Source organism: Pseudomonas macauensis (genome assembly GCF_047902425.1).
In the GTDB taxonomy this organism is placed as follows: domain Bacteria; phylum Pseudomonadota; class Gammaproteobacteria; order Pseudomonadales; family Pseudomonadaceae; genus Pseudomonas.
In genome coordinates, this window is sequence record NZ_CP138377.1 from 1460328 (window position 1) to 1679470 (window position 219143).

Sequence of the window (219143 nt, forward strand, 5' to 3'; positions counted from 1 at the left end):
GTTGGCGACGCGGAAGATGTGGGTGTCCACCGCCATCGCCGGCTGCCGGAAGGCGGTATTGAGCACCACGTTGGCGGTCTTGCGGCCGACGCCGGGCAGGGCTTCGAGGTCTTCGCGATTGTCCGGCACCTGGCTGCCGTGCTTCTCGATGAGGATGCGGCAGGTCTCGATGACGTTCTTCGCCTTGCTGTTGTACAGGCCGATGGTCTTGATGTACTCCGACAGACCCTCCACGCCGAGGGCGTAGATGGCTTCCGGGGTATTGGCCACCGGGTAGAGCCTGGCCGTGGCCTTATTCACCCCGACGTCGGTGGCCTGGGCGGAGAGCACCACCGCGATCAGCAGCTCGAAGGGCGTGCTGTACGCCAGTTCGGTCTCGGGGTTGGGGGTGTCTTCTCGCAGTCGGCGGAAAATCTCCGCACGCTTGGCGGCGTTCATTCAATCACTCCGGTCACGCGGACGCGCTGGCGCTCGGTCGCGGGTACGTCGCCCGCCTGCGCCTTGGCGCGTTCCGCCAGGCTTTCATCGATACGGTTTTTCAGTGCGATCAGCAGGCCCAGCACCAGGAAGGCGCCGGGCGGCAGGATGGCCAGCAGGAAGCCCTGGTAGTTCGTGAACAGCTGGACCTTCCAGGCGGCCGCCGTCGGGCCGAACAGCAGGTTCATGCCGGCCAGCAGGGTGCCGTGGCCGAGCAGTTCGCGCAGCGTGCCCACCACCAGCAGCACCAGGGCGAAACCGGCGCCCATCACCAGGCCATCGAAGGCCGAGCGCGCCACGCTGTGACGCGAGGCGAAGGCTTCGGCGCGGCCGAGGATCACGCAGTTGGTGGTGATCAGCGGGATGAAGATGCCAAGGATCTGGTACAGCTCATAGGTCCAGGCCTGCATCAGCAGTTCGATGCAGGTGGTCAGCGCGGCGATGATCAGGACGAAGGCGGGCAGGCGCACGGCTTCGCTCACCGAACCACGGATCAGCGCCACGGCGGCATTGGAGCAGGCCAGCACGAAGATCGTCGCCAGGCCAAGGCCGAGGGCGTTGACCATGGAGTTGCTGGTGCCCAGCAGCGGGCACAGGCCGAGCAGTTGCACCAGGCCCGGATTGTTCTTCCACAGCCCCTGCAGGGCCAGTTCGCGGTAGCCGGGATCACTCATGGCTCTCTCCTGCGGCCGGTTGCGCGGCGGGCGCGAGCAGTTCGCCCTTGTGCGCGTCGAAGTATTGCAGTGCCTTGTGCGTGGCCTTCACCACCGCGCGCGGGGTGACGGTGGCGCCGGCGAACTGGTCGAACTGACCGCCGTCCTTCTTCACCCGCCAGCCGGCATCCCCCGGATCGTTCAGCGAGCGACCGTCGAAGCCATGCAGCCAGTCGCTCTTGCCCAGCTCTATCTTGTCGCCCAGCCCCGGGGTTTCCTTGTGCGCCACGACGCGCACGCCGAGCAGCCGGCCTTCAGCGGTGACGCCCACCAGCAACTTGATGGAGCCGCTGTAGCCGTCCGGCGCAGTGGCCTGGAGGATCACGGCGGTGGCCTGGCCCTGACGGCGCGCGACGAAAGCGGGCGCGGGCTCGTTGCGGCCGAGCAGCTTGGGATCGAACGCCTCGACCTGGCTGTCCAGCGGGTGGTTGTCATAGCTGCCCGCCGGCAGCAGTTCCAGCAGGGCGCGGCCGCGTGCCTCGCGCTGGGCGTCGTCAATACGCTGCGCGGTGAACTGGTGGACCAGCGCCACCACGCCCACCGTGACCACGGCGAACAGGCCGAGCACCAGGGCATTCTTGAGCATCGAGCGGTTGGCGTCGGACATGTCAGTCCCCCACCTTGAAGCCGCGCTCGGGCTTCTTGTGCCCGTAGGTGCGCGGGCGCGTGTAGTAATCGATGGTCGGCGCGGCGAGGTTCATCAACAGTACGGCGAAGGCCACGCCGTCCGGGTAGCCGCCCCAGGCGCGGATCACGTAGGTGAGCACGCCGACACCGATGCCGAACACCAGGCGGCCACGGTTGCTGGTGGCGCCGGATACCGGGTCGGTGACGATGAAGAAGGCGCCGAGCATGGTCGCGCCGCTGAACAGATGCAGCAATGGTGAACCGTGGGAATCCGAGCCGGAACCGTTCCAGAACAGCAGGCCCATGACGAACAGCGCGCCGAGCATGCCCACCGGCGCGTGCCAGGTGAACAGCTTGCGCCAGAGCAGGAACAACCCGCCGGCGAGGAAGGCCAGGTTGACCAGCTCCATGCCGCGCCCGCCGAAGTGGCCGAAGGCGCTGGACTGCGCCACCAGTTCGTCCATGGTCAGGCTGTTGTTGTTGCGCACCACGTCCAGCACGGTGGCGCCAACCCAGGCGTCCGGCGCCTGGCTGGGGATGCCGAATATCTGCCGGAGCCCTTCGGCGAAGCCCAGCGCGCTGTCCGGCGACGGCCATTGGCTCATCTGCAGTGGGAAGGACACCAGCACCACTACGTAGCCGACCATTGCCGGGTTGAATGGGTTCTGCCCCAGGCCGCCATACAGGTGCTTGCCGAACACCAGGGCGAACACCGTGGCGATCCCGCTCAACCACCAGGGCACATAGGGCGGCAGGGCGAGGGCGAGCAACACGGCGGTGACCAGCGCGCTGCCGTCCTTGAGGAAGAAGTCCAGCGGGCGGTTGCGCAGCTTGAGCATCGCTGCTTCGGTGGTCAGCGCGATCAGGCTGCACCAGAGCAGGTTGAACAGGGGGCCGATGCCGTACAGGCCGATCAGCACCAGGGCGCCCGGTGCGCAGGCGGCCAGCAGGGTCAGCATGACCTTCTGCGTGCGGTTGCTGCCGGTGGCGTGGGGCGAGGTGATTCGGGGCAGCTTCATCGGGATTCCTCACCGCTGGCATCGGCCACGGCGCGTTCGGCCGCCTGCAGGCGGGCGCGGGCGTTGGCCAGGGCGTCGTCGCCGGCGCCTTCGCGTTCGAGTTTCTTCAGGTCGGCGCGGGCGTAGGCCAGTTCGGTCTTGGCGGCGCGCAGGGCGGCGCTGACCGGGCGCTTGTCGGTACGCACCAATTCCGGCGGCGCCTTGCCGCTGGCGTCTTCGGCGGCGTGCAGGGCCTGTTCGGCTGCGGCCAGCGTCTGGCGCACCGAGGTCAGTTCCTCCTCGCAGGCGCCGTCGCGCTCGGCCTGGCGCAGGGCGTCGCGCTGGACCACGTAATCCTGCTTGGCCTGGCGCAAGGCGAGTACACCGTCGGTGGGTTCGCTGGTCTGCGGGGCAGGTGCGGCGGCGGATTGCAGCTCGCTCAGGCGCTGCTCGATGCGCTCGACGTCCTCGCGCAGGGCGGCGAGGGTGGCGCGTTGTTCGTCCGTGGGCGTCTCGCCGAAGGCCTTCTCGGATTTCTTCAGCTGGGCGCGGGCCATGGCGGCGTCGATCTTGGCTTTCTTCAACGCCGCTTCGTTATCGGCCGGGGCGGCGGCGGGCGCCGGTGCGGGGCTCGCATCCGCGGCTTCGGCGGCGGCCAGCGCCGTCTTGGCCTGCTCGGCAGCGCTGCGCAGTTCGGCGACCTGGGCGCGCAGCTGTTCGGTGTCGTGGGCGGCCAGTTGCTTCTCGGCCTTCTTCAGCGCGACCTGGGCCATGCTCGCGTCGATCTTCAACCGCTTGAGCTGGTCCGGCGCATTGCCCACGGCCTTTTCGGCCTTCACTCGCTCGATCACCGATTGGGCCGCCGGAGCCGTCGCTTCTACCTTGACCTCGTTTGCCTGCACCTGCGCGGCGCGCTCCTGGCGGGCCAGGCGCTCGGCAGCGCGCTGTTCTTCCTCGCGGCGCAGGCGGTCCTGGCGCTGCTCGAAACGCAGGCGCGATTGTTCGGCTTTCAGCTGGCGCTGCTGCAACTCGCGGATATCGGCCTTGGCCGCGCGGTAGTACTGCACCAGCGGGATGCTCGACGGGCAGACATAGGCGCAGGCGCCGCACTCGATGCAGTCGAACAGGTTGTGCGCCTGCAACTGCTCGTGCTCCGCACCGAGGGCGAAGTAGTGCAGCTGCTGCGGCAACAGGCTGGCAGGGCAGACCTGGGCGCAGTCGCCACAACGTATGCACGGCATGGCCGGCGGTGCTGGCGGCAGTTCCGTACGGCTGGCGGCCAGCAGGCAGTTGCTGGTCTTGATCAGCGGCACGTCCAGCGACGGCAGGCTGATGCCCATCAGTGGGCCGCCTAGGATCAGGCGGTCCAGCTTCGAACGGTCGAGGCCGGCGAAATCCAGCAGCTCACCCACTGGCGTGCCGAGCAGTGCTTCGACGTTGCACGGGCGCTCCAGGGCCGCGCCGGTCAGGGTGGTAATGCGCGAGATCAGCGGCCGCCCGCGTAGCACGGCGTCGGCCACGGCCACGGCGGTGCCGACGTTCACGCAGAGCATGCCGATATCCGCCGGCAGGCCGCCGGAGGGCACTTCGCGGCCGGTGAGAATCTGGATCAGCTGGCGTTCGCCGCCCGACGGATACCGGGTCGGGATCGCTTTCAGCGTGACCTTGCGTTCGCCGATGGCGGCCTGCACGGCGGTCAGCGCTTCGGGCTTGTTGTCCTCGATGCCGATCAGCACCTGATCGGGCTGCAGGATGTGCACGAGGATGTCGATGCCTTGCACCAGCTCTGCCGCGCGCTCGCGCATCAGCAGGTCGTCGGCGCTGATGTAGGGCTCGCATTCGGCGCCGTTGATGACCAGGGTGTGCAGGTCGTCCTGCGGGCGCGTGGCCAGCTTGGCGGCGGTGGGGAAGCCGGCACCACCCAGCCCGGCGATGCCGGCGTGGCGGATGCGCTCCAGCAGTTCGACCGCGGAGAGAGACGCATACTCGGGGCAGGGCGCGAGCTCAGCCCATTCATCCTGGCCGTCGCTGTCGATGACGATGGCCGGCGCCGTCAGCCCGGAGGCGTGCGGGTAAGGCTGTTCGCCCAGCGCGACCACGGTGCCGGAGGTTGGCGAGTGCAGGGCGGCGCTGATGGCGCTGCCCGGCTCGGCGATGCGCTGGCCCTTGAGCACGCGCTGGCCGACGTCCACGCAGGGCCGCGCCGGCTCGCCGATATGTTGCTGCAGCGGCAGCACCAGCAGGCGTGGCAGCGGCGCTTGCTGGATCGGCGTTGCTGTGGACTGCTGCTTGTTCTCCGGCGGATGGATGCCACCGGGGAAGCTCCAGACCTGCGCATTCATGCTGCCTGCTCCCGATCGCTGGCGATCAGCCGGGTATCCGGCAGCGGCCATTTCCAGTCGCTGACGCGCACCGGCAGCTCGCGCATCTCGATGCAGTCCACCGGGCAGGGTTCCAGGCACAGGTCGCAGCCGGTGCATTCGTCGATGATCACCGTGTGCATCAGCTTGGCCGCGCCGACGATGGCGTCCACCGGGCAGGCGCGGATGCACTTGGTGCAGCCGATGCACTCGGCCTCGCGGATGTAGGCCACCCGTGGCGGGGTTTCCGCGGCGGCGTCCAGCGGCTGCGGCTCGACGTCCAGCAGGGCGGCGAGGGCGGCGATGGTGGCGGCGCCACCGGGCGGGCATTTGTTGATCGCGTCTCCCGCAGCGATGGCCTGGGCGTAGGGCTTGCAGCCGGCGTAGCCGCACTGACCGCACTGGGTCTGCGGCAGCAGGGCGTTGATCTGTTCGGCCACCGGGTCGCCTTCCACCTTCAGGCGCACCGCCGCATAGCCCAGCAGCGCGCCGCTGGTGAGGCAGAGCAGGGCGAGGATGGCGACGGCGAGCAGCACCGCGCTCATGGCTTGAGCAACCCGGTGAAGCCCATGAAGGCCAGGGACATCAGACCGGCGGTGATCATGCCGATGGCGGCGCCCTGGAACGGCTTGGGCACGTCGGCGATGGCGATGCGCTCACGCAGGGCGGCGAACAGCACCAGCACCAGGGAGAAACCCAGCCCCGCGCCGAAGCCCTGGAGGGTGGACTGCAGGAAACCGTATTCGGGCTTGTTGGTGTTGAGCAGCGCCACGCCCAGGACGATGCAGTTGGTGGTGATCAGCGGCAGGAAGATACCCAGCACCCGGTACAGCAGCGGACTGCTCTTCTTCACCAGCAGCTCGGTGAACTGCACCACCACGGCGATCACCAGGATGAAGCCGATGGTGCGCAGGAACTCCAGCTCCAGCGGTTGCAGCACATAGCGTTGCAGGATGTAGCTGCACACCGAGGCAAGGGTGAGGACGAAGGTGGTAGCCAGGGACAGGCCGATGGCGGTCTCGATCTTGCGCGACACGCCCATGAACGGGCACAGGCCGAGGAACTGCACCAGCACGAAGTTGTTGACCAGGATGGCGCTGACCAGGATCAGGGCAAGTTCGGTCATTGCCGGGCCCGCGTGGCTGGGCGCGAAGGGAGGCGATTCATGCTCGGATACCGGCGGTAAGCAGGTTGATGGCAGCGAGGGCGCATAGGTTATGTACAAGAAGCGAGGTGGACAATTGTAACTCCCGGAAATCGGTTGCGGGGCCGGGGCCGGCCGGAGGAGTATCTTTGCCCGTGGAATCAATCAGTTCCCTTCATGGAAGTTGCCATGCCCAGAAGCCTGCCCAGGAGTTTCATCGTCCTCTGTCTGCTGTTTTCCGGCGGCTTGGCCGCTGCAGCGCCGTTCACTACCGCCGACCTGGTCACCTGGCCGCGCATGGGCGTGGCCGATTTCGCCTGCCTGCTGGAACAGCGCACCGGGCAGGCCGATCCGCAGTTCAGTTGCGCCGCCAGCAAGCAGATGAGCAACTGGGGCGATGCCTGCAATGGCACGGACCTCAGCTATGCCGGCCCGCAGTTGCCGGCCGCGGCGGTGAGACAGTTGAATCCGCGCATCTCGGAGGTACAGCTGGACTGGGAATACGGTCGCCTGCAATCGGTGACGGTCACCTTCGACAAGCTTATGACGGCGGAGGAGGTGGCGGACATCTTCCCGGAGGTGAACCTGGAGGACGCCACCTCGCTGCCGAACCTGACCAACGCCTCGCTGCAGGACTGCGCGGCGGACAGCTCCTGTCTCTACCTGGAGGGCTTCGAGCACATGGGCGGCGGGGATGTGGACTGCGAGGTCGCTCAGTAGGTCATGCAGGCCGCGTTGAGCAATCCCACGCTGAGCGAAGCGCCGCCGAGCAGCACGCCGTGGGCGAGGGTGTTGCTGGCGATGCCGTCCTTGAGTTCCGGCACCAGGCGCGACAGACCGAGGAACACCAGCACCTGCACCAGCATGGCGATCACGCCCCAGACCAGCATGTCGATCAGGCTGACGCTGTGGGCGATGGCGCTGGAGAGCGGCAGGGCGAAGCCCAGCAGGGTGCCGACCAGGGCCGCCGCGGCGCTGATGTTGCCCTGGCGGATCAGCTGGATTTCCGCGTAGGGCGTCAGGCGCAGATAGAGGCTGGTGAACAGGCCGAACAAGCCGATGGCCGAGGCGAAGTAGGCGAGGAAGTTGGGCAGGGTCTGCAGCAGGTTCATGGCGGATTCTCAGACGAAATAGTGGGGAACGAAGCGGCTGCTGTCGCGGGTGATGGGGCTGGAGTCCTCACGGATGCCCAGGCCCGCGGCCTGGCCGTCGATCACCCAGCAGCCGAGCACAGCGTAGTTGCCGTCGTGGTTGGCCAGCGGTGCGTAGCCCTGGTAGATGCAGGGCGCGTCGGCGTGGGGGCCGTCGCTTTCCAGTTGCAGGTCGTCGGCGACGATGCGGATGTTCTCGCCCTCGCGCGAATACAGCGGCTTGCGCACGTAGGCGCCGGGGATGTCCTGGCGGTAGCTGGCCGGTAGTAGGTTGGGGTGCCTGGGGTTGAGCTTCCAGAGGATCGGCAGCATGGCCTTGCTCGACATCAGCAGCTTCCACGCCGGCTCCAGGAAGCGGATGCCGCTGCGTTCCAGGTGCTCGGCGAAGCTGTCCTGCAGCAGCCATTCCCAAGGGTAGAGCTTGAAGCAGTGGCGGATGTCCTGCTCGTACTGGTCGATGAAGGTGCCGCGCGCGGCGTGGTGGCCGATGAACTCCAGCGGCAGGTAGCGCGTCGGCAAGCCGGCCTGGTGCGCGGTGTCGAGCAGGTAGAGGACGTTGCCGGTGTCTTCCTCGTGGCCGTCGATGGCGGTGAAGTGCAGCAGGCCGTCCGGCGCGATGGCCTTCCAGCGTTCGATCAGCTTCTCGTGCAGCGAGTTGAACTGGTCAGCGGCCGGGTTCACGTCGTTCAGCCATTGCCACTGCACCACGCTGGCCTCCAGCAGGCCGGTGGGGGTGTCGGCGTTGTACTCCAGCATCTTCGGCGGGCCCTCGCCGTTCCAGGCGAAATCGAAGCGGCCGTAGAGGCTCGGGTCCTGACGCTGCCAGGAGCGGATGATTTCCTCACGGGCGCCCGGCGGCAGGCGGAAGGGCTCGAAGTGGCCGGTGCGGATGACCCATTCCACGCATTCCAGGTAGCGCAGGTGCAGGTCTTCGCTGGCGGCTTCCAGCGTCTCGATCTGTTCGAGGCTGAACTCGTAGGCCACCGACTCGTCCCAGTAACGGCCGTCGATGCTGTGGAAGGTGAAGCCGACCGCCTCGCAGCGCTCGCGCCAGTCGGCGCGCGGCGTCATGGCCAGGCGGCGCATCAGCCACCCCCGGAGAAGCGGGCACCGGAGTGGCCGAAGCCACCGCGGGTGACCAACTGGCGCGACTGCACCTGGTAGGTCTGCGCGGTCTTCGGGCGCGAGCCTTCCTCGTAGCTCGGTCCGCGATAGCGGCCAGAGCTGCCGCTGTAGCCGCCGGAGCCGCCGCTGCTGGAGGGCTCGGGTTCGCAGGCGTTGGGCGTGGTGCCCCAGTCCTTCAGGCAGTCTTCGCGGTTGGCGTAGAGGTCGCGGTACACCGGGTTATGGTGCAGCACGCTGTAGAGCACCCCGCCGGTGAGCAGGGTAGTGAAGACGAGATTGGATTTCTTCATGGTCGGGCGCCCAGGGCGCTGCGGGGCGGCAGCGTCGGCAGGTCCTTGCGCGTGCGTTGAGTCCTTGAGGGGGCGAGTCTAGCGATTATCCACCGCAGGCAGAAGTGATGCCTGTCGCACACGAAAACGCCGGCAATCCGCCGGCGTTTTCGTGGAGGCTAGGGTCTTACTTGACGCGCTGACCCGGCTTGGCGCCGCTGTCGGGGCTGAGCAGGTAGATCTCTTCACCGCCGGGGCCGGCAGCCAGGACCATGCCTTCGGAGATGCCGAACTTCATCTTGCGCGGGGCGAGGTTGGCCACGTACAGGGTCAGGCGGCCTTCGAGCTTGCTCGGGTCCGGGTAGGCGCTCTTGATGCCGGAGAACACGTTGCGCTTCTCGTCGCCGATGTCCAGGGACAGGCGCAGCAGCTTGTCGGCGCCTTCGACGAACTCGCACTTCTCGATCAGCGCGATGCGCAGGTCGACGGCGGCGAAGGCGTCGAAGTTGATTTCCGCGGCCAGCGGGTCTTTCACCAGTTCGCCATTACCGGCGGGCTTGTTGGCGGCGGCGAGGTCTTCCTTGGAGGCTTCGATCATGGCTTCGATTTTCGCGGGTTCGATACGGGTCATCAGCGGGTTGAACGGGTTCAGTTGGTGGTTGGCCAGCAGTTGCTCGTGGTCGGCCCACTTCAGCGGGGCGACGTTGAGGAAGGCTTCGGCGGCTTCGGCCAGCTTCGGCAGCACGGGCTTGAGGAAGATCACCAGCTGGCGGAACAGGTTCACACCCAGGGCGCAGATGGCCTGGACTTCATCCTGCTTGCCTTCCTGCTTGTTCAGCGACCAGGGCGCCTTGTCGGCGATCCAGGCGTTGGCCTGGTCGGCCAGGGCCATGATCTCGCGCATGGCGCGGCCGAAGTCACGGGCTTCATAGGCGGCGGCGATGCTCGGCGCGGCGCTGCGGAAGGACTCGACCAGCTCCGGCGCAGGGCTTGCGTCCACCAGCAGGCCGTTGTTGCCCTTGTGGATGAAGCCGGCGCAACGGCTGGCGATGTTGACCACCTTGCCGACCAGGTCGGAGTTGACCTTCTGCACGAAGTCCTCGAGGTTCAGGTCGAGGTCGTCCACGCCACGGCCCAGCTTGGAGGCGTAGTAGTAGCGCAGGTATTCCGGGTCCAGGTGGTCCAGGTAGGTGCGCGCCTTGACGAAGGTGCCGCGCGACTTGGACATCTTCTGGCCGTTGACGGTCAGGTAGCCGTGCACGTTCAGTGCGGTCGGCTTGCGGTAGCCGGCGCCTTCGAGCATGGCCGGCCAGAACAGCGCGTGGAAGTTGACGATGTCCTTGCCGATGAAGTGGTACAGCTCGGCATCGGAGTCCTTCTTCCAGTAGGAATCGAAGTCCAGTTCCGGACGGCGCGCGCAGAGGTTCTTGAAGCTGGCCATGTAGCCGATCGGCGCGTCCAGCCAGACGTAGAAGTACTTGCCCGGCGCATCGGGGATCTCGAAGCCGAAGTACGGCGCGTCACGGCTGATGTCCCACTCCTGCAGGCCGGAATCCAGCCATTCGGCGATCTTGTTGGCCACCGACTCCTGCAGGGCGCCGCTGCGGGTCCACTGCTTGAGCATGGCGTCGAAGTCGGGGAGCTTGAAGAAGTAGTGCAGCGACTCCTTGAGCACCGGGGTGGCGCCGGAGATGGCGGACTTCGGGTCTTTCAGCTCGGTGGGCGAGTAGGTTGCGCCACAGGCTTCGCAGTTGTCGCCGTACTGGTCGGCGGTGCCGCACTTGGGGCAGGTGCCCTTGATGAAGCGGTCGGCCAGGAACATCTGCTTTTCCGGGTCGAAGTACTGGGTTACCGGACGAGTGGCGATGTGGCCGGCTTCGCGCAGCTTCACGTAGATGGCCGACGACAGCTCGCGGTTCTCGTCCGAGTGGGTCGAGTAGTAGTTGTCGAAGTTCACCTGGAAGTCGGCGAAGTCGGCCATGTGCTCGGCGCGCACGGCGTCGATCAACTGCTCGGAGGTAATGCCTTCGCGCTCGGCGCGCAGCATGATGGCCGAGCCGTGGGCGTCGTCCGCGCACACGTACACCGCCTGGTTGCCACGCATCTTCTGGAAACGCACCCAGATGTCGGTCTGGATGTACTCCAGCATGTGACCCAGGTGGATCGAACCATTGGCGTAGGGCAGGGCGCTGGTGACGAGGATCTTGCGGGCTTCGGACATGATGATCGGCCGTTCCGGTTAAAACGAGGGAATCGGCAACTATATAGGGGCGGGGCGAAATTTTCATCCGTAGGCCGCTTGGGAGTAAGCCCGGGCCGCTCCTGCGACCGATGACCCCGAGCAAGGCCGCGACGAGAGGCGTAAGATACCCGCCCATTCTGCTCAGTCTTTCATCGGGAGTACCCATGGGCGCCGCCAACCGAGCCACGGTAGAAAACCTTCTCCGCCAGATCACCGATCCCCACACCGGCCAGAACCTGATGGACGCCGGCTACCTGCGCGAGCTGGACATCCAGGGCGGGCGCGTCTCGCTGACCCTGGAGCTGGGCTACGCCGCCGGCCTGTTCAGGAACGGCCTGGCGCAGACCGTGCAGATGGCCCTGGAAGCGCTGGACGGCGTCGATTCGGCCCAGGTCAAGGTGGAAACCCATATCGCCGCGCACAAGGCCCAGGCCCAGGTGCCGGGCATGAGCAACGTGAAGAACATCATCGCCGTGGCCTCCGGCAAGGGCGGCGTGGGCAAGTCCACAACCGCCGCCAACCTCGCGCTGGCGCTGGCCCGCGAAGGCGCCAAGGTCGGCATCCTCGATGCGGACATCTACGGTCCCAGCCAGGGCATCATGTTCGGCATCCCCGAAGGCACCCGGCCGAAGATTCGCGACCAGAAGTGGTTCATCCCGCTGGAAGCCCACGGCGTCGAGGTCATGTCCATGGCCTTCCTCACCGACGACAACACTCCGGTGGTCTGGCGCGGCCCGATGGTCTCCGGCGCGCTGATCCAGCTGATCACCCAGACCGCCTGGAACGACCTGGATTACCTGGTCATCGATATGCCGCCGGGCACCGGCGACATCCAGCTGACCTTGGCGCAGAAGGTCCCGGTGGCCGGCTCGGTGATCGTCACCACCCCGCAGGACCTGGCCCTGCTCGACGCCAAGAAGGGCGTGGAGATGTTCCGCAAGGTCAACATCCCGGTGCTGGGCGTGGTGGAGAACATGGCCGTGCACATCTGCTCCAACTGCGGCCATGCCGAGCACCTGTTCGGCGAGGGCGGCGGCGAGAAGCTGGCGGCCCAGTACGGCGTCGAGCTGCTGGCCTCGTTGCCGCTGTCCATGGCTATCCGCATGCAGGCCGACGGCGGCAAGCCCACCGTGATCGCTGATCCGGAAAGCCAGCTGGCGATGATCTACCAGGAAATGGCGCGCTGCGTCGGCGCCCGCATCGCCCTGAGCGAGAAGGCCGCGCCGGCAATGCCGAACATTTCCATCAGCGACGACTGAAGACGCGACGGTGCCGCTTGGCGCGCCCCTTTGCCGGGCGGCGCGCCTGTCGGTAAGATTCGCGCTTCTTTTTCCATCCGCCTTACAGGACGCTCGCCATGACCATCAAATCGGACAAGTGGATTCGCCGCATGGCTCTGGAGCACGGCATGATCGAGCCGTTCGTCGAGCGCCAGATTCGCGGTGCCGATGACAGCCGGGTGATCTCCTACGGTGTCTCCAGCTACGGCTACGACGTGCGTTGCGCCGCCGAATTCAAGGTGTTCACCAACATCCATTCGGCCGTGGTCGACCCGAAGAACTTCGACGAGAAGAGCTTCGTGGACATCAACAGCGACGTCTGCATCATCCCGCCGAACTCCTTCGCCCTGGCCCGCACCGTCGAGTACTTCCGCATTCCGCGCGATGTGCTGACCATCTGCCTGGGCAAGAGCACCTACGCGCGCTGCGGCATCATCGTCAACGTGACCCCGCTGGAACCCGAGTGGGAAGGGCACGTGACCCTGGAGTTCTCCAACACCACCAACCTGCCGGCGAAGATCTACGCCCATGAAGGTGTGGCGCAGATGCTGTTCCTGCAGTCGGACGAAGCCTGCGAGGTTTCGTACAAGGATCGCGGCGGCAAGTACCAGGGCCAGACCGGTGTGACTCTGCCGAAGGCCTGATAACTCCGCAGTGCATGAAAAACCGGGCCCTGGCCCGGTTTTTTGTTGCCTGTGATTTGTTCCGCGTAAGCTAATTGGCTTCGACTGGGAGCGCATGCGCCAGGCCCAACAGGGGGAGACCCGTAGGAGCAACTGTCTTCGTCTGGGGGAGTCCGTGCCGATGCATCCCCCTCATCCCAGCCCTCTCCCTCAGGGAGAGGGAGCAGTCCGAGCCGACTGACGCCTAGGTTTCATCCTGCACCGAACGGTCCCCTCTCCCTCTGGGAGAGGGTTAGGGTGAGGGCCAACCCGAGCGCAGATATATCTCGTAGGCGCCTATTTCAGGTTGCCGCTGAGGAACTGCCGGAGCCGCTCGCTCTTCGGCTTGCCCAGCACCTCCTGTGGCGGGCCCTGCTCCTCGACGCGGCCCTGGTGGAGGAACAGCACCTGGCTGGACACCTCACGGGCGAAGGCCATTTCGTGGGTCACCAGGATCATGGTGCGGCCTTCCTCGGCCAGTGCCTTGATGACCTTGAGCACCTCGCCGACCAGCTCCGGGTCGAGCGCCGAGGTGGGTTCGTCGAACAGCATGATTTCCGGCTCCATCGCCAGCGCGCGGGCGATGGCCACGCGCTGCTGCTGGCCGCCGGAGAGGAAGGCCGGGTACTTGTCGATCACCTGCGCCGGCAGGCCGACCTTGCTCAGGTAGTTGCGCGCGCGGTCCTCGGCTTCCTTGCGCTCCACGCCCAGCACACGGCGCGGCGCCAGGGTGACGTTCTCCAGTACGGTCAGATGGCTCCACAGGTTGAAGTGCTGGAACACCATCGCCAGGCGCGTGCGGATGCGCTGCAGTTGCGCCTGGTCGGCGACGCGCATGCCGCCGGGGCCGGGCAGCATGCGGACTTCCTCGCCGTCGAGGATCATCCGGCCCTCGTCGGGCTGTTCGAGGAAGTTGATGCAGCGCAGGAAGGTGCTTTTGCCCGAGCCGCTGGCGCCGATCATGCTCACCACGTCACCGGTCCTGGTTTCCAGGGATACGCCCTTGAGCACTTCGTTGTCGCCGTAGCGCTTGTGCAGCGAGTCGATCTTCAGTGTGGTCATGCGGGCCTCAGGAGTGCGACACGGGGGTGGCGTTGGGCTGGAGGTCAGCCATGGCTGGGACCGAGGAAGGCCAGCCAGCGCCGTTCGGCCAGGCGGAACAGCCCGACCAGGGTGAAGGAGGTCACCAGGTAGAGCATCGCGGCGATGCCGAAGGACTGGAAGGACAGGAAGGTCGCGGCGTTGGCGTCGCGGGCGATCTTCATCAGGTCCGGCACGGTGGCGGTGAAGGCCACGGTGGTGGAGTGCAGCATGAGGATCACTTCATTGCTGTAGTACGGCAGCGCGCGGCGCAGCGCCGAGGGCATGATCACGTAGCGGTACAGCCGCCAGCCGCTCAGGCCGTAGGCATGGGCGGCCTCGACTTCTCCGTGGGCGATGTTGCGGATGGCGCCGGCGAAGATTTCCGTGGTGTAGGCGCAGGTGTTCAGGGCGAAGGCCAGCAGGGTGCAGTTCAGGCCGTTGCGGAAGAAGGCGTCGAGCACCGGCTGCTCGCGCACCGCCGCCAGGCTGTAGATGCCCGTGTAGCAGACCAGCAGCTGGATATACAGCGGCGTGCCGCGGAACACGTAGGTGTAGAACTGCACCGGCCAGCGCACCAGCGGGTTGCGCGAAACGCGGGCGATGGACAGGGGAATGGCGAAGGTGAAACCGAAGGCGATGGACACCACCAGCAGCCAGAGCGTCATGGCCAGGCCGGTGATGTGGTAGCCATCGGTCCAGAGGAAGGCTTTGCCGTACTGCTGCAGCAATTCGATCATCGCAGGGCCTCGCGCACGCCGATGGCATAACGGCGCTCAAGGGCGTTGAGCACGAAATTGGACAGGGTGGTGAAGACCAGGTAGATCACCGCCGCCACCATCAGGAAGAAGAACAGCCGGTAGCTGCTCTTGCCGGCGTCCTGCGCGGCGCGGACCACGTCGGAGAGGCCGATGATGGAGACCAGCGCGGTGGACTTGATCAGCACCATCCAGTTGTTGCCCAGGCCCGGCAGGGCGAAGCGCATCAGTTGCGGGAAGAGCACGAAGCGGAAGCGCTGGGCCCGGCTCAGGCCGAAGGCGCTGGCCGCTTCCAGCTGGCCGCGCGGCACCGCGAGGATGGCGCCGCGGAAGGTTTCGGTGAAGTAGGCGCCGTAGATGAAGCCCAGGGTGATCACGCCGGCGCTGAAGGGATCGATCTCGATGTATTCCCATTCCATGTAGTCGGTGAGATCGGCCAGCCAGGTCTGCAGGCTGTAGAAGATCAGCAGCATCAGTACCAGGTCGGGGACGCCGCGAATGAGTGTGGTGTACAGGATCGCCGGGAAGCGCAGCAGTCTGGAGCCGGAGAGCTTGGCGCTGGCGCCGATCAGGCCGAGCAGGACCGACAGCAGCAGTGAGCAGATCGATAGCTTGACGGTCATCCAGGTGCCATCCAACAGGATCGCCCCGTAGCCCTTGAGGCTGATGCTTTCGAGGAATGCCTGGAGCATGCGCGCAGCGCTCCCGTGATGCGGCCGTTGCCGTAACGGACCCGCCCCGGCCGGTGGGGGCGAGCCCGTTCGGGGCGGATCAGTCGTTGTAGATGTCGAGGTCGCCGAAGTATTTCTTCTGCAGCTTGTCGTAGGTGCCGTCGTCGTGAATGGCCTTGATGCCCTTGTTCAGCATCGCGCGCAGCTCGTCGTTACCCTTGCGGATGCCGATGGCGATGTCCGCCGGCATCAGCGGGTCGTGCACCGGCTTGCTGATCTCGAAGCCCTTGCCCTGGTCGGTGGTGAGGAAGCCCTGCTCGGCCTGCAGGAGGTCCTGCAGCGAGGCGTCCAGGCGGCCGGACACCAGGTCGGAGTAGACCTGATCCTGGTTCTGGTAGCTCTTCACGTTGACGCCGGCCGGTTCCAGCCTGGTCTTGGCGAAGGTCTCCTGGATGGTGCCTTGTTCCACGCCCACGGTCTTGCCCTTGAGCGAGTCGGCGGTGGGTTCCAGGCCTGCCCCTTTTTTACTGATCATCGCCGAGGGGCCGGTGAAGAGTTTGTCGCTGAAGTCGATTTCCTTCTTGCGCGCTTCGGTGACGGTCATCGAGGAGATCACGCCGTCGAACTTGCGCGCTTTCAGGCCGGGGATCATGCCGTCGAAGTCGTTGGGCATCCACACGCACTTGACCTTCAGGTGCGCGCAGATGGCATTGCCCAGGTCGATGTCGAAGCCGACCAGGCTGCCGTCCGGGGCCTTGGACTCGAAGGGGGCGTAGGAAGGGTCGGTGGCGAAGCGGATTTCCTTCCACTCCTTGGCTTGCAGGGCGCCGGCGCTGGCCATCAGGACCAGGGCGGAGAGAGTCAACCAGGCTTTTTTCATCGAATGGAATCCTTAGAGGTTGGTCAAGCAGGTGGAAATGACGGAAACACCTGTGCAACAGCGCAAGGACAGCAATTTTCGAACCAGGCACGGGGCGGCGGACGCCAGCGATGGGAGAGGGATGACGGACGCGGTCCTGCAAAAGGTATAGCAGCGGCAACTCCGGCTTGCGCACCTGGCTGGTGCGAGGGAGTGAGGCGTCGGGTAACGGGATGGTGCGCGGCGGAAAAAAGAAAGGCACCCGAAGGTGCCTGAAAATGATCATGGAGTAAGTCGACTGTTCTGATTCCTGGGTGGGATACAAGTTCCCGACCCCGGAGAAATTTTTCAGCCGATTACTTGCCCGGTACCAGTGTCAGACGCTTCACACCGTAGACCTTGTCCAGGTTCTGCGACTGGAAGGGGAAGCTCATGTAGTTGCCCTTCAGCCAGGCATCGATGCCGTCGGCGTAGTGCGGGCTGGCCGGATTGCCGGACTGGCCGCTGCTGTTGAGGCCCATCATCGGCTCGCTCTGGCCGAAGTCGACGACGATGCGCATGGCCGGGATCAGCCAGGTGTCGAAGTCCTGGCCCCAGTGGTAGGCGGCGACGTTCAGCGTGGTGTGGTCGCCGCCGGCTGGGTAGGGGCCACGGTCCAGGTAGCCCTTGATCGCACCCAGGCTGGCGCGCTCGCTGGCGCTCAGGTTCGGCGCCATCTTGGTGCTGTCGCTGACCCACTCGTAGGTGTGCAGCTTGCCCCACTGCCAGGCGCGGCGGTCGCTGCCCATCTTCTGTTCGCAGAAGGTCGTGGCGGCGGCCAGGCTGCGGGCGAGGATCGCCGGCTTGTCTTCCTTCTGCGGGGTGCGGGTGTCATCCCAGAACGAACTGTCGTCGCGGCCCAGCAGGTGGTCGGCCTGGGCCGAATAGGACAGGTTGGCGTTCTCCACGAAGGCCTTCCAGGAGGGGCTGTCTTCCGGGCCGAGTTCGTCGAGGAAGATTTGCTTGCTGCTTTCCTGCAGGAAGGCTTCGTACAGGGCCGCATCCGAGGATGTCGCGGCCAGCTTGCCGTCGAACGCCATGATGCGGTCGAGCGCTTCGCGGGCGCGGGCTCGCTGGTCATCGGGCAGCGCGTCGATGGCCTTCTTCAGCGGCTGCGCCATGCCCGGTGCGTCCAGCATCGACTGCAGCTTGCCGGCGAAGGGCGTGGTCTGGTCGTACTGCATGGCGATCATGCTGCGGTAGTCGTGGCTCTTGCTGGCGCCGGCGAGCTGGGCGATGCGCTCGTAGCGCTCCGGGTAGTACCAGGAGCTGGACAGCTGGGCGCCGTAACCGGGCTGCACGCTGCGGTGGTTGGCGGTGCCCAGCCAGCCTTGCATCGGGTCCTGGTCGGACGGATGCAGGATCGGATCGGCGTAGCCGTCCCAGTCGTAGCGGCCGTCCCAGCCGGGGGAGGGCAGCAGGCCGCGACCTTCCTTGCGGTTGGGGAAGCGCCCGGTGACCTGCCAGCCAATGTGCTTCTCGTCGGCGAACAGGATGTTCAGCGCCATCGCGCGGACGTCGCGGGTGGCGTCGAATGCCTGCTCGACGCTCTTGGCGCGGGACAGGTCGAAGAAGGCATCGAGGGTGCGGTCGGACTCGCCCTGGATGCTCTGGTAGGCGATGCCATAGCCGCTGGACAGCGGCAGCGGTTGCAGGTCGTGCTTGCGCTCGCCCAGGGCGCTGTTGAGCAGCGGGCCGTGGCGGGTCTCGTAGATGGTCTCGCGGACCGGGCTCTGGCCCTTGATGAAGAAGGTCTCGTTGCGCTCGATGGCCGGCTTCCACTGGCCGTCGGCGAGGTAGTAGAGCTTGCTGCCCTGACGCTTCACCTGTTCCAGGAAGAGGTCCTGGTTGTCGCCCATGACCATGGTCATGCCCCAGGCCAGCTTGCCGTTGAAGCCAGCCACCACGCCCGGTACGCCGGCGATGGAAACACCGGCGGCGCTGAATTTTGGCGAGCGGATCTGCACGTAGTTCCACACCGAGGGCATGGACAACGGCAGGTGGGTGTCGTTGGCCAGGAGGCTCTTGCCGCTGCGGCTGCGCTGCGGGGCGATGGCCCAGTTGTTGGAGGCGGCAACGCCCATCATCTGTAGTGCGGCGACCTGGCCGGCGGCGCGGTCCAGGGCGTCGAGGCCGGCGATTTTCCCTTCCAGGCGCAGGCCCTTGAGCTTCTCGGCCTCTTCGAAGGGCAGCGGCTCGTCGGGATAGATCGGCGTCAGCCAGGGCAGTTTGTCGGCACCGACCTTCTGCGCCAGTACCAGGGAGGCGATTTCTTCCTGCAGGTTCACCGCCAGGCCGAAGTTCAGCAGGCTGAAGACCAGCGCGGAGTCTTCCGGCTTCCAGTACTCAGGACGGTAGCCGGACTCGGCCAGGTCCATCGGCAGCTTGTCGCGGTAGCGGAACAGGTAGGCGTTGACGCCGCGCGCGTAGGTCTCGAAGAAGCGCTTGATGCGCGGCGAGGAGCCGGCATAAAGGGCATCGGCGGCTTTCTTCAGGTTCACCGTGCGCATGAAACGGTCGGTTTCCAGCGCGCCGGGGCCGACCATTTCCGACAGGCGCCCCTGGGCCATCAGACGCAGGCCGACCATCTGGCTGATGCGGTCGCTGGCGTGCACATAGCCCAGGGTGAACAGCGCGTCGTGGAAGTTGCTGCTCTCGATCAGCGGCATCCCTAAGCTGTTGCGGCGGATCGATACGTTGTCCGCCAGGCCCTTGATCGGCTGCACGCCGCTGGTCGGCGTCACGCTGTCGGCGTAGTGGTCGTTCAGCCAGCTCTGGCAGCCGGCGAGGCTGACGGCGGCGCCGAGGGTGGCGGCAAGGCCGAAGCTGGGAAGCCGGCGGAAGGCTCGCGGGGCCATGAAGGGCGTGCTCCTGCACAAAAGGGTCGCGGGAAAGGCGCTACGTTAGTGAGCTGGCGATGGGCGCGCAAGCCACGCACGGCGGGATTTGCGGCGGCCGACATTTAGTTGAGGCGGACAGAGGAAAAGTTGGAGCGGACAGCAGAAGGCCCGCGCTGGGCGGGCCTTCTACGGGAGCGTCAAAGCGCGCTTCAGGCGCCGTGGCACTTCTTGAACTTGTTGCCGCTGCCGCAGGGGCATGGATCGTTGCGGCCCACGTCCTTGAGCGGGTTGCGCACCGGCTCGTGGCTGTGGTTGCAGTGCGGGCCGTGCACGTGACCGTGATCATGGTGGTGGCCATGATCGTGGTCGTGGTTGCAGTTCGGACCGTGTACGTGGGGTTCCTGGCTCATGGTGAAGCTCACTCGGGGATGAAATCGCCGGGAATTATCTCGCCATTACGGGCAATGTGCACGCTCTGTCCGAACAGCAGGCCAGTCTTCACCTCGCCGTCGAGGCGGTAGCGGATCGGCTTGTCGGGATCTTCCAGCAGCTTGACGATGTACTTCATGTGCCGCCAGAGGTTGGTGGTCACCGGGACTTCGAAGGTCTCGTGGCCGTTGGCCGGCACTGTGAACCAGTTATTCGACTCGCCTTCGGCCAGGTCGATATCGTTCAGCTTGACCTTGTAGGCCAGGCCGCGAACCGGAAGGCTGAAATCATTCGGGTTGTCGATGCGGAAATGCAGGATGAATTCCTGCTCCAGCAGGCGGGCTTTCACCACGTCGACCTTCTGCAGCTTCACGTCGGGCTGCTGGAAGTCGCCAGCCATCCAGCCGCAGCCGGAAACGAGGCTGACCAGCCAGAACAGGCTGAGAATTCTTATCATTTGCGCCTGATAATTCATGTCTATCCCCCAGGATGCCCCAGTGTACCAAGCACCTGCTCGGCTGCAAGTTGTTGTTAGGTTAAAAAAAGCTGCACCATACTGGCCAAATGTAACCGGCGGGTTAACACAGGAGAGTGAAGATGAGCCGCTATGAGATCGCCTTTTCCGGGCGGACCGTACCGGGTGCCCAGCTCGACGGCGTGAAGGCCAACCTGGCCCGGCTGTTCCAGGCCGATGCGCAGCGCATCGAGCTGCTGTTCTCCGGCCGGCGCATGGTGATCAAGAACAACCTGGATGCGGAGGCGGCGGAGAAGTACCGCAGCGTGATCGAGCGCGCCGGCGCCATCGTCGAGGTGGTGGACATGGACGCGCCGATCGAGGAGATCGAGCTGGCGCCGCCGCCGGCTGCCGACCCTCAGCAGCCTGCAGCGCCGGGGCGCCTGCAGGTTGCGCCGCGTGACGGGTACATGGCGGCGTTCGCCGATGTCGAGGCGCTGGACTTCGGTCTCGCGCCGGTGGGCGCCGACCTGCAGGACGACAAGCCCGAAGTCCCGGCGCCGAGCGTGGACCTCAGCCAGTTCAGCCTGGCGCCGGTCGGCAGCGACATGGGCCAGGCCAAGGCGGAGCCGGCAGGTCCCGCACCGGACACCAGCCATCTCAAGCTGGCGGACTGATCAGTCGCCCTGCTGCGGATCGTCCTTGTAGACGAACTTGGGCATTTCCCAGCGGAAGCGGATCGCCAGCATGCGGAACAGGAAGCCGGCGAACAGGGTGATCAGCATGGCCTGCTCCTTGGGCAGGTCGATCTGCAGGCAGATCAGGTAGCACCAGGCACTGGCGAAGGAGACGCTGGCGTACAGCTCGCGGCGGAAGATCAGCGGCACGTCGTTGCAGAAGATGTCCCGCAGGATGCCGCCGAAGACCCCGGTGATCACGCCGCTGACCGCGGCGATCAGCAGGCTGTGGCCCATCTCCAGGCTGACCTGGCAGCCGATCAGGGTGAAGGCCACCAGGCCCACGGCGTCCAGCGCGAGGAACAGTGAGCGCAGGTGGCGCATCAGCGGGGCGATGAATACGGTGACCAGCGCTGCGGCTGCGGTGAGTGCCAGGTACTCCGGATGACGCACCCAGGTCAGCGGGTAGTGGCCCAGCAGCATGTCGCGCACCGAGCCGCCGCCCAGGGCGGTGACGCAGGCCACCAGCACCACGCCGAACAGGTCCATGCTGCGGCGGCCGGCGGAAAGCGCGCCGGTCATGGCTTCGGCGGTGATAGCGATGATGTAGAGAACGGTCAGCAGCATGGCAAGGTCCGGCAGGGGAAACCGGTGCGGCGAACGGCCGCCGCCCCGAAAAAGGCGCGGATTCTAGCCGAGACGCCTGCCGGCCCCAAGTAGGGAGCCTTCACACCTTAGTCGGGGCCGGGCATCGGGCGCACATCCGCGAACGGCCGCACGCCCTGCGCTTCATCATTCGATCCAGGGGCCACAGCATTTCTTCAGCTTGCCGCCGGCGCCACAGGGGCAGGGATCGTTGCGCCCCAGCTTCATTGGCACGGTTGGATCGAGGAAGTACCAGCGGCCCTCGCGCTGGACGAAGCCCGAGCACTCGCGGTGGCTATGCTCGCCGTTGCTGTCGTGCCAGCGGGCGACGAAGGTGACCCGCGCGTGCTCGGGCTGACCGCCGAGCACCTCATGGCTCTCCACCTCCAGGCCGAGCCAGGTGCTGCCCAGGCTCCAGGCGCGAATGGCGTCCAGGTCCAGGCCCTGCTGCTGGGCCGGCAGGGTGGTGTCGCGCAGGTAATCCACCAGGCCCAGCGCATAGGCGCTGTAGCGCGAGCGCATCAGGGCTTCGGCGGTGGGGGCGGCAACGCCGGCATGGAAGCGTCCGCAGCACTCGGTCAGCGGACGGCCGCTACCGCAGGGGCAGGTCGGTTCGATCATGGTCACCACCAGTACTTGCCGAAGTTTTCCGGGTTGGCCCAGAACTGGGACACAGGTGGCTGCAGGCCAAGCGTAGCGGGCTTCATGGCGGTCCTCAAAGTGTTCTGGCGACACGAAGGTTACACCATTGGTGCCGGTTCGCGAGGAGCTCAAGGGACCCGGAGGGCCGTCCGGGGTAATTCATCCCGTGTGAGCTTTCGAGATCGCTTCGCGATGGGAGCGCTGTAGCCAGAAGTGTCGATGGAACCAGTCCGCAAGGCATGGCCGGCAGAATATGGTCAGAAGCAGTTGTATTGGTAAGGGGGCGGTTTTGTAAAGCTATTTACAATTCCGAAGAAGCAGATCAAAGAGGATGTCCGCGATCAATTTTACTGCTAAGGATAATGGAAGTGGTGGTCTTTGCAACGCCTTCTAGACTTCCAATTTGATCTAAAATTTGATCAAGGCGCTCAGGCGAGTTTGAACGTAACCAGGCAACATAGTCGAACTCGCCGCTAACAGCACACAGTTGTTCTACCTCTGACATTGCACTTAGTCGCTTTACGACATCCTTTCCTGATCGCGAGTGGACGGTGATCCCGACGTAAGCTTGTAAACCACCATCCAGCAACTGCTGCCCTAGGCGAACTCCATATCCAGTGATGATTTTGGCACTTTCAAGTTTGGATAGTCGCGAGTTAACAGTTGTGCGGGCGATGCCTAGATTTCGGGCAAGGACAGCCACGGTTTCACGGGCATTTATCTTCAGGGCTGCAATGAGCTGAAGATCAATCTCATCAAGGGTGGCCGGACGCAATTCGGACATGGGCAGTCAATCTCATGTTTGAAGAATACACGGGTATGTATTGTTTTTGCCGGTTACGTTTGATTGTTGAGTCTATATAGAAATATTGGTGTGCTGCGCAGTGGATGTTGAATTGCTGTCTGGGCGCTGCTGCGATCAGGTGACACAGCGCCCAGGTTTTCGTCAGTATTGGCGCTTGGCAATCTAGCGATGGCTTAGCTGTAGATGTGCTTGTAAGGGTAGGGGTTCGTCTATCCGATTTCCCTCTATATCCATTTCATTATAACTTACCAGTCGAGTGCCGTGCTTGATTCGATAACCAATCCAGACTGCAAGGAATAGCGGGAGGCTAACATAGGTTGCTACGAGACCACTCCAGTCGATATGCTCGCCGATGAATGCGCTATAATTTTGGCCAAGAACAATTATCATGCAGAGGCTAAAGGCAAACAGCGGGCCAAATGGGAAGAGAGTGGCTCGGTAAGGCAGTTCTTCTAAGCGTCCTCCTTGAGCAAGGAAGCCTTTTCGAAAGCGATAATGAGAGACGGCAATCCCCAACCATGCAATGAATCCGCACATGCCCGAAGTGTTGAGTAGTGCGTTATATATGAATTTGTCGCCAAATACGGAAGTCAGGAAGCACAGTGCGCCGATCAATGTGGTTGCATAAAGTGCATTGCGCGGCACCCCGTTGCGCGAGATTTTAGAGAAAATCTTAGGCGCTTTACCCTGCTCGGCAAGACTATGGAGCATGCGGGTGGATGCATACATCCCTGAGTTACCTGCCGAGAGAATGGCGGTTAGGATGACGGCGTTCATCAGCGCAGCCGCTGATGCAAAACCGGCACGTTCGAAAAGCAATGTGAATGGGGAGACGCTAATATCTGTTGTTTCGTTGCGTAATAGACTTGGGTCAGTGTATGGAATCATTGCTCCAATCACAAAGATTGCAAGAATATAGAATAACGTGATGCGCCAGAATACTTGGCGGACAGCAATAGGTACGTTTTTACTGGGATTTTTGGATTCTGCTGCCGCAACGCCTACGATTTCCGTGCCTTGAAACGAGAAGCCGGCAATCATTACAACTCCAACCAAGGCTTGGAATCCGCCTGCGAACGGTGCGTCGCCAGTTGTGAAGTTTTTAAATCCGGGTGATTCTATTCCGTGCATCAATCCAAAAATAGTGGCTAATCCTATGATGATGAATACGATTACCACTAAGACTTTAATCAATGCGAACCAGAACTCGCTTTCACCAAAGCAACGTACTGAGACGAAATTTAGCAAGAATATTATTGCCAGGAAAGCGCCGCTCCAATAAATTCCTGGAGTGTCGGGGAACCAGAACTCCATAACTAGCTGGGCGGCTACAAGTTCGGCGGCGATAGTCACGGCCCAGTTAAACCAATAGTTCCAGCCTAGTGCAAATCCGAAGCCGCTCTCAACAAATTTGCTTCCGTAAGTGCTAAATGAGCCGGCGACAGGCATGTACGCGGCCATTTCGCCAAGACTGGTCATCAGGAAGTAAACCATTACCCCGATCAGTGCGTATGCTAGGAGTGTTCCCCCGGGACCCGAACTGGCAATGGAAGCGCCTGTTGCTACAAATAGCCCAGTGCCAATTGAGCCACCTATGGCGATCATGTTTAGGTGGCGTGTTGATAGTGTTCGTTTCAGGGTGTTTTCTGGTGTGCTCATTTTCCCGTCTCCTGCTTCAGGTAGTCAGGATCGGGTTTTGGTTTAATACTTAACTTTGGTGTGGTCATTATTAAACTTCATTTTTGGATTTATTATAATTCCGCCTGTGCCGGGAAGGCGGCGGGTGCATGTAAGGCAATGAGCTATTTAGGCTACCGCTGGCATGCAGTACACCATCAAATTAGGCTCACCTAATGAATTCTAAAATTGGTAGGGTTCATAAAGAAGACGCAATATGCAGCGTTTTGACGCGATTTTCGTCATTTTGATGATGGCGTTGATCATAATGACAAGGTTTCCCTGGTCGCGTAGCCATATCCAGGCTCCACGATAAGGCCCATCACGAGGTGCCATGAGCAGTCAGCGTTACTCCGAAGATGACCTTGGAGAACGGCATTGCGGTCGGCCTATTGGTGGAGCGGAGGGAGAGCGTGAAGCTGCGCGAGGTGCAGCCCGAGGGCGGGCCGTGAGGTAGTAGATTCCTGAGCGGCGGTAGTGCCAAACCGACAGTCTTTGCCGGGGCTGGTGACAGTGTTGGTTACAGGCTGGTGACCCTTGGCCCTGCCCGGGCATGGCGTTGAGGTCGGTCATTGTGAGGTAAGCCCTTGATGTTCATGGGTTTACCACCAGTACTTGCCGAAGTTTTCCGGGTTGGCCCAGAACTTGGCATTGAGCCAGTCCGGGACCTGCTTGTATTCGTGCAGATCGTAGGTGAACAGGGTGAGCACCTGCGAGTCGCGCTGGAAGCGTTCGCTGGCCTGCATGGCCAGCGCATAGAAGTCGGTGTCCTGTGCCTGCGCGGCGTCGAGGTCGACCAGCACGGCGACCTTGCTGCTGTTGAGGTTGCGGATGCCCCCCACCAACTGCTGCGCCTCGCGCCGTGGCAGATGCTCCAGGCAGTCGGCGAGCAGTGCCAGGTCATAACGCTGCGCGGCGATGTCCGCCGGCAGCGTGCCGGCGGGGGCGTGAAACAGTTCGCAATCCGGATGCGCCGCGCAGAAGGCGTCCACCGCCGGGATCTGGCTGGCGCCCACCAGCAGAAGACGCTGCGGTGCGTAGCGGTCGAGCAGGGCGGCAAGGGCTTGTTGCGGCGTGCGTGATGAGATCATGGGGTTTCGTCGAAGGCGATGATGAATGGACGAAGACTAGCGTGTGACACCCCCGTGGCCTAGTGCTGGCGCATTCTGCGAGTGCCGTCTTTACTCCGTAAGTGTCGGTCAAGACCCGATCATTAGAGGAGAGTTGAATTTATGAGTATCACAAGGACCGCCTTACCCCTGCTGCTGGTCAGCACGTTGCTTACCGGTTGCGCAGGATTGCAGAAGTCCGATTGGCCTACGTGCGCCGTGGTTGGCGGTGTCGGCGGTGCTGGCCTGGGTTCCATTGAAAGCAGCACCTGGGCTGGCTGGGGCGCCCTGATCGGTGGTGTGCTGGGGGCTTCCTATTGCTGGGTGCATGGTGCAGAGGAACAAGTGGCGGAGGTTCCGCCGCCCGCTCCGGCTCCTGAGCCCGCTCCGGCTCCGTTGCCCAAGGAAGAGACCATTGTCGTGCGCGATCTGCACTTCGCCTTCGACTCGTCGAAAGTCGATGCGCAGGACAAGGACAAGCTCAACGAAATCGCTTCCCGCCTGAAGGGCGAAGCGGCCACCACCGAGCTGAACATCGCAGGTCACACCGACAGCGTCGGCAGCGATGCGTACAACCAGAAACTGTCTGAGCGCCGCGCCCACGCGGTAGCCAACTATCTGGTGGATGCAGGCGTTCCGGCCAGCAGCATCAAGTCGGTCGAAGGCTATGGCGAGAGCCAGCCGGTCGCTGACAACAAGACCAAGGAAGGCCGTGCCGAGAACCGCCGTGTAGAGATCAAGATCACCCGTCAATGATCCAGGCGTGATGAAGTACTCAAAGGGGGCCATTTGGCCCCCTTTGTCATAGTGGCCTGCCACTGGCATCGACCCCGGCAGCGGAGTATGTTCCCCGGCAAGGAAAAAATGGGGGCATTTCATGAAAGCGTTGTTGGGCCTGGGCAAGCTGATTGCCCTGTTGTTCTGGCTGGCGGTGCTGGCCAATCTGATCCAGCCCTTTGCACATCCCTTCAGCTCGCTGCTCAATGTGGCCGGCGCGCTGATTCTGCTGATCCACATCATCGAGGTCATGGCGCTACGCAATCGCCTGCGCGGCCGTCCGCATCCGGGGATGGATCGTCTGCAGATACTGCTGTTCGGCGTATTCCACTTCGCTACTTTGCCGCAGCCGGCATCCGCGAAAGTAGAAGGAGATACTCATGCGTAAGTCGTTGCTGGGCCTGGCGCTGTTCGCGCCGCTGGTGTGCTCGGCTGCCGGAAACGTCTCGGTCCAGGCCAACACTGTGCTGCGTCTGCCGGTGAAGGGCGACAGCCTGAGCCTGGATCGCATCAGCGTCGGCGCGGAGGGCGCGCTGCTGATCCCATCGCAGGTGAAGGTGCTGAAGATCGGCGAGCTGGACCTGGCGAAGAATGCGCGCCTGGGTGTGTTCCCCGGCGGCGATACGCTGCAGATCGAGGTACAGCACGGCAACCTGGCCGATGGCAGTGTGATCGCCGCACAGGGTAGCTCGGGCAGCTTCGAGAAGCCGGCCAGCGGTGGCCGTAACCTGGTACTGCGTCTGCAGGATGTGCAGGTGGAAAACCTGCTGATCGACGTCCGTGGAGGTGTCGGCGCGCCGGGTTATGACGGCCTGGACGGCGGCAGTGCACAGACCTCCGGTTGCCTGTGGGGCAGCGGCCGGCCTGCCGGTGACGGCCAGAATGGCGCCAATGGCCGTTCCGGTGCGGCCGGCGGCGTGGTGCGCCTGGAAGTGCCGGAGCAGTTCGACGTCACGCGGGTAAAAGTGCGTCTGGAAGGTGGCGCGGGCGGGGCGGGTGGCAAACCTGGCAAGGCAGGTCCGCGCAGTAGCGAGAAGGGTTGCTGGTTCTATTCGGTTTCCGGCGAGGGACCAGGCTCGGATGGCAAGGCTGGGGCAGAGGGGCAGGCGGGGCGCGAAGGTCACCTGGAAGTACAGCGTTTCTGATCCGTCGTTCTTGAGTAAAGGCCCGCCCGGCAACCGGGCGGGCCTTTTTATTTACCAGTGCGGGCGCGCGGCGACGAACGCCACCAGCGCCATGCCGATCAGCAGGTTGAGGCCCACGGTCTTGCGGATCTTGCCCAGAGCGGCACCGCCGGCCGGCCAGTCCTGGGCTTCCACCGCGCGGCGCAGCTCCGGCAACTGCAAGGCCTGGATGCGCAGGAACAGTGCGAGCATCGCGACATACAGTCCCATCATCACCTGCACATAGCGCGGCGCGCCGGCCATACCGTTGAAGCTCAGGTGCAGCATGCCCACGCCTGTCACTGGCAGCAGGATCACCGCGGCCCACACCCAGCGGAAGAAGCGCGGGAACACCTCCAGCCACAGCTTCAGCCTTGCCGACGGCTCCAGCGCGGCGACGGCGGCCGGGCGCAGCACCATCCAGGCGAAGAACATGCCGCCGACCCAGACCAGGGCGGCCAGGACGTGCAGGGCATAGACGGGGGCAAAGGGTGTCATTCGGACGATCTCCGCTGGCGGTTGTGGTCAGTCGCGCTATCATAGCCGCCGATTCGAACCACTGAAAATTTATCCAGCATCCGGATGTGTCCACAAGGGCGCCGCCGGGGCCCGGGAAGTCCATGCTCAGCACTGAACTCAAGGCCACGATCCAGGGCGCCTACTCGCGCTTCCTCGAGGCCAAGGAACTCAAGCCGCGTTACGGCCAGCGCCTGATGATCGCCGAAGTGGCCAAGGTCCTCGGCACCATCTCCAGCGACGAGGAAGGCCATCGCCTGGGCGACGCCGCCGTGGTCGCCGTGGAAGCCGGCACTGGCACCGGCAAGACCGTCGCCTACAGCCTGGCCGCCATCGCCTGCGCCAAGGCCGCCGGCAAGCGCCTGGTCGTCGCCACCGCCACCGTCGCCCTGCAGGAGCAGATCGTCCACAAGGACCTGCCCGACCTGCTGCGCAACTCTGGCCTGTCGTTCAGCTTTGCCCTGGCCAAGGGGCGCGGGCGCTACATGTGCCTGTCCAAGCTCGACCATCTGCTGCAGGAAGGCCAGGCGCAGAGCGCCACCGCCCAGCTGTTCGAGGAGGAAGGCTTCCGCATCGACGTGGACGAGACGTCGAGCAAGCTGTTCAACCAGATGATCGAGCGCCTGGCCGGCAACCGCTGGGACGGTGACCGCGACTCCTGGCCCGAGGCCATCGAGGACGCGCACTGGTCGCAGGTCACTACCGACCACAGCCAGTGCACCAACCGTCATTGCCCGAACTTCCAGCAGTGCGCCTTCTACAAGGCGCGCGAAGGCATGACCAAGGTCGACGTGATCGTCACCAACCATGACCTGGTGCTGGCGGACCTGGCCCTGGGCGGTGGGGCGATCCTGCCGGACCCGCGCGACACCATTTATGTGTTCGACGAAGGCCATCACCTGCCGGACAAGGCCATCGGCCACTTCGCCCACTTCACCCGCCTGCGCGCCACCGCCGACTGGCTGGCCCAGGTGGACAAGAACCTCACCAAGCTGCTGGCGCAGAACCCGCTGCCGGGCGACCTCGGCCGCCTGATCGAGCAGGTGCCGGAGCTGGCCCGCGAACTGCGTACGCACCAGCAGTTCATGTTCACCGCCTGCGAGGAGATCGGCGATTTCCGCGCCGGCGAGGACATGGAAGGCCGCGAGCGGCCGCGCCATCGCTTCGAGGGTGGGGTGATCCCCGAGCACATCCGCGAGATGGGCATCGAACTGAAGAAGGGCTTCTCCAAGCTCACCGACCTTTTCACCCGCCTCACCGAATTGCTCAAGGAGGCAATGGACGGGGAGGGCAGCATTGGCATCGCCAGCTACCAGGCCGAAGAGTGGTACCCGCTGTTCGGCAGCCTGCTGTCCCGCGCCCAGGGCAACTGGGAGCTGTGGACCGCCTTCACCTGCGAGGACCCGGAAGACAGCCCGCCCATGGCGCGCTGGCTGACCCTGGCCGAGAGCGGCACGTTCTATGACATCGAGGCCAACGCCAGCCCGATCCTTGCCGCTGAGACCTTGCGCCGCAACCTGTGGAACGTCGCCTACGGCGTGCTGGTGACTTCGGCGACCCTGACCGCGCTGGGCACCTTCGACCGCTACCGCATGCGCGCCGGCCTGCCGCGCTCGGCGGTCACCGCGGTAGTGCCGAGCCCGTTCCACCACGCTGATGCCGGCGTGCTGCGGGTACCCGACCTCAAGGCCGACCCGCGCGACGCTGCCGCCCATACCGCCGCGATCATCCGCGAGTTGCCGGCGATGGTCGAAGGCTCGCGCGGGTCGCTGATCCTTTTCGCCTCGCGCAAGCAGATGCAGGAAGTCTTCGACGGTCTCGAGCGTGACTGGCGCAAGCGCGTGCTGATCCAGGGCAACCTGTCCAAGCAGGAGACCCTGAACAAACACCGATCCCGCGTCGACGACGGCGAGCCGAGCGTACTGTTCGGCTTGGCCAGCTTCGCCGAGGGCGTGGATTTGCCGGGCGCCTACTGTGAGCACGTGGTGATCGCCAAGATTCCCTTCGCCGTGCCGGACGACCCGGTGGAAGCGGCGTTGTCGGAATGGATCGAGGCGCGTGGCGGTAATCCCTTCATGGAAATCGCCGTGCCCGACGCTTCGCTGCGCCTGGTCCAGGCCTGCGGCCGCCTGCTGCGTACCGAGCAGGATCGCGGCACCATCACGCTGCTCGACCGCCGCGTGGTGACGCAACGCTACGGCAAGGCCATCCTTAATGCGCTGCCCCCGTTCCGCCGCGAAATCGCCTGAGTCGTGTGCGGGAGCGTAATCCCGCACTTGCTGTCAAACGAGCGCCCGCCGTCCGGCGGGCGAGTTTCAAGGACAAGTAAAGATGACCTCGATGCGTTGGCACCTGCCACTGCTGCTCAGTCTGGCGATTGCCAGTGCCCCGGCCTGGGCGGCCGGCGGCAATGAAACCCTGTTCAACTTCGTAAAACCCATGGCCGTGGTCACGGTCACCACGCAGAGCGCCGACCTGCCCAGCGCCACGGCTGAAGCCACGCCCGAGGGCGAGATCCTGCGCCGGGTGAATTTCAACCCGGCGCCACAGCCGACCCTGAGCTTGGCGCCGTCCAGCGGCAGCTGGGACTGGTCCCAGGCCGACAGCGTGAGCCTGCGCATCCAGAACGCGATGGACTGGGCCATCACCCTGGAAGTGGCGATCGAAGGTGTCGCCGGCGCACCGGGTCTGCACGCCAGCATCGCGCTGCCGCCCGGCCCCGCGCAGACCCTGCTGATCCCGCTGCGGGCCACCGCGCCGGAAGACTTCGGCATGCGCGCCGGTGTGCCCATGCCCGTCACCCAGGACGGCCAGCGCCTGCTGCTGGCCAGCAAGGTGACCGGTGAACTGAACCGCAGCCAGGTCGGCGCCGTAAAGCTGTACCTGAATTCGCCCAAGGCGGCACAGGACATCCTGCTGGGCCGCTTCGGCACCAACGCCGACGGTGACCAGTGGCGCAAGGCCTATACCGGCATCGTCGATGGCTTCGGCCAGGCCAGCCGTGGCGACTGGCCGGAGAAGGTGAAAAGCGTCGAACAGCTCGCCAGCGCCTGGAAGGCCGAAGGCGAGCAACTGAAGAAGCAGCAGCCGGCGGCGGGACGCGATGCCTTTGGCGGCCTGCTGGACGGCCCGGCCTTCGAAGGCACCGGGTTCTTCCGCACCGAGAAGCGCAACGGCCGCTGGTGGCTGGTCACGCCCGAGGGGCATTCCTTCTGGTCCCTGGGCGTCAACGCGGTGAATGCCGACAGCAGCCAGACCTATGTCGAAGGCCGCGAATACATGTTCGCCAGCCTGCCCAAGGAGGGCGACCCGCTGGCCGCCTTCTACGGCCAGAGCGACGACCGCAGCGGTGTCGGCGCCCAGCAGGGGCGCGCCTTCGGCAATGGCCGCTGGTATGACTTCTATGCCGCCAACCGCTTCCGCGCCGATGGCGGACTGACCGGCGATGCCGCAGCCGCCGCCTGGCGCGAACGCACCCTGCAGCGCCTCGGCGCCTGGGGCTTCAACTCCCTGGGCGACTGGAGCGATCCGGCCTTCGCGGAAGAGCCACGCCTGCCGTACAGCGTGCCGCTGTCGATCAGCGGAGACTACGCCACCGTCAGCACCGGCTACGACTGGTGGGGCGCCATGCCCGACCCCTTCGACCCGCGTTTCGCCATGGCCGCCGAGCGCGCCATCGCCATCGCCGCCCGCGACCATCGCGAGGACGCCTGGCTGCTCGGCTACTACGCCGACAACGAACTGGCCTGGGCCGGACGCGGCGACGATGAGCAGTCGCACTACGCGCTGGCCTTCGGCGCGCTGAAGCTGTCCACCGACAGCCCGGCCAAGCGCGCCTTCATCAAGCAGCTGAAGGACAAGTACAAGGATCACGAGGCGCTTGCCGAAGCCTGGGGCGTTCCCATCGCCGCCTGGGAGGACCTCGACGCGCCCGGCTACCAGGCGCCGCAGCCGAGCGCCGCGCACCTGGCCATCGCCCAGGACTACAGCGCCTTCCTGCGCCTGTATGCCGACCAGTACTTCAAGACCCTCAAGGACGCGCTGAAGTGGCACGCGCCGAACCACCTGCTGCTCGGCCCGCGCTTCGCCGTCAGCACACCGGAGGCGCTGGCGTCCTGCGCGCAGTACTGCGACTTGCTCAGCTTCAACCTCTATGTGCCGCTGCCGCACCAGGGGTACGACGCCGCCTACCTGAACAGCCTGGACAAGCCGGTGCTGATCACCGAGTTCCACTTCGGCTCCCGTGATCGCGGGCCGTTCTGGGGCGGGGTGGCTGAGGTGTACAACGAGCAGCAACGCGGCGAAGCCTACCAGCGCTTCCTCGCCGAGGCGGTGAAGGCCCCGAACGTGGTCGGCGCGCACTGGTTCCAGTACCTCGACCAGCCGGTGACCGGCCGCCTGCTCGACGGCGAGAATGGCCACATCGGCCTGGTCGGCATCACCGATCTGCCCTTCACCGGCTTCGTCGACGCCGTGCGCAAGGCCAACCAGCAGGCGCTCAAGGCCATCGACGAGCAGGCCCGCGCGGCGGCGAAGGCCGCGCCGGAACCCAAGCCCACACCGGTGAACGACAGCGGCGCCGACGAGGAGCAGGCCGACAGCCAATGACTCGGCATTCGTAAGGCCAATACCCGCCTTTAGCGGGGTTCACAGGGGCGGAGGGCACTGGAAGAATGGTGCCTCCGCCCCTTCGTTTTCGTCCCGCCCACTGGAGATTCCGATGACCCTGCACGGCCATTGCGACCACCGCTTCACCCCTGTTGCCGATGCCTTCAGCGCCCTGTTCGAAGACCCTCAGGAGCGCGGTGCGGCGCTGTGCATCCAGGTTGGCGGCGAGACGCTGGTCGATCTGTGGGCCGGCAGCGCGGGCAAGGAGCCTGGCCAGGACTGGCAGGCCGATACCCTGCTCAACCTGTTCTCCTGCACCAAGACCTTTGCGGCCGTTGCCGCCTTGCAACTGGTGGGGGAGGGCAAGCTGGAACTCGACGCCCCGGTGGCGCGCTACTGGCCGGAGTTTGCCCAGGCTGGCAAGCAGGCCATCACCGTGCGCCAACTGCTCTGCCACCGTGCCGGCCTGCCGGCGATCCGCGAGCAACTGGCGCCGGAAGCGCTCTACGACTGGTCGACCATGACCGCCGCGCTGGCGGCCGAAACACCCTGGTGGACGCCGGGCGCCGAGCACGGCTACGCCCCGATCACCTACGGCTGGCTGGTGGGGGAGGTGATCCGCCGCGTCGATGGTCGCGAGCCGGGAACCGCCATCGTCGCGCGCACGGCCGAACCGCTCGGTCTCGATTTCCATATCGGCCTGGATGACGCCGAATTCCACCGAGTGGCGCACATCGCCCGTGGCAAGGGCAACCTGGGCGATGCCGCCGCCCAGCGCCTGCTCAAGACCATGATGACCGAGCCGACGGCGCTCTCCACTCGCGCCTTCACCAATCCGCCGTCGGTGCTGACCAGCACCAACAAGCCCGAGTGGCGACGCATGCAGCAGCCGGCGGCGAATGGCCATGGCAACGCGCGCTCGCTGGCCGGTTTCTACAGCGGACTGCTGCAGGGCAAGCTGCTGGACGAGACGCTGCTGGCTGAGCTCACCCGCGAACACGCGGAGGGTGAAGATCGAACCTTGTTGACTTGCACTCGCTTCGGCCTGGGCACCATGCTTGACCAGCCGGACGTGGCCAACGCCACCTACGGCCTGGGTGCACGCGCCTTCGGTCATCCGGGGGCCGGCGGCTCCATCGGATTCGCCGACCCCGAGCGCGAACTGGCCTTTGGCTTCGTCACCAACACCCTCGGCCCCTATGTGCTGATGGATCCGCGCGCACAGCGCCTGGCGCGCATCGTCGGCGAATGCCTGTAGCGACGGACGGGAGGAACCTTCCTCCCGTTGCGCCTTCGAAGGGTCGTCCGCAAACGTGACGGTCATCTCATTAGCGTGGACATGCACCGCTCGTCAGTTGGAGCTTAAAATCTCGTTCCAACTGAGTAAGTTATGATCAATTCCTAAGCTGATGGTTGAAGTCAGGGCGCCACTTTTTGCCTGTCGCGCCCAGGCCTCGCTTCGTGTCCCGACTGATGGTACCGCCCCATGAAAGTGCTGAAGATCTCCATGCTCGCCCTCTGCATCGGCCTCTCGGCTTGCAGTCAGTTCCAGTCCAAGGACAAGGACAGCACCGCCGCCGCGCCCACTGCAGGTAGCAGCCATTACTGGTGGCCCTTCGGCGCCGAGAGCGAGGCGACTGCCGTAGCTCCGGCGGTAGAGAAAAAGCCCGCCGAGGCGCCGAAGGTTGCCGCCGTTGGCAACAAGCAGCAGCCCGGCGGCCACTGGTGGTGGCCGTTCGGCGCTGAGGCTGGCCAGACCGCTGGCGACACCGGCGCGAAGGTGCAGGACCAGCAGGTCAGCAAGGAATGGCTGGACCAGCATGAGCAGGCTCTGCGTACCGCCGTGGCTGGCAGCAAGTTCACCGTCGAGCGGCGCGAGAATGCGCTGGTGCTGATCGCACCGGTGGACAGCTCGTTCAACCCCAAGCGTCCTGAGCTGCTGCTGCCGATCACCCTCGGCCCGCTGGGCAACGTGGCGAAGATGTTGCAGAACGACCCGGAAAGCGGCGTGCTGGTACTGGGCCACAGCGACAGCTCGGGCGACAAGGCGCTCAACGACAAGGTCAGCCTGCAGCGCGCCCAAGCGGTGTCGTCGATCTTCCGCCTGAGCGGCCTGGGCGCCGACCGCCTGCGCCTGAAGGGCGTCGGTTCCAGCCTGCCGCGTGCCGATAACGGCAGCGCCGAGGGGCGCGCGCAGAATCGTCGCGTCGAAGTGCTTCTGACCCAGCGCACCAGCCTGCTGGCGTTGGCGCAGAAGAACTGATCCCTACCGCGCGAAAGCGGCATTCCGGGCGGAATGTCGCTTGTCGTGGATCAAGCGCGAAGGCGCAACTCTGGATAAGCTTAGGGCCTTCGTTCTGAAGGAGACTTCCGATGGCTCAGACCCTGGCCGATATGCGCCGCGAATACACCCGTGACGGACTGAATGAATCCCAGGCTCCTGATGAGCCTTTCAGTCTCTTCCACCAGTGGTTCGAGGAGGCCGTGAAGACCGAGCAACTGCCGGTCGAACCCAATGCGATGATGCTCGCCACCGTGGATGCCCAGGGCCAGCCACATTGCCGGGTGCTCCTGCTCAAGGGCCTGGATGAGCGCGGCTTCACCTTCTTCAGCAACTATGAAAGCGCCAAGGGGCAGCAACTGGGTGAGAACCCGCGTGCGGCCATGACCTTCTTCTGGCCGGCCCTGGAGCGCCAGGTGCGCATCGAGGGACAGGTCGAGAAGGTGTCCAGCGAAGAGTCCGCTGCCTATTACCGGGTGCGCCCGCTGGGTAGTCGCCTTGGCGCCTGGGCTTCGCCGCAGAGCCGGGTGATCGATGGGCGCGGCGAGCTGGAGCAGTTGCTTGCGGAAACCGAAAGGCGCTTCGCCGATTCCGCGCCGACATGCCCGGAGTTCTGGGGTGGCTACCGTCTGCTGCCGAGCCGTATCGAGTTCTGGCAGGGGCGGCCGAGCCGCCTGCACGACCGCCTCAACTTCCGCGTCGAGAACGGTGCCTGGGTACGTGAGCGCCTCGCTCCCTGACTTGCCACGCTTGACCGTTACGACGATGCGTTTTTCGTAGGAGCGAGCTTGCTCGCGAAGCAGCTCGCTGTGGGGCTGTTCGCGAGCAAGCTCGCTCCTACAGGCCAGTCGTCTTTCGTGCGGTGTAGGATGCCTTCATCCTTCCGCACAACGGTCCCGCCCCCATGAAAGTCGTCATCGCTCCGGACTCCTTCAAGGAAAGTCTTTCCGCCCCCGAGGTCGCGCAGGCCATCGCCCGTGGCTGGCAGCGTGCACGTCCAGCCGACGAGGTGCTGCTGCGACCGATGGCGGATGGCGGGGAGGGCACGGTGGACGCCGTGCTTGCCGCCAAGCCGGGCGAGCGGCGCGAGTGCCGGGTCTGCGGTCCGCTCGGTCAGCCGGTAACGGCACACTGGGGATGGCTGGAGGATGGCACCGCGGTGATCGAAATGGCTGCTGCCAGTGGTTTGCACTGGGTGCCGCAGCGCAAGCGCGATGCAACCCGCACCACCAGTCGCGGCACCGGCGAACTGGTGCGCGAGGCGCTTGAGGCCGGTGCGCGGAAGATCATTCTCGGCCTGGGCGGCAGCGCCACCAATGATGCCGGGCTCGGTTTGTTGCAAGCGCTGGGCGCACGCTTCCTGGATGCCCAGGGCGCCGATCTCGGCGCCGGCGGCGCGGCGCTGGGCACGCTGATGGCGATCGACCTGTCCGGCCTCGATCCGCGATTGCAACAGGTGGAGGTCGAAGTCGCCGCCGACGTGAACAATCCCCTTTGCGGGCCTCATGGCGCATCAGCGGTATTCGGTCCGCAGAAGGGCGCAAGTCCGGCGCAGGTGGAGCAGTTGGATGCGGCGCTGCGGCATTTCGCCGAGGTCGCCGCGCGAACCCTGGGCGAGGATCACAGCCTGTTCCCCGGCGTCGGGGCAGCAGGGGGGCTGGGCTTTGCCAGCCGGGCCTTCCTCAAGGCACGGTTCCGTCCTGGCATCGAACTGGTTGCCGAGTTGTCCGGGCTGGAGCAGGCCCTGCAAGGCTCCGCACTGGTGATCACCGGGGAAGGACGCCTGGATGGCCAGAGCCTTCACGGCAAGACGCCGGTGGGTGTGGCACGCCTGGCGCGTCGCGCCGGGGTGCCGGTGATTGCGCTGGCCGGCAGCCTGGGCGAGGGATTGGGCGGGTTGCGCGAGGAGGGGATCGAGGCCGCCTTCAGCCTGGTATCGGGGCCGATGAGTCTCGCACAGGCCTGTGCGCAGGCCGCAGTTGAGCTGGAGAGTCGCGCCGAGGCATTGGCGCGATTCTGGACGCTGGCTCAGGCGGCGCGGTAATCGTCGGCGGCTTGCTGCAGCCACTGTGGCAGGTCGCGGCGCTTGATGCGCTGGCGCTTGGCTTCTTCCAGGCGTTCCAGCAGGTAGCTGCGCTTGGCCGGATCGTCGCCAGCCAGCGACAAGGCCAGGTCGCGGTCCATCCAGCGGCGGATGCGCCAGTAGATCCACCAGTGGAAGTACAGGCCGGCAGCGGTGGTGACGACGATGATGAAGTAATCCATGGGCGCTCCTCGTGCGGGCGCCTACCCTAGCCGATCCGCCAACCCACATAAAGCTGAGCTGAGACAGGCATTTTCGCTTTTGTTGGCTAAGACTGTACAAAAGCTGAACCGAATGAGTTTGTTGCAAGGCCTGGCGTGACAGCAGGGCTGTCGTCGGAGTCTAATATTCGTAGCCCTATCCGGAGGTTTCATACATGCGTAAATCTGCCCTGTTCGCTGTGACGTTCGCTGCACTGGCCCTGACCCTCGGCGGTTGCCAGTCCAGCCTGACTGGCGACACTTACACCCGCGAAGAGGCACGTACCGTGCAGAACGTTCGCATGGGTACCATCCAGGCCCTGCGTCCGGTGAAGATCGAGGGCACCAAGACCCCGATCGGCTCGGTTGCCGGCGCCGCCGTTGGTGGTATCGGTGGCAGCTCCATCGGTGGTGGCAAGGGTAGCTACGTCACCGCCATCATCGGCGCCGTGGCTGGCGGCCTGCTCGGTGCGGCCACCGAGGAAGGCCTGACCCGTACCCAGGGTGTGGAAATCACCGTTCGTGAAGACGACGGCAGCACCCGCGCCTACGTCCAGGAAGTTGATGAGGGCGCCGTGTTCCGCGTCGGTGAGCGTGTACGCATCCTGACCGTCAACGGCACCAGCCGCGTTTCCCACTAAGCTCTCCGCGGCTGCCCATGAGGTAGCCGGCTTTCAGCGCGCGACAGCCATTGTGGTTGTCGCGCGCTATTGTTTTCGGGGGACGGATTTCCTCCGCACGGCTCGCTAGCTGCGCGGGCGGCCTGAATTTTAGTAATATTTCAATCCATGACACGTTATCGATAGATATGGATAATCGTGGCCTTCGCACGCCGGCGCACTTGGCGCGAGGGCGTTTGTATGGGGGCCGCCCGGCGGTGGATAGGAGTGGGTCATGATGCTGGCGCTGATCATTGCGCTGCCTTTCTTCGGGGTAATGTTGCCCCTCCTGAGCGAACGCTTCGGCCGTAGCGCCTGTGCTGCCGCCACTGGCTTGGTGCCGCTGACGGGCTTGATTCTGCTGCTGAGCCAGCGCGAAGTGCTGAGCGGCGAAGCCCGGGTCTTCAGCACGCAGTGGCTGCCGGAACTCGGCCTGAGTCTCAGCTTGCGCCTGGATGGCCTGGGCTTCCTCTTTGCCCTGCTGATTCTCGGCATCGGCCTGCTGGTCATCCTCTACGCCCGTTATTACCTGTCGGAGAAAGAGCCCGCCGGGCGCTTCTTCGCCTTCCTGCTGCTGTTCATGGGCGCCATGCTCGGCGTGGTGCTCAGCGAAAACCTGCTGCTGATGCTGATGTTCTGGGAACTGACCAGCCTGTCGTCGTTCCTGCTGATCGGCTTCTGGGGCCATCGCTCGGATGCGCGCAAGGGGGCGCGCATGTCGTTGGCGGTTACCGGCGGCGGCGGTCTGGCGCTGCTCGCCGGCATCCTGCTGATCGGCCATGTGGTCGGCAGCTTCGAGCTGAGCACTGTGCTGGGGGCGCGCGACGTGCTGCAGGCCAGCCCGCTGTTCCCGCTGGCGCTGTGCCTGGTGCTGCTGGGCGTGTTCACCAAGTCCGCGCAGTTCCCCTTCCATTTCTGGCTGCCCCACGCGATGGCCGCGCCGACGCCGGTCTCCGCCTACCTGCACTCGGCGACCATGGTGAAGGCCGGCGTGTTCCTGCTGGCGCGCCTGTATCCGCTGCTGTCGGGCAATGACCTGTGGTTCTACCTGGTCAGTCTCACCGGTCTTGCGACCCTGCTGATGGGCGCCTTCATGGCGCTGTTCCAGAACGACCTCAAGGGTCTGCTGGCCTACTCCACCATCAGCCACCTGGGCCTGATCACCCTGCTGTTCGGCCTGGACTCGCCGCTTGCCAACGTCGCGGCGATCTTCCACATCATCAACCACGCCACCTTCAAGGCCTCGCTGTTCATGGCCGCCGGCATCATCGACCACGAGACCGGCAGCCGCGACATGCGCCGCATCAACGGCATGTGGAAGTACATGCCGCACACCGCGGTGCTGGCGATGGTGGCCTCGGCATCGATGGCCGGCGTGCCGCTGCTCAACGGGTTCCTCAGCAAGGAAATGTTCTTCGGCGAGACCCTGGCGCAGAACATGATGGGCAGCTTCAACTGGCTGATCCCGACCCTGGCGACCGTCGGCGCGCTGTTCTCGGTGAGCTACTCGGTGCGCTTCATCCACGACGTGTTCTTCAACGGCGAGCCGATCAACCTGCCCAACCCGCATCCACATGAGCCGCCGCGCTACATGAAGGTGCCGGTGGAAATCCTGGTGCTGATCTGCCTGCTGGTGGGTGTGATGCCGTCGCTGATCGTCGGCCCGCTGCTGGCCGGCGCCGCCGCGTCGAGCCTGAACGGCGCGCTGCCCGAGTACAGCCTGGCGATCTGGCACGGCTTCAATGCGCCGCTGGCGATGAGCTTCGTCGCCACCGCCGGCGGCGTGCTGCTCTACGTGCTGCGCAAGCCGCTGTTCGACTGGTACGCCGGGCTGCCGGCGATGGACGCCAAGCTGGTGTTCGAGCAGCAGGTACAGCGACTGGTGCACGTTGCCGTTCGGATTACCGCGTTCCTCGAAAATGGTTCGCTGCAACGCTACGCCATGCTGTTGTTGCTGGCCGCCGTGATCGTGGTGTTCGCCGGCCTCGCACCGTTGCCGAGTATCGAAGGCACGCGGGCGCAGACGCCGCTGGACGGTATCACGGCGCTCGGACTGGTCCTGCTCGCCCTGTGCGGGCCGCTGACCGTGTGGTTCCACCGCCAGCGCCTGACCGCGCTGATCATCCTCAGCATCGCCGGCCTGCTGGTGGCGCTGGCCTTCGCCCGCTTCGCCGCGCCGGACCTGGCACTGACCCAGTTGTCGGTGGAGGTGGTGACCATGGTCCTGCTGATGCTGGCGCTGTACTACCTGCCGGCGCGCACGCCAGCGTCGTCCAGCAGCCTGCGCCGCCTGCGCGACTTCGTGGTGGCGATCGGCGCCGGGGTGATGGTGACGTTGCTGGCCTACGCCGTGCTGACCCGTCCGTACGACAGCATTGCCGGCTACTACCTGGAAAACAGTGTGTCCGGCGGTGGTGGGCACAACGTGGTGAACGTGATCCTGGTCGATTTCCGGGGCTTCGATACCCTCGGCGAGATCACCGTGCTGGCCATCGCCGCCGTCGGCATCTTCGCGCTGCTCGACGGCCTGCGCCTGCTGCGCGCCGAGCGCGACGACGAGGGCCGCGCCTGGGCGGCAGACCGCTTCCCGCCGATCCTCGGCGTGCTGTCCCGATTGATGCTGCCGCTGGCACTGCTGGTTTCGGTGTTCATCTTCCTGCGCGGGCACAACCTGCCGGGCGGCGGCTTCATCGCCGGGTTGATCACCTCGGTCGCACTGATCCTGCAGTACATCGCCTGCGGCAGCCGCTGGGTGAGCACGCGCCTGCCGCTGGACTATGGGCGCCTGGCCGGGCTCGGTGTGCTGATCGCCGGGCTCACCGGACTGGGCAGCTGGCTCTTCGGCTTCCCGTTCCTGACCTCGTCCTTCGGCCATTTCAACATCCCGCTGGTGGGTGAGATCGAACTGGCCACCGCCATGCTCTTCGACCTTGGCGTGTACTTCACCGTGGTCGGCGCGACCCTGCTGATCCTTTCGGGACTCGGTTCGGTCACCGCGCCGCCGGATGTTCCGACGCTGTCCAAGGAGGCGCATTGATGGAAGCGCTGTTCGCCGTCACCCTCGGCCTGCTGACCGCCAGCGGCGTGTACCTGCTGCTGCGTGCGCGGACCTTCCCGGTGGTGCTGGGGCTCACCCTGTTGTCCTACGCGGTCAACCTGTTCCTCTTCGCCATGGGCCGGCTGGCCGGCGACCCGGCGGTGATCGGCAAGGTTGCCAACGCCGGCGACCCGATCCCCCAAGCGCTGGTGCTGACCGCCATCGTCATTGGATTCGCCATGACGGCGTTCGTCATTGTCCTGGCCCTGCGCGGGCTGGCTGAGACTGGCGGTGATCACGTCGATGGCGGCAACGGCCACGAAGGAGAGCAGGGCCGATGAACCACTGGCTGATCCTGCCCGTCCTGCTGCCGCTATTCGCCGGCTGCCTGTTGCTGCTCACCAGCGCCATGGGCGAGCGCCTGCAACGTGGCCTGTCGCTGCTCGCCACCCTGGCCCTGGTGCCGTTGTCCGCCGTGCTGCTGCAACAGGCCGACAGCGGCGTGGTGCAGTTCTATGCGCTGGGCAACTGGCAACCGCCGTTCGGCATCATCCTGGTGCTGGACCGCCTCAGCGCGCTGATGCTCGCCGCCACCGCGCTGCTCGCCAGCCTGTCGCTGATCTACGCGCTGTGCGGCGACGACCGGCGCGGCAAGCGCTTCCATGCGCTGTTCCAGTTCCAGTTGCTCGGTCTGAACGGGGCCTTCCTCACCGGTGACCTGTTCAACCTCTTCGTGTTCTTCGAGATCCTGCTGATCGCGTCCTACGCATTGCTGCTGCACGGCGGCGGGGCAGGGCGGGTGCGTGCGGGCGTGCATTACGTGGTGCTCAACCTCGTCGGTTCGGCGTTCTTCCTGATCGCGGTGGGAGTGCTCTACGGCATCACCGGCACCCTGAACATGGCGCACATGGCCGAGCGGGTCGCCCAGCTCAGTGCCGAACAGGCGCCGCTGGTGCGCGCCGCCGCGCTGTTGCTGCTGGTGGTGTTCGGCCTCAAGGCGGCGCTGCTGCCGCTGTACTTCTGGCTGCCTCGCGCTTACGCGGAGGCGACCGCCCCGGTGGCGGCGCTGTTCTCGATCATGACCAAGGTCGGCATCTACTCGATCCTGCGGGTCTACACGCTGATCTTCGGCGAGCAGGCCGGCGAGCTGGCGAACCTGGCCCAGGCCTGGCTCTGGTCGCTGGCGCTGGCCGGTATCGCCGCTGGTGCGCTGGGCGCGTTGGCGGCGACCACGCTGCAAGGGCTGCTGTCGTACCTGGTGGTGGTGTCCGCTGGTACGCTGCTGGCGGCGATTGCGCTGGGTACGCCGGAGGCGCTGTCCGCTGCGATGTATTACCTGCTGCACAGCATCTGGGTGGCCGGCGGGTTGTTCCTGCTCGCCGACCTGATCGCCCGCCAGCGCGGCGACAAGGCGGGGCGACTGGTGCAGGGCCCTGCGCTGTTGCAACCGCATCTGCTGGGCGGCGCCTTCTTCTTCGGCGCCATCGCCGTGGCCGGTTTGCCGCCGTTGTCGGGGTTCCTCGGCAAGCTGATGTTGCTGCGCTCGGTGAGCGGCGGCAGCGAGGCCATCGCCCTGTGGAGCGTGGTGCTGGTCAGCGGTCTGGTCACTATCGTCGCCTTGAGCCGCGCCGGCAGCACGCTGTTCTGGCGTACCGGCCGTACCGTGCTGGGCAGCGCCGAGCGTGAGCCGGTGAAGCTGCTGGCGGCCTTCGGCCTGCTGGCCAGCGCGCCGCTGATGGTGGTTGCCGCGCGGCCGCTGCTGGCCTATGCCCAGGCGACCGCCGCGCAACTGCTGGACGTCGACCTGTATCGCCAGGCGATCCTGCTGGGAGGTGGCGCATGATCCGCCGCATCCTCCCGCACCCGTTGCTCAGCGCCATCCTGCTGTTCACCTGGCTGCTGATGGTCAACGATTTCTCCCTCGGCCACTGGTTGCTCGGTGCGTTCCTCGCCCTGGTGCTGCCGCTGTTGTGCCGCGACCTGCTGCTGTCCACCCCGCGCGTCCGCCGGCCGGGCCTGCTGCTGCGTTTCATCGCGCTGGTGCTGTACGACATAGTCGTGGCCAACCTGCAGGTGGCCAGGCTGGTGCTGGGGCCGAAGGCCAGGCTGCAGCCTGGCTTCGTGGAGATTCCGCTGGAGCTGACCGACGACCTGGCCATCACCATCCTTGCCAGCGTGATCACCCTGACGCCGGGCACAGTGTCCGCCGATCTCAGCGACGACCGCCGCATGCTGCTGGTTCACGGCCTCGACGTACCGGACCCGCAGGCCCTGGCGGCGGATATCAAGGCCCGCTACGAAGCGCCGCTCAAGGAGGTGTTCGAATGCTCGGCTACGTGATTCCCCTGTGCCTGGCGATCCTTGGCCTTGCACTGCTGCTCACGGTGGCGCGGCTGATCCGCGGGCCGGGTACGGCGGACCGCATCCTGGCGCTGGATACGCTGTCGATCGAGGCCATCGCGCTGATCGTGCTGTTCGGCATCTGGAAGGGCACTGGCCTGTACTTCGAGGCGGCGCTGTTGATCGCGGTGATGGGCTTCGTCAGCACCGTGGCCCTGTCCAAGTTCCTGTTGCGCGGAGACATCATCGAATGAGCGCAGACGTCGTGATCGAAGCGCTGGTCTGCCTGCTGCTGCTGGCCGGCAGCCTGTTCGCCCTGCTCGGCGCCATCGGCCTGTACCGGCTGCCGGATTTCTATACCCGCCTGCATGCGCCGACCAAGGCTTCGACCCTGGGCGTCGGCGGGGTGATCCTGGCCTCGATGCTGTATTTCAGCACCCGTGGCGAGGGCGTCAGCCTGCATGAACTGCTGATCACCGTGTTCCTGTTCATCACCGCGCCGATCAGCGCCCACCTGCTGGCCAAGGCGGCGATGCAGCAGCGCACGCCGGTGGAGCGGGGGACCAAGGGCAAGCCTTGGGAGTGAACAGGCAGACGTCGGGCGTATAACGTTCGACGTTATAGGCCGTTTAACCGTATTTGCCGGCGACTCAGGGCTCGGCCTTGGAGCGCTAGGCGGAGGAAGGTGAAACGGCGTACAACCGCGAACGGTTGTACGCCCTACGGTCCGATCGATACGTCAGTGATCGCCCATACAGTTTCCCCACGATTCTGTACCTGTCGGCACATACCGGGCGCCTCCTATACTCCGGGGATCTTTTGACTGGAGCGTCCCGTGCAGCAATCCCGGCCGTTCGCCCTCGCGTGCCTGGTGTTGGCCATGGCGCTCTGGGGCAGTTCCTTCATCGCGCTGAAATTCGCCTTCCAGGAATTGCCGGCGATGTGGGTGATCTTCGCCCGTATGGCGCTGGGCAGCCTGATCTTCCTCGCCGCCTGGCGTTGGCGCGGACGCATCGACTACCGCGCCGGTGACTGGAAGTGGCTGCTCGGGCTCGCCGCCTGCGAGCCTTGCCTGTATTTCATCTTCGAGTCCCTGGCGCTGCAGCACACCAGCGCCGCCCAGGCCGGCATGATCACGGCGCTATTGCCATTGCTGGTCGCGGTGGGGGCGTTCTTCCTGCTGCACGAGAAGATCGCCCGCAACACCTGGCTGGGGTTCGCCCTGGCGGTGCTTGGCGCGCTCTGGCTGACCCTGGCCAGCGAAGCGAACGGCCACGCGCCGAATCCGCTGCTGGGCAACTTCTACGAACTGCTGGCGATGCTCTGCGCCACCGGCTACACCTTGCTGCTCAAGCACCTGTCGGCGCGCTACTCGCCCTTCATCCTGACTGCCATGCAAGCCCTCATCGGTTCGCTGTTCTTCCTGCCGCTGGCGCTGGCGACTTCAGGCCTGCCGCCGGCGCCCGGCCCGACCGGCTGGTTCGCGCTGATCTACCTGGGCAGCGTGGTCACCGTCGGCGCCTACGGCCTGTACAACTTCGGCGTCAGCCGGCTGCCGGCGAGCCAGGCGACCGGCTTCATCAATCTGATCCCGGTGTTCACCCTGATCTTCGCCGCCCTGTTCCTGGGCGAGGTGCTCAGCGGCCAGCAGGCGCTGGCCGCTGGGCTGGTGTTCATCGGGGTCGCCCTCAGCCAGTGGCGCAGTGCGCCGCCCACGCCGCCCGCCGGTGTGCTGGACTGACTTTCTGCCATTCGACGAGGAAACAGCATGTCCGCCCAAGACCGTAATTGGACCCGCGAGGCGATCCGCATCATCGAGGCGGATTTCCAGCGCAGCGCCGATACCCACCTGATCCCCCTGGAGATGCCTGGCCTGCCGGGTGTCGACCTGTATTTCAAGGACGAGTCCAGTCATCCCACTGGCAGCCTCAAGCACCGACTGGCGCGTTCGCTGTTCCTTTACGCGCTGTGCAACGGCTGGCTGCGTCCCGGCGCGCCGGTGATCGAGGCATCCAGCGGCTCCACGGCGATCTCCGAAGCCTATTTCGCGAGGCTGCTCGGCCTGCCGTTCATTGCCGTGGTGCCCTCCAGTACCTCCAAGGAAAAGATCGCGCAGATCGCCTTCTATGGCGGCCAGGCTCATCTGGTGGAAGACCCGACGCAGATCTACGCCGAGTCCGAGCGCCTGGCGAAGGAAACCGGCGGGCACTTCATGGACCAGTTCACCTATGCCGAGCGCGCCACCGACTGGCGGGCGAACAACAACATTGCCGAGTCGATCTTCCAGCAGATGCGCCACGAGCGCTTCCCCGAACCGTCCTGGCTGGTGTCCAGCCCGGGCACCGGCGGCACCCTCGCCACCCTCGGCCGCTTCGCCCGCTACCGTCGCCACGAGACCCGCGTGCTCTGCGCCGATGCCGAGCGCTCGGTGTTCTTCGAGTCCTACCGCACCGGCGATCGCGACCTGACCTTGAGCTACGGCTCGCGCATCGAGGGTATTGGCCGGCCGCGCGTCGAGGCGTCCTTCCTGCCCGCGGTGATCGATGCCTGTTGCCAGGTGCCGGATGAGTTGTCGCTGGCGGCCATGCATTACCTGGCCCAGCGCCTCGGGCGGCATGTCGGCGGCTCCAGCGGCACCAACCTGATCGGTGCGCTGCTGGTGGCGCGGCAGATGGTGGAGCGCGGCGAGAGTGGCTCGATCGTCGCGATCCTCTGCGACAGCGGCGAGCGTTACGAGACCACCTACTACAACGCGCTGTGGTTGCTGTCCCAGGGCTTCGATCTCGATCCGCTGATCGAAGGCTTGCGCCAGTGCGTCGAGCACGGTGCGGCGCTGCCGGGCAGCGTTCCCCACTGCGGGCTGGAGTGAGCCCATGAAGACCATCGGCCTGATCGGCGGCATGAGCTGGGAGTCCACCATTCCCTACTACCGGCAGATCAACCAGACCATCAAGGAGCGCCTGGGCGGCCTGCACTCGGCGAAGATCGTGCTGTTCAGCGTGGACTTCCACGAGATCGAGCGCCTGCAGCACGCCGGTGACTGGGACGCCGCCGGGGCGCTCCTGGCGGGGGCCGCGCGTTCGCTGCGGGCGGCCGGCGCGGACTTCCTGGTGCTCTGCACCAACACCATGCACAAGGTGGCGCCGGCCATCGAGGCGGCGGTGGACATCCCGCTGCTGCACATCGCCGACCCGACCGCCGAGGTGATTCGCGAGGCGGGGGTGACGAAGGTCGGTTTGCTGGGCACGCGCTTCACCATGGAGCAGGCGTTCTACAAGGACCGCCTGCAGGAGAAGTTCGACCTGCAGGTGCTCACGCCTTCGGACGACGAGCGCCAGGTGGTGCACCGGATCATCTACGAGGAGCTGTGTCTGGGGCGGATTCTTGACGAGTCGCGCGATGCCTATCGGCGCATCATCGCTTCGCTGGTGGAGCGCGGCGCGCAGGCGGTGATCCTCGGTTGCACCGAGATTTCCCTGCTGGTCGGCCCGCAGGATGCGTCAGTGCCGCTGTTCGATACCACCGCCATCCACGCGCGGCGGGCGGCCGAGCGGGCGCTTTGAGCGGGGGGAACCGATGAGCTTCATCAGTCTGAAGGTGCGTGCGGCTTTCATGGTCCACGGCTACGACGAGCAGAACCGCGAGGTGGTCGAGCAGCTCAACGAGCCGGAGTCGGCTGGTGCGTCTGGAACGTATCCAGTCGGTGAGCGAGAAGTATGTGCTGGTGACGTCCAGCCACGGTCGGGTGGTCTACTGGGAATACGAGGGCGGGCTCGTCGCGCTCAAGGCGCGGTTGCGAGCGGCAGGGCTGCTGTTCTGATCCCTGCCGCGCCGGCTCAGTCGTTGCTGGCGCCGCCCGGATAGGCACAGCCGTGCATGACCTGGCTGTCCACCCGCAGCTCGGCGGACAGGTTGGTCAGTGCGCCGCTCATGCCGTCCTGGCAGCGTGCCGGGGCGACCCAGAGTTCCAGCTTCTCGCCATTGGCTTCACTGGAATAGCTGGTGCTGCCATTGGGCAGGCCCTCGGCGATGTAGGGCACCACCAGCGACTCCTTGCCGGGCCGTTCGAGCAGCAGCCCCTGGTTGTTGACCAGCACGCTCCAGCCCGGCTCGTTGCCGTGGGCGCGGACGATGCTGCGCTTGAAGTTCGGATCGTCACAGCCGGGGCCTTCGTTCTGCAGGCGCAGGACCTTGGTCACTTCCAGCTTGCCGTCGGTGCCGGCGGCGGTGCTGCCGCTGAAGTTGCCGCGCAGGTCGACGAACAGCTTGCTGGCGCCATCCTCGAACAGGCTGCGGGCGTCGCGGGGTAGGCCGGTATTGGCGCTATCCTCGACACTGAAGCGGCGCTGCTCGGTGCAACCACGGAACGTAAGCTTGCCGTCCTGCTGGCTGAGTTCGCCTTGCAGGCGGGTGGAGGCGTTAAGATCGGTCTTGTTCGGCGTCCACACCTGGCAGGCGGCGAACAGGGGTAGCAGGCTGAACAGAATGAAACGGCTGGATCGCATGGAACGGGCTCCCTCGAAAGTGGGCCCACGTTACCCAGCGAAGCCGGCTATCTCAAGGGCAATGCCAGGCTCGGGGAGGAAATCGGATGATTCGTTGCAAGCGTGCTTACGAGCCGGCGACGCAGGATGATGGTTACCGGGTGCTGGTGGACCGCCTGTGGCCACGCGGGATTCGCAAGGAAGACCTGCACATGGAGCAGTGGGCCAAGGACGCCTCGCCGTCCAACGAACTGCGCCAGCGCTTCCATCACGATCCGAGTCTGTTCGAGGAATTCCGCAAGGCCTACCACCGCGAACTGAATGCTCATCCGGAACACTGGATGGGGCTGCTCGACCTGGCGGGCAAGGGCACGCTGACGCTGCTCTATGCGGCCAAGGACGAGACGCACAACAACGCGCAGGTGCTGGCGGATTTCCTCGAGGATGAGCTGGAGAAGCAGGGGGATGGGAGTTCGCCTGTCTGCTATGCCGGGAAAACCGAGTAGGGGGTTTGTTCGCGAGCAAGCTCGCTCCTACGAAAAGCACCGCGCTACACGCCGGCACCTGTAGGAGCGAGCTTGCTCGCGAACCAGGGCCAACGGCTGATGCCGATTTCAGGTTTATCGGCGTACAACCGCGAACGGTTGTACGCCCTACGTCATCGGACGCAATTGCGCCCCTGGCTCACCAGATCTTGTACACCTGCCCGGTCTGCGCGCCTTCCACGCTGCGGGCGAAGCCCAGGGCGGCGTCGGCTGCAGGCACCGGCTTGAAGCCGCGGAAGAACGGCGCGTAGCCCTCCATCGACTCCACCAGCACATTCGGGCTTACCGCGTTGATCCGCTGGCCGCGCGGCAGCTCCAGGGCGGCGCTGCGCACGAAGCCTTCCACCGCGCCATTGACCAGGCTGGCCGAGCTGCCCAGCACGATGGGCTGCTCGCTGAGGATGCCGGTGGTGAGGGTGAAGGACGCGCCGTCGTTGGCGTACTGGCTGCCGATCAGCACCAGGTTCACCTGGCCCATCAGCTTGTCCTTCAGGCCGATCTCCATTTCCGCCTCGCCCATCTCCGAGAGCTTGCCGAAGTGCACCTTGCCGGCGGCGCTGACCAGCGCGTCGAAGCCGCCGGTCTTCTCGAACAGGGCGCGGATCGAGGCGCTGTCGGTGATGTCCACGCGGAAATCGCCGCTATTGCGGCCGACGCGAATGATTTCATGGCGCGGGCCCAGTTCGTTGGCGACGGCTTGGCCGAGAGTACCGCTGGCACCGATCAGGATGATTTTCATGAAGGCTCTCCACTGAGGTGGTTTGGCTGAAAGTGAATTCAGTCTAGAGTGACCTTCTGTTTTGATAATCATGCCAATCGACAACCTTTGGTTTTCATATGGAAACAATAGCCAGCGATCTGGAAGACCTTTCCGCCTTTGCCGTGCTGCTGGAGTGCGGCAGCTTCACCCGCGCGGCGGAGAAGCTCGGTTGCAGCAAGGGGCAGTTGTCCAAGCGCATTTCCGTGCTGGAGCAGGCGCTGGGCACGACCCTGCTGCACCGCACCACCCGGCGTCTGTCGCTGACCGCCGCGGGGGCTGCGCTGTTGCCCGAGGCCCAGGCGCTCAATGCCCAGGCGGCGCGGGCGCGGCAGGCGGTGCTGGCGTTGCAGGACGAGGCGCGAGGCACGGTGCGCCTGAGCCTGCCGGTGTCCCTGGGAGAGACCTTCTTCGATGCCTGGCTGATGGAGTTCTCCCGCGAGTATCCGGAGATCCGCCTGGAGCTGGACCTGTCCAACACCCTGAGGGACCTGGTCGCGGATGGCTTCGACCTGGCGATCCGCTCCGGCAGCCTGGCGGCGGACGAGCGCCTGGTGGCAAGGCCGCTGTTCGCGCTTCAGGAGCTGACCTGTGCCACGCCGGATTACCTGGCGCGCCATGGGGTGCCACAGTCGCCGGCGGAGCTGGCCGGGCATTCCTGCCTGCAGAACACCCACTATCAGGACAGCGGCACCTGGCTCTACCAGCGACATCATGAACTGTTCCGCGTGACGGTCAGCGGCCTGCTGGCGAGCAACCACTACACCTTGCTGAAGAAGGCAGCCTTGGCTGGCGCAGGCATCAGCCGGCTGCCGTCCTATATGATTCAGCAGGAGTTGGCTGACGGCCGTCTGGTCTGGTTGTTGCGCGACTATCAGACGCGCAGCCAGCCGGTCTTCCTCATCCATCCGTACCAGGGCCGCCTGCCGCGCCGCACGCAGCTGCTGGCGGGTTACCTGCTGCGCTGGTTCGAGCAGAGCCGGCAGCAACTGGTAGCACTGGAAGGCTGAAGGAAGCTTCGTTCAGGTTCGTTCAGCTTCGTTCAGGATTGGTTCAGAGAGAGTTCAGGGGAAGTTCAGGGAGGGAGGCTTAGGCTTTGCCTCTCTTCTTTCTGAAAGCTCCTTGAGGCAGTTGCCATGAACCGTTCCACTCTGCTGATAGCACTGCTGCTGACACTCGGCTGCGCTGCCGCCCAGGCCGAGAGCGGGGATTTCTGGTACCTGCAGACCAGCGTCTACACCACCCACTGGAGTAACGACCCGGAGCACAACAATCACCAGGACCTGATTGGCCTCGAGCGCAACCGCGCCGATGGCGTGGTGTTCGGTGGCGCGACTTTCCGTAACTCCTTCAGCCAGCGCTCCAATTACGTCTATGCCGGCAAGCGCTTCGACTGGGAAGGCACGCCGTTCTACGCCAAGGTCACCGGTGGCGCGCTGCAGGGCTATCACGGCAAATACCGCGACAAGATCCCGCTGAACCACTACGGCGTGGCGCCGGCGATCATTCCTTCGCTGGGCGCTCGCCTGGGGCCGGTTGGCACCGAGCTGGTGGTGCTGGGCAACTCCGCGGCGATGGTCAACGTCGGCGTCGGTTTCTGATCCCCCCTGAATGGAAAACGGGCGGGGCTGGCGGAGGGTGAACTCCGCAGGCCCCGCCCGTTTTTTCTTGCGCGGCGAATCAGCCGGCCACTTCCTGCAGGGCCTGGTCCAGGCAGTCGATGAACAGCTCGGCGTGCTCCTGCTCGAAAGCCAGCAGCGGGCGAATCTTCAGGATGTTCTCCATGGGGCCGGCGGCGCTGATCAGCACACCACGCTCGCGCATGGCGTTGACCACGCGACGGGTCTGGTTGGCGGCCGGGGTCTTTTCGGCACGGTCGGTCACCAGTTCGACGCCGAGGAACAGCCCCGCGCCGCGCACGTCGCCGATCAGTTCGTGACGGTCGGCCAGTCGGCGGATGCCCTCCAGCATGAAGTCGCCGATGCACTGCGAGCGCTCCTGCAGCTTCTCGTCGCGGATCACGTCCAGCACCGCCTGGGCCGCCGCGCAGGACACCGGGTTGCCGCCGAAGGTGTTGAAGTAGCGCACGTTGCGTCCGAAGCTTTCGAGGATGTCCGCGCGTGCCACAACGCCGGCGATGGGCTGGCCGTTGCCCATGGGCTTGCCGAGGGTGACCAGGTCCGGCTGCACGCCGTGGCGCTGGAAGCCCCACATGGTTCGGCCGGTACGGGCGAAGCCGCTTTGGACCTCGTCGGCGATGTAGAGCAGGCCTTCCGACTGGGCGACCTTCACCGCTTCGGCGAGGAAGCCGACCGGCTCCGGTAGCACGCCGTCGCTGGCGAAGATGCCGTCGAGCAGCAGCGCGGCGGGCTTGATGCCATGGGCGCGCAGGTCGGCGATGGCGGCGCGCACGTCGTCGGCGAGGAACTTGCCGACGTTCTCTGCGCCCAGCCGGTAGGCGTCCGGCGCCCGCACGGTGCGCGCGTGGGCGGGCAGGGTGATGCCGGAACCCAGGGCTGGCGAGAGTTCGGAGATGTCGCCGGTGACGCCGTGGTAGGCGAAGCGGGTGATGATCACCCCGGTGCCGCCGGTGTAATGCCGGGCGATGCGCAGGGCGAGGTCGTTGGCCTCGCTGCCGGTGCAGGTGAACATGACCTGTTCGAGGCCGGCGGGGAAGGTCGAGAGCAGGTCCTCGGCGTAGTCGAGGATGCCTTCCTGCAGGTAGCGGGTGTGGGTATTCAGCACCGCCGCCTGGCTGGCGATGGCCTGCACCACGCGTGGGTGGCAGTGGCCGATGGAGGCGACGTTGTTGTACGCGTCGAGGTAGCGGTTGCCCTGCTTGTCGTAGAGCCAGACCCCTTCGCCGCGCACGGTGTGCAGCGGGCGTTCGTAGAACAGCCGGTAGGCCGGGCCGAGCAGGCGCTCGCGGCGCTCGATCAGACGGCGCTCCTCGTCGCTCAGGCGGTCGGCGTCGGCCGGGCTGAATCCGTTGGGCATGGTCATGGACGGGGCTCCTCTTGATTGGCGCAGGCGGTGAAGATCTGATCTTGCGCCTGTTCCCGGCTCAGGCGGGCCAGGCCTTGCAGGCTCTGCCAGGCGTGATGGGTGTTGCGCAGGATGTAGTCGCGGTTCTCGGGGTGCAGGCTGGCGCGCCACGCGGTGATGCACAGGGTCATGATCAGGCGCGTGGCGATCAGGTCGGCGAGGATTTCCTGCTCGGCTTCCAGCAGCGGGCGGCGGCGATGGTAGGCGGCGATCATCTCGCAGGCGGTGGCCAGCGGCGCGTCCGGCTCGCCCACCTGGTAGGCGGCAGCGACGCCGAGGTCGTTGATCAGCGGCGCATGGACCATGTCGCCGAAGTCGAGGATGTTGCGCAACTGATCAGGGCGCGCGGTATCGACGATCACGTTGTGCGGGTTCAGGTCGTTGTGGATCACCTGGGCGCGCAGGCCGGCCTGGCGGGGCAGGGCATGGCGTTCGAAGTTGTCGAGGAAGCGTTCGACCAGCGCACGCTGCTCGCGGTCCTCGATGTAGGTCAGCAGGCGGCGTAGGCGCGAGGCGTGCTTCAGGTCCCAGAGCAGCTCGTGGCCGGACGCCGGGTGCTCGAAGCCATCGAGTGCAAGGCCCAGGCGGGCCAGGGCGTCGCCGAGGTTCTCGCGCAGGGCGCGGCTGCGTTGCGGCACACGGTGCAGCGGCAGGCCGTCGACGAAGGAGAACAGGCGGGCGAGCATCGGCTGGCCGTCGACGACCACCGGAATCTGGTACTCGCCGCTCAGCGAGGGGTAGACGCGCTGCACCGCCAGGGTCGGGTCGGTGGCCTCGACGCGCAGCAGGGCGCGGGTCTGGAAGTCCACTACCTGAGGGTCTTCCAGCGGGTGCGAGAGTTTCAGCAGGCGGTCATCGCCGTGGCCGTGGCTGATATGGAAGTTCAGGTCGCGTTCGCCGGCGAGCCGGTTCAGGGTTCCGCGCTGGCCGAAATACTCTTCGGCGATCGCGGCGGCCTGGGCGTCGCTCACCTGGGCGGGGGCCGCTTCCAGCAGGTGGTCTTGAACGAGGGCGGTATTGAGGGGCACGGGTACTTCTCCAGCGGGTCCAGCAGGTCAATCGTGCAGCGGCCTGGCGAGTCGCGGCGCACCGCCCGACCTCGTGTCGGGCGGTGCGCCGGCGGTCATTTGCTCGCCCAGGCGTTGAAGCGTTGTTCCAGCTCCTCGCCGTGGTCGATCCAGAACTCGGTGTCCATGGCGCGCGCGTTTTCCAGGTTCTGCGGCGCGGTGGGCAGCTTGCCGGCGATGGCCGGGTCGATCAGCGGGATGGTGTTCTTGTTGGTCGGGCCGTAGGGAATGTTTTCGGCGAACACCTTCTGGTGCTCGGGTTTGTTGGCCAGGGCGATGAATTGCTCGGAGAGCTCCTTCTTCGGGCTGCCCTTGACGATGGCCCAGTGGTCCAGGTCGTAGATGCTGCCGTTCCACTGGATGGCGAAGTCGCGGCCTTCCTTCTGCGCGGTGGCGACGCGGCCGTTGTAGGCGCTGGTCATCACCACGTCGCCGGCGGCCAGCCACTGCAGGGGTTGCGCACCGGCTTCCCACCACTGGATGTAGGGCTTGATCTCGTCGAGCTTCTTGAACGCGCGGTCCACGCCTTCTTTAGTGCCCAGCACCTTGTACAGGTCGGCCTGTTTCACGCCGTCGGCTTCGAGGGCGAACTCCAGGGTGAACTTGGCGCCACGGCGCAGGCCGCGCTTGCCCGGGTATTTCTTCACGTCCCAGAAGTCGGCCCAGCCGGTCGGTGCGCTGGCCAGCTTCTTGGCGTCGTAGGTGAGCACCGTGGACCAGATGAAAATGCCCACGCCGCAGTCGCTCACGGCGGCATCGAGGAAGTCCTCGCGCTTGCCCAGCTTCGACCAGTCGAGCTGCTCGAACAGGCCTTCGCTGCAACCGCGCATCAGTTCCGGGGACTCCACTTCGACCACGTCCCAGCTGGTCTTGCCGGTGTCGGCCATGACCTTGATCTTCGCCATCTCGCCGTTGTACTCGGCGCCCTGCACGGTGACCTTGGCCTGTTGCTCGAAGGGTTTGTAGAAGGCCTTTTCCTGGGCCACCTTGTTGTCGCCACCGAAGGACACCACGGTCAGTGTCTCGGCGTGGAGCTGGGCGGCGCCGCCGGCCAGCATCATCAGTGCTACGACTTTCTTGAACATGCGATTACTCCAGGTCGGGCCAATCCGGCCCATCGAAAAGAGGGCAGCTTCAAGAGAGGGGCTGGGACGGCCCGAGCTGGGAGGCCGACCGGTCGCCCGTTGGCTCAGGGTGAGGAGCGCGCGGAACAGGTGCGGTCGAGCATGGGATGTCCTCCAGTTTCTTGTTGTTGTTTGGAATCGGATGACGCGAGGTCGATTTAAACATCTTCCAAAACATGATGCATCATGTTTTTATTTGAGCCATCGCTCACCACGGACGTTGCACTTCGCAGGGGGATTCGCCATGAACCAGAGCAAGACCTTGTTACTGACCGGTGCCAGCCGCGGCATCGGCCATGCCACGGTGAAGCATTTCAACGCCGCCGGCTGGCGCGTGTTCACCGCCTCGCGCCAGGACTGGAGCGCCGAATGCCCCTGGGCCGAAGGGCTGATCAACCATATCCACCTGGATCTGGAAGACATCGACAGCGTGCAGGCCAGCCTGCCGCAGATCCGCGAGAAGCTCGGCGGCCAGCTGCATGCGCTGGTGAACAATGCCGGCATCTCGCCCAAGGGGGCGGAGGGGGAACGCCTGGGTGTGCTGGAGAGCGACTACGCCACCTGGCTGAAGGTCTTCAACGTCAACCTGTTCTCCACCGCACTGCTGGCGCGCGGGTTGTTCGACGAGCTGAAGGCGGCCAAGGGTTCGGTGATCAACGTCACCTCCATCGCCGGTTCGCGGGTGCATCCCTTCGCCGGGGTCGCCTACGCCTGTTCCAAGGCTGCGCTGGCGGCGCTGACTCGCGAGATGGCCCACGACTTCGGCCCGCACGGCGTGCGCGTCAACGCCATCGCCCCGGGGGAGATCGATACCGCGATCCTGTCCTCGGGGACCGAGCTGATCGTCGAGCGCGACATTCCCATGCACCGCCTGGGCAAGCCGGAGGAGGTCGCTTCGCTGATCCACTTCCTCTGCACCAGCGGCGCGTCCTATGTGAATGGCGCGGAAATCCACGTCAACGGCGGGCAGCATGTGTAATCTCGCTGGCATCCCTGGCGCCCAATCCGCATCATGCGCGCCGGCATGCCGCGCCATGTGACGAGACTGCGATGAGAACGCGATGAACTACCCGATCGAAGGGCTGAACCATTCCTACCTGGGCAGCGGCGTCTATGCGCTGCTGCGCGAGGCGCTGATCACCGGCCGCTTCAAGCCGGACGACCGCCTGCGCATTCGCGACCTGGCGCAGCAGCTGGGCACCAGCGTGACCCCGGTGCGCGATGCGATCCTGCAACTGGCCAAGGAGCAGGCGCTGGTGCTCAAGACGCCGCGCGACATCCGCGTGCCGCTGCTCACCCGCGAGCAGTACCTGGAAATCCGCAGCATCCGCGTGGCCCTCGAAGGACTGGCGGCCGAGACGGCTGCCGCCAGGGCCAGCACCGAGCAGCTGGATGAGCTGGAAGCCAACATCCGCCAGAACCTCGATGCGATCCACGCCGAGGACATGGTGTCGGCGCTCAAGCTCAACCAGGCCTTCCACTTCGCCCTGGCCGACATCGCCGGCATGCCGCTGCTGCGCGGCTTCCTCGACAGCCTGTGGATGCGCACCGGCCCGCTGATCGCCCAGGCCTACGCCGACTTCAACGAGCGCATGGCGATCGAACACCACTGGGAAGTGCTGCGGGCGTTGCGTGCAGGCGACGGTGCCGCTGCCCGCGCGGCCATCCATACCGACCTGGTCGACGGTAGCGAGAAGATGCTGGAGTTCATTGCCCAGTCCGAGGCGCAGAACTGAGGCTTTGTAGGAGTGAGCTTGCTCGCGAATATCTATACGCAGAACTCACCGGCGAGCTTGTTCGCGAGCAAGCTCGCTCCTACGAAAAGCAGTACTCGCCCGCCAATAAAAAACGGCCCCGAAGGGCCGTTTTCATTTCAGCGCGCGTCAGCCGCCGAGGTACGCGTCGCGCACCTTGGGGTTCACCAGCAGGTTGGCGCCGGTGTCCTGCATGACGATGCGGCCGTTCTCCAGCACGTAGCCACGGTCGGCGAGCTTGAGCGCCTGGTTGGCGTTCTGCTCGACGAGGAAGACGGTCACGCCTTCCTGGCGCAGTTGTTCGACGATGTCGAAGATCTGCTGGATGATGATCGGCGCAAGGCCCAGGGACGGCTCGTCGAGCAGCAGCAGCTTGGGCTTGCTCATCAGCGCACGGCCGATGGCGAGCATCTGCTGTTCACCGCCGGACATGGTGCCGCCGCGCTGGTTGAAGCGTTCCTTCAGACGCGGGAAGAGTGCCAGGACCTTGTCCATCTGCTCCTGGTAATCGCCCTTGCTGGTGAAGAAACCGCCCATGGCCAGGTTCTCTTCCACGGTCAGGCGGGCGAACACGCGACGGCCTTCCGGCACGACGGCGATGCTCTTGCGCATGATCACGGAGGATTCCTTGCCGACCAGTTCCTCGCCCAGGTACGTGATGCTGCCCGAGGAGGCGCGCGGCGAGCCGCAGAGGGTCATCAGCAGGGTCGACTTGCCGGCGCCGTTGGCGCCGATCAGGGTGACGATCTCGCCCTGCTGGACCTCCATGCTGACGTCATGCAGCGCCTGGATCTTGCCGTAGAAGGTGGAAACCTTGTCGAACTTCAGCATGACTCAGGCCTCCCCCAGATAGGCTTTGATCACATCCGGGTTGCCGCGGATCTGCTCCGGGGTGCCGTCGGCCAGGGGGGTACCCTGGTTGATCACGTAGATATGGTCGGAAATGCTCATCACCAGCTTCATGTCGTGCTCGATGAGCAGGACGGTGACGCCGTGTTCGGCACGCAGCATGGCGATCAGTGCCTTCAGGTCCTCGGTCTCCCGTGGGTTCAGGCCGGCCGCCGGTTCGTCCAGCATCAACAGCTGCGGACGGGTCATCATGCAGCGGGCGATCTCCAGGCGGCGCTGCTGGCCGTAGGCGAGGGTGCCCGCCGGGCGGTTGGCGATGTCCTTGAGGTTGACGATTTCCAGCCAGTGCGCGGCGTAGTCCAGCGCTTCCGCTTCACGACGACGGAAGGCCGGGGTCTTGAGCAGGCCGGCGAGGAAGTTGGTGTTGAGGTGGCGGTGCTGGGCGACCAGCAGGTTCTCCACCGCGGTCATTTCCTTGAACAGGCGAACGTTCTGGAAAGTCCGCACCACGCCCTTGTGGGCGATCTTGTGGCCGGGCAGGTCCTGCACGGCCTCGCCGCGCAGGAGGATTTCACCGCCGGTGGGCTGGTAGAAGCCGGTCAGGCAGTTGAACACGGTGGTCTTGCCGGCGCCGTTGGGGCCGATCATCGAGACCACCTGCTTTTCCTTCACGTTCAGCGCCACGCCGTTGACGGCCAGCAGGCCGCCGAAGCGCATGGTCAGGCCGTTTACTTCAAGAATGGTCTGGCTCATTTGCGCAACTCCAGATGCGGACGCTGCATGGGCAGCAGGCCCTGCGGACGCCAGATCATCATCAGCACCATGATGGCGCCGAACATCAGCATGCGGTACTCGCTGAACTCACGCATGAGTTCGGGCAGCAGGATCATCACCACGGCGGCGAGGATCACACCCAGCTGCGAACCCAGGCCACCCAGCACGACGATGGCGAGGATGGTCGCCGACTCGATGAAGGTGAAGGATTCCGGCGTCACCAGGCCCTGGCGCGCGGCGAAGAAGCTGCCGGCGAAACCAGCGAAGCAGGCGCCGAGGGTGAAGGCGGAGAGCTTGATGATGGTCGGGTTCAGGCCAAGGGCACGGCAGGCGATCTCGTCTTCGCGCAGGGCTTCCCAGGCACGGCCCAGGGGCATGCGCAGCAGGCGGTTGATCACGAACAGCACCAGCAGCACCAGCAGCAGCGCGACCAGGTAGAGGAACACGACCTTGTAGTTCGAGTTGTAGGCGATGCCGAAGAACTCGTGGAAGGTCTGCATTCCCTCGGGGGCGCGGCGCTCGAAGGAGAGGCCGAACAGGCTGGGCTTTTCGATGTTGCTGATGCCGTTGGGGCCGCCGGTCAGCCAGGTGAGGTTACGCAGCAGGATGCGGATGATCTCGCCGAAGCCCAGGGTCACGATCGCCAGGTAGTCGCCGCGCAAGCGCAGCACCGGGAAACCGAGGATGAAGCCAAAGAAGGCTGCCATCAGGCCGGCGATCGGCAGGCAGGTCCAGAAGCCCAGACCATAATAGTGCGAGAGCAGCGCGTAGCTGTAAGCGCCCACGGCGTAGAAGCCGACGTAGCCCAGGTCGAGCAGGCCCGCCAGGCCCACCACGATGTTCAGGCCAAGGCCCAGCAGCACGTAGATCAGGATCAGCGTGGCGATGTCCACCGCGCCGCGCGAGCCGAAGAACGGCCAGGCGAGGGCGACGACGATCAGGCCGAGGATGATCTTGCGCTGTACCGAGGAGTGGGTCAGGCGTTCGGCGAGCTTGGTGTGCGGTCTGGACAGGAACTGGCGGGTGCTGGTCACGAAATGGAATTTGTCGCGCACCAGTTGCCAGACGAACATCGCCACGGCACACGCGGCAATCACCCACAGGGTGGTCGGGCTGACGCCCTGCAGTTGCAGGCCGATCCCAACCACGCTGAGCTTGATGCCGAGTACCGGGTAGGCGACGGCCATCACCAGCAGGGCACTGAAAAATGCGGTCTTGAGTTTCTGGCTCATACCTTTTCCACCTCCGGGCGGCCGAGGATGCCGGTGGGGCGGAAGAGCAGGACGAGCACCAGCAGGGTGAACGCCACCACGTCCTTGTACTGGTCACCGAACACGTCGGCGCCGAAGGCTTCGGCAACTCCGAGCACCAGCCCGCCGAGCATGGCGCCCGGGATACTGCCGATGCCGCCCAGCACCGCGGCGGTGAACGCCTTGATGCCGGCCAGGAAGCCGATGTGCGGGTTGATCACGCCATACTGCAGGCCCAGCAGCACCGCGGCCACGGCGGCCAGGGTGGCGCCGATGACGAAGGTCAGGGCGATGATGTTGTTGGTGTTGATGCCCAGCAGGTTGGCCATCTTCAGGTCCTCGGCGCAGGCGCGGCAGGCGCGGCCCAGGCGGGAACGGGAGATGAACATGGACAGGCCATACATGGTCAGCAGGGTGATGATGAAGATCAGCACCTGCATGTACGAGATGGTCACGCCGCTCATTTCATCCGGGCCGATGATGAAGTTGCCCGGCAGCAGGTTGGGGATGGCCTTGTCCTTGGAGTCCTGGGCGAGCAGGACCTCGTTCTGCAGGAAGATCGACATGCCGATCGCGGAGATCAGCGGAATCAGTCGGTTGCTTCCGCGCAGCGGGCGGTAGGCGATTCGTTCGATACCGTAGCCGTAAGCACTGGTGACGATGATGCTGGCGGCGAAGGTGCAGATGATGACGACAGGAAGACTTACGATTCCCATCATCGCCAGCCCCGTGATCACGATGAAGGCTACGTACGAGCCAATCATGTACACCTCGCCATGGGCGAAGTTGATCATGCCGATGATGCCGTAGACCATGGTGTAGCCGATGGCGATCAGGGCATAGGTGCTGCCGACGGTGAGGCCGTTGATCAGCTGTTGCAGATAGTGATAGAGATCAGGCATTACCTAACTCCTCGGGCGTCGCGTGAAGCGGCGCTTGTGGCGCGACGGACCCCCGGAATACTCGGATAAACAAAACCCACTGCGGGTGCAGTGGGCTTTGTGTGTCGGCGGGTGGCTTACTTGGCTTCGGTCTTGGTGCCGTCCTTGTGCCACTGGTAGACCACGAAGTTGAAGTTCTTCAGGTCGCCCTTCTCGTCGAAGGCCAGGTCGCCGGTGGGGGTAGCGAAGGTGTTCGCGCGCAGGGCTGCTGCAACCTTGTCGGTGTCTTCGCTGCCGGCTTTCTTGATGCCTTCGGCGATGACTTCGACAGCGGCGTAGGCCGGGAACACGAACGGACCGCTCGGGTCTTCGTTCTTGGCCTTGAAGGCGTCAACCAGACCCTTGTTCTTCGGATCCTGGTCGAAGGACTTCGGCAGGGTCACGTACAGACCTTCGGAAGCCGGGCCGGCGATGGCGGAGATTTCCTTGTTGCCGACGCCTTCCGGACCCATGAAGCCGACCTTCAGGCCCTTCTCGCTGGCCTGGCGCAGGAGCAGGCCCAGTTCCGGGTGGTAGCCGCCGTAGTAGACGAAGTCCACCTTGGCTTGCTTGAGCTTGGCGATCATCGCGGAGAAGTCCTTGTCGCCGGCGTTGATGCCTTCGAACAGCGGAACCTTGATGCCGGCGCCTTCCAGGGTCTTCTTCACGGCAGTGGCGATGCCTTCGCCGTACTGCTGCTTGTCGTGGATCACGGCCACGGACTTGGGCTTGATGTGCTCGGCGATGAACTTGCCGGCGGTCGGGCCCTGCAGGCTGTCCAGACCAATGGTGCGGAAGATCAGCTTGTAGCCACGGGAGGTGATGTCCGGGCTGGTGGACGCAGGGGTGATCATGATCACGCCTTCGTCTTCGTAGATGTCGGATGCCGGTTGAGTGGAGCTGGAGCAGAGGTGGCCAACCACGAACTTGATGCCATCGTTGACGACTTTGTTGGCAACGGCCACGGCTTGTTTCGGATCGCAAGCGTCGTCGTAGACCACGCCTTCCAGTTGCTTGCCGTCTACGCCACCAGCCTTGTTGATCTGCTCAATGGCCATTTTCGCGCCAACGAACTGCATCTCCCCATACTGGGCGACGGCGCCGGTCACCGGGCCGGCCAGAGCGATCTTGATGGTGTCGGCGGCCATGGAGTAGCTGGCAACGCCGGCGAGTGCCATGGCGGTGAACAGCTGGGAAAGACGCTGAGTACCCTTTTTCATAGTGCTCCACTCTTCTTGTGTTATTCGTTTTTTTTTGTAGTCCTGGTAGCCGAAGGCTGCCGAACCGGGATTGCCCCGGACAGGCCCACCGGCAACTGTACCGGTACAGTGTAGAGTGCCGCTTTACCGCTTGAAAAGCGGGGGGCGGCGGGCTGGCCGAGCGCATGTCGCATGATTGACACAAACGTACAGAAAAACGGCGCCTGCCAGATTTGTCCCTTAGGGTTTCCGTCATCCGGAAAGCAGCGTCCGAACCTTGCCTGGCGCGGCCTCGGCGCTATCATGGCGCCGATCGTTTACCAGGTGAGATCCATGACTGAACAAGCTAGCACCCTCTATGCCAAGTTGCTTGGCGAAACCGCGAAGATTTCCTGGCAGGAGCTCGCGCCCTTCTTCGCCCGCGGCAACTTGCTCAAGGTCGGGGCTGGCGCCGATCTGGTGGAGGTCGCGGTGGGCGTGGCCGAGGATGACAAGGCGAAGGTCGCCGGGTGGCTGGCCAGCGGTGAGCTGAGCAAGGTCGACGAAATCCAGGCGGAGGACTTCCTCGCCCGTGATCCGGAACTCTGGGCCGTGGTGATCGCGCCCTGGGTGCTGGTCCAGGAAAGAGTTCGAAAAGACGTCCTGCACTGACACAAGACGATTTCCAATTCATCTAGGCGCGCTAGACTGTCTGGATTCCATAGAAGGAGATTCGCCATGTTCGAACCGGGCCATCTGCACCTCCAGGCCATGCCAGGGCTGGACCAGCAGGAAATTGACGCTCACATCTACTACGAAATTCGCAAGGATGCGGAGAAGGGCACCTATGTGCACTTCACCATGAAAGGCGAAATCGACCGCAACGCCTTCAGCGAAGAGTGGGATATGCCCAAGGAGCAGGCCTTCAACTTCGCCAGCGATGCGACTCGCATTGCGCAGAAGCATGGCCTGCACCCGCGCTTTGGCGCCGTCGTGCGCAATCACAAGGAATACGACGCGATGTTCGAGGACATCCGTCAGAAACTGGGCACGCACTATGGCGACCCGGTGGACCTCGATGAGGTCATTCGCTGAGGCGAAGCGGACAGAATGTAAAAGCCCGGCCATGTGCCGGGCTTTTTTTGCGCGCCGATTCCTATAACAGCCTGACCGGGAGCGTAGGGCGTATAACGTTCGACGTTATACGCCGGTTGACCTTGGCTGCCGGCCGCACGGGCTTCGCCTGGCAACTGTCGCCCTCGACCAATGCGTCAACCGCCGATCCGGGTGAGTCGGCGTACAACCGCGAACGGTTGTATGCCCTACGAATACGCGGACAGCTGCTCCTACAAGAGTCGCCTCAATGGCTCACCCAGCGCTGCCGTGCCCAGGCGCTCAGCGTATCGACGCCCAGCACCAGCAACAGCATGGCGAGGATCACCGTCGCCGCCTGGGCCTGCTGGAACAGGCTGAGGCTGAAATACAGCATCTGCCCCAGGCCGCCGGCGCCGACAAAGCCCAGCACGCTGGCCATGCGGATATTGTTCTCCCAGCGGTAGAGCATGTAGGCCACCAGCTGCGGCCAGACCGCCGGCAGGGTGCCGTAGGCAAACGCGGCAACTCGTCCTCCGCCGGCCAGTCGCACCGCTTCGGCGGGAGCGGTCGGGGTATTTTCCAGCGCCTCGGCGAACAGCCGGCCGAGCACGCCACCGGTATGCAGCGCCAGGGCCAGGGTGCCGGCGTTCGGTCCCAGCCCGGCGGCCAGCACCATCAGCGCGCCCCACACCAGTTCAGGCACCGCGCGCAGGGCGTTGAGCAGCAGTCGCGACAGGCTCTGGCCGATGCGGCCGAAACGCCCGGCTGCCGGCAGCGCCAGCAGCATGCCAAGCAGCGCCGCGAGCAGGGTGCCGATGGCCGACATGGCCAGGGTTTCCAGCGCGCCGCGGCCGACGGCGGTGAGGTGCGACGCGGACAGGTCCGGGGAGAGGAAGTCCTTGGCGTAGTCGAGCATCTGTCCTGCCCCACGCGCACTGAACAGCCCGCCGGTATCCATTTCCAGATAGGCGAACGAGGCGACCACTGCGATCACCACCGCAAGCAGCCAGACCAGGCTGCGCAGCAATCCGCTCATTCGAGCCTCCCGCGCAGGAAGCGGCTGAGCAGGTCGGCGCCGAGCACCAGCACCAGGAAGGTCAGCAGGATGCTCGCCACCTCGCCGCCGGCGAACATGCGCAGCGACAGGTCGATCTGCTGGCCGAGTCCGCCGGCGCCGACGAAGCCCATCACCACCGAGGCGCGGATCGCGCATTCCCAGCGGTAGACGGTGTAGGAAATCAGTTCTGGCGCCGCCGAGGGCAGCACGCCGTAGGCGAAGGCTTGCAGGCGTGATCCGCCGCCCAGCAGCACGGCACGGGTCGGGCGCGGGTCCACCGATTCGAAGATTTCCGCATAGACCTTGCCGAGCATGCCGCCGTAGGTGATGGCGATTGCCAGCACGCCGGCGGTGGGGCCCAGGCCCACGGCACGGACGAACAATAGTGCCCAGACGATTTCCGGCACGCTGCGCAGCAGGATCAGCAGGCAACGCACTGGCCAGCGCAACGCGCGGGCCCACCAGGCGGGCAGGCCGCCGCGGGGCAGGGCGGAGATCGACAGCGCACGGGTGGCCAGCAGCGAGGCCGGGAAGGCGATCAGCCAGGCCAGGGCCATGCCGGCGGTGGCGATGGCCAGGGTTTCCAGCGTGGCACGCCCGAGCAGGCTGAGGAATTCGCCATCATGGGCCGGTGGCCAGAAACCGCCCAGGAAGCTGGCCATGGTCCGTGCGTTGTCGCCACTGAACAGGTTGGCGATGTCCAGCTCGGAAAGACGCAGGCCCGGCCACAGCAGGACCACGGCGAGCAGCGTGAGCAGCAGGCGCGGCAGCGCGGCGGGGTCGCGGGGCGGGCTCTTCGAGAACGCAGGGTTCAGCATCGCGGAATCTGCACCACCATCGGCTTGCCCACTGGTGAGGCGCTGTCCTGGCGGCCGAGTTGCTCATTGGCATAGAGCGCCCGCAGGTCGTCCGGGGTGACCCGTTCCGCCGGCTTGTCGAAGGCGATGCGGCCGTCACGGATGCCGACGATGCGTGGAAAGTGTTCCAGCGCCAGGTCCACCGCGTGCAGGCTGGCCAGCAGCGTCACGCCACGGTTCTGCGCCTCGCGGCTGAGCACCGCCAGTGTATGGCCGGCGAGCACCGGGTCCATGGCCGAGACCGGCTCGTCCGCCAGCAGCACTTCGGCCTGCTGGTACAGCGCGCGGGCGATGCCGACCCGTTGCAGTTGGCCGCCGGAAAGCTGGTCGCAGCGTTCGAACAGCTTGTCGCCCAGGTCCAGGCGTTGCAGTTCTACGCGGGCGCCGGCGCTGTCGACGGGGTAAAGCAGGCTGGCCAGGCTTTTGCCCAGCGACCACTGGCCGAGGCGGCCGGCGAGCACGGCAGTGACTACCCGTTGCCGCGGCGGCAGTGGCGGAGCCTGGTGCACCAGCGCGACGCGTGCGCGCAGGCGTTGGCGTGCGGTATCGCCCAGCGCCCAGGGCTGGGCGCCGAGCAGTTCGAAGCTGCCCGCCGAGGGTTTCAGGGCGGTGGCCAGGATTCGCAGCAGGGTGGTCTTGCCGGCGCCCGAGGGGCCGATGATCGCCACCCGTTCGCCGGCTGCGACCGCAAGGTCGATGCCGACGAGCGAATGCTGGCCGTTGGCGTGGATATGCTCCACGCCGGTCAGTTTCAGGGTCACTTCAGGAGGCCTGCGGCGCGCGCCGACTCCTCGATGCCCTTGTAGTTCTCAGGCTGGGTCTCGATGAAGCGGCTGGCCGCCTGCAGGTCGAGGATTTCCTTGTCGCGCGGCTTACTCGGGTCGAGGGCGAGGAAGGCCTTCTTGATCTTCTCGGCCAGAGCCGGGTCGAGGTTGCCGCGTACGGTCCAGTTGTAGTCGTAGTAGGTCGGGGTGGTGGCGAAGACCTTCACCTTGTTGGTGTCGACCTTGCCGGCGTCCACCAGCTTCTGCCACACGGAGGCGTTCAGCACGCCGGCGTCGACCTTGCCGGCCTGGACCCAGGCGACGGTGGCGTCGTGGGCGCCGGAGTAGGCCACGCGGGAGAAGAACTGCTCGGGCACCACGCCGTCCTTCTGCATGAAGTAGCGCGGCATCAGGCTGCCGGAGGTGGACGACACGGAACCGAAGGCGAAGGTCTTGCCCTTGAGGTCCTGGATCGACTTCACGTTCGGGTCGGCGGTGATGAATTTGCTGGTGAACTGCTGGTCCTGCTCGCGCTGTACCAGTGGGATGGCGTTGCCGGTCTTCAGGCGCGCCTGGACGAAGGTGAAGCCGCCCAGCCAGGCCATGTCCAGACGATCGGAGGCCAGGGCCTCGACCACGCCGGCGTAGTCGGATACCGGGATGAACTTCACGGGCATGCCCAGTTGTTCTTCCAGGTAGGCGCCCAGCGGCTTGAACTTGCGCAGCAGTTCGGTGGGGGCTTCATCGGGGATCGCCGAGACCTTCAGTTCTTTCAGGGCTTCGGCATGAGTAACGGATGCAGCAAAGGACAGCGCAAAGCAGGCGGCGAGCGCCAGGGTGCGTTTCAGCATGGAGCAGTCTCCGGTTCAATAGCGGAAAAAGCCTGGGAAGTTTAGCGGCGGTCTGCCCGCGTATTCTCCGACCTAGGGAATACGCACTGCCGGCAGGCTCGGCCTTGGGCCTCGCGGGGGTTAAGATGGTCGCCCCCGTGCCCGCTATTTTGCCTCACAGGAGTTACAGATGTCTGCCCTGCCTTCCATCGCCTTCGCCGGCCTCGGCCTGATGGGCGTGCCCATGTCCCGCCGCCTGCTCGCCGCCGGCTACCCGCTGACCGTGTGGAACCGTTCCGCCGGCAAGCGCGAGCTGCTCGCCGGAGAGGGCGCCCGGGCCGTGGAAACGCCGGCTCAGCTGTGCGCCGAGGCCGAGGTGGTGATGCTCTGCCTGGCCGATACCGCCGCCGTGCGCGAGGTGGTGTTCGGCGCCGGCGGGATCGTCGAGAGCGCCCGTGCCGGTCAGGTGCTGGTGGACTTCTCCAGTCTGGAGCCGGCCGCCACCCGCGAAATGGCCGCCGAACTGGAAGCCCGCACCGGCATGCACTGGGTCGACGCGCCGGTGTCCGGCGGCACGCCGGGCGCCGAGGCCGGCACCCTGGCGATCATGGCCGGCGGTCGGGTCGAGGACATCGAGCGCGTGCGGCCGATCCTGGCCAACCTGGGGCAACGCCTGACGCGCATGGGGGATGTCGGCGCCGGGCAGGTGACCAAGGTGTGCAACCAGATGATCGTCGCCTGCAACGCGCTGGTGATCGCCGAGGTGGTGGCGCTGGCGGAGAAGTCCGGTGTCGATGCCAGCCTGATCGCCCCGGCGCTGGCCGGTGGTTTCGCCGATTCCAAACCTCTGCAGATCCTCGCCCCGCAGATGGCCGAAAGTCGCTTCGAACCGGTGAAGTGGCACGTGCGCACGCTGCTCAAGGACCTGGATACCGCCGTCAAGCTGTCCCGCGAGGAAGGCTCGGCCACGCCCATGAGCGGCCTTGCCGCACAACTGATGCGCCTGCACGGCAGCCAGGGCAATCTCGAACGCGACCCGGCCACCCTGGTCGAGCAATACCGTCAGTCGAAGGAACCTCAAGCATGAAACTCTGCGCCAACCTGTCCCTGTTGTTCACCGAAGTCCCGTTGCTGCAGCGTATAGACGCCGCCGCCAAGGCCGGTTTCGAGGGCGTGGAGATCCAGTTCCCTTATGACGTGCCCGCGCAGGACCTGAAAGCCGCGCTGGACGCCGCCGGCCTGCCGCTGGTGCTGATCAACCTGCCCGTCGGTGACCTGATGCAGGGTGGCGCGGGTCTGGCCGCCGTGCCGGAGCGCGCGGCGGAGTTCGAGGCGGCGCTGGCCCAGGCGCTGGAGTACGCGCGCATCGTCAAGCCGCAGCACGTGAACGTGCTGGCCGGTCGTCTGGTCGAGGGGCTGGAGCGCGAAGTCGCCCTGCAGACCCTGGCCGAACGCCTGCGCGCTACCTGCGATGCGTTCGCCGGCAGTGGCACCGACGTGCTGATGGAAGCCATCAACTGCCACGACATGAAAGACTTCCTGCTCAACACCCCGGAGCACCTGCAGGACATGCTCGAGCGCGTGGCGCGGGAAAACCTGCGCGCGCAGCTGGACCTCTATCACATGGCGCGCATGGGTCTGGAACTGGTGGATTGCATCTACGCGCTGATGGGCCAGATCGGCCACGTGCAGTTCGCCGACTACCCCGAACGCGGCGAGCCGGGCTCCGGCGAAATGGACTTCGAGGTGCCGCTGCAAGTGCTCGACGATGTCGGCTACGACGGCTGGCTGGGCGCGGAGTACCGCCCGACCGGCACCACCGCCGACTCGCTGCGCTGGCTGTCGCGCTGGCGTTCAGGCCTGATTGCGTAGCAGGGCCGACTCGCCGTCCTCGTGGTAGGCGCCGAGGAAGTCCACCAGCGCGGAGAAGGGCAGGGGGCGGCTGAACAGGTAGCCCTGCGCCAGTCCGCAGTGGTTGTCGCGCAGGAAGGCCAGCTGCTGCGGGTGCTCGACGCCTTCGGCGATCACTTTCAGGTGCAGCTTCTGCGCCATGGCGATGATCGCCTGGGCGATCTCGCTGTCACGCTGGGATTGGGGCACGTCGCAGATGAAGGAACGGTCCACCTTCAAGGCGTCCAGCGGGAGCTGTCGCAGGTAGGACAGCGACGAATAGCCGGTGCCGAAATCGTCGATCGACAGGCTCACGCCCAGTTCGCGCAGGCGATTGAGCAGCGGGACGGCTTGGTCGATATTGGCCATCACCGCATTCTCGGTGACCTCCAGCTCCAGGTAGCGGGCCTCCAGGCCGGCGTCGTCCAGGGTGCGCTGCACTTCTTCCACCAGGCTGTCGCGCCCCAGGTTGCTGGCGCAGCAGTTCACCGCCACCCGCAGGTCGCCGAAGCCCAGGTCATGCAGGCGGCGCAAGTCCTTGCAGGCATGACGGAGCACCCAGGCATCCAGCGCGCCGATCAGGCCGTTGGCGACCGCCAGGTTGATGAAACGGTCCGGTGACAGCAGGCCGTGGACCGGGTGCTTCCAGCGCACCAGCGCCTCCAGTTGCTCCACTCCGCCATGGTCGATGCGCAGGATCGGTTGGTAATACAGCACCAGCTCGTCGTCCCATAGCGCCTTGCGCAGTTCCTCTTCCAGCTGCAGCTCCTGGGTGGCCTTGGTCTTGAGGTGCGGGCTGAAGAAGTGGGTGACGTTGCGCCCGTTGCCCTTTGACTGGTACAGGGCAAGGTCAGCGTGCTTGAGCAGCTCCTCCGCCTGCTCCCCGTCGTTGGGGAACAGGCTGATCCCCACGCTCAGGGTCATCACCAGGTTGCGCCCGGCGGTGGTGATGGGTTCCTTCATGCGTTGCATCAGGCGCTGGGCAAGGATGCGCGCTTCGTGATCCTCGCCAAGGTCCGCGAGGATGCAGAACTCGTCGCCACCGAAGCGGGCCAGCAGGTCGGAGCCGCGCAGGGCGCTGCGAATGCGTCCGGAAACGATGCACAGCAGCTCGTCGCCGGCGGCGTGGCCGAGGGAGTCGTTGACCCGCTTGAAGTGGTCCAGGTCCAGCAGGATCACCGCCATGCCCTGGCCTTTCTTGCGGTTGCGCTCCAGGCGCAGGGCGAACTCTTCGTTCAGTGCCGTGCGGTTGTGCAGGCCGGTCAGGCCGTCGAAGCGGGCCAGTTGCTGCAGGGAGGCATTGGCGTGGTCAAGCTGGCTGAGCAGGGTGTTGACCCGGTTCAGCTCGCTTTCCTTGCTCGACAGGCTTTCGTCGATCCAGGCAGCCCAGAGCCCGGCGAGTACCACCGCCAGGGCCAGCAGGCCGACCATCAGGCCGAGCTGGATGGCATTGCCCTGGGCCGCATCGGCCACCGGCACGACCCAGCTGGGCAACGTCAGGGTCAGCGCCGCCATGCCGGTAAAGTGCATGCCGGCGATGGCGCCGCCGAGCAGCAGGCTGGCGAGGATCTGGTAGATCCACTGGCGTTCCGCGGGCTGCCGGTTGAGGACGGGGGTGAGTACCAGCGCGGTGTAGGCCACCAGGATCGCTATCAATACCGACAGCGCCACCAGCGACGGGTCGTAGTGTTGCATCGGCGGCGCCTGGATGGCTGCCATCCCGGTGTAGTGCATGCCGGCGATGCTCGCGCCGATGCAGCAGGCGGCCAGTAGGTGCTGCAAAGGGCTGAGCCCGGCACGGATCAGCAGGCGCATCGCGATGACCGAGGTGCCAATGGCGATGAGCAGCGACAGCAGGGTCAGGCCGCTGTTGAAGTGCACCGGCACTGCCGGGCGGAAGGCGAGCATGGCGACGAAGTGCATCGACCAGATGCCGCTACCCAGGCAAATGCCGCCCACCCACTGCCAGCGTCGCGCGTGCTGGGGCGAGCGGAGCATCAGCCCGGCGATGCTCAGCGCAACGTAGCTGGCGGCACAGGCGATCAGGATGGACAGCAGCACCAGACCGGGATTGTGGGTGCACTCCAACAGCACAGCGTCGGGTACGGCGTCCTGCTGCCATTCCATAGCTGGGAGCTCCAAGTGTCGAGACGGGGCGAATTCGGTTCGATATCACTTTGATGTCAGTCTAGGGGGTGGCCATTACCCTGCAAGCCGTGACCGGGGATTCCGACAAAGTGAAGGAGCGCTGCCGACGTACGGTAGCGCGCGATGGAAACCACCTCTCAACTCTTGTTCATGTGTCAGCAGATGTAGCGGATTTGACGCTTTTTTGACTATTTTGCCGCTAGAGTGTCGCCGCTGGCCGGGTGGCCTTCTCAACCAACGTTTCCAATTCGACTTTTGCAGTTCAAGGAGTGCACTCGATGGCCGAGGGCAAACGCCGCCTCATCCCGCAGGTCAGTTCCACACGGCTGGTCCTCCTGTTTTCCCTGGCCTTGGTGCTGTTCTACAACGTCGCGACCTGGAAGGCGCTGAACAGCCTGGTACCGCTGGAGGGTGTGAAAGGCGCCGGGTTCTTCCTCTCCTTCGCGTTCTTCCTCTGGGCAGCCTTCACCCTGCTGCTGACGCTGGTGTCGTTCCGTCCGCTGCTCAAGCCGGCGCTGACCCTGGTGGCGCTGGTTTCCGCCGGTGCGGCCTACTTCATGAACACCTATGGCGTGGTCATCGACACGGTGATGGTGCAGAACGTGTTCGAGACCAACCCGGGCGAAGCCGCAGCCCTGTTCAGCGCGCGAATGGTCGGCTACCTGCTGGTGCTGGGCGTCCTGCCGGCGGCAATCATCTGGCTGACCCCGGTGAGCTATCGCCCGTTCTTCCGCGGTCTGCTCAACAAGGTCCTGGTGATCGTCGCTTGTGTAGCGGTGGTGGCGGTCTCCGTGGGCAGCTTCTATTCCACCTATGCACCGGTGTTCCGCCAGGAAGACAAGCTGACCCACTTCATCAACCCGACCAATTACATCTACGCGGTGGGCAAGTACACCAAGCAGCGCCTGGGCATCAAGGAGAACCTGGTGGTGCAGCCGATCGGCGAGGATGCCGTGCAGGCTCAGCGCGTGCGCGCCGATGGCAAGAAGTCGCTGATGATCTTCGTGGTCGGTGAAACCGCCCGCGCCGACCATTTCTCCCTCAATGGCTATGCTCGCGAGACCAACCCGGAGCTGGCGAAGCTCGACATCATCAACTTCGCCAACGTCAGCTCCTGCGGCACCTCTACCGCCGTATCGGTGCCCTGCATGTTCTCCAAGTTCCCCCGCGAGGACTACAGCGACAAGAAGGGCAAGACCTACCAGGGCCTGCTGGATATCCTTCAGCGCGTGGGCGTGTCCGTGCTCTGGCTGGACAACAACAGCGACTGCAAGGGCACCTGCCTGCGCGTTCCGAATCGCGACATTCCCAAGACCCAGCCCGGCCCGTTCTGCGATGGCAAGAACTGTCTGGACGAAGCCCTGCTGCAGGATCTGCAGGCCTACATCGACGGCCTGAAGGACAACGCCATCATCGTGCTGCACGCCGACGGCAGCCATGGTCCGGAGTACTACGACCGCTATCCGAAGTCCCTGGAGCGCTTCAAGCCGGTATGCCACACCAACCAGCTGGGTAGCTGCAGCAGCGAGGAGCTGGTGAACGTCTATGACAACACCATCCTCTACACCGACTTCTTCCTGTCCAAGGTGGTGGAACTGCTCAAGCGCAACGAAGGCCGCTTCGACACCTCGATGCTCTACGTCTCCGACCATGGCGAGTCGCTGGGCGAGAACGGCGTCTACCTGCACGCCGCGCCCTATGCCATCGCGCCGAAGGCGCAGACCCATGTGCCAATGGTGATGTGGTTCGGCAATGGCGCGCTGGGCGATCTAGGCATCGATCGCGGCTGCCTGGAGACCAAGGCCAAGGCCGACGAGCTGAGCCACGACAACCTGTTCCACTCGGTGCTTGGCCTGTATGAAGTGCGCACCAGTCTCTACCAGCCGGACCTGGACATCTTCCATTCCTGCCGGCGCAACATGACCGCCGCCCAGTAAGCGGGGGCGAGGCAAAAAGAAAGGCCCTGCGGCGAGCGCCGCAGGGCCTTTGTGTTTTTCAGGGCTGGAGTTACTTGTCGCGCACCAGCAGCACCGGACGGTTGCTGACGCGGATCAGGCCCTCGGCCACGCTGCCCAGCATCAGGCGGCGCACGCCACGACGGCCGTGGGTGCCCATGACGATCACATCCGCCTTGGAGGCATCGGCTTCGATCTCGATGCGCTCGGCGATCTCCTCGCTGGCGCGTTCCTGGCAGACCCGCTCGAACACGGCCTTGACCGGGAAATCGGCGACGTGCTCCTTGGCCTTGGCCAGGATGTCGTCGGCGGCCTTCAGTGCAGCTTCACGCAGCGGCTCGGGGTTGTAGTACACGGCGTAGTCGGGCAGGTGCCGCAACGGGCTGTCGACGATGGTGATGACGCGCAGCTCGCCTCCGCTCAGCTTGGCCAGCTTGGCCGCTTCGACCAGGGCACGGTCGGAAACCGGACTGCCGTCCACCGCTACCAGAATGCGCTCGTACATGATGTGTTCCTCAATGAGTGGCTTGGTAAGAAAACTCTATCCCTCCGAGGGCGAGATTCCCTTGCGCAGCGTCAATGGTAGTCGGTGTGTCCGAAAGTGCCGGGAATAGAGCGGTGTAACGGGGTGTTTCGGCATCGGGAGTTGCCGCGAGCGTAGGGCGTATAACGTTCGACGTTATACGCCGTTTGACCTTGACCCCAGGGCCTCCGAGGCCTGCCTTGGCGCGGGAGAGGGCCTCGGTGTAACCGCGAACAGAACCCCAAGAAAAAAGCCGCCACCGGTTGCCCCGTGGCGGCTTTTTCATGACGCGCTGTCTGGCTTAGCCAGCGACCAGCACGCGGATCGCCTCCAGGCGCAGCGACGCCTTGTCCAGCATCGCCAGGCTGTCGTCACGTTGCTTGCGCAGGGCTTCCAGTTCGCTGTCGCGCACGCTCGGGTTGACGGCCTTGAGCGCGGTCAGGCGGGCCAGTTCTTCGTCCAGGGTGGCGGTCAGCTGCTGGCGAGCCTGCTCCACGCGCTCGGCATGGCGCGGAGTGATCTTGGTCTCCGCCAGGGCGAACTGCTTGGCCAGCACGTCGCGCTGGGCCTGCACGAACTTGTTGGCACTGGCGCGCGGCACGCTTTCCAGCTGGTCGTTGAGGGTTTCGAAGGACACGCGGGCGGACAGGTCGTTGCCGTTGGCGTCCATCAGGCAGCGCAGCGCCACCGGTGGCAGGAAGCGGCCGAGCTGCAATTTGCGCGGCGCCACGGCTTCGCTGACGAACAGCAGCTCCAGCAGCACGGTGCCCGGCTTGAGTGCCTTGTTCTTGATCAGCGCCACCGAGGTGTTGCCCAGCGAACCGGACAGCACCAGGTCCATGCCGCCCTGCACCATGGGGTGTTCCCAGGTGAGGAACTGCATGTCCTCGCGGGCCAGGGCCTGGGCGCGATCGTAGGTGATGGTCACGCCTTCGTCGTCGCCCAGCGGGAAGCTGGCGTCGAGCATCTTCTCGCTCGGACGCAGGATCAGCGCGTTCTCGGAGTGGTCCTCGCTGTGGATGCCGTAGGTGTCGAACAGGCGCTCCATGTAGATCGGCAGGGCGAACTGGTCGTCCTGTTCCTCGATCTCCTCCACCAGCGCCTCGCCTTCCCCGGCGCCGCCGGAGTTCAGCTCCAGCAGGCGGTCGCGGCCGCTGTGCATCTCGGCTTCCAGGGCTTCGCGGGCAGCCTTGCCTTCGGTGAGCAGGGTGGCGAAGGCCTCGTCGTCGCCGCCGTCCAGCAGTTCCACCAGGCGCGGACCGAAGCGGTGCTGCAGGGCGTTGCCGGTGGGGCAGGTGTTGAGGAAGGCGTTCAGCGCCTGGTGGTACCACTGGAACAGGCGTTCCTGCGGGCTGTTTTCCAGGTGCGGTACGTGGATCTGGATGGTGTGCTTCTGACCGATACGATCCAGGCGCCCGATGCGCTGTTCCAGCTGGTCCGGGTGGGCCGGCAGGTCGAACAGTACCAGGTGATGGGCGAACTGGAAGTTGCGGCCTTCACTGCCGATTTCCGAGCAGACCAGCACCTGGGCGCCGAACTCTTCGTCGGCGAAGTAGGCGGCGGCGCGGTCGCGTTCGAGGATGCTCATGCCTTCGTGGAACACCGTGGCCGGGATGCCGGACTTCAGGCGCAGCGCGTCTTCCAGGTCCAGCGCGGTCTCGGCGTGGGCGCAGATCACCAGCACCTTGTACTGCTTGAGCATTTTCAGAGTGTCGATCAGCCACTCGACGCGCGGGTCGAAGCGCCACCAGCGGGCGTTCTCGTCGCCGTCCTCGACCTGGGCCTGGAAGCTGACTTCCGGGTACAGGTCCGGGTGCTCGCCGATCGGCAGCTCCATGTATTCCACCGGGTTGGCCAGGGCATAGGGATGCAGCTGGCGCTCGGGGAAGCCTTGCACCGCAGCGCGGGTGTTGCGGAACAGCACACGGCCGGTGCCGTGGCGATCGAGCAGCTCGCGCACCAGGCGGGAGCGGGCCTCTTCATTACCGCCCTCGACGCTGGCCAGCAGGTCGTCGCCCTCGCTGCCGAGGAAGCCGTGGATGGCCTCGCGGGCGCTGGGGGACAGACGGCCTTGGTCGATCAGTTCCTGCACTGCCTCGGCGACCGGGCGGTACTGGCTGCTCTCGGCGCGGAAGGCTTCCAGGTCGTGGAAGCGATCCGGATCGAGTAGGCGCAGGCGGGCGAAGTGGCTGTCCAGGCCCAGCTGTTCCGGGGTCGCGGTGAGCAGCAGCACGCCGGGGATGACCTGCGACAGTTGTTCCACCAGTTGGTATTCGGGGCTGGCCTGTTCCGGGTGCCACACGAGGTGGTGGGCTTCGTCGACGACCAGCAGGTCCCAGCCAGCGGCGAAGGCTGCGTCCTGGGCGCGCTCGTCCTCACGCAGCCACTCCAGCGCCACCAGGGCCAGCTGGGTGTCTTCGAAGGGGTTGCTGGCATCGCTCTCGACGAAGCGCTCGCGGTCGAACAGGGCGACTTCCAGGTTGAAGCGCCGGCGCATTTCCACCAGCCACTGGTGCTGGAGGTTTTCCGGCACCAGGATCAGCACGCGGTTGGCGCGGCCGGAGAGCAACTGGCGGTGGATCACCAGGCCCGCCTCGATGGTCTTGCCCAGGCCCACTTCGTCGGCCAGCAGGACGCGCGGCGCCATGCGGTCGGCGACTTCACGAGCGATGTGCAGCTGGTGGGCGATGGGTTGCGCACGGGCGCCACCCAGGCCCCAGAGCGAGGATTGCAGCAGGCGGCTGCGGTGTTCCAGGGTGTGGTAGCGCAGGCCGAACCAGGACATCGGGTCGATCTGCCCGGCGAACAGGCGATCACTGGCCAGGCGGAACTGGATGAAGTTCGACAGCTGGGTTTCCGGCACGGTGCGCTGGTCGTTCTGCGCGGTGATGCCGTGGTAGATCAGCAGGCCGTCGATCTCGTCCACTTCGCGGACGGTCATCTTCCAGCCTTCGAAATGGGTGATCTCGTCGCCCGGGGCGAAGCGCACGCGGGTCAGCGGCGCATTGCGTTCGGCGTACTGGCGGGTATCACCGGTGGCCGGATAGAGCACCGTGAGCAGGCGTCCGTCGAGCGCCAGGATGGTCCCGAGCCCAAGTTCCGCTTCACTGTCGCTGATCCAGCGTTGGCCGGGTTGATACTGCGCCATGGACACCTCCCAAAAAAAGCCGGCTATGGTACCGGAACGCGCGGCATTCAGCGATGGCCGATGACGGTTCCGGTCGTCCGAACGGTCGGGCCTGCCGGGAGGAGGGCGCTAGGCGTCGAAGACTCCCGCTGGAGTTGCCGCAAATGACGAAAGTGTAGCGAGCCGGACTCAAGTCTGTAGTGGACCGGCCGATAGCCTGACCAGAGGAATTCCGACGGGACCTTTCCTTATGCTGCTGCCCATTCCCCATAGTCTGACACCGGTCACCGCCCAGCAGGACGTGCCCAGGCCGCGACCGGATGTCGCCCCGGTGAGCCCGCCTGCGCCCAGCGCGGGCAACGCCGGCGTGGGGCTGGAACGCCGACCGGATGAAGAGGTGCTGGAAGAGGAATATCAGCGCCGTCGCAAACGCCGCCAGGCCAGCGACGGCACTCCGGAGGGCGAGGCCCTGGAAGAGTTGGAGCAGGTCGAGGAACTGGGCGAGGCGCAGGACACCCTGCGCAAGGGCCGGTGGATCGATATCGAGATCTGACGGTCCGGCCCGGAGTAAGCTGGATCAACACCTGATTGCGCCGAGTCCCGCATGCTGTTCGACGATGCCCCCATCCAATTGCCTGATGCCGAACTGCGTCTGCTGAGCGACTGGTGTCCGCCGTCGCTGGCGGAGCGCTGGTTCGAACAACTGGTCGCCCAGACGCCCTGGGACCAGCCCAGCGTGCATCTGCACGGGCGCGACTACCCGGTGCCGCGACTGGTTGCCTGGTACGGCGACCCTGAGGCTTTCTATACCTACTCCGGCCTGACCCACGCACCGTTGCCGTGGACGCCACTGCTGGCGCAAATCCGCACGCGGGTCGAGTCGGCGGCCGGGCAGCGCTTCAATGGCGTGCTGCTCAACTACTACCGGGATGGCCAGGACTCCATGGGCTGGCACAGCGACGACGAACCGGAGCTGGGGCGCAATCCGGTGGTGGCCTCGTTGAACCTCGGTGGCGTGCGGCGCTTCGACCTGCGTCGCAAGGGGCGTAACACAATCGAACACTCCATCGAGCTGTCCGGCGGTTCGCTGCTGGTCATGTCCGGCGCAACGCAGCATTATTGGCAGCATCAGGTTGCCAAGACGCGCCGTCCGGTCGCACCGCGCCTGAATCTGACTTTCCGCCTGGTGCATGCCCTGCCATGAGCAACGACGACAAACTGATCGACTTCGCCTCCGAGCGCGACAAGCGCATCCACGACGTGCATGAAAAACGCCTGCAGGACGTGCGTCAGGCCTTCGAGAACGCGCTGCCGCTGGGCAAGTCGCGCAAGAAGGGCAAGAGCAAGCCGAAGAAGCGCTGATTTTTCCCGGCGCTGACTGCTCCTTTTTCCGCCAAAGTGCCGCCCTGCGCGGCTTCCCGCCGCACCCTCCCCCTCCTGTAACTTGACCTGCGTCAGTGCTCCGGCCCTCGCCGGAAAGCGCCTTGTCGACCATTGATCCAGGTCAATTTGTCCCGCCCGGCCACCGGTAATCTGCACACATCCCCAGACGATGTAGGCAAACAGGAGGCCAGCATCATGTTCATCGACGAAGTGGTTCTCGCAGGCATCGTTACCGTAGGACTGATGGTCGTGTTCTTCGGCGGGATCGGAATTTTCATCTGGAAGGACAGCCACAAGAAGAGCTGATCCTTACAGATATACAGAGCACGCAAGGCACTTCGGGCGACTTAGGTCGCCCGTTTTTTTGCCTGCGCGAAAGTCGGGATGCTATGTTGTTAGCTTGCTAATAATGTGTTTGGCAACGATGTTGCCGTCCCCGTAGCCGACTATCTTTAGGCGATAGACCCGGAGCCTTTCGAGAGACCGCGTGCGACCTACGCTACAGGCATTCCTCGCGCCGGATACGCTGGCGCTGAAATTCGCGATCAAGACGCTCCTGGCCGGCGGCCTGGCGCTCTGGTGCGCCTTCCGTTTCGACCTCGAACAGCCGCAATGGGCACTGATGACGGTGTTCATCGTGTCCCAACCGCTGTCGGGCATGGTGGTGGCCAAGGGATTGTTCCGCCTGATCGGCACCCTGGCCGGCACCGCCATGTCCGTGGTGATCATGGCGTTGTTCGCCCAGACTCCCTGGCTGTTCCTGCTCGCCGTGTCGGTATGGCTCGGCCTCTGCACAGCCGCTTCGACCACGCTGCGCAACCACGTGTCGTATGCCTTCGTGCTCTCCGGCTACACGGTGGCGATCATCGGCCTGCCGGCGATCAGCCATCCGCTGGGGGTATTCGACCAGGCCGTGGCACGCTCCACGGAAATCTGCCTGGGCATCCTGTGTGCTTCGGCGGTCAGCGCCATCCTCTGGCCGCGCCGGGTCGAGGCCAACCTGGACAAGCAAGCGCGGGCCACCTGGCTTACCGGGATGCAGGCCGCGCGCAGCGAGATCGATGCCGACGCGCGGGAGATCAAGGGCCTGCTGCTGGCGCTGGGCAAGATCGTCGAGGTGGACGTACAGCGTGATCACGCCTGGTTCGAGGGCTATCGCGGACGCATGCGGTCGCGGGCACTGCGCATCCTCTCCCGCGACCTGCTCAGTCTGCTGCGTACCGCGCGCGGTGTGGCCCGCCAGCGCAGCGTGTTGGACGACGGCGACAAGGCGCGGCTGCAACCCTGGGTCGATGAGCTGCAAGCAGTGTTGCAGGACCCACAGGTCGAGTCGATGAAGGCGCTGGGCGAGCGTTTGGAGCAGGCGGGCAGCGACGACACCCGGTCCAACGACCTGCGCTATTGCCTGATCCGTTGTGCGCTGCTGCTGCGCAAGGCCGTGGACGCCGAGCGCACCATGCGTTCGGTCGCCTCGGGGGCGGTGGATGAGCGAGCGACCGGCACGCTGTCCTGGCACCGCGACTGGTTGATGGCGCTGTTTTATGGCCTGCGTAGCGCCTTGGCGCTGCTCGGCATGTCGGCCTTCTGGATGGCCACCGCCTGGCCTGCCGCCACTGGCGGGATGTTGCTGGCGGCGGTGATCTGCAGCCTGTTCGCCAATCGCGACAATGCCGTTGCCATCGGCCTGGGCTTCCTGCGCGGCATTCTTTACGCGATACCTGCCGCCGCGGTGGTCACCCAGTGGCTGCTGCCGCAGTGGAACGGTTTCCCGCTGCTCTGCATGGCCCTCGGCGTGCCGCTGTTCTTCGCCTTGCTGGGCATGGCCACACCGGCGTTGGCCGGCACCGCCACCTCGTTCTCGATCCATTTCATCACCCTGGTGGCGCCGAGCAATGTGATGCGCTACGACCTGGCGTCCCTGCTCAATTCCGCCCAGGGCGTGGTCATCGGTGTGGGCTTCGCGGTTGTGGTGTTCCGCCTGTTGACCCTGCCGGCGGACTGGCTCAACCGACGCCTGATCCAGGCCACCTGTATCGACCTGGGGCGCCTGACCCGGCGGCCAATCGAGGAGGCGGAGAACTGGTTCGGCGGACGCATGGCCGACCGCCTGATCCGCCTGGCGCGGCACTACACCTTGTTGCCGAAAGAGGAGCAGCGGCGTTGGCAGGACGGCCTGCTGGCGCTGGACCTGGGCAACGAACTGATCCATATGCGCGCCTGCCTCAATAATGCCCACGGTCTGTTGCGCAAGGCGCGCGACCAGTTCCTCGGCTCGCTCGCCAGCGTGCTGGAGCAGGGGCCGGGCAGCGGCCGCGAGCAGCGCCTTGAGGCGCTCTGCGAACCCCTGGAGGAAGCCCTGGCGCGCGATCTCCACGGCGAGAACGAACCCAATCGCCTGGCCCGCGCCGCCCTGGCGCAATTGCGCCACACTTGGCGGCAGTGGTGCCGATTGGAGGATCAGCATGGGACTGCATGAGGTCGGTTGGGGCGGCGTCTACCTCAGCCCGTTGTTCATCTACGCGGTACTGGCCCTGGGCCTGACGGTGGTGCTGCGCCTGCTGCTGCAGGCCACGCCCTTCGGCCGCTGGATCTGGCACGAAGCGCTGTTCGATTGCTCGTTGTTCGTGCTGATTCTCTGTGGCGTCACCTGGGCACTGAGCGCGGCCCCTTGAGAGGAGAAGTTGAATGCGCGGATTCCTTCGCGTAGCCGTCACCCTGATTCTGGTCTTCTGCGCCGTACTCGCCGGCACTTGGCTATGGCGCTACTACATGCTGTCGCCCTGGACCCGCGATGCGCGGGTGCGTGCCGACGTGGTGGTGATCGCCCCTGACGTGTCCGGCTGGGTTACCGACCTGGCGGTGCAGGACAACCAGCAGGTGAAGGCCGGCGACCTGATCATGCGCATCGACCGCGAGCGCTACGCCGCCAATCTGGAACAGGCCAAGGCGCTTGCCGAGACCCGTCACCAGCAGTATCTGCTTCGCCAGAGCGAAGCATCCCGGCGAAATCGCCTGGGCATCGCGGCGATCAGCGCCGAAGACAAGGAGACCGCGCAGATCAACGCCGCCATCGCCAAGAGCGAATACGACCAGGCACTGGCCCAGTTGCGCCTGGCCGAACTGAACCTGACCCGCAGCGAAATGCGCGCTCCGCGCGACGGCCAGGTCACCAACCTGCGCCTGGCCCAGGGCAACTACGCCCAGGCCGGCCAGCCGGCGATGGCGCTGGTGGACCAGAAGTCCTTCTACGTTACCGCCTACTTCGAGGAGACCAAGCTGCCCGGCATTCGTGTCGGCCAGCCGGCGAAGATCGTGCTGATGAGCGGCGATACCGCCATCGATGGCACCGTGGAAAGCATCAGCAGCGGCATCACCGACCGCAACGCGATTCCCGACAGCCAGTTGCTGGCCAACGTCGAACCGACCTTCAACTGGGTGCGCTTGGCCCAGCGCATCCCGGTGCGCATCCGTCTGGACAAGGTGCCCGCAGGCATCCACCTGAGCGCGGGGATGACCGCCAGCGTCACGGTGAGGGAACGCTGAACGGAGTGTCATCCCGCTCACGCTGCAGCCAGCAGGATAGTGTCGCGCAGAGCACCGACGCCGCCACCAGTGCGATACCGACCCAGGGCGTCCAGGTGATGCCGGCCAGGCTGATCACCGCGCCGCCCAGCGCCGCGCCGAGGGCCACGCCCAGGTGCATGGCCGAGGTGTTCAGCGCCACCCCGGCACTGCCGCTGGCCGGGTCGCTGGCCAGCAGGTAGCTCTGAACCGCCGGCGAGATCATCCAGCTGATGGTGCTCCAGACCATCAGCGCCATCAGCAACAGCCAGGGATGCCCGAGGCTCAACGGAATCGCCAGCATTGCCAGGGCGAACAGCCCCGGCACCACGATCAGCGCACGGCGATGCCCGAGACGGTCGCTCAACCAGCCACCCAGGTAACCGCCCCCGATGGCGGCGAGGCCGATCAGCAGCAGAGCCAGGGCGATGCGCTGGCTGTCGGTGATCCCGGCGACCTGCTGGAACCAAGGCGTGATGTAGGCGAACAGGGTGAAGTGCCCGCCCAGCAGCAGGATCGACACCAGCTGCGCCAGGTTCAGCGAGGGGCTGCGCAGCTGGCGCTTGTACGCCGCGCCATTGGCTGGGCTGCCCAGCGTGCGACGGGGCAGGGCGAGGCGCAGCAGGGCGGCCAGTGGCAGTGAATAGAGGGCGATGGCGGCGAAGATCCAGCGCCAGCCAAACCACTCGTTCACCAGTACGCCAGCCGGCACGCCGAACACCAGTGAACCGCTGATGCCCATGAAGATCAGGCCGATCGCGCGCCCGCGCTGGGCCGGCGGCGCCAGTTCCACCGCCAGCAGGCTGGCCTGCATGATGAGCAGCCCGCAGCAAGCGGCCATGCCGATACGCATCAGCAGCAGCGACAGGTAGCCGGGGCTCAGTGCGGCGCCGGCATTGAACATGGCGAAGATCAGCAGGGTGATCACCAGCAGGCGGCGGCAATCGGCGCCCCGGGTCAGCCAGCCGAGCAGCGGCGCGGCGATGGCGAAACTCAGGGAGAACAGGCTGGTGAGCTGGCCGGCGAGGCTGAGGGATACGCCCAGGTCGGCGGCGAGCGAGGGTAGGATGCCAGTGAGGATGGCCTCGGCGAGGCCTGCGGCGAAGGTGCAGAGGGATAGCAATAGCAGTCGAAGGTCCATGGCGGCTCCGATTCCCGGTGATGGGGTTTCGGGCGGAAGGCCTTCGGTTATCCCAGTTGATTGAACTGACGACGGGGAAGGGTAGTTGAGGCGGAAACTGTATACAAGTTTCCGGGGCCGGATGGCCGGCCCCGGAGTGCCTATCAGCCGATGGTGATCGGCGGCAGCGCAGGCAGTTCGATGTTGAGCTTCTCGGCGGGCGCCAGCACTTCGGCTTCGCCTTTCACCACAGCCTTGCCATCCTGGTTGAGCACCACGGTGCCGATGCGCACGCGGTTCTTCGGCAGCTTTTCCAGCACTTCCAGTTCCACCGTCAGTTCGTCACCGAGCTTCACCGGACGGGTGAACGTCAGGTTCTGGCCGAGGTAGATGGTGCCAGGGCCCGGCAGGGTGGTGGCGATTGCCGCGCTGATCAGCGCGCCGGTGAGCATGCCGTGGGCGATACGCTCCTTGAACTGGGTGGTGGCGGCGTACTCGGCGTCCAGGTGAACCGGGTTGCGGTCGCCGGAGACTTCTGCGAACAGCTGGATGTCGCGCTCGCCGACGCTGCGCTTGAAGTTGGCTTTCTGGCCGACTTCGAGTTCTTCGTAGGGTACGTTCTGGACCTGGGTCATAGGGGCTCCTCGAGGGTCTCGGCCTGGCGGACGGGGCAGTGCGCACCCAGCCAGTCGATCAGGTTGTGGGTGACCTCGTCACGGTTGCTCTCGTTGAACAACTCGTGACGCGCGTCGGAATAAATCTTCAGTTGGACGTCACGAACCCCGGCCCGGGTCATCGCCTGGGCGAGAACGCGCAGGCGCTTGCCCTGGCTGACCGGGTCGCGCTCGCCGCCAATCACCAGCACGGGCAGGTCGCTGCGAATGCGCGAGAGATGCTCCAGCGGGGTGATGTCGGCCAGGCCGCCGAGCAGGTCCAGCCACAGCTGGTTGCTGCAGCGGAAGCCGCAGAGCGGGTCGTTGACGTACTTGTCGACTTCGACGGGATCGCGGCTGAGCCAGTCGAAGGCGGTGCGGTTCGGTTTGAAGGCCTTGTTGAAGGAGCCGAACGAGAGGAAGTCGATCAGCGCGCTGCGCCCCAGCGGGCCTTGCCGCCAGCGCTCGAAGCGGGCGATGGCGCGGGCGCTCTTGTACAGCGCCACCGGCTGGTAGTTGGAGCCGGAGAGTACCGCCGCCTTCAGGCTGGCGTTGTGCTGCATCAGGTAGGCGCTGCCGATGTAGCTGCCCATGCTGTGGCCGAGCAGGACGATGGGCAGGTCCGGGTGTTCTTCGCGGATGTGCTGGTTCAGCGTATGCAGGTCGCCGATCACCTTGCCCCAGCCGCCGTGGTCGGCGTAGTGGCCCAGCTCGCCATGCTCGGCGGTGCGGCCGTGGCCGCGCTGGTCGATGGCGTAGAGGTGGTAGCCGGCGGCGTTCAGCGCAAGCCCCAGGCGCTCGTAGCGGCCGGCGTGCTCGGCCATGCCGTGGGAGAGCATCAGGGCCCCACGGGAGGGGCCATCCGGCGCCCAGTGGCGGGTGTACAGCGGCGTCTCGTCGCTGGCGGTCAGCCAGTAGGCAGCGTAAGGCATGGGTCCTTCCCGATTGTTGTACGAATTATCGAGCGCAAGTGAGACACGGCGATCATCGCCGACGCTGCGCAGTGTACAGCGCTGCGCGTGTCTGCCCAGGCGATTTTTGCTCAGCTGCGCGCGCGGACATTTCCTGTATGGATTGCGTCGGCTGGCCTAGGCTTCCCGCGACGTCAGGCGTTGGGCGCCATTGCGCCTGGCAAGGGGGCGGTGGGGCAAGATTCACGCAGTCAATGACGCTTGCTGGAGTCTTTGCGCTGACCGGGGGAACTGCTAGCTTCCGTCAAATGACCGCATTGGCGGTTTGGTTTCGCTCAGGTACGAGGATAAGAAAAACATGCAACCTGATTTCTGGAACGACAAACGCCCGGCTGGCGTGCCCAGTGACATCGATCTGACGGCCTACAAGTCCGTGGTGGAAGTGTTCGAGCGCTCCTGCAAGAAGTTCGCCGACCGTCCGGCGTTCAGTAATCTGGGTGTGACCCTGACTTACGCCGAGCTGGACCGCCTGTCCGCCGCCTTCGGTGCGTACCTGCAGAAGAATACCGACCTCAAGCCCGGCGACCGTATCGCCGTGCAGATGCCCAATATCCTGCAATACCCGATCGCCGTGTTCGGCGCCTTGCGCGCGGGCCTGGTGGTGGTCAACACCAACCCGCTGTACACCGCCCGCGAGATGCGCCATCAGTTCAAGGACTCCGGCGCCCGCGCGCTGGTCTACGTGAACCTGTTCGGCAAGCTGGTGCAGGAAGTGCTGCCCGACACCGGCATCGAATACCTGATCGAGGCGCGCATGGGGGATATGCTGCCTGCGCTCAAGGGCTTCGTGGTCAACACCGTGGTCAAGCACGTGAAGAAGATGGTGCCGGAGTACAACCTGCCCCAGGCCGTCTCCTTCAAGGACGCCCTGCGCCAGGGCCGTGGCCATGGACTGCAGCCGGTCAAGGTTGGCCTGGAAGATATCGCGGTGCTGCAGTACACCGGCGGCACCACCGGCGTGGCCAAGGGCGCCATGCTCACCCACGGCAACCTGGTGGCCAACATGCAGCAGGTGCATGCCTGCCTGCAGCAGCACGGCCCGGACGGCAAGCCGCTGATGCAGGTGGGCAACGAGGTGATGATCGCGCCGCTGCCGCTGTACCACATCTATGCCTTCACCGCGAATTGCATGTGCATGATGGTCAACGGCAACCACAACGTGCTGATCACCAACCCGCGCGACATCCCTGGCTTCATCAAGGAACTGAAGCAGTGGCGCTTCTCCGCACTGCTGGGCCTGAACACGCTGTTCGTCGCCCTGATGGACCGCCCGGAATTCAAGGAACTGGACTTCTCCAACCTCAAGGTCACCAACTCCGGGGGCACCGCGCTGGTCACCGCTACCGCCGAGCGCTGGAAGGCCATGACCGGTTGCTCGGTGGTGGAGGGCTACGGCCTCACCGAAACATCCCCGGTCGTGACCACCAACCCGTATGGCGACAAGGCGCGCCTGGGTACCGTCGGCATCCCGGTGGTGGGTACTGCGCTGAAGGTGATCGATGACGATGGCCGCGACCTCGGCCTGGGCGAGCGCGGCGAACTGTGCGTGAAGGGCCCGCAGGTGATGAAGGGCTACTGGCAGCGCCCGGAGGCCACCGCCGAGGTGCTGGACGCCGAAGGCTGGCTGCGTACCGGCGACATCGCGGTGATCGACCCGGACGGCTTCGTGCGCATCGTCGACCGCAAGAAGGACCTGATCATTGTCTCCGGTTTCAACGTCTACCCCAACGAGATCGAGGACGTGGTCATGGCTCACCCGAAAGTCGCCAACTGTGCGGCCGTGGGGGTGCCGGACGAGAAATCCGGCGAGGCGGTGAAGCTGTTCGTCGTGCCGCGCGAGGGCGGAGTGACGGTGGAAGAGCTCAAGGCCTACTGCAAGGAGAATTTCACCGGCTACAAGGTGCCCAAGCACATCGTCATCAAGGACGCCCTGCCGATGACGCCGGTGGGCAAGATCCTGCGCCGGGAGCTGCGCGAAACCGCCTGAGGTGAGCGTGGACGAAAAAGGGGGCTGATCCGGGATCAGCCCCCTTTTTTTGTTGCTGGTTGCCGGCCGAGTGGGTCAACCGCCACAGCTGCCACTGCCGCATTGGCAGCAGCCATCCTTCTTGCGCAGGATCTCGTACAGGTCGTCCTTGAGCTGCAGCTTCTGCTTCTTCAGCGTCTCGATGGTGTCGTGCGAGGCAGGGGTGATACCGGCTTCCATGTTCTTGATCTGCTGGTCGAGATCGTTGTGGCTATGGAAGAGCTTTGCGAAATGCGGGTCCTCGGCCTTGAGGCGGGTAATCTTTTCACGGAATTCGGGAAACATGAGGGTTCTCCAGGAGAGTGCAAAAGCACTTTGCGGGATACGGACCTGGCCGGTGTTGAGGTAGATCATTCCCAGAAGGTGATTTCACCGGTGCCTGGCGGATGAAGCTTTTACCGATCCGGAAGCTGCGACGAGTGTCTTTGCGCTTTCCCGCTGGGCAAGATCCTGCGCCAGGAGCTGTGCCAAATCGCCTGATCCGACACCGGTGGTTCACCCTGCCAACGGGGACTGGTCTGATCACCAGTCCCCGTCCTTTTTTCCGGTTTCATCTCCCTGAAACCCGCCTTGTCGGACAATCCAACAAGGCTTCAGCCCTTCTGGGACGGGCTTTTCCGACGAGTGGAGGGTGGGTGACCGAAATGGCTGCTTTCGGTCATTTTTCTGACTGGCAAGGCTGTGTTTGGTGCTGGTCGCTGTTTCTCAAAGCTGCTAATCTCGGCCCGCTTTTCGCTCCCTGCCGCCAGGGAAAGCGACATAAACACAACAACGAACCGCACTGCGGTAAAGATGAGCTGTTGCTTAGGAGTGGGCTTCCATGACCGACAATTTCTGGAAGGACAAATACCCAGTGGGGATCGCTGCCGAGATCAACGCTGACCAGTACCCGAACATCCTCGCGGTACTCAAAGAGTCCTGCCAACGCTTTGCAAGCAAGCCTGCCTTCAGCAACCTGGGCAAGACCCTGACCTACGGCGAGATGTACAAGCTCTCCGGGGACTTCGCGGCCTATCTGCAACAACACACCGATTTGAAGCCCGGCGATCGCATCGCCGTGCAGCTGCCCAACGTGCTCCAGTACCCGGTCGTGGTCTTCGGCGCCATGCGCGCCGGCCTCATCGTGGTCAACACCAACCCGCTGTACACCGCGCGGGAAATGGAGCACCAGTTCAACGACTCCGGCGCCAAGGCGCTGGTGTGCCTGGCGAACATGGCCCACCTGGCCGAGGAAGTGCTGCCCAAGACCGGCATCCGCAACGTCATCGTCACCGAAGTGGGTGACATGCTGCCGCCGCTCAAGCGCTTCATCGTCAACTTCGCGGTCAAGCACATCAAGAAGATGGTGCCGGCCTACAACCTGCCGCAGGCGCAGAAGCTCACCGACGTCCTGGCCAAGGGCCGTGGCAAGGCGGTGGCGGAAGTCTCGCCCAAGAGCGACGACGTGGCCGTGCTGCAGTACACCGGCGGCACCACCGGCGTGGCCAAGGGCGCGATGCTGACGCACCGCAACCTGGTGGCCAACATGCTGCAGTGCAAGGCACTGATGGGCGCCAACCTCAACGAAGGCTGCGAGATCCTCATCGCGCCGCTGCCGCTGTACCACATCTACGCCTTCACCTTCCATTGCATGGCGATGATGCTCACCGGCAACCACAACATCCTGGTGACCAACCCGCGCGACCTGTCGAGCATGGTCAAGGAACTGTCGCAGTGGAAGTTCACCGGCTTCGTCGGCCTGAACACCCTGTTCGTCGGCCTGTGCAACAACGACGGTTTCCGCAAGCTGGACTTCTCCGCGCTGAAGCTGACCCTGTCCGGCGGCATGGCCCTGCAACAGGCCAGCGCCGAGCGCTGGAAGGACGTCACCGGCTGCGCCATCTGCGAAGGCTACGGCATGACCGAGACCAGCCCGGTGGTGTCGGTGAACCCCTTCCAGAACATCCAGATCGGCACCATCGGCATCCCGGTTCCGTCCACCCTGTGCAAGGTCATCAGCGATGACGGCCAGGACCTGCCGCTGGGCGAGCGTGGCGAGCTGTGCGTGAAGGGCCCGCAGGTGATGAAGGGCTACTGGCAGCGCCCGGAAGCCACCGACGAGATCCTCGACAAGGACGGCTGGCTGCGTACCGGCGATATTGCGATCATCCAGGACGACGGCTACATGCGCATCGTCGACCGCAAGAAGGACATGATCCTGGTGTCGGGCTTCAACGTATACCCCAACGAGCTGGAAGACGTGCTCGCCACCCTGCCGGGCGTGCTGCAGTGCGCCGCCATCGGCATCCCGGACGAGAAGTCCGGCGAGTCGATCAAGGTCTTCGTGGTCTCCAAGCCGGGCGTCACCCTGACCAAGGAGCAGGTCATGCAGCACATGCACGACAACCTCACCGGCTACAAGCGTCCCAAGTCCGTGGAGTTCCGCGACAGCCTGCCGACCACCAACGTCGGCAAGATCCTGCGCCGCGAGTTGCGCGACCAGGAGCTCAAGAAGGCCAAGGCCTGAGCCGCTAGACAAAGAACCCGCCGCAAGGCGGGTTTTTTATGCCTGTGTGCATTGGGCTGGGGGCCTCCAGGTAATCTACGTGGCGGTCCGTGCTGGTCTTTTGCGACAATTCGCGGATTGTCGCCATGACAGCCCATTCCAGGGACCGGCTCCGCATCTGCTTGCGCCGCTCCCGTCCAGATGCCCGCGAAGCCGATGACCACTGATAGCACGCCGACCCCCGAACAGCTCCTGCAGCGCATGGATCACGCGCTGATCCGCGACCGCCATCGCCTGCGCCGGCAGCTCCACGAATTGCGCAAGCACCCCGACGACGCCAAGCTGGCGCAATGGGCCGAGCGCTTTGCGGCCTCCTGCGCCAAGGTCGAGGCGCGTCGCGCGAGCATCCCGAAGATCCGCTACGACGACAGCCTGCCGATTGCCGCCAAGCGCGACGAGATCAAGGCCGCACTGGAAAAGAGCCAGGTGGTGGTGATCGCTGGCGAGACCGGGTCGGGCAAGACCACCCAACTGCCGAAAATCTGCCTGGAGCTCGGCCGCGGCACCCACGGCCTGATCGGCCACACCCAGCCGCGCCGCCTGGCTGCGCGCAGCGTGGCGACCCGCGTCGCCGAGGAAATCGGCACACCGCTGGGGGCGCTGGTCGGCTATCAGGTGCGCTTCGAGGACCAGAGCGACGAGAGCACGCTGATCAAGCTGATGACCGACGGCATCCTGTTGGCCGAGACCCAGCACGACCGTTACCTGGAACGCTACGACACGATCATCGTCGACGAAGCCCACGAACGCAGCCTGAACATCGACTTCCTGCTCGGCTTCCTGAAGACGCTGCTGCCGCGCCGCCCGGACCTCAAGCTGATCATCACCTCGGCGACCATCGACCTGGAGCGCTTCTCCAAGCATTTTGGCGATGCGCCCATCGTCGAAGTCTCCGGCCGCACCTACCCGGTGGAAACCTGGTACCGCCCGCTGGCAGCGGAAGTGGACGAGGACGGCGAAGCGCTGTTCGACGACCTTTCCGTGGACCAGGGCATCCTCCGCGCGCTGGACGAAATCGCGGCCCACGAGCGCGAAGTCGGCAAGCGCCCCGGCGACGTGCTGGTATTCCTCCCCGGCGAGCGCGAGATTCGCGACGCCGCCGATATGCTGCGTAAGGCCAACCTGCGCCACACCGAAGTCCTGCCGCTGTATGCGCGCCTGACGCCGGCCGAGCAGCAGAAGATCTTCGCGCCCATGCCGGGGCGCAAGATCGTGCTGGCCACCAACGTCGCCGAGACCTCGCTGACTGTGCCCGGCATCCGCTACGTGATTGACAGCGGCACCGCGCGCATCAGCCGCTACAGCTACCGCGCCAAGGTCCAGCGCCTGCCCATCGAAGCCATCTCGCAGGCCAGCGCCAACCAGCGCAAGGGCCGTTGCGGGCGGGTCGAGCCGGGTATCTGCGTGCGCCTGTACAGCGAAGAAGATTTCAACGGCCGCCCGGCTTTCACCGATCCGGAAATCCTGCGCACCAACCTGGCTGCGGTGATCCTGCAGATGCTGCATCTGCGCCTGGGCGACATCGAGGCCTTCCCCTTCATCGAGCCACCGGATGGCAAGGCGATCAACGACGGCTTCACCCTCCTGCAGGAACTCTCGGCGGTGAACCGCGAGGGCCAGCTCACACCGCTGGGCCGCCAGCTGGCGCGCCTGCCCATCGACCCGCGCTTGGGCCGCATGCTGCTGGAAGCAGCGCAGCAGGGCAGCCTGCCGGAAGTGCTCACCGTGGCCAGCGCGCTGTCGGTGCAGGACCCGCGCGAGCGCCCGATCGAGCGCCAGCAGGCCGCCGACCAGGCCCACGCCCAGTGGAAGGACCCGGATTCGGACTTCGCCGCGCTGATCAACCTCTGGCGCGGCTTTGAGGAACAGCGCCTGGCGCTGGGCTCAAACGCGCTGCGCAACTGGTGTCGGAAGAATTTCCTGAATTACCTGCGCCTGCGCGAGTGGCGCGACGCGCACCGCCAGCTGACGCTGATCTGCAAGGAATTGCAGCTGCCCTTCGGCGCCAAGTCGGAGGGTGCCCTGCGCAAGAACGAGCCTGCCCGCGAGCAGCCCAGACAGCACGACAACCGTGGCCGCCAGCCGGTCGCCAAGGCGGATGAGCCGAAGGCCCGCGACATCGACTACGCCGCCGTGCACAAGGCGATCCTCTCCGGCCTGCTCAGCCAGATTGGCCAGAAGGCGGAGGAGGGCGACTACCTCGGCGCGCGTCAGCGGCGCTTCTGGATTCACCCTTCCAGTGTGATCGGGCGCAAGAAGCCACAGTGGATCATGGCCGCCGAACTGGTGGAGACCACCAAGCTGTTCGCCCGCATGGTCGCGAAGATCGAGCCGGACTGGCTGGAGCCGCTGGCCGGGCACCTGGTGAAGAAGAACTACCTGGAGCCGCACTGGGAAAAACGCCGTGGCCAGGTGGTGGCCTACGAGCAGGTCACCCTCTACGGCCTGATCATCATCGGCCGCCGCGCCGTGCACTACGGTCCGATCGATTCCCCGGTATCCCGCGAGATGTTCATTCGCGAGGCGCTGGTGCGTGGCGAGATCAACAGCCGCGCCAAGTGCCTGTCGGCCAACCGCCAGCTGCTGGAAAAGCTCGACGAGCTGGAAGCCAAGGCGCGCCGGCGCGACATCCTCGCTGACGAGGAAACCCTGTTCGCCTACTACGACGCGCGCTTGCCGGCGGACATCTACCAGTCCGCCAGCTTCGAGAAGTGGTACGAGCGCGAGCACAAGCAGCAACCGAACCTGCTGATCATGCGCGAGGAAGACGTCCTCGCCCGTGACGCCAGCGAAGTCACCGCCGGCCTCTACCCGGACCGCCTGCGCTTGGGCGAGCTGCAATTGCCTCTGACCTATCACTTCGAGCCGGGCCACGTGCGCGATGGCGTGACCGTGCGAGTGCCGGCCCCCCTGTTGCCGCAGCTGCCCGCCGAACGCCTGGAGTGGCTGGTGCCCGGCCTGCTGGAAGCCAAGTGCGTGGAGCTGGTGCGCAGCCTGCCCAAGGCGATCCGCAAGAACTTCGTGCCGGTGCCGGACTTCGTCAAGGCGGCGCTGGGCAAGATGGTCTTCGCCGAAGGCAAGCTGTCCGAATCCCTCGGTCGCGAGCTGCAGCGCATGACCGGCAGCCGCGTCACGGAAGAAGCCTGGGCGGAAGCCGAGACCCAGGTGGAAACCCACCTGCGCATGAACATCGAAGTGGTCGACGCCCGCGGCAAGTTCCTCGGCGAAGGCCGCGACCTGGCCGAACTTACCGCGCGCTTCGCCGAGGCCAGCCAGGCCGCGTTGGCCATCCCGCAGGCGGACAAGCCACAGAAACCGGTGGAAGCCAAGGGCTTCACGGAAGTGGCGGAGAAGGTCCAGCAGAAGGTCGCCGGGCTGTCGATGACGGTCTACCCGGCGCTGGTGGAAGAAGCTGGCGTGGTGAAGGAAAACCGCTTCCCGACCCAGGCCGAAGCCGACTACCAGCACCGCCGCGCCCTGCAACGCCTGCTGCTGCAACAGCTCGCCGAGCCGGCCAAGTTCCTGCGCAGCAAGCTGCCGGGGCAGACCGAGATGGGGCTGCTTTACCGCGAGCTGGGCCGGGTCGAGGCGCTGGTGGAAGACATCCTCCTGGCCAGCCTGGACAGCGCCATTCTGGACGGCGAAAGCAACCTGCCGCGCGACGGCGCCGGGCTTGCTTCGCTGGCCGAGAAGAAGCGCGGCGCCTGGACCGAGCACGCTGAACGCATTGCCCGCCTGACCCTGGAAATCCTCAAGCTCTGGCAAGGCCTGCAGAAGCGCTTCAAGGGCAAGGTCGACCTCGCCATGACCGTGCCGCTCAACGACGTGAAGGGGCAACTGGCCAGGCTGGTCTACCCCGGCTTCGTGCGCGACACGCCGCTGGAGTGGCTGAAGGAGTACCCGCGCTACCTGAAGGCGGTCGAGCAGCGTCTGGACAAGGTTGCCGGCCAGGTCCAGCGCGACCGCGTGTGGAGCAGCGAGATGGCCGGCTACTGGGAACAGTATTCGGCGCGCCTGGCCAAGCACGCCCAGGAGGGCAAGCGTGACCCGGAGCTGGCGTTGTACCGCTGGATGCTGGAGGAGTACCGCGTCTCGCTGTTCGCCCAGCAACTGGGGACCAAGCTGCCGGTGTCGGACAAGCGCCTGTCGAAGCAGTGGAGCCAGGTCGAAGCCTGATGCTCAAGCTCTTCGTAGGAGCGAGCTTGCTCGCGAACCCGTCCAGCTCCTGAGCTGCCGGGGAATCCGTTCGCGAGCAAGCTCGCTCCTACAGGGTGTGAATCCTCAATCCCGCTTCGGGATATTCAGCCCGCGCTGCACTGCCGGCCGCGCCAGGAAGCGTTCCAGCACGCGCTTCACATTGGTGAATTTCTCGAACTCCACCAACTCGCCCGCTTCATAGAAGCCAATCAGATTGCGAATCCACGGGAAGGTGGCGATGTCGGCGATGGTGTAGCGCTCGCCCATGATCCAGTCGCGGCCGTCCAGGCGCTGGTCGAGCACGGCCAGCAGACGCTTGGCTTCATCGACGTAACGCTGCAGCGGGCGCTTGTCCTCGTAGTCCTTGCCGGCGAATTTGTTGAAGAAGCCCAGTTGGCCGAACATCGGGCCGATCCCGCCCATCTGGAACATCACCCATTGCAGGGTCTCGTAGCGGCCGGTAGCGCCGGGGACGATCAGCGAGTCGGTCTTGTCGGCGAGGTAGACCAGGATCGCGCCGGACTCGAACAACGCCAGCGGTTTGCCGTCCGGACCGTTGGGATCGATGATCGCGGGGATCTTGTTGTTCGGGTTGAGCGAGAGGAATTCCGGGGACATCTGATCGTTGCGCTCGAAGCTGACCAGGTGCGGCTCGTAGGGAAGGCCGAGCTCTTCGAGCATGATCGAGACCTTCACGCCATTGGGCGTGGGCAGCGAGTACAGCTGCAGGCGGTCAGGGTGTTCGGCGGGCCATTTGCGGGTGATGGGGAACGCGGAAAGATCCGACATGCAAACTCCGATCTGTTGGGCGAAAGGCCTCAGGATAGACCGCTGCGCGTCGTCGGTCATGACCCGCGCGCGACAAACCGGTATGGTGCGGTCCGATAGTCACCGGACCCACACCCAGTCAAGGGAAAAGGAACCCATCATGAGCCTGCACGGCAACTACGATCCGCAGAATATATTCGCCCAGATCATTCGCGGCGACGCCCCCTGCTACAAGCTGTACGAGGACGACGACGTGCTCGCCTTCCTCGACCTGTTCCCGCAGTCCTACGGCCACACCCTGGTGATTCCCAAGAACTCCCCGGCACGCAATATCCTCGAAGTCGATCCCGAGGCGCTGGGCAAGGTGATGCGCGTGGTGCAGCGCCTGACCGGCGTGCTGGTGGCGGAGCTCAACCCCGATGGCGTGCAGGTCGCCCAGTTCAACGGTGCGCCGGCAGGGCAGACGGTGTTCCATATCCACATGCACATCGTCCCGCGCTATGCCGGCGAAGGCCTGGGGATTCACGCGGCGAACAAGGCCGAGGCGGAGGAACTGGAGAAGTTGCAGGCACGCCTCGTCGCTCGTCTGAACGGCTGAGGCGCACCCTGGCCGGCGGTTACTGGACCGCCGGCTTGATGTCGAAACCTGTGCGGTTGTCGCTGTTGATGCGGAAGGCGTTGTTGCCGCCCGGCTCCAGCGACACTAGCAGTTCGCGGCGCAGCATCGCCTTGCTGCACAGGCCGTCGCCGTCCTTGTCGCCGATGATGCCGACGACGTGCTTGCCGACCGGCACGTGGAAGCTGGCCGATTCGCCCTTGCCAATGCGCGCCGCCACTTCGTGGTCGATGGTGACGGCGACGTAGCAGCCGCCACCGATATAGCCCACGTCGCGGGTCACGTCGACCTTGACGCTGTCCTTGCCCGGTTGCTGATAGGCCAGTAGGCGATCGGTGGGAACGGGGTGGACTTCATCGCTCTGGTATGAGGCGCAACCGGACAGCACCAGCAACGACAGGACAGCAAGGATCGAACGCATAGATTTCCTCCACGGATGATGCAGCGAAGGCTAGCCCAGAGCGGCCGATCCTGCCGTGAATCGGCCAGCGCAGCGAATGAATCAGTCAGATAGCCCTACGGACTGTGGGAAATTGGAGTAGTCTTCTGAGACGGGAGACAGGCCGGATGACGGGGACGGTCGACCCGCTGACGGCCGAGCCAAGGAGCCAGGCTGATGTACCACAACAGCGATCCCGAGCAACTCTACGAGCCCAGCACCGGGCCATCGGGGCTGGAAGAGGCTGATCATCGCCTGCTGATGCGGCTGATCTTCGTCTGCACCGGAGTGACCCTGGGGGTGTTCTGCATCCTCCAGAGCCTGGCCGGCAACTATTGGCTGGCCATCGCCGAGGCGGCGGCCTGTGGCCTGCTGTTGTGGGCCTCGCACCGGCTCAAGCGGGTGCGCCACCTGGTGCCATGGATCTTCGCCTACCTGATTCCGACCTTCTGTTTCATCCTCTATATCATCGTCATGCCCAAGGCCTCGGCCTCGGCGTTTGTCTGGGTCTACCTGATGCCGGTCATGGCCTATCTGCTGCTGGGCCAGTGGCGCGGTTTCCTGCTGAGTGTGCCGTTCATGCTGCTGGCGACCCTGATGTACCTCTATATGAACCACCTGCGGCTGGATGCGCCAGGGCTGATCGATATCGGTAACGGCATCTTCTGCGGCGTGCTGGTGCTGGCCTTCATGCACCTCTACGAAGGGCGCCGCGCCGATGCCTACAAGCAGCTGCGCCGTCTTGCACTCACCGACACGCTGACCGGGGTAGCCAGTCGCGAGAGCTTCCAGCGCGCCTTGCAGCGCTGCATCCAGGAATCGGCCCGCTACGACACGCGGCTGGTGCTGGTGGTGCTGGATGTCGACCACTTCAAGCTGATCAACGACCAGTGGGGGCATGAGGCGGGTGACAAGGCCCTGCAGCACCTGTGCAGGTCCCTTCGTCATCGGCTACGCGCCACCGACCTGATTGGCCGCCTGGGCGGGGAGGAGTTCGGCATCCTGCTGCCGTTCACCGACCGCTTCGATGCCCAGCCGCTGGTGGAGGCGCTATGCCAGGAAGTGGCCCGGCGACCGCTGGAGTACGGTGGGCAGCGTATTCCACTGTCCGCCACCTTTGGCCTGGCCGAGTGGCCCACCGACGGCCTGGATGCCGACGAGCTCTACCGCTGTACCGACCGCCGCCTGTATCGCGGCAAGGCGGAAGGACGCAACCGGCTGGTCCACAGCGACCCGGCCTGAGTGGCTCAGGCCGCTTCAAGCACGGCGAGGGTATCGGCGGCGTTCATCATCCGCGCGGCGGCCAGGGGCGTCAGGCCGCTGGCATCCCGGGCGGCAGGGTTGGCACCGTGTTCCAGCAGGCAGCGGACGATCTCCGGGTGATTGAACATCGCCGCCATCATCAGCGCAGTCTTGCCATCGGGCGAAGCGCCCTCGACGTTGGCGCCGTGTGTCAGCAGCAGACGGACCATCGGCAGGTCGCCCTTGAAGGCTGCGCCGGCCAGGGGCGTTTGCCCAGCGTTGTTGCGCAGGTCCGGATCGGCGCCGTGCTCCAGCAGCACTCGTACCGTGTCGAGGTGGCCGTAGTAGCTGGCCAGCATCAGCAGGCTGTCGCCCTTGTGGTTGCGCAAATTGGCCGGCAGGCCCTGGCGCAACAGCGCGGCGAGGCGCTCGGTGTCGCCCTGGCGGGCCAGATCGATCACCTGATTGGCGAATTCCAGTGTTTGTTCGTCCATTTCCGGGCGGGGCGTGTCACTCATCCTGTCGGTCTCCCTGGGCAATGGCGAGAAGCATACGGGCCGCTGCCGATTCCGGCGCGCCATCCATGGCTATGGTGCCCTTGCAGTAATTCAATCGATCGGGCCATGCCAGGCAGTACGAGGCTTTATTACGGAAAGTGGCGCAATCGCCACGCTTTGCCGGCGACTTTTTGCCGAAAATTGCAGCATAATCAGTGCCCCGGAGTTGTACTAAGGTGCCACTGCGGACCGCCGGGCGGCGAAAGATGCCGCCTGCGGAGGGGGATGGCAAACTGCCCCGTTACATCCCCCTGTCTCCGTGCCATGTCGCGGAGCCCCAGAATTTCCAGTGCCGGCCGCCGTGCGGGCACCTTGATGCCTAACCTTGCCGCCTGGTCTGGCGGCCTGATATTTGAAGAGGATTGACCGTGCATAAAGTCGTGATCAGCGGAACTGGCCTGTACACCCCGCCGTTCAGCATTTCCAACGATGAACTGGTGGAATCCTTCAATAGCTACGTCCGCAGTCACAACGAGCAGCACGCCGAGGCCATCGCCAAGGGCGAGATGGAGCCGCTGGCCGAATCCAGCTCCGCGTTCATCGAGAAAGCCTCCGGCATCAAGAGCCGCTTCGTGGTGAACAAGGAAGGCATCCTCGACCCGCAGCGCATGACCCCGCGCATTCCGGAGCGCTCCAACGAAGACTGGGGCATCCTCTGCGAAATGGCCGCGCATGCGGCGAAGGAAGCCCTGCAGCGCGCTGGTCGTACCGCCGCAGACATCGACGGGGTGATCGTGGCCTGCTCCAACCTGCAGCGAGCCTACCCGGCGGTGGCCATCGAAGTGCAGGCCGCCCTCGGCATCCAGGGCTTCGGCTTCGACATGAACGTTGCCTGTTCCTCGGCCACCTTTGGCCTGCAGGCCGCGGTGAACAGCGTGCAGCTCGGCCAGGCCCGCGCCATCCTGATGGTCAACCCGGAAATCTGCACCGGCCACCTGAACTTCCGTGACCGCGACAGCCACTTCATCTTCGGCGATGCCGCCACCGCGGTGATCGTCGAGCGCGCCGACCAGGCCACTTCCAAGCACCAGTTCGACGTGGTGAGCACCAAGCTGCTGACCCAGTTTTCCAACAACATCCGCAACAACTTCGGCTTCCTCAACCGCGCCGCGGAAGAGGGCATCGGCCAGCGCGACAAGCTGTTCGTGCAGGAAGGCCGCAAGGTGTTCAAGGACGTCTGCCCGATGGTGGCCGAGCTGATCAGCGAGCACCTGGCGCAGAACGACATCCCGGTCAGCGACGTGAAGCGCTTCTGGCTGCACCAGGCCAACCTGAACATGAACCTGCTGATCACCCGCAAGCTGCTCGGCCGCGACGCCGAGGCCCACGAGGCGCCGGTGATCCTCGACACCTACGCCAACACCAGCTCGGCAGGTTCGGTGATCGCCCTGCACAAGCACCAGGACGACCTGCCCGCCGGCTCCATCGGCGTGCTGAGCTCCTTCGGCGCCGGTTACTCCATCGGCAGCGTGATCCTGCGCAAGCGCTGATCGTGCCCATCGACGACAGCGAGCTGTTGTCGCGCCTGCTGGCCGGTGACCAGCAGGCTTTCCGCACCCTGGTAGCCACCTACCAGGGCGCGATGCGCGCCGTGGCCATCGCCATCGTCGGCAGCGCCCAGGCCGATGAAGTGGTGCAGGACGCCTGGCTCGCCGCCGTGCGCAACCTCGACGGCTTCCAGGGGCGCTCCAGCCTCAAGACCTGGCTGCTGACCATCACCGCCAATACCGCCAAATCCCGCCTGCGCAAGGTTCGCCGGGAGGTCTCCCTGGACGACCTGCCCGCACCCCACGGCAGCATCGACGACGCCCGTTTCGCCGCCGATGGCCACTGGAGCCCGGCGCCGCTGGCCTGGCACGAGGACTCCCCGGAGGCCCTGCTGGCCGAGGAGGAATTGCGCAAATGTCTGGAAAAGACCCTTGCCAGCCTGTCCGAGCTGCAGCGCAGCGTCCTGCTGCTGCGTGAGCGACAAGGGCTGGAGCTGGATGAGATTTGTAATCTTCTGGACGTTTCGCTCTCCAATGTCAGGGTGCTGCTGCATCGTGCGCGGCTGAAGGTGTTCGCCACGCTGGAGCACTTCGAGGAGACCGGGGAATGCTGACCTGCAAGGAACTGGTGGCGCGCTCCAGCGACCTGCTGGACGAACAATTGAGCTTTCGCGAGAAGCTGGCGTTGCGGCGGCACCTGTTGCTGTGCCGCAACTGCCGGCGTTACCTGCGGCAGATGCGGCTGGCCCAGGCGACCCTGCGCGCGCTGCCGGAGAAACCCGGCGCGGACACCGACCTGCTCGCCGCGCACCTTGCCGAGCTGCGACGGGACCATTCGCGGCGCTGAATCCGCCCATGGCTCTCCGTAACGCGCACCCGTCTGACACCGGAGTCGCTGGAAACCTCGGTTCGCGAGCAAGCTCGCTCCTACAGGTTCGGGCATGCCGCGGCAGCTCTCGTAGGAGCGGATCTTATCCGCGAATCTTCCCGACACCTCAGACTATCGCGGACGGAGTCCGCTCCAACGGGAGTGCCGGTGATCTTTGTAGGAGCAACTGTCTTGTCCCGGCTGAATCTGTGCCAGGGCTTTCCCTCACCCCAGCCCTCTCCCTCAGGGAGAGGGAGCCAGATCGTGCCGGCTGACATAGTAGTTTCATCCTGCACCGGACGGTCCCCTCTCCCCCTGGGAGAGGGTTAGGGTGAGGGCCAACCCGAGCGCAGATGCATCTCGTAGGAGCGGACTCTGTCCGTGATCGGCCCGGTTGGCAGGCAGGGAGTACACCATTAATCCAAAAAAACAGCGCCTAGCCCGGCCCCTGCGCATGCCACGCATCCAGCCCACCCGACAGCGCCCACGCGCGCGAATGGCCGGACGCCTGCAGCCGCTCGGCGAGCATGGCGGCGGAGAGTTCGTGGGGGCAGGCGCAATAGATCACCACATCACGATCGCCCAGGCTGTCACGCAGCTCGTCCAGTGGCGCGTCGAGCCCGAAGGGAATGGAGCCGGGGATCGCTTCGCCATCGAACTGCGCACGCACGTCGAGGATCAGCGGCGGCTGCTCGGCGTCGATTCGGGCGCGCAGTTCGTCGACGCTGATACGTGGAATTCGCGAGGTGCGCCGCAGCAGGCTGTAGCGCTGCCAGAGCTTCCAGGCGATGAACAGGGCGAAGGCGCCCAGCAGCAGCGCGGCGCCAAGGCTGGCGTACTGGCTGAGCCAGCCGAGCACGTAGTCCACTGCGTCGCTGAAGATGCTGCCGATCATCAGGGCCGAACCGGCCCAGAGTGCGGCTCCCGCACAGTCGTAGCCCAGGAAGCGATGCAGGCGGGTTCCGGTCATGCCGGCCATGGTGGTGGTCAGCGCGCTGGCGCCCGGCAGGAAGCGCGAGATCAGCAGCGCGCGCGGGCCGATGCGCAGATACAGACTCTGGCTTTGGCGGATGCAGCTGTCCGGCGACAGCGAGACCTTGCACACGCTGCGCAGCATGAAGCCGCCATAGCGCCGGCCGGCGAAGTACCAGATGCAATCGGCGATCAGGCAGGCAACGACCGCCACTGCCAAGGCTTCACCCAGCGGCACGCCGCTGCCTTGCAGGGCGAGGGCGCCGGCGACGATCAGCGCCGGGTAGGCGGGAATTGGCAGGCCGAGCTGCTCCAGCAGGACGTTGAGGAACAGCAGGGAAAGACCGTGCTGTTGGATCAGGGGTTGCAGTTCGTGCATGGGAAAGCCTGAGGGCAAGGTCTTTCAGGGGGAGGTGAAAGCATACCGCCAAAGTAGCGGTCGGAAAGCGCCCTGGCCCTAGTCGGACATGGCTTAGGAGCTTTATTACTCAAAGAAATCAAAAGTTCCTTTGTAATAAAAGTTTTATCTACGAGCAACTGATCTGAAATAACCCCTCGCCAAGATTCCCAGCAACACAAACGGGGGCCGCCAGATGGCCTGTGCGTGACCTTGGGGGCCGCGCAGCAGCCAGGCACTCGGCGTGTTCAACGCTAAATACCATTAAGGGGAATCTTCGATGATCCGTAAGCACTTCGCCGGTTACGCCGCCACTGCCCTGGCACTGGCCGTTTCCGCCCAGGCTTTCGCAGGCACAGTCACCACCGATGGCGCCGATATCGTTATCAAGACCAAGGGCGGCCTTGAGGTCGGTACCACCGACAAAGAGTTCAGCTTCAAGCTGGGTGGCCGTCTGCAAGCGGATTACAGCCGTTTCGATGGTTTCTACACCAAGAATGGCAACAATGCTGACGCCGCGTACTTCCGTCGTGCCTACCTGGAACTGGGCGGTACCATGTACCGTGACTGGAAATACCAGATCAACTACGACATGTCCCACAACTCGGGTAACGCGGACAACGGTTACTTCGACGAAGCTTCCTTCAGCTACATCGGCTTCGCTCCGGTCACTCTGAAGTTCGGCCGTTTCGACCCGGACTTCGGCCTGGAAAAAGCCACCAGCTCCAAGTGGGTTACCGCGACCGAGCGTACTTCGGCCTACGAACTGGCTGACTGGATCAACACCCACCAGGACGGCATGGGTGCCCAGGTCGGCGGCGTAGTCGCCAACATGGCTTACCTGGATGCTGGCGTATTCGCCAAGGACGCCGACGACACCGACGGCGACAGCGTCAAGCAGTTCAACTTCCGTGGTGTGTTCGCTCCGATGAACACCGACGGCAACGTCCTGCACCTGGGCGTGGACTACGCCTACCGTGACCTGAACGACACCGCCTTTGACTCCCGCATCCGTCCGCGCCTGGGCATGCGTGGTGTGGCTACCAACGGTGGTAACGACGCTGGTGACAACGGCAACCGCGCTACCTTCGGCGGCGCCACCCTGAGCCCGGCCGGTTCCTACAAGGACGACTCCACCTGGGGTGCTGAATTCGCTTACGCCATCGGCCCGTTCTCCGCTCAGGCCGAATACCTCAAGCGCAAGCTGAAAGCCGATGCCGATGCTTATCAGGACATCAAGGCTGACGGTTACTACGGCCAGCTGGCCTACACCATCACCGGCGAGTCCCGCGTGTACAAGCTCGATGGCGCCAAGTTCGACACCATCAAGCCGGCTGACAAGCAGCTCGGTGCCTGGGAAGTCTTCTACCGCTATGACCACATCAAGGTGGATGACCCGAACGTGACCGTAGCCACCGCTACCCGCGACGTGGGCGACACCAAGGCCAGCACCAACACCATCGGTGTGAACTGGTACGCCAATGAAGCCGTGAAGGTCTCCCTCGACTACGTTCACGTCACCACCGACGGCATTCGGAATGCCAACGGCGACGATGACGGCAACGGCGTCGTGACCCGTCTGCAGTACGTGTTCTAAGCAATACGCAGTACCGTTGACTCCTTTGTGTGAACCCCCGCCTCGGCGGGGGTTTTTTTATCTCTTCTGTAGGAACGAGCTTGCTCGCGAACCTGCTGCATGCCGGAGCAGCCTGAAACATCGTTCGCGAGCAAGCTCGCTCCTACAGGATTTGCCTCAGCGAAAAGTGGGCCCCGCTGGCCGTCGGCGGAATTCGAACTCGAGCAACTCATCGAATGGATTGCCCATTTCCAGCCGTGTCCAGCCCAGCCTGATAAGGAAAGCCAGCGCCGCGGGGTTGTCCGGCCTCACGCTGGCCCGCCACAAGGGGTTGCTCTGCAATTCCGGTTGGCTCATCACCAGCGTCATCACCGTGCGACCGACACCCGAGCCGCGTAACTCCGGGCGCACTGCGAGGTCGGTAACGAAGTAATAGGGATGCGTCGGGGTGGGCAGGCAAACCCCCACCACCGCGACCAGCACGTCTCCACGCAGAATGCTGTACTGCGCCTTTTCCGCATCGTTCAGCACCTGTTCCAGCCAGTAGCGATCCATCGGGCCCAGTTGCGCGTAGAGCACCGGATCGTCGAACCAGCTTTCGTACGGCGGGATGTCCTCTGCCTGGAAAGGGCGAATCTGCATGCGGGCGCTCTCCGGTGCAGCTTTGGGAAGTTTCACACTCGCATCTGCTGGGCGATTGCGTCAATCGACCCTGAGCGCTCGCGTCATTGAGGCCGCGCGCGGCCAGCACCTACCCTGCGGGCACTCAACCCACCGGGAGTCGACCATGCTGCGCAATCACTTCGAGACCGAGCACAACCTGTTCCGCGATGCGTTCCGTTCCTTCCTCGACAAGGAAGTGGTGCCTCACCAGGAGGAATGGGAGGAGGCTGGTGTAGTGGACCGCAGCGTCTGGCGCAAGGCGGGGGAGATGGGTTTCCTGCTGCCCTGGGCAGAGGAAGAGTACGGCGGAACCGCTCTGAAGGATTTCCGCTACGAACAGATCATGTGTGAGGAACTGGCCGCCATCAACGAGCCGGGCTTCATGATCCCGCTGCACTCGGCGCTCTGCGGCCCCTACATCGCCGAGTATGGCAATGCCGAGCAAAAGGCCCGCTGGCTGCCGGGGATCATCCGTGGCGAGAGCATCCTGGCGGTGGCGATGACCGAACCGTCCGCCGGCTCGGACCTCGCCGGCATGCGCACCACGGCGGTGGACAAGGGCGATCACTACGTCCTGAACGGCTCGAAGGTGTTCATCTCCAACGGCCTGCTGGCTGACCTGGTGATTGTCGCGGCGAAGACCGACCCTTCGAACAAGCACGCCATGGGCCTGTTCGTGGTAGAGCGCGGCATGGAAGGCTTCGAGCGCGGGCGCAACCTGAAGAAACTGGGCATGAAGAGCCAGGACACCGCCGAACTGTTCTTCAACAACGTGAAGGTGCCGAAGGAAAATCTGCTGGGCGACGCCAAGGGCGGCTTCTTCTACCTGATGAACATGCTCGCCCAGGAGCGCCTGACCAACGCCTGTGGCGCGGTGGCCGGCGCCGAGGCGGCGCTGAACGCGACCATCGATTACGTGAAGGAGCGCAAGGCCTTCGACCGCCCGGTGGCGCACTTCCAGAACACCCGCTTCAAGCTCGCCGAGATGCGCACGCAGATCGACGTGGCGCAGGTCTTCACCGACCGCTGCGTGATGGACCACAACCAGAAGAAGCTCACCCCGGAAGTGGCCGCCGAGGCCAAGCTGTTCACCACCGAGTTGCTGTGCAAGGTGGTCGACGAGGGCGTGCAACTGCATGGCGGCTGGGGTTACATGTGGGAGTATCCGATCTGCAAGATGTACGCGAACGCGCGCATCCAGCGCATCTTCGCCGGCACCTCCGAGATCATGAAGGAGATCATCAGCCGCGGCATGAAGCTCTGAGGCGCGGCGTCAAAGTATTCACGATAGCGTTACAGGAGTGCCCATGAACGGCCCGCTCGCCTCCCTGAAGATTCTCGATTTCTCCACCTTGCTGCCGGGGCCGTTCGCCTCGCTGCTGCTGGCGGACATGGGCGCCGAGGTGCTGCGTGTGGAGTCGCCCACGCGCATGGACCTGGTGCGCGTACTGCCGCCGCACGTGGACGGCACCTCCGCCAGCCACGCCTACCTCAATCGCAACAAACGTTCCATCGCGCTGGACCTCAAGCAGCCGCAGGCGGTGGAGGTGGTGAAGCAACTGGTGCGGGAATACGACATCGTGCTGGAGCAGTTCCGTCCCGGCGTGATGGACAAGCTTGGCGTCGGCTACGAGGCGCTCAAGGCGATCAATCCGAAGCTGATCTACGTGTCGATCACCGGCTATGGCCAGACCGGGCCGTTCCGCGATCGCGCCGGGCACGACATCAACTACCTGGCCCTGGCCGGCCTCGCCAGCTACACCGGCCGCCGCGACACCGGTCCGCTGCCGCTGGGCGTGCAACTGGCGGACATCGGCGGCGGCTCGCTGCATGGCGTGATGGGGCTGCTGGCGGCGGTCATTCATCGGCAGCAGACGGGGGAGGGACAGCAGGTCGACGTGAGCATGACCGACTGCGCGTTCAGCCTGCACGGCATGGCGGGTGCAGGGTACCTCGCCGCTGGAGTCGAGCCGGAGATGGAAGCCCTCGCGCTCAACGGCGGCAGCTTCTACGACTACTACCGTACCCGCGACGGTCGCTGGTTCTCGGTGGGCAGCCTGGAGCCGCAGTTCATGCAGCAGTTCTGTGTTGCCATCGGCCGCCCGGAACTGGCCGCGCGCGGGCTCTCGTCCAAACCGCAAGACCAGCAGGCGCTCAAGCGCGAGATCGCCATCGAGTTCGAGAAGCACGATTTCCACGAGTGGCAGGAACGTTTCGCCGCGCTGGATGCTTGCGTCGAGCCGATGCTGTCGCTGTCCGAGGCGGTGGAGCATCCGCAGCTTCGCGAGCGGGGCGTAGTGACACAAGTACCCAATGGCAAGGGCGGTGTGCAGGAGCAGATCGCCTGCCCGATCCGTTTCTCCGCCGGCCTGCCCGAGCCTCGCCATATTGGCGCGGCACTGGGCGCAAATACCGGCGAGGTGCTGGCGGAACTGGGCTATTCGGCAGAGCAGGTCGAGGCACTGAAGACGGCGAAGGCCATCGCCTGAGCCGCATTACTCGCGGCGGGTTTCGCCGGTGAACACCAGCGTCGCGCGGCAACGCCGGCAGTAATAGCGGCGGCCCTGGGCGACCAGGTTATGGCGCTGGGCGGAGAAGGGGAATTCGTTGCCCTCGCCGCAGTGGCAGCGATACAGGTAGCGGGTGGCGCGGCGGCGCTTGATTTCGTAGGTGTGGCAGCGGTCCGGCGGCAGGCCGTAGATGCCGCGCATGATCAGCTGCCACTCCTCGCCATGCGGGCGAATGCGCGGGCCGAACATCTGATGGGCGATCAGGTGGGCCACTTCGTGGGCCACGGTCTGCTGCAGGAAATGATCGCGGTTTTCCCGATACAGCTGCGGGTTGAAGCGCAGCAGGTTCTCATCGAGGTGGGCGACGCCGGCCTTCTGGCCGCGCAGCCGGAAGCTCACTTCCGGGCGGGGAAAGCGCCGCTGGAAGAAGGCTTCGGCCTGCTGGTAGCAGGCTTCGACGCGAGCGTTGAGCTGTTCAGGCATACAGTGGTTCTCCGACGGGGGCAGATTATGCCGCAGTCGAAGCGCCGGTGGAGGATTTCTCGCGGCCGCTCGTCCGGGGTGCAGGTTCAGGCAAGTCAGGCGAGTTTCAGGCAAGCGCGCAAAAGAAAACCGGGCCACTGGGGCCCGGTCGTTCATTTTGGTGGTCAGGATCAGGTGTATTCCGGCCCGACACCGCTGCCCCAGAGGATCACCGACAGGGCGATCATCGCCACCAGCACCACCAGTCCCACCGCCAGCACGGAGCTGGAGAACAGGAAACCTTCATCCTTGGGAATGTTCATGAAGGTCGGGATGCCGACATAGAGCAGGTAGACGGTGTAGCAGATCGCGGCTGTGCCGATGATCATGCCCAGCCACAGGTGCGGGTACAGCGCCGCCAGGCCACCGATGAACAGCGGGGTAGCGGTGTACGCGGCAAATACCACGCATTGGGTCATCGATGGCGCTGCGTCATAGGTGCGTGCCATCCAGTGGATGAAGGCGCCCATCACGGCGACGCCGGCGAGCATGGCGATATAGGTCATGATGGTCAGCTGCATCGCACTGGCGGCTGTCAGCTTGACCGGTCCTGCATTGCCCAATACCCAGCCGACCTGCGTGGTGCCGATGTAGGCGGAAATGACCGGGATGGCAGCGAGGATCAGGACGTGGGTCAGGTACATGTGGCTGATGGATTCTTCCTCGCCACGGATTTCCTGCCATTCCTGATCGGGATGGGTGAAGAGCCCCCACACATGATGGATCATGTCAGCATTCTCCTCTTCTTATAGAAGGTCGCCCCCCAGCGAAGCGCCGGAGACGCGTAGCCAGCGTCATCCGGTGCTCGGCCGACCTATGCGACCTTAAGTCGCAGTATAGGGAGGGCTAAAGGCCTCGTCGTCCGTGGGTTTAGAGCAAATGGAAGTTTCACGGGCGACTGTAATAGCGCTCCAGAATTTCCATGGCCTTGTTGATCGACTGCAGCCGCGTGGTGCTGCCGCCGCGATCCGGATGGTGCTGGCTGACCAGCTGACGGTAGCGCAGCTTGATCAGCGCATAGTCCACCGGGCCGTCCTCCAGCTCGAAAAGGGCCAGGGCGGCGGCCTTTTCCTCGTTGCCCTGCATGCGTGTCCAGAAGCTTTCCAGCAGCTTCTCCACGTCGCGCTCGGTGGTTTCTTTCAGATGTTTCTCGTCGAGATAGTAGTCGCGCAGGGCATCCTGCTCGCCGAGCGCCTGCGCGCCACTCATATAAGGAGAGAGGCGAATCTGCAGCGGGCCGATTTCCAGGTGCGCGGCGTTCTCCGCCCAGAGCCGGTCGCGCAGCCGGTAAAGCGCGTTGAACACCAGGAAGTGGGTGCGGAACAGCACCAGCTTGTCGATCAGCGGCAGGTTGGGCACGTGGGTGGAGTGCCGAGCTTTCAACTGCTGGATCAGCTGGAATTCGGAGAGTCCTTCAGGTGCTTCCCGCAGTAGCTGCAGGAGCTGGTCCGTCAGGTCGAGGGAAGGGTCGAGGTCGGGCGTCATGCTGTCAGATTAGCAGTGGCCCGATAGAGGGGCTGGGGTACGCGTCGCTTTGCGCGTAGAACTGCTGGCCTGTTCTCGTTAATGGTCATAAATGGCCAAGGCTGGGCAGCACTAAGGCTGGAAAGGAGAGGGTGGCCCAAGTTCTGTGCTATGCCGGCCTGTATTGGCGAGTGATTTCGACACTTTTTCGACACGCGGAATGGGGCGACCTTGCTAGACTTGGTGCGTCCAAGCCAACTTCGATGAGAAGATTTGGCATTTTCTGTCAAACTCTTTCTTCTATTCCTAAAATTAGGTCATTTAGGTTTGCTGGGATAAATACACCACATTGTGGAATCGCACGCCTGATTAAATTTGCTGTAGCCTTGTCGCAGCGAAAGATATCAACATAGGGCAGGTAAATAGCATGCATAATGTCGCCGAAGTCACTTATCTTCCCTGAAGAGCTTGCTCGCAAATCCAGTGACTTTTCTTTCAGTTTTTCAAAGTACAATGCGATAAGTGTATAGAGCCCAGGGCTTTTTTCCCATGTTGGTAGAGTGCCGCTCGGAAGATTGATTTCGAAGTTTTCAGCAAGCTTATGTGATATATCTGAAAAGAATTTGTTGCGGTTATTTTTGTTGGCGGCGCGTGCCAGTCTCTTAACATCGCTCTCGGGGATTCCGTTTAATTCTGCTGCTCCATACAGACCTTTTATTGATGCCGAGAATTCATTTAACATTGCATCAAGTTTCCCTCCTTGGGTCCGCAACCATGCAGATGCAGATGATGCGCTATCCCAATAGTCATAATATATTCTTTCCCATAGGTCTAGGTCGGAAAATGAATCTTTCAAGGCGTCAATGACTTTGCTTTTGGGGGAGTCTCCGGCCATGTACTTGCGCAGGGCAATTAAGGCTGGTTTGTTAACAGGTATCTGTCTTGCAAGCTCTAGGGCTTCCTGTTCGCCCGCTTTATCCTTATAGCTGCCTTCGACAATTTTTTTAGCTGCTCGCCGTTGTTGTCGATTGAGTTGAAGTTTGCTGATTTCATCGCTCAGCATGACCTTTGGATTGGGTATTTTGATGTCATCTAATGGAGGCATCCAATGGCCGTTGCTTAAAAGGATGGAATATGGCGTGGAGCATGAGGCCAAAATCTTCAACTCATTTTCCAGTAAGTCGAATGGGTTAATCAGAGTGGATTTGCCGCAAAGTTCTTTGATGCAGCTAAATCGAAGACCCGCCGTCTGGATGTCGCTTCTATTTAGCGGAGCTGCTTCTATCACGCTAATCATCGAGTGGCGGATTATGATTTTGCCATCAGATACAAGTTTTTTAAGTCTGTTTTTTGTGTCCCTGAAAGAGGGGAGGTCCCTTTTTTTGGGATCAGAAAAATTGGAATAGTCATTGCTGTCTAGGTAGACCTGGAGAGCTTCTGGGGCTCGGTTGGTTTCAGGTTTGTTCCTATACATAAATGCACCTCACTCTTTGAGTTCTTGTAGTTATTTCATCTACATAAACGCTTCGACGAGTTGGGGCTTTGTCAATCTCCGCACGCTTCCGATTTTTTCTGTGCAGTCCTCTCCGAAGGGTTCTGGCTGTGCTGCTGCCACCAGAACTGGCACTGGGATGATTTGAAGCGCTTTTCCTGCTCTACGCGGGCTTGCTCTGCCTGCACTTGGGCGAGCTGCTCAGCGCGCCGTTGTTCTCTGGCCTCATCCTCGGCAGCCATTCGCTGCTGTATCTCGGCCTGTGCACGTCTGGAGTCTTGCTCGGCTTGTTGCATGGTCTGCTGCAAGTAGGCAGCAGCTTCGTTGAAGGCGGCCTTGATGCGCTGTTCCTGGATGTAGTCGTAGAGAAGCTTCCCGCCCCACAGGCCGCCGACGATGATGATGGCGGCCAGGATGATGGCGTGGCTGGGGTCCATGGGAGTGTGGGCGTGGCGAAGTGGTGCGGCTTTCCGGCCTCGACGTTCGTTGCGATCGTCGATTTCCTCGTCCATGTCAAAGCTCAGGCTTTTGAGTTGCTCATCGATGTCGCGCTTATCCATGCACGTGTCCGCTCCTGGACAGAGTTACTCATGGCGAGAATATCGCCTGCAGGCCTAGTTTTGGATAGGCAGGACCTGTTCTCTCCTTTCACTGCCATTTTCCCTGCTAATAGGGGGCTGCATTAGGTTCCTTGAGCGATCCCAACTACTCAAGCGGGATTTGCCTCGTCGTAATCAGGACTCGTCTGCCCGCTCTCCGGAATGATTTCTCCGCTAGCCAGCCAAAGCGCGTACTGAGGAAAAGCCTTCACCAGTACGTCGAGCTCTTCCGTACTTACCCGCACAGCGCCCTTGCTGACGTTCAGCCAACGGCTGTGGTCAACGTCGCTCAATTGACTGAGCTTTTTAGGGCCTACCCGCTTGATCAGTAATCGCGCCCTATCTGCGGAGCTTTCCATATCCAGAATTCAGCCTTTCCTACAAGGTAACTATTGACGCGAAAAGTCCAGAAAATCAACATTTGCCGCAAGGTAATTATTGACTTGAGCGCAGCTCAAGGCCGGAACATAAAGCCCAACATAGTGCAGGAAAGCCCATGGATGTGGAAGGAACGCCCCTCACTCTGAAAGACCTGCTTGCGCCACCGCCGCTGATGCCGTGGCGCAACTTCGCCGACTGGATACGCATGAGCGACAGCCACGACATCGTGTGGGGCTGGATTCGCAATGGCTACATCCCGTCCCACAAGGTCGGCAAACACATGATGGTCAACGTGGCACTGCTGACCAGCCAACTGATGGATAAGGAGATTCGACTGTGAGCAAAACCCAAGTAGCCCCGGAGCTCTGCACCGTCGCGGCCTTCGCGGAGATGTGCGGCGTGTCGTATGCCGAAGCGGAACAGTGGGCAGAAGACGGCACCATCCCCAGCCTCGACATGGGCACCTTCCGCATGGTCAATCTCGCGCGCTTCCGCGCCGACCTCCTCAAGGGCAAGAACACCTTCGACGCGGGGGACTACCGCCATGGATAACCGCCGCGTGATCCTGGATGCCATTAGCGCGCTGCGCTACCTCGGTCAGACCGTTCTGGTGGAACTGGGCTGGGAAGACGACCCCGAAACCGTGTGGCGCCTGCTGCGCGTGATCGGCGTAGTGCTCCCGGCAGAGGGCGTGCGCGACGAACCGCACTTCCTGACGGTGCCCGTTGGCGTGACCGACGAATTCGCGAATGAAACCTTCTGGGACACCATTCGCACGATTCGGGTGATGCGAAACCGCGACCGGCAGAGTTCCGGCAACGTACTGGGCCGCATCGCCCACCCCGCAACGTCCCGGTCAGGGGCCGCGCTCCCGGCTCGTCGGAACAGCTCCACCGTTCCGGCGAACGGAAGCACGGGCGGAGCGCACCCTTGACCGCGCACCCGCCAGAAACAGCCTCGGCTTGGGAGTGTGGTGCAGCTCTTCCGCACCGCGCTCCCGAGCCCTCGGCGGCGAGAGCGGGATGACAAGGGCGGAGCCCTTTGTGTTGATCTTCTCCCCGGCGCGTACGGCCCTCACCGACAGCCGCCGCAGCAGCACCCCGCCCCGATCCCCTCGCTCCGCCGCCACTTCCCATTTCACACCCTGGAGCGCGCCATGTCGGAGTGCCTCTTGCTCAAGACCATCCTCTTCCTGCTCACCGCATACCTGTTCGGTCTGTGGGAGCTGCACCGCCCTGAATACCCCACCTGCTGGATCGACCCTGAACGCCTTGCGTGCTGGTCGTTGGCCGCGCCCACCGGACGGTAGCGTAAGGCACGAGCGCCCCGACGGTGGGCGCGGCCGACGGCCCTGTAACACGTCGGACAACCCATTTCCTATTCGTTGGTTATTGGACATTGTTAGGTGAATCCCATGAGAAAAGTGACCCACCAGCACCGCCTGATCGTTCAGCCTGACGGCCAGATCATTGATTCCCCGCGCGGGCGCCTGTTTGTCGATGCAAAGCCGGGCAGCTTCACCGACCTCTCCGGCGTGCGGGTGCTGCGGTGCGGCGTCGATACCGTCCGGCAGCTGTACAACGGCATGATCCGCCCCGAGGTGATGGCGCTGTTCGACGACAAGGAGCCCACTGCCGAATTCGCCGGGCATCAGTGGTCCAAGGGCCGTATCGGCCGCGACTCCGGCTACCAGTTCCGCCTGCAGAACGCGGACCTCGGCCTGATCCTGTTGATCAAGAACCACAACATCAAGCTCGACACCATCGGCTCGCACTTGAAGATCGAGGTGTCTCCGCACGCTATCGATGGCACCGACCCTGCGGCCCTGCAAGCGATGCTCGATGACCTCGCCGCCGCGGTGCTGACCCACTGCGAAACCAACCAGTGCGCCGTCCACATCGCCCTGGATGTTCAGGGCTGGACGCCACCCGCTGACATCGTGGATCGCATGCACTGCCGCTCCAACCGGGTGCGCCAAATCAGCGGCATCGACCGCATCGAATTCGACGGCAACGCCTCGGTGTACGGACGCGGCGAGACCTTCATGTTCGGCTCCGCCAACGGCCTCCAGCTGTGCATCTACAACAAGACGCTACAGGCGCGCGCGAGCGACAAGCTCGACTACTGGAATGCCGTGTGGTCCGGTCTCAATGGCGATCCGTTCGGCGCGGGGGACGCCGCCTACGACCCGAAGGAAACGGTGTGGCGCATCGAGTTCCGCTTCCACCACTCCATTGTCGAACAGTTCGCCCAAGGCACCTGTCTGCCCTCTGGCGCGGTGATCGCCACGCAGACCTACGCCGGTATCTGTCCGCACCTCCAGGGCCTGTTTGGCTACGCCTGCGAGGCCTTCAAACTGCTGGCCCGGGATGCCGTCTACGACCCGTTCTGGTCGCTGATCATGCAGGACGTGAAGGTCCAGGTAGAGTGCGATCCGCTCATTGATCGCGTCGAGTACCGACGCTACCACAAGACGGCCATGGGCTTCTCCGGCAAGAACTGCGAGATGTTCCTGGGCCAGTTCATTAGCCTGATCGCACGGGAGCGCATCCCCGCAAAAAAGGCCATTGAGTCCGCCCACCGACTGGAATTCTGGCACGTCATCGAAGACCACTATCTGGCCAAGGGTTGGACTCGCCGCGACCTCGAGCAGCACATCAAGGACCTGATCTCGGACCGTTACCTCAGGCGAGGCTATGCCGTCTGATGGGCATCACCAAGCTCCCGGACGGCCTCTGGTTCGTTGATGTCGAACCCATCAAGGGCAAGCGCTTCCGCAAGCGGTTCAAGACCAAGGGCGAGGCTCAGCGTTTTGAAGCTTCTGTGCGTGCGAAGCTGGCAGTCGCCCCAGAGTGGAATCCACGACCAAAGGACAAGCGTCGGCTGTCTCAGCTCATCGAACGTTGGTACGAGCTGCATGGGCACGCGATCACCAGTGGGCGACGTCGCAAGAACATGCTGTTGTTCATCGCCGCGAAGCTGGGAAATCCAATCGCTCAGACTTTCAGTGTTTCTGACTTGGTGGCGCTGCGTAAGTCCGAGTTGGAGGAGGGCGCTCTACCGCGTTCCATCAACGTGCGGTACTCCTACCTCAAGTCCATCTATACCGAGCTCCGCCGACTCGGTGATATCGACTATGCCAATCCCCTGGAGACACTGAAGCCGCTCAAGCCTCAGCAGGAGGTGGTTTCCTTCCTGTCGAAAGCCCAGGTGATAACCCTGGTAACTGCACTACGGGAGTACACGACATTCCCGCACCTGGCGCTGATTTCCGAAGTCTGCCTGGCTACCGGAGCTCGATGGTCGGAAGCTCAACGTCTGACTTGGCCAATGGTTCGTGCCGGCTGTGTAGTGTTCGCCAATACCAAGTCGAAGCGAGTTCGCACGGTGCCGATCTCCCAGGAGCTGCAGGATCGGCTTGAAACCTACTTCGCCAGCAAGACCCGTTTCCCCTTCTGCCGCGAGGCATTCGCCCGCATGGTGAAGCGCTGCAACATCGAACTGCCGCGCGGCCAGTGCACCCACGTCCTGCGCCATACCTTCGCGTCGCACTTCATGATGAATGGCGGGAACATCCTGGCGCTGAAGGAGATTCTTGGGCATACGTCGTTGAACATGACGATGCGGTATGCGCATCTTTCTCCCGAGTATCTTCAGGATGCAGTTCGGCTCAATCCACTATCGGTTGTCAACGAGCCTTAATATCCTCATCGCTTGCTGAGTCGTCAGGAGGGTTCGGCTCAGGTGATAATCGAGCGAAGACACATCCAGCTTGGCTCGATGGTACGGCCGAGAAATTTCGCGATAGCTTCCAGCGCGGTCAATTAGCCGCCTAGTAAATTTCCTCAGCATGGAGAGATTGCAGGAATGCGTGAATACTCAGAGCAAGAGATTCAAGACCTCACGGATCGGGTTTTCGTCATGCGCGAGAAGATCGAATCTGGAAAGATGAAATTTGCTCCGCATTTGATTGATGGGTTTAGGCAGAGCTTCGAGGCTATTCGGTTACGTCCTGATGGCCTAGTTGACCCTGCGACTGTGGATGGACGAATTCGGTCGGCTACACTTGCAGTTAAAGCAATTGCCTATCGGGAAGAGGCTAAAGAATCCGTAAGTCTTCATAAGATTCAGTCGCTGTATTTTGATTTTTTGTTTCAAGAGTTTGGTGAGTTCTATGAGCCGATGATTAAGGCTGGAGCAAATCCTTACCAGGCTGCAACGGTGTTAGGTAGAGATGATAGGGTAGTGCAGATGGTTTCATCCGCATTGCCTGATTTGGCTGAAGGTCTGATGGAGTTTTGGTCTTCGGTGGCCGATCCGGCAGCTTTTCATTTGCAAGATGGATTGCAGTTGAAGTCCACTTTTTCTGGGGATTTATTCCCTGCTTACTGGGAAAATGTAGTTTCTACCGCAGGATTGTACATAGATACAATAGTGTTGCCTTGTCCAATCATGAGAATTGCGCCTCTAGCACAGGCTCTTCCTCCTAGGCAAGTTGCGGAGCTGTTGATTAAGCATGTTTTGACCGCAATGACATATAGAGATCTTGCGATTGCGGAAGTTGAACCTCCCTTGGTGGTTATTTCTCCAAATCCTAGAGATGTAAGTGACGAAGATAGAATTTCCCTTTCGGATCAAAGCCAGTTGCTTTCATGTCGGCATGCAGGATATCTATTTGGCCGAGAGTTTGAGTCGGTGGAGCATTTGGCTGACTATTGTAAGAATTTAGCGACGGTCGAGCAGGTTGTTGCCGAGCTAAAAGGTAAAGATCGGCTGGTTTTTGACACCGAATGGGGTGGTAATCCATCCGATCAGTTGCGAAGAGCTATGCAGGAGGGAGTAGCTCCTGGATTCAATCAGGCTATTGCCGGTAATCATGTTTTATATGCTTGTATGGGCCGTATGCCGCAGGCGCTAGCCGCCCAGCAGTGTGCGCTGCATTATGGTGGAACACCATTTATAGGTGCTGAAACCTCGTGGAAGTATTTTAACTGGATGCTTGAGTATCAAGGGCAGGGCGCTGGTTTTAAAGTTGGTGATCGTGAGAGTATGCATATTGTCCGTGCGTTAAGTGCTGAGAGCGATAATAATCTACAGTGGCTTGGTAAGGTTCCTCCTGAAACGGTGCTGGAAATTAGGAAGGCAGGACTCGCTGAAGAACTGCGTGAGATTTTAGGGAGAGGGGTTGCGGAGTTAATCAGCGTGCGGCCAGATAATTATTTCAGAACTGCAGATCAGGTCGTAGATAACTTGGATCGAGCTTTTAGAGCTCACCAGGCTTCCCTGGAGAAAGCACGGTTAAGTAAGCTCAAGCTGTATGGTATCGATGTGGTCTCTTGCGTTGCGGTGGGCGCAATTGGAGTTGCAGCTGCATTTACAGGAAACGTCGCGTTGGGGGCTGTGGGCAGCGTTCTAGGTGTGGCAGGTTTGCCGAATCTGAAAGATATCAAGACGAAATATTCAGAAATAAAAGCAGATGAGCAGGCTCGAAGCAGTTCGCCTACTGGGATGCTTTTTAAGCATTTGAAATGAGCTTGACTGCTCAAGACCTAACCTGACTTAGGCGGCCACAAAATATGTGGCCACTTCGGTTTGATCCAGGATTTTCGCCTAGCTTTGGGAGGGAGCTGGTGGCTCATCACCTCGTTTCCTTTCTTTTCGACATTTCTTCGACGCCGAATGGGGATGCTGGAAAAATATCCTTTCATATCAGAAGGTTAAATGCCTGGTGTCCGTCCTTGGCGATTTGCGCGTAAAATAATCGGCTTTTCGTCTTGCCCTTCGGATTCCAGAGCACCATGGCCAGCACCCTTTCGGTCAACCAGAACAAACTGCAGAAACGCCTGCGCCGCCAGGTTGGCGAAGCGGTCACCGACTTCAACATGATCGAGGACGGCGACAAGGTCATGGTCTGCCTGTCCGGCGGCAAGGACAGCTACACCCTGCTGGACATCCTGCTGTACCTGCAGAAGGTGGCGCCGATCCAGTTCGAGATCGTCGCGGTGAACATGGACCAGAAGCAGCCCGGCTTCCCCGAGCACGTGCTGCCGGCCTATCTGGAGTCCATCGGCGTGCAGTACCACATTATCGAGAAGGACACCTACTCGGTGGTGAAGGAGAAGATCCCGGAGGGCAAGACCACCTGCTCGCTGTGCTCGCGCCTGCGCCGTGGCACCCTCTACACCTACGCCGACGAGATCGGCGCGACCAAGATGGCCCTGGGTCACCACCGCGACGACATCCTGGAAACCTTCTTCCTTAATATGTTCTACGGCGGCACCCTCAAGGCCATGCCGCCCAAGCTGCTCTCCGACGACGGCCGCAACGTGGTGATCCGCCCGCTGGCGTACTGCAACGAGAAGGACATCGAGGCCTACTCGGTGCTCAAGGAATTCCCGATCATCCCGTGCAACCTGTGCGGCTCGCAGGAAAACCTGCAGCGCCAGGTGGTCAAGGAAATGCTGCTGGACTGGGAGCGCAAGTCGCCGGGCCGCACCGAGATCATGTTCCGCGCGCTGCAGAACGTGGTGCCGTCGCAACTGGCCGACCGCAACCTGTTCGACTTCAACAGCCTGCGCATCGACGAGACCGCCACCCCGCGCTTCCTCGATGTGATGAACCTGTAAGACCTCCGCAAGGACGCCCGATGCGCAATTACCAGTGGCTGTACGAGTATTGTCTGAACCGCTTCGGCTCGGTCGAGGCGCTGGAAGCCCGGATGCCGCAGCCCAGGACGCCGGCGGAGCTGGCGGCGGTGAGCGATGACCGTTACCTGTCGCTGATCAGCCTGCGCATTTTCCGCGCGGGCCTCAAGCACAGCCTGGTGGACGCCAAGTGGCCGGCCTTCGAGGAAGTCTTCTTCGGCTTCGACCCGGAGAAGGTCGTGCTGATGGGCGGCGAGCGCCTGGAAAACCTGATGCAGGACGCCCGGCTGATCCGCCACCTGGGTAAGCTCAAGAGCGTGCCGCGCAACGCGCAGATGGTCCTCGACATCGCACGCGAATACGGCAGCTTCGGCAAGCTGCTGGCGGACTGGCCGTCGAACGACATCGTTGGCCTGTGGAAACTGCTGGCCAAGCGCGGCAACCAGTTGGGTGGCATGTCCGCACCGCGCCTGCTGCGCATGGCAGGCAAGGACACCTTTGTCCTCAGTGACGATGTGGTCGCCGCACTCAAGGCCCAGGAAATCGTCGACAAGACGCCCACCAGCCAGAAAGACCTGGCGCTGGTGCAGGCCGCTTTCAACCAGTGGCAGGAACAAAGCGCTCGTCCGCTGTGCCATATCTCGATGATGCTGTCGTACACGGTCAACCACTGACGCGCGGCCTGGCCGCGGAGGAGGGCGCATGGATTCGGCCATCGAACGCACCGGCGCGGCACTGGCTCGCGCCGAACGCATCCTGGTGATCACTGGCGCCGGCGTCTCCGCCGACTCCGGCATGCCCACCTATCGCGGCCTGGGTGGCCTCTATAACGGTCGCACCGAGGAAGGGCTCCCCATCGAGGCGGCGCTTTCCGGGCCCATGCTGCGCGACAACCCGGCGCTGTGCTGGAAGTACCTGGCTGAGCTGGGCAAGACGTGTCTCAACGCACGGCCCAACGCCGGCCACGAAGCCATCGCCGAGCTGCAGCGGTATAAGCCTGAGTGCTGGGTGCTGACACAGAACATCGATGGCTTTCATCGCCGTGCGGGCTCGCCGGTGGAGCGTCTGATCGAGATCCATGGCGAACTGGCGCCACTCTACTGTCAGTCCTGTGGCCAGGAAGACGCAGGGTTGGCTGAGCGTCTGGAGGAGCCGCTGCCGCCGAAATGCACGCGTTGCGGCGGCGTGTTGCGCCCGCCAGTGGTGCTGTTCGAGGAGATGTTGCCGGAGGCGGCGATCGACACGCTCTATGCGCAGTTGCGCAAGGGATTCGACGCCGTATTGCTGGTGGGAACGACCGCGAGCTTCCCCTACATCATCGAGCCGGTGATGCGGACGCGGGCCGCCGGAGGCTTCACGGCAGAGGTCAATCCGGGGCTGACCGATCTGAGTTCGGTGGTCGAAGAAAGAATGGTGGGTCGAGCCTTAGACATTATGCCGCGCCTGCTAAGTCACATTCCGCGATAAAAAACTTGCATTACCCTCATTGAGCGGGCAAATTACCCCGCTATTAAATGGAACTAATGAGACACGGTCGTGCCCATGCTTAAACGCTTCGCACCCCTCGTGCCCATGAGTTTCGTTCTGTTGCTGGCAGCTTGTGCCAGCCATTCGCCGGAATCGCAGCAAAGCCAGGTAGCCGTAACGCCGACCAGCCGCGCCGCTTTTCTTCAGATTGACCAGAATAAGGTCACGATGGCGGATGAGTCGCAGGACGAGGGGGCCAAAAACTATAACGGCAGTTCGACCTCGCACGTATCCGACATCCTGGATCGCGCGTTCTCGCTGATCGGTACTCCGTACCGCTTCGGTGGGAAATCGGAACGAACTGGTTTCGATTGCAGCGGCTTCGTGGGCTATCTGTTCCGCGAAGAAGCAGGCATCAACCTGCCGCGCTCCACGCGCGAGTTGATCACCATGGACGTCCCGCTGGTCTCGAAAGAAGACCTGCAACCGGGCGACCTGATCTTCTTCAACAATCGTGGTCGCGGTCGGGTTAGCCATGCCGGCATCTATATCGGTGACGGTCAGTTCATCCACTCCGCCAGCCGCCGTGGCGGTGGTGTGCGGGTGGACAGCCTGGACGAGAGCTACTGGCGCCTGAGTTACATGGAAGCCAAGCGCGTACTCGAGCCGGGTTACCAGCCCAAGACGGTAACCCGCTAAACTTAAAGTTTTACTTTAAGTATTGCGTTCAAGTTACTGTCGGTGCAAAGTGATGGCATTCCTTCGCAGGGATGCCATCACATGCTCGCTCCACAGCGCATTATTCTCATCGCTGTCCTCGCCTCCCTGGCCGCCTGCGCCAGTCGCACTCCGCCGTCGCCACCGCCCGTGGTGAACGCGCCTTCGCTCCCTGCCTACAATTCGCAAGCCGCCGATGACGTCCTGATCCGTGCCATTGGCCTGGTCGGCACGCCCTATCGCTGGGGTGGAAATACGCCCGATGGCGGTTTTGATTGCAGCGGCCTGATCGGCTACGTCTACCGCGATGCCACGGGCCTGCAACTGCCACGCTCCACGCGCGAGATGATCACCATGCGCGCGCCCAGCGTCGGCCGAGAATCGCTGCAGAGCGGCGACCTGGTGTTCTTCGCCACCAGCGGTGGACGGGGTGTCAGTCATGCGGGTATCTATGTCGGAGAAGGGCGCTTCGTTCATGCGCCCAGAACGGGCGGGACCGTACGCCTGGACAGCCTCGACAGCGCCTATTGGCAGAAAGCCTTCCTGGAAGCCAAGCGCGTCCTCGCCGTGCAGAGTCTCGCTCTCCATCCCTGATCGTTTGCGGGAAGGGTCATGACTACACGCACGCTGAACCTGGACGACGCCCTTTACCAGTACCTGCTCGATGTCTCCCTGCGAGACTCGCCCATCAAGGCTCGTCTGCGCGAGGTGACTGCTGCGCTGCCGATGTCGCGCTGGCAGGTCGCCCCGGAGCAGGGGCAATTCCTCGCCTTGCTGGTGAAACTGATCGGCGCCCGACGCATTCTCGAAGTGGGTACCTTCACCGGCTATAGCGCGCTGTGCATGGCCGAAGTGCTTCCCGCCGACGGGCATCTCCTGTGCTGCGATCTGCCTGGTGACTACAACGAGATCGCGCGCACCCACTGGCGGGAGGCGGGCGTCGACAGCTGCATCGAGCTACGCCTGGGGCCGGCGCTGTCCACGCTGGAGAGCCTGATGGCTGGCGGGGAGGGCGGTCGCTTTGACCTGGTCTTCATCGATGCCGACAAGGCGCGTTATCCCACCTATTTCGAATACGCCCTCAACCTGCTGCGTAGTGGCGGGCTGGTGGTCTTCGACAATGTGCTGTGGAGTGGCAGGGTGCTGGAACTGGAGCCCGAGAGCGACGACACGCGGGCCATTCAGCAGCTCAATCGGGCGTTGAAGGAGGACGTCCGGATTGATTACTCGCTGGTGCCGATCGGTGACGGCATGAGTCTTTGCCGCAAGCGGTGAAATTGCCGGTCCGACTGCACGGGGCTAGATTGCTCTGTATCGGGCCGATAGCTCAGCTGGGAGAGCGCCGCGTTCGCAATGCGGAGGTCGGGAGTTCGATCCTCCTTCGGTCCACCAGATGCAAAAAAGGCACGCCAATCGGCGTGCCTTTTTCGTTTCCATTGCGTGCTGTCAGGCGATGTCCACCAGGATGACCTCACTGTCTTCCAGCGCGGTCACCTTCACCACCGCTTCATCGGCAATCGCAGCGCCGTCGCGGGCTTCCAGCAACACTCCATTCACTTCCACCTTGCCGGTCGCCGGTACCAGGTAGGCACGGCGGCCCGAGCCCAGTTCGTACTCGGCGCTCTGGCCGGCCTTGATGGTGGCGGCGACCAGGCGGCCTTCGGCGCGGATGCGCAGGGCATCGCCGTCGTTCTCATAGCCGCTGGCCAGGGTGACGAAGCGCCCGGCGCGGTCGCCCTTCGGGAAGGGTTTGGCGCCCCAGGACGGCGTGCCGCCGCGTACCGAGGGGATGATCCAGATCTGGAAGATCTTGGTTACGTCCTTCTCGAGGTTGTACTCGGAGTGCACGATGCCGGTCCCGGCGCTCATGACCTGTACGTCGCCGGCTTCGGTGCGGCCCTTGTTGCCCAGACTGTCCTGGTGGGTGATCGCGCCCTGGCGAACGTAGGTGATGATTTCCATCTCGCGGTGCGGGTGCGGCGGGAAGCCGGTGCCGGCAGCGATTTCGTCATCGTTCCAGACGCGGAGGTTGCCCCAGTCCATACGCTCAGGGTCGTAGTACTCGGCGAAGGAGAAGTGGTGCTTGGCGTTGAGCCAGCCGTGGTTGGCACCGCCGAGTTGCTGGAAGGGTCTGCGTTCGATCATGGCGAAGTCCTCATGGGCACGGCCGGCGGGATCGCCGGCTCGTGCGGTTCATGGGAGCTATGTTCTCTCGCAATTGATCGATATAAAAGCGCAAATATCCGAGCAAAAGAATCGATTAGTTCGATTTATTTGTGGCGGATCAGGACCCGCCCTGGGTGAGGAACTTGCTGAGGAATTGCCGTGTGCGCTCTTCCCGCGGGTTGGCGAAAAGGGCTTTGGCGTCGCCCTGTTCGACGATCACGCCCTTGTCGATGAAGATCGCCCGGTTGGCCACGTCGCGGGCGAAGCTCATCTCGTGGGTGACGATGACCATGGTGCGTTTTTCCTGCGCCAGGCCGCGGATGGTCGAGAGCACCTCGCCGACCAGTTCCGGGTCGAGCGCCGAAGTCGGTTCGTCGAACAGGATCACGTCCGGCTGCATCGCCAGCGCCCGGGCGATGGCCACGCGCTGCTGCTGGCCGCCGGAAAGGCGCTTGGGATAGGCGTCTTCCTTACCAGCCAGGCCGACCTTGGCGAGCAGCGCGCGGGCGCGTTGCTCGGCCTGGGCGCGGGGCTCCTTCTTCACGATCACCGGACCTTCGATCACGTTCTCCAGCGCGGTGCGATGGGGGAACAGGTTGAAGTTCTGGAACACGAAGCCCACGTGCTGGCGCAGCTTGCGGATCAATCCCTGCTGGCCGCTCAGCGGGCGCGAGGCGTCGATGCGGATCTCGCCGACCTGGATGGTGCCGCCGCTGGGGACTTCCAGCAGGTTGAGGCAGCGCAGCAGGGTGGTCTTTCCGGATCCGCTGGGGCCGATGATCGCAACCACCTCGCCGGCCTCGACGGTCAGGTCGATGCCCTTGAGCACCTCCTGGCCGCGGAACTGCTTGGTCAGCTTGCGTACTTCGATCATGCCTCGTGCTCCTGGTCATGACGGTTGACCCGCTCTTCCAGGCGGTTCTGCAGGTGCGACAGGATGCTGGCGAGCACCCAGTACAGCAGCGCGGCGGCGAGGTACATGGTGAAGACCTCGAAGGTGCGCGCGGTGATGAGTTGGGCCTGGCGGAACAGCTCCGGCACCTGGATGGTGGCGGCCAGTGCGGTGTCCTTGACCAGCGAGATGAAGCTGTTGCCCAGCGGCGGCAGCGCGGTGCGCGCGGCCTGCGGGAGGACGACGCGGCGCAGGGTCTGGGCGCGGGTCATGCCGATGCTCGATGCGGCTTCCCATTGGCCTCGGTCGATGGAGCCGATGGCGGCGCGCAGGATCTCGCAGACATAGGCGGCCATGTTCAGCGAGAAGCCGATCAGCGCCGCGGGCAGTGGGTCGAGCTCGATGCCCAGTTGCGGCAGGCCGTAGTAGATCATGAAGAGCTGGACCAGCAACGGCGTGCCGCGGAAGAACGACACGTAGATGCGGGCGAGCCAGCTCAGGGCGGTGAATCCGTACAGGCGCATCAGCGCCAGTCCGAAACCCAGCAGCAGTCCGAAGAACATGCCGCCTACGCTGAGGACTACTGTGAAGACCGCGCCCTTGAGCAGGAAGGGCGCGGAATCCAGCGCAAGCTGCAGGCTTGCGTCGATCATTGGGTCACGTCAGCCTTGAACCACTTCTCCGACAGCTGCTTGAGGGTGCCGTCGGCACGCAGCTTGTCGATGGCCTTGTTCAGCGCTGCCAGCAGCTCCGGGTTGCCCTTGCGCAGGGCGATGCCGGCTTCCTGGCGGGCGAAGGGCGCGCCGGTCAGGGCCATGGCGCCATTGGTCTTGTTGACCATGTCGAAGGCGGCCAGGCGGTCGACCAGGATCACGTCGATGCGACCGCTGCGCAGGTCCTGGAACTTGGTCGGGTCGTCCTCGTAGGTGCGGACGTCGGCCTGCGGGACGTGCTCCTTGAGCCATTGTTCGTAGTTGGTGCCCAGGCCGACGCCGACTTTCACCCCGGCGAGCTTCTCGGGGGTGTCGTACTTGCTTTCGTCACCCTTGCGCACCAGGGCCTGGATGCCGGAAACGGTGTAGGGCTCGGAGAAGTCGTACTTCTTCTTGCGCTCTTCGGAGATGGTCACCTGGTTGATCACCAGGTCCAGGCGCTTGGATTCCAGCGCGGCGAGGATGCCGTCCCACTTGGTCGGCTGGAGCTTGGCCTTGACGCCCAGTTCCTTGGCGATCAGGTCGGAGAAGTCCACTTCGAAACCGGCGAGCTTGCCGCTCTCGTCCTGGAAGCTGAAGGGCGGGTAGGTGCCTTCGAGGCCGACGCGGACTTCGCCCTTGGATTTGAGTTGGGCGAGCAGGTCGTCGGCGGCCTGGGCCTGGCCGAACAGGCTGGCGCCAAGGGTGAGGGTCAGGCTGGCAAACAGGAAGTGACGGCGCAGTGCGGAGAAGGTCATGGTGAGCCCCGTTTTTGGTGTTTTAAGCAGGTTAGTCAACGCGTGGCGACTATAGGGTTGTAGTTGTTATTCTATAAAATAATAAAAAATTACATGCTTAGTTTGATTTTATCTGCGTCAGCTCGCTGGATGGTAGGCAAACAGTGCCGGCGAGCCTCCGGTGTGCAGGAAGAGTAGCGGGCCCTGGCTGGCGAAACGTTGACGGGCGACGCCATCGAGCAGGCCGGCCATGGCCTTGCCGGTGTAGACCGGGTCGAGCAGCAGTCCTTCGTGGCTGGCCAGCAGGCGTACCGCCTCCAGCGTGCCGGCGTTGGGTTCGCCATAGCGCGGGGCGAAGTACTCGTCCCAGAGCTCCACCTTGGGCGCCTTGGCGGTGTCCTGGCCGAGCAGCTCCAGCGTGCGCTGGATCAGTCCTTCCACTTTCGGCCGCTGCGCCGCATCGGTGCGCGAGACGGTCACGCCAATCACCGGCAGTTCCGGCAGGGCGTCGGCCAGCGCCACGGCCAGCCCGGCGTGGGTGCCGGCGCTGCCGGAGGCCAGCACCACGGCGGCGAAGCGCTGTCTGCTTTGGCGAATCTGTTCGGCCAGTTCCAGCCCGGCGCGCACGTAGCCCAGCGCGCCGAGGGCGTTGGAGCCGCCGATCGGCACCAGGTAGGGTTTGCGGCCCTCACGCAGCAGGCGCTCGCCGGTCTGCTGCAGCAGTTCGTCGGCGTTGTCCAGGTTGGGCACGAGTTCGACCTCGGTGCCGAACAGGTCGAGCAGCAGGCGATTGCCGTTGCTCAGGTAATTGTGATCGCCAGTGCCGATGGGATTCTCCAGCAGCGCCACGCAGCGCAGGCCCAGCTTGGCAGCGACCGCCGCTGTCTGGCGCACGTGGTTGGACTGGATCGCCCCGGCCGTCACCAGGGTGTCGGCGCCGGCGCGCAGCGCATCCGCGGCGAGGAATTCGAGCTTGCGTACCTTGTTGCCACCCAGCGCGAACGGCGTGGTGTCGTCGCGCTTCACATGGATGTCGCGACCCAGGCGGGCGGAAAGCCGCTCCAGTTTTTCCAGCGGCGTCGGGCCGCCGGCCAGTTCGAGTCGAGGGAAGCGGGCGAGCGATTCGCGCAGGGAGCTCATGGGGGAATCTCGGTTCGGCACGGTGAGGAGGCCACGATAGAGCTCCGGGGGCTGCGCGGCAATGGACTTGATGCGTGCGGTGGCGGTGTGCTCATCACGATCCTTTCACAGGTTCTGTTATAAAGTTACAGAAATACCATTGCCGGCTTCATACAGCCTTAATCTTCCAAGCCCAGGCTCGCCGGCGCGCCGCTTTCGCTCGAAAGAGGCGGGCGATCCGTTCAATCGTTGGAGCATCCATGAGAGTCGACCTGGACATCGAGGACCGCAGCCTGGAAGGGCTGCCGCGTTTCCAGCGCTCGGCGCACCAGTCGCGTCGCTTGAAGCTGCTCATCTGGCTCTCGGGTGGCCTCGCCGCGTTGCTGTTCCTGATGGCGATCTTCATCGGCCTGTTCACCGCCGACTCGCTCTGGCTGCCGCTGCTGTGCAACAACGCTGCGGCGCTGCTGTTGCTGGCGGCGGTCAGCCAATCGGCCTTGCGCGTGGCCCGCTGGCGCGCCTCGGCGATCGGGACCGCGGACGCGGCTGCGGCGCCTGAGGCGCCAGCCGATCTTGACCAGCTCAGTGCCTACGACCGTCTGCTTGAGCGCATCAGCCGTGCAAGCCAGCGCCTGGCACAGCGCATCGGCGTTGGCGCCCTCTGGTTGGCGGGTTTGGCCCTGGTGGCCCTGTTGATCGTCAAGGCCGGCTGGAACCTGGCGACACCTGCCGTTTCGCTGGGACAGGCGGGTTGGCTGGTCACCGGGTTGCTGACCTTGTCGGCGTTCGGCCTGCTGGTGGTGGAGCGGCACCTGAGCGCGGCCGGTCAGGAGGAGTGGCCCGAAGCGCACGCGTTGTCACTGATGGCGCGCGCGGTGATCGCCGTGCAACTGCTGTCCTTGCCTGGCCTGTTGTTCTCCAATGGCGAGAGCGTCTGGCCGAGCCGCTGGGTGGTACTGGTGGGGTTGCTGCCGGTGCTGCTGGCGGCGGAACTGATCCTGCGCGCGCTGCTGTCGGTCTTCAGCCCGCAGCGCCCGCGCGAGGAACCCCGGTTGATCGGCGAAAGCCTGGTCGCCGCGCAGCTGCGCTGGCCGCCGCGTCCGCTGCAGTTCCTGCAGGGCGAACTGCAGCAGCGTTTCGGCATCGACCTGCGCCAGGTCTGGGCCTTCGGTTTCATGCGCCGCGCCTTCCTGCCGGTGCTGGGGCTGATGCTGCTGGTGGGCTGGTTGCTGACCGGCGTCAGCGAGGTTGCCATGAACGGGCGAGGTGTCTACGAGCGTTTCGGCAAGCCGGTGGCGGTCTATCCGCCGGGGCTGCACTTCGGGCTTCCGTGGCCATTCGGTCGTGTGCTGCCGGTGGAGAACGGAGTGATCCATGAACTGGCGACCTCCGGCGACTCCGCCCGGGCTGACCTGTTGGTCGATGCCGAAGGGCCCGCGCCGGAGGCTGCAAACCGTTTGTGGGATGCGTCCCATGTGAGCGAGAACTCGCAGGTGATCGCCAGCGAGGCGGGCGGCCAGCAGAGTTTCCAGATCGTCAACATGGACGTGCGTTTCGTCTATCGCATCGGCTTGAGCGACAAGGCGGCGCTGGCGGCGACCTATAACAGCGCCGACGTGCCGGAGCTGATTCGCAGCACTGCCAATCGCGTGCTGGTCCACGATTTCGCTGCCCGCACCCTGGACGGCGTGCTGGGGGCGGAGCGCGAAGCGCTGGCGCGGGATATCGGCAAGGCCGTGCAGGCCGACCTCGACCGGCTGGACAGCGGCGTGGAAATTCTCGCCACCGTGGTTGAGGCGATCCACCCGCCGGCTGGCGCGGCCAATGCCTATCATGGCGTTCAGGCGGCGCAGATCACCGCCCAGGCGCTGATCGCCCGCGAGCAGGGCAAGGCCGCCGAGCAGACCAATGCCGCACGGCAGGCCGCCAGCGCCGCCACCGACAAGGCGTCGGCGAATGCCCGGGAAACCCTCGCCCAGGCCCAGGCCGCCGATCTGCGCTTCGGCGCCGAGCGCTCCGCCTGGCAGCGCGCCGGGCAGGCATTCCTCCTCGAACAGTATTTCAGCCAGCTGGGCCAGGGCCTGGCCGGTGCCCGCAGCCTGGTCATCGACCACCGCCTGAGCGCGGACCAGGCACCGACCCTTGATCTGCGCAGCTTTGGCGCGCCGGTCGATCCGCAGCGCGGCAAGACCGCCAACCGTCCCCAGGAGATCGCACCTTGAGCCCGACCCACGTCCACGGCGATCACCCGCATCACGACCATGACCACGATCACGCCCATGACCATGATCATGGCCATCATCACGCTCATCACCATGACGAGGGGCCGGCGCATTTCCCCTGGCGTCGCACCGCCCTGGCGAGCCTGCTGGTGCTGTTCGCCGCCGCGACCGCCTGCCTGGTCCAGGTGCGCTCCGGCGAGGCGACGGTGATTACCCGCTTCGGCAATCCTGCTCGGGTACTGCTCGACCCCGGCCTCGCCTGGCGCCTGCCGATTCCGTTCGAAGCCGCCGTGCCGGTGGACCTGCGGCTGCGCACCACCTCCAGCGGCCTGCAGGACGTCGGCACCCGCGATGGCCTGAGGATCATCGTGCAGGCCTATGTTGCCTGGCAGGTGAAGCCCGATCCGGACAGCATCCAGCGCTTCATGCGCGCGGTGCAGAACCAGCCGGACGAAGCGGCCCGGCAGATTCGCACCTTCGTCGGCTCCGCGCTGGAGACCACCGCCAGCGGCTTCGATCTGTCCGACCTGGTGAACACCGATGCCGGCAAGGTGCGCATCGCCGACTTCGAGCAACGCCTGCGCGAGCAGATCGAGCGCCAGTTGCTCGATACCTACGGCGTGCGCGTGGTCCAGGTGGGCATCGAGCGGCTGACGCTGCCCAAGGTCACCCTCGGCGCCACGGTCGACCGCATGCGCGCCGAGCGCGAGACCATCGCCACTCAGCGCACCGCCGAAGGCAAGCGCAAGGCCGCGGAAATCCGTTCCGCCGCCGAACGCGACGCGCGCATCCTGCAGGCTGACGCCACGGTGAAGGCTGCCGATATCGAAGCCCAATCGCGGGTGCAGGCCGCGGACATCTACGGCAAGGCCTATAGCGGTTCGCCCGAGCTGTACAACATGCTGCGCTCGCTGGATACCCTCGGCACCCTAGTCAACCCCGGCACGCGCCTGGTGCTGCGTACCGACGCGGCGCCGTTCCGCGTGCTGGTGGATGGCCCGCCGCAGCAACCGTCCGCCAAGCCGGGCAATGCCCATGACTGACCGGCGGGAGGAGGGCACGAGCCCCTGGCTGCAGGCCGGGCGCCTGGCATTCCTGGCGCTGTATGGGGTGACCCTGCTGGCGGCGCTCGGCTGGGCGCTGTCCAATGTGCGCCAGATCGGCCCGGAAAGCCGTGCCGTGGTCCTGCGCATGGGGGCGCTGGAGCGCATCCAGAACGCCGGATTGCTGCTGGCCTGGCCGCGTCCGTTCGAGCAGGTGGTGATCCTGCCGTCTGCCGACCGCGTAATCGAGCGCCGGGTGGAGACCCTGCTGCGCTCGGGGCTGGCGCAGAAATCCGATCTGGATGGCAGTCTCGCCAACGACGCCACCGCGGGCTCCGGCTATCTGCTCACCGGCGATGCCGGCGTGGTGCAGCTGGATGTGCGGGTGTTCTACAAGGTCACCGCCCCCTACGATTTCGTGCTCCAGGGCGATCACGTGCTGCCGGCGCTGGACCGGCTGGTGGCGCGCAATGCGGTGGCGGTGTGCGCATCGCGCGACCTGGACACCATCCTGGTCGCCCGCCCCGAGCTGATCGGCGCCGACAGCAGCGTCGCCGAGCGCCGCGAACGGCTGCGCGGCGATCTGCAACAGGGCATCAATCGCAGCCTGGCCGCGCTGGTGTCGGCTGGCAATGGCCTGGGTATCGAAGTCGAGCGTGTGGACGTGCAGTCCTCGTTGCCACGCGAGGCGGTGAGCGCCTTCAATGCCGTGCTGACCGCCAGCCAGCAGGCGGAGCAGGGCGTCGCCGCGGCGCAGAATGACGCCGCCCGGCAGCTCCAGGCGGCCAACCAGGCCGCCGATCGTACGCTGCAGGTTGCCCATGCCCAGGCCAGCGAGCGCCTGGCCCGCTCCCAGGCGGACACCGCCACCATCACCAGCCTGGCGCAGGCCCAGCAACAGCATGCCGACCCCGGGCTGCTGCTGCGCCTGTACCGCGAGCGCGTACCGGGCATCCTGTCCCGCGCGGGTTCGGTGACCACGGTCGATCCACGCGATTCCGGACACCTGATCCTGGAGGGGCCGCAGCCGTGAGCAGGCTCATCGCCGGAGGCTGTGAATCAATGTGCGGACAGTCTTGCGGCGAACCGCTACGCTCGCAGTGCAAGCCCGGCACCTTCGTCCGGGCGGATAACGACAATCAGGAACACCAGGGGCGGGACATCCAATGACATCAGCCGGACTTCACTCCATCCATGAATCCCCACGCTCGCTGCGACGCCTGGCCCTGCAATGCCTGGGCGCGCTGGCGCTGGTGCTGGGCTGCAGCCTCCCGGCGCAGGCCGACCGGGTCCTGCCGCCGGGCATGATGCTGGCTTTCGTTGACTATGCGCAGTTCCCGACGATCACTCTGAAGCGCCCCAGGCCCAGCCTGCTCAAGCAGATACTCACCCTTGGTCTGTACAGAAAGAACATCACCTATCCGGTAGCGGCGTCCGTGCGCATTCGCGACGAGGACAACCACTTCCTCGTGAACGGAATGATGCCGCTGCTCAAGGGCAAGGTCGTTGCCGTCAAGCCCGGCATCGACAAGCAGATCAACCAGATCTGGGTCCTGACCGAAGCGGAGGCCAACGAATACGCCACCCGGCCGGGAACCCTCTTCCCCCCCATCAATTAAAGCAGGCACCTTCGCGGTATGAGCGTTCACCACCATCACGGCCATGCGCACCACGGCCACTCCCATGGCCACCTTACCGGTGGAATGCTCACCCGCGACGAGCAGCGCAGCGCGGCGCGCCAACTCAGTCTGGCGATGATCGCCCTCGGCCTGCTGGTGCTGGGCCTGCTCTGGCGTTGGTTCGCCCCGCAACAGGAAGGCGTGGCGCAGGTGCTCCTGGGCGTCGCGTCCCTGCTGGTAGCGGTACCGGTGCTGCGCTCGGGCTGGTACAGCCTGCGTCATCCCAGCCTGCACGGCATCACCGACCAGCTCATCGCCCTGGCCATGCTGGGCGCCTGGGCCACCGGCGACCTGATGACCGCCGCGCTGCTGCCCATCATCATGATCTTCGGGCACGTGCTGGAAGAACGCAGCGTGATCGGCTCGCAGGAGGCTATCGAGGCGCTGGGACGTCTGACCCGCAGCCAGGCCCGGCTGATTGTCGACGATGGCAGCGTGCGTGAAGTCGACAACGGCGAGTTGCGGCCGGGCGACCAGGTGGAAGTCCGCGCGGGGGATCGGGTGCCTGCCGATGGCCGGGTGCTGGAAGGCCAGGCCAGCCTGGACACCGCACCGATCACCGGCGAGTCGGTGCCGCTGGAGGCAGGCGTCGGCATGGACGTCTATGGCGGCGCGATCAACCTCGACGGCCTGCTGCGCATCGAAGTGACCCGCACCGGCGATGCCTCCACCCTCGGCAAGGTCATCGCCCTGATGCAGCGCGCCGAACAGTCCAAGCCGCCCATCACGCGCCTGCTGGAACGCTATGCCGGGCGCTACATGGTGCTGGTGCTGCTGATCGCCGCCGTCACCTGGTTCATCACCAACGATCCGCAGGCCATGCTGGCCGTGCTGGTCGCCGCCTGCCCCTGTGCGCTGGTGCTGTCGGCTCCGGCCACCGCCATCGCCGGCATCGCGGTCGCGGCCCGCCACGGCATCCTGATTCGCAGCTCGGCGTTCCTCGAAGAACTGGCCGACCTGACCTCCCTGGTGATCGACAAGACCGGCACCCTGACCTACGGCGCGCTGCGCCTGCAGGCCGTGCGCGCGGAGCCCGGTGAAGTCCGGGACGACATCGAGCGGCTGGCCGCCAGCCTGGGCGCCGCCAGCAGCCACCCGGTCAGCCGCGCGCTGGCCTCGTTGGCACCCCACGATGCGCATCACCCGCTCGCCGACATCCACGAACGGCAAGGCTTGGGTGTAGTCGCTCGGACCGAACAGGGTGAGGCTGCTCTCGGCCGACCGGAACTGTTCGTTCGTCTGGGGATTTCGACGCCGGCGGTGCCGGATCACGACGGTCCCATCGCCGGGCTGTCGCTGGGCGGGCGCTTCCGCGCCTGGCTGCTGCTGGCCGACAGCGTGCGCCCCGAGGCGGCGCTCGCGGTGACGGACTTGCGTGAGCTCGGAATAGGGCGCCAGTTGCTGCTTACCGGCGATCGCCAGAGCGTGGCCGATGCGCTGGCCCGTGAGGTCGGCATCGACAGCGTGGTTGCCCAGGCCCTGCCGGAAGACAAGCTGGCACGGGTCAACGAGGAAATCCGCAAGGGTTTCCGGCCGCTGGTCGTGGGCGACGGCATCAACGACTCGCTGGCACTCAAGGCCGGCGTGGTCGGGGTGGCGATGGGCGCCGGTGGCGCGGATATCGCCCTGGCTTCGGCGGATATCGTGCTGATCGGCAGCGATCTTCGTCGTCTGGGCACCTGCGTGCGCCTGAGCCGTCAGTGCCGCAGCACCCTGCAGGTCAACGTGCTGATCGGTCTGGGCTGGACCCTGGCCATCGTCGCGGCCGCCGCTTTTGGTCTGCTGGGCGCTGCCGGGGCAATGATCGCGGCGATCCTGCACAACCTCAGCACCCTCCTGGTATTGGGCAATGCCGGCCGCCTGCTGCGTTTCGACGAGGCCCTCGGACAGCCGGGCGCTCGTCTTGTCGACGTGCCGGCGTGAGCCGCAGGTGGGCGAGATCGGCTATCATGTGTGCCGTTCCAGCCTCTTATAGAACCTTCGACCCATGACTTCCTCTCAGCAGCCGCCCCGCGACGACAGCGCGGAAAACGCTCAAGAATCCACCACTCTGTCCCTGACCGAACTCGCCAAGGCCGCCCTGGCGGCGCAGAAGCAGGCGAATTCGGCCTATCAGCACCGCAAGCCGCACGACAAGGCGGAATACCGTCCGCCGCATCCGCGCGGCTCCCGTCGCTCGATGGGCAAGCGCTGAGACGACCTTCCCGCGGTGAGCCCTCCAGACAATCTCACGGGTTTGGTGGGGCCGCTGGCTGAACTGCGTCGCTGAGTTCGGGTCGAACTCCCACCGCCACTTGCTGGCGGTCGTTCGAATCACCAGCCCGCTTTCGCGAAACCGTCAGGGAACGACGGGCGCGCCACTGTCGGCGCATCGCGTAGCAAGGAGATGCCATGAAATACCTGATCCCCGTACTGTCCCTGCTGGCCCTCGGTGGCTGCATCACCATGACCGGCAACTACGAAGTCAGCGCCCACGACGAGTCGGGCAAGGCCCTGAGCAACGGCAAGTTCCTTGCCCATGGCAGCGGCATCTACACCGTGCGCAATTCCCTCTGCTCGGTGTACCCCAAGGCCATCGTTACCATCCGCGATGTGGAGACGGATCAGGAGCTGGAGGGCGAGAGCCCGTACCACTGCCACAAGTAGCGGCAGGCCAGCCAAGGGGGCACTTTGGCGTCCCCGCTGGAGCGCTCCTTAGCGAGCAAGTTCGTTCCTACAGATAATCCGTGCCTTATGTGCAATGGACGGCCCGCGGGCGGCCCCTGCTGGTATCGATCAGCTCAGGCCACGGGTCAGTTGTCGGCTTGGGCTGGCTGCCCGATCTTTTGCGCCTGCCCCTGCTGCAACGTCCACTCCACTACCTGCGCGGCGAGCTGGTCGCTGGCCTTGCCGAAGGCGCTGACCACTTCCGCGACCTGTTTGCCGTCCACCGCCTGGCGGACCTCGAAGCTGCGCGAGGCGACGATGCGCTGGCCGAGGGTGCGCACCAGACGCGCTTCGTAGCGGATGTGCACGACCGGTTTGCCGCCCTGGTATTCGCTCTGGAAGGCGCGCAGTTCGCCGGTGAGGTCGAGGTCGGCCTGCAGGCTGGCGTCGTCGCTGCTCAGGGCGTGGATACTGCCGTTGGCGGTGAAGGCGTCGAGCAGCCGGTCGCGCAGCAGGCCGGGTGCGCGGTTGCTCCAGCGCGCGCCCTGGTAACTGCTGATCTGGTTGCCCTGCGGGATCACGGCGATGCGGTTGTTATCCAGCGCGAGGCTTGCGCTGGGGGCGCTGACCCGCAGCGACCAGTGCACCGCCGCGTTGCTGCGCACGGGTTGCTGGGCCGCCGGCAGCAGATAGAAGTCCGGGGTTTCCGCTTCCGGGAGGATCGAGCAGGCGCTGAGCATTCCGAGCAGGGCGGCGACGCCAAGCAGTCGGGGAAGGGCGGTCATGGCTGGAACTCCTTGTTGCGTTCGCGGCCGAGCAGGTAGCCGGCGGGGTTCTCCTGCAGGCGACGGGTGACGCCGCGCAGGTCCTCGAGGGTGGCGCGCAGCTCGCGCACCGCCGGGCCGATTTCGCCCAGTCCGCTCATGCCGCCGTTCACCGCGTCGTAGTTGTTGTTGAGGAGTTGCTCGACCCGCTCGCTGCTGGCGCGCAGGGCGGCCAGGGTCTTCTGGGTGTCGTCGAGGATGGCCGGGCCGCGGCTGCCGAGGGTCTGGTTGGCGCGTTCGAGCAGTGCGCTGGCGTTGGCCAGGGTGATGCGCGCCTGCTCGCTGGCGGCGGCCATTTCCTTGATGGTCTGGCGGATATCGGCGCGCTGATCGGCGATCACGCTGGTGGCCTGGTCCATATGCTCGAGGGTGCGGCTGATGTGGTCGACGTTCTCCTGGGAGAACAGCCGGCTGGCGTTGGCGAGCAGGGTGTTGACGTTGGTGGCGATGTCTTCGCCATTGGCCAGGAGCTTGGCCAGCGGCGAGGGGATGGTTTTGATCACCGGGATGCTGCCGTCCTGGCTGACCAGCGGCGGGCTGTCCTGGGCGGCGCTGGAGAGCTGGATGATGGCCTGGCCGGTGACGCCGGTAAGCGCCAGCTTGGCACGGGTGTCTTCGCGGATCGGCGTGCTTTCGTAGACGCGGATGCGCGCGCGGACCTTGCGCGGATCGTTCGGATCCAGACGCAGGGACACCACGTCGCCCACGCGGATGCCGCTGTACTGCACGGTGCCGCCTTCTGAGAGGCCGGTCACCGCTTCGTTGAAGATCACGTCGTAGAACTTGAACTTCTGGTCGTTGCTCGACTGCGCCAGCCACAGCGCGAACAGCAGCGCGCCGATCGAGACGATCAGGGTGAACAGGCCGATCAGCACGTGATGGGCACGGGTTTCCATTCAGCTTTCCTCCCGCAGGTGTTCGGTGGCCTGCAGCGCGGCACGGCCGCGTGGGCCGTGGAAGTAGTCCTGTACCCAGGCGTCGTTGGTCTCGGCCACCTGATCCAGCGGCCCCACTACCAGCACGCGCTTTTGCGAGAGCACGGCGACGCGGTCGCAGATGGTGTAGAGGGTGTCCAGGTCGTGGGTGACCAGGAACACGGTGAGGCCGAAGGCGTCGCGCAGGGTCAGGATGAGTTGGTCGAAGGCCGCGGCGCCGATGGGGTCGAGACCAGCGGTGGGCTCGTCGAGGAACAGGATGTCCGGGTCCAGCGCCAGGGCGCGGGCCAGGGCGGCGCGCTTGACCATGCCGCCGGAGAGTTCGGCGGGGTACTTGGCGCCGGCATCCGGCGGCAGGCCGGCGAGGGAAATCTTCACCTTGGCCATGAATTCGGCATCGTTGCGGGACAGCCCGGCGTGCTCGATCAGCGGCAGGCAGATGTTCTCGCTGACGGTCAGCGAGGAAAACAGCGCGCCGTTCTGGAACAGCACGCCGAAGCGCCGCTCCAGCTTCGATCGCTGTGACGGTGGCAGCGCCGGCAGGTTCTGGCCGAATACGTGGACGCTGCCTTCGCTGGGCTGGCGCAGGCCGATGATGCTGCGCAGCAGCACGGACTTGCCGGTGCCGGAGCCGCCGACCACGCCGAGGATCTCGCCCTTCATCACGTCGAGGTCCAGGTGCTCGTGCACGGCGTGGCTGTCGAAGCGGTTGGCCAGATCGCGGACCATGATGATCGGTTCGCTCACCAGCCCATCTCCATGAAGAACAGCGCGAACACCGCATCCAGCAAGATCACCACGAAGATCGACTGGACCACGGCGGAGGTGGTGTGCTCGCCCACCGACTGCGCGCTGCCGCTGACGCGGAAGCCTTCCAGGCAGCCGATCACGGCAATGATGAAGGCAAACACCGGGGCTTTGACGATGCCCACCAGGAAATGCTGCACGGCGATGTCGTTCTGCAGCATGTAGAGGAACATGCGTGGCGAGATGTCCAGGCTCAGGGCGCAGACCACGCCGCCGCCGAAGATGCCGGACATCATCGCCAGGAAGGTCAGCATCGGCAGGACCAGCAGCAGGGCGAGCACCCGGGGCAGCACCAGCAGCTCCACCGGGTCCATGCCCAGGGCCTGGATGGCGTCGATCTCCTGGTTGGCCTTCATCGAACCGATCTGCGCGGTGAAGGCGCTGGCCGTGCGGCCGGCCAGGAGGATGGCGGTGAGCAGCACGCCGAATTCGCGGAGGAAGGCGAAGCCGACCAGGTCGACGGTGTAGATCGCCGCGCCGAATTTCTTCAGCACCGTGGCGCCGAGGAAGGCCACCACCGCGCCGACCATGAAGGTGAGCAGGGCAACGATGGGTACAGCGTCCAGGCCCGTCTGCTCCATGTGCGCGGTGAGCGAGGTGAGGCGCCAGCGGCGCGGGCGCAGCAGGGTTCGCGCCAGGGTCTGCAGGGGCAGGCCGATGAAGCCCAGCCCGCCGATCACATGACCGCGGAAGGTCAGGGTGGCGATGCCGATGCGTTCGAGTACGTCGACGACGGCGTTGCCGGGCGGTGGCTTGCGTTCGTCCAGGCGGCACTGGGTGATGGCGCTGCCCACGGTGCGCAGCAGGGCCTGGCGCTCGGCGGGCAGGTTGCGGGTGATCTGTTCGAGCTGGTCCATGCGCGTGCCGCCGATGAGCTCGGCGAGCAGCGCCGCGCCGGCGGTATCGAGCGCGCCCAGGTCGCTGAAATCCAGCGCGGCGGGCTGGCCGCCGTGGCGCACGCCGGCGACCTGGGATTCCAGGGCGCTGAAATGCGCCAGAGTCCAGTCGCCGCTGACGTGCATCAGTGGGGGGCTGGAGTGGGGATCGAGCTGGAGTTGGCCGGGCCGTGCGGTCGTCGTCATGCATCGCATTCTAGCGAAGTTCTGCCATGCCTCCACTTGACTTGTGTTTATCGATTGAGCCGCTCTGGCGCGGGCGTCGGCACTGGCCGCGACAGCTTGTTCAATTGACGCCCCAGGCCGCGAGCCTCTAAGCTGCGCGCCTGCTTCAGGTGCCCCCGGCGCAAGTCGGGGGTGAAACAGGGAAGCCGGTGAATTCAGACCCCAGGGTCCGACCAGTCCGGCGCTGCCCCCGCAACGGTAAGCGAGCATCGAGCCGCATTTCGCCACTGTGCCCTTGGCATGGGAAGGCGCGGTTTCAGGAGCCAGTCACGACTCCACTCGCAAGCCCGGAGACCGGCCTGCTGCAAGCCATGGCATCGCGGGAGGCGCTGCCGATCGCTCCGGCCTGCTGCCGGGGCGTTCCCGTCCTCCGCCTGCCTTTTCGGGTCAGAGCCGCGCGGGTGAGAGCGGCGGAGTGAGTTCACGTGAAACATTTTCTCTATTGGCCGACAGCCCTGGCGCTGAGCGGCTTCTCCTGTTTGGGCCAGGCGGCCGACGAAGCGCCGCTGGCGCTCGACGATCAACTGGTGACCGCCACGCGCACCGAGCAACGCGCCGGGCAGAGCCTCGCCTCGGTCAGCGTGCTGGACCGCGTGGACATCGAACGCGCCCAGGCGCAGTCGGTGCCGGATCTGCTGCGGCGCCTGCCGGGGATTTCCCTGAGCAGCAACGGCGGGCCCGGCAAGGCCACCAACCTCTATCTGCGCGGCAGCGAATCCGACCATGTGCTGGTGCTGATCGATGGCATCAAGGCCGGTTCGGTGTCCTCTGGCGGTGCATCGCTCCAGGACCTGCCGGTGGAACTGGTCGAACGCATCGAGGTGGTGCGCGGGCCGCGCTCCAGCCTGTATGGCTCCGAAGCCATCGGCGGGGTGATCCAGATATTCACCCGCCAGGCCGTGGACCAGGGTTTCAAGCCTTGGGCCTACGCCGGCGCGGGCAGCCAGAGCACCTATGAAGGCAGTGCCGGGGTCTCGGCCGGCAACGGGCGCGGCTGGTTCGCCCTGGGCGTGTCCAGCCTGGATACCGCCGGCATCGACGCCAAGGCCAACGGCGCCAGCGGCCATGAGCCGGACAGTGACGGTTACCGCAACCTCTCAGGTTCGCTGCGTGCGGGCTACCGTTTCGACAGCGGCCTGGAACTGGACGGCAGCCTGCTGCAGACCGACTCGCACAACGACTTCGACACGGTGAACAGCCGTCGCACCCAGGGCTTCGATGCCTACAACGATGGTGTGCAGCGGGTCATCGGCGGCCGCGCGCGCTTCGCCCCGCTGGAGCCCTGGCAGGTGAGCCTGTCCGCTGGGCGCAGCGAGGACAAGTCCGATGCCTACCAGGACGGCGCCTTCTACTCGCGCTTCGACAGCCGCCGTGATACCGCGTCCTGGCAGAACGACCTGGAACTCGCGCCCGGCCATACCCTGACCCTGGGCTACGACTGGCAGCAGGACGAGCTGAGCAGCTCCACCGACTATGCGGTGACCTCCCGCGATAATCGCGGCACCTTCGCCCAGTACCTGGGCCGCTTGGGGCGTCATGACTGGCAGCTGAGCCTGCGCCATGACGACAACCAGCAGTTCGGAAGCCGCAACACCGGCAACCTCGCCTGGGGCTACGCGCTGACCGACGCCGTGCGGGCCTTCGCCAGCTACGGCACGGCCTTCAAGGCGCCGACCTTCAACGAACTCTATTACCCCGGCTACGGCAACCCCGACCTGGACGCGGAAACCTCGCGCAGCGTGGAGCTCGGCGTGGACGGCCGCCACGAGTGGGGGCACTGGGCGGCGAACCTGTACCGCACGGTGGTCGACGACCTGATCGCCTACGACTCGGCATTGCGGGCACCGGACAATATCGACCAGGCGCGCATCCGCGGCATCGAACTGCAACTGGGCAGCCAGTGGTGGGACTGGGTGTGGAACGCCAACGCCAGCCTGCTCGACCCGGAAAGCCGCGCCAGCGGCAGCCGTGGCAACGACCTGCCGCGCCGCGCCCGGCAACTGTTCAACCTGGACCTCGACCGGCGCTTCGACGCGCTGAGCCTGGGCGCCAGCCTGCACGCCGAGGGTCGCCGCTATGACGACTTGGGCAACCGCAATCGCCTGGGCGGCTTCGCCACCCTGGACCTGCGCGGCGAATACGCGTTGAGCCCGGAGTGGCGCCTGCAGGCGCGCCTGAGCAATCTGTTCGACGCCGACTACCAGACCACCCTGGGCTATGAGCAGCCCGGCCGCGCCGTACTCTTCGGCGTGCGCTACCAGGCCCTTTGAGAGGAGAGAGACCGATGAGCGAATCCCCGGAAAAGGACGAACGCCACCGTTCGCGCATGCAGCGCAAGAAGACCGTGGTCGACGAGAAGATCGCCCAGGCCCAGGGTGAGCGCGGTGTGTTCCTGGTTCACAGCGGCAACGGCAAGGGCAAGAGCAGTTCGGCCTTCGGCATGGTCGCCCGCGCGCTGGGCCATGGCATGAAGGTGGGCGTGGTGCAGTTCATCAAGGGCGCGGCCACCACCGGCGAAGAGGCCTTCTTCCGGCGCTTCCCCGAGGAGGTCAGCTACCACGTGATGGGCGAGGGCTTCACCTGGGAGACCCAGGACCGCCAGCGCGACATCGCCAAGGCCCGCGAGGCCTGGGAGGTCGCCCGCCAGTTGCTGAGCGATCCGCAGGTCGGCCTGGTGGTGCTGGACGAGGTGAACATCGCCCTCAAGCACGGCTACCTGGAGCTGGATACCGTGCTCGCCGACATCGCGGCCCGCCCGCCGATGCAGCATGTGGTCGCCACCGGGCGCGGCGTGCTGCCGGCGATGGTCGAGGCGGCCGATACCGTGACCGAGATGGGCCTGGTGAAGCATGCCTTCAAGGCCGGGATCAAGGCGCAGAAAGGGGTGGAGTTCTGATGGCTGCCGTCGTGCCGGAGCGCACCTGATGTCCGACTCCCGTCAGTGCCCCGCACTCCTGATCGCCGCCCCCGCTTCCGGCCAGGGCAAGACCACCGTCACCGCCGCCCTGGCGCGCCTGCACACGCGCCTCGGGCGCAAGGTGCGGGTGTTCAAGTGCGGCCCGGACTTCCTCGACCCGATGGTCCTCGCCCGCGCCAGCGGCGCGCCGGTGTACCAGCTGGACCTGTGGATGGTCGGCGAGGCTGAGAGCCGCCGCCTGCTCTGGGAAGCCGCCGAGGAGGCCGACCTGATCCTGATCGAAGGCGTGATGGGGCTGTTCGACGGCTCACCCTCGGCCGCCGATCTCGCCCGTCGTTTCGGCGTACCGGTGATGGCGGTGATCAATGGGCAGTCCATGGCCCAGACCTTCGGCGCGCTGGCGGTCGGCATGGCCACTTACCAACCGGACCTGCCATTCTCCGGCGTGCTCGCCAACCGCATCGGCAGCCAGCGCCATCGCGACCTGGTGCGCGACAGCCTGCCGGAGTGGATTCGCTGGTACGGCGCGCTGCCGCGCGACACCGAGGTGGAGCTGCCCAGCCGCCACCTGGGGCTGGTGCAGGCCGATGAACTGGCCGACCTCGATGCCCGCCTGGACGCCGCCGCCGATGCCCTGGCTGCCAGCGCCAGTACCGAGCTGCCGGCGCCGGTGAGCTTCGCAGCGCCCGAGCCGCGCGTTGCCCAAGACCGCCTCGACGGCGTGCGCATCGGCGTGGCGCGGGACAATGCCTTCGCCTTCCTCTACCAGGCCAACCTCGACCTGCTGCGTGAACTGGGTGCGGAACTGGTGTTCTTCTCGCCGCTGCGCGATGAGGCGCTGCCCGAGGTGGACAGCCTCTACCTGCCCGGCGGTTACCCGGAACTGCACCTGCGGGCGCTGGCGGAAAACCGGGCCATGGCCCATGCGATCCGCGCTCACCACGCTGCCGGCAAGCCGATCCTGGCCGAGTGCGGGGGCATGCTCTATCTCTTCGACGCACTGACCGACGTGGCGGGCGAGCGCGCCGAACTGCTCGGCCTGCTGCCCGGCGAGGCGCGCATGCAGAAGCGCCTGGCGGCCCTGGCGCTGCAAGCCGTGACGCTGCCCGAAGGCACCCTGCGCGGCCACACCTTCCACCATTCGCTGCTGGACAGCGCGGAAGCGCCGCTGGCCCGAGGCGTCTGTCCGAACGACAAACCGGTGGCCGAGGCGGTGTTCCGCCGTGGCCGGCTCACCGCCTCCTACATCCACTTCTACCTGCCGTCCAACCCGGACGCCGCAGCGGCGTTGCTCAGACCATGAAAACGACCGACCACGCCTTCAGCCCCGAGGAGCGCGCCGCGCTCTACCGCGCCATCGCCGAACGCCGCGACATGCGCCATTTCAGTGGCGGCGAGGTGGCGCCTGAGCTGCTCGCCCGCCTGCTGGAGGCCGCGCACCAGGCGCCCAGCGTCGGCCTGATGCAGCCCTGGCGCTTCCTGCGCATCACCCGGCCGGAGCTGCGCCAGGCAATCCACGGTCTGGTGGAAGAGGAGCGCCTGCGCACCGCCGAGGCGTTGGGCGAGCGCTCCAGTGAATTCATGCGGCTGAAAGTGGAGGGCGTGCTCGACTGCGCCGAGCTCCTGGTGGCGGCCCTGATGGAAGGCCGCGAGACGCATGTCTTCGGTCGTCGCACGCTGCCGCAGATGGACCTGGCGTCGCTGTCCTGCGCCATCCAGAACCTCTGGCTGGCGTCCCGCGCGGAAGGTCTGGGGATGGGCTGGGTATCGCTGTTCGACCCGGCCGCATTGGGCGAATTGCTGGGGCTGCCCGCCGGCGCCGAGGCGGTGGCGGTGATCTGCCTTGGCCCGGTGGAACAGTTCTACCCGGCGCCCATGCTGGCCCTGGAAGGCTGGCGTCAGCCGCGCCCGCTGACCGAGTTGGTATTCGAGAATCATTGGGGAGAGCAGCCATGAACCTGGCGCTGCTGACTGTGCTCGGGGTAGCGCTGGACGCGCTGCTGGGCGAACCGAAACGCTGGCATCCGCTGGTGGCCTTCGGGCGCTTCGCGGACCGCCTGGAGCGCCGCTTCAATCGCTCGCGCACCGATGCTGCGAGCGACACGCCCGGCCTTGGATGGCGCAGTCACGGCGTCACCGCCTGGGTGCTGGCGGTGATCCCGCTGACCTTGATCGCGCTGCTGCTGAGCCTGCTGCCCTACGTTGGCTGGCTGGTCCAGGCACTCGCCCTGTATGCCGCGCTGGGGCTGCGCAGCCTGGGTGAGCACGCCGAGCCGGTGGCGCTGGCATTGCGTGACGGCGACCTGAATGAAGCGCGCCTGCGCGTGGGCTATATGGTCAGCCGCGAGACCTCCGCGCTGGACGAGTCCGCCGTGGCCCGCGCCGCCACCGAGTCGGTGCTGGAGAATGGCAGCGACGCGGTGTTCGCCGCGCTGTTCTGGTTCGCCGTGGCCGGCGCGCCGGGCGTGGTGCTGTATCGGCTGAGCAATACCCTCGATGCCATGTGGGGGTATCGCAATGCACGCTTCGAGCGCTTCGGCTGGGCGGCGGCGAAGATCGACGACGTGCTCAATTACATCCCCGCGCGGCTGGTCGCGCTGACCTATGCGCTGCTCGGGCAGACCCGCCTGGCCATGCGCTGCTGGCGCACCCAGGCGCCGCAGTGGGACAGCCCCAACGCCGGCCCGGTGATGGCCGCCGGCGCTGGCGCCCTGGGCGTCGCACTGGGCGGCGCGGCGCGTTACCACGGCGAACTGCATGAACGCCCGCAGCTGGGCGAAGGCTCTGCACCGACTGCCGCGGACATCTGGCGAGCGCTGGCGTTGGTGCGCCAGGGCGTGCTGCTGTGGCTGGCGGTCATCCTGATTCTGGGAGTGCTCTGAATGCTCGAACATGGTGGCCGGTTGCGCCGGGCGGCGCAGCAGTACGGTATACCGCTGGCGGAGTGGCTGGACCTGTCCACCGGCGTCTCGCCCTGGCCCTGGAGCCTGCCGAACATCCCGACCAACGCCTGGATGCGCTTGCCCGAGGACAGCGACGGCCTGGAAGCGGCTGCCTGCCGTTACTACGGCGCGGAACAGCTGCTGCCGCTGCCCGGCAGCCAGGCGGCCATCCAGCTGCTGCCGAAGCTGCGCCAGCCGGGCAAGGTCGGCGTGGTCTCGCCCTGTTACGCCGAACACGCCGAAGCCTGGCGCAGCGCGGGGCATAGCCTGCGGGAGGTCAGTGACCAGGAAGTACCCCAGCACCTGGAGCACTTCGACGTGCTGGTGGTGGTCAACCCGAACAATCCCACCGGCCGCCGCATCGAGCCCGGCGTACTGCTGGAGTGGCACGCGCAGTTGCAGAAGCGCGGTGGCTGGCTGGTGGTGGATGAGGCGTTCATGGACTGCACCCCGGAGCAGAGCCTGGTCGCCAGCTGCGCCAGCCGGCCGGGCCTGGTGGTGCTGCGTTCGTTCGGCAAGTTCTTCGGGTTGGCCGGTGCGCGCCTGGGCTTTGCCTTCGCCGAGCCGCGCCTGCTGGCGAGTCTTGCCCAACTGATCGGCCCCTGGGCGGTGAACGGCCCGACACGCTGGGTAGCGCAGGCGGTCCTGGGCGACTTCCACGAGCACGTCGAGCGCCGCCGCGACCTGGCCGAGGCCAGCCGGCGTTTGGCGGGGCTGCTCGGCGAGCAGGGTTTCGCGCCCCAGGGCGGCACCTCGCTGTTCCAATGGACGGTGTCGATGCAGAGCCGTGCGCTGCGCGACCATCTGGCGCGCCAGGGGATTCTCGTGCGCCTGTTCGACTCGCCGGTCAGCCTGCGCTTCGGCCTGCCGCCGGACGAGGATGGCTGGCGGCGCCTGGAGCACGGCCTGCGCACCTTCAACCAGATGGAGGGCCTGCGATGACCACCTTGATGGTGCAAGGCACGACCTCCGACGCCGGCAAGAGCACCCTGGTGACCGCGCTGTGCCGCTGGCTGCGCCGCCAGGGCGTGGCGGTGGCGCCGTTCAAACCGCAGAACATGGCGCTCAACAGTGCGGTAACCGCCGACGGCGGCGAGATCGGCCGCGCCCAGGCGGTGCAGGCCCAGGCCTGCGGATTGCCGCCGCACACCGACATGAACCCGGTGCTGCTCAAGCCCAACAGCGACGTCGGCGCCCAGGTGATCATCCACGGCCGTGCGCTGACCAGCATGAACGCCGCCGCCTACCACGACTACAAGCGGGTGGCGATGCAGGCGGTGCTGGAGTCCCACGAGCGTCTCCGCGCGCAGTACCCGGTCGTCATGGTGGAAGGCGCGGGCTCGCCGGCGGAGATCAACCTGCGCGCCAACGACATCGCCAACATGGGATTCGCCGAGGCGGTGGACTGCCCGGTGATCCTGATCGCCGACATCGACCGGGGAGGCGTCTTCGCCCACCTGGTCGGCACCCTGGAGCTGCTCTCCGAGTCGGAGCGGGCGCGGGTGAAGGGCTTCGTGATCAACCGCTTCCGCGGCGACATCGCCTTGCTGCAGGGCGGCCTCGACTGGCTGGAGGAGCGTACCGGCGTGCCGGTGCTGGGTGTGCTGCCGTACCTGATGGACTTCCACCTGGAAGCCGAGGACGCCATCGACATCCGCCAGTCGGCCAAGACCAGCGAGCGCCTGCGGGTGGCGGTGCCGGTACTGCCGCGCATCAGCAACCACACCGATTTCGATCCGCTGCGCCTGCACCCGCAGGTGGAGCTGACCTTCGTCGGACCGGGGCAACCGCTGCCGCCGACCGACCTGATCATCCTGCCTGGCTCCAAGAGCGTGCGTGCCGATCTCGCGTTCCTCTGCGAGCAGGGCTGGGAGTCGGCAATCCAGCGCCACCTGCGCTATGGCGGCAAGCTCCTGGGGATTTGCGGCGGCCTGCAGATGCTCGGTCACACCCTGGCGGACCCGCATGGGCTGGAAGGCGCGGCGGGGGAGAGCGACGGCCTCGGTCTGCTGGACTTTCGCACCGTGCTGGAGCCGGAGAAGCAACTGCGCAACGTCAGCGGCCGGCTGGCGCTGGAAGATGCCGAGGTCGCCGGTTACGAGATTCATGCCGGCGTCACCCAAGGGCCGGCGCTGGCGAGTCCGGCGGTACGCCTGAGCGATGGTCGCGTCGATGGCGCCATGAGTGCCGATGGCCAGGTGATGGGGACTTACCTGCACGGCCTGTTCGAGTCGCCGGCCGCGTGCTCGGCGTTGCTGCGCTGGGCCGGGCTGCGTGAGGTGCAGAGCATCGATTACCACGCCCTGCGTGAGCGCGACATCGAGCGCCTGGCCGACCAGGTCGAGGCGCATCTGAATATCGAAAAGCTGAGGGCGCTGTGCGGACTGTAGGGCGGATAACCGTTCGCGGTTATCCGCCATGTTGCGGCGCCGTGACTTCGGCGGATAACGCGGGGGACGTCATGCGCCCTACCAGAGTGCTTTTCGTAGGAGCGATCTTAGGGGGACACCATGCTTGAACTGATCCTTGGCGGCGCCCGTTCGGGGAAGAGCCGCCTGGCCGAACGCCTGGCGCTGGAAAGCGGCCTGCCGGTCACCTACGTCGCCACTGCACAGGCCGGCGATGGCGAGATGTCCGAACGCATCCTCCATCATCGCGAGCGCCGTCCCGCGCAGTGGGGCCTGGTGGAGGAACCGCTGGCCCTGGCCGATGCCCTGGAGCGCCTGGCGGAGCCGAAGCGCTGCGTGCTGGTGGATTGCCTGACCCTGTGGGTCACCAATCTGCTGATCCATGAGGACGGCTGGCGCCTGCGCGGCGAGATCGATGCGCTGCTGGAGGTGCTGCCGCGCCTGCCGGGGCGGATCATCCTGGTCAGCAACGAAACCGGTCTGGGGGTGGTGCCGCTGGGCGAGCTCAGCCGCCGTTATGTCGATGAGGCCGGCTGGCTGCACCAGTCGCTGGCCGAGGTCAGCGAGCGCGTGGTGTTCACCGTCGCCGGCCTGCCCATGGTGCTGAAGGGGGACGCGTTATGAGTTTGCAATGGTGGCTGCAGGGTACCCAACCGATCGATCGCGTGGCGCAGGACAAGGCCGCCGCGCGTCAGGACCAGTTGACCAAGCCGCGCGGCGCGCTGGGCCGGCTGGAAGAGGAAACCATCCGCCTGGCCGGCCTGCAGGGCCGCGAGCGGCCGGCGCTGGAACACATCTGGATTGCCCTGTTCGCGGGCGATCACGGGGTGGTGGCGGAGGGTGTATCGGCCTATCCGCAGGCGGTGACCGTGGAGATGCTGCGCAACTTCGTGCGTGGCGGCGCGGCGATCAGCGTGCTGGCCCGCGATCTCGATGCGCGCCTGGAGGTCATCGACCTGGGCACGGCGACGCCGTTGGAACCGCTGCCGGGCGTGCTGCATGTGATGGTCGGCGCCGGCACCGCGAACTTCACGAAAGAACCGGCGATGACTGCCGCGCAGTGCCTGATCGCCCTGGAAACCGGGCGCGAGGCGGTGCGCCGCGCGCAGCAGGCCGGTACGGAGCTGTTCATCGGTGGCGAGATGGGTATCGGCAACACCAGCGCTGCCGCCGCGCTGGCCTGTGCGCTGCTGGACGAGCCGGCGCAGGCGCTGGTCGGCCCCGGCACCGGGCTGGACGCCCAGGGCGTGGCGCGCAAGGTCGAGGTGATCGACCGTGCGCTGGCCCTGCACCGGCCCCATTGCGGCGATCCCTTCGAGGCACTGTGCCGCCTCGGCGGCTTCGAGATCGCCGCGCTGGTCGGCGCCTATCTGGCCTGCGCGCAGAAGGGCATTCCGGCGCTGGTGGACGGCTTCATCTGCAGCACCGCCGCACTCTGCGCCACGCACTTCAATCCCGGCTGCCGCGACTGGCTGCTGTTCGCCCATGCCGGCGCGGAACCGGGGCACAACCGTGTGCTCAGGGCGCTGAATGCACAGCCGCTGCTGGACCTCGGCCTGCGCCTGGGCGAAGGCAGCGGTGCGGCACTGGCGGTGCCGCTGCTGCGCCAGGCCTGCCGGCTGCATGACGGCATGGCCACTTTCGCCGAGGCGGCGGTTTCGGATCGCCCGGCATGACGCTGCGCCTGGACCTGCTGCGCCACGGCGAGACGGAGCAGGGCGGCGGCTTTCGCGGGCGCCTGGACGATGCGCTGACCGAAACCGGTTGGGCGCAGATGCGGACGGCCGTCGGCGCGGCGTGCCGCTGGTCGGCGGTGGTCAGCTCGCCGCTGCGTCGTTGCGCGGCCTTCGCCGAGGAGCTGGCGGGCCGCCACGGGCTGCCTCTGAGCCTGGACGCTGACCTGCGCGAGCTGGACTTCGGTCAATGGGAAGGCCTTTCGCCAGCTAAGCTGATGGAAAGCGATGCCCAGGCGCTGGGGCGTTTCTGGTCCGATCCGTACGCGTTTCCTCCGCCCGATGGCGAGCCGTTGGGCGATTTCGAATTCCGCGTATTCCGCGCACTGGAGCGGTTGCACCGCGACCACGCCGGAGCCTGTGTACTGGTGGTGACCCACGGCGGCGTGATGCGCCTGCTGGGGGCATTGGCGGGTGGCTTGCCGGCCCGGCGTTTGCTGGAGGTGGTGGTCGATCACGGCCAGTGCCTGTCGCTGGCGGTGACGCGTGAAGGCGGCAGCTGGCGAATCCAGCAGGCGGAACAATGATGAGCGAACAACCCGAACGAGAGGAGCCCGTGCCGCCGTCGGGCGACGCATCCACTTCCTTGCCCACCGCGCAACTCAGCGACTGGTGCCTGCCGCTGGTGGCGCTGCAGTTCCTCACCCGCCTGCCGGTGCACTTCACCAACATGCCGACCCCGGAGCAGTTCGGCCGGGCGACGTTGTTCTATCCGCTGGTGGGGTTGCTGGTCGGTGCGCTGCTGATGGCCGTGGGCGAGCTGCTGGTCAACGTGCACCTGCTGCTTCAGGCAGCCTTGCTGCTGGCGCTGTGGGTGATGATCAGCGGCGCGTTGCATTTGGATGGCCTGGCCGATACGGCGGATGCCTGGGTCGGTGGTCTGGGCGATCGCGAACGCACCCTGGCGATCATGAAGGACCCGCGCTGCGGACCGGTGGCGGTGGTGACCCTGGTCGTGGTGCTGCTGCTGAAGTTCGCCGCGCTCACCGCGGTGCTCGGCAATCACCAATACTGGGCGCTGCTGCTGGCGCCCTGGCTGGGGCGTTGCGCCTTGCCGCTGCTGTTCCTCACCACCGGATACGCCCGCCCTGGCGGCCTGGGACAGGCGCTGGCCGACCATTTGCCGCGCCGGGCGATGCCCTGGATGTTGGCGGGCAACGCCGCGCTGATGGTGCTGGTGGGGCTGCCGGGCATGCTCGCGGTGGCGGTTACCCTGGTGGTCTTCGTCTGGTTGCGCAGACGCCTCATCGCTCGCCTGGGTGGCACTACCGGAGACACTGCCGGGGCGATGGTGGAGCTGATCGAGTGCGCGGTGCTGGTGGCGCTGGCGCTCTGAACTCCCCTTCGGAAGTTCCTGGTTGGGGAGCCCTCTCCCTAACCCTCTCCCTGAAGGGAGAGGGCGGGGGAGAGGGCTGAAGCTCGCGCCGGAGGTCAGGCAGGTGCGAGCGAGGGCTTGGCGCCTAGGTTAATCAAACGCAAAGTGCTCCGTCTTCAATCCCATGATTGACCGCACCGGCTTGGCCATCGCCGCCGCGTGCCCCTTGGCGCGGGGCAGCAAGCGAGCGAAGTAGAAGTCACTGGTGGCGATCTTCGCCTTGTAGAAGTCGCTCGACTCGCTGCCACCCTGGCGCAGGCGCTTGCGCGCGGCGGCTTCCTGTAGCGCCCAGGAGTAAGCCAGCGCGGCGTAGCCGGAGAACATCAGGTAATCGTGGCTGGCGGTGCTCACCAGGTCGCGCTGCTTGCGGGCGGTGAGGGCGATACGCAGCGTCAGCAGGTTCCACTGCGCGCAGAGCTTCAGCAGCGTGAGCGCGCGGCCGCGCATGGCCGGTTCCTGCTTGAGCAGCTCGACAGCGAACTTCGCCACTTGCCGGGTGAAGTCTCGCACGGCCTTGCCCTGGGTCATCAGCAGCACCTTGCGGCCGAGCAGGTCCAGCGCCTGGATGCCGGTGGTGCCCTCGTAGAGCGTGGCGATCCGCGCGTCGCGGACAATCTGCTCCATGCCGTGTTCCTTGATGTAGCCGTGGCCGCCGAACACCTGCATGCCGAGGTTGGCGCTCTCCAGGCCCAGTTCGGTCAGGCAGCCCTTGAGGATCGGGGTAAGGAAACCGAGCTTGTCGTCCCAGCGGTCGTACTCGGCGTTATCGTTGCTCAGCAGGCCCTGGATCATCTTGTCGGCGTACTGGGTGGCCAGGTAGATCAGCGCGCGGCCGCCCTCGGCCACGGCCTTCTGGGTCAGCAGCATGCGGCGCACGTCGCCGTGGTGCATCAGGCTGTCGGCGATCTCGCCTGGCTCCTTGGTGCCGGACAGCGCACGCATGGAGCGGCGCTCGCGGGCGTAGGCCAGCGCGCCCTGATAGGCCAGTTCGGCGGTGGCCACGCCCTGGATGGCGGTGCCGATGCGCGCGCTGTTCATGAAGGTGAACATGCACTCCAGGCCCTTGTTCGGCTCGCCGATCAGGTAACCGGTGGCGCCGTCGAAGTTCATCACGCAGGTGGCCGAAGCCTTGATGCCCATCTTCTTTTCCAGCGCGCCGCAGGTGACGCCATTGCGCGGGCCGAGTGTGTTGCCTTCGCCCGGAAGGAACTTCGGCACGATGAACAGCGAAATGCCGCGCGTACCTTTCGGTGCATCCGGCAGGCGGGCGAGGACGATGTGCACGATGTTCTCGGTGAGATCGTGTTCGCCGGAGGAGATGAAAATCTTGGTGCCAGTGATGGCGTAGCTGCCGTCGGCGTTGGCTTCGGCGCGGGTCTTCACCTGGCCCAGGTCGGTGCCGCACTGCGGCTCGGTCAGGCACATGGTGCCGCCCCAGCGGCCTTCGGTGAGCGGGGTGAGATAGGTCTGCTTCTGCTCCTCGGTGCCGTGCTGCATCACGGTGTTCATCGCGCCCAGCGACAGCCCCGGGTACATCGAGAAAGGCCAGTTGGCGGTGCCCATCATCTCCTGCTTGAGCGCGCCCAGGCTCATCGGCAGACCCTGGCCGCCGTATTCCACCGGGTGCGACAGGCCTTGCCAGCCGCCGGCCACATAGGCGTCATAGGCCTCCTTGAAGCCCTTGGGCGTGCGCACTTCGCCGTTCTCCAGGTGGCAGCCTTCCTCGTCGCCGCTGTGGTAGAGCGGGGCGATCACTTCCTCGCAGAGCGTCGCGCATTCGCTGAGGATGGCGTCGACCATGTCCGGCGTGGCTTCGCCGCCATTCACCAGGTTCCGGTAGTGCGTGGGGAAATCGAAGACTTCGTTGAGCAGGAAGCGGGTGTCGCGCAGCGGGGCTTTGTAGACGGGCATCGGGAACCTCGGGCCATGGCGCGCCCCGCCGACGGTGCGGGGCTGGATGTCCGCAGTTATACGGCTGGCTCCGCGTGGTGCCCTTGGCTGCGCCAACGCGGCGCTCTGGCAGATGGGACAATCGGTGGCGGCCGGGATTGACGGCTCGCCATTTGCGGGTATATACACGCATTCATGCTGACGACCCAATGCCTCTGTACCAAGCTGCGCCGCTCCGCCCGCGCGGTCACCCGTGTCTATGACGACGCCCTGAAGGGAGTCGGGCTGACCACGCCGCAATTTTCCCTGTTGCGGCACCTGTCGCGGCTGGAGCAGCCGAGCATTTCCGACCTGGCCGAAGCCATGGGCCTGGACCGCAGTACCCTGGGGCGCAACCTCAAGCCGTTGGAAGGCGAAGGGTTGGTGCGGCTGGCGGAGGGCGAGGACCTGCGCAACCGCATCGTGGTGCTGACCCCGGAAGGGCTGGCGCGCATCGAACAGGGCCGTGAAGCCTGGGATGCGGCGCAGCGGGATGTGGCGGCCCACCTGGGCGAGGAAAAGCGCCGTCAGTTGGAAGCCTTGCTGGATGAATTGGCCGAGCTGGAGAGTTAGCAGCGGCCGGCGTGCAATGGAAAGACCCTGATTGAAAGCGGGTATATACCCGTGTAGGAGATAATGATGTCGAAGCTGTCGCGTACGGGGTTCTGGATACTCTTGTCCGGCGCCCTGATCCTGGCCCTGTCCCTAGGCATCCGCCACGGCTTCGGCCTGTTCCTGGCGCCGATGAGCGCCGAGTTCGGCTGGGGGCGCGAGACCTTCGCCTTCGCCATTGCGCTGCAGAATCTCATCTGGGGCATCGCCCAGCCGTTCACCGGGGCCATCGCCGACCGCTTCGGCGCCATGCGCACCGTGCTGGTGGGCGGCATTCTCTACGCCATCGGCCTGGTGCTGATGGGCTATTCCGATTCGGCCTTCAGCCTGTCGCTGAGTGCCGGCCTGCTGATCGGCATCGGCCTCTCCGGCACCTCCTTCTCGGTGATCCTCGGCGCGGTGGGCCGCGCGGTGCCGCTGGAACGGCGCAGCATGGCCATGGGCATCTCGGCGGCCGCCGGCTCCTTCGGCCAGTTCGCCATGCTGCCGGGTACCCTCGGCCTGATCAGTTGGCTGGGCTGGTCCGCCGCGCTGCTGGCGCTGGGGCTGCTGGTGGCGTTGATCGTCCCGCTGTCCGGGCTGATGCGTGACAAACCGCTGCCGATCCAGGGCCACGAGCAGACCCTCGGCGAGGCGCTGCGCGAGGCCGCCGGGCATTCCGGCTTCTGGCTGCTGTCGTTGGGCTTCTTCGTCTGCGGCTTCCAGGTGGTGTTCATTGGTGTGCACCTGCCGGCGTATCTGGTGGATCGCCATCTGCCGGCCACCGTTGGCACCACGGTGCTGGCGCTGGTGGGGCTGTTCAACGTCTTCGGCACTTACATCGCAGGCTGGCTCGGCGGACGGATGAGCAAGCCCAAGTTGCTCACCGGACTGTACCTGCTGCGTGGCGTGGTGATCCTTGCCTTCCTCTGGGCGCCGCTCACCGTGTGGACCGCCTACGCGTTCGGCATCGCCATGGGGTTGCTGTGGCTGTCCACGGTGCCACTCACCAACGGCACCGTCGCCACGCTGTTCGGCGTGCGCAACCTGTCGATGCTCGGCGGCATCACCTTCCTGTTCCACCAGATCGGCGCCTTCCTCGGCGGTTGGCTGGGTGGCTACGTGTATGACCACACCGGCAACTACGACCTGGTCTGGCAGATTTCCATCCTCCTCAGCCTGCTCGCCGGCCTGCTCAACTGGCCGGTGCGCGAGCGCCCGGTCGAGCGGGCGGCGCTGGGGGCGGCGTGAAGCGTTCACTGGCCATCATGCTGGCGCTGGGCCTCGGCCTGGTGCTGGCCGGCCTCGCCTGGTGGGGCTGGCAGCTCGGCGGGCTGGCGTTGATGCAACTGGGTATGGGCAGTTGCTGAGGGGCGCCGCGCAGCGTAGCGTGACGGGATAATTCGAGGATCACTGCCATGCGTCTTTCCCTGCTCGCCCTGTCCCTGTTACTGCCCTTGGTCGCGCAAGCCGCCGACTGCCCGGCGCTGCTCAAGACCCAGGGCGAGCTGCCCAAGCTGCGCTCCAAGGATGTGCTCGACCTGTGCGAGCTGTACGCCGGCAAGCCGCTGGTGGTGGTAAACACTGCCAGTCACTGCGGCTTCACCCCGCAGTTCAAGGGGCTGGAAGCGCTGTACCAGAAGTACAAGGGGCAGGGCCTGGAAGTGCTCGGCGTGCCCTCCGACGACTTCAAGCAGGAAGACGCCGATGCCGCCGAGACCGCCAAGATCTGCTATGGCAACTACGGTGTGACCTTCAACATGACCTCGGTGCAGCACGTCCGCGGCGACGAGGCCATCCCGCTGTTCAGGGACCTCTCCGCCCAGGCCGACCAGGTGCCGCGCTGGAACTTCTTCAAGTACGTGGTGGATCGCCAGGGCAAGGTCGTGGCGGAGTTTTCCAGCTTGACCAAGCCGGATGATCCGGAGTTGCAGGCGGCAGTGGAGAAGGCCATTGCCAGTCAGCCTTGATCCGTAGCGCCGCCAGAAAGCCGGGCCGATGCCCGGCTTTTTTGTGCCTGCGCCAGTCTGTGAGAAATTTTCTGTTACAGATGTCGTGGCGAGATGCCACAATTCACTTCCAGGTACCGCGTCAGGCGGTCACCGGATCATGGACTGATTCAGGAGATTTCCCCTATGGATGGCAAAGCCCTCTTCCTCGTTGCATTGCTCGCCCAGGCTGTCGCCGCACCGGCGTTCGCAGCCACCGCCACGTCTACCCAGAGCGAGGCACCCGCGCCTGCCACCGCACCGGCTGCAGAATCGGACGAGGAGATGTCCCCCGAGACCTTCGTCGCCAGCCTGCACTTCAAGAAGGGCAAGGTGGTGGTGGGCGACAACCTCGCGACCTTCGATCTGCCGGAAAACTTCGTCTTCCTCGACAGCGCGGACGCCGAGCGGGTACTCGAAGCCTGGGGCAACCCGCCGAACGCGGAGCCGCCGCTGGGCATGTTGATGCCGGCCGGCGTCTCGCCCTTCGAACCCGCCGCCTGGGCGGTGACCGTGCAGTACGAGGAGAGCGGCTACGTCTCCGATGAGGACGCCGGGAAGATCGACTACGCCGAGATGCTCAAGGAAATGCAGGACGACCTGCGCGAAGCCAATCCAGAGCGCGAGAAACAGGGTTTCGAAGCCATCCAGCTGATCGGCTGGGCGGCACCGCCGCACTATGACGCGGCCGAGAAGAAGCTGTACTGGGCCAAGGAGCTGAAGTTCGGCGACAGCAAGGAACACACGCTGAACTACAACATCCGCGTGCTGGGCCGCAAAGGCGTGCTGGTGCTGAACTTCGTCGCTGGCATGGAGCAACTGCCGGAGATCGAGAAGAACGTCGGCAAAGTGCTGGCGATGACCGAGTTCAACCCGGGCAGCCGCTATGTCGACTTCAACCCCAGCGTCGACAAGGTCGCCGCCTATGGCCTGGGTGCATTGATCGCCGGCAAGGTCGCGGCCAAGGTTGGTCTGTTCGCCACCCTGCTGGTCCTGCTGAAAAAACTGTGGATCGTCCCGGCCCTGGCCATCGGCTGGATCGCCCGCCGCTTCAAGCGCAAGCCGTCGAACGAAGGCTGATACGCAGCCTGATTCTCCAGGCAATAAAAAGCCGGGCGTTGCCCGGCTTTTTATTGGCCGCGCTCACTACGGCGTGCGGCTCTTCGTAGGAGCGAGCTTGCTCGCGAACATTGTGTCCGACGGTATCGACGCCAAGCGGTTCGCGAGCAATAGCGATGGCGTCCCCCTCGCTCCTACAGGCTCCGCGCTCCGCGTGGCGCGGAAATGAAAAAGCCGGGCAATTGCCCGGCTTTTCTTTTCGCTGAAGGATCAGCCTTTCTCGCCCTGGACGGCTTTGCCGTTCACGGTGCCTTCCTTGAGCATGATCTGGTATTCCTTGCCATCGGACTCCTGCTGATACAGGCGCACGAGGAGGAAGTCCCAATCCTTGGCGAACCAGAGGATGGTCTTGCGGTTGCTCTTGGTGGGGTCGCGTACGCGCTCCACCTTGATGGCGGTGATCAGGCCGGCCTGGGTGCGGACCTTCTCCTCGCCGAGCACGCGGAAGTCGTAGGTATCGGTGTCGGTACCCTCGATCACCTGGTAGCTCATGGCTTTCTTGCCGACGGCGACGTCGTGCTGCAGCGCGAGCTGGTAGGTGGACTTGTCCAGCTGGCCCTTGTTCAGCGGCTGGCGCACCTGGTCGCCACGGTCGCTGCCCAGCACCTGCTTCTCGGCCCAGTCGAAATCGAGCTCGGTTTGCTTGTTCTTGCCCAGGCCTTCACGGGCCCAGCGGTAGGTCAGCGGCAGGTAGACGTCGTTTTCGACCTTGAACGTGCTGCTTTCGGTGAGGCTGGCGAGCAGCATGGACGCCTTGAAGTCCAGTTCCCAACGGCCGCCGTCGCCTTGCTTGAGGCTGCGGGAGGCGGTTCCGCTGATCGGCATCTGTTTCCAGTCGGCGGTGTAGCTGGCCTCGAACGGCTGCAGCTCGAAAGCCTGCGCCGGCAAGGTCAGTACAGCCATCAGGAACAGCAGGGCTCTACGCATCACGAATCTCCTAGGTTCGGTACGAATGGCCGGAGGCGGGGAGAGTCTCCCCATCCAGCATGGCGCCTTGCTCGCCCAGGCGCAAACGGCCTTCGGCGAACCAGCGCATGGCCAGCGGATAGATCACGTGCTCCTGCAGGTGAACGCGCTGCGCCAGCGTTTCCGGCGTGTCGTCAGACTGTACCGGGATTGCCGCCTGTACGACCAGAGGACCACCATCAAGTTCCTCGGTAACGAAGTGCACACTGCAGCCATGCTCGGCATCGCCGGCTTCCAGCGCGCGCTGGTGGGTGTGCAGGCCCTTGTACTTGGGCAACAGGGACGGATGGATGTTCAGCAGGCGGCCGTGGTAGTGGCGCACGAAGCCCGGACTGAGGATACGCATGAAGCCAGCGAGCAGCACCAGGTCGGGGCTGAAGCCGTCGATGGCCTGGATCAGCGCGGCATCGAAGCTTTCACGGTCGGCATAGGCCTTGTGGTCGAGGAAGCAGGTTTCGATGCCGGCCTTGCGCGCACGCTCCAGGCCATAGGCGTCCGCGCGGTTGGAAAGTACCGCGCGGATCACCGCCGACGACGGGGCGTCGGCGAGGCTGTCGATCAGGGCTTGCAGGTTGCTGCCGGAGCCGGAAATCAGCACCACGACATTGCAAGGTGTGGACATCAGTGGCCTTTCAGGTTGTTCAGGACCACGCGCTCGGCGTCTGCGGCGCAGGCGTCGATGCGGCCGATGACCCACGGCTGCTCGCCGGCGTCACGCAGGGCCTTGAGCGAGGCTTCGACCTGGTCCTGGGCGACGCAGATGACCATGCCCACGCCGCAGTTCAGCACGCGGTGCATTTCGGTCTCGTCGACGTTGCCTTTTTCCTGCAGCCAGTCGAAGACCGCCGGGCGCTGCCAGCTGGCCACGTCGATGACGGCCTGGGCATTGTCCGGCAGCACGCGCGGGATGTTGTCCAGCAGGCCGCCGCCGGTGATGTGGGCCATGGCCTTCACCGCGCCGGTCTGCTTGATCAGTTGCAGCAGGGGCTTCACATAGATGCGGGTCGGGGCCATCAGCAGGTCGGCCAGCGGCTTGCCGTCGAGCTGAGTGGCTTCGATATCGGCGCCGGAGACTTCGATGATCTTGCGGATCAGCGAGTAGCCGTTGGAGTGCGGGCCGGAGGAGGGCAGGGCGATCAGGGCGTCGCCGGCGACCACTTTCGAGCCGTCGATGATTTCCGATTTTTCCACCACGCCAACGCAGAAGCCGGCCAGGTCGTAGTCTTCGCCTTCATACATGCCGGGCATCTCGGCGGTTTCACCACCGACCAGGGAGCAGCCGGCCAGCTCGCAACCGGCGCCGATGCCGGTGACCACGGTGGCGGCCACGTCGACGTTGAGCTTGCCGGTGGCGTAGTAGTCGAGGAAGAACAGCGGCTCGGCGCCGCATACGACCAGGTCGTTCACGCACATGGCGACCAGGTCCTGGCCGATGCTGTCGTGCTTGTTCAGGTTCAGCGCCAGGCGCAGCTTGGTGCCGACGCCGTCGGTGCCGGAGACCAGCACGGGCTGCTTGTAGCCGGCCGGGATTTCGCACAGAGCGCCGAAGCCACCCAGGCCGCCCATCACTTCCGGACGCGCGGTGCGCTTGGCGACGCCTTTGATGCGTTCGACCAGGGCTTCGCCGGCGTCGATGTCCACACCGGCGTCCTTGTAGCTCAACGAGGGTTGCTTGTTGCTCATAAATCCAGGCCTATAGAGGGATGATTCGTCTTGCGGCCAGAGCACGCCATCGGCGCGCTCAGCCTGCGCGGGAGGCGCGGGATTTTATCAGGCTTGCCCGGCAGCGGCCATCTCGCGCTGTTGCCGCTGGCTGGACGGCTGTTTAAGGTATAGGCCTTCTTTGCCGCCTCGCACGATGCGGCGTCCCGATTCTTCCGCGAGAGCCCGCCATGCGTCTGACCGCCCGCCTGTTGATCCTCTGCCTGTCGCTGCTCAGCCTGCCCAGCTTCGCTGAAACCCTCGGCAACCTCTACCAGGTACATGAGCCGGTCGCCTCCCAGCAGCCGGATGAGCGCAACGTCGGCCTGACCCGCGCCCTGCAGACCCTGGTGCAGCGCCTGACCGGCGACAGCCGTGGTCTGCAAAGCCCCGCGCTGGCTGGTTACTTCAAGGACCCGCAGCAACTGATCAGTCAGTACGGCTACGAGAATGGCCCGCCCCTGGCGCTGGTGGTCGATTTCGATCCGACCGCCACCGACAAGGCGCTGCGTCAGGCCGGTCTGCCGGTGTGGGGTGCCAGCCGTCCGTCCGTGCTGGCCTGGTGGCTGAACGAAGGCGCCAACGGCAGCAGCCTGGTGGGTGACAGCCAGGAAGCCGCCGCTCCCCTGAATCGCGCCGCCCAGCGTCGCGGCCTGCCGCTGCGCCTACCGATGGCCGACCTCAGCGAGCAGCAGGTCGGTACCGCCGAGAACATCAACGCCGCGCAACCCGGCGCGCTGCAGTCCGCCTCCGAGCGCTACGGCGCCGATGCCCTGCTGGCGGTGGACGCCAAGGAGGCCGACGGCAAGTGGAGCGCCACCTGGCGTGTATGGATGGGCGACAGCCGCGAGCAGGGCCAGGCCCAGGGCGATACCCCCGATGCGCTGGCCGATGCAGTGATGCTGGGCGTTTCGCAGCGCCTGTCGCAGCGCTTCGTCGGTTCCGCCGGTGCCGCCACCGCGCAGGTGCTGGAGATCGAGGGAGCCGACCTGGCCCGCTATGCCGAGGTGTCGCGTCTGCTCGAACCCATGGGCGCCAAGCTGGTGCTGGTCCAGGGCGGCAAGCTGGTCTACAACGTGACCGCCAGCCCCGAGCAACTGCGCGCGCAACTGGCCCTGGCGCGTCTGCAGGAGGCTTCCGCCGAACCGGCCCAGCCGGCGGTGGACGCCAGCGGCCAGCCGGTGCCGAACCCCGCCGTGCCGCGTGCGAGCGTCCTGCGCTTCCACTGGTAACTTGCACGGATAATCCCGGCCCTGGGTGCGGACAAGGTCCCGTTCCCAGGGGACGGCCGCTCTGATCCGCACTGAGTAGCTGCGTTATCCTTCTGATTTGGATAAACTTTCAGTCACCACGGCCCACCACAAGCGATTGAAGAAACGCCCGGCCCGCATGACTCCTATGCAGCTCCCCTTAAGCGTACGCCTGCGTGATGACGCAACGTTCGCCAACTACTACCCCGGCGCCAATGCGGCGGCGCTGGGCTATGTCGAGCGCCTGTGCGAACCAGAGGCAGGCTGGACGGAGAGCCTGATCTACCTCTGGGGTGCCGAAGGCGTGGGCCGTAGCCACTTGCTGCAGGCTGCCTGTATCCGCTCCGAACAGCTGGGTGAACCGTCCGTCTACCTGCCGATGGCCGACCTGGTGCCCTACGGCCCGGAAATCTTCGACAACCTCGAACAGCGCGAACTGGTGTGCCTTGATGATCTCGATGCGCTGGCCGGCAAGCGCGAGTGGGAAGAGGGGTTGTTCCACCTGTTCAACCGCCTGCGCGATTCCGGCCGCAAGCTGCTGCTCTCGGCCTCGGTGTCGCCGCGGGAGCTGCCGGTGAAGCTGCCGGACCTGAAATCCCGCCTGACCCTCTCGCTGATCTTCCAGCTGCATCCGCTGACCGACGACGAAAAGCTCCGCGCGCTGCAACTGCGTGCCTCGCGCCGCGGCCTGCACCTGACCGACGAAGTGGGACGCTTCATCCTCACCCGCGGTGCACGCAGCATGCAGTTTCTCTTCGACCTGCTGGACGAACTGGACAAGGCCTCGCTGCAGGCCCAGCGCAAGCTGACCATTCCCTTCCTGAAGGAAACCATGGGCTGGTAAGGCCCAGGTTTCCTGCGCGGCACCTCAGGCGCTGGTCGCCTCCTGCTTCGGCTCTTCGCCTTCGCCAGCCCGCTTGCGGTCGTACTGGAAGCGCCAGCGCGTGTAGAGCAGCGCCGAACAGAACAGCGACACGCTGAGGATGATCTCGGCCCAGCCGAAGATGGCGTGGTTCGGATCGAAGGCGTTGAGCACGCCGAGGATGAAGTACAGGTTGATCACGTAGCACGCCCAGGCATGGCCGCGGGCGCTGCCGATCAGCATGCCCGGCGCCACCACCAGCAGCGGCAGCAGCTTGAACGCCAGCACCGCCCAGGGCACCCAGTGCGCGGCGCCGTGGGCGTCGGCGAACAGCAGGTCCCAGATGACGATGAGCAGGATCAGCCCGATGAAGCTGCCGAGGGCGACCGCGCGGCTGGCGGCCAGCCGGGGTTTGAGCCACTCCATGGGCGGCAGCGGTTTGTTCTTGCGGGCCATTCAGCTCTCCAGTTTGCGGGCGACTTCGGCCAGGCGCTTGCCCAGCGCGCGGCACAGGGTGATTTCGTGGTCATCGAGGCTGCGCTTGCCGTCCGCGCCGGCGAAATGGCTGGCGCCGTAGGGCGTGCCGCCGCCGCGGGTCTCCAGCAGCGCCGGCTCGCTGTAGGGAATGCCGGTGACGATCATGCCGTGATGCAGCAGCGGCAGCAGCATCGACAGCTGCGTCGTTTCCTGGCCGCCATGCAGGCTGGCGGTGGAAGTGAAGACCGCTGCCGGCTTGCCGACCAGGCCGCCGGTCAGCCAGAGGCTGCTGGTGCCGTCGAGGAAGTACTTGAGCGGTGCGGCCATGTTGCCGAAGCGCGTCGGGCTGCCCAGGGCCAGGCCGGCGCAGTCCTTCAGGTCGTCCAGGGTGGCGTAGAGCGCGCCTTCGGCGGGGATGTCCGGGGCCACGGCTTCGCACTCGGTGGAGACCGCCGGCACGGTGCGCACGCGCGCCTCCAGGCCGCCCTGTTCCACGCCACGGGCGATCTGCCGCGCCATCTCGGCGGTGGCGCCGTGGCGGCTGTAGTAGAGGACCAGGATGTAGGCTGTGCTCAAGGCAGGATCTCCAGCACCTTCTCCGGCGGGCGGCCGATCACCGCCTTATCGCCGACGATCAGGATCGGTCGCTCGATCAGCTTGGGATGGCTGGCCATCGCCTCGATCAGTTGTTCGTCGCTGAGCGCCGGGTTGGCCAGGTCGAGGGTCTTGTACTCGTCCTCGCCGGTGCGCAGCAGTTGGCGCGCGCCGATGCCCAGCTTGCCGAGCAGCGCCTTGAGTTCAGCCGCGCTGGGCGGGGTTTCCAGGTAACGGATGATCTCCGCCTGGATGCCACGTTCTTCCAGTAGTTCGAGGGCGCCGCGGGATTTCGAGCAGCGGGGATTGTGGAACAGTGAAATCTGGCTCATGTGCCGGGACTCGCAAGGCCGATGAAGTGGCGGCTATTCTAACCGCCTCCTCGGATCGGACTGAACCGCTGTCGTGCGGCGCGATCTACGAGGGCGGATATTTCTGTGCAGCCAAAGGACAATTCATGCGCGAACGCTTGCAGGGCCTGGTCGAGTTCGGCCGCTATCTGGTCCAGCGCTTCCACGCCGACAAGGCGCCCAACAGCGCGGCGGCCCTGACCTACACCACGCTGTTCGCTGTCGTGCCGATGATGACCGTGACCTTCGCCATGCTGTCGGCCGTGCCGGCCTTCGAGGGGATGGGGGAGCGCATCCAGCTGTTCGTGTTCCGCAACTTCGTGCCTTCCACCGGAGAAGCGGTTGAGGCCTATCTGCGTAACTTTACCGTGCAGGCGCGCCATCTGACCTGGCTGGGCGTGGCGTTCCTGGCGGTCACCGCGTTCACCATGCTGGTGACCATCGAGAAGGCCTTCAACGCCATCTGGCGGGTGCGCCAGCCGCGCCGTGGTGTCGCGCGCTTCCTGCTGTACTGGGCGATCCTCAGTCTGGGGCCGCTGCTGCTGGGTACGGGCTTTGCGGTGTCGACCTACATCACCTCGCTGTCGCTGCTGTCCGGTCCCCATGCCCTGCCGGGCGCGGCGACCTTGCTGAAGTTCATGCCGCTGCTGTTCAGCGTGGCGGCTTTCACTCTGATCTACGCGGCGGTGCCCAATGCGCGGGTGCCGTTCCTGCATGCCCTGGCTGGCGGCGTGTTCACCGCGATCCTGTTCGAGGCGGCGAAGTCGCTGTTCGGCCTCTACGTGAGCTTTTTCCCTGGTTACAAGCTGATCTACGGCGCCTTTGCCACCGTGCCGCTGTTCCTGCTGTGGATCTACCTGTCCTGGCTGATCGTGCTGTTCGGTGCGGAGCTGGTCTGCAACCTCTCCTCGACGCGCTTGTGGCGCCGCCGTGCGCTGCCGCGCCTGCTGGTGATCCTCGGGGTGCTGCGGGTGTTCTTCGATCGTCAGCGGCACGGCGTGCCCACCCGGCTGGAGCATCTGCACCGCGCGGGATGGCTGTTGCCGGAGGACGAGTGGGAGGAAATCCTCGATTTTCTGGAGAGCGAGCAACTGGTTTGCCGCGTAGGCGCGACCAGTGCGTCCTGGGTCCTGTGCCGCGACCTGGGCAGCTACCGCCTGCATCACCTGCTCAACCGCAGCCCCTGGCCGCTGCCGTGCCTCGACGCCTTGCCGGCGGAGCTGGACGAGCCCTGGTACCCCGCCTTGCGGCAAACACTGGAGCGCTACCAGGCGGAACGACAGGCGCTTTTTGGCGCCAGCCTCGCAGAATGGTTGAAGCCGTCACATTCTGAGTGACGTAAAACGTCAGTTTCGGGCGATTCTGATGCTTCGAAACTTTCGCGGCGGGCGCGAGGCGCACCAATCTTGGCTATTCGTGGATTGGCACGCTTCTGGCTATAGGACTGGCAGGACAATGATGTCCTGCAGAAGTTCCTTCAAGGCCCGTGAATCCATGAATAACGACCAGAAGAACGTAGTACACCTGCATCAGCGTGATCCGCAAAGCGCGCTGGAGAGGCTGAATAGAATTACTGGTCTGCAATTCAGCAGTTGGCCGGAGTCCCTGTTGCCTGCAGTACAGGGCGAGGTGAAGGATCTGGCGTCGCACGCTGAACTCGAACCTGTTGCCCAAGTGCGCCAGTTGGGCTGATTACAGGGTAGTGGCAATCGGTCGGGCCGCGCTGTTCAGCGGCTCGACCGCCTGCACGAACAGCTCTTCGACCACCAGGCGCGACAGGCCGATGGCCGTCCGCAGCCTTACCTGCATATCCTCGATTCGCTGGCGGAATGGCAGGCGGGCGATGCCCGACAGCAGGATGCGGCTCTGCGCATTCACCATGCCGTGATCGACGGCTACTTCCCGAACCTGTTCTCCATCCCGATAGGTGACCACCAGTGTCACGGGCAGCGCTGTCACGCCGGGCAGGTGCAGCCAGGCGGCGACGTTGTAGTCGGCCAGGCGCCCGCCGCTGGCGGAGTTGCCGATACGTGCGCTACCGACGATCTGGCTGGGAACCTTGCTGACGAGCTGGTCTGTGGGCTGCATCTGGCGATCCTGTCGAGAGTGGGAGGCGTGCGTGGCGCCTGCCGCATACTGGGGCTGTCGAGAGGCGGCTGGATGAAATGCTCTAGTCGGCTCGGACGATCGTTCCGAATTATAGGTAGGAGATATCCGACAAACCGGGCGTACTGCCGATCTTCGCTGTGACTTGTCTCGCAATTCAGCTTTCAGGCCAGGCGCAGCGGATGGCGGGAGACGAGGGGCGTGCCCAGGTTGGAGGTCGGCAGCGGTAGGATGGTCTGGTTGTCGAAACTGGCCAATTGCAGCCAGAGGTTTTCGCCTTCCACGAAGTGCCCCTGAGCCAGCCATAAGCCGTGATACCAGCCATTGCCGGGTTCCGGGGTACTCTGCAGCACGCCGGGGTGACGCTGGGCGTCAGGTGCGCGGCGTAGCCAGACGGGGCGGGGGAGCCCTTTCAGATAACGCAGGCCCAGGTGCAGGCCGTCATTGTTGAGGTGCCGCCAGCGCACGATGGCCAGGGTCGGCGTGCCATTGCTGTTGAGGATCAGCAGCAACTGGCCGACGGGGAACTGGCTGGCGCGGTTGCCGTCGCAGCGGATGCGCGTGCCTCCGGCGCTGACGTCGAGAATCCCTGCTTCGCAGCCGCTCTGGGTGTTGGGGGTGAGCAGGTGTTGCTGGATGGCGCCGAGTCCCACGATCAACTGGCAGGTGCCGGTTTGCTCCGTGCGCTCGTGGCGACGTGGATGCTGTCCCAGCCAGTGATGGCGGACGCGCTCCAGCAGGGCGCCCTGGTCGGCTCTGCGCAAGGGTGCGGGGTCGTGCAGGGCGATCAGCAGGGCGCCCAGCTCCAGGCGGCGCAGTTGTTGGGGCGGCGTATCGACGGTCTGCTCGGGGCTGATGCAGGGTAGGTCGGCGCCCAGGTCGACCAGGTAACCCTCCTGTTCCTCGTCATCCCAGGGCTGCAGTCGCCCAAGGGCGGCAAGAGGTGCAAGGGCGCTGAACAGTTGCGGGGCTTCGCCTTCGGTCAGGTGGAAGGGATTGCTCAGGGCTAGAAGCAGAATCTGCTGGTAGAGGCCGCGCAGGGTTCCAGCGGGAATGGGATCGAAGGCGGCAGCCACCGGTTCGTCGAGGCACTCCTGGTGTTCAGCGATCCAGTACAGCAGGTGGCTGTCGCGCCAGAGCACTCCGGGTGGCTGCTGGTATTGCTGGTAGTGACGCAGCAGCGCCTGGGCCAGGAAATGCTGGGCCATGTACAGGCACCAGGCCATGTGTGGCCGAGACGGTTTGCGGCCATTCAGGATCTGCAGCAACAGGCGCTTGAAGCCTGCCGCCAGCTCGGTGCAGAAATGCACGAAAAGCTCCGGCGGTGTCTTCTCGTGGCGAACCCGCTGCGAATAGTGGCGATATTCTTCGGTCAGGCTTTGCAGGGCGCGTTGCCTTTCCAGTAAGGTCAGTGCACACCGGTTGAGGCGAAACAGCGTGCCGAGGGTTTTCTGCAGTCCTTCCTGTAGGGAGTGGCGTCGGAATTCCTGAAGCCCAGCCGCCAGATTGCTCACTGCATCGGAATTCTCCTCGAGGATATCCGGCACCTCCAGACGCGAGGCATCGAGCGTCATGAACACCCCGCATACACGAGGACTGAAGGCATGGGAGTGCGGCTCCGTATCGTAATGGGATTGGTCGCCGGCCTTCTCCTGGCCGGTTGTTCGGCGGACTATGGCGTCGATCAGCATGGGCAGAAAGTAACCGCTGCGAGCATGGATGGCCAGTGGCTAGTTATTAATTATTGGGCCGAATGGTGCGCACCGTGCCGCAAGGAAATTCCCGAGCTGAATCGGCTCGCAGAAGAGGGCAGGACCCAGGGCTTCCGAGTGCTGGGCGTGAACTTCGACGGGCTGCGCGATGCCGACCTGGCGAAGGCTGCGCAGGCGCTGGAGGTGCAGTACACCGTGCTGGCCGACGACCCCGCGCCGCACTACAGCCTGCCGCGCAGCGAAGCGCTGCCTGTAACCTATATCGTCGACCCTGAGGGTAAGTTGCGCGAGCAGTTGCTCGGCGAGCAGACCGCCGCCGGCCTGCAGGCGCGCCTGACCACACTGCGGGAGGAGAAGCACTGATGGCCAGAATCTGTCTGCACGGCTACGTGAGCGGTAAGGTGCAGGGCGTGTACTACCGGCAGAGCGCGCAGGAGCAGGCCGAACGCCTGGACATCGACGGCTGGGTGCGCAATCTGGAGGATGGACGGGTGGAGGTGCTGCTCGAGGGCGAGGAGGGCGCCGTACGCGAACTGGAGAAGTGGCTGGCTCGCGGGCCGGTCAAGGCGAAGGTGACGGCAGTGGAGCTGGAACCGATGACACCCCAGGGCATCACCGGCTTCATCGTGCGCCGCTGAATCAGTTGCTGGCCGCGCCGGGATCGGCGGCCAGGCGACCGGCGTCGGTCATCAGGCTGTGGAGAAACTCTTTCTGCAGCTCCGGATCGTTGCGGGTCAGTTCGATCAGGCTCTGTTCCAGCTCGCTGGCTTCTTCTTCCAGGCCGAGTTCGGAAAGTCGCTTCACGCGGTGTACCCAGTGGTGCACATCATCCGCTTCCAGATCGTCGTAGATCAGCCGGTGAGCTTCCTGCAGCTTGCCGCGAAGCGAGCGGCTGACCAGCAGGCTGGCATCGCCGCGGGTGTCATCCGATGGGTCCTGCACGCTGAACTGCAGGCGGCCGATGCGGCTGACCTCTTCATCGCTGAAGGGGCCTTCCAGCAGGTTCAGGCGCAGCACGCCATGGCGGTCGGTCAGCAGCTCCTGGGAGTTCTTGCCGGCGGTGATGGTCACCGGACGCTCCGACCAGGGCAGGCTCGAATACTCCGTGCGCTTGTCGCGCTGGTGCTCTTCGATGCTTGCCAGGTTCTGCTCGGCGCGGCCGTTGGACTGCACGTTCATGAACGGATTCATGCCGTCGATGCCATAACGGATCCAGCCGCGGGTGACGCTTTCGGGCAGGTTGCCGAGGGCGAACACGTTGACCACGTTGGCGCCGATGCCGCCAACGAAGGCGACGACGCCCAGCGGCATTTCGTACACCTTGCGCCAGCCCTGGTAGGGCGTATAGCGGTCGTAGCGGCGGGTGACCTCGAACTCGGTGACTTCGAAGGTCTTCTGTTCCTGCACGCGAATGCGACGCTGCGGCAGTTCCAGGGTGGCCGGCGTCCCCACATCGATCTGCAGACTGTGCTCGAGCAGTTTGCGCTCGACGCGTTCTTCATGCTCGCTGCGTTGCGACAGCTGGTTGGCGCAGCCGCTCAGCAGGAGGCTGCCGCCCACCAGGGCGGCAGCCGCGAGGCTGGAGGTACTTCGGGGGAACATCGCTCTGCTCAGTTGCGGATCTTGGCCGTGATGAAGGCTTGCAGGTCGGACAGGGCGACAGGCTGCGACTCGGCGTCACGACGGCCCTTGTATTCCAGGGCGCCTTCTTCCAGGCCGCGCTCGCTGACCACGATGCGGTGCGGGATGCCGATCAGCTCCATGTCGGCGAACTTCACGCCGGGGCTGGTCTTCTTGTCGCGGTCGTCCAGCAGCACCTCGAAGCCGGCGGCGGTGAGATCCGCATAGAGCTTGTCGGCGGCGGCGCGTACGGCTTCGTTCTCGTACTTCATCGGCACGATGGCGATCTGGAACGGGGCCAGGGCGGCCGGCCAGAGGATGCCGCGGTCGTCGTAGTTCTGCTCGATTGCGGCGGCGACCACGCGGGATACGCCGATACCGTAGCAGCCCATGATCAGGGTGACCGGCTTGCCGCTCTCACCCAGTACGGAGAGCTTCATGGCTTCGCTGTACTTGGTGCCGAGTTGGAAGATGTGGCCGACTTCGATGCCGCGGCGGATCACCAGGGTGCCCTGGCCGTCCGGGCTCGGGTCGCCGGCTACGACATTACGCAGGTCGGCGACTTCCGGTACCGGCAGGTCGCGTTCCCAGTTCACGCCGAAGTAGTGCTTGTCGTCGAGGTTGGCGCCGGCGACGAAGTCGCTCATCAGGGCCACGGAGCGGTCGACGATGCAGGGCAGCGGCAGGTTCAGCGGGCCGAGGGAGCCGGGCGCGGCGCCGATGGCGGCCTTGATGTCCGCTTCGCTGGCCATCTGCAGGGGGCTGGCCACCAGCGGGTGGTTGCCGGCCTTGATTTCGTTGAGTTCGTGGTCGCCACGAACGACCAGGGCGATCAGCTTGCCTTCCTCGGCGGCGTGCACCACCAGGGTCTTGATGGTTTTCTCGATCGGCGCGCCGAACTTTTCCACCAGGTCGGCGATGGTCTTGGTCTCGGGGGTGTCGACCAGGCGCAGTTCCTCGGTGGCGGCACCGCGAGCGGTTTCGCGCGGCAGCGCTTCGGCTTTCTCGATGTTGGCCGCGTAGTCGGAGCTGTCGCTGAAGACGATGTCGTCTTCACCGGAGTTGGCCAGCACGTGGAATTCGTGGGAGCCGCTGCCGCCGATGGAGCCGTTGTCCGCCTGCACCGGACGGAACTCCAAGCCCAGGCGAGTGAAGATCTTGCAGTAGGCGCCGTACATGACGTCGTAGGTCTGCTGCAGCGAATCCTGGCTGGTGTGGAAGGAGTAGGCGTCCTTCATGATGAACTCGCGGCCGCGCATCAGGCCGAAGCGCGGACGGATTTCGTCACGGAACTTGGTCTGGATCTGGTACATGTTGATCGGCAGCTGCTTGTAGCTGTTCAGTTCGTTGCGCGCCAGATCGGTGATGACTTCCTCGTGGGTCGGGCCGACGCAGAACTCGCGGTCATGGCGGTCCTTCAGGCGCAGCAGCTCGGGGCCGTACTGCTGCCAGCGCCCCGATTCCTGCCACAGCTCGGCCGGTTGGACGGCGGGCATCAGCACTTCCAGGGCGCCGGCGGCGTTCATTTCCTCGCGAACGATGGCTTCGGCCTTGCGCAGTACCCGCAGACCCATTGGCAGCCAGGTGTACAGACCGGATGCCAGCTTGCGGATCATGCCGGCGCGCAGCAACAGCTGGTGGCTGATGACGACCGCATCGGAAGGGGTTTCTTTCAGGGTGGAAAGCAGGTACTGACTGGTACGCATCTTTGGCCGTTATGTCGGTTGCGAAGAGGGATGTAGGCTGGGCATTGTACGGTGCAGGTCTGGCTGCGTACAGGGCGTGGCGGGCAGAGAGGGAGTAGCAAGGTGAGTCGACTGAGTGCAGCGCAGGTGCAGGCGTTCATCCGGGCGGGATTGCCCATGGCGGATGAGATGGATTTTCGTGTCGATGCGCTGGAGGGGCGTAGTGCGTTCGCGCGCATTCCGTTCCACGGCAAGCTGGTTCGCCCCGGCGGAACAGTATCCGGGCCGACCATCATGGCGTTGGCGGATGCGGCAATGTATGCGGTGATTCTGGCCCAGCTGGACAATGTCGAGATGGCCGTTACTTCCAACCTCAATATCAACTTTCTCAGCAAACCGAAGCCGGAAGATCTTCTGGCGGAGGCGAAGATATTAAAGTTGGGGCGCCGTCAAGTGGTGTGCGAGGTGTCGGTCTATTCCGTGAGCAATCAGGATGAGTTGGTTGCTCATGTAACTGGCACTTACGTACTGCCGATGTAACAAGTTCGTTCGAAGTTGTTTGCAAGTTGCAAGAAAAAGCCCGGCCGAAGCCGGGCTTTTCATTACCTGCCGTTTGTTCTGTATTACAGAACGGACAGCGGGTAGTCGACGATCAGGCGGAATTCGTCGATATCGCCTTCGCCTTGGTCGGCATTGGCGCGGTGCCAGGCTTGGCGAATGCGGAAGGACAGGTCCTTCGCCGGACCTTCCTGGATCACGTACTTGGCTTCGACGTTGGTCTCGTGGTGCTTACCGTCTTTGCCGTACAGTGGTACGACATTGCCGTTGTCATCAATCTTGACGTAGGCACTGCTGCCCAGATCTACACCGGTGCCATCGATGTCTTTACCGTTAACATAACGAGTCATGAAGGTCAGGCCGGGGACGCCATACTCTTTCATGTTCAGGTCGTAACGAGCTTGCCAGGATTTTTCACCCGGACCGTTGAAGTCGGAGTACTGGATGGAGTTGGCGAGGAAGATCGAATCGCCACCCGCGTTGTTGTCACCGATGCCGATGTAGTCGAACGGAGTGTTGCCGTTCACTTTCTGGAAGGCCAGGGTCAGGGTGTGCGCCTGCAGGAAGGAGTAGGCAACCGCCAGCGAGTAGGTGTTGTTGCTGATGTCGCCCAGCTTGGAGTCACCCGAATCGCGGGTGTTGTAGTAGTTGGCGTCGAAGCCCAGGGACTGGTCGTCGGCGAGCGGCAGAGTGTAGTTCAGGTTGACGTAGTACTGGTCCCACAGATCTTCGACCTGGGCGCCGTACAGTTGTGCACTGAACTGATCGTTGAACTGGTACTTGCCACCTACGAAATCGGCGGAGTCGGCAGTCTTGCCACCATATTGCGACCAGATCTCACCGTCACGGTTGGTGGTGTCCTGGCCGGTACCGGAGTAGTAGTGGCCGCCTTCGAGGTCCAGACCGTCGATTTCGCTGCTCTTCAGCGCGATACCGCTGGCGGTTTGCGGCAGCAGGCGGGTGCCGCCGACGGCGAATACCGGGGCGGTGGGCTGCATGTCACCGGCTTTCAGCTCGGTCTTGGAGATGCGGACCTTGACGGCGCCGCCGGCCTTGCCGAAGTCATCGGCTTTTTCGCCGTTGTCGTGAACCGGCAGGTTGCCGGTGCCGCCGTAGCCGCTGCCGCCGTCGAGTTTCAGGCCCAGGTAGCCGAAAGCGTCAACGCCGAAGCCGACAACGCCCTGGGTGTAGCCGGAGCTGTAGTTGGCCCAGAAGCCCTGAGTCCAGTCGCGGGAGTCGCGAGCGCCATCTTTCTTGTTGCGATTGAAGTAGTAGTTGCGAACCAGGAAGTTCAGGCTGCTGTCTTCGACAAAGCCTTTTGCATCAGCCTGATTGCCTACGAAGGGCTCGGCCATTGCCAGTTGCGTGGTGCCTGCAGATACCGCCAGGGCGATGGCGCTCCACTTCATCACTTTCATTGTGATTGCTCCTTTGGTTTTGAAATTATCTGCCATCACAGTGCCGCGGTGACGGCTCATTCTTTTTGTCGGCGCTAACTTATAGCACGCGTGTTGTCTTGGCGATAGTTGCCTAAATAATCACGCGAAAACTTTACGGGGCTGTCGCAAACCTGCATGAGAGATGTCGCATTCAGGTAGATTCGATGTTGCAAAAAGAGATTGCTCCCCCGGTTTGCAGCATGTTGTCGATTACGTCAGCCAAGGTGGTTCGTTCTCCATTGACCACTTTCGGGTTCCCTTCGTCGTGCTGCCTTCGGGCAGAGCACGGCGGCGATGTCCTTGCCCCTTGTCCCTCTGCTAGCAACAAGCGTGCACAAATGCTCTGGTTGTTGCCGCGCGTCGCCGGGCTTGCGGCGCGATGACGCATTTCACGGCTTCCTTGGCCGTTTTGCAATAAAGAGCATGCGGCAGCGTCGTTTTCAGAATTGTGTCGCGTTCGTTGGTTTAACGATTTTTCGATGCTTTTCAGTGCACTTGGCCGTGGGTTCGCTTCCGGAGGCCTGTTGTCGGAATGTGTCGCGTTTGCGCGCTGCGCAGTTCTGGAGCCAGTTGGCTTGCGGGGCGCCCTGCTGAGGTGCGTTGCTGGCGTATTCGCTGACGGGGCGCTCTAGTATCCTTCGCGCCTTTCGGCCCCTGGCGGGGCTAGTCTTATCAATGCGTTCGTCGAACAGGAGATGTGGTTATGTTCGCCCTGGATACCCGCCTGAAGCAGGACACCGTCCCGGTGGGGGATTTTCCATTGAGCAGTCTGCTGCTGATGAATGACTCGCAGTATCCGTGGTTCATCCTGGTGCCCCGGCGCGAAGACGTCAGCGAGCTGTTCCAGCTCGATCCCGAGGATCAGCAGCAGCTCTGGAGGGAAGCCACGCAACTGGCCGAGACCCTCAAGGACACCTTCTGCGCCGACAAGATGAACGTCGCCAATCTCGGCAACGTCGTCAGCCAATTACATGTGCACGTGATCGTCCGTCGCCGTAGCGACGTGGCCTGGCCAGGTCCGGTGTGGGGGCGGCATCCGGCGGTGCCATACAGTGCCGAGGAGCTCGCCCGCCTGCGTGAGAAGCTGCGCATGGTGTTGGGTGACGAGTTCCGATTCGCACAGGAGTGAGTGATGGAGCTGGAAGATCGGGTTGCCGACCTGGAGAGTCGACTGGCATTCCAGGATGATGCTTTGCAGACCTTGAGCGATGTGGTCTACGAGCAAGAACGGGTGATCGAGCGCCTGCGTCTGCAGATGCAGGCCTTGATCAAGCGTCTCGAGGATCTGCAGGGGCAGGTTGGTGTCGCGGATGACGAGGCGCCGCCACCGCATTACTGAGCCCTTGGAAACGAAGCCAATAAAAAGCCCGCCAATCGGCGGGCTTTTTATTGGGTGGCTCAACGGCGGTTGGGCAGGGCCGCGATCACGTCCTCGGCCTGCAGTCCCTTGTCGCGCTGGACGACGGAGAACTCCACCCGCTGTCCTTCGATCAGGATACGGTGACCCTCGCCGCGGATGGCGCGGAAGTGCACGAAGATATCTTCCCCGGTGTCGCGGGAGATGAAGCCGAAGCCCTTGGAGGTGTTGAACCACTTCACGGTGCCGGTTTCGCGGTTTTCGTCGCTGATCGGCGCGGCGGCAAGGTTGGTGGGCTTGTTCAGGCTGGCGGCCCATTGCAGGACGACGGCGGCGGCCAGGCTCAGCAGTGGCAGCAGAATGGCCGGCTGCTCGCCGATGAAGGGTAGCGGTGCAAGCAGGATAAGCACTTGCAGCACGACGGCCAGAACCACCAGGGCGGTCGACAGGCTTTGCAGGGCGGCGGGTTGCTTGAGGCTGCTGCCAGGGGCGAGCAGCAGGCTGGTCAGGCCGAGCAGGGCGAGATAGATGGCATCGCTTTGCTGCAGGTAGGGCAGGGCATCGTTGCGCAAACTGGGAACGAACGACAGCAAGAGTGCTGCGACGCCCGTCAGGAGATGGACGACTTTCAACATGGCTACAGATTCACCTTGAGCGGGTAACGAAGAAGCAGCCGTCCCGTGATGCGACGCCGAATAGGGAAATGAAAGCGTGCCGGACGGCCTATGCGCGAAACGCACGGCGGTTATTTAACAGCAAACCACTTGCCTTCACAAATCAACCGCTTAGGCCATTCGTAGGGGGAGGAAAAGCCCGCCTGTGGGCGGGCTTCCTTCTATCTATTAAGGAGAGTTCAGTCGGCGAGGAGGCTGCGGAGCATCCAGGCGGTCTTTTCATGCACCTGCATGCGCTGGGTGAGCAGGTCGGCGGTGGGCTCGTCGTTAACCTTGTCCAGCAAAGGGAAAAGATTCCGGGCGGTGCGGACCACCGCTTCCTGTCCCTGTACCAGCAGGCGGATCATTTCCCTGGCCTCCGGTACGCCTTCCTCTTCCTGGATCGAGGACAGGCGTGCGTAGGCTGCGCAAGTCCCGGGTGCGGGGAAGCCCAGTGCGCGAATGCGCTCGGCGATGCTGTCCACGGCCAGTGCCAGTTCGGTGTATTGCCCTTCGAACATCAGGTGCAGGGTGTTAAACATCGGTCCGGTGACGTTCCAGTGGAAGTTGTGGGTCTTCAGATACAGGGTGTAGGTGTCGGCCAGTAGTCGGGAAAGGCCGTCGGCAATGGCGGCGCGGTCCTGTTCGGCGATTCCGATGTTGATTTCCATGGCGACCTCCGTGGGGCTGCGTGTTTGTCGATTCGCTACTTGGAGGTCAGGCTAACATCGGCGGGTTTGTGGGGCTCTTGGCTTGTGTCAAGGCAATCGATAGAGTCCTTCTATTGTTTTCTGGCTGGCAAAGCGTGCGTCAGCGAGCAGGGGAGGCGGCTGCAAGCCTTGGTTTTTTCAGGCTATAATCCCGCCTTTGCCGCGGGATGCGGGCCCGTGGCGCTGTCTCAGCCAAGGTGTCCGATGCCGATTTACGAATACCAGTGCCAATCCTGTGCACATCAGCTGGAAGCCATTCAGAAGTTCAGCGATGCGCCGTTGGTCGATTGTCCGGCCTGCAAGGCTCCCGAATTGAAGAAGATGTTGTCGGCGCCAGGCTTCCGCCTGGGCGGCGGCGGTTGGTACGAGACCGACTTCAAGACCGGGGCGAAGAAAAACCTGGCCTCCGGCGATACTCCTGCGGCCTGTCCGGCCACCGGTTGCGGTGGTGGCGGCTGCTCCGCCAGCGAATGAGCGGTTCCCTAGAATTCAAGACTTTCGAGAAGCGAAACACACCATGATGCGCAGCCACTATTGCGGCCAATTGAACGAGAGCCTGGACGGTCAGGTAGTCACTCTTTGCGGTTGGGTACACCGCCGCCGCGACCACGGCGGGGTGATCTTCCTCGACGTGCGTGATCGTGAAGGTCTGGCCCAGGTGGTGTTCGACCCGGATCGCGTCGAGACCTTCGCCAAGGCCGACCGCGTGCGCAGCGAGTACGTGGTGAAGATCACCGGCAAGGTGCGCCTGCGCCCCGAAGGCGCGCGCAACGCCAACATGGCTTCCGGCGCAATCGAAGTGCTGGGTCATGAACTGGAAGTGCTGAACCAGGCCGAGACTCCGCCGTTCCCGCTGGACGAATACTCCGACGTGGGCGAGGAAACCCGCCTGCGCTACCGCTTCATCGACCTGCGTCGCCCGGAGATGGCCGCCAAGCTGAAGCTGCGCGCGCGCATCACCAGCAGCATCCGCCGCTACCTGGACGAGAACGGCTTCCTCGACGTGGAAACCCCGATCCTCGGTCGTCCGACCCCGGAAGGCGCGCGTGACTATCTGGTGCCGAGCCGCACCTACCCGGGCCACTTCTTCGCCCTGCCGCAGTCGCCCCAGCTGTTCAAGCAGCTGCTGATGGTGGCCGGCTTCGACCGTTACTACCAGATCGCCAAATGCTTCCGCGACGAAGACCTGCGTGCCGACCGCCAGCCGGAATTCACCCAGATCGATATCGAGACCAGCTTCCTGGAAGAAAGCGACATCATCGAGATCACCGAGAAGATGGTTCGCCAGCTGTTCAAGGAAGTGCTGAACGTCGAGTTTGACGAATTCCCGCACATGCCCTTCGAAGAAGCCATGCGCCGTTACGGTTCGGACAAGCCGGACCTGCGCATCCCGCTGGAACTGGTCGACGTTGCCGATCAGCTGAAAGAAGTGGAATTCAAGGTCTTCTCCGGCCCGGCGAACGATCCGAAGGGCCGCGTTGCCGCCCTGCGCGTACCGGGCGCTGCCTCCATGCCACGTAGTCAGATCGATGATTACACCAAGTTCGTCGGCATCTACGGTGCCAAGGGCCTGGCCTACATCAAGGTCAACGAGCGCGCCAAGGGCGTGGAAGGCCTGCAGTCTCCGATCGTCAAGTTCATCCCGGAAGCCAACCTGAACGTGATCCTCGATCGCGTCGGCGCGGTTGACGGCGACATCGTGTTCTTCGGCGCCGACAAGGCCAAGATCGTCTGCGACGCCCTGGGCGCGCTGCGCATCAAGGTCGGCCATGACCTCAAGCTGCTCACCAAGGAGTGGGCGCCGATGTGGGTCGTGGACTTCCCGATGTTCGAAGAGAACGACGACGGCAGCCTGACGTCCCTGCACCACCCGTTCACCGCGCCCAAGTGCACTCCGGAAGAGCTCGAGGCCAATCCGGCCGACAAGCTGTCCCGTGCCTACGACATGGTGCTCAACGGCACCGAACTGGGCGGCGGCTCCATCCGCATCCACGACAAGGCCATGCAGCAGGCGGTGTTCCGCGTGCTGGGCATCGATGATGCGGAACAGGAAGAGAAGTTCGGCTTCCTCCTCGACGCCCTCAAGTACGGCGCACCGCCGCACGGTGGCCTGGCCTTCGGCCTGGACCGTCTGGTGATGCTGATGACCGGCGCTGCCTCGATCCGCGAAGTGATCGCCTTCCCGAAAACCCAGAGCGCGGGCGATGTCATGACCCAGGCGCCGGGTACCGTGGACGGCAAGGCGCTGCGCGAGCTGCACATCCGTCTGCGCGAGCAGCAGAAGGCCGCCGAGTAAGTCGATTCAAATTGCAGCGGCGCCCGCATCCGGGTGTCGCATGCCGAAACAAGTGATACGGAGTGAGTTATGGCGGGTCATTCTAAATGGGCCAACATCAAACACCGCAAGGAACGTCAGGACGCCAAGAAGGGCAAGATCTTCACCAAGCTCATTCGTGAGCTGACCGTCGCTGCCAAGCAGGGCGGCGGGGTCCCGGCGGACAACCCACGTCTGCGCCTGGCCGTGGACAAGGCGCTGACCGCCAACATGACCCGCGACACCATTGATCGCGCCATCCAGCGCGGCGTGGGCTCCAGCGAAGCGGACAACATGGCCGAGCTGACCTATGAAGGTTACGCGCCCAGCGGCGTGGCGATCATCGTTGAAGCCATGACCGACAACCGCAACCGCACCGCGGCCGAAGTGCGCCATGCCTTCAGCAAGTGCGGGGGCAACCTGGGCACTGACGGTTCCGTTGCCTACATGTTCGAGCGCAAGGGCCAGATCAGCTATGCACCTGGCGTGAATGAAGAAGCCCTGATGGATGCCGCGCTGGAAGCCGGCGCCGACGATGTGGTGGTCAACGACGACGGTTCCATCGACGTGTTCACCAGCTTCGCCGACTTCATCTCGGTCAACGAAGCGTTGACCGAAGCCGGCTTCAAGGGTGAGGAAGCGGAGATCACCATGATCCCCTCGACCACCGCGACCCTGGATCTGGAAACCGCGCAGAAGGTCCTCAAGCTGATCGACATGCTGGAAGACCTGGACGACGTGCAGAACGTCTACTCCAACGCGGACATCCCGGACGAGGTGATGGCCCAGCTGGGCTGATCCCTCCGCCGGCGATGCTCTGAAGCCGGAAGCGGGAGTGGTCATGAGTGGCGCCTCCCGCTTCCGGTTTTTGTTATTTGAAGTGCGCGTGACGGACAAGGTTTGATCGGACGGACATGACCCTGATTCTCGGTATCGACCCAGGTTCGCGGATTACCGGCTTCGGCGTGGTGCGCGACACCGGCCGCGGCTGCGAATACGTGGCCTCGGGTTGCATCCGCACCGGCAATGGCGAGCTTTTCGAGCGCCTGCAGATCGTCTTCCGCGGCGTGCGCGAGGTTATCCAGACGTACAAGCCGACCATGATGGGCATCGAGCAGGTGTTCATGGCGCGCAATGCCGACTCGGCGCTGAAGCTCGGTCAGGCGCGTGGCGCGGCCATAGTCGCGGCGGCGGAAGAGGGGCTGCAGATCGCCGAGTACACAGCCAGCCAGGTCAAGCAGGCCATCGCCGGCACCGGCGGTGCGGATAAGCAACAGGTGCAGATGATGGTGATGCATCTGCTCAAGCTGACGCAGAAGCCGCAGATCGATGCCTCCGACGCTCTGGCCATCGCGCTGTGCCATGCGCACACCCGGCAGAGCCTGGTGCCGCACGGCCTGTTGGGCGCTCGCCGACGTGGCGGCCGCCTGCGCCTGTGATCCCGAATCTAGCAATTAAGGACGCTTACCTGTGATTGGACGCCTGCGTGGCACCCTGGCGGAAAAACAGCCGCCGCACCTGATCGTCGATGTGAATGGGGTGGGCTACGAGCTCGAAGTGCCGATGACCACGCTCTATCGCCTGCCCGGCATCGGCGAGGCGGTGACGCTGCATACGCACCTGGTGGTGCGTGAAGACGCTCACCTGCTCTATGGCTTCGCCGAGAAGCGCGAGCGCGAGCTGTTCCGCGAGCTGATCCGCCTCAACGGGGTGGGGCCGAAACTTGCTCTTGCACTGATGTCGGGTCTGGAAGTCGACGAACTGGTACGCTGCGTCCAGGCGCAGGATACTTCCACCCTGGTGAAGATCCCGGGGGTGGGCAAGAAGACCGCTGAGCGCCTGCTGGTTGAGCTCAAGGATCGTTTCAAGGCGTGGGAAAATATTCCGTCGATCGCGCCGCTGGTGGTGGAACCCAAACTGGTCGCCGCAGTCTCAAGCGCCGAATCCGATGCAGTCAGTGCCCTGATCGCCCTGGGCTTCAAACCCCAGGAGGCGAGCCGCGCTGTAGCCGCCGTGCAGGAAGAAGGCTTGTCCAGCGAAGAACTCATCCGCCGTTCCCTCAAGGGCATGGTCTAGGTAGACACTGATGATCGAAGCCGATCGCCTGATTTCCTCAGCTTCCAGTCGCGACCGCGAAGAGCAGTTCGACCGCGCCATCCGCCCGCTCAAGCTGGCGGACTACGTCGGCCAGCCGGTGGTGCGCGAGCAGATGGAGCTGTTCATCCAGGCGGCCCGTGGGCGTCAGGAAGCTCTCGATCACACGCTGATCTTCGGCCCGCCGGGCCTTGGCAAGACCACCCTGGCGAACATCATCGCCCAGGAAATGGGCGTTTCGATCAAGAGCACGTCCGGCCCGGTGCTGGAGCGCCCTGGCGACCTGGCGGCGATTCTCACCAACCTCGAACCCAACGATGTGCTGTTCGTGGACGAGATCCATCGCCTGTCGCCTATCGTAGAAGAAGTGCTGTACCCGGCGATGGAAGACTTCCAGCTGGACATCATGATTGGCGAAGGCCCGGCGGCGCGTTCCATCAAGCTCGACCTGCCGCCCTTCACTCTGGTCGGCGCGACCACTCGCGCCGGCATGCTGACCAACCCGCTGCGTGACCGCTTCGGTATCGTCCAGCGCCTTGAGTTCTACGGTGTGGACGACCTGTCCAGCATCGTTGCCCGCTCGGCGGGCATCCTGGGCCTTGAGATCGAGCCGGCGGGCGCCTACGAGATCGCGCGGCGCGCACGCGGCACGCCGCGAATCGCCAACCGCCTGCTGCGCCGTGTTCGGGACTTCGCCGAGGTGCGTGGCACCGGACATATCAGCAGCGACATCGCCGATAAGGCGCTGAACCTGCTGGACGTTGACGAGCGTGGTTTCGATCATCAGGATCGCCGCCTGCTGCTGACCATGATCGACAAGTTCGACGGTGGGCCGGTGGGTATCGACAACCTGGCGGCGGCCATCAGTGAAGAAAGACACACGATTGAAGACGTGCTGGAGCCCTATCTGATCCAGCAAGGCTATATCATGCGCACTCCACGGGGCCGTGTAGTAACCCGGCATGCATACCTGCATTTCGGCCTGAACGTGCCGAAGCGGATGGGGGAGGGGGCGACACCGGATATGTTTGCCCCTGAAGATAGTAATTAATTGCATTTGCGGGCGATTGCCGATTGGCAAAGCCTTTACTTGGTTCTAGAGTATGCGCGCACAACACGGGGGTCAGCCGTTCCAGCAGCGGTTTCGGGTCTATTACGAAGACACCGATGCCGGCGGCATCGTCTACTACGTCAACTACCTCAAGTTCATGGAGCGGGCTCGTACCGAGCGGCTGCGTGACCTGGGCTTTGCCCAGTCGCAGCTGGCGGGAGAGAACCTGCTTTTCGTCGTTCATTCGGCAGAGGCGCGCTACCACGCGCCGGCTCGCCTGGATGACGAGCTGCTTGTCAGCGCCGAAGTGGAGGAGTTGAACCGCGCGAGCCTGAAGTTTCGTCAACAGGTGAGGCGGGCGTCGGATTCGACCTTGCTCTGCGAGGGGCGATTCCTGGTGGCGTGCGTGCGGGCGGACAACCTGAAACCCCGCGCTATCCCAGATGTGTTGCGCGCGGCATTTGCCGGCAGTCCGGACACCCTTTCAGCAGGAGATTAACGTGGAACCGAACGTCGTCGACCATACTTCCATGTGGAGCTTGATCAGTAACGCCAGCATCGTGGTACAGCTGGTCATGCTGACCCTGGTGGCCGCCTCGGTCACTTCGTGGATCATGATTTTCCAGCGCAGCAACATGATGCGCTCGGCCAAGAAGGCCCTGGAAACCTTCGAAGAGCGCTTCTGGTCGGGTATCGACCTGTCCAAGCTCTACCGCCAGGCCGGCAGCAACCCTGACCCGGATTCGGGCGTCGAGCAGATCTTCCGTGCCGGCTTCAAGGAATTCTCCCGTCTGCGCCAGCAGGCCGGCGTCGATCCGGATGCGGTGATGGAAGGCGTTTCCCGCGCCATGCGCGTCGCCATCTCCCGCGAGGAAGAGAAGCTGGAAACCAGCCTGCCGTTCCTCGCCACCGTCGGTTCCACCAGCCCGTACATCGGTCTGTTCGGCACCGTGTGGGGCATCATGAACTCCTTCCGCGGCCTGGCCCAGGTGCAGCAGGCAACCCTCGCCACCGTGGCGCCGGGCATTGCCGAAGCGCTGATTGCCACCGCCATCGGCCTGTTCGCGGCCATCCCCGCGGTCATCGCCTACAACCGTTTCTCCGCTCGCTCGGAAACCCTGATCGGCCGTTACTACACCTTCGCCGACGAGTTCCAGGCCATCCTGCACCGCAAAGTGCACACCAGCGACGATTGAAGACGACCAAGAGGTAAGCCGTCATGGCAAGAGTTCGTCACAAGCGCAAGCCGGTCGCCGAAATGAACGTGGTGCCTTACATCGACGTGATGTTGGTACTGCTGGTCATTTTCATGGTGACCGCGCCGATGCTCAACCAGGGGGTCAAGGTCGACCTGCCCAAGGTTTCCAGCGAAGCGCTGCCGCAGGATAACGATTCCCGCGTGCTCACCATCTCCATCAAGGCCGACAAGACCTACTACTGGAACATGGGCTCGGAAGTGGACCCGGATCAGGGCAAGGGCAGCCAGACTGCGGTTTCCCTCGACCAACTGGTCAGTGCCGCCTCCGGCATCATGGCCGAGAACAGCCGCCAGGGTAAGAAAGTCCAGGTCTTCGTCCGGGGTGACAAGGCCGTCGACTATGGTTCGGTCATGGCCGTCATGGGTGGCCTGCAGAAAGCCGGGGTCGGCAACGTCGGTCTGATTACCGAGGCGCCGGGGACTTGATGCACCAGCTCGAGCGCTCTCCTTCGGAAAGCTACTTCTGGCCGATCGTTCTGGCCGTAGCTCTGCACGTCCTGATCTTCGCGATGCTCTTCGTCAGCTGGGCCATGACGCCTGAACTGCCGCCTTCGCGGCCGATCGTTCAGGCCACCTTGTACCAGCTGAAGTCCAAGAGCCAGGCGACCCAGCAGACCAATCAGAAGATTGCCGGCGAAGCCAAGAAGACCTCGTCTCGGCAGTACGAGCAGGAGCAGCTCGAGCAGAAGAAGGCCGAACAGCAGGCTATCGCAGCGGCCAAGGCCGAGGAACAAAAGAAGGCCGACGCTGCTCAAAAGGCGGCTGAAGCCAAGAAAGAGGCTGAAGCCAAGAAGGCGGATGAGGCCAAGAAGGCCGCCGATGCTGCCGCGGCCAAGAAAGAAGCTGAGGCCAAGGCTGCTGCCGAGAAGCAGCAGGCCGACATTGCCAAGAAGAAGGCCGAGGAAGAAGCCAAGAAGCAAGCCGCTGAGGACGCCAAGAAAAAGGCGGCCGAAGAGGCCAAGAAGAAGGCTGCCGAGGACGCGAAGAAGAAAGCCGCTGCTGACGAGGCCAAGAAGAAGGCCGCCGCGGTCGAGGCTGCCAAGAAGAAGGCAGCTGCGGCTGCCGCTCGCAAGGCGCAGGAAGACAAGAAGGCTCAGGCTCTGGCCGAGCTGCTGTCGGACGATACGCAGCGACAACAGGCTTTGGCTGACGAGCAAGGTAACGAGGTCGCTGGTAGCCTTGACGACTTGATCGTGAAACTGGTGAGCGAGCAGTGGAACCGCCCGCCATCGGCACGTAACGGAATGAGCGTAGAGGTGCTGATCCAGATGCTGCCGGATGGCACCATCACCAACGCCAGCGTGACCCGCTCGAGTGGCGACAAGCCGTTCGATGCTTCCGCGGTGGCGGCGGTGCGGAACGTCGGCCGGATTCCCGAGATGCAACAACTGGATCGTGCGACCTTTGATCAGCTCTACCGTCAGCGCCGCATCGTCTTCAAACCGGAGGATTTAAGTCTGTGAGTACCCTGATTCGCTTCGCGCTGTTCGCCCTGGCCCTGGTGGCCGGCGTCGCGCAGGCCGCCGACCCGCTGGTGATTTCCAGCGGTCGCGATTCGGCCGTCCCGATTGCCGTGGTTCCGTTCGGCTGGCAGGGCGGCAACGTCCTGCCCGAGGACATGTCCAACATCATCGGCAACGACCTGCGCAATTCCGGATACTTCGAGCCGATTCCGCGGCAGAACATGATCAGCCAGCCGGCCCAGCCCAGCGAAGTGATCTACCGCGACTGGCAGGCACTGGGTGCCCAGTACGTGCTGATCGGCAACATCGTGCCGGCGGGTGGCCGCCTGCAGATCCAGTACGGCCTGTTCAACGTGGCGACCCAGCAGCAGGTCCTGACCGGCAGCGTGGGCGGCACCACCGACCAGTTGCGCGACATGTCGCACTACATCGCCGACCAGTCCTTCGAGAAGCTCACCGGCATCAAGGGCGCGTTTTCCACCAAGCTGCTCTACGTGACTGCCGAGCGCTTCTCCGTGGACAACACCCGCTACACCCTGCAGCGCTCCGACTATGACGGTGCGCGCCCGGTGACCCTGCTGCAGTCCCGCGAGCCGATCCTCTCGCCGCGCTTCTCGCCCGATGGCCGCCGCATTGCCTATGTCTCCTTCGAGCAGAAGCGTCCGCGCATCTTCATGCAGTACGTCGACACTGGCCGTCGCGAACAGATCTCCAACTTCGAGGGTCTCAACGGCGCCCCGGCCTTCTCGCCGGATGGCAATCGCCTGGCCTTCGTGCTGTCGCGCGATGGCAACCCGGAGATCTACGTGATGGACCTGGGCAGCCGCCAGCTGCGTCGCCTGACCAACAACCAGGCGATCGACACCGAACCCTTCTGGGGCGCGGACGGTTCGACCCTGTACTTCACCTCCGACCGTGGCGGCAAGCCGCAGATCTACAAGATGAACGTCAACTCGGGCGCTACCGATCGCGTGACTTTCATTGGCAACTACAACGCCAACCCGAAACTTTCCGCGGATGAGAAGACGCTGGTAATGGTTCACCGCCAGGATGGTTTCACCAACTTCCAGATCGCGGCCCAAGACCTTCAGCGCGGCAATCTGCGCGTGCTTTCCAACACCACGCTGGACGACTCGCCCACTGTTGCGCCCAATGGCACGATGCTAATATACGCCACCCGCCAGCAGGACCGGGGCGTGCTGATGCTCGTCAGCATCAATGGACGCGTTCGGTTGCCAATTCCCACCGCTCAGGGCGATGTTCGCGAGCCTTCCTGGTCCCCTTACCTGAACTGACGGTTGCCAACTGTTTCAAACTTATACACTGGGGTTCATTAGGAGTTACATGATGGAAATGCTGAAATTCGGCAAATTTGCCGTTATCGCCCTCGCCATGGCCGTAGCCGTAGGTTGCTCGTCCAAGAAAGGCGATGCTACTGGTGAAGGCGCCAATGGCGGCGTTGACCCGAACGCTGGCTACGGCGCCAACAGCGGTGCCGTTGACGGCTCCCTGAGCGACGAAGCCGCTCTGCGCGCTATCACCACCTTCTACTTCGAGTACGACAGCTCCGACCTGAAGCCGGAAGCCATGCGCGCTCTGGACGTACACGCCAAGGACCTGAAAGGTTCCGGCCAGCGCGTTGTCCTGGAAGGTCACACTGACGAGCGCGGCACCCGCGAGTACAACATGGCTCTGGGCGAGCGTCGTGCCAAGGCCGTTCAGCGCTACCTGGTACTGCAGGGCGTTTCCCCGGCTCAGCTGGAACTGGTTTCCTACGGTAAAGAGCGTCCGGTTGCCACTGGCCACGACGAGCAGTCCTGGGCCCAGAACCGTCGCGTTGAGCTGAAGAAGTAAGACGTGATGCCGATGCGCCTGCGTTTTCTGACCTTGATCGCATGCGGCCTGCCCCTGATGGCGGCGGCCGCGGTTCCGGTACAGGACGGCAATGATGGCGGTTACGCCAGTCAGCCGCCCTCGGGTTATGGCACCGCAGGCGCTGAGGGCGCCTATGCCGGAGGCGGGATGACTAGTCAGCCCGTCTCCGGACAGGCACAGCTGTTCATGCAGCTGCAGCAGATGCAGGACGAAATGTCCCGTCTGCGCGGCATGCTCGAAGAGCAGCAAAACCAGATCCAACAGATGAAGCAGGAAAACCTGGAGCGCTACCAGGACCTCGACAGCCGCATTTCCAGCGGTGCGGGTGCCGGCGCGGCCGGTGCTGCTCAACAGAATTCTCCCGCTGCCGGCGCCGCTGCAGGAGCTGCCGCGGGTGCCGCTGCACAACAGCAGCCCGCTGCCGCCGCCAGCAACGAGCCGGGTGACCCGGCAAAGGAAAAACTCTACTACGACGCCGCCTTCGACCTGATCAAGGCCAAGGACTTCGACAAGGCCAGCCAGGCCTTCGGCGCTTTCCTGCGCAAGTACCCCAACAGCCAGTACGCCGGTAACGCGCAATACTGGTTGGGCGAGGTGAACCTCGCCAAGGGCGACCTGCAGGGCGCTGGTCAGGCCTTCGCCCGCGTCAGCCAAGCCTATCCGAGCAGCGCCAAGGTGCCGGACTCGCTGTACAAGCTGGCCGACGTCGAGCGTCGTCTGGGCAACACCGACAAGGCACGTGGCATCCTGCAGCAGGTGATCGCCCAATACCCGGGCAGCTCCGCCGCACAGCTGTCCCAGCGCGATCTGAAGAACCTCAAGTAAGGCTCCTCAACGACGCTTTCTAAAACCCGCGCTAGTCGCGGGTTTTTTCGTTAGAATTCCCGCCCCCGGAAAGCCACAGTGGTTTCAGCTCGGCTGATGTCTGCTGCATTCCGGGCTTGCCGGGCGCCCCGTGGGCGCGCCCACGACTCCAACGCAACGGAGGCGGATGGCCTGTATCGCCGTCACGCCCGTGGCTGATATGCAACAGACTCTGCGAATCACCGAGATTTTCTACTCGTTGCAGGGGGAAACGCGCACCGCCGGCTTGCCGACAGTGTTCGTGCGCCTGACCGGCTGTCCCCTGCGCTGCCAGTACTGCGATACCGCCTATGCCTTCAGTGGCGGTGAGATCCAGTCCCTCGACGCCATCCTCGAGCGCGTCGCCGCTTACAAGCCGCGCTACGTCTGCGTCACCGGTGGCGAGCCGTTGGCCCAGCCTAACTGCGTCCCGCTGCTGCAACGCCTCTGCGACGCCGGCTACGATGTGTCGCTGGAAACCGGCGGCGCTCTGGATATCTCCCCCACCGACCGCCGCGTCAGCCGTGTGCTGGACCTGAAGACTCCGGGCTCCGGCGAGGTCTTGCGCAACCGCTACGAGAATATCGGGGAGCTCACGCCCAACGACCAGGTGAAGTTCGTCATCTGCTCGCGCGAGGACTACGACTGGGCGGTCTCCAAGCTGATCGAGTACCGCCTGGAGCAGCGTGCCGGCGAGGTGCTGTTCTCGCCCAGCCACCGGCAGGTGGATGCCCGTGCGCTGGCTGACTGGATCGTCAGCGACAACCTGCCGGTACGCCTGCAGCTGCAACTGCACAAGATTCTCTGGAACGACGAGCCGGGCCACTGAGCGCGGAGGAGACCTGTTTTATGTCCAATCAGAAAACCGCGAACGACAAGAAAGCCGTGATCCTGCTCTCCGGGGGGCTGGACTCCGCGACCGTGGTCGCCCTGGCCAAGGCCGATGGCTACGACTGCTACACCATGAGCTTCGATTACGGCCAGCGCCACCGCGCCGAATTGCAGGCCGCTGAGCGCGTGGCGCGTCAGCTGGGTGTCATCGAGCACAAGGTGATTGGTCTGAACCTGAACGGCATCGGTGGCTCGGCCCTGACCGACAGCAGCATCGATGTGCCGGAGGCGCCGAGCGAAGGCATTCCGGTGACCTACGTGCCGGCGCGTAATACCGTGTTCCTTTCGTTGGCCCTGGGTTGGGCTGAAGTGCTGGGCGCGCGGGATATCTTCATCGGCGTCAACGCGGTGGACTACTCCGGCTACCCGGATTGCCGTCCCGAGTTCGTCGAGGCTTTCGAGCGCATGGCCAACCTGGCCACCAAGGCCGGCGTAGAGGGGGAAGGGTTCCGCATCCAGGCGCCGTTGCAGTTCCTCTCCAAGGCGCAGATCGTGCAGGCGGGCATCGCCCAGGGCGTGGACTACAGCCTTACGGTTTCCTGCTATCAGGCAGACGATGACGGGCGCGCATGCGGCAAGTGCGACAGCTGTCGGCTGCGTGCTGACGGCTTCCGCGCGGCCGGGATTGAAGACCCCACGCGATATTTCTGAAAAAAGTTTTTGTGGGGTGTTGTTTTTACGTTAGAAATCAGTATTATACGCACCACGTCGGGTCGTTAGCTCAGTCGGTAGAGCAGTTGGCTTTTAACCAATTGGTCGTAGGTTCGAATCCTACACGACCCACCATAAAATCCTGCGAAAGCCCCGTGATCGAAAGGTCACGGGGCTTTTGCTATGCGCCGGAAAAAGTCCGCCGTGCGGCCGTCGATGGCGCGTCGCCCGTAGGGCGGTGGTGATAAAATCGTCGGCATAATCAGATCCGAGCCTGTAGAGGTTTCCTCACGATGTCCCAGATTTCCGAACGCCTGCTGGTTCAGGCTCACCTCGCTGCCAAGCAGCCGCGGGTGCTGAGCGCGCAGGAAGAGGCCGATTACCGTGCGGCCATCGCTGCCGAGCTGAAGGCGCAGAACGCCGTGTTGGTTGCGCATTACTACTGCGACCCGGTGATCCAGGCGCTGGCCGAGGAAACCGGTGGCTGCGTGTCCGACTCGCTGGAAATGGCCCGCTTCGGCAACCAGCATCCGGCGCAGACCGTGGTGGTGGCCGGGGTTCGCTTCATGGGTGAGACCGCCAAGATCCTCAATCCGGAAAAGCGTGTGCTGATGCCGACCCTGGAGGCGACCTGCTCGCTGGATCTGGGCTGCCCGGTGGACGAATTCTCGGCGTTCTGCGATCAGCATCCGGAGCGTACCGTGGTGGTCTATGCGAACACTTCGGCGGCGGTGAAGGCGCGCGCGGACTGGGTGGTGACCTCCAGTTGCGCGGTGGAAATCGTCGAGCACCTGATGGACAACGGCGAGCCGATCCTCTGGGCGCCGGACCAGCACCTGGGTCGCTATATCCAGCGCGAGACCGGTGCGGACATGCTGCTCTGGGACGGTGCCTGCATCGTCCATGAAGAGTTCAAGGCCAAGCAGCTGGAAGATCTCAAGGCGATCTATCCGGATGCCGCGATCCTGGTGCACCCGGAGTCGCCCGAGGCGGTGGTCGAGCTGGCCGATGCGGTGGGCTCCACCAGCCAGCTGATCAAGGCGGCGCAGACGATGCCGAACAAGCGCTTCATCGTCGCAACCGATCGCGGCATCTTCTACAAGATGCAGCAGCTGTGCCCGGACAAGGAGTTCATCGAGGCCCCCACCGCCGGCAACGGCGCCGCTTGCCGCAGCTGCGCGCACTGCCCGTGGATGGCCATGAACACCCTGGAGCGCACTCTGGCGTGCCTGAAGGAAGGGAGTGGGGATATCTTCGTCGACCCGGCCCTGATTCCCAAGGCCATCAAGCCGCTCAAGCGCATGCTCGACTTCACCCAGGCCGCCAGGCTGAAAGTGGCGGGCAACGCCTGATCAGGTACGGCAAAGAAAAAGCCCGGCGAGTGCCGGGCTTTTTTGTGTCTGAGTGTCAGGGTTAGCGGCCCATCATCTGCTTCAGCAACTGCTCCTGTTCGCGGAACTCCTGCTGACGTGCATCCAGGCGCGCAGCCAGGGTGAAGTTGCCGCCTGCGCGACGCTTGGCAAAGTCCAGTTGCTCGATGGCGTGCTTGTAGTCGCCGGTCAGCGCGTAGAACTCCGCGCGCGCCTGGTACACGCCGATGGCGTTGCCGCTAAGGGTGCAGGCGTCGGCCAGTCGGCTCCAGACGTCGGGGTCCAGCGGCCGCTTCTGCGACAGTTTGAACAGCGTCTTCTCGGCGTCGGCGGCGCGGTTGGTCTTCATCATCAGGTCGGCCTGGGCCTGGATCAGCGGGTAGCTGTCCGGGTACTGGCCGAGCAACCGCTGTACCCGCGCCTGGGCGTCGGGCAGCTTGTTGGCGGTGATGTCCACATCGACCATCGCCAGGTTGTAGCTGATGTCGTTGGGCGCCTTTGCCAGCAGTTGCTGGAGGCCGCTGCGTGCGTCGTTAAGCTGGCCGATCCGGGTCTGCGAGAGGGCCAGGCCATAGCGTGCGGCGTCGTTCTTCGGGTCTTCGTCGAGCTGTGCACGGAACTGCTTGCTGGCCATGCCCGGGGTGTCTTCGAACATCTGCTGGACGCGGGCGCGCATCAGTTCGTAGCGCAGGGTGTCTTCCTTGCCGCCCTTGGGGTACTGCTCGGCACGGTTGCGGGTATCGGCGATACGCGAGTCGGTGACCGGGTGGGTCAGCAGGAATTCTGGCGGCTTGCCCTCGTAGCGATACTGGCGGGCGAGACGTTCGAACATGTTGGGCATGGAGCGCGGGTCATAGCCGGCACGCACCATGGTGGTGACGCCAACCCGGTCGGCTTCCTGTTCGTTCTGCCGGGAGAAGCGCAGCTGGTTCTGGATCGCCGCCGCCTGGGTCGAGGCGATCGCGGCGATGCCGGCATCGCCGGCGCCGGCCGCGGCGGCGACGATGCCAGCCAGCATGGCCGCCATCACGGGCACCTGCATGCGTTGCTGGGCTTCAATGCCGCGGGCGAAGTGGCGTTGGCTCAGGTGACCCAGTTCGTGGGCCAGTACGGCGATGTATTCGCCTTCGCTCTGGGCATAGAGGAACAAGCCACCGTTGACGCCCACGACCCCGCCGGGAGCGGCGAAGGCGTTGATCTGCTTGTCGCGGATCAGGATGAACGCCAGGCGGTGATCCTGCAGTTCGCTGGATTCGGCCAGGCGGTAGACGGTGGACTCGACGTAGTCCTTGAGTTGCGGGTCGTTGAGCGTATCGACCTGGCTGCGCAGCATGCTCAGCCAGGCGCGGCCGAGCTGGAACTCCTGCTCCGGGGATACGATGGACGAGCTGGCGTCGCCCAGGGATGGCAGATCGTCCGACATCGCGGGCGCTGCGAGGGCGCAGGCGATGGTGAACAGGGCAGGGCGCAGTACTTTCATGTACAAGAGGCTCGTTCCGAGAAAGGCTCTACTTTAGCCGTACGCTATTGCCAATGCCTAGGTTGTGCGGTGCGACTGCTGCGCAAATCGAAGTCGGCTGTTTTCGCGCGACCTGCGCGCCAGGCCGCGGCGCTGACGGCTTCGTACGGGACGCCGGATGTCGTGGGCCCTGGTTACTTTTCCAAGGCTTTCGGTATTCTTGAACGCCATTGCCGGAGTTTGTTTCGATGTCCGATTCCACACCGCCCATTCCCGCTTGTGACGCGGAGCTGGATGCCAGCGGTCTCAATTGTCCGCTGCCCCTGCTCAAGGCCAAGCTCGAGCTGAACCGCCTGCCTAGCGGAGCGGTGCTCAAGGTGACCGCCACCGATGCCGGGTCCCAGCGCGATTTCCGCGCATTCGCCGACCTCGCCGGGCACTCGCTGCTGCATGAGGAGGTCGAAGCAGGCGTCTATCGCTACTGGCTGCGCAAGAAGTAGCCCTCGATTCCGGATAACCGGGACGTTACCCCTTTCGTTTCGCAGGTCTGTTCATGCTCAAGGTTTTGCAGGACTGGATGCAGCGCTATTTCTCCGACGAGGAGGCGATAGTGCTGGCGGTCATTCTGGTACTGGGTTTCAGCGTCATCCTGGCCTTTGGCGGCATGCTCGCGCCGGTGCTGGCGGCGATGGTGATCGCCTTCCTGATCCAGGGCCTGGTGGGCGTGCTGGAGCGCGTGCGCCTGCCGCACCTGTTCGCCGTCTGGCTGGTCTATTCGCTGTTCCTCGGGCTGCTCGCCGTGTTCCTGCTGGTGCTGGTGCCGCTAGTCTGGAAGCAGCTGTTCACCCTGCTCAACGAACTGCCGCGAATGCTCGGCGAGTGGCAGGCCACGCTGCTGATGCTGCCCGAACGCTACCCGGACATGATCACCGAGGAGCAGGTACTGCGCACTGTCGAGGCGGCGCGCAGTGAGCTGGGCCAGCTCGGTCAGTGGGCGCTGACCTTCTCGCTGTCCGGGTTGCCGGTGGTGGTCAACATCATGATCTACCTGGTGCTGGTGCCGATCCTGGTGTTCTTCTTCCTCAAGGACCGCCGCCGCTTCTACCACTGGTTCCGTCGCTACCTGCCGCGTGAGCGGGGGCTGATGAAGCAGGTGTGGAATGAGATGAACCAGCAGATCGCCAACTACATCCGTGGCAAGGTCATCGAGATATTCATCACCGGTGTGGCGACCTACATTGCCTTCGCAGTGCTGGGGCTCAACTATGCGGCGCTGCTGGCCTTGCTGGTCGGTCTGTCGGTGGTGGTGCCCTACATCGGCGCTGTGGTGGTAACGGTGCCGGTGGCGCTGATCGCGCTGTTCCAGTGGGGCTGGAGCGACCAGTTCATCTACCTGATGGCCGCCCACGCGATCATCCAGGCGCTGGACGGCAACGTACTGGTGCCGCTGCTGTTCTCCGAGGCGGTGAACCTGCACCCGGTGGCGATCATCTGCGCGGTGCTGCTGTTCGGTGGCCTGTGGAGCTTCTGGGGCGTGTTCTTCGCCATTCCGCTGGCGACGCTGGTGAAGGCCGTGCTGGATGCCTGGCCGAGGCAGCCGGAGCCGGAGCGGCAGGTCAGTCCGATGATGTGACAAAGAAAAAGGCCGCTGAAACAGCGGCCTTTTTCATGCGGCTCGGTGACTCAGGCCTTGTTCAGCGCCTGGGCCGCGGCGAGCACGGCATCGACGTGGCCGGGCACTTTCACGCCGCGCCACTCCTGGCGCAGCACGCCCTTGGCGTCGATCAGGAAGGTACTGCGGTCCACACCCATGTATTCCTTGCCATAGAGCTTCTTCAGCTTGATCACGTCGAACAGCTGGCAGACAGCTTCGTCCTTGTCGCTGATCAGCTCGAAGGGGAAGCACTGCTTGGCCTTGAAGTTCTCGTGGGACTTGATGCCGTCGCGGGACACGCCGAAGACGATGGTATTGGCCTTGGCGAAGTCATCGATCTTGTCGCGGAAGCCCTGGCCCTCGGTAGTGCAGCCGGGGGTGCTGTCCTTGGGATAGAAATACAGCACGACCTGCTTGCCTTTGAGTTCCGACAGACGGAATTCGACTCCGCTGGTGGCAGGGGCCTGGAAGTCGGCGACGGCTTTGTTCAGTTCAACGGCCATGGGGCTCTCTCCTTAGGGATGCTGCGGGCGCCAGGGCTCGATCAGCGCGTCCAGGTTCAGCGCGTCGGCGAAATCCAGGAACTGGTCGCGCAGCCAGCTGATCTGGGTGCCGGCCGGCAGGGTCACGGTGATGGTGGCGTTGAGCATGCTGGTGTTGGTGTGCGGCGCCTGGTAGGTGTCGCAGGTGAGGTTCTCCAGTTCGATGTTGTGGTCGATGAAGAACTGGCACAGCTCATTGAGGATGTCCGGACGGTACACGGCGCTGACATAGGCCACATAGGGCAGGGCCTGGGCGCGGGTGACGTGGACGTTGCTGCGGGTGACGCTGAGGGTGAAGCCGTGGCGCTTGGCCAGTGGCGGCAGGCCGCCTTCCAGGCGGGCCAGGGCGTCCCAGCTGCCGGCGACCTGCAGGACCAGCGCGCTGAACTCGCCGTGGCGGGTCAGGCGGCTGCTGATCACCGAGCAACGGTTATCGACGCAGGTGCGGCACAGCACGCTGGTCAGCTCCATCGGGTTCGGGCCCAGCGCACTGATCAGGAGAAATTGTTCACGAGGGTGGGAGGTGGACATGCAGCTTTCCTGGGAATGGCGGCCAAGCGGGCCGCATCGACAAAGGGGGAAGGGTAGCGAAAAGCGCCGATGAGGGGAATGACCGAGCGCTCGCGGGTCGCTGCGTCACCTTGTGCGTGGCCGGTGGCGACAGTACCATTACGGCTTTCTTTTTCCGGCAGGAGCGGTTGCATGATTGCGGGCAGTATGGTGGCGCTGGTCACCCCCTTCGATGCTCAGGGTCGACTGGATTGGGACAGCCTCGCGAAGCTGGTGGACTTCCACCTGCAGGAAGGCACCAACGCCATCGTTGCGGTCGGCACCACGGGTGAGTCGGCCACGCTGGACGTGAGCGAGCACCTGGAAGTGATCCGTCGCGTGGTCGACCAGGTCAATGGCCGCATTCCGGTGATCGCCGGTACCGGCGCCAACTCCACCCGCGAAGCGGTCGAGCTGACCGAGGCCGCCAAGAGCGGCGGCGCCGACGCCTGCCTGCTGGTGACCCCGTACTACAACAAGCCGACTCAGGAAGGCCTGTACCAGCACTTCCGCCACATCGCCGAAGCCGTGGCCATCCCGCAGATCCTCTACAACGTGCCGGGCCGCACCGCCTGCGACATGCTGCCGGAGACCGTCGAGCGCCTGTCCAAGGTGCCAAACATCGTCGGCATCAAGGAAGCCACCGGTGATCTGCAGCGCGGCAAGGAAGTACTCGACCGCGTCGGCAAGGACTTCCTGGTCTATTCCGGCGACGACGCCACCGCCGTCGAACTGATGCTGATGGGCGGCAAGGGCAACATCTCGGTGACCGCCAACGTCGCCCCGCGCGCCATGAGCAATCTGTGCGCCGCCGCCATGCGTGGCGATGCCGGCGAAGCCCGCGCCATCAACGACCGCCTGATGCCGCTGCACAAGGCCCTGTTCATCGAATCCAACCCGATTCCGGTGAAGTTCGCCCTGCACGAAATGGGTCTGATCCCCGAAGGTATTCGCCTGCCCCTGACCTGGCTGAGCCCGCGTTGCCACGAACCGCTGCGTCAGGCCATGCGCCAGACCGGCGTACTGGCTTAAGGAGCCCCCTCGCATGAAGCGACTGGCAGGACTGACTGCGCTCGCCCTGGTCATCGGCAACACTTCCGGCTGCGGCTGGCTGTGGGGCCCGGATGGCTATTTCCGTGACCGTGGCGACGACTACCTCAACGCCCGCGAAACGGCGCCGATGAAGGTGCCCGAAGGCCTGCAGAGCAAGCCGCTCGACCCGCTGCTGCCGGTGCCGATGAACGTCGCCACCAGCACCGAGAAGGAAGGCGAGTTCGAAGTGCCGCGTCCGCAGCCGCTGGCTGGCGGTGCCGGTGAGGTCAGCGACTTCAGCCTGCAGAAAAGCGGCGACTCGCGTTGGCTGATCGCCCAGCGTCCGCCGGCGGAAGTCTGGCCGGTGGCCCACCAGTTCTTCCAGGACAACGGCTTCTCCATCGCCAACGAGCGCCCGCAGACCGGCGAGTTCAGTACCAACTGGCAGCCGCTCTCGCAGCTCTCCGCGCCCCTGGCGCGCCGCCTGAGCAGCCGTGTCTCCGGCGTCGAGCCCGACAGCGAAGCGCGTGTGCGCGTGCGCATCGAGCCGGGCGTGGAAACCAACACCAGTGAAGTCTATGTGCTGAGCGAAACCCGCCCGGCCGGCAGCACTGCCAGCGCCGACTGGCCGGCCAAGCCGATGGTGCCGAGCCTGGACGCCGCACTGCTCGACGAAATGCTGGCCAGCATGGCGACCAGCGCCGAGAAGGGCGGTTCGGTCTCCCTGCTCGCCGCGCACTCGGCCTACGACACGCCCGGCACCGCCGAGCTGAGCAAGGACGGCAGCGGTAACCCGGTACTCACCGTGGATTCCGACTTCGACCGTGCCTGGGTCAGCGTTGGCCGGGCGCTGGATCGCGCCGACATCCGTGTCGACGACCTCAACCGCAGCCTGGGCGTGTACTACGTCAACATCGCCGAAGGCGCGAAGAAGAAGGACGAAGACAAGCCTGGCTTCTTCAGCCGCATGTTCGGCGGTGGCGAGAAGACCAAGGAAGAGGAAGACGCCAAGGCGCAGCGCTACCAGCTTCGTCTGACCAGCGTGAACAACACGGTGCAGATCACCGTCGACAAAGACATCAACACCTCCGCGCCGGCCGATGTCGCGCAGGGCGTGCTGGAAAAACTCCAGGAGAGTATGCGCAGTGCACTTCGCGGTCCTGGGGAGCGGAAGCCGGGGCAATTCGGCCTTGGTGAGCAGTTCTGACACCCGGATACTGATCGATTGCGGCTTCCCGCTGCGTGAAACCATCCGCCGTCTGGCGCGCCTGGGCGTAGAGCCCGGGCAGCTGGACGCAGTTCTGGTCACGCACGAGCACTCCGATCACATCAACGGCGTCGAACTGCTGGCCCGGCACCATCGAATACCCGTGTACCTCAGCGCCGGCACCCTGCAGGGAATGCGCAAGCCGGTGGAACCGGCGGGGCTGCTCAAGGGCGGCGACCGCCTCCAGCTGAAAGACCTGGAAGTCACTGCGGTGAGCGTTTCCCACGATGCGCGGGAGCCCCTGCAGTACGTGTTTTCCGATGGCCGGAAGCGCTTTGGCCAGCTCACCGATCTGGGAGCCGCCACGGCGCAGGTGCTGGAGTGCTATCGTGGCCTCGATGCGTTGATCATCGAGGCAAATCACGATACCGACATGCTGGCCCGCGGTCCGTATCCCTACCCACTCAAAGCCCGCGTCGGCGGCCAGTGGGGACATTTGAACAACCGGCAGGCCGCCGAACTGGTGGCCCAGCTGGGCTGGGAAAGCCTGCAACACCTGGTGCTGGCGCATCTCAGTGAAAAGAACAACTCGCCGCAGCTGGCCCGGCAAAGCTTCGTCGACACCCTGGGGTGCGACCCGGACTGGCTGCAGGTGGCCGATCAGCATTCGGGACTCGACTGGCGCACCATCGCCTGAGCCCATCCATTCAAGCAAGCGGAGCCCATCATGGAAAAACGCGAAGAACTCTATCGCGGCAAAGCCAAGTCGGTTTACACCACCGATGACGCCGACCGCCTCGTCCTGCTGTTCCGCAACGACACCTCGGCGTTCGACGGCAAGCGCATCGAGCAACTGGATCGCAAAGGCATGGTGAACAACAAGTTCAACGCCTTCATCATGCAGAAGCTCGAAGCCGCCGGTATCCCGACCCAGTTCGACGCCCTGCTGTCGGACAACGAAGTGCTGGTCAAGAAGCTCGCCATGATCCCGGTCGAGTGCGTCGTGCGTAACTACGCCGCCGGCAGCCTGGTGCGCCGCTTGGGCGTGGAAGAGGGCCTGCAGCTCACTCCGCCGACCTTCGAACTGTTCCTGAAGAACGACGCCCTGGGCGATCCCTTCATCAACGAATCCCACGTCCAGGCCTTCGGCTGGGCGACCCTGGAGCAACTGGCCGAAATGAAGGCCTACTCCTTCAAGGTCAACGAAGTGCTGAGCAAGCTGTTCGACGACGCCGGTCTGCTGCTGGTGGACTTCAAGCTCGAGTTCGGCCTGTTCCACGGCAAGATCGTCCTGGGCGACGAGTTCAGCCCGGACGGCTGCCGCCTGTGGGACAAGGAAACCCGCAAGAAGATGGACAAGGACCGCTTCCGCCAGGGCCTGGGTGACGTGATCGAGGCCTACGAAGAAGTGGCTCACCGTCTGGGCGTGCCGCTGTAAAACGGCGAAATCACGCAAGCGCCTGATACCACGTAAAAAAATCCGAAACAGGGCTTCGCCTTCGGACTTCAAGCTGGTATCATGCGCGCCGCACGGAGAGATGCCGGAGTGGTCGAACGGGACGGATTCGAAATCCGTTGAACCAGCAATGGTTCCTAGGGTTCAAATCCCTATCTCTCCGCCATTACATAATGGCTAAAACCCCTGAAATGCTTAGCGTTTCAGGGGTTTTGTCTTTTCTGGCGTCGATATTTCCCTCCTGCCGCTTCAATCACCCGCAATACCCATCCATCTTCTCCCGATTTCTCTCCGTGGGTTCCGCCTGATATTGCTGCCGCCAGAATTGGCATGGCGTGCTGTTGAAGCGCTTGTCCTGCTCCGCTTGCTCGATCTCGCGGTTCTGCTGTTCTTGCACGGTCTGCTGGCGTTGCTGGTACTGCTGGAACATCTCTTCACTGCTGCGTGGAGCAGGGGGAGTGGCGGACGGTGTCGATGGCGGTGTGGTGGGATGGCTGGCCACGATGGGTGGAAACGCGCGATAGATCAGCCAGCCGGTGGCCGCCACGGCCATGCTGCCGAGCCAGATGCCGGCGGCGATGCTGAGGATGAGTTTCCAGGCGCTGAGGTGGGTGGGTGTCTGGGGCATGGGGGGATGGGGATGGCTGGGTGAATCCCACTGATACCCCATCGTTGCCGATCCGGAAAGAGGCGGGCCCGCGACGCCGTGCTAGCGTCGCGGGCGGGGCTTTATTTCTGTGCGGAGGACTCGAAGGCCTCCATGGCGCGCAGGGAGTAGACGTAGGCGGCACCGGCGTTCATGGCGATGGCGGTAGCCAGGGCCTGGGCGACTTCGGCTTCGGTAGCGCCGGCCCGGCGTGCGGCTTCGGCGTGGACGCCGATGCAGCCGTCGCAGCGGGTGGTGATGGCCACGGCCATGGAGATCAGTTCGCGGGTCTTGGCATCCAGGGCATCACCGTCGGCCGCTGCGGCGTCGAGGGCCTGGTAGGCGGCGATCATCTTCGGGTGTTTCTTGCCCAGGGCGCCGAAGGCTTTTTTCACGGCGGGGACGTATTCGGACCAGTTGAACAGCATGGTGCTTCTCCTTGAGGCCACGGAAGAAAAGGGTGTGGCCTTGAAGCTTAGTCTGCGTCAGCCGGTCGGCTCGGTATTGTCTGTTCCGCTCGTTTTTTTCATGCCGCCCGGAGCTATCAGTAGGCGTCGAGGATTTCGTAGCGCTGGCGGGCGTTGCCCTGGCCGATTTCCAGTTCGTCACCGGGCAGGCGATGGAGCAGGGCGCTGCCCAGTGGGGCGCGGCTGGTGATGACGAGGATTTCAGCGCCCTCGTGCTGCACTTTCAGGCCGGCGGCATCGGGGCCGAGGAAGACCCAGCGGTGCTGGCCACTTTCGTTGACCAGTTCCACCAGGGCGCTGGTCTGGATACCTGACTGCTCGTCGAAGTCGCGCAGTTGCAGATTCTCGAACAGCGACAGCGCCTGGCGGATCTCCTCGACACGGCGCGATTGGCCTGCGGCGAGGTAGGCCGCTTCGAGGCCGAGGGTGTCGTACTTGTTCTCGGCGACGTTTTCTTCGTGGGTGGCCGTTTCGTGAGCGGTCCTGGCGGCGCGCACGGCGATCTCCAGGTCCTGCGCGAGCCTGGCGAGAATGTGTTGGTAGACCTGCTGCTTGTTCATCACGGGGGAGTCGTCGGTCGGGCTGTGTATTCTGCTGGCTTTACTACCGTAAGGCGAAAGATGCCGTTGGGGTGGTTGCTGGGTTCGTGTTTTTTCAGCATTCAGTGGTATATTTGCTGAAAGTTCACGATTAGGAGATCGCCATGAGCGCCCTGTTACGCGAAAGCCCCGCAGCCGATGCCGTACTGGCCAAGGCGGTACTCACGGCGCGCGAACACCTGGCGATGACCCAGCAGGAGCTGGCGGCGATCGTGGGAGTGGAACGTAGCGCCGTCAGCCGCTGGAAGCAAGGCGGACTGCGGGTGGACAGCAAGACCGGTGAATTGGCCCTGCTGCTGGTGCGGGTCTATCGCGCGCTGTTCGCCCTGTTCGGCGGCAACCTGGAGGACATGCGCCACTTCCTGCGTACCGAGAACCGTCACTTGAACGGTGTGCCGCTGCAGTTGATGGAGCAGGTGCAGGGACTGGTGGCGGTGGTCGAGTACCTGGACGCCATCCGGGGCAAGGTCTGAATGTCCTTCGAGACGGGCGCCCAGATCTGGGCACGGCATGCGCCGGAGTCGGTCGTCAGCCCCATTCGTGGACGCCTGGTGCGCCTGGTGGAAAGTCAGGGGCAGGTGGCCACGCTGCAACTGGTGGACACCCTGGCCGAGCAGGCACTGCTTGAGGAGTTGCTGGAAACCAGCAAGCCGCATGTGCCGCCCCCCGCCGAGCACCTGCACTATCTATTGAAGACACCGTTTCGCTATCCACCGCTGCGTTGGGGCTCGCGCTTCGGCCGGCGGCATGAGCCGAGCCTGTTCTATGCGGCGCTGAAGCTGGATACGGCGATGGCGGAATCGGCTTTCTACCGCTACGTGCTGTGGGAGGGGATGAGTTCGCCGCCGCCAAGCGGGCGGATTCTCTCCGAACATGCGTCCTTCGAGGCGCGCTTCCAGGTGCAGCGCGGCGTGCGTTTGCAATTGCCGCCGTTCCGCGAGTACGAGCCGGCGCTGCGCGATCCGTCGGATTACCGCGTTGCCCAGGGGCTGGGCAGCGCCATGCGCGAGGCCGGGGTCGAGGCGTTCGAGTACCGCTCGGCGCGCTGCCCGCACGCTGGGGTGAATGTGGCGTTGTTCGCGCCGTCGGCCTTCACCGAGAAGCGCCCGCGCAACCTGATGCCCTGGCTGTGCGAGACCACGGCGGAGTACGTCGCCTTCAAGCACGCCCAGGTGCCGGATACTCCGCGCCTGTTCCCGCGGGCTCAGTTCCTGGTGGATGGGCACCTGCCGTATCCGGCCTGACCGTTTGTCGTGCCACGGCATGCCGTTGCCGGCATCGGTGTAAGGTGCGGGATGGTCACGCAGGGAGTGCCAAACCTTGGATATACGGATAGCTGTCCACCCCAGCGACAGTCGCCGCTGGCGGGTCTACCTGAATCAGTTCTTCTTCGATTGCGATAGCCGCAGCGCGGCTGAACGCGCCTTTGCGCGGGCCTGCGCCGCTGAGCAGCAAACGGCTCTGCTGCCCAGTCCGCCCAAGGTCATCCGCTCCGAGCGGCGGCGCTCCCGGCGACTGGAGTGGGCATGAGACGGCTGATCCTCCCTCCATCGAATTCATACCGGATGATCCGGATGTCGGCGCGGGCCTCGCCTGGCTGATTCGATCGTCTTTCGCTTTCCACTCCGTACTTCTCTTTCCGCTGCCCTGAAACGGGGCGGTCGGCTGCTCCTTGGCGCGCACTTGTGCACAGTGCTGATGCGCGCTGTCAAGCCCCTGCAATATTGCATTTAGCCACTTGCTTGTTTCTCTTGCGTTTTTTAACTTATTGAAAAATAAAGAAAATCTTCGTTGGTGAAAAAATCACCAATCTGTCATGCGCCCCCGTCTGACTGGGGGTGGGGCGCTTTTTCATCACGTTTTCCACTAAGTTATCCACAGCTTCTGTGGATTGTCCCGAGCGCTTGCTCAGGAGCCCTGTTCCAGGGCCTTTACAGGTGACAAGGCGCCTCCGGGTGGCCGCTGTTAGTATTGCGCGATTGTTTGTCACACCCCCGGAGTGCCGCATGCCCCTCGACCTGTCCGCCCTGTTGCTCGGTGCGCTCGCCGGCCTGTTGCCCATGGCGGCGCTGGCCTGGCGCCTGCAGTCGCAGCGTGTCGCCACGGAGCAGGAGGCGACACTGCTGCGTGAGCGCCTGGCCAACGCGCAGCTCGCCCAGGACGGCTTGTCGGCCCAGGCTGAGGCGGATCGCGAAGCTTTCCAGCGCCTGAGCAGCCGGCATGGTGAGTTGTCCGCCGAGTCCGCCGCGCTGCGCCGCGAGGTCGAGTTGGGCAAGCAGGAGCGCGAGCGCCTGGGCGCGGCGGAGCAGGACTGGCAGGCCGAGCGTGCGGACAAGGAAGCAGAGCTGCGGCGCCTGTCCGCCGAGCACGCGGCCTTGTCCGCCGAACTGCGCGAGCAGCAGGACAACCACCAGCAGCGCCTGGGTGATCTGCAATCGGCACGGGATGAGTTGCGTGCCCAGTTCGCCGAACTGGCCGGGAAGATCTTCGACGAGCGCGAGCAGCGCTTCGCCGAGTCCAGCCAGCAGCGTCTGGGGCAATTGCTTGATCCGCTGAAGGAGCGCATCCAGTCCTTCGAGAAGCGTGTGGAGGAGAGCTACCAGGCCGAGGCCCGCGAGCGTTTTTCCCTGACCAAGGAGCTGGAGCGCCTGCAGCAGCTGAACCTGCGCCTGGGCGAGGAAGCCACCAACCTGACCCGCGCGCTGAAAGGCCAGAAGACCCAGGGCAACTGGGGCGAACTGGTGTTGGAGCGGGTGCTGGAGCACGCCGGGCTGGAGAAGGGCCGCGAGTACGAGACTCAGGTCAGCCTGCGGGCGCCGGATGGCGAGCGCTTCCAGCCCGACGTGTTGATCCGCTTGCCCGGCGACAAGCAGGTGGTGGTGGATGCCAAGGTCAGTCTGACCGCCTACCAGCAGTTCATCGCCGCCGAGGACGAGGTGATCCGTCAGCAGGCGCTGAAGGCCCACGTGCTGTCCCTACGTAACCATGTGAAGGGGCTTTCCGGCAAGGACTACCAGCGCCTGGAAGGTCTGCACAGCCTCGACTTCGTGCTGCTGTTCATGCCGGTGGAAGCCGCCTTCTCGGCGGCGTTGCAGGCCGAGCCGAACCTGTTCCAGGAAGCCTTCGAGCGCAACATCGTGATCGTCAGCCCGACCACCTTGCTGGCGACGCTACGGGTGATCGACAGCCTGTGGCGCCAGGAGCGGCAGAACCAGAACGCTCGCGAGATCGCCGAGCGCGCCGGGGCGTTGTACGACAAGTTCGTGCTCTTCGTGCAGGACCTGGACGAGATGGGCACTCGCCTGCAGCAGTTGGACAAGACGTACGCGGCGGCGCGCAACAAGCTCTGCGAAGGTCGCGGCAACCTGATCAGCCGCGCCGAGCAGGTGAAGCTGCTGGGTGCGCGGGCCAGCAAGAACCTGCCGACCGACTGGCTGGAGCGCGCGTTGAGTGATGATTCGCCGGTGGTGGAAGAGGGCAAGTAGCGGGAGCCTGCGTGTCGCCCGAATACCTGATTCCCCTGTAGGAGCAACTGTCTTCTTCTGATCGTTCGTGCCTTGGATTTGCCCTCTCCCTAACCCTCTCCCTGAAGGGAGAGGGGACTGGAGCGGTGCCGGCTGAAACAGTGGCTTCAGCCGGCACGGATAGCTCCCTCTCCCTTCAGGGAGAGGGTGGGGATAGGGGCCCCCACGCGCAGTGGTTTCCAAGCAGGCATGCCCGCGATCGCGCGCATGGCGCGCTCCTGCAGGAGTAATCCGTCAGAACAATGAGTAGGGCTTGCCCGCCGTTCCATCGGCAAAGCGCCGCAGCCGAAAGGCATGCAGGTCCATTCCCGCCTCGCCCTTGTGAATCCACTGGCTCATCAGTTGCCCGACGATGGGCCCCATGGCGAAGCCGTGGCCGCAGAAGCCGGTGGCGATCAGCAGGCCGGGAATTTCCGGCGGAGCGTCGAGCACCGGGATGCCGTCGGGCAGCACGTCGATCAGGCCTGCCCAGCTTTCCACCACCTTCACATCGCGTAGCGCGGGGAATGCCTTGGCGAGGTTGATCTGCGCCTGGAGCACGCGTGAGGTGTTCGCCTTTGCCTGCGGATCACGTTCGCCGAGGACCGGCCCGTTCACACCGCGCTCGGAGCCGGGCAGGCGCTGGCGCAGGTCATGCAGCAGTGCGCCATTGAGCTTGAACGAGAAGCTCGCACGGTTGGCCGGCAGGTGCGGCAGGTAGTGCCTGGCGCCGCGCAGGTAGTCGAGGCTGAGGTCGATATCGGCCTGGGTTTCGTCGGCGAGGTTGAGGCTGCCGTCGGCGCGCTGGCGGAAGCCGATGCCGTGGCCGATGAAGCTCTGCGCGCCGACGTCCGGGCCGGGGCTGGTGCGCGAGACGGTGCAGCGCACGGCCTGTTGCGGCAGCTCCAGGCCGAGGCTTTCCACCAGTCGCCAGCTGCTGGCGCCGGCGGAGATCAGCAAATGTTTGGTCTTCACGTAGCCACGCTCGGTCTGCACGCCGCAGACGGCGCCAGCGGCACGATCGATGCCGGTGACGCCGCAGCCCTCGACGAACAGCGCGCCACGCTCGATGGCGCGCAGCGCATAGCCGGGAGCGACCCGGCGCGGTTCGGCCTGGCCGTCGTTGGCGGTGTACAGGGCGCCGAGCGCCGGATCGGCCAGCGAAGGCATCAATTTCGCGACTTCGCCATGGCTGAGCAGGCGGGTGTCGAGGCCGAAGTTGTTCGCCACCTTGAGCCAGTCCTCATATTTTTGCCGTTGCTCCGGGGTTTCGGCGAGGTACAGGCAGCCGCCCTGGCGCCATTCCAGCGGCAGTTGCAGGTCTTCTTCCAGACGTTCCCACAGCGGAATACAGGCCATCATCAGCGGCACTTCCGCCGGGTCGCGCGCCTGCTGGCGGACGAAGCCCCAGGCACGGGTGGATTGCTGGCTGGCGATGCCGGCCTTGTCCAGCACCAGCACGCTCATGCCCTGGCCGGCGAGGTACCAGGCGCTGGCGCAGCCCATGATGCCGCTGCCGGCGATGACCACGTCGACCTGCTCCGGCAGGCGTTCCACGCGGGAGGAAAGGGCGGGGTGAAGCGGGTAGGTTCCCATCGGCATACGGCGGCATCCCTGTAGGTGGCGGATGCCGCAGTATGCGATTGGCGTGCGCCGCGCGACCACTGCGCGGGCACGCCGGCAGGTGCTACGAAGCGCGCGCGGCCCGGCTGGCGGCCGGCGAGCGGGCCAGGTAGTCCAGCGCCTCCTGGGTATTGGCCTCATGGTCCGGGTGGTACCAGGGTTTGAAGTAGCGCAGGAAACTGGTGGCCAGCGAGCTGATCTTCGGCAGCACACCGGATCGGGAGCCATCGCGCCAGATGGCAGCGAAGGAGCGCGGCTGGGCGATAGTCGGGTCTTGCCGCGACAGGGTGCGAGTGCCGAAGGCGAACAGGTAGATGATCAGCGGCCACACCACGAACATCCACAACTGGCGGCTGATGAAGCTACCGCCCAGGTGCACGTGCAGGTCGTGGGCGACGTTGCGGTGCTCCACTTCTTCGGCGCCGTGCCAGCGGAACAGGTCGAGCAGCACCGGGTCGGCCTTGGCACGGTCCAGCGCGTCAGCCTCGAGAATCCACTTGCCGAGGATGCAGGTGAAGTGCTCCACCGCCGCGACGATGGCGCAGCGCTGGCCGATCCACCAGCGCTTGAGCCAGGGCGTGCGGTTGAACAGATTGAAGCCCAGCGGCGTGTCGCTGAGCAGCTGTTCGAACAGGTAGTCCATGACCTTCAGGTAGCGGGTGGAGTCGATGCCGTGGTGGCTCAGGTAACGCTCCAGCGCGCCGGAGTGGGCGCGGGCGTGCATCGCTTCCTGGCGGATGAAGCCCTGCACGTCCTCGCGCAGGCGGCCTTCCTTCACGAAGGGCAGGGCCTTGTTGTACAGCCGGCAGAACCACAGCTCGCCGGCCGGCAACATCATGTGGATGACGTTGATCGCGTGGGACGCCTCGGGTTCGCCGGGAATCCAGTGCAGGGGCGAGTCGCTGTAGTCGAACTGCACCTTGCGTTGCACGAGCTTGTGATGATGATCGTTCATGGCAGTTCTCAGGCAGTGAGATTGAGGCGGGCGAACAGGCGCGACAGCCAGGGCATGAAGCGCCATTGCAGGGCGCCCAGGTGCACTTCGCTGCCGACCTTCACCACCGGCTGGTTGCGCTCCACGGCACGGGTGATGCGCTCGCCGACGGTGTCCGGGCTGAGCCGGCGTCGACGGTAGAAGCGCTGCACTTTCGCGCGGTGTTTGGCTTGTTGTTCGTCATCCAGGCCGGCGAAGCGTGTGGCCTGGACGATGCCGGTATCGACAAAGCCCGGGCACGCCGCGCTGACGCCGATGCCGTGACCGGCCAGCTCGGCGCGCAAGCACTCGCTGAGCATCAATACCGCCGCCTTGCTGGTGGCGTAGGCCGGGTAGTTGCGCGACGGCGCAAAGGCCACGCCGGAGGCGACGTTGACCAGGTGCCCCGGTTTGCCGGCCTCGACCATCTGCTGGGCGAACAGCCGGCAGCCGTCGATCACGCTCCACAGGTTGATGCGCAGCAGGCGATCCCATTCCTGCGGCGTGGTCTTGAGCATCGGCCCGGCCATGCCGATGCCGGCGTTGCTGACCACCACGTCGGGCACGCCGAGGCTGTTCTTCACCCAGAGGGCGAAGCGTTCCATGGCGGCGCTGTCACCCACGTCAACGCAGTAGCTGTAGGCGCTGGCGCCGAGGGCGCGGGCCAGCTCCGCGCTGCGCTCGGCGGCGGCCGGGTCGATGTCCGCGGCCAGCACGCTGGCGCCGCGCTCGGCGAAGCTCAGCAGGGTCGAACGGCCGATACCGCCGCCCGCGCCGGTTACCACCACCAGCTTGCCGGCGAAGGGGCCAGCGCCGGGTTTCAGTGCGGCGCGTTGCAGCTCTGGTGTGGCTTCGCCGCCCTCGATGTGGCTGACGAACTCGTCGATCCAGTTGCCCAGCTGGGCCGGTTCGGCCAGCAGTTGCCAGTGTCCGGCGGTGACGTCGCGGCGCCACAGGCGCGGTGCCCACAGCGAGAGCTGCTGGAACAGTTGCTGGCCGACGTAGCGGTCGCGGGTCGGCACGATGAGTTGCACCGGCACCTCGGTATGCCGTTTGCGCGGCTTGAAGATCGAGGTGATGAAGTTGGCCCGGTAAAGCTTCACCCCGTGTTCGCCGTCGCTGGCCTGGTGCGGGTTGCGTACCGGGTTGCGAATGCCTTCGACCTTGCGCAGGTATTGCGGCCACGCTTTCGCCGCGCCGAAGCGCCAGGACAGCGGCGGCAGCAGCGGCAGGTGGAAGTAGTAGATGTACCAGGAGTGCAGCAGCTGACTGAGCATCTGCAGCAGCGCACGTGGCGTCTTGCGGCGCAGGCGGTCACGCATCCAGAAGCCGACGTGGTCCAGGCAGGGGCCGGAGACGCTGGTGTAGGAAGCGATGCGCGCGCGCAACTGCGGATCGGTGACGCTCTCCCAGGTCTGGATCGAACCCCAGTCGTGGGCCACCAGGTGCACCGCGCGTTGCGGGCTGACCGCGTCGAGCACTGCCTTGAGGTCCTGGCTGAGCAGCTCCAGGCGGTAGTCGCGGGTCTTGCGCGGCTTGTCCGATTCGCCAGCGCCGCGTACGTCGTAGGCGACCAGCTGGAAGCGCCCGGCCAGGCGCTGGATCAGCGGCAGCCAGACTTCGTGGTTGTCCGGGTAACCGTGGACGAACAGCACCATCGGCAGGTGCGCCTCGCCCCAACGCCAGACGGCCAGACGCACGTTGCCGGACTGCACCTCCAGGCGTTCGGGCGTTGGCAGCGGGTTCTCCAGCATCGCGTTCATGCCACCTCCCGCCGCGCCGGGGCGCTGGTCAGGCCACGGGCGACCCAGCGGCGCACGTGGGGCAGGTCGTCGTCGAGCCAGTAGGCATCGTCCTCGGTGACCACCAGCAGCTCCTCGAACTTGGCGCCGACGCCGCGCAGGCCCAGGTGCGGCTCTACGGCCCAGAGGCCCGGCGTTGGCGCGTGTTGCGAACGGTCGTTGCTCGACCACAGCGGCGACCAGCCTTCGCGGCGGCCGGTGACCAGGGCGTTCTTCATCAGGGTGGCAATGTTGCGCACGCCGAAGCGCGCCACTGAGGGACCGGTATTACGCGCGCCGAGTTTTTCCACGCGGTGCGCCAGCACTTCGAAGGGGTAGGCCTTGTGTCGGGGCAGGGTGCCCTGGCGATGGCAGAGACGGTCCACCGACTGGCTGACTTCCGCCAGCGGCAGGCGTTGGCGCACCTGCTCGACGATCAGGTTGCGGTGCGCCAGCAGGTCGTCCATCAGCCGTTCCACCAGCAGGTTGTGGCCCAATGCTCCGGAGTAGCCGACGTCGGCGGTGTAGGCGCCCAGGGTTGGCGCGCAGTCGAGGATGAAGGGCATGCCTTCCTCCAGGCGCTGCTTGCCGGGGTAGAAGGCCAGGTTGAAGCCGCCCAGGTGGCGCAGGCCGTCGAAACCCTTGAACGAAGTGCGGGTGCCGAACCAGGCGAAGGGCTGGTGGAACCAGTCGCGCACGCCGTGATCGAGCAGCCAGGTCTTCATCAGGGCGGCGGTCTCGCGCTCGCTGATGCCCGGGCGCAGTTCGCCGGCAATGGTTTCGCAGCAGCGGTAGGCCAGTTGCTGAATCTCGCGGAAGTGCCGCAGGTCTTCGGGAGTGGGCACCCAGGCGCCTTGGGACATGACTTTCTCCAGGCTGGTTGTTGTTATCGTTACATCAAGCAATGTCACGATCGATGCTGACCCATCGGCCGCCGTTGCGCCATGCCGTGCGCGGCGGGCCTGGAGTGTTACTGTCGCGGCAAGCCGCTGGCGGCGCGGCTTACGGGCGGGAGCCGGATTTCGGGCCGATGCAGTTCCCGCCTTTGGTTGGGCTTCGTGACTGAGCGGGCGGTCACGAATGGATTAATCCTTCGGATTGTTCGGAGGCTGATTCGCTGGCTATCATCCGGCCCATGAGCACACCCCTGAACCTGCTGCAGCGCCTGCTCCAGCGCCCGGACGATGCCCCGTCGGCGCTTGAGGACGAGCGCGAGTACACGGTGGACGAACTGGCCCGCGAGGCCGGCAGCACCGTGCGCAACCTGCGCGCCTACCAGGATCGCGGCCTGCTGCCGCCGCCCGAGCGCCGTGGCCGCGCCGGGGTGTACTTCGCCAGCCATCTGCGCCGCCTGCGACTGATCAACCGCCTGCTGGAACGCGGCTACAACATCGCCAACATCAAGGAACTGCTGGAAAGCTGGGAGCGCGGCCATGACCTGGACCACGTGCTCGGCCTCGACGAGGCCATCGTCGGCCCGTGGAACCTGGAGTCCCCCGGCACCATCGAGTTCGGCGACCTGCAGGCGCTGTTCGGTGACGAGTTGAACGACGCGGTAATCGACCAGGCGCTGGAGCAGGGCCTGCTGGCCTTCGATGGCGAGCGCATCAGCATCCCCAGCCCGCGCCTGTTCAATGCCGGCATCGAGCTGTACCGCGCCGGCATTCCGCTGGCCGCGCTGCTCGATCACCTGGCCGTGCTGCGCATCGATACCGAACACCTGGCCGCCGGCATCGTGCGCCTGGTGGTAACCCATCTGGTGGACAAGCCCGGTGCCGACCTGCTGCCCGGCGCGGCCGATCTGGAGCGCCTTGCCGAGGTGTTCCAGCGCCTGCGTCCGGTGGCCGAGCAGGTGGTGCTGGTGGAACTGGCGCGCGGATTGAAGCGCTCGGCCAATGAGATGCTGGGCGAGCGTGTCGGGGAAATCCTGCGCCGCCTGGAGACGCCGGAGTAACGAGCGCTCAGGTCCTGCCGGCGGCCTGGGCCAGCCTGCCACGTAGCCAACGCCGCGCCGGGTCGTCCTCGCTGGTCTCGGACCAGATCTGCACGAAGTCGAAGCGCGCCAGTTGCAGCGGCGGTTCGAAGCTGGCCAGACCGTGGGCTTCGAGATCGTCCGGCAGCATCCGTGCAGCGATGGTCAGGACCATATCAGTGCCCGCCAGCAGTCCCGGCGCAACACTGAAGTGCGGTACGGTGGTGGCGACCTGACGGCGGCGACCGAGCTTTTCCAGATGGCTGTCGATTTCTTCCGCCGGACTCTGTTGCAGCGCGACCCGCAGGTGTGGCGCGGCGAGGTAGTCGTCGAGGTCCATACGCTGGCGCCCGGCGAGGGTGTCGACGGCACACAGGCAGACGAAGCGCTCCTCGAACAATCGTTGCGTACGCAGCCCTTCGGGCAAGAGCGGGAAGACGCCGAGGGCGCCATCCAGCTCGCCTCTGGCGACCTGTTCGGCCATGCCCAGGCGCGAGGCCTGGCGCACGTCGAGGTGAATGCCCGGCGCTTCGCGGCGCAGGATCGGCAGCAGTGCCGGCAGCACCACCCAGGCGCCGTAGTCGGACATGCCCAGACGCAGCTCCAGTTCGGCACTGGCTGGGTCGAAGTCGTCGCCCAGCACCAGTCGGCGTACGCCGCCAAGAATCTCCCGCAGCGGCCCGGCCAGTTCGAAGGCACGGCGGGTCAGCTGCATCTGGTTGCCGGTGCGTACCAGCAGCGGATCGTCCAGCAGGTCGCGCAGTCGGTTCAGCGCATGGCTGACGGCTGGCTGGGTCATGGCCAGGCGCTCGGCGGCACGGGAGACGTGGCGCTCGTCCAGCAGGACGTCGAGGATCACCAGCAGGTTGAGGTCGATGCGGCGCAAATCATGAACTGAATGCATTTCCTGTGTACCAATCATTCATTTCCATGCGCCAGATGGATAGCAGAAGCTGAATGCCATCGACAAGCAATGGAGGATTATCGATGTCGAAACTGCTTCTGCTGCTGCCCGCCATCGGTGTAGGCGCCCTGGTGGCCTTGCAGGCGGGCAGCAACTCGTTGCTCGGCCGCCAGTTGGGTCATCCGCTGAGTGCCAGCCTGACCTCGCTGGGTGTGAGCCTCGCGGCGGTGATCATCGCGCTGCTGGCCTTCCGCGTGCCGTTGCCGGCGGCCACCGGTATTGCCACGACGCCCTGGTGGGGCTGGCTGGGCGGGATCTTTGGCGCGGCCTACCTGACGGTCGCGGTGATGCTGGCGCCGCAGCTGGGCGCGGCGACCTTCCTGGCCTGCGTGGTGGCGGGGCAGATGCTGATGTCGGCGCTATGCGATCAATTCGGCTGGGCGGGTTTTTCGGTGCGGAGATTGTCGCCCGAAGGCTATCTGGCCATTGGGCTGATCATTGCCGGGGTAGTGTTGTTGCAATGGCGCGGGAGGGTGGCATGAGCTGCCTTCTGCCGTGAGCGCTGGGCGGGTTCGCGAGCAAGCTCGCTCCTACAAAAGCCTGGGGGAGTGTAGGAGCGAGCTTGCTCGCGAACCGACGCCGCTGCCACAGCACGGCTGTACGATCTATCTCAGGCTCAGATGCCGACTCAGCAACGCACGCAATGCCGCCGGTTTCACCGGCTTGGGCAGGAAGTCCAACCCCGCCGCGTGAATCTGCGCCACCAGTTCGGGCCGCGCATCGGCGCTGATCACCACACCCGGCACCGGCTCGCCCAGGCGGGTGCGTAGCCAGGCCATGAGATCGGTGCCCAGTTCGCCGTCGTCCAGGTGATAGTCGATCAGCGCCAGTTGCGGCCGGGCGTCGCCGTCCAGCAGCGCCTGGCATTCCTCGCGGCTGCGCGCGGTGAGTACGCGGCAACCCCAGCGGCTGAGCAGGCTGTTCATGCCGGTGAGGATGCTGTCCTCGTTGTCCACGCACAGCACCTGGGCGCCGTTGAGCTGTTCCGGGGTTTCCAGCTTGTGTCCGTTGATCTGCGCCGGTGCCGGCTGGCGAGCCAGCGGCACGCTGACGCTGAACACGCTGCCCTTGCCCGGCCAGGAGCGCACTTCCAGGCGGTGACCGAGTACCTTGCACAGCCGGTCGGCGATTGCCAGGCCCAGGCCCAGGCCCTTCTCGGCGCGGGTCTGGTGGCTGTCCAGGCGTTTGAACTCCTCGAAGATGACGTGGAGCTTGTCCGGCGGAATACCCGGACCGTGGTCCCAGACTTCCAGGCGCAGGTGCCCGGCCTCGCGGCGCACGCCCAGCAGCACATGGCCCTTGGCGTAGCGGAAGGCGTTGGTGAGGAAGTTCTGCAGCACCCGGCGCAGCAGCTTGATGTCGCTTTCGATGCGCAGCTTGCTGCCGCGCACATGGAAGTCGATGCCATGCTCCTGGGCCAGCACGCGGAATTCCACGCCCAGGGTGTCGTACAGGTTGCTCAACGGGAAGGCCGTGACATCGGCGCTGACCCGTCCGCCTTCCAGGCGCGAGATGTCCAGCAGGTCGGTGATCAGGTCTTCCGCCGAGCGCAGGGACGAGTCCAGGTGGCGCACCAGTTCGGTGGCTTCCTCGGGCAGCTGTTCCTGGTGGGCGAGGGCGGCGGAGAACAGTCGCGCGGCGTTCAGCGGCTGCATCAGGTCGTGGCTGACCGCGGCGAGGAAACGCGACTTGGACTGGTTGGCCGCTTCGGCGTTGCCCTTGGCCTCGGTGAGCGCCTGATTCAGTTGCGAGAGTTCGAAGGTGCGCTCCTGCACGCGTTGCTCCAGGCCTTCGTTGGCATCTTTCAGGCCCTGCTCGGCATGCCGGTAGGCGGTGATGTCGGTGAAGCTCATGACGAAGCCGCCGCCGGGCATCGGGTTGCCGATCAGCTCGATCACCCGGCCATTGGGGAACAGCCGTTCGGAGGTGTGCGGGGTGCCCTGGCGCATCCAGTACAGGCGCTTGGCGACGTGCAGGTCCGGGTCGCCCGGCCCGCACAGGCCGCGCTCGGCGTTGTAGCGGATGATGTCGGCGATGGGGCGGCCGACGTAGATCAGGCCGTCCGGGTACTCGAACAGTTCCAGGTAGCGGTGGTTCCAGGCCACCAGGCGCAGCGACTGGTCGACCACGCTGATGCCCTGGGTGATGTTCTCGATGGCGCCCTGCAGCAGCGCGCGGTTGAACTGCAGCACCTCGGAGGCTTCGTCGGCGATCTTCACCACGTCCTCCACCTGCATCTCGCGGCCTTCGATGGCGGCCTTCACCACGGCACGCGCGGAGGAGGCGCCGAGCACGCCGGCGAGCAGGCGTTCGGTGTGGGCGATCCATTCGTCGTTGGCGTTCTGGCTGGGGCTGAAGCCCTTGCCCTGGCGATAGGCGAAACGGATGAAGCTCTGTCGCGCGCGCTCCTCGCCGACGAAACGGGCGGCGAGCATCAGCAGGTCTTCCAGCTGCACTGCAAGCATCGAGCGCGAGCTGAGCTTCTGGGAGATCTCCTGACCGATGAAACGGCTGGCCTGCCAGTGCTCGGAAACGCGGGTGCGGGAGAACACCGAGACCAGCCCGAACAGGGCGAAGTTGCCGATCAGCGAGAGCAGCACGCCGAGGGTCAGCGGCTCGATCATCAGACCGAACGGGCGGCCGGCGAGCCAGGAAAGCCCCGGGAAGGTTTCCAGCGACCAGCCCAGGCCCTTGGCAACCACCGGCAGCACCAGGGTGTAAGCCCACAGGAAGGAGCCGGCGGCCAAGCCGGCGAACACGCCGCGGCGGTTGGCTTGCTTCCAGTACAGCGCGCCGATCATGGCCGGGCCAAGCTGGGCGATGGCGGCGAAGGCGATCTGGCCGATGGTGGCCAGGCTCGCGGTGGAACCCAGCAGGCGGTAGCTGACGTAGGCCAGCAGGAGGATCAGCGCGATGCTCACCCGGCGCACGGTGAGCAGCCAGTGGCGGAACACCTCGAAGGGCTGCTCGGCCTCGCCTTTGCGGCGCAGCAGCCAGGGCAGCAGCATGTCGTTGGAGACCATGGTGGACAGCGCCACGCTGGCGACGATGACCATGCCGGTGGCCGCCGAGGCGCCGCCGATGAAGGCCAGCAGGGCCAGCGCCGGATGGGCTTCGGCCAGGGGCAGGCTGATCACGAAGGAGTCCGGCATCACGCCGGCGGGCAGGTGCATCTGCCCGGCCAGGGCGATGGGCACCACGAACAGCGCAGCCAGCACCAGGTAGATCGGGAATACCCAGCGCGCCAGGTTGAGGTCGCGCGGCTCGATGTTTTCCACCACCAGCACGTGGAACTGACGCGGTAGGCACATGATGGCGGTCATCGCCACGCCGGTCTGCAGCAGCATCGCCGGCCAGTGCACGGTTTCCTTCCAGTATTCGTTGAGCTGCGGGGCGACGCGGGCCTTGTCCACCAGGTCGCCGAAGCCGTCGTAGAGGCCGTAGGTGACGAAGATGCCCACGGCGAGGAAGGCGGTGAGCTTGACCAGGGATTCGAAGGCGATCGCCAGCACCATGCCGCGGTGGTGCTCGGTGACGTCCAGATTGCGGGTGCCGAAGACGATGGTGAACAGGGCGAGGATCAGCGACACGATCAGCGCCGTGTCCTGGGCGCGGATGCCGCCCGAATCGGGCCCGGCGCCGATCAGCAGGTTCACCCCGAGGACGATGCCCTTGAGCTGCAGGGCGATGTAGGGCAGCACGCAGACCACGCAGATCAATGCCACCACCACCGCCAGCGCCTGGGACTTGCCGTAGCGCGCGGCGATGAAGTCGGCGATGGAGGTGATGTTCTCCTGCTTGCTGATCATGATCATCTTCTGCAGCACCCAGGGCGCGAAGAGCATCAGCAGCACGGGGCCGACGTAGATCGGCAGGAACGACCAGAGCTGGTCGGCAGCCTGGCCGACGGCGCCGAAGAAGGTCCAGCTGGTGCAGTACACCGCCAGGGACAGGCTGTAGACCCAGGCGCGAAGACGCGGCGAAAGAGGGGCGCGACGGCGGTCGCCATAGAACGCAATGGCGAACAGGACCGCCATGTAGAGCAGGGCGACCGTTGCGATCAACCCACTGGACAACGACATGCTGACTCCGGAAATGAACGGGCTCCCCCGCAGGAGCGCTTGCAGCAGTTTCGCACCAAAGTCCCGATGTGTCAGACGACTGCTACCAATGTCTCAGTGGCGCTGTGTCGCGCTTCTCACTTGAGCCGCGCCGGTCGGGCTGATAGTTTGCCGGCCTTTGCGTGTCGCCCGTCTGTCGAGCCCCTGCGCGGGGACGGCACTTCGGGCTGCCGCTACGCTCTGAAATGAGCAAGATTTCACGTCGAGGTCGACGTACCCAGGAAGGAGGGCGCCATGTTCAGACCGCTACCGATCACCTTGCAGCGCGGGGCCTTGCGCCTGGAGCCGATGGTGGAGGCCGACGTGCCCGAACTGGTGACCCTGGCGGAAGCGAACCGCGAGGTGCTGCAGTTCATGAGCGCGCCGGGGCGTCCGGACTGGTACCGCCAGGGCCTTGCCGACCAGCGCGAGGGCCGTGCGCTGCCGCTGGTGGTGCGCCTGGGCAACGAGATCGTCGGCACCACGCGCTTCATGGACTTCCTCCCGGCGCTGCCGGCCTGTGAGATCGGCGCCACTTGGCTGGACCAGGCGCAGCACGGCAGCGGCCTGAACGCCACCATGAAGTACCTGATGCTGCGCCATGCCTTCGACAGCTGGAAGATGGTCCGCGTGCAGCTCAAGACCGCCGCCAGCAACCTGCGCTCGCAGCGCGCCATCGAGAAGCTCGGCGCGGTGCGCGAGGGCGTGCTGCGCAACCACCGCCGCCTGGCCGGCGGCCGCCTCGACGACACCATTCTCTACAGCATCACCGACCATGAGTGGCCGCAGGTGAAAGCCGCGCTGGAAGCCGGTTTCAACGGCTGAGTGCGCGGTGTAAGGTGATCGACCCGCTCGTTTTCAGGCGCAGCGGTGCGACATCGGGGCAGGATCATGACGGAACATCACGCGAGCGGCGAAAGAACCCGCTTCTGGCGCGCCCAGGAGCTGGGCGGCGTCGAGCTGCTGCACGCGCGCTACATCGAGCAGGTGTTCGCGCCCCACGTCCACGAGGGCTTCGCCTTCGTGATGATCGAGCAGGGCGCGCAGCGCTTCCACCATCGCGGCAGCGAGCATTTCGCCCCCACCGGCAGCGTGGTGCTGATCAACCCCGACGAGGTGCACACCGGCTCCAAGGCCGATGAGGCGGGCTGGCTGTACCGCGGGTTCTACCCGGAGCTGGAGCAGGTTTCCGGGATTCTCGACGAGCTCGAACTGGGTCGTTCCGGCACGCCGTCCTTTGCCGCCAGCGTGTTGCAGGACCCGGAGCTGGTCCAGGTGTTGCTCGGTGCCCATCGCCTGCTGGAGTCCGAGGCCACTGTGCTGCAGCGCCAGACCTGCTGGCGCGAAGCCTTGTTGCTGCTGTTCCAGCGCCACGCGCGGATTCCCGAGGTGCCGGCCGCCGGCAACGAACCCCTGGCGGTGGCGCGCGCTCGCGAGCTGCTGGGCGCGCGGCTGATCGATCCGCCATCGCTGGAAGAGCTGGCGGCGGCGGTCGGTCTGTCGCCGTTCCATTTCGCCCGGGTGTTCCGCAAGGCCACCGGCCTGCCGCCCCACGCCTGGCTCAAGCAGCGTCGCCTGGAGCAGGCTCGCGCCCTGCTCAAGCAGGGCTGCGCGCCGGTGAACGTGGCGATGCAACTGGGCTTCGCCGACCAGAGCCATCTCAGCCGCCAGTTCAAGCAGGCCTACGGCGTAGGCCCCGGCGAATACCGGCAGGCTTGCGCCCGATCGTTCAAGACGGCGTGAGCCTTGGCGTCCGCGCGGAGTGCAAAGACGAATCTGATCCATCCGGAAAAATCTATCATTTGATATAGATTTTCATTTACGAAATTTACGATTTGACGTACTTTGCGCCTCCTTCACGTAGTACCCGGGGGAGGGTGAAGCATGTCGTCCGTTCGTTCATGGTCGCGCCTGGCGATCGCCGTAACCTTGGCCACGCCGCTGCTGCCGGCCCAGGCCGAGGATGAGCCCCAGTCGCTGGAGGCCGTCACCGTGGTCGGCGACTGGCTCGGCGATGCGGATCAGCAGGTGGTGCAGAACCACCCCGGCGCGCGCACCGTGGTGCGTCGCGAGAAAATGATCGAAGAGGGCGCGCAGAACGTGCGCGACGTGCTACGCGGCATTCCCGGCGTGCAGGTGCAGGACAACAACGGCACCGGCGGCAGCGATGTCTCCCTCAACGTCGGCGTGCGTGGCCTGACCTCGCGCCTCTCGCCGCGCTCCACCGTGCTCATCGACGGCGTGCCGGCCGCCGTGGCGCCCTACGGCCAGCCGCAGCTGTCGATGTTCCCGCTGTCGGTGGGCAACCTCGACAGTGTCGATGTGGTGCGTGGCGCCGGTTCCGTGCGCTATGGCCCGCAGAACGTCGGCGGGGTGATCAACTTCGTCACCCGGGCGATTCCCAAGGAATTCTCCGGCGACGTCGGCACCACCAGCGAAACCGCGTCCCACGGTGGCTGGAAGAACCTCTACAACGCCTTCCTGGGTGGCACCGCCGACAACGGTATCGGCGCCGCGCTGCTGTATTCCGGTGTGAAGGGCGCGGGCTACCGCGACAGCAACGACTCCACCGACATCGACGACGTGATGCTCAAGACCCACTGGGCGCCGACCGAGGTCGACGAGTTCTCCGCCAACTTCCACTACTACGACGGCACCGCCGACATGCCCGGCGGCCTGACCCAGGCGCAGTTCGACGATGATCCGTACCAGTCCGTGCGCGACTGGGACAACTTCACCGGCCGGCGCAAGGACTTCTCGCTCAAGTACAAGCGGCAGATCGACGATCTCACGCAAGTGGAAGTGCTGACCTACTACAGCGACAGCTTCCGTGGCAGCAACATCGCCAGCCGTGACCTCAAGACCCTGGTGTCCTATCCGCGCGACTACCACACCTTCGGCATCGAGCCGCGGGTGTCGAAGATCTTCATGGTCGGCCCGACCACCCAGGAAGCCAGCATCGGCTATCGCTACCTCAAGGAAGCCATGCACGAGCGCGCCAGCCAGGTCGCCCTGGTGAACAACGTGCCGACGGTGAAGCCGGGTGCTGATGGCCACACTTACCAGGACCGCACCGGCGGCACCGAGGCCAACGCCATCTACCTCGACGACAAGATCGACGTGGGCAACTGGACGGTGACTCCGGGCATCCGCTTCGAAAGCATCTCCACCGATTGGCACGATCGCCCGGTCATCGACAACAAGGGCAAGCCGGTCCAGGAGAAGAAGCGCAGCAAGGACTACAACGAGCCGCTGCCAGCGCTGGCAGTGATGTATCACCTGTCGGACGAGTGGAAGCTGTTCGCCAACTACGAGACTTCCTTCGGCAGCCTGCAGTACTTCCAGCTCGGCCAGGGCGGCAGCGGCAACGACACCGCCAACGGCCTGCAGCCGGAAAAGGCCAAGACCTACGAAGTGGGAACCCGCTACGACAACGGCGCGTGGGGCGGCGAGGTGACGCTGTTCTACATCGACTTCGACGACGAACTGCAATTCATCAGCAACGACGTGGGCTGGACCAACCTGGGCGCCACCAAGCACCAGGGCATCGAGACCTCAATGCACTACGACATGGCCGCGCTCGACCCGGTGCTGTCGGGCCTGACCGCCTACGGTACCTTCACCTACACCCGCGCTACTTACGAGGGCGATATCCCCAGCTTCGAGGGCCGTGACCTGCCGTTGTACTCGCGCCAGGTGGCCACCGTCGGCCTGCGCTACGAGCATGACCGCTGGACCTACAACCTGGACGGCTTCGCCCAGTCCAAGCAGCGTTCGCCCGGTCCGACCACCGACTCCAAGGGCAACTTCACCGGCGACTACATCACCGAGCCGACCGCCGACGGCCAGTACGGCGACATCCCCGGCTACGTGCTGTGGAATGCCCGCGTGGGCTACGACTTCGGCCCGCAGGCGTCGAACCTGAAGGTCGCCGCCGGAGTGAAGAACATCTTCGACCAGATGAACTACACCCGCTCCAGCGACAACAACGCCGGTATCTACCTGGGCGAGCCGCGCACCTTCTTCGTGCAGGGCAGCGTTGGTTTCTGACCCGCTCGTCGCCTGACCGAAAAGCCCGTCCCCGTGACGGGCTTTTTCTTGCCCGCAGGAATTTCATGGGTAACCTGCGGCAGTGGAATTGTGCGGAAAATGTGGCTTTTCTTCAGGTCATTGCCGTCATATCCGTGCTGTCATTCCGGCCACGCGGCCATCACGCAGGTAAACAAGGACGATGACTGAACAATCGCAATTCGCCCTGCTGGGCAAGAAGCGTTTCCTGCCATTCTTCGTCACCCAGTTGCTGGGGGCGTTCAACGACAACATCTTCAAGCAGTCGCTGATCCTGGCGATCCTCTACCACCTCACCGTCGCTGGCGACCGCAACCTGCTGGTCAACCTCTGCGCGCTGCTGTTCATCCTGCCGTTCTTCCTGTTCTCCGCCCTGGGCGGACAGTTCGGCGAGAAGTTCAACAAGGACGCGCTGATGCGCGCGCTGAAGCTGGCCGAGGTGGGGATCATGCTGGTGGGCGCCGCCGGCTTCGTGCTGGGCAGCCTGCCGCTGCTGTTCCTCGCGCTGTTCGCCATGGGCACCCACTCGGCGCTGTTCGGTCCGGTGAAGTATTCGATCCTGCCGCAGCACCTGCAGGAGAACGAGCTGGTGGGCGGCAACGCCCTGGTGGAGATGGGCACCTTCCTCGCCATCCTCGCCGGCACCATCGGCGCCGGCATGCTGATGTCGCGCCAGGACTATGCCGCCGGCGTCGGCATCGCCGTGGTGGTGGTGGCCGCCTGCGGCTACCTCGCCAGCCGCAACATTCCCCGTGCGGCGGCTGCGCTGCCGGAGCTGGTGATCGACTGGAACATCTTCCGCCAGTCCTGGAGCATCCTCATGCTCGGCCTGCGCCAGCGTCCGGCGGTGTCGCGCTCGCTGGTGGGCAACTCCTGGTTCTGGTTCCTCGGCGCGGTCTACCTCACCCAGATCCCGACCTACGCCAAGGAACTGCTGCACGGCGACGAGAGCGTGGTGACGCTGATCCTCACCGTGTTCTCGGTGGGCATCGCGCTGGGTTCGATGCTCTGCGAAAAGCTTTCGGGCAAGAAGGTGGAAATCGGCCTGGTGCCCTTCGGCTCCATCGGCCTGAGCCTGTTCGGCATTCTGCTGTGGTGGCATTCCGGAGATTTCCCCAAGGGGGAACAGCCCTACCACTGGCTGGCGGTGCTGGAACATTCGCAATCCTGGGCGGTGCTGGCCGACATCCTTGGCATCGGCATCTTCGGCGGCTTCTATATCGTGCCGTTGTACGCGCTGATCCAGGCGCGGACCGAGGAAGACAAGCGCGCGCGGGTGATCGCGGCGAACAACATCCTCAACGCGTTGTTCATGGTGGTCGCAGCGATCGTCTCGATCCTGCTGCTGTCGGTGGCGAAGCTGTCGATCCCCCAGCTGTTCCTCGTGCTGTCGCTGATGAACGTCGCGGTGAACGTGTACATCTTCAAGATCGTTCCCGAGTTCACCATGCGCTTCCTGGTGTGGCTGCTGACCCATTCGATGTACCGGGTCGACCATCGCAACCTCGAAGCCATCCCCGATGAGGGCCCGGTAGTGCTGGTGTGCAACCACGTGTCCTTCGTCGATGCGCTGTTGATCGCCGGCTCCGTGCGCCGTCCGGTGCGCTTCGTCATGTACTACAAGATCTTCCGCATCCCGGTGCTCAACTTCATCTTCCGCACCGCCGGCGCAGTGCCTATCGCCGGGCGTAACGAGGACGCCGAGACCTACGAGAAGGCCTTCGCCAAGGTCGCCGAGTATCTGCGCGAAGGGGAGGTGGTGTGCATCTTCCCCGAGGGCATGCTGACCCTGGACGGCGAGATGAACGAGTTCCGTAGCGGCGTGGAGCGGATCATCGAGGAGACCCCGGTGCCGGTGATCCCGATGGCCTTGCAAGGTCTGTGGGGCAGCTTCTTCAGCCGCGATCCGAGCAAGGGTTTCTTCCGCCGCATCTGGTCGCGGGTGTGCCTGGTGGCTGGCCAGCCGGTGCCGCCGGAAGACGCCAAGCGCCTGGCGTTGCAGGAGCAGGTCGCGGCCTTGCGTGGCGCGGCCCGCTGACTTTCCTTCGCGCAAAGAAAAAGCCCCGGCAGTGCCGGGGCTTTTTCATGGGCGTGTCGCGGTTCAGATGACCTGAACTTCGTCAGCCTGCAGGCCCTTCTGGCCTTCAACAACGATGAAGGAGACCTTCTGGCCTTCCTGCAGCGATTTGAAGCCGGTGCCCTGGATGGAGCGGAAGTGCACGAAGACATCGTTGCCGCTTTCCGGAGTGATGAAGCCGAAGCCCTTGGCGTCGTTGAACCACTTGACGGTGCCGGTCTGACGATTCGACATGGAAATACACCTTGAACAATTGAATATTGTTGTGCGGAAAAGCCCGCGCTCGTCCTGAGTTGCAAGGTGCAGTCGAAGCCGGGTGATGGGGAATGGCCCCATCAGGTCACGAGCCACAGTGACGCAAGCAAACACAGTGGGCCGCAGCATACCGACAAATTTTCGGGAAAGCGACAGCCCGCCGGCATCGAAATCGATGCAGCGTCAGTGGCTGAGTTTCAGGCCAACCAGTCCGAACAGGATCAGCGCAACGCTGAGCATACGGACCGGCGCCATGGATTCGCCGAACAGCCAGATGCCAACGGCAACGGTGCCCAGCGCGCCAATGCCGGTCCAGATGGCGTAGGCGGTGCCCAGCGGCAGGTTCTTCATGGCCAGGCCCAGCAGGCCTACGCTGGCGGCCATTGCCAGGGCGGTGAGCACTGAGGGAACCAGGCGGGTGAAACCTTCGGTGTACTTCAGGCCGACGGCCCAGGCGACTTCGAACAGGCCGGCGACGAACAGAATGATCCAGGACATGCGGGACTCCAGACGGTGGATGGATTGAAGGGCCGTCCCCGCTGGAACACCGGAAGGTGGTGAGGTCGTCCTCACAATGTGCATTATTTTGCACAAATGCACGACGCCGGGCAACCCGGCGTCGAAGCATGGCCCTGTTACGAGGCTTGTTCCTGGACGGATGGCTCGTCGGTCATGCGGCGGAACACCGCCGCCAGGATGGAGCCGGAGAGGTTGTGCCAGACGCTGAACAGCGCGCTGGGTACGGCGGCCAGAGGGGAGAAGTGAGCGTTGGCCAACGCCGCTCCCAGGCCCGAGTTCTGCATGCCGACCTCGATGGCCAGCGCCTTGCGCTGGGCCAGCGGCATGGCGGTCAGGCGCCCGGTCAGGTAGCCCAACATCAGTCCGAGCGCGTTATGCAGCATCACCACTGCGAGTATCAGCAGTCCGGACTCGGCGATCTTCGCCTGGCTGGCAGCTACCACGGCGGCAATGATCACCACGATGCTGATCACTGAAACCAGCGGCAGCACATCCACCGCCACACGGGTGCGCTCTCCGAGCATGCGCTGGACGATGAAGCCCAGCGCGATTGGCAGCAGGACGACCTGCACGATCGACAGGAACATGGCGCTGAACGAGACCGGCAGCCAGGCGGAGGCGAGCAGCCATACCAGCGCGGGAGTGACCAGCGGTGCAAGCAGTGTGGTGACCGAGGTGATCGCGACCGACAGCGCGACGTCGCCGCGGGACAGCCAGGTCATGACGTTGGAGGCGGTACCGCCGGGACAGCAACCAACCAGAATGACGCCCACCGCGATTTCGTCGGGTAGCGCCAGCAGCTTGCAGAGCAGCCAGGCCGTACCCGGCATGATGATGAACTGCGCCAGGACGCCGATGATCACTCGCCCGGGATGGCGTCCGACTTCACGGAAGTCCTCCGCCTTGAGCGTCAGTCCCATGCCGAACATCACCAGCCCTAGCAGAGGCACGATGGCCACCGTCAGCCCCTTGAACCAGGCGGGCTGGAAAAAGGCCAGAACGGCGAACAGCAGAACCCAGAGAGGAAAGGTGTTGCCGCAGAAGCGGCTGAGGGAGGCGAGGGCACGCATGGGACTTTCCTTCTTATTGTGTCGGGCGCCGCAAGCGCGGCGCCCGCCGGGGTCAGATGCCTTCCGGAATCGCCTCGCCGCCCAGGGCTTCGATCAGCGCCGGGAGGAATTCGGCAAAGGTCAGCATCATCAGGGTGAAGCTGGCATCGAGCTGGCCGAGGGCGTCTTCGCCGCCGTCCTGTTCCGCCTTCTCCTGCAGCAGGTCTTCGAAGCGCAGGCGTTTGATCACCACCTTGTCGTCGAGAACGAAGGACAGCTTGTCCGACCAGGCCAGGGACAGCTGGGTGACCAGCTTGCCGGAGGTCAGGTGCAGCTGGATTTCCTCGCTGGTCAGGTCCTGGCGCTTGCAGCGCACCACGCCGCCGTCTTCGTGGGTGTCGCGCAGTTCGCACTCGTCGAGGACGAAGAAGTCGCCGGCGGCTTCCTGGGTCTTGACCCATTCGGTGAGGGTGGCGGTCGGCGCGACCTTCACGGTCAACGGGCGTACTGGCAGCGAGCCCAGGGCTTCGCGCAGTGTGGACAGCAGGTCTTCGGCCTTCTTCGCGCTGGAGGAGTCGACCAGGATCAGGCCGAGGCTCGGGGCGATAGCGGCGAAGGTCGCCGAGCGGCGGATGAAGGCGCGCGGCAGCAGGGTCTGGACGATCTCGTCCTTGAGCTGGTCGCGTTCCTTCTTATAGACCTTGCGCATCTGCGCGGTCTCGATTTCGTCGACCTTGTCCTTCAGGGCGTCACGCACGACGCTGCCAGGCAGGATGCGCTCTTCCTTGCGTGCGCTGATCAGGAAGAAGCCCTCGCTGGCGTGGACCAGCGGCGCGTCCGGACCCTTGCCGAAGGGCGCGGAGAAACCGTAGGTGGTGAGCTCCTGGCTGGCGCAGGGGCGCGCCGGCTTGCTGGCCAGGGCCTTCTCCAGGGCATCGGCGTCGATCTGCAGATCCTGAGTGAGGCGGTATACGAGCAGGTTGCGGAACCACATGAGGGGCGAACTCCTGGACACAAAGAACCCATTATTCCGTCAGGCGCTTTCCAGGCCAACCCCGTTTTGTCTTTCACGCACTTCATCTAAGCCTTTGGAACATCTGAAAATTTTTGTCATCCGAGGGCTTGCCAGGTGCAAATCTCCTCCGTAGAATGCGCCCCACTTCGAGAGTGAAGGGTGATTAGCTCAGCTGGGAGAGCATCTGCCTTACAAGCAGAGGGTCGGCGGTTCGATCCCGTCATCACCCACCAAACTCGAGGTCCGACGCAGCGGTAGTTCAGTCGGTTAGAATACCGGCCTGTCACGCCGGGGGTCGCGGGTTCGAGTCCCGTCCGCTGCGCCATATTTCGAAGAGCCCTCAGGTAGCAATACCTGAGGGCTTTTTCTTTGCGCTCGAAAAAGCCGCGCTGCTTCGTATTCCTTCGACCTTTTTTCCGAACATATCCTGTTAATTTTCCTATAAGTTTGCTGTGGGAACTTCTCCCGTGGCAGGGGTTCCTATTGCCCATAGCCACTGGCCACGAGCGCCTGATAAGCTCGCGGCTTCAAAGACCCTGCCATGACGGCGCAAAGACAAGGATTCAGCATGAAACAACATCGGTTGGCGGCAGCGATCGCGCTGGTCGGCCTGGTTCTCGCGGGCTGCGACAAGCAAGCCGCTGAAGTGGAACTGAAGACCCCCGCGCAGAAAGCCTCCTACGGCATCGGCCTGAACATGGGCAAGAGTCTGGCCCAGGAAGGCATGAATGATCTCGACTCCAAGGCCGTGGCCCTGGGCATCGAGGACGCTGTTGGCAAGCAGAAGCAGAAGCTGACCGACGAAGAGCTGACCGAAGCCTTCTCCTTCCTGCAGAAGCGCGCTGAAGAGCAGCTGGCCAAGAAGAACTCCGAAGCGCTGGAAGCCGGCAAGAAGTTCCTCGAGACCAACGGCAAGCGCGAAGGCGTAGTGACCACCAAGTCCGGCCTGCAGTACGAAGTCGTGAAGAAGGCCGACGGCCCGCAGCCCAAGGCTACCGACGTGGTTACCGTTCACTACGAAGGCAAGCTGGTCGACGGCACCGTGTTCGACAGCTCCATCCAGCGTGGCAGCCCGATCGATCTGCCGGTTGGCGGCGTGATTCCGGGTTGGGTCGAAGCCCTGCAACTGATGCACGTGGGCGAGAAGATCAAGCTCTACATCCCGAGCGAACTGGCCTACGGCGCACAGAGCCCGAGCCCGACCATCCCGGCGAACTCCGTGCTGGTGTTCGACCTGGAACTGCTGGCTATCAAGGATCAGAATCAGCCTGAAGAGGCTCCGGAAGCGACCCAGGAAGCTCCGAAGAAAAACTGAGTACCTTCGTACCAATGAAAACGCCCCGTTACCCACGGGGCGTTTTCGTTTTTGCGGGACCAGCTCTGGAACGGGAGGCTGACCCGAAGGTCTGTTTGGGGGTAGGCTGCCCCCTGTTGTTACGCTTATGCACATATTTGCCGCAGTTGCTCTGATGTCAGGGGCTTGACATCCAGGTGGCCATCGAATAGCCGCAACTGCATGATTTTTAACGCATTTGTCAGGCTGGATAAAAAATCGCCTATCTGTCTGGAACCCTCATGGTTCGGGCCTTTGGGCGATGTTGAAGCTTTCTTTCAACAGAGTTATCCACAGTAAAGGTGGATAACCTGAAGCATTCCCGTCTGAGTATTCCTATCGAGGTGAAGTGATGAAAAAACCTCCGGGATTCGATCGCTACCTGGACCTCGCCGGACGATTCCTGGCTCGTGGCCGGGTGCCGGCGTTGCTGTTCGCGGTGGCGCGCAAGAGCGGCCGTCTGAAGTTGGCCCGCAATGACCTGAAGCTGCTGCAGGAACTGCTGGTGGCCTGGGTGCGCGGTGATTATCGCGGTGTCAGTTCCCAGGCGCTGGTGTCCGTCGTGGCGGCGTTGCTGTATTTCCTGGCGCCGGTGGATCTGGTGCCCGACTGGCTGCTGGGTGTGGGGTTCCTCGATGACCTGGCGGTGCTGGCCTGGGTCGTGCGCCGTTGGCAGTCCGAGCTGGATGCCTTCAAGGTGTGGCGGGACGGTCAGGGTATGGAAACCCGCGAGGCGCTCAAGCAGTTGCCGGCGCCGGTTCAGCGCCGCTGACGCAACAGCTGGTTCTGCTGGGTAAGCATGCGCTGGATGGAGCCGTCGTCTACCAGCGTCTGCAACGCCGCGTCGAGACGCTCGGCGGGGATGGGCAGCGTCGGGCCGTACGAGCAGCGGATCGAATAGCGTTGCAGGACGCCGGGATTGACCTGGATGCTCAGGTTGGGATGCTCCTGTAACAGGAATTCCAGCGACCGGCGCATGTCGACGATGGCGTCCAGGCGCTTGTGTTCGAGCATGTGCAGGCGGGTTTCGAGGTCGCGCACGTCGCTGCGGCGGACGGTGTTGCTGGCGAAGGCCTTCATCAGGGCCGGCAGGTAGACGTAGCCGAGGCTGGTGCCGACCGTGCGGCCGCGAAGGGCGTCGAGGTCGTTCAGGGGCGGCGCATCGCTGCGTTGTGCCAGAACGTCTTCTTCCTCGAACAGGCTGGGCGACCAGTGCAGTTTCTCGGGGGCGTTCATCCACTGCGGGTTGTTGATGCACAGCAACTGGATGCTGCCCTGTTGCAGGGAGCTTTCTACGCGCTTGTCCGGCGTTTCGATGAAGCGAACCTCGAGGTTCAG

General features: G+C 64.7%; 226 protein-coding genes, 5 tRNA genes, 2 pseudogenes and 1 riboswitch (2 of these 234 cut by a window edge). Of the genes and pseudogenes, 135 read left to right on the forward strand and 98 right to left on the reverse strand.

The genetic code is table 11. The features are described from left to right. The 7 genes in view from nth to rsxA are tightly spaced (at most 1 nt apart) and all read right to left on the reverse strand, a layout consistent with a single transcriptional unit that may run on beyond the window. On the reverse strand, positions 1-438 hold the 5' portion of the coding sequence (gene nth / locus SD196_RS06890) for an endonuclease III (protein WP_416311211.1). 201 nt of this gene lie to the left of the window's left edge; 438 of the gene's 639 nt are visible here — the first part of the coding sequence; its start codon is at positions 436-438; its stop codon lies beyond the left edge, outside the window. Next, entirely contained in the window at positions 435-1151 is a 717-nt protein-coding gene (locus tag SD196_RS06895) for an electron transport complex subunit E (protein WP_416311212.1), read from the reverse strand. Before SD196_RS06895 ends, nth begins: the two co-directional genes overlap by 4 nt. Beyond that, complete coding sequence (gene rsxG, locus SD196_RS06900) at positions 1144-1797, reverse strand: electron transport complex subunit RsxG (RefSeq protein ID WP_416311213.1); 654 nt, start codon at positions 1795-1797, stop codon at positions 1144-1146. The genes SD196_RS06895 and rsxG overlap by 8 nt, the downstream gene beginning before the upstream one ends. Position 1798: 1 nt before the next feature. Continuing rightward, positions 1799-2836 (reverse strand): RnfABCDGE type electron transport complex subunit D, encoded by a 1038-nt coding sequence (locus SD196_RS06905; protein WP_416311214.1) that lies wholly within the window; start codon positions 2834-2836, stop codon positions 1799-1801. Then, positions 2833-5157 (reverse strand): electron transport complex subunit RsxC, encoded by a 2325-nt coding sequence (gene rsxC / locus SD196_RS06910; protein WP_416311215.1) that lies wholly within the window; start codon positions 5155-5157, stop codon positions 2833-2835. The genes SD196_RS06905 and rsxC overlap by 4 nt, the downstream gene beginning before the upstream one ends. Then, a complete protein-coding gene (gene rsxB / locus SD196_RS06915) occupies positions 5154-5720 on the reverse strand; it encodes an electron transport complex subunit RsxB (RefSeq protein WP_343574280.1) in 567 nt (188 codons plus the stop codon). Before rsxB ends, rsxC begins: the two co-directional genes overlap by 4 nt. Next, complete coding sequence (gene rsxA, locus SD196_RS06920) at positions 5717-6301, reverse strand: electron transport complex subunit RsxA (RefSeq protein WP_416311216.1); 585 nt, start codon at positions 6299-6301, stop codon at positions 5717-5719. Before rsxA ends, rsxB begins: the two co-directional genes overlap by 4 nt. A gap of 207 nt (positions 6302-6508) precedes the next feature. Here rsxA and SD196_RS06925 point away from each other — a divergent pair, with 207 nt between their 5' ends. After that, on the forward strand, positions 6509-7039 hold the full coding sequence (locus SD196_RS06925) for a hypothetical protein (protein ID WP_331316414.1): 531 nt from the start codon (positions 6509-6511) through the stop codon (positions 7037-7039). Here SD196_RS06925 and SD196_RS06930 read toward each other — a convergent pair. The 4 genes from SD196_RS06930 to metG all read right to left on the reverse strand — a co-directional run bounded on the left by SD196_RS06930 (position 7033) and on the right by metG (position 11085). Then, positions 7033-7431: a DUF350 domain-containing protein gene (locus SD196_RS06930; protein WP_331316412.1), complete on the reverse strand. Its 399-nt coding sequence runs from the start codon at positions 7429-7431 to the stop codon at positions 7033-7035. The two genes, SD196_RS06925 and SD196_RS06930, sit on opposite strands and share 7 nt — an antisense overlap. A 9-nt stretch (positions 7432-7440) precedes the next feature. After that, positions 7441-8556 (reverse strand): glutathionylspermidine synthase family protein, encoded by a 1116-nt coding sequence (locus SD196_RS06935; protein ID WP_370600934.1) that lies wholly within the window; start codon positions 8554-8556, stop codon positions 7441-7443. Next, positions 8556-8885, reverse strand: coding sequence for a hypothetical protein (locus SD196_RS06940; protein ID WP_275610629.1), 330 nt, complete (start codon positions 8883-8885; stop codon positions 8556-8558). Before SD196_RS06940 ends, SD196_RS06935 begins: the two co-directional genes overlap by 1 nt. A gap of 166 nt (positions 8886-9051) precedes the next feature. Further along, a complete protein-coding gene (gene metG / locus SD196_RS06945; protein WP_343574268.1) occupies positions 9052-11085 on the reverse strand; it encodes a methionine--tRNA ligase in 2034 nt (677 codons plus the stop codon). Between the two features lie 185 nt (positions 11086-11270). Between metG and apbC the strand changes: the two genes are divergently transcribed. Both apbC and dcd read left to right on the forward strand, forming a co-directional pair. After that, on the forward strand, positions 11271-12365 hold the full coding sequence (gene apbC / locus SD196_RS06950; RefSeq protein ID WP_275610631.1) for an iron-sulfur cluster carrier protein ApbC: 1095 nt from the start codon (positions 11271-11273) through the stop codon (positions 12363-12365). A gap of 98 nt (positions 12366-12463) precedes the next feature. Next, positions 12464-13030 (forward strand): dCTP deaminase, encoded by a 567-nt coding sequence (dcd, locus tag SD196_RS06955; RefSeq protein WP_153917269.1) that lies wholly within the window; start codon positions 12464-12466, stop codon positions 13028-13030. A 315-nt stretch (positions 13031-13345) separates the two neighbouring features. On the opposite strand, the gene SD196_RS06960 is transcribed toward dcd, so the two are convergent. The 7 genes from SD196_RS06960 to SD196_RS06990 all read right to left on the reverse strand — a co-directional run bounded on the left by SD196_RS06960 (position 13346) and on the right by SD196_RS06990 (position 20199). Beyond that, complete coding sequence (locus SD196_RS06960) at positions 13346-14110, reverse strand: ABC transporter ATP-binding protein (RefSeq protein ID WP_275610632.1); 765 nt, start codon at positions 14108-14110, stop codon at positions 13346-13348. Between the two features lie 44 nt (positions 14111-14154). Then, entirely contained in the window at positions 14155-14868 is a 714-nt protein-coding gene (locus tag SD196_RS06965; RefSeq protein ID WP_275610633.1) for an ABC transporter permease, read from the reverse strand. Continuing rightward, complete coding sequence (locus tag SD196_RS06970) at positions 14865-15578, reverse strand: ABC transporter permease (protein ID WP_275610634.1); 714 nt, start codon at positions 15576-15578, stop codon at positions 14865-14867. The genes SD196_RS06965 and SD196_RS06970 overlap by 4 nt, the downstream gene beginning before the upstream one ends. Before the next feature lie 79 nt (positions 15579-15657). Continuing rightward, positions 15658-16437, reverse strand: coding sequence for an ABC transporter substrate-binding protein (locus SD196_RS06975; RefSeq protein WP_275610635.1), 780 nt, complete (start codon positions 16435-16437; stop codon positions 15658-15660). 335 nt (positions 16438-16772) lie between these two features. Beyond that, a complete protein-coding gene (locus tag SD196_RS06980) occupies positions 16773-19313 on the reverse strand; it encodes a penicillin acylase family protein (protein WP_416311217.1) in 2541 nt (846 codons plus the stop codon). A 191-nt stretch (positions 19314-19504) separates the two neighbouring features. Further along, positions 19505-19705, reverse strand: coding sequence for an SEC-C metal-binding domain-containing protein (locus SD196_RS06985; protein WP_331316394.1), 201 nt, complete (start codon positions 19703-19705; stop codon positions 19505-19507). 8 nt (positions 19706-19713) lie between these two features. After that, the gene (locus SD196_RS06990; RefSeq protein ID WP_275610636.1) at positions 19714-20199 is read right to left on the reverse strand and encodes an LEA type 2 family protein; all 486 of its coding nucleotides are present in this window, start codon (positions 20197-20199) and stop codon (positions 19714-19716) included. A 122-nt stretch (positions 20200-20321) separates the two neighbouring features. Here SD196_RS06990 and SD196_RS06995 point away from each other — a divergent pair, with 122 nt between their 5' ends. Further along, a complete protein-coding gene (locus SD196_RS06995; RefSeq protein WP_275610637.1) occupies positions 20322-20855 on the forward strand; it encodes a hypothetical protein in 534 nt (177 codons plus the stop codon). Here the strand turns inward: SD196_RS06995 and SD196_RS07000 are convergent, their stop codons facing one another. The 5 genes from SD196_RS07000 to SD196_RS07020 all read right to left on the reverse strand — a co-directional run bounded on the left by SD196_RS07000 (position 20856) and on the right by SD196_RS07020 (position 25715). Then, positions 20856-21482 carry a trimeric intracellular cation channel family protein gene (locus tag SD196_RS07000; protein ID WP_152221280.1) on the reverse strand — a complete coding sequence of 209 codons (627 nt, stop codon included), beginning with the start codon at positions 21480-21482 and terminating at the stop codon, positions 20856-20858. It lies immediately after the preceding gene. Positions 21483-21647: 165 nt separating this feature from the next. After that, positions 21648-22121, reverse strand: a complete 474-nt coding sequence (locus tag SD196_RS07005; protein ID WP_275610638.1) for a YchJ family protein — start codon at positions 22119-22121, stop codon at positions 21648-21650. A gap of 343 nt (positions 22122-22464) precedes the next feature. Beyond that, entirely contained in the window at positions 22465-22926 is a 462-nt protein-coding gene (locus SD196_RS07010) for an Lrp/AsnC family transcriptional regulator (protein ID WP_331316386.1), read from the reverse strand. A 183-nt stretch (positions 22927-23109) separates the two neighbouring features. Next, positions 23110-24606 carry an amino acid permease gene (locus SD196_RS07015; protein WP_275610640.1) on the reverse strand — a complete coding sequence of 499 codons (1497 nt, stop codon included), beginning with the start codon at positions 24604-24606 and terminating at the stop codon, positions 23110-23112. A 620-nt stretch (positions 24607-25226) separates the two neighbouring features. After that, a complete protein-coding gene (locus SD196_RS07020; RefSeq protein WP_275610641.1) occupies positions 25227-25715 on the reverse strand; it encodes a DUF6231 family protein in 489 nt (162 codons plus the stop codon). A 141-nt stretch (positions 25716-25856) separates the two neighbouring features. Here SD196_RS07020 and SD196_RS07025 point away from each other — a divergent pair, with 141 nt between their 5' ends. From SD196_RS07025 to SD196_RS07035, 3 genes are all read left to right on the forward strand, one after another. After that, positions 25857-26489: an OmpA family protein gene (locus tag SD196_RS07025; RefSeq protein ID WP_275610642.1), complete on the forward strand. Its 633-nt coding sequence runs from the start codon at positions 25857-25859 to the stop codon at positions 26487-26489. A gap of 121 nt (positions 26490-26610) precedes the next feature. Further along, the gene (locus SD196_RS07030; RefSeq protein ID WP_275610643.1) at positions 26611-26898 is read left to right on the forward strand and encodes a DUF1145 domain-containing protein; all 288 of its coding nucleotides are present in this window, start codon (positions 26611-26613) and stop codon (positions 26896-26898) included. Then, positions 26891-27655 carry a collagen-like protein gene (locus SD196_RS07035; protein WP_343574242.1) on the forward strand — a complete coding sequence of 255 codons (765 nt, stop codon included), beginning with the start codon at positions 26891-26893 and terminating at the stop codon, positions 27653-27655. The genes SD196_RS07030 and SD196_RS07035 overlap by 8 nt, the downstream gene beginning before the upstream one ends. Before the next feature lie 51 nt (positions 27656-27706). Here the strand turns inward: SD196_RS07035 and SD196_RS07040 are convergent, their stop codons facing one another. Then, positions 27707-28171, reverse strand: a complete 465-nt coding sequence (locus SD196_RS07040; protein WP_343574240.1) for a CopD family protein — start codon at positions 28169-28171, stop codon at positions 27707-27709. 122 nt (positions 28172-28293) lie between these two features. Between SD196_RS07040 and dinG the strand changes: the two genes are divergently transcribed. From dinG to SD196_RS07070, 6 genes are all read left to right on the forward strand, one after another. Then, positions 28294-30438 (forward strand): ATP-dependent DNA helicase DinG, encoded by a 2145-nt coding sequence (dinG, locus tag SD196_RS07045; RefSeq protein ID WP_343574238.1) that lies wholly within the window; start codon positions 28294-28296, stop codon positions 30436-30438. An 82-nt stretch (positions 30439-30520) separates the two neighbouring features. Next, on the forward strand, positions 30521-32797 hold the full coding sequence (locus SD196_RS07050) for a beta-galactosidase (protein ID WP_343574236.1): 2277 nt from the start codon (positions 30521-30523) through the stop codon (positions 32795-32797). A gap of 112 nt (positions 32798-32909) precedes the next feature. After that, a complete protein-coding gene (locus SD196_RS07055) occupies positions 32910-34055 on the forward strand; it encodes a serine hydrolase domain-containing protein (protein ID WP_275610647.1) in 1146 nt (381 codons plus the stop codon). A 228-nt stretch (positions 34056-34283) separates the two neighbouring features. After that, positions 34284-35060: an OmpA family protein gene (locus SD196_RS07060; RefSeq protein WP_343574233.1), complete on the forward strand. Its 777-nt coding sequence runs from the start codon at positions 34284-34286 to the stop codon at positions 35058-35060. Positions 35061-35170: 110 nt separating this feature from the next. After that, a complete protein-coding gene (pdxH, locus tag SD196_RS07065) occupies positions 35171-35818 on the forward strand; it encodes a pyridoxamine 5'-phosphate oxidase (RefSeq protein WP_343574230.1) in 648 nt (215 codons plus the stop codon). Between the two features lie 164 nt (positions 35819-35982). Beyond that, entirely contained in the window at positions 35983-37122 is a 1140-nt protein-coding gene (locus tag SD196_RS07070) for a glycerate kinase (protein WP_416311218.1), read from the forward strand. Here the strand turns inward: SD196_RS07070 and SD196_RS07075 are convergent. Continuing rightward, positions 37107-37343, reverse strand: a complete 237-nt coding sequence (locus SD196_RS07075; RefSeq protein ID WP_343574225.1) for a hypothetical protein — start codon at positions 37341-37343, stop codon at positions 37107-37109. The two genes, SD196_RS07070 and SD196_RS07075, sit on opposite strands and share 16 nt — an antisense overlap. 194 nt (positions 37344-37537) lie before the next feature. Between SD196_RS07075 and SD196_RS07080 the strand changes: the two genes are divergently transcribed. The 11 genes and pseudogenes from SD196_RS07080 to SD196_RS07130 all read left to right on the forward strand — a co-directional run bounded on the left by SD196_RS07080 (position 37538) and on the right by SD196_RS07130 (position 47217). Continuing rightward, positions 37538-38002, forward strand: a complete 465-nt coding sequence (locus SD196_RS07080; protein WP_207885162.1) for a glycine zipper 2TM domain-containing protein — start codon at positions 37538-37540, stop codon at positions 38000-38002. A 253-nt stretch (positions 38003-38255) separates the two neighbouring features. Continuing rightward, a complete protein-coding gene (locus tag SD196_RS07085) occupies positions 38256-41057 on the forward strand; it encodes a monovalent cation/H+ antiporter subunit A (protein ID WP_416311219.1) in 2802 nt (933 codons plus the stop codon). Next, positions 41057-41398, forward strand: a complete 342-nt coding sequence (locus tag SD196_RS07090; protein ID WP_275610653.1) for a Na+/H+ antiporter subunit C — start codon at positions 41057-41059, stop codon at positions 41396-41398. Before SD196_RS07085 ends, SD196_RS07090 begins: the two co-directional genes overlap by 1 nt. Continuing rightward, positions 41395-42900 (forward strand): monovalent cation/H+ antiporter subunit D, encoded by a 1506-nt coding sequence (locus tag SD196_RS07095; protein WP_343574219.1) that lies wholly within the window; start codon positions 41395-41397, stop codon positions 42898-42900. The genes SD196_RS07090 and SD196_RS07095 overlap by 4 nt, the downstream gene beginning before the upstream one ends. Next, a complete protein-coding gene (locus SD196_RS07100; protein WP_275610655.1) occupies positions 42897-43397 on the forward strand; it encodes a Na+/H+ antiporter subunit E in 501 nt (166 codons plus the stop codon). Before SD196_RS07095 ends, SD196_RS07100 begins: the two co-directional genes overlap by 4 nt. Then, a complete protein-coding gene (locus SD196_RS07105; RefSeq protein ID WP_275610656.1) occupies positions 43382-43651 on the forward strand; it encodes a K+/H+ antiporter subunit F in 270 nt (89 codons plus the stop codon). Before SD196_RS07100 ends, SD196_RS07105 begins: the two co-directional genes overlap by 16 nt. Beyond that, positions 43648-43983, forward strand: a complete 336-nt coding sequence (locus SD196_RS07110; protein ID WP_275610657.1) for a Na+/H+ antiporter subunit G — start codon at positions 43648-43650, stop codon at positions 43981-43983. Before SD196_RS07105 ends, SD196_RS07110 begins: the two co-directional genes overlap by 4 nt. Positions 43984-44277: 294 nt before the next feature. Further along, complete coding sequence (locus tag SD196_RS07115; RefSeq protein ID WP_416311722.1) at positions 44278-45138, forward strand: DMT family transporter; 861 nt, start codon at positions 44278-44280, stop codon at positions 45136-45138. Between the two features lie 27 nt (positions 45139-45165). Continuing rightward, positions 45166-46266, forward strand: a complete 1101-nt coding sequence (locus tag SD196_RS07120; protein ID WP_371233860.1) for a PLP-dependent cysteine synthase family protein — start codon at positions 45166-45168, stop codon at positions 46264-46266. 4 nt (positions 46267-46270) lie between these two features. After that, on the forward strand, positions 46271-46960 hold the full coding sequence (locus SD196_RS07125; protein WP_416311220.1) for an aspartate/glutamate racemase family protein: 690 nt from the start codon (positions 46271-46273) through the stop codon (positions 46958-46960). Positions 46961-46973: 13 nt separating this feature from the next. After that, positions 46974-47217, forward strand: a pseudogene (locus SD196_RS07130) (hypothetical protein). A 16-nt stretch (positions 47218-47233) separates the two neighbouring features. Here the strand turns inward: SD196_RS07130 and SD196_RS07135 are convergent. Then, on the reverse strand, positions 47234-47902 hold the full coding sequence (locus tag SD196_RS07135; RefSeq protein ID WP_275610661.1) for a COG3650 family protein: 669 nt from the start codon (positions 47900-47902) through the stop codon (positions 47234-47236). An 86-nt stretch (positions 47903-47988) separates the two neighbouring features. On the opposite strand from SD196_RS07135, the gene SD196_RS07140 reads away from it, so the two are divergent. Beyond that, positions 47989-48387, forward strand: a complete 399-nt coding sequence (locus tag SD196_RS07140; RefSeq protein ID WP_275610662.1) for a DUF488 domain-containing protein — start codon at positions 47989-47991, stop codon at positions 48385-48387. Between the two features lie 178 nt (positions 48388-48565). On the opposite strand, the gene SD196_RS07145 is transcribed toward SD196_RS07140, so the two are convergent. Beyond that, a complete protein-coding gene (locus tag SD196_RS07145; protein WP_275610663.1) occupies positions 48566-49165 on the reverse strand; it encodes a short chain dehydrogenase in 600 nt (199 codons plus the stop codon). A 98-nt stretch (positions 49166-49263) separates the two neighbouring features. Here SD196_RS07145 and SD196_RS07150 point away from each other — a divergent pair, with 98 nt between their 5' ends. After that, positions 49264-50193: a LysR family transcriptional regulator gene (locus SD196_RS07150; RefSeq protein WP_275610664.1), complete on the forward strand. Its 930-nt coding sequence runs from the start codon at positions 49264-49266 to the stop codon at positions 50191-50193. 126 nt (positions 50194-50319) lie between these two features. After that, the gene (locus tag SD196_RS07155; protein ID WP_275610665.1) at positions 50320-50784 is read left to right on the forward strand and encodes a sn-glycerol-3-phosphate transporter; all 465 of its coding nucleotides are present in this window, start codon (positions 50320-50322) and stop codon (positions 50782-50784) included. A gap of 79 nt (positions 50785-50863) precedes the next feature. On the opposite strand, the gene SD196_RS07160 is transcribed toward SD196_RS07155, so the two are convergent. From SD196_RS07160 to SD196_RS07170, 3 genes are all read right to left on the reverse strand, one after another. Further along, positions 50864-52186: an aspartate aminotransferase family protein gene (locus tag SD196_RS07160; RefSeq protein WP_416311221.1), complete on the reverse strand. Its 1323-nt coding sequence runs from the start codon at positions 52184-52186 to the stop codon at positions 50864-50866. Further along, complete coding sequence (locus tag SD196_RS07165; RefSeq protein WP_416311222.1) at positions 52183-53256, reverse strand: phosphotransferase; 1074 nt, start codon at positions 53254-53256, stop codon at positions 52183-52185. The genes SD196_RS07160 and SD196_RS07165 overlap by 4 nt, the downstream gene beginning before the upstream one ends. Positions 53257-53351: 95 nt before the next feature. After that, positions 53352-54380: an ABC transporter substrate-binding protein gene (locus SD196_RS07170; RefSeq protein ID WP_416311223.1), complete on the reverse strand. Its 1029-nt coding sequence runs from the start codon at positions 54378-54380 to the stop codon at positions 53352-53354. Positions 54381-54663: 283 nt separating this feature from the next. Here SD196_RS07170 and SD196_RS07175 point away from each other — a divergent pair, with 283 nt between their 5' ends. Together SD196_RS07175 and SD196_RS07180 are read left to right on the forward strand one after the other, a co-directional pair. After that, entirely contained in the window at positions 54664-55398 is a 735-nt protein-coding gene (locus SD196_RS07175) for an SDR family NAD(P)-dependent oxidoreductase (protein WP_343574196.1), read from the forward strand. Positions 55399-55480: 82 nt separating this feature from the next. Beyond that, the gene (locus tag SD196_RS07180; RefSeq protein ID WP_275610670.1) at positions 55481-56155 is read left to right on the forward strand and encodes a GntR family transcriptional regulator; all 675 of its coding nucleotides are present in this window, start codon (positions 55481-55483) and stop codon (positions 56153-56155) included. Between the two features lie 147 nt (positions 56156-56302). Here SD196_RS07180 and SD196_RS07185 read toward each other — a convergent pair whose 3' ends face one another. From SD196_RS07185 to SD196_RS07205, 5 genes are all read right to left on the reverse strand, one after another. Then, positions 56303-57004: an ABC transporter ATP-binding protein gene (locus tag SD196_RS07185; protein WP_275610671.1), complete on the reverse strand. Its 702-nt coding sequence runs from the start codon at positions 57002-57004 to the stop codon at positions 56303-56305. 3 nt (positions 57005-57007) lie between these two features. Then, positions 57008-57775 carry a high-affinity branched-chain amino acid ABC transporter ATP-binding protein LivG gene (livG, locus tag SD196_RS07190; protein ID WP_275610672.1) on the reverse strand — a complete coding sequence of 256 codons (768 nt, stop codon included), beginning with the start codon at positions 57773-57775 and terminating at the stop codon, positions 57008-57010. Next, entirely contained in the window at positions 57772-59028 is a 1257-nt protein-coding gene (locus SD196_RS07195) for a high-affinity branched-chain amino acid ABC transporter permease LivM (protein WP_275610673.1), read from the reverse strand. The genes livG and SD196_RS07195 overlap by 4 nt, the downstream gene beginning before the upstream one ends. Continuing rightward, positions 59025-59948, reverse strand: coding sequence for a high-affinity branched-chain amino acid ABC transporter permease LivH (livH, locus tag SD196_RS07200; protein WP_207885138.1), 924 nt, complete (start codon positions 59946-59948; stop codon positions 59025-59027). The genes SD196_RS07195 and livH overlap by 4 nt, the downstream gene beginning before the upstream one ends. Positions 59949-60064: 116 nt before the next feature. After that, complete coding sequence (locus tag SD196_RS07205; RefSeq protein WP_331316340.1) at positions 60065-61186, reverse strand: branched-chain amino acid ABC transporter substrate-binding protein; 1122 nt, start codon at positions 61184-61186, stop codon at positions 60065-60067. Between the two features lie 312 nt (positions 61187-61498). Here SD196_RS07205 and SD196_RS07210 point away from each other — a divergent pair, with 312 nt between their 5' ends. Both SD196_RS07210 and SD196_RS07215 read left to right on the forward strand, forming a co-directional pair. Further along, positions 61499-61816 (forward strand): DUF2288 domain-containing protein, encoded by a 318-nt coding sequence (locus tag SD196_RS07210; protein ID WP_275610675.1) that lies wholly within the window; start codon positions 61499-61501, stop codon positions 61814-61816. A gap of 66 nt (positions 61817-61882) precedes the next feature. Further along, the gene (locus SD196_RS07215) at positions 61883-62239 is read left to right on the forward strand and encodes a DUF5064 family protein (RefSeq protein WP_275610676.1); all 357 of its coding nucleotides are present in this window, start codon (positions 61883-61885) and stop codon (positions 62237-62239) included. Positions 62240-62504: 265 nt separating this feature from the next. Here the strand turns inward: SD196_RS07215 and phnE are convergent, their stop codons facing one another. The 4 genes from phnE to SD196_RS07235 are packed head-to-tail and all read right to left on the reverse strand — an operon-like array spanning position 62505 to position 65768. Further along, positions 62505-63275: a phosphonate ABC transporter, permease protein PhnE gene (gene phnE, locus SD196_RS07220; protein ID WP_331316338.1), complete on the reverse strand. Its 771-nt coding sequence runs from the start codon at positions 63273-63275 to the stop codon at positions 62505-62507. Continuing rightward, positions 63272-64114 (reverse strand): PhnE/PtxC family ABC transporter permease, encoded by an 843-nt coding sequence (locus SD196_RS07225; protein WP_343574186.1) that lies wholly within the window; start codon positions 64112-64114, stop codon positions 63272-63274. The genes phnE and SD196_RS07225 overlap by 4 nt, the downstream gene beginning before the upstream one ends. Beyond that, a complete protein-coding gene (locus SD196_RS07230) occupies positions 64108-64914 on the reverse strand; it encodes a phosphonate ABC transporter ATP-binding protein (RefSeq protein ID WP_343574183.1) in 807 nt (268 codons plus the stop codon). Before SD196_RS07230 ends, SD196_RS07225 begins: the two co-directional genes overlap by 7 nt. Further along, on the reverse strand, positions 64911-65768 hold the full coding sequence (locus tag SD196_RS07235; protein WP_275610680.1) for a putative selenate ABC transporter substrate-binding protein: 858 nt from the start codon (positions 65766-65768) through the stop codon (positions 64911-64913). Before SD196_RS07235 ends, SD196_RS07230 begins: the two co-directional genes overlap by 4 nt. A gap of 169 nt (positions 65769-65937) precedes the next feature. Here SD196_RS07235 and SD196_RS07240 point away from each other — a divergent pair, with 169 nt between their 5' ends. Together SD196_RS07240 and SD196_RS07245 are read left to right on the forward strand one after the other, a co-directional pair. Further along, positions 65938-66834 (forward strand): NAD(P)-dependent oxidoreductase, encoded by an 897-nt coding sequence (locus SD196_RS07240; RefSeq protein WP_343574178.1) that lies wholly within the window; start codon positions 65938-65940, stop codon positions 66832-66834. After that, positions 66831-67619, forward strand: a complete 789-nt coding sequence (locus SD196_RS07245) for a hydroxypyruvate isomerase family protein (RefSeq protein ID WP_416311224.1) — start codon at positions 66831-66833, stop codon at positions 67617-67619. Before SD196_RS07240 ends, SD196_RS07245 begins: the two co-directional genes overlap by 4 nt. Here the strand turns inward: SD196_RS07245 and SD196_RS07250 are convergent. Further along, entirely contained in the window at positions 67602-69764 is a 2163-nt protein-coding gene (locus tag SD196_RS07250; protein WP_416311225.1) for a putative bifunctional diguanylate cyclase/phosphodiesterase, read from the reverse strand. The two genes, SD196_RS07245 and SD196_RS07250, sit on opposite strands and share 18 nt — an antisense overlap. Positions 69765-70063: 299 nt before the next feature. On the opposite strand from SD196_RS07250, the gene SD196_RS07255 reads away from it, so the two are divergent. After that, complete coding sequence (locus tag SD196_RS07255; protein ID WP_275610684.1) at positions 70064-71722, forward strand: phosphoethanolamine transferase; 1659 nt, start codon at positions 70064-70066, stop codon at positions 71720-71722. A gap of 70 nt (positions 71723-71792) precedes the next feature. Here SD196_RS07255 and SD196_RS07260 read toward each other — a convergent pair whose 3' ends face one another. Both SD196_RS07260 and rapA read right to left on the reverse strand, forming a co-directional pair. Next, on the reverse strand, positions 71793-72245 hold the full coding sequence (locus SD196_RS07260; RefSeq protein WP_275610685.1) for a universal stress protein: 453 nt from the start codon (positions 72243-72245) through the stop codon (positions 71793-71795). A gap of 319 nt (positions 72246-72564) precedes the next feature. Then, positions 72565-75417 carry an RNA polymerase-associated protein RapA gene (rapA, locus tag SD196_RS07265; RefSeq protein WP_275610686.1) on the reverse strand — a complete coding sequence of 951 codons (2853 nt, stop codon included), beginning with the start codon at positions 75415-75417 and terminating at the stop codon, positions 72565-72567. Positions 75418-75640: 223 nt separating this feature from the next. Between rapA and SD196_RS07270 the strand changes: the two genes are divergently transcribed. The 7 genes from SD196_RS07270 to SD196_RS07300 all read left to right on the forward strand — a co-directional run bounded on the left by SD196_RS07270 (position 75641) and on the right by SD196_RS07300 (position 80316). Continuing rightward, positions 75641-75943 (forward strand): aspartate-semialdehyde dehydrogenase, encoded by a 303-nt coding sequence (locus SD196_RS07270; RefSeq protein ID WP_275610687.1) that lies wholly within the window; start codon positions 75641-75643, stop codon positions 75941-75943. Positions 75944-75994: 51 nt separating this feature from the next. Then, positions 75995-76594 carry an alpha-ketoglutarate-dependent dioxygenase AlkB family protein gene (locus SD196_RS07275; RefSeq protein ID WP_343574167.1) on the forward strand — a complete coding sequence of 200 codons (600 nt, stop codon included), beginning with the start codon at positions 75995-75997 and terminating at the stop codon, positions 76592-76594. Next, positions 76591-76752 (forward strand): hypothetical protein, encoded by a 162-nt coding sequence (locus SD196_RS07280; RefSeq protein WP_275610689.1) that lies wholly within the window; start codon positions 76591-76593, stop codon positions 76750-76752. Before SD196_RS07275 ends, SD196_RS07280 begins: the two co-directional genes overlap by 4 nt. A 216-nt stretch (positions 76753-76968) precedes the next feature. Next, positions 76969-77079, forward strand: a complete 111-nt coding sequence (gene ccoM, locus SD196_RS07285) for a cytochrome c oxidase subunit CcoM (protein WP_279381559.1) — start codon at positions 76969-76971, stop codon at positions 77077-77079. A gap of 181 nt (positions 77080-77260) precedes the next feature. Continuing rightward, complete coding sequence (locus tag SD196_RS07290; RefSeq protein ID WP_370600950.1) at positions 77261-79249, forward strand: FUSC family protein; 1989 nt, start codon at positions 77261-77263, stop codon at positions 79247-79249. Further along, positions 79236-79445 (forward strand): DUF1656 domain-containing protein, encoded by a 210-nt coding sequence (locus SD196_RS07295; RefSeq protein WP_275610691.1) that lies wholly within the window; start codon positions 79236-79238, stop codon positions 79443-79445. Before SD196_RS07290 ends, SD196_RS07295 begins: the two co-directional genes overlap by 14 nt. A 13-nt stretch (positions 79446-79458) precedes the next feature. Then, complete coding sequence (locus tag SD196_RS07300) at positions 79459-80316, forward strand: HlyD family secretion protein (RefSeq protein WP_275610692.1); 858 nt, start codon at positions 79459-79461, stop codon at positions 80314-80316. Here the strand turns inward: SD196_RS07300 and SD196_RS07305 are convergent. The 3 genes from SD196_RS07305 to SD196_RS07315 form a co-directional block, all read right to left on the reverse strand. Next, complete coding sequence (locus tag SD196_RS07305; RefSeq protein WP_331316314.1) at positions 80297-81475, reverse strand: MFS transporter; 1179 nt, start codon at positions 81473-81475, stop codon at positions 80297-80299. The two genes, SD196_RS07300 and SD196_RS07305, sit on opposite strands and share 20 nt — an antisense overlap. Positions 81476-81618: 143 nt before the next feature. Further along, complete coding sequence (locus tag SD196_RS07310) at positions 81619-82089, reverse strand: MaoC family dehydratase (protein WP_275610694.1); 471 nt, start codon at positions 82087-82089, stop codon at positions 81619-81621. Continuing rightward, a complete protein-coding gene (locus tag SD196_RS07315; protein WP_343574155.1) occupies positions 82086-83039 on the reverse strand; it encodes an alpha/beta hydrolase in 954 nt (317 codons plus the stop codon). The genes SD196_RS07310 and SD196_RS07315 overlap by 4 nt, the downstream gene beginning before the upstream one ends. Before the next feature lie 337 nt (positions 83040-83376). Between SD196_RS07315 and fadD2 the strand changes: the two genes are divergently transcribed. Continuing rightward, complete coding sequence (gene fadD2 / locus SD196_RS07320) at positions 83377-85065, forward strand: long-chain-fatty-acid--CoA ligase FadD2 (RefSeq protein ID WP_275610696.1); 1689 nt, start codon at positions 83377-83379, stop codon at positions 85063-85065. A gap of 75 nt (positions 85066-85140) precedes the next feature. On the opposite strand, the gene SD196_RS07325 is transcribed toward fadD2, so the two are convergent. Then, the gene (locus SD196_RS07325) at positions 85141-85389 is read right to left on the reverse strand and encodes a YdcH family protein (protein ID WP_275610697.1); all 249 of its coding nucleotides are present in this window, start codon (positions 85387-85389) and stop codon (positions 85141-85143) included. 535 nt (positions 85390-85924) lie between these two features. Between SD196_RS07325 and fadD1 the strand changes: the two genes are divergently transcribed. Both fadD1 and hrpA read left to right on the forward strand, forming a co-directional pair. Continuing rightward, a complete protein-coding gene (gene fadD1 / locus SD196_RS07330; protein ID WP_275610698.1) occupies positions 85925-87610 on the forward strand; it encodes a long-chain-fatty-acid--CoA ligase FadD1 in 1686 nt (561 codons plus the stop codon). A 195-nt stretch (positions 87611-87805) separates the two neighbouring features. Continuing rightward, positions 87806-91825: an ATP-dependent RNA helicase HrpA gene (gene hrpA / locus SD196_RS07335; protein WP_416311226.1), complete on the forward strand. Its 4020-nt coding sequence runs from the start codon at positions 87806-87808 to the stop codon at positions 91823-91825. A 105-nt stretch (positions 91826-91930) separates the two neighbouring features. On the opposite strand, the gene SD196_RS07340 is transcribed toward hrpA, so the two are convergent. Next, positions 91931-92635, reverse strand: a complete 705-nt coding sequence (locus SD196_RS07340; RefSeq protein ID WP_416311227.1) for a glutathione binding-like protein — start codon at positions 92633-92635, stop codon at positions 91931-91933. Between the two features lie 139 nt (positions 92636-92774). Here SD196_RS07340 and SD196_RS07345 point away from each other — a divergent pair, with 139 nt between their 5' ends. Continuing rightward, entirely contained in the window at positions 92775-93212 is a 438-nt protein-coding gene (locus tag SD196_RS07345) for an HIT family protein (RefSeq protein ID WP_331316306.1), read from the forward strand. Between the two features lie 19 nt (positions 93213-93231). Here the strand turns inward: SD196_RS07345 and SD196_RS07350 are convergent, their stop codons facing one another. Further along, positions 93232-93651, reverse strand: a complete 420-nt coding sequence (locus SD196_RS07350) for a 3-isopropylmalate dehydratase (protein ID WP_275610702.1) — start codon at positions 93649-93651, stop codon at positions 93232-93234. A 195-nt stretch (positions 93652-93846) separates the two neighbouring features. Between SD196_RS07350 and SD196_RS07355 the strand changes: the two genes are divergently transcribed. Further along, the gene (locus tag SD196_RS07355; RefSeq protein WP_275610703.1) at positions 93847-94911 is read left to right on the forward strand and encodes a GGDEF domain-containing protein; all 1065 of its coding nucleotides are present in this window, start codon (positions 93847-93849) and stop codon (positions 94909-94911) included. Positions 94912-94916: 5 nt separating this feature from the next. Here SD196_RS07355 and SD196_RS07360 read toward each other — a convergent pair whose 3' ends face one another. After that, positions 94917-95429 (reverse strand): ankyrin repeat domain-containing protein, encoded by a 513-nt coding sequence (locus SD196_RS07360; protein ID WP_343574141.1) that lies wholly within the window; start codon positions 95427-95429, stop codon positions 94917-94919. Between the two features lie 407 nt (positions 95430-95836). Here SD196_RS07360 and SD196_RS07365 point away from each other — a divergent pair, with 407 nt between their 5' ends. Genes SD196_RS07365 through SD196_RS07375 form a run of 3 tightly spaced genes read left to right on the forward strand, consistent with a single transcriptional unit; the run spans position 95837 to position 97802 of the window. Then, a complete protein-coding gene (locus SD196_RS07365; protein ID WP_416311228.1) occupies positions 95837-96958 on the forward strand; it encodes a beta-ketoacyl-ACP synthase III in 1122 nt (373 codons plus the stop codon). 8 nt (positions 96959-96966) lie between these two features. Continuing rightward, positions 96967-97569, forward strand: a complete 603-nt coding sequence (locus SD196_RS07370; RefSeq protein ID WP_416311723.1) for an RNA polymerase sigma factor — start codon at positions 96967-96969, stop codon at positions 97567-97569. Further along, positions 97563-97802 carry a zf-HC2 domain-containing protein gene (locus SD196_RS07375; protein ID WP_331316297.1) on the forward strand — a complete coding sequence of 80 codons (240 nt, stop codon included), beginning with the start codon at positions 97563-97565 and terminating at the stop codon, positions 97800-97802. Before SD196_RS07370 ends, SD196_RS07375 begins: the two co-directional genes overlap by 7 nt. A gap of 457 nt (positions 97803-98259) precedes the next feature. Here the strand turns inward: SD196_RS07375 and SD196_RS07380 are convergent, their stop codons facing one another. After that, complete coding sequence (locus SD196_RS07380; protein ID WP_416311229.1) at positions 98260-99174, reverse strand: VTT domain-containing protein; 915 nt, start codon at positions 99172-99174, stop codon at positions 98260-98262. A gap of 298 nt (positions 99175-99472) precedes the next feature. Here SD196_RS07380 and SD196_RS07385 point away from each other — a divergent pair, with 298 nt between their 5' ends. Continuing rightward, positions 99473-100789, forward strand: coding sequence for an OprO/OprP family phosphate-selective porin (locus SD196_RS07385; RefSeq protein WP_275610709.1), 1317 nt, complete (start codon positions 99473-99475; stop codon positions 100787-100789). Positions 100790-100945: 156 nt separating this feature from the next. On the opposite strand, the gene SD196_RS07390 is transcribed toward SD196_RS07385, so the two are convergent. Then, positions 100946-101410: a GNAT family N-acetyltransferase gene (locus SD196_RS07390; RefSeq protein WP_275610710.1), complete on the reverse strand. Its 465-nt coding sequence runs from the start codon at positions 101408-101410 to the stop codon at positions 100946-100948. A gap of 145 nt (positions 101411-101555) precedes the next feature. On the opposite strand from SD196_RS07390, the gene SD196_RS07395 reads away from it, so the two are divergent. Continuing rightward, positions 101556-102695 carry an acyl-CoA dehydrogenase family protein gene (locus tag SD196_RS07395; protein ID WP_275610711.1) on the forward strand — a complete coding sequence of 380 codons (1140 nt, stop codon included), beginning with the start codon at positions 101556-101558 and terminating at the stop codon, positions 102693-102695. Between the two features lie 43 nt (positions 102696-102738). Next, positions 102739-103920 carry a CaiB/BaiF CoA transferase family protein gene (locus SD196_RS07400; protein ID WP_416311230.1) on the forward strand — a complete coding sequence of 394 codons (1182 nt, stop codon included), beginning with the start codon at positions 102739-102741 and terminating at the stop codon, positions 103918-103920. A gap of 6 nt (positions 103921-103926) precedes the next feature. On the opposite strand, the gene SD196_RS07405 is transcribed toward SD196_RS07400, so the two are convergent. The 6 genes from SD196_RS07405 to SD196_RS07430 form a co-directional block, all read right to left on the reverse strand. Continuing rightward, a complete protein-coding gene (locus tag SD196_RS07405; protein WP_275610713.1) occupies positions 103927-104424 on the reverse strand; it encodes a SprT family zinc-dependent metalloprotease in 498 nt (165 codons plus the stop codon). Between the two features lie 170 nt (positions 104425-104594). After that, positions 104595-105191 carry a Yip1 family protein gene (locus SD196_RS07410; RefSeq protein WP_207885098.1) on the reverse strand — a complete coding sequence of 199 codons (597 nt, stop codon included), beginning with the start codon at positions 105189-105191 and terminating at the stop codon, positions 104595-104597. A gap of 160 nt (positions 105192-105351) precedes the next feature. After that, the gene (locus SD196_RS07415) at positions 105352-105948 is read right to left on the reverse strand and encodes a DNA-J related domain-containing protein (RefSeq protein WP_275610714.1); all 597 of its coding nucleotides are present in this window, start codon (positions 105946-105948) and stop codon (positions 105352-105354) included. 265 nt (positions 105949-106213) lie between these two features. Then, positions 106214-107401: a hypothetical protein gene (locus tag SD196_RS07420; protein ID WP_416311231.1), complete on the reverse strand. Its 1188-nt coding sequence runs from the start codon at positions 107399-107401 to the stop codon at positions 106214-106216. A 71-nt stretch (positions 107402-107472) separates the two neighbouring features. Further along, positions 107473-107979: a hypothetical protein gene (locus SD196_RS07425; protein ID WP_416311232.1), complete on the reverse strand. Its 507-nt coding sequence runs from the start codon at positions 107977-107979 to the stop codon at positions 107473-107475. A gap of 149 nt (positions 107980-108128) precedes the next feature. Beyond that, positions 108129-108377, reverse strand: a complete 249-nt coding sequence (locus SD196_RS07430; protein WP_416311233.1) for a DNA-binding protein — start codon at positions 108375-108377, stop codon at positions 108129-108131. Positions 108378-108514: 137 nt separating this feature from the next. Here SD196_RS07430 and SD196_RS07435 point away from each other — a divergent pair, with 137 nt between their 5' ends. From SD196_RS07435 to SD196_RS07500, 14 genes are all read left to right on the forward strand, one after another. Continuing rightward, a complete protein-coding gene (locus tag SD196_RS07435) occupies positions 108515-108739 on the forward strand; it encodes a DNA-binding protein (RefSeq protein WP_178119503.1) in 225 nt (74 codons plus the stop codon). After that, positions 108736-108951, forward strand: a complete 216-nt coding sequence (locus SD196_RS07440) for a hypothetical protein (RefSeq protein WP_019681378.1) — start codon at positions 108736-108738, stop codon at positions 108949-108951. Before SD196_RS07435 ends, SD196_RS07440 begins: the two co-directional genes overlap by 4 nt. Continuing rightward, complete coding sequence (locus SD196_RS07445; RefSeq protein WP_054377824.1) at positions 108944-109333, forward strand: hypothetical protein; 390 nt, start codon at positions 108944-108946, stop codon at positions 109331-109333. The genes SD196_RS07440 and SD196_RS07445 overlap by 8 nt, the downstream gene beginning before the upstream one ends. Before the next feature lie 222 nt (positions 109334-109555). Continuing rightward, the gene (locus SD196_RS07450; RefSeq protein ID WP_164699241.1) at positions 109556-109708 is read left to right on the forward strand and encodes a hypothetical protein; all 153 of its coding nucleotides are present in this window, start codon (positions 109556-109558) and stop codon (positions 109706-109708) included. Positions 109709-109813: 105 nt separating this feature from the next. Then, positions 109814-111106 (forward strand): hypothetical protein, encoded by a 1293-nt coding sequence (locus SD196_RS07455; RefSeq protein ID WP_416311234.1) that lies wholly within the window; start codon positions 109814-109816, stop codon positions 111104-111106. After that, entirely contained in the window at positions 111106-112101 is a 996-nt protein-coding gene (locus SD196_RS07460) for a tyrosine-type recombinase/integrase (protein WP_416311235.1), read from the forward strand. Before SD196_RS07455 ends, SD196_RS07460 begins: the two co-directional genes overlap by 1 nt. Positions 112102-112266: 165 nt before the next feature. After that, positions 112267-113931 (forward strand): hypothetical protein, encoded by a 1665-nt coding sequence (locus tag SD196_RS07465; RefSeq protein WP_416311236.1) that lies wholly within the window; start codon positions 112267-112269, stop codon positions 113929-113931. A 266-nt stretch (positions 113932-114197) separates the two neighbouring features. Further along, positions 114198-115025 (forward strand): tRNA 2-thiocytidine(32) synthetase TtcA, encoded by an 828-nt coding sequence (ttcA, locus tag SD196_RS07470; RefSeq protein WP_017522174.1) that lies wholly within the window; start codon positions 114198-114200, stop codon positions 115023-115025. A gap of 20 nt (positions 115026-115045) precedes the next feature. Then, a complete protein-coding gene (locus SD196_RS07475) occupies positions 115046-115717 on the forward strand; it encodes a DNA-3-methyladenine glycosylase I (RefSeq protein WP_343574119.1) in 672 nt (223 codons plus the stop codon). Between the two features lie 28 nt (positions 115718-115745). Continuing rightward, positions 115746-116510, forward strand: coding sequence for an NAD-dependent deacylase (locus tag SD196_RS07480; protein WP_343574117.1), 765 nt, complete (start codon positions 115746-115748; stop codon positions 116508-116510). Positions 116511-116579: 69 nt separating this feature from the next. Further along, positions 116580-117209, forward strand: coding sequence for a C40 family peptidase (locus SD196_RS07485; RefSeq protein WP_275610717.1), 630 nt, complete (start codon positions 116580-116582; stop codon positions 117207-117209). Between the two features lie 81 nt (positions 117210-117290). Continuing rightward, a complete protein-coding gene (locus SD196_RS07490) occupies positions 117291-117821 on the forward strand; it encodes a C40 family peptidase (protein WP_343574113.1) in 531 nt (176 codons plus the stop codon). Positions 117822-117839: 18 nt separating this feature from the next. Continuing rightward, positions 117840-118502 carry a class I SAM-dependent methyltransferase gene (locus SD196_RS07495; RefSeq protein ID WP_343574110.1) on the forward strand — a complete coding sequence of 221 codons (663 nt, stop codon included), beginning with the start codon at positions 117840-117842 and terminating at the stop codon, positions 118500-118502. Positions 118503-118543: 41 nt separating this feature from the next. Continuing rightward, positions 118544-118619, forward strand: a tRNA-Ala gene (locus SD196_RS07500). A 54-nt stretch (positions 118620-118673) separates the two neighbouring features. Here the strand turns inward: SD196_RS07500 and SD196_RS07505 are convergent. From SD196_RS07505 to SD196_RS07525, 5 genes are all read right to left on the reverse strand, one after another. Continuing rightward, the gene (locus SD196_RS07505) at positions 118674-119372 is read right to left on the reverse strand and encodes a pirin family protein (protein WP_343574107.1); all 699 of its coding nucleotides are present in this window, start codon (positions 119370-119372) and stop codon (positions 118674-118676) included. Positions 119373-119511: 139 nt separating this feature from the next. Beyond that, positions 119512-120267 (reverse strand): L-cystine ABC transporter ATP-binding protein TcyN, encoded by a 756-nt coding sequence (tcyN, locus tag SD196_RS07510; protein ID WP_275610725.1) that lies wholly within the window; start codon positions 120265-120267, stop codon positions 119512-119514. Further along, on the reverse strand, positions 120264-120938 hold the full coding sequence (gene tcyL / locus SD196_RS07515) for a cystine ABC transporter permease (protein WP_370600969.1): 675 nt from the start codon (positions 120936-120938) through the stop codon (positions 120264-120266). Before tcyL ends, tcyN begins: the two co-directional genes overlap by 4 nt. Further along, on the reverse strand, positions 120935-121735 hold the full coding sequence (gene tcyJ / locus SD196_RS07520; RefSeq protein WP_275610726.1) for a cystine ABC transporter substrate-binding protein: 801 nt from the start codon (positions 121733-121735) through the stop codon (positions 120935-120937). The genes tcyL and tcyJ overlap by 4 nt, the downstream gene beginning before the upstream one ends. Before the next feature lie 117 nt (positions 121736-121852). Continuing rightward, positions 121853-122854, reverse strand: a complete 1002-nt coding sequence (locus SD196_RS07525; RefSeq protein WP_343574104.1) for a D-cysteine desulfhydrase — start codon at positions 122852-122854, stop codon at positions 121853-121855. Positions 122855-123093: 239 nt separating this feature from the next. Here SD196_RS07525 and SD196_RS07530 point away from each other — a divergent pair, with 239 nt between their 5' ends. The 7 genes from SD196_RS07530 (at position 123094) to SD196_RS07560 (ending at position 130423) form a co-directional block, all read left to right on the forward strand. After that, positions 123094-125055 carry a protease modulator HflK gene (locus tag SD196_RS07530; RefSeq protein WP_343574102.1) on the forward strand — a complete coding sequence of 654 codons (1962 nt, stop codon included), beginning with the start codon at positions 123094-123096 and terminating at the stop codon, positions 125053-125055. Next, complete coding sequence (locus SD196_RS07535; RefSeq protein WP_343574099.1) at positions 125052-126098, forward strand: protease modulator HflC; 1047 nt, start codon at positions 125052-125054, stop codon at positions 126096-126098. The genes SD196_RS07530 and SD196_RS07535 overlap by 4 nt, the downstream gene beginning before the upstream one ends. Next, positions 126091-127131, forward strand: coding sequence for a protease modulator HflK (locus tag SD196_RS07540; RefSeq protein WP_343574097.1), 1041 nt, complete (start codon positions 126091-126093; stop codon positions 127129-127131). Before SD196_RS07535 ends, SD196_RS07540 begins: the two co-directional genes overlap by 8 nt. Before the next feature lie 133 nt (positions 127132-127264). Next, on the forward strand, positions 127265-127717 hold the full coding sequence (locus SD196_RS07545) for a hypothetical protein (RefSeq protein WP_331316247.1): 453 nt from the start codon (positions 127265-127267) through the stop codon (positions 127715-127717). An 18-nt stretch (positions 127718-127735) separates the two neighbouring features. After that, entirely contained in the window at positions 127736-129700 is a 1965-nt protein-coding gene (locus SD196_RS07550; protein WP_343574094.1) for a heavy metal translocating P-type ATPase, read from the forward strand. A 64-nt stretch (positions 129701-129764) separates the two neighbouring features. After that, positions 129765-129971, forward strand: coding sequence for a hypothetical protein (locus tag SD196_RS07555; protein ID WP_275610733.1), 207 nt, complete (start codon positions 129765-129767; stop codon positions 129969-129971). Between the two features lie 197 nt (positions 129972-130168). Continuing rightward, positions 130169-130423: a hypothetical protein gene (locus SD196_RS07560; RefSeq protein ID WP_275610734.1), complete on the forward strand. Its 255-nt coding sequence runs from the start codon at positions 130169-130171 to the stop codon at positions 130421-130423. A gap of 146 nt (positions 130424-130569) precedes the next feature. On the opposite strand, the gene SD196_RS07565 is transcribed toward SD196_RS07560, so the two are convergent. Genes SD196_RS07565 through SD196_RS07580 form a run of 4 tightly spaced genes read right to left on the reverse strand, consistent with a single transcriptional unit; the run spans position 130570 to position 134071 of the window. Beyond that, positions 130570-131208 carry an ABC-type transport auxiliary lipoprotein family protein gene (locus SD196_RS07565; protein WP_343574090.1) on the reverse strand — a complete coding sequence of 213 codons (639 nt, stop codon included), beginning with the start codon at positions 131206-131208 and terminating at the stop codon, positions 130570-130572. Then, entirely contained in the window at positions 131205-132143 is a 939-nt protein-coding gene (locus SD196_RS07570; RefSeq protein ID WP_343574087.1) for an MlaD family protein, read from the reverse strand. The genes SD196_RS07565 and SD196_RS07570 overlap by 4 nt, the downstream gene beginning before the upstream one ends. After that, positions 132144-132911, reverse strand: coding sequence for an ABC transporter ATP-binding protein (locus SD196_RS07575; RefSeq protein WP_343575569.1), 768 nt, complete (start codon positions 132909-132911; stop codon positions 132144-132146). Positions 132912-132925: 14 nt separating this feature from the next. Beyond that, a complete protein-coding gene (locus SD196_RS07580; protein WP_416311237.1) occupies positions 132926-134071 on the reverse strand; it encodes an ABC transporter permease in 1146 nt (381 codons plus the stop codon). Between the two features lie 130 nt (positions 134072-134201). Beyond that, a riboswitch (cobalamin riboswitch) is annotated at positions 134202-134428 on the forward strand. A gap of 137 nt (positions 134429-134565) precedes the next feature. Here SD196_RS07580 and btuB point away from each other — a divergent pair. The 11 genes from btuB to SD196_RS07635 all read left to right on the forward strand — a co-directional run bounded on the left by btuB (position 134566) and on the right by SD196_RS07635 (position 145446). Next, positions 134566-136380: a TonB-dependent vitamin B12 receptor gene (gene btuB, locus SD196_RS07585; RefSeq protein ID WP_343575566.1), complete on the forward strand. Its 1815-nt coding sequence runs from the start codon at positions 134566-134568 to the stop codon at positions 136378-136380. 14 nt (positions 136381-136394) lie between these two features. Next, positions 136395-137006 (forward strand): cob(I)yrinic acid a,c-diamide adenosyltransferase, encoded by a 612-nt coding sequence (gene cobO / locus SD196_RS07590; protein ID WP_275610739.1) that lies wholly within the window; start codon positions 136395-136397, stop codon positions 137004-137006. Positions 137007-137034: 28 nt separating this feature from the next. Further along, positions 137035-138330, forward strand: a complete 1296-nt coding sequence (locus tag SD196_RS07595) for a cobyrinate a,c-diamide synthase (RefSeq protein WP_343574080.1) — start codon at positions 137035-137037, stop codon at positions 138328-138330. Next, positions 138327-138983, forward strand: coding sequence for a 5,6-dimethylbenzimidazole synthase (gene bluB / locus SD196_RS07600; protein WP_343574077.1), 657 nt, complete (start codon positions 138327-138329; stop codon positions 138981-138983). The genes SD196_RS07595 and bluB overlap by 4 nt, the downstream gene beginning before the upstream one ends. Next, a complete protein-coding gene (cbiB, locus tag SD196_RS07605) occupies positions 138980-139909 on the forward strand; it encodes an adenosylcobinamide-phosphate synthase CbiB (protein ID WP_343574074.1) in 930 nt (309 codons plus the stop codon). The genes bluB and cbiB overlap by 4 nt, the downstream gene beginning before the upstream one ends. Next, positions 139910-140911, forward strand: a complete 1002-nt coding sequence (gene cobD / locus SD196_RS07610) for a threonine-phosphate decarboxylase CobD (protein WP_275610743.1) — start codon at positions 139910-139912, stop codon at positions 140909-140911. Continuing rightward, positions 140908-142359, forward strand: coding sequence for a cobyric acid synthase (locus SD196_RS07615; RefSeq protein ID WP_416311238.1), 1452 nt, complete (start codon positions 140908-140910; stop codon positions 142357-142359). The genes cobD and SD196_RS07615 overlap by 4 nt, the downstream gene beginning before the upstream one ends. A 120-nt stretch (positions 142360-142479) precedes the next feature. Then, positions 142480-143001, forward strand: coding sequence for a bifunctional adenosylcobinamide kinase/adenosylcobinamide-phosphate guanylyltransferase (gene cobU / locus SD196_RS07620; protein WP_416311239.1), 522 nt, complete (start codon positions 142480-142482; stop codon positions 142999-143001). Continuing rightward, positions 142998-144053 carry a nicotinate-nucleotide--dimethylbenzimidazole phosphoribosyltransferase gene (gene cobT, locus SD196_RS07625; RefSeq protein WP_275610746.1) on the forward strand — a complete coding sequence of 352 codons (1056 nt, stop codon included), beginning with the start codon at positions 142998-143000 and terminating at the stop codon, positions 144051-144053. The genes cobU and cobT overlap by 4 nt, the downstream gene beginning before the upstream one ends. Further along, entirely contained in the window at positions 144050-144637 is a 588-nt protein-coding gene (cobC, locus tag SD196_RS07630; protein ID WP_331316223.1) for an alpha-ribazole phosphatase family protein, read from the forward strand. Before cobT ends, cobC begins: the two co-directional genes overlap by 4 nt. Positions 144638-144780: 143 nt before the next feature. After that, complete coding sequence (locus SD196_RS07635; protein ID WP_416311724.1) at positions 144781-145446, forward strand: adenosylcobinamide-GDP ribazoletransferase; 666 nt, start codon at positions 144781-144783, stop codon at positions 145444-145446. A 129-nt stretch (positions 145447-145575) separates the two neighbouring features. Here SD196_RS07635 and SD196_RS07640 read toward each other — a convergent pair whose 3' ends face one another. Further along, a complete protein-coding gene (locus tag SD196_RS07640; RefSeq protein ID WP_416311240.1) occupies positions 145576-147396 on the reverse strand; it encodes an acyl-CoA dehydrogenase C-terminal domain-containing protein in 1821 nt (606 codons plus the stop codon). A 174-nt stretch (positions 147397-147570) separates the two neighbouring features. Here SD196_RS07640 and SD196_RS07645 point away from each other — a divergent pair, with 174 nt between their 5' ends. The 5 genes from SD196_RS07645 (at position 147571) to SD196_RS07665 (ending at position 151073) form a co-directional block, all read left to right on the forward strand. Continuing rightward, positions 147571-147987, forward strand: a complete 417-nt coding sequence (locus SD196_RS07645; protein ID WP_275610749.1) for a MarR family winged helix-turn-helix transcriptional regulator — start codon at positions 147571-147573, stop codon at positions 147985-147987. 75 nt (positions 147988-148062) lie between these two features. Then, positions 148063-149256: an MFS transporter gene (locus tag SD196_RS07650; protein WP_275611907.1), complete on the forward strand. Its 1194-nt coding sequence runs from the start codon at positions 148063-148065 to the stop codon at positions 149254-149256. Beyond that, positions 149253-149375, forward strand: coding sequence for a hypothetical protein (locus SD196_RS07655; RefSeq protein WP_275612059.1), 123 nt, complete (start codon positions 149253-149255; stop codon positions 149373-149375). The genes SD196_RS07650 and SD196_RS07655 overlap by 4 nt, the downstream gene beginning before the upstream one ends. Before the next feature lie 48 nt (positions 149376-149423). Further along, positions 149424-149975, forward strand: coding sequence for a glutathione peroxidase (locus tag SD196_RS07660; RefSeq protein ID WP_275610750.1), 552 nt, complete (start codon positions 149424-149426; stop codon positions 149973-149975). Between the two features lie 165 nt (positions 149976-150140). Further along, complete coding sequence (locus SD196_RS07665; RefSeq protein WP_331316214.1) at positions 150141-151073, forward strand: DUF2167 domain-containing protein; 933 nt, start codon at positions 150141-150143, stop codon at positions 151071-151073. Between the two features lie 249 nt (positions 151074-151322). Here the strand turns inward: SD196_RS07665 and SD196_RS07670 are convergent, their stop codons facing one another. Genes SD196_RS07670 through purM form a run of 3 tightly spaced genes read right to left on the reverse strand, consistent with a single transcriptional unit; the run spans position 151323 to position 153761 of the window. Then, positions 151323-152039, reverse strand: coding sequence for a DUF3108 domain-containing protein (locus tag SD196_RS07670; RefSeq protein WP_275610752.1), 717 nt, complete (start codon positions 152037-152039; stop codon positions 151323-151325). 10 nt (positions 152040-152049) lie between these two features. Then, positions 152050-152700, reverse strand: a complete 651-nt coding sequence (purN, locus tag SD196_RS07675; RefSeq protein WP_275610753.1) for a phosphoribosylglycinamide formyltransferase — start codon at positions 152698-152700, stop codon at positions 152050-152052. Then, positions 152700-153761, reverse strand: a complete 1062-nt coding sequence (gene purM, locus SD196_RS07680) for a phosphoribosylformylglycinamidine cyclo-ligase (protein ID WP_275610754.1) — start codon at positions 153759-153761, stop codon at positions 152700-152702. Before purM ends, purN begins: the two co-directional genes overlap by 1 nt. Positions 153762-153970: 209 nt before the next feature. Between purM and SD196_RS07685 the strand changes: the two genes are divergently transcribed. Beyond that, positions 153971-155011 carry a DUF2066 domain-containing protein gene (locus tag SD196_RS07685; protein WP_343574054.1) on the forward strand — a complete coding sequence of 347 codons (1041 nt, stop codon included), beginning with the start codon at positions 153971-153973 and terminating at the stop codon, positions 155009-155011. A gap of 157 nt (positions 155012-155168) precedes the next feature. Then, positions 155169-155873 carry a DnaA regulatory inactivator Hda gene (gene hda / locus SD196_RS07690; protein ID WP_152221526.1) on the forward strand — a complete coding sequence of 235 codons (705 nt, stop codon included), beginning with the start codon at positions 155169-155171 and terminating at the stop codon, positions 155871-155873. 24 nt (positions 155874-155897) lie between these two features. Here hda and SD196_RS07695 read toward each other — a convergent pair whose 3' ends face one another. Genes SD196_RS07695 through arsC form a run of 3 tightly spaced genes read right to left on the reverse strand, consistent with a single transcriptional unit; the run spans position 155898 to position 157294 of the window. Beyond that, complete coding sequence (locus SD196_RS07695; protein ID WP_275610756.1) at positions 155898-156347, reverse strand: DUF2069 domain-containing protein; 450 nt, start codon at positions 156345-156347, stop codon at positions 155898-155900. Then, positions 156348-156944 carry an NAD(P)H:quinone oxidoreductase gene (gene wrbA / locus SD196_RS07700; protein WP_275610757.1) on the reverse strand — a complete coding sequence of 199 codons (597 nt, stop codon included), beginning with the start codon at positions 156942-156944 and terminating at the stop codon, positions 156348-156350. Further along, complete coding sequence (arsC, locus tag SD196_RS07705) at positions 156941-157294, reverse strand: arsenate reductase (glutaredoxin) (RefSeq protein WP_015478300.1); 354 nt, start codon at positions 157292-157294, stop codon at positions 156941-156943. The genes wrbA and arsC overlap by 4 nt, the downstream gene beginning before the upstream one ends. A gap of 125 nt (positions 157295-157419) precedes the next feature. Between arsC and SD196_RS07710 the strand changes: the two genes are divergently transcribed. Then, positions 157420-158649, forward strand: a complete 1230-nt coding sequence (locus SD196_RS07710; protein ID WP_275610758.1) for a YihY family inner membrane protein — start codon at positions 157420-157422, stop codon at positions 158647-158649. A gap of 157 nt (positions 158650-158806) precedes the next feature. Then, positions 158807-159004, forward strand: a complete 198-nt coding sequence (locus SD196_RS07715; RefSeq protein ID WP_275610759.1) for a hypothetical protein — start codon at positions 158807-158809, stop codon at positions 159002-159004. Here the strand turns inward: SD196_RS07715 and SD196_RS07720 are convergent, their stop codons facing one another. Together SD196_RS07720 and SD196_RS07725 are read right to left on the reverse strand one after the other, a co-directional pair. Beyond that, on the reverse strand, positions 159005-159400 hold the full coding sequence (locus SD196_RS07720) for a hypothetical protein (protein WP_275610760.1): 396 nt from the start codon (positions 159398-159400) through the stop codon (positions 159005-159007). It lies immediately after the preceding gene. Positions 159401-159582: 182 nt separating this feature from the next. Next, positions 159583-160992 carry a PilZ domain-containing protein gene (locus tag SD196_RS07725; RefSeq protein ID WP_343574041.1) on the reverse strand — a complete coding sequence of 470 codons (1410 nt, stop codon included), beginning with the start codon at positions 160990-160992 and terminating at the stop codon, positions 159583-159585. 30 nt (positions 160993-161022) lie between these two features. Here SD196_RS07725 and SD196_RS07730 point away from each other — a divergent pair, with 30 nt between their 5' ends. Together SD196_RS07730 and SD196_RS07735 are read left to right on the forward strand one after the other, a co-directional pair. Next, the gene (locus SD196_RS07730; protein WP_275610762.1) at positions 161023-161493 is read left to right on the forward strand and encodes a TlpA disulfide reductase family protein; all 471 of its coding nucleotides are present in this window, start codon (positions 161023-161025) and stop codon (positions 161491-161493) included. Beyond that, on the forward strand, positions 161493-161768 hold the full coding sequence (locus SD196_RS07735) for an acylphosphatase (RefSeq protein ID WP_275610763.1): 276 nt from the start codon (positions 161493-161495) through the stop codon (positions 161766-161768). The genes SD196_RS07730 and SD196_RS07735 overlap by 1 nt, the downstream gene beginning before the upstream one ends. Position 161769: 1 nt before the next feature. Here SD196_RS07735 and SD196_RS07740 read toward each other — a convergent pair whose 3' ends face one another. After that, positions 161770-162732 carry a hypothetical protein gene (locus SD196_RS07740; protein WP_275610764.1) on the reverse strand — a complete coding sequence of 321 codons (963 nt, stop codon included), beginning with the start codon at positions 162730-162732 and terminating at the stop codon, positions 161770-161772. 8 nt (positions 162733-162740) lie between these two features. Beyond that, positions 162741-164456, reverse strand: a complete 1716-nt coding sequence (locus SD196_RS07745; RefSeq protein ID WP_275610765.1) for a proline--tRNA ligase — start codon at positions 164454-164456, stop codon at positions 162741-162743. 111 nt (positions 164457-164567) lie between these two features. Here SD196_RS07745 and SD196_RS07750 point away from each other — a divergent pair, with 111 nt between their 5' ends. Beyond that, positions 164568-164975, forward strand: coding sequence for a PaaI family thioesterase (locus SD196_RS07750; RefSeq protein WP_331316735.1), 408 nt, complete (start codon positions 164568-164570; stop codon positions 164973-164975). Between the two features lie 83 nt (positions 164976-165058). Here the strand turns inward: SD196_RS07750 and SD196_RS07755 are convergent, their stop codons facing one another. After that, complete coding sequence (locus SD196_RS07755; RefSeq protein WP_331316195.1) at positions 165059-166411, reverse strand: OprD family porin; 1353 nt, start codon at positions 166409-166411, stop codon at positions 165059-165061. Between the two features lie 724 nt (positions 166412-167135). On the opposite strand from SD196_RS07755, the gene SD196_RS07760 reads away from it, so the two are divergent. Both SD196_RS07760 and SD196_RS07765 read left to right on the forward strand, forming a co-directional pair. Continuing rightward, positions 167136-167561 carry an HIT domain-containing protein gene (locus tag SD196_RS07760; RefSeq protein WP_331316193.1) on the forward strand — a complete coding sequence of 142 codons (426 nt, stop codon included), beginning with the start codon at positions 167136-167138 and terminating at the stop codon, positions 167559-167561. Positions 167562-167564: 3 nt separating this feature from the next. Next, a complete protein-coding gene (locus SD196_RS07765; protein ID WP_275610768.1) occupies positions 167565-167771 on the forward strand; it encodes a SlyX family protein in 207 nt (68 codons plus the stop codon). A gap of 59 nt (positions 167772-167830) precedes the next feature. Here SD196_RS07765 and SD196_RS07770 read toward each other — a convergent pair whose 3' ends face one another. The 3 genes and pseudogenes from SD196_RS07770 to SD196_RS07780 all read right to left on the reverse strand — a co-directional run bounded on the left by SD196_RS07770 (position 167831) and on the right by SD196_RS07780 (position 169113). After that, on the reverse strand, positions 167831-168061 hold the full coding sequence (locus SD196_RS07770; protein WP_243806129.1) for a cold-shock protein: 231 nt from the start codon (positions 168059-168061) through the stop codon (positions 167831-167833). 99 nt (positions 168062-168160) lie between these two features. Beyond that, positions 168161-168424 (reverse strand): annotated as a pseudogene (locus tag SD196_RS07775) (cold shock domain-containing protein membrane protein); the annotation flags it as partial. 218 nt (positions 168425-168642) lie between these two features. Continuing rightward, a complete protein-coding gene (locus tag SD196_RS07780) occupies positions 168643-169113 on the reverse strand; it encodes a Dps family protein (RefSeq protein WP_343574034.1) in 471 nt (156 codons plus the stop codon). 243 nt (positions 169114-169356) lie between these two features. Here SD196_RS07780 and SD196_RS07785 point away from each other — a divergent pair, with 243 nt between their 5' ends. The 17 genes from SD196_RS07785 to nadA all read left to right on the forward strand — a co-directional run bounded on the left by SD196_RS07785 (position 169357) and on the right by nadA (position 182944). Continuing rightward, positions 169357-169626, forward strand: coding sequence for an FmdB family zinc ribbon protein (locus SD196_RS07785; RefSeq protein WP_275610770.1), 270 nt, complete (start codon positions 169357-169359; stop codon positions 169624-169626). Positions 169627-169669: 43 nt separating this feature from the next. Beyond that, positions 169670-171448 (forward strand): aspartate--tRNA ligase, encoded by a 1779-nt coding sequence (aspS, locus tag SD196_RS07790; protein WP_331316187.1) that lies wholly within the window; start codon positions 169670-169672, stop codon positions 171446-171448. A 69-nt stretch (positions 171449-171517) separates the two neighbouring features. Next, complete coding sequence (locus tag SD196_RS07795; protein WP_275610772.1) at positions 171518-172264, forward strand: YebC/PmpR family DNA-binding transcriptional regulator; 747 nt, start codon at positions 171518-171520, stop codon at positions 172262-172264. A 116-nt stretch (positions 172265-172380) separates the two neighbouring features. Beyond that, complete coding sequence (ruvC, locus tag SD196_RS07800) at positions 172381-172905, forward strand: crossover junction endodeoxyribonuclease RuvC (protein WP_275610773.1); 525 nt, start codon at positions 172381-172383, stop codon at positions 172903-172905. Positions 172906-172936: 31 nt separating this feature from the next. Beyond that, positions 172937-173542, forward strand: a complete 606-nt coding sequence (gene ruvA / locus SD196_RS07805; RefSeq protein ID WP_275610774.1) for a Holliday junction branch migration protein RuvA — start codon at positions 172937-172939, stop codon at positions 173540-173542. Between the two features lie 10 nt (positions 173543-173552). Then, the gene (gene ruvB / locus SD196_RS07810; RefSeq protein WP_275610775.1) at positions 173553-174611 is read left to right on the forward strand and encodes a Holliday junction branch migration DNA helicase RuvB; all 1059 of its coding nucleotides are present in this window, start codon (positions 173553-173555) and stop codon (positions 174609-174611) included. A gap of 52 nt (positions 174612-174663) precedes the next feature. Continuing rightward, positions 174664-175110, forward strand: a complete 447-nt coding sequence (gene ybgC, locus SD196_RS07815) for a tol-pal system-associated acyl-CoA thioesterase (RefSeq protein WP_275610776.1) — start codon at positions 174664-174666, stop codon at positions 175108-175110. 1 nt (position 175111) lies between these two features. Continuing rightward, positions 175112-175807 carry a protein TolQ gene (gene tolQ, locus SD196_RS07820; protein WP_275610777.1) on the forward strand — a complete coding sequence of 232 codons (696 nt, stop codon included), beginning with the start codon at positions 175112-175114 and terminating at the stop codon, positions 175805-175807. A 23-nt stretch (positions 175808-175830) separates the two neighbouring features. After that, positions 175831-176295, forward strand: a complete 465-nt coding sequence (gene tolR, locus SD196_RS07825) for a protein TolR (protein WP_275610778.1) — start codon at positions 175831-175833, stop codon at positions 176293-176295. Further along, complete coding sequence (tolA, locus tag SD196_RS07830) at positions 176292-177332, forward strand: cell envelope integrity protein TolA (RefSeq protein ID WP_275610779.1); 1041 nt, start codon at positions 176292-176294, stop codon at positions 177330-177332. The genes tolR and tolA overlap by 4 nt, the downstream gene beginning before the upstream one ends. Then, positions 177329-178627, forward strand: coding sequence for a Tol-Pal system beta propeller repeat protein TolB (gene tolB, locus SD196_RS07835; RefSeq protein ID WP_275610780.1), 1299 nt, complete (start codon positions 177329-177331; stop codon positions 178625-178627). The genes tolA and tolB overlap by 4 nt, the downstream gene beginning before the upstream one ends. 52 nt (positions 178628-178679) lie before the next feature. Beyond that, the gene (gene pal / locus SD196_RS07840) at positions 178680-179186 is read left to right on the forward strand and encodes a peptidoglycan-associated lipoprotein Pal (RefSeq protein ID WP_017522099.1); all 507 of its coding nucleotides are present in this window, start codon (positions 178680-178682) and stop codon (positions 179184-179186) included. Positions 179187-179192: 6 nt separating this feature from the next. After that, on the forward strand, positions 179193-180032 hold the full coding sequence (gene ybgF, locus SD196_RS07845) for a tol-pal system protein YbgF (protein WP_343574012.1): 840 nt from the start codon (positions 179193-179195) through the stop codon (positions 180030-180032). A gap of 199 nt (positions 180033-180231) precedes the next feature. Continuing rightward, positions 180232-180879, forward strand: a complete 648-nt coding sequence (gene queE, locus SD196_RS07850; RefSeq protein WP_343574009.1) for a 7-carboxy-7-deazaguanine synthase QueE — start codon at positions 180232-180234, stop codon at positions 180877-180879. 20 nt (positions 180880-180899) lie between these two features. Beyond that, complete coding sequence (queC, locus tag SD196_RS07855; RefSeq protein ID WP_343574007.1) at positions 180900-181592, forward strand: 7-cyano-7-deazaguanine synthase QueC; 693 nt, start codon at positions 180900-180902, stop codon at positions 181590-181592. A 59-nt stretch (positions 181593-181651) separates the two neighbouring features. Next, positions 181652-181727, forward strand: a tRNA-Lys gene (locus tag SD196_RS07860). Positions 181728-181885: 158 nt separating this feature from the next. Next, complete coding sequence (gene nadA / locus SD196_RS07865) at positions 181886-182944, forward strand: quinolinate synthase NadA (protein WP_416311241.1); 1059 nt, start codon at positions 181886-181888, stop codon at positions 182942-182944. Between the two features lie 61 nt (positions 182945-183005). Here nadA and SD196_RS07870 read toward each other — a convergent pair whose 3' ends face one another. After that, entirely contained in the window at positions 183006-184442 is a 1437-nt protein-coding gene (locus SD196_RS07870) for a M48 family metalloprotease (RefSeq protein ID WP_343574002.1), read from the reverse strand. A gap of 227 nt (positions 184443-184669) precedes the next feature. Here SD196_RS07870 and SD196_RS07875 point away from each other — a divergent pair, with 227 nt between their 5' ends. Further along, positions 184670-184921: a sulfurtransferase TusA family protein gene (locus SD196_RS07875; RefSeq protein ID WP_275610786.1), complete on the forward strand. Its 252-nt coding sequence runs from the start codon at positions 184670-184672 to the stop codon at positions 184919-184921. 53 nt (positions 184922-184974) lie between these two features. Further along, on the forward strand, positions 184975-186054 hold the full coding sequence (locus SD196_RS07880) for an AI-2E family transporter (protein ID WP_416311242.1): 1080 nt from the start codon (positions 184975-184977) through the stop codon (positions 186052-186054). Positions 186055-186104: 50 nt separating this feature from the next. On the opposite strand, the gene SD196_RS07885 is transcribed toward SD196_RS07880, so the two are convergent. Both SD196_RS07885 and SD196_RS07890 read right to left on the reverse strand, forming a co-directional pair. Then, positions 186105-186578 (reverse strand): peroxiredoxin, encoded by a 474-nt coding sequence (locus SD196_RS07885; RefSeq protein WP_343573998.1) that lies wholly within the window; start codon positions 186576-186578, stop codon positions 186105-186107. A gap of 12 nt (positions 186579-186590) precedes the next feature. Further along, positions 186591-187148 carry a glycine cleavage system protein R gene (locus SD196_RS07890; protein ID WP_275610789.1) on the reverse strand — a complete coding sequence of 186 codons (558 nt, stop codon included), beginning with the start codon at positions 187146-187148 and terminating at the stop codon, positions 186591-186593. A gap of 171 nt (positions 187149-187319) precedes the next feature. Between SD196_RS07890 and dapA the strand changes: the two genes are divergently transcribed. From dapA to SD196_RS07915, 5 genes are all read left to right on the forward strand, one after another. After that, positions 187320-188198 (forward strand): 4-hydroxy-tetrahydrodipicolinate synthase, encoded by an 879-nt coding sequence (gene dapA, locus SD196_RS07895; protein WP_152221596.1) that lies wholly within the window; start codon positions 187320-187322, stop codon positions 188196-188198. Positions 188199-188211: 13 nt separating this feature from the next. Continuing rightward, positions 188212-189405 carry an outer membrane protein assembly factor BamC gene (gene bamC, locus SD196_RS07900; RefSeq protein ID WP_275610790.1) on the forward strand — a complete coding sequence of 398 codons (1194 nt, stop codon included), beginning with the start codon at positions 188212-188214 and terminating at the stop codon, positions 189403-189405. Continuing rightward, the gene (locus SD196_RS07905; protein WP_275610791.1) at positions 189344-190102 is read left to right on the forward strand and encodes an MBL fold metallo-hydrolase; all 759 of its coding nucleotides are present in this window, start codon (positions 189344-189346) and stop codon (positions 190100-190102) included. The genes bamC and SD196_RS07905 overlap by 62 nt, the downstream gene beginning before the upstream one ends. Before the next feature lie 30 nt (positions 190103-190132). Continuing rightward, positions 190133-190843 carry a phosphoribosylaminoimidazolesuccinocarboxamide synthase gene (purC, locus tag SD196_RS07910; protein ID WP_038803299.1) on the forward strand — a complete coding sequence of 237 codons (711 nt, stop codon included), beginning with the start codon at positions 190133-190135 and terminating at the stop codon, positions 190841-190843. A gap of 94 nt (positions 190844-190937) precedes the next feature. After that, positions 190938-191027: transfer RNA gene (locus SD196_RS07915), tRNA-Ser, on the forward strand. A gap of 87 nt (positions 191028-191114) precedes the next feature. On the opposite strand, the gene SD196_RS07920 is transcribed toward SD196_RS07915, so the two are convergent. From SD196_RS07920 to SD196_RS07930, 3 genes are all read right to left on the reverse strand, one after another. Next, the gene (locus SD196_RS07920) at positions 191115-191489 is read right to left on the reverse strand and encodes a hypothetical protein (RefSeq protein WP_416311243.1); all 375 of its coding nucleotides are present in this window, start codon (positions 191487-191489) and stop codon (positions 191115-191117) included. A gap of 101 nt (positions 191490-191590) precedes the next feature. Next, positions 191591-191935 (reverse strand): carboxymuconolactone decarboxylase family protein, encoded by a 345-nt coding sequence (locus SD196_RS07925; protein WP_207885013.1) that lies wholly within the window; start codon positions 191933-191935, stop codon positions 191591-191593. Between the two features lie 116 nt (positions 191936-192051). After that, positions 192052-192534, reverse strand: a complete 483-nt coding sequence (locus tag SD196_RS07930; protein WP_331316147.1) for a GreA/GreB family elongation factor — start codon at positions 192532-192534, stop codon at positions 192052-192054. Positions 192535-192677: 143 nt separating this feature from the next. Here SD196_RS07930 and SD196_RS07935 point away from each other — a divergent pair, with 143 nt between their 5' ends. The 3 genes from SD196_RS07935 to rmuC all read left to right on the forward strand — a co-directional run bounded on the left by SD196_RS07935 (position 192678) and on the right by rmuC (position 196058). After that, positions 192678-193046, forward strand: coding sequence for an antitoxin Xre/MbcA/ParS toxin-binding domain-containing protein (locus tag SD196_RS07935; RefSeq protein WP_275610794.1), 369 nt, complete (start codon positions 192678-192680; stop codon positions 193044-193046). Then, positions 193047-193817 (forward strand): RES family NAD+ phosphorylase, encoded by a 771-nt coding sequence (locus SD196_RS07940; RefSeq protein WP_275610795.1) that lies wholly within the window; start codon positions 193047-193049, stop codon positions 193815-193817. A gap of 876 nt (positions 193818-194693) precedes the next feature. Next, on the forward strand, positions 194694-196058 hold the full coding sequence (gene rmuC, locus SD196_RS07945; protein WP_416311725.1) for a DNA recombination protein RmuC: 1365 nt from the start codon (positions 194694-194696) through the stop codon (positions 196056-196058). Positions 196059-196331: 273 nt separating this feature from the next. On the opposite strand, the gene SD196_RS07950 is transcribed toward rmuC, so the two are convergent. The 4 genes from SD196_RS07950 to SD196_RS07965 form a co-directional block, all read right to left on the reverse strand. After that, complete coding sequence (locus SD196_RS07950; protein WP_275610796.1) at positions 196332-197678, reverse strand: NAD(P)/FAD-dependent oxidoreductase; 1347 nt, start codon at positions 197676-197678, stop codon at positions 196332-196334. Positions 197679-197763: 85 nt separating this feature from the next. Next, entirely contained in the window at positions 197764-198654 is an 891-nt protein-coding gene (locus SD196_RS07955; RefSeq protein ID WP_275610797.1) for a metal-dependent hydrolase, read from the reverse strand. An 8-nt stretch (positions 198655-198662) separates the two neighbouring features. Next, positions 198663-200435, reverse strand: a complete 1773-nt coding sequence (locus SD196_RS07960) for an SDR family oxidoreductase (protein WP_275610798.1) — start codon at positions 200433-200435, stop codon at positions 198663-198665. Next, entirely contained in the window at positions 200432-201316 is an 885-nt protein-coding gene (locus tag SD196_RS07965; protein WP_275610799.1) for a M24 family metallopeptidase, read from the reverse strand. Before SD196_RS07965 ends, SD196_RS07960 begins: the two co-directional genes overlap by 4 nt. Before the next feature lie 392 nt (positions 201317-201708). Here SD196_RS07965 and SD196_RS07970 point away from each other — a divergent pair, with 392 nt between their 5' ends. After that, positions 201709-202407: a MerR family transcriptional regulator gene (locus SD196_RS07970; protein WP_416311726.1), complete on the forward strand. Its 699-nt coding sequence runs from the start codon at positions 201709-201711 to the stop codon at positions 202405-202407. 7 nt (positions 202408-202414) lie between these two features. On the opposite strand, the gene SD196_RS07975 is transcribed toward SD196_RS07970, so the two are convergent. Beyond that, complete coding sequence (locus SD196_RS07975) at positions 202415-203329, reverse strand: LysR family transcriptional regulator (protein ID WP_416311244.1); 915 nt, start codon at positions 203327-203329, stop codon at positions 202415-202417. A gap of 83 nt (positions 203330-203412) precedes the next feature. Here SD196_RS07975 and SD196_RS07980 point away from each other — a divergent pair, with 83 nt between their 5' ends. Then, a complete protein-coding gene (locus SD196_RS07980) occupies positions 203413-203871 on the forward strand; it encodes a DMT family transporter (RefSeq protein ID WP_275610801.1) in 459 nt (152 codons plus the stop codon). Positions 203872-203994: 123 nt separating this feature from the next. Here SD196_RS07980 and SD196_RS07985 read toward each other — a convergent pair whose 3' ends face one another. After that, a complete protein-coding gene (locus SD196_RS07985) occupies positions 203995-207471 on the reverse strand; it encodes a PAS domain-containing hybrid sensor histidine kinase/response regulator (protein WP_275610802.1) in 3477 nt (1158 codons plus the stop codon). Between the two features lie 273 nt (positions 207472-207744). Here SD196_RS07985 and SD196_RS07990 point away from each other — a divergent pair, with 273 nt between their 5' ends. From SD196_RS07990 to SD196_RS08005, 4 genes are all read left to right on the forward strand, one after another. After that, complete coding sequence (locus SD196_RS07990) at positions 207745-208314, forward strand: GNAT family N-acetyltransferase (protein ID WP_331316134.1); 570 nt, start codon at positions 207745-207747, stop codon at positions 208312-208314. 66 nt (positions 208315-208380) lie between these two features. Further along, entirely contained in the window at positions 208381-209232 is an 852-nt protein-coding gene (locus tag SD196_RS07995) for an AraC family transcriptional regulator (RefSeq protein ID WP_331316131.1), read from the forward strand. A 141-nt stretch (positions 209233-209373) separates the two neighbouring features. After that, positions 209374-211539, forward strand: coding sequence for a TonB-dependent receptor family protein (locus SD196_RS08000; RefSeq protein ID WP_416311245.1), 2166 nt, complete (start codon positions 209374-209376; stop codon positions 211537-211539). A 181-nt stretch (positions 211540-211720) separates the two neighbouring features. Beyond that, positions 211721-213595, forward strand: a complete 1875-nt coding sequence (locus tag SD196_RS08005) for an MFS transporter (protein WP_416311246.1) — start codon at positions 211721-211723, stop codon at positions 213593-213595. A 63-nt stretch (positions 213596-213658) separates the two neighbouring features. Here the strand turns inward: SD196_RS08005 and SD196_RS08010 are convergent, their stop codons facing one another. The 4 genes from SD196_RS08010 to rdgC all read right to left on the reverse strand — a co-directional run bounded on the left by SD196_RS08010 (position 213659) and on the right by rdgC (position 216451). Beyond that, on the reverse strand, positions 213659-213868 hold the full coding sequence (locus tag SD196_RS08010) for a cold-shock protein (protein ID WP_024763416.1): 210 nt from the start codon (positions 213866-213868) through the stop codon (positions 213659-213661). A gap of 204 nt (positions 213869-214072) precedes the next feature. Further along, the gene (gene sugE / locus SD196_RS08015; RefSeq protein WP_275610807.1) at positions 214073-214387 is read right to left on the reverse strand and encodes a quaternary ammonium compound efflux SMR transporter SugE; all 315 of its coding nucleotides are present in this window, start codon (positions 214385-214387) and stop codon (positions 214073-214075) included. Positions 214388-214524: 137 nt separating this feature from the next. Then, a complete protein-coding gene (locus tag SD196_RS08020; RefSeq protein ID WP_331316124.1) occupies positions 214525-215478 on the reverse strand; it encodes a bile acid:sodium symporter family protein in 954 nt (317 codons plus the stop codon). Between the two features lie 52 nt (positions 215479-215530). Next, positions 215531-216451: a recombination-associated protein RdgC gene (gene rdgC, locus SD196_RS08025; protein ID WP_275610809.1), complete on the reverse strand. Its 921-nt coding sequence runs from the start codon at positions 216449-216451 to the stop codon at positions 215531-215533. A 178-nt stretch (positions 216452-216629) separates the two neighbouring features. Here rdgC and SD196_RS08030 point away from each other — a divergent pair. The 4 genes from SD196_RS08030 (at position 216630) to SD196_RS08045 (ending at position 218577) form a co-directional block, all read left to right on the forward strand. After that, positions 216630-216705: transfer RNA gene (locus SD196_RS08030), tRNA-Val, on the forward strand. A gap of 15 nt (positions 216706-216720) precedes the next feature. Further along, positions 216721-216797 (forward strand) — tRNA-Asp (locus tag SD196_RS08035). Positions 216798-217040: 243 nt separating this feature from the next. Next, complete coding sequence (locus SD196_RS08040) at positions 217041-217787, forward strand: FKBP-type peptidyl-prolyl cis-trans isomerase (RefSeq protein WP_275610810.1); 747 nt, start codon at positions 217041-217043, stop codon at positions 217785-217787. Between the two features lie 370 nt (positions 217788-218157). Then, a complete protein-coding gene (locus SD196_RS08045) occupies positions 218158-218577 on the forward strand; it encodes a YkvA family protein (protein WP_275610811.1) in 420 nt (139 codons plus the stop codon). Here the strand turns inward: SD196_RS08045 and SD196_RS08050 are convergent. Beyond that, positions 218565-219143 carry the 3' portion of a substrate-binding periplasmic protein gene (locus SD196_RS08050; RefSeq protein ID WP_416311247.1) on the reverse strand. Its footprint extends 180 nt past the window's final position, so only the last 579 of its 759 coding nucleotides appear in the window; its start codon lies off the right edge, out of view — the gene reads right to left on this strand; it ends in the stop codon at positions 218565-218567. The two genes, SD196_RS08045 and SD196_RS08050, sit on opposite strands and share 13 nt — an antisense overlap.

Bases quoted from the DNA above. Each gene is read 5' to 3' on its own strand.
- SD196_RS06895 (WP_416311212.1), bottom strand. From the start codon at position 1,151: ATGAGTGATCCCGGCTACCGCGAACTGGCCCTGCAGGGGCTGTGGAAG.
- rsxG (WP_416311213.1), bottom strand. From the start codon at position 1,797: ATGTCCGACGCCAACCGCTCGATGCTCAAGAATGCCCTGGTGCTCGGC.
- SD196_RS06905 (WP_416311214.1), bottom strand. From the start codon at position 2,836: ATGAAGCTGCCCCGAATCACCTCGCCCCACGCCACCGGCAGCAACCGC.
- rsxC (WP_416311215.1), bottom strand. From the start codon at position 5,157: ATGAATGCGCAGGTCTGGAGCTTCCCCGGTGGCATCCATCCGCCGGAG.
- rsxB (WP_343574280.1), bottom strand. From the start codon at position 5,720: ATGAGCGCGGTGCTGCTCGCCGTCGCCATCCTCGCCCTGCTCTGCCTC.
- rsxA (WP_416311216.1), bottom strand. From the start codon at position 6,301: ATGACCGAACTTGCCCTGATCCTGGTCAGCGCCATCCTGGTCAACAAC.
- SD196_RS06925 (WP_331316414.1), top strand. From the start codon at position 6,509: ATGCCCAGAAGCCTGCCCAGGAGTTTCATCGTCCTCTGTCTGCTGTTT.
- SD196_RS06930 (WP_331316412.1), bottom strand. From the start codon at position 7,431: ATGAACCTGCTGCAGACCCTGCCCAACTTCCTCGCCTACTTCGCCTCG.
- SD196_RS06935 (WP_370600934.1), bottom strand. From the start codon at position 8,556: ATGCGCCGCCTGGCCATGACGCCGCGCGCCGACTGGCGCGAGCGCTGC.
- SD196_RS06940 (WP_275610629.1), bottom strand. From the start codon at position 8,885: ATGAAGAAATCCAATCTCGTCTTCACTACCCTGCTCACCGGCGGGGTG.
- metG (WP_343574268.1), bottom strand. From the start codon at position 11,085: ATGTCCGAAGCCCGCAAGATCCTCGTCACCAGCGCCCTGCCCTACGCC.
- apbC (WP_275610631.1), top strand. From the start codon at position 11,271: ATGGGCGCCGCCAACCGAGCCACGGTAGAAAACCTTCTCCGCCAGATC.
- dcd (WP_153917269.1), top strand. From the start codon at position 12,464: ATGACCATCAAATCGGACAAGTGGATTCGCCGCATGGCTCTGGAGCAC.
- SD196_RS06960 (WP_275610632.1), bottom strand. From the start codon at position 14,110: ATGACCACACTGAAGATCGACTCGCTGCACAAGCGCTACGGCGACAAC.
- SD196_RS06965 (WP_275610633.1), bottom strand. From the start codon at position 14,868: ATGATCGAATTGCTGCAGCAGTACGGCAAAGCCTTCCTCTGGACCGAT.
- SD196_RS06970 (WP_275610634.1), bottom strand. From the start codon at position 15,578: ATGCTCCAGGCATTCCTCGAAAGCATCAGCCTCAAGGGCTACGGGGCG.
- SD196_RS06975 (WP_275610635.1), bottom strand. From the start codon at position 16,437: ATGAAAAAAGCCTGGTTGACTCTCTCCGCCCTGGTCCTGATGGCCAGC.
- SD196_RS06980 (WP_416311217.1), bottom strand. From the start codon at position 19,313: ATGGCCCCGCGAGCCTTCCGCCGGCTTCCCAGCTTCGGCCTTGCCGCC.
- SD196_RS06985 (WP_331316394.1), bottom strand. From the start codon at position 19,705: ATGAGCCAGGAACCCCACGTACACGGTCCGAACTGCAACCACGACCAC.
- SD196_RS06990 (WP_275610636.1), bottom strand. From the start codon at position 20,199: ATGAATTATCAGGCGCAAATGATAAGAATTCTCAGCCTGTTCTGGCTG.
- SD196_RS06995 (WP_275610637.1), top strand. From the start codon at position 20,322: ATGAGCCGCTATGAGATCGCCTTTTCCGGGCGGACCGTACCGGGTGCC.
- SD196_RS07000 (WP_152221280.1), bottom strand. From the start codon at position 21,482: ATGCTGCTGACCGTTCTCTACATCATCGCTATCACCGCCGAAGCCATG.
- SD196_RS07005 (WP_275610638.1), bottom strand. From the start codon at position 22,121: ATGATCGAACCGACCTGCCCCTGCGGTAGCGGCCGTCCGCTGACCGAG.
- SD196_RS07010 (WP_331316386.1), bottom strand. From the start codon at position 22,926: ATGTCCGAATTGCGTCCGGCCACCCTTGATGAGATTGATCTTCAGCTC.
- SD196_RS07015 (WP_275610640.1), bottom strand. From the start codon at position 24,606: ATGAGCACACCAGAAAACACCCTGAAACGAACACTATCAACACGCCAC.
- SD196_RS07020 (WP_275610641.1), bottom strand. From the start codon at position 25,715: ATGATCTCATCACGCACGCCGCAACAAGCCCTTGCCGCCCTGCTCGAC.
- SD196_RS07025 (WP_275610642.1), top strand. From the start codon at position 25,857: ATGAGTATCACAAGGACCGCCTTACCCCTGCTGCTGGTCAGCACGTTG.
- SD196_RS07030 (WP_275610643.1), top strand. From the start codon at position 26,611: ATGAAAGCGTTGTTGGGCCTGGGCAAGCTGATTGCCCTGTTGTTCTGG.
- SD196_RS07035 (WP_343574242.1), top strand. From the start codon at position 26,891: ATGCGTAAGTCGTTGCTGGGCCTGGCGCTGTTCGCGCCGCTGGTGTGC.
- SD196_RS07040 (WP_343574240.1), bottom strand. From the start codon at position 28,171: ATGACACCCTTTGCCCCCGTCTATGCCCTGCACGTCCTGGCCGCCCTG.
- dinG (WP_343574238.1), top strand. From the start codon at position 28,294: ATGCTCAGCACTGAACTCAAGGCCACGATCCAGGGCGCCTACTCGCGC.
- SD196_RS07050 (WP_343574236.1), top strand. From the start codon at position 30,521: ATGACCTCGATGCGTTGGCACCTGCCACTGCTGCTCAGTCTGGCGATT.
- SD196_RS07055 (WP_275610647.1), top strand. From the start codon at position 32,910: ATGACCCTGCACGGCCATTGCGACCACCGCTTCACCCCTGTTGCCGAT.
- SD196_RS07060 (WP_343574233.1), top strand. From the start codon at position 34,284: ATGAAAGTGCTGAAGATCTCCATGCTCGCCCTCTGCATCGGCCTCTCG.
- pdxH (WP_343574230.1), top strand. From the start codon at position 35,171: ATGGCTCAGACCCTGGCCGATATGCGCCGCGAATACACCCGTGACGGA.
- SD196_RS07070 (WP_416311218.1), top strand. From the start codon at position 35,983: ATGAAAGTCGTCATCGCTCCGGACTCCTTCAAGGAAAGTCTTTCCGCC.
- SD196_RS07075 (WP_343574225.1), bottom strand. From the start codon at position 37,343: ATGGATTACTTCATCATCGTCGTCACCACCGCTGCCGGCCTGTACTTC.
- SD196_RS07080 (WP_207885162.1), top strand. From the start codon at position 37,538: ATGCGTAAATCTGCCCTGTTCGCTGTGACGTTCGCTGCACTGGCCCTG.
- SD196_RS07085 (WP_416311219.1), top strand. From the start codon at position 38,256: ATGATGCTGGCGCTGATCATTGCGCTGCCTTTCTTCGGGGTAATGTTG.
- SD196_RS07090 (WP_275610653.1), top strand. From the start codon at position 41,057: ATGGAAGCGCTGTTCGCCGTCACCCTCGGCCTGCTGACCGCCAGCGGC.
- SD196_RS07095 (WP_343574219.1), top strand. From the start codon at position 41,395: ATGAACCACTGGCTGATCCTGCCCGTCCTGCTGCCGCTATTCGCCGGC.
- SD196_RS07100 (WP_275610655.1), top strand. From the start codon at position 42,897: ATGATCCGCCGCATCCTCCCGCACCCGTTGCTCAGCGCCATCCTGCTG.
- SD196_RS07105 (WP_275610656.1), top strand. From the start codon at position 43,382: ATGCTCGGCTACGTGATTCCCCTGTGCCTGGCGATCCTTGGCCTTGCA.
- SD196_RS07110 (WP_275610657.1), top strand. From the start codon at position 43,648: ATGAGCGCAGACGTCGTGATCGAAGCGCTGGTCTGCCTGCTGCTGCTG.
- SD196_RS07115 (WP_416311722.1), top strand. From the start codon at position 44,278: ATGGCGCTCTGGGGCAGTTCCTTCATCGCGCTGAAATTCGCCTTCCAG.
- SD196_RS07120 (WP_371233860.1), top strand. From the start codon at position 45,166: ATGTCCGCCCAAGACCGTAATTGGACCCGCGAGGCGATCCGCATCATC.
- SD196_RS07125 (WP_416311220.1), top strand. From the start codon at position 46,271: ATGAAGACCATCGGCCTGATCGGCGGCATGAGCTGGGAGTCCACCATT.
- SD196_RS07135 (WP_275610661.1), bottom strand. From the start codon at position 47,902: ATGCGATCCAGCCGTTTCATTCTGTTCAGCCTGCTACCCCTGTTCGCC.
- SD196_RS07140 (WP_275610662.1), top strand. From the start codon at position 47,989: ATGATTCGTTGCAAGCGTGCTTACGAGCCGGCGACGCAGGATGATGGT.
- SD196_RS07145 (WP_275610663.1), bottom strand. From the start codon at position 49,165: ATGAAAATCATCCTGATCGGTGCCAGCGGTACTCTCGGCCAAGCCGTC.
- SD196_RS07150 (WP_275610664.1), top strand. From the start codon at position 49,264: ATGGAAACAATAGCCAGCGATCTGGAAGACCTTTCCGCCTTTGCCGTG.
- SD196_RS07155 (WP_275610665.1), top strand. From the start codon at position 50,320: ATGAACCGTTCCACTCTGCTGATAGCACTGCTGCTGACACTCGGCTGC.
- SD196_RS07160 (WP_416311221.1), bottom strand. From the start codon at position 52,186: ATGACCATGCCCAACGGATTCAGCCCGGCCGACGCCGACCGCCTGAGC.
- SD196_RS07170 (WP_416311223.1), bottom strand. From the start codon at position 54,380: ATGTTCAAGAAAGTCGTAGCACTGATGATGCTGGCCGGCGGCGCCGCC.
- SD196_RS07175 (WP_343574196.1), top strand. From the start codon at position 54,664: ATGAACCAGAGCAAGACCTTGTTACTGACCGGTGCCAGCCGCGGCATC.
- SD196_RS07180 (WP_275610670.1), top strand. From the start codon at position 55,481: ATGAACTACCCGATCGAAGGGCTGAACCATTCCTACCTGGGCAGCGGC.
- SD196_RS07185 (WP_275610671.1), bottom strand. From the start codon at position 57,004: ATGCTGAAGTTCGACAAGGTTTCCACCTTCTACGGCAAGATCCAGGCG.
- livG (WP_275610672.1), bottom strand. From the start codon at position 57,775: ATGAGCCAGACCATTCTTGAAGTAAACGGCCTGACCATGCGCTTCGGC.
- SD196_RS07195 (WP_275610673.1), bottom strand. From the start codon at position 59,028: ATGAGCCAGAAACTCAAGACCGCATTTTTCAGTGCCCTGCTGGTGATG.
- livH (WP_207885138.1), bottom strand. From the start codon at position 59,948: ATGCCTGATCTCTATCACTATCTGCAACAGCTGATCAACGGCCTCACC.
- SD196_RS07205 (WP_331316340.1), bottom strand. From the start codon at position 61,186: ATGAAAAAGGGTACTCAGCGTCTTTCCCAGCTGTTCACCGCCATGGCA.
- SD196_RS07210 (WP_275610675.1), top strand. From the start codon at position 61,499: ATGACTGAACAAGCTAGCACCCTCTATGCCAAGTTGCTTGGCGAAACC.
- SD196_RS07215 (WP_275610676.1), top strand. From the start codon at position 61,883: ATGTTCGAACCGGGCCATCTGCACCTCCAGGCCATGCCAGGGCTGGAC.
- phnE (WP_331316338.1), bottom strand. From the start codon at position 63,275: ATGAGCGGATTGCTGCGCAGCCTGGTCTGGCTGCTTGCGGTGGTGATC.
- SD196_RS07225 (WP_343574186.1), bottom strand. From the start codon at position 64,114: ATGCTGAACCCTGCGTTCTCGAAGAGCCCGCCCCGCGACCCCGCCGCG.
- SD196_RS07235 (WP_275610680.1), bottom strand. From the start codon at position 65,768: ATGCTGAAACGCACCCTGGCGCTCGCCGCCTGCTTTGCGCTGTCCTTT.
- SD196_RS07240 (WP_343574178.1), top strand. From the start codon at position 65,938: ATGTCTGCCCTGCCTTCCATCGCCTTCGCCGGCCTCGGCCTGATGGGC.
- SD196_RS07245 (WP_416311224.1), top strand. From the start codon at position 66,831: ATGAAACTCTGCGCCAACCTGTCCCTGTTGTTCACCGAAGTCCCGTTG.
- SD196_RS07250 (WP_416311225.1), bottom strand. From the start codon at position 69,764: ATGGAATGGCAGCAGGACGCCGTACCCGACGCTGTGCTGTTGGAGTGC.
- SD196_RS07255 (WP_275610684.1), top strand. From the start codon at position 70,064: ATGGCCGAGGGCAAACGCCGCCTCATCCCGCAGGTCAGTTCCACACGG.
- SD196_RS07260 (WP_275610685.1), bottom strand. From the start codon at position 72,245: ATGTACGAGCGCATTCTGGTAGCGGTGGACGGCAGTCCGGTTTCCGAC.
- SD196_RS07270 (WP_275610687.1), top strand. From the start codon at position 75,641: ATGCTGCTGCCCATTCCCCATAGTCTGACACCGGTCACCGCCCAGCAG.
- SD196_RS07275 (WP_343574167.1), top strand. From the start codon at position 75,995: ATGCTGTTCGACGATGCCCCCATCCAATTGCCTGATGCCGAACTGCGT.
- SD196_RS07280 (WP_275610689.1), top strand. From the start codon at position 76,591: ATGAGCAACGACGACAAACTGATCGACTTCGCCTCCGAGCGCGACAAG.
- ccoM (WP_279381559.1), top strand. From the start codon at position 76,969: ATGTTCATCGACGAAGTGGTTCTCGCAGGCATCGTTACCGTAGGACTG.
- SD196_RS07295 (WP_275610691.1), top strand. From the start codon at position 79,236: ATGGGACTGCATGAGGTCGGTTGGGGCGGCGTCTACCTCAGCCCGTTG.
- SD196_RS07300 (WP_275610692.1), top strand. From the start codon at position 79,459: ATGCGCGGATTCCTTCGCGTAGCCGTCACCCTGATTCTGGTCTTCTGC.
- SD196_RS07305 (WP_331316314.1), bottom strand. From the start codon at position 81,475: ATGGACCTTCGACTGCTATTGCTATCCCTCTGCACCTTCGCCGCAGGC.
- SD196_RS07310 (WP_275610694.1), bottom strand. From the start codon at position 82,089: ATGACCCAGGTCCAGAACGTACCCTACGAAGAACTCGAAGTCGGCCAG.
- SD196_RS07315 (WP_343574155.1), bottom strand. From the start codon at position 83,039: ATGCCTTACGCTGCCTACTGGCTGACCGCCAGCGACGAGACGCCGCTG.
- fadD2 (WP_275610696.1), top strand. From the start codon at position 83,377: ATGCAACCTGATTTCTGGAACGACAAACGCCCGGCTGGCGTGCCCAGT.
- SD196_RS07325 (WP_275610697.1), bottom strand. From the start codon at position 85,389: ATGTTTCCCGAATTCCGTGAAAAGATTACCCGCCTCAAGGCCGAGGAC.
- fadD1 (WP_275610698.1), top strand. From the start codon at position 85,925: ATGACCGACAATTTCTGGAAGGACAAATACCCAGTGGGGATCGCTGCC.
- hrpA (WP_416311226.1), top strand. From the start codon at position 87,806: ATGACCACTGATAGCACGCCGACCCCCGAACAGCTCCTGCAGCGCATG.
- SD196_RS07340 (WP_416311227.1), bottom strand. From the start codon at position 92,635: ATGTCGGATCTTTCCGCGTTCCCCATCACCCGCAAATGGCCCGCCGAA.
- SD196_RS07345 (WP_331316306.1), top strand. From the start codon at position 92,775: ATGAGCCTGCACGGCAACTACGATCCGCAGAATATATTCGCCCAGATC.
- SD196_RS07350 (WP_275610702.1), bottom strand. From the start codon at position 93,651: ATGCGTTCGATCCTTGCTGTCCTGTCGTTGCTGGTGCTGTCCGGTTGC.
- SD196_RS07355 (WP_275610703.1), top strand. From the start codon at position 93,847: ATGTACCACAACAGCGATCCCGAGCAACTCTACGAGCCCAGCACCGGG.
- SD196_RS07360 (WP_343574141.1), bottom strand. From the start codon at position 95,429: ATGAGTGACACGCCCCGCCCGGAAATGGACGAACAAACACTGGAATTC.
- SD196_RS07375 (WP_331316297.1), top strand. From the start codon at position 97,563: ATGCTGACCTGCAAGGAACTGGTGGCGCGCTCCAGCGACCTGCTGGAC.
- SD196_RS07380 (WP_416311229.1), bottom strand. From the start codon at position 99,174: ATGCACGAACTGCAACCCCTGATCCAACAGCACGGTCTTTCCCTGCTG.
- SD196_RS07385 (WP_275610709.1), top strand. From the start codon at position 99,473: ATGATCCGTAAGCACTTCGCCGGTTACGCCGCCACTGCCCTGGCACTG.
- SD196_RS07390 (WP_275610710.1), bottom strand. From the start codon at position 101,410: ATGCAGATTCGCCCTTTCCAGGCAGAGGACATCCCGCCGTACGAAAGC.
- SD196_RS07395 (WP_275610711.1), top strand. From the start codon at position 101,556: ATGCTGCGCAATCACTTCGAGACCGAGCACAACCTGTTCCGCGATGCG.
- SD196_RS07400 (WP_416311230.1), top strand. From the start codon at position 102,739: ATGAACGGCCCGCTCGCCTCCCTGAAGATTCTCGATTTCTCCACCTTG.
- SD196_RS07405 (WP_275610713.1), bottom strand. From the start codon at position 104,424: ATGCCTGAACAGCTCAACGCTCGCGTCGAAGCCTGCTACCAGCAGGCC.
- SD196_RS07410 (WP_207885098.1), bottom strand. From the start codon at position 105,191: ATGATCCATCATGTGTGGGGGCTCTTCACCCATCCCGATCAGGAATGG.
- SD196_RS07415 (WP_275610714.1), bottom strand. From the start codon at position 105,948: ATGACGCCCGACCTCGACCCTTCCCTCGACCTGACGGACCAGCTCCTG.
- SD196_RS07420 (WP_416311231.1), bottom strand. From the start codon at position 107,401: ATGTATAGGAACAAACCTGAAACCAACCGAGCCCCAGAAGCTCTCCAG.
- SD196_RS07425 (WP_416311232.1), bottom strand. From the start codon at position 107,979: ATGGATAAGCGCGACATCGATGAGCAACTCAAAAGCCTGAGCTTTGAC.
- SD196_RS07430 (WP_416311233.1), bottom strand. From the start codon at position 108,377: ATGGAAAGCTCCGCAGATAGGGCGCGATTACTGATCAAGCGGGTAGGC.
- SD196_RS07435 (WP_178119503.1), top strand. From the start codon at position 108,515: ATGGATGTGGAAGGAACGCCCCTCACTCTGAAAGACCTGCTTGCGCCA.
- SD196_RS07445 (WP_054377824.1), top strand. From the start codon at position 108,944: ATGGATAACCGCCGCGTGATCCTGGATGCCATTAGCGCGCTGCGCTAC.
- SD196_RS07450 (WP_164699241.1), top strand. From the start codon at position 109,556: ATGTCGGAGTGCCTCTTGCTCAAGACCATCCTCTTCCTGCTCACCGCA.
- SD196_RS07455 (WP_416311234.1), top strand. From the start codon at position 109,814: ATGAGAAAAGTGACCCACCAGCACCGCCTGATCGTTCAGCCTGACGGC.
- SD196_RS07460 (WP_416311235.1), top strand. From the start codon at position 111,106: ATGGGCATCACCAAGCTCCCGGACGGCCTCTGGTTCGTTGATGTCGAA.
- SD196_RS07465 (WP_416311236.1), top strand. From the start codon at position 112,267: ATGCGTGAATACTCAGAGCAAGAGATTCAAGACCTCACGGATCGGGTT.
- ttcA (WP_017522174.1), top strand. From the start codon at position 114,198: ATGGCCAGCACCCTTTCGGTCAACCAGAACAAACTGCAGAAACGCCTG.
- SD196_RS07475 (WP_343574119.1), top strand. From the start codon at position 115,046: ATGCGCAATTACCAGTGGCTGTACGAGTATTGTCTGAACCGCTTCGGC.
- SD196_RS07480 (WP_343574117.1), top strand. From the start codon at position 115,746: ATGGATTCGGCCATCGAACGCACCGGCGCGGCACTGGCTCGCGCCGAA.
- SD196_RS07490 (WP_343574113.1), top strand. From the start codon at position 117,291: ATGCTCGCTCCACAGCGCATTATTCTCATCGCTGTCCTCGCCTCCCTG.
- SD196_RS07495 (WP_343574110.1), top strand. From the start codon at position 117,840: ATGACTACACGCACGCTGAACCTGGACGACGCCCTTTACCAGTACCTG.
- SD196_RS07505 (WP_343574107.1), bottom strand. From the start codon at position 119,372: ATGATCGAACGCAGACCCTTCCAGCAACTCGGCGGTGCCAACCACGGC.
- tcyN (WP_275610725.1), bottom strand. From the start codon at position 120,267: ATGATCGAAGTACGCAAGCTGACCAAGCAGTTCCGCGGCCAGGAGGTG.
- tcyL (WP_370600969.1), bottom strand. From the start codon at position 120,938: ATGATCGACGCAAGCCTGCAGCTTGCGCTGGATTCCGCGCCCTTCCTG.
- tcyJ (WP_275610726.1), bottom strand. From the start codon at position 121,735: ATGACCTTCTCCGCACTGCGCCGTCACTTCCTGTTTGCCAGCCTGACC.
- SD196_RS07525 (WP_343574104.1), bottom strand. From the start codon at position 122,854: ATGAGCTCCCTGCGCGAATCGCTCGCCCGCTTCCCTCGACTCGAACTG.
- SD196_RS07530 (WP_343574102.1), top strand. From the start codon at position 123,094: ATGAGAGTCGACCTGGACATCGAGGACCGCAGCCTGGAAGGGCTGCCG.
- SD196_RS07540 (WP_343574097.1), top strand. From the start codon at position 126,091: ATGACTGACCGGCGGGAGGAGGGCACGAGCCCCTGGCTGCAGGCCGGG.
- SD196_RS07545 (WP_331316247.1), top strand. From the start codon at position 127,265: ATGACATCAGCCGGACTTCACTCCATCCATGAATCCCCACGCTCGCTG.
- SD196_RS07550 (WP_343574094.1), top strand. From the start codon at position 127,736: ATGAGCGTTCACCACCATCACGGCCATGCGCACCACGGCCACTCCCAT.
- SD196_RS07555 (WP_275610733.1), top strand. From the start codon at position 129,765: ATGACTTCCTCTCAGCAGCCGCCCCGCGACGACAGCGCGGAAAACGCT.
- SD196_RS07560 (WP_275610734.1), top strand. From the start codon at position 130,169: ATGAAATACCTGATCCCCGTACTGTCCCTGCTGGCCCTCGGTGGCTGC.
- SD196_RS07565 (WP_343574090.1), bottom strand. From the start codon at position 131,208: ATGACCGCCCTTCCCCGACTGCTTGGCGTCGCCGCCCTGCTCGGAATG.
- SD196_RS07570 (WP_343574087.1), bottom strand. From the start codon at position 132,143: ATGGAAACCCGTGCCCATCACGTGCTGATCGGCCTGTTCACCCTGATC.
- SD196_RS07575 (WP_343575569.1), bottom strand. From the start codon at position 132,911: ATGGTCCGCGATCTGGCCAACCGCTTCGACAGCCACGCCGTGCACGAG.
- SD196_RS07580 (WP_416311237.1), bottom strand. From the start codon at position 134,071: ATGACGACGACCGCACGGCCCGGCCAACTCCAGCTCGATCCCCACTCC.
- cobO (WP_275610739.1), top strand. From the start codon at position 136,395: ATGAGCGAATCCCCGGAAAAGGACGAACGCCACCGTTCGCGCATGCAG.
- SD196_RS07595 (WP_343574080.1), top strand. From the start codon at position 137,035: ATGTCCGACTCCCGTCAGTGCCCCGCACTCCTGATCGCCGCCCCCGCT.
- bluB (WP_343574077.1), top strand. From the start codon at position 138,327: ATGAAAACGACCGACCACGCCTTCAGCCCCGAGGAGCGCGCCGCGCTC.
- cbiB (WP_343574074.1), top strand. From the start codon at position 138,980: ATGAACCTGGCGCTGCTGACTGTGCTCGGGGTAGCGCTGGACGCGCTG.
- cobD (WP_275610743.1), top strand. From the start codon at position 139,910: ATGCTCGAACATGGTGGCCGGTTGCGCCGGGCGGCGCAGCAGTACGGT.
- SD196_RS07615 (WP_416311238.1), top strand. From the start codon at position 140,908: ATGACCACCTTGATGGTGCAAGGCACGACCTCCGACGCCGGCAAGAGC.
- cobU (WP_416311239.1), top strand. From the start codon at position 142,480: ATGCTTGAACTGATCCTTGGCGGCGCCCGTTCGGGGAAGAGCCGCCTG.
- cobT (WP_275610746.1), top strand. From the start codon at position 142,998: ATGAGTTTGCAATGGTGGCTGCAGGGTACCCAACCGATCGATCGCGTG.
- cobC (WP_331316223.1), top strand. From the start codon at position 144,050: ATGACGCTGCGCCTGGACCTGCTGCGCCACGGCGAGACGGAGCAGGGC.
- SD196_RS07635 (WP_416311724.1), top strand. From the start codon at position 144,781: ATGCCGACCCCGGAGCAGTTCGGCCGGGCGACGTTGTTCTATCCGCTG.
- SD196_RS07640 (WP_416311240.1), bottom strand. From the start codon at position 147,396: ATGCCCGTCTACAAAGCCCCGCTGCGCGACACCCGCTTCCTGCTCAAC.
- SD196_RS07645 (WP_275610749.1), top strand. From the start codon at position 147,571: ATGCTGACGACCCAATGCCTCTGTACCAAGCTGCGCCGCTCCGCCCGC.
- SD196_RS07660 (WP_275610750.1), top strand. From the start codon at position 149,424: ATGCGTCTTTCCCTGCTCGCCCTGTCCCTGTTACTGCCCTTGGTCGCG.
- SD196_RS07665 (WP_331316214.1), top strand. From the start codon at position 150,141: ATGGATGGCAAAGCCCTCTTCCTCGTTGCATTGCTCGCCCAGGCTGTC.
- SD196_RS07670 (WP_275610752.1), bottom strand. From the start codon at position 152,039: ATGCGTAGAGCCCTGCTGTTCCTGATGGCTGTACTGACCTTGCCGGCG.
- purN (WP_275610753.1), bottom strand. From the start codon at position 152,700: ATGTCCACACCTTGCAATGTCGTGGTGCTGATTTCCGGCTCCGGCAGC.
- purM (WP_275610754.1), bottom strand. From the start codon at position 153,761: ATGAGCAACAAGCAACCCTCGTTGAGCTACAAGGACGCCGGTGTGGAC.
- SD196_RS07685 (WP_343574054.1), top strand. From the start codon at position 153,971: ATGCGTCTGACCGCCCGCCTGTTGATCCTCTGCCTGTCGCTGCTCAGC.
- hda (WP_152221526.1), top strand. From the start codon at position 155,169: ATGACTCCTATGCAGCTCCCCTTAAGCGTACGCCTGCGTGATGACGCA.
- SD196_RS07695 (WP_275610756.1), bottom strand. From the start codon at position 156,347: ATGGCCCGCAAGAACAAACCGCTGCCGCCCATGGAGTGGCTCAAACCC.
- arsC (WP_015478300.1), bottom strand. From the start codon at position 157,294: ATGAGCCAGATTTCACTGTTCCACAATCCCCGCTGCTCGAAATCCCGC.
- SD196_RS07710 (WP_275610758.1), top strand. From the start codon at position 157,420: ATGCGCGAACGCTTGCAGGGCCTGGTCGAGTTCGGCCGCTATCTGGTC.
- SD196_RS07715 (WP_275610759.1), top strand. From the start codon at position 158,807: ATGAATAACGACCAGAAGAACGTAGTACACCTGCATCAGCGTGATCCG.
- SD196_RS07720 (WP_275610760.1), bottom strand. From the start codon at position 159,400: ATGCAGCCCACAGACCAGCTCGTCAGCAAGGTTCCCAGCCAGATCGTC.
- SD196_RS07725 (WP_343574041.1), bottom strand. From the start codon at position 160,992: ATGACGCTCGATGCCTCGCGTCTGGAGGTGCCGGATATCCTCGAGGAG.
- SD196_RS07730 (WP_275610762.1), top strand. From the start codon at position 161,023: ATGGGAGTGCGGCTCCGTATCGTAATGGGATTGGTCGCCGGCCTTCTC.
- SD196_RS07735 (WP_275610763.1), top strand. From the start codon at position 161,493: ATGGCCAGAATCTGTCTGCACGGCTACGTGAGCGGTAAGGTGCAGGGC.
- SD196_RS07740 (WP_275610764.1), bottom strand. From the start codon at position 162,732: ATGTTCCCCCGAAGTACCTCCAGCCTCGCGGCTGCCGCCCTGGTGGGC.
- SD196_RS07745 (WP_275610765.1), bottom strand. From the start codon at position 164,456: ATGCGTACCAGTCAGTACCTGCTTTCCACCCTGAAAGAAACCCCTTCC.
- SD196_RS07755 (WP_331316195.1), bottom strand. From the start codon at position 166,411: ATGAAAGTGATGAAGTGGAGCGCCATCGCCCTGGCGGTATCTGCAGGC.
- SD196_RS07760 (WP_331316193.1), top strand. From the start codon at position 167,136: ATGTTCGCCCTGGATACCCGCCTGAAGCAGGACACCGTCCCGGTGGGG.
- SD196_RS07765 (WP_275610768.1), top strand. From the start codon at position 167,565: ATGGAGCTGGAAGATCGGGTTGCCGACCTGGAGAGTCGACTGGCATTC.
- SD196_RS07780 (WP_343574034.1), bottom strand. From the start codon at position 169,113: ATGGAAATCAACATCGGAATCGCCGAACAGGACCGCGCCGCCATTGCC.
- SD196_RS07785 (WP_275610770.1), top strand. From the start codon at position 169,357: ATGCCGATTTACGAATACCAGTGCCAATCCTGTGCACATCAGCTGGAA.
- aspS (WP_331316187.1), top strand. From the start codon at position 169,670: ATGATGCGCAGCCACTATTGCGGCCAATTGAACGAGAGCCTGGACGGT.
- SD196_RS07795 (WP_275610772.1), top strand. From the start codon at position 171,518: ATGGCGGGTCATTCTAAATGGGCCAACATCAAACACCGCAAGGAACGT.
- ruvC (WP_275610773.1), top strand. From the start codon at position 172,381: ATGACCCTGATTCTCGGTATCGACCCAGGTTCGCGGATTACCGGCTTC.
- ruvB (WP_275610775.1), top strand. From the start codon at position 173,553: ATGATCGAAGCCGATCGCCTGATTTCCTCAGCTTCCAGTCGCGACCGC.
- ybgC (WP_275610776.1), top strand. From the start codon at position 174,664: ATGCGCGCACAACACGGGGGTCAGCCGTTCCAGCAGCGGTTTCGGGTC.
- tolR (WP_275610778.1), top strand. From the start codon at position 175,831: ATGGCAAGAGTTCGTCACAAGCGCAAGCCGGTCGCCGAAATGAACGTG.
- pal (WP_017522099.1), top strand. From the start codon at position 178,680: ATGGAAATGCTGAAATTCGGCAAATTTGCCGTTATCGCCCTCGCCATG.
- ybgF (WP_343574012.1), top strand. From the start codon at position 179,193: ATGCCGATGCGCCTGCGTTTTCTGACCTTGATCGCATGCGGCCTGCCC.
- queE (WP_343574009.1), top strand. From the start codon at position 180,232: ATGCAACAGACTCTGCGAATCACCGAGATTTTCTACTCGTTGCAGGGG.
- queC (WP_343574007.1), top strand. From the start codon at position 180,900: ATGTCCAATCAGAAAACCGCGAACGACAAGAAAGCCGTGATCCTGCTC.
- nadA (WP_416311241.1), top strand. From the start codon at position 181,886: ATGTCCCAGATTTCCGAACGCCTGCTGGTTCAGGCTCACCTCGCTGCC.
- SD196_RS07870 (WP_343574002.1), bottom strand. From the start codon at position 184,442: ATGAAAGTACTGCGCCCTGCCCTGTTCACCATCGCCTGCGCCCTCGCA.
- SD196_RS07875 (WP_275610786.1), top strand. From the start codon at position 184,670: ATGTCCGATTCCACACCGCCCATTCCCGCTTGTGACGCGGAGCTGGAT.
- SD196_RS07880 (WP_416311242.1), top strand. From the start codon at position 184,975: ATGCTCAAGGTTTTGCAGGACTGGATGCAGCGCTATTTCTCCGACGAG.
- SD196_RS07885 (WP_343573998.1), bottom strand. From the start codon at position 186,578: ATGGCCGTTGAACTGAACAAAGCCGTCGCCGACTTCCAGGCCCCTGCC.
- SD196_RS07890 (WP_275610789.1), bottom strand. From the start codon at position 187,148: ATGTCCACCTCCCACCCTCGTGAACAATTTCTCCTGATCAGTGCGCTG.
- dapA (WP_152221596.1), top strand. From the start codon at position 187,320: ATGATTGCGGGCAGTATGGTGGCGCTGGTCACCCCCTTCGATGCTCAG.
- bamC (WP_275610790.1), top strand. From the start codon at position 188,212: ATGAAGCGACTGGCAGGACTGACTGCGCTCGCCCTGGTCATCGGCAAC.
- purC (WP_038803299.1), top strand. From the start codon at position 190,133: ATGGAAAAACGCGAAGAACTCTATCGCGGCAAAGCCAAGTCGGTTTAC.
- SD196_RS07920 (WP_416311243.1), bottom strand. From the start codon at position 191,489: ATGCCCCAGACACCCACCCACCTCAGCGCCTGGAAACTCATCCTCAGC.
- SD196_RS07925 (WP_207885013.1), bottom strand. From the start codon at position 191,935: ATGCTGTTCAACTGGTCCGAATACGTCCCCGCCGTGAAAAAAGCCTTC.
- SD196_RS07930 (WP_331316147.1), bottom strand. From the start codon at position 192,534: ATGAACAAGCAGCAGGTCTACCAACACATTCTCGCCAGGCTCGCGCAG.
- SD196_RS07935 (WP_275610794.1), top strand. From the start codon at position 192,678: ATGAGCGCCCTGTTACGCGAAAGCCCCGCAGCCGATGCCGTACTGGCC.
- SD196_RS07940 (WP_275610795.1), top strand. From the start codon at position 193,047: ATGTCCTTCGAGACGGGCGCCCAGATCTGGGCACGGCATGCGCCGGAG.
- SD196_RS07950 (WP_275610796.1), bottom strand. From the start codon at position 197,678: ATGCCGATGGGAACCTACCCGCTTCACCCCGCCCTTTCCTCCCGCGTG.
- SD196_RS07955 (WP_275610797.1), bottom strand. From the start codon at position 198,654: ATGAACGATCATCATCACAAGCTCGTGCAACGCAAGGTGCAGTTCGAC.
- SD196_RS07960 (WP_275610798.1), bottom strand. From the start codon at position 200,435: ATGAACGCGATGCTGGAGAACCCGCTGCCAACGCCCGAACGCCTGGAG.
- SD196_RS07965 (WP_275610799.1), bottom strand. From the start codon at position 201,316: ATGTCCCAAGGCGCCTGGGTGCCCACTCCCGAAGACCTGCGGCACTTC.
- SD196_RS07975 (WP_416311244.1), bottom strand. From the start codon at position 203,329: ATGCATTCAGTTCATGATTTGCGCCGCATCGACCTCAACCTGCTGGTG.
- SD196_RS07980 (WP_275610801.1), top strand. From the start codon at position 203,413: ATGTCGAAACTGCTTCTGCTGCTGCCCGCCATCGGTGTAGGCGCCCTG.
- SD196_RS07985 (WP_275610802.1), bottom strand. From the start codon at position 207,471: ATGTCGTTGTCCAGTGGGTTGATCGCAACGGTCGCCCTGCTCTACATG.
- SD196_RS07990 (WP_331316134.1), top strand. From the start codon at position 207,745: ATGTTCAGACCGCTACCGATCACCTTGCAGCGCGGGGCCTTGCGCCTG.
- SD196_RS07995 (WP_331316131.1), top strand. From the start codon at position 208,381: ATGACGGAACATCACGCGAGCGGCGAAAGAACCCGCTTCTGGCGCGCC.
- SD196_RS08000 (WP_416311245.1), top strand. From the start codon at position 209,374: ATGTCGTCCGTTCGTTCATGGTCGCGCCTGGCGATCGCCGTAACCTTG.
- SD196_RS08005 (WP_416311246.1), top strand. From the start codon at position 211,721: ATGACTGAACAATCGCAATTCGCCCTGCTGGGCAAGAAGCGTTTCCTG.
- SD196_RS08010 (WP_024763416.1), bottom strand. From the start codon at position 213,868: ATGTCGAATCGTCAGACCGGCACCGTCAAGTGGTTCAACGACGCCAAG.
- sugE (WP_275610807.1), bottom strand. From the start codon at position 214,387: ATGTCCTGGATCATTCTGTTCGTCGCCGGCCTGTTCGAAGTCGCCTGG.
- SD196_RS08020 (WP_331316124.1), bottom strand. From the start codon at position 215,478: ATGCGTGCCCTCGCCTCCCTCAGCCGCTTCTGCGGCAACACCTTTCCT.
- rdgC (WP_275610809.1), bottom strand. From the start codon at position 216,451: ATGTGGTTCCGCAACCTGCTCGTATACCGCCTCACTCAGGATCTGCAG.
- SD196_RS08040 (WP_275610810.1), top strand. From the start codon at position 217,041: ATGAAACAACATCGGTTGGCGGCAGCGATCGCGCTGGTCGGCCTGGTT.
- SD196_RS08045 (WP_275610811.1), top strand. From the start codon at position 218,158: ATGAAAAAACCTCCGGGATTCGATCGCTACCTGGACCTCGCCGGACGA.